Origin of the sequence: Novosphingobium sp. ERN07 (assembly GCF_012641335.1) — a bacterium.
GTDB lineage: Bacteria > Pseudomonadota > Alphaproteobacteria > Sphingomonadales > Sphingomonadaceae > Novosphingobium.
The window spans coordinates 119,111-321,967 of the sequence record NZ_JABAID010000004.1 but is presented as its reverse complement, the minus strand read 5'-3'; the positions used below and the strand labels follow the sequence as shown (position 1 = coordinate 321,967).

The window sequence follows — 202,857 nt, the reverse complement described above, 5'->3', positions numbered from 1 at the left end:
GATGACCGACACGCTCACCAAGCTCGCCAACGGTCATCCCGCCAACAGCGTCGGCGAACTCATGCCTTGGATCGCCGTGGCCTGAGAACATCGGTTACCAAGTGGAAGCGGCGTAAGGCAGTCAAGGACCTGCCGACCGGCCCCAAGGATGCCCATTCGACGGTGCTGAGCATCGAGGAGGAAGCGATCATCGTCGCCTTCCGCAAACACGCGCTGCTGCCGCTGGAAGACTGCCTCTATGCATTGCAGGCCACGATCCCGCATCTGACGCGCTCGTCGCTGCATCGCTGCCTGCAACGACATGGGATCAGCCGGTTGCCAGAAGTGACCGGCGACAAGGAACCCAAGCGGAAGTTCAAGACCTATCCGATCGGCTACTTCCACATCGACATCGCCGAAGTACGCACAGCGGAGGGCAAGCTCTATCTCTACGTGGCGATAGACCGGACCAGCAAGTTCGCTTTCGTCCAACTGGTCACCAAGACTGGCAGGACATCGGCGTCAGCCTTCCTGGTCGCCCTGATTGAAGCGGTGCCTTACAAAATCCACACCGTGCTGACCGACAACGGCATCCAGTTCACCTTCCCGCCGCGCTATGCCGATGGCCCCACGGCTACCTACATGACCCACATGTTCGACATGCGCTGCCGCGAGAACGGGATCGAGCACCGCCTCACCAAGATCAAGCATCCCTGGACCAACGGCCAGGTCGAACGGATGAACCGGACAATCAAGGAAGCGACCGTCAAACGCTACCATTATGATAGCCATGCCCAGCTGACCGCGCACCTGCACGACTTCATCGATGCTTACAATTACGGCCGTCGGTTAAAGACCCTGCGCGGCCTTACACCCTACCAATACATCTGCAAAATGTGGCCAACCGAGCCGGAAAGGTTTACACTTGATCCGCACCATCAAATGCCGGGACTAAACACCTAGACCGTCTGCTGCGCAGCGGGCTTCTTGCTCAGGAACTCTCTTCCCGTGATTAAGGATTTTTCTAAAAAGGACATTCGCTCAATTTGCGTGATGCCGATTTCTTCTCTTGCCCATGTTCGCCTTTCCAGCACGACATAGGTCCCAACAACTAAAGGGAGGGCGCAATGCCCGGGACCAATGCTAAACTTCTCCAAGTACCCGACATGCTGATCGACATGATCGGCTCCCATTTCCTGGAGACAGCCCGCTACCTTCGGGAAATACAGGATGATGCGCCTGAAAACTTCGCCTACGTTGTCGAACAGCTGAAGCTCGGAAAGCGCAAGGCCTATGCACTCGCAAAGATCGACAGGTCATTCCACGACCGTGGCGTAGACCGTGAGCGCCTTCGCGCGATAGGCTGGACCAAGCTCTGGTTGGTCTCGCCGTTTGTCGGCGATGACAATGTCGAGGCCATGCTGCAGTTGGCTGAAGCGACCACCGCAACCGAACTGAAGTTGATCCTGCAGGGGCAGGAGGTCGACCCCGAAGGCAAGGTAATCGTGCTCTATCTGCGCCGCGATGATCTGGCGATCTTCAACAAGGTCATGGCCGTCTACGGTGCGATCAAGCACCCGCGTGGCTGGCTGGACAAGGAAGAGGCGATCATCCGGGCTATGCGCGATCTACCGAAGATAGTGGAATAAAGTGGATGCGGCGGCATGACGTCGAGTGTCGCCGCGCCTCCACCGTTGAAAGCGACCACAACTTTGAGGTCATGCAATTAATTGCAAATCTGCTGTCGAGGTGCTCGCACTGTGTTGTTGCCAACGGGCGACGCCTGCAGGTGGTACAGGCGCGGTACCAGGTTTGAAGTTCCTTGTTTCATTGCGTTGATTGATGGACATTATCCGTGATCACCCGTGCCGAGGACGGCGAAAGACAGGGTGATTACGACAGGGCGGAGTGAGAGCTCGGCTTCCTCCAGAAATCACACTTTCTGACGTTTCCGTGGTGCGGGCCACATCAACGGAGACGACACATGCAAATCAAGATCAAGAAGCCTGCAGCAACTTCGACCCCAGACTCGGCCATCGCCGCCAAGAGCACCGAGGCCGGCCAGAGCCTCGCTGAGGCTCAGACGAACATTCCCACAAAGCTGCCCACAGAACTCCTGACCGTCAATGAAGCCGCAAGCCTGGCAAAGGTCTGTCACCACACGGTGCGCCGCTGGATCAGGACAGGAAAGTTGACCGCCTACAACAGCGGGATGCGTGTTCGTGTGGATCGGGAAGATGTCATCAAGTTCCTGTGCAACATTGGCTGATTTTGACAGTTGTGAATACCCTGAACAACTTCACGCAGGGGATAGTTTACAACCCTCTTCACAAAATCAGGCTCTTGCACAGGATAACTTCACAATGATCACTATTGTTCATCACAAAGAGGATAAGGAGAAGATGGTCAAGCCGGTCATCACCCTCCGCGACCTCTACGATTTCGTTGGCAGGCTCGACCTTCCGGCAGCGCAGAAGAAGCCGATGATGTCGGCCATCAAGCGGGTCAACGAGCTGCTTGGTCAGGGTGGTTTGGACCTACCCGCAGACCCGTCTGCCTTGCTCCATCGCCTCGCGGCATGGTCACCGGCAATGGCGGGGATGTCGGCTGGAGCGTTTGCCAACATGAAGTCGCGGTTGCGCGCGGCCTTCCGCTTGGCCCGTCCGCAGATGGCAAACCCGCGTGCCCGCCCGCAACTGCAAGGCGCATGGCGTAACCTTCAGGCTTCGCTCGACGTCACTATGCAGCGCAACCTGTCGCGCGTCATGCACTTTGCCGCCCGCCACGCTCGGCCCCCAAGCGATGTCGACGACGCGTTCATCGAGCGCTTCGCAGCGCATTTGCGCGATGATGCCATGGTCGTAGATTGGGAGGCTGTCGTGCGCCGTTCGATTCGAGCATGGAACGTGCTGGCAAAGACGAGGGCAAAGTTTCAGGCGCTGACCGCCCCCAAACCCAAACGGACGCCTTACTGGATCGCGATCGACGAGTGGCCCGAAGGCCTACGCAACGACCTGACTGATCTGCTCCGGCATCTTGCAAAGCCCAACCTGTTTACCGGACGCAAGGTCCGCAAGCTCAAGCCGACCACCATCATCCAATACCGGCACATGACCATCACTTTGGTTTCCGCAGCTGTCGGCAGCGGAATTGCTCTGAATTCGCTTGCGCGTCTTCACGACGTGCTGGCCCCCGATGTGGTCGCCGCCGCCTTGAATTTCCTTGTCGCCCGAGCTGACAATCGCATTACCCAGCTCATGTACCAGATGATGGTGCGCGTGCTTGTCATGGCTGAGATTGTCGAGTTGCCAGAAGGGCAGCGGCAGCGGCTGAAAGCTATCTTCGAGGAGCTTGAGGCGAACCGTCCTGCCGACATGCCAAAGCGCAGCATGACGGCCAAGAACCGCGCGCTGCTGGAGCGACTGGAATACGACCAACGCTTTGCTGATCTGGTGCACTGCCTGCCTGATCTGCTCGCATCGCAAGCGCGGGCACGTCACAAGACGACTAACGCGGCAAGCATCATGCGAACGGCGCTTGCGATCGACTTGCTGTTGATCTGCTCCATGCGCCGTGAAAACCTGGTGTCGCTTGAGCTTGGCAAGTCGCTGCGCCGTATGGGCAAGCCCCCACACCACTTCTGGATCATCGAAATCGAGCCTGAAGAGGTCAAGAATGCTGAGCCGCTGCGTTACCGGCTGGAAGGAAAGGCTGCGGCCCTTCTTGAGGAGTATCTTGACGAGTGGCGGGGGCGCTTGTGCCATCACCCCAGCCCTTGGCTGTTTGCGCGGCCCGATGGCAGCAGGGTCGATGCCCGCTCGCTTGCCTCGTCGATCGAACGTCTTACGAAGCGGGTGTTGGGCATGTCTATCAGCCCCCATCAGTTCCGACACATCTCCGCAGAGAGTTTCTTGCTGGAAAATCCTGACAAGGTGAACACCATCAGCGAACATTTCGGGCACACGGACTCCAACACTGCGCGCCGGTACTATTCGCGACCCAAGCAGAAGGAGGCGAGCCGGACATATCAGGCTCATGCCCTCAAAGCTCGTGAGGGCTCGGCCCGACGTCTCGCGAAGGGCAAGATCAAGATCGTCCGCAAGTCGGAGGACAAGCTGTGACCAAAAAACTCAGCCTTCCGATCCAAGCCTGGCCCGATCATGATCGCCAGCTTTGGCTTGATGCTCGCGAGCCAATGCGGTTCGGCCGCCACGGGCGTAGCGCTCGCCGCTGGAGCGAGGAGCGTTGCCGCATCGCATGCCAGAGTTACGGGCAGTGGCTGGCTTGGTTGGAGCAAGAAGGAGAGCTCGATCCTTGCGCTCGCCCGGAAGACCGCGTGACCAGCGGCAGGATGGAGGCGTTTGTGAGCCAGCTTCGCGAGCGGGTCAGCCCGTGGAGTGCGACAATGATGGTACAGGCGATGAAACAGATGCTTACCGTCTTCGCGCCTGACCATGACTGGCAGTGGCTTGCGAGTGTCGTGTCCAACCTCAAACGGATCGCCAAACCTGCCCGGGACAAGCGCCCGCACATGGTCGACGCAAAGACTTTGTATGACCTCGGGTTCGATCTCATGACGACGGCTCGCAGGCGGGCAATGGAGGGTGAGCACCATGCCGCCACGATGGGACGCGATGGCCTGATGATTGCATTGCTGATCTGTGCTCCGGTTCGGATTAGGAACCTGAACCAGATCAAGCTCGGCCAGCACCTCCGCTCATGTGGCGACGTTTACGAAGTCCGGTTCTCCGCCGAGGAGACCAAGACCAGCCAACCTTACGAAGGTGAGTTGCCGCCGGAATTGACGCCGTGGCTCGATTTCTACCTGCGCGTTCACCGCAAGTACCTGATCGAGTTCAGCGGTGCGGTCGATACCCAGGCACTCTGGATCAGTCGATGGGGCACGCCCATGAAGAGTAGCGCCATCCGGCAACAGATTAAAACCCGCACGCGCGATGCGTTTGGACGTCATGTCTGGCCGCATCTGTTCCGGACAATTGCAGCAACCGGCGTTGTTGACCACGTTCCAGAAAAGGCAGCGATCATTCCTGATCTTCTTTGCCATGCCAATCTCGCAACCGGCAAGCGTCACTATATCCTCTCTTCTGCCGCAACGGCTCACAGCGCTGTTATGTCGGCAACCTTGGATCGTCGCGAAGCAGCCCGCGCCAGATTGAACGCAGAACGCAAAGGGGGAACCCCGCGATGAGCCAGCCCGCCCAATCAACTCTTTACGAAGAGTGGTCGTGGGTCATCGGCGAGGATGAGCCCGACTCCGCGATAACCGCCCGTGCCAGAAGCATTTGTGAAAGGCGCATAGCAGGGATCATCTTCAAGCGCAGGTCGCGACTGCTTGTCCAGTGGCGCCTGCAGGCACAGCGCATGCTCAGGGATGCAGCGAGAAAGCGAGCTCAGATCAATCTCGTCCATCTGGTGTGCGGGCCTCGCAAACTCGCTCACGCTGACATTGTCGTCGCCACTGACCTGCCGCCTACCACCCCGCCGCTGCGAGGGGAGATCGCCATCTGGCGCTCGTTCCTCTCGCAAGAAATTCACGCCATCCTGTTTGGAAGCCACTGACAAATGATCCGCGCTGCAATCTACGCCCGTGTTTCCACTGCACGGCAGGCCGACCACGACCTGTCGCTGCCCGACCAGATCGCCCAGTGTCGGGCATGGTGCGAAAAGCAGGGGATGGAGGTGGTCCAGACCTTCACCGAGCCGGGCGCTTCGGCGCTCGACGAGGACCGGCCCGTATTCCAGGAAATGATCTTCACGGCGAAGCGGACCGATCAGCCCTTCAACGTCATCGTTGTCCATTCGCTCAGCCGCTTCAGCCGCGATGCCATGCATTCCGAATTCTACATCCGCGAACTGCGCAAGGCCGGTGTGCAACTCGTTTCGATTACACAGGAGGTGGCACAGGATGGCAGCGGTGAGTTCTTCCGCAAGCTGATCAACGTGTTCGACGAGTACCAGTCACGCGAAAACGCCAAGCACGTTCATCGGGCGATGCTCGAGAACGCGCGCCAAGGTTTCTGGAACGGGGCGCCGCCGCCCTTTGGCTATCGTACCGAGATCGCGGAAAGGCGCGGCTCGAAGGACAAGAAGGTCCTCGTCATCGAAGAAAGCGAGGCCCGCGTGGTCCGTCATATCTTCGATCTTGCAGCAGGTGGCGCCGGTCGACCTATGGGGATCAAGGCGATAGCCTCCCACCTCAACGAACGTGGCATTGCACGGCGGGGGCACAAGTTCTCTACAGGGAGTGTCCACGTCATCCTCACTCTGGCCACCTACGCCGGGCGACACCAGTTCAACAAGCGCGACAGCAGGTCTGGTCGTTCGCGTCCGCCGTCAGAGTGGGTTGAGGTCGAAGTCCCTGCCATCATCGATGAGACAACCTTCAATGCAGCACAGGCGCTTCTGCAGAGCCGGGCGCCTAAGCGGATCGCTCCGCGCGTCGTCACCACGCCGACGCTGCTGGCCGGGATCGTGCGCTGCGGTCACTGTGGGGCGGCCATGATACTCAACACCGGCAAAAGCGGCCAGTACCGCTACTACGCGTGTGTAAACCGGCTGAAGAAGGGGGAAGTCGCCTGCCGGGGGCAGCGGATGCCAATGGCCAAGCTCGACAACATCGTGATCGACGCGGTTGCCGAACGGATTTTGGAACCTCAGCGTCTTGAGGAACTGTTGGCTGAATATCTTAAAACGGCTCAATCACGCGACGACAAGCAGCGGGACCAGTTGAAGTCGCTGCGCAGCGCTCATGGCGATGCCGAGGCGGGCCTAACCCGATTGATGGACCTGGTTGAACGTGGCTTGATGGACGTTAGTGATCCGGCTCTTCGGGAACGCATGATTGCGCTTCGTTTCCGCCGCGACGAACTGGCAGCAGAGATCACAGCGCTGTCACAGCGCCTTGCCAGCGCGGACCCGACCATCACACCTGAAAAGGTCAGAATGCTGGGGATGCTGTTGAGCAAGCAATTGCACCGGGGAGAGCCTGAGCTGCGCCAGGCGTACGCAAGGCTCTTTCTCGACGAAGTCGTCGTAAACGACAGCCGCATTCAGATTTGCGGCTCAAAGTCCGTGCTGGCGAGATCAGCTGGAGCCGCATCCGACGACTCAGCGGAAGGAGTTCTCTCTTTTGTTCGGAAGTGGCGCGCCCGGCAGGACTCGAACCTGCTGCCTCAAGATTAGAAGTCTCGCGCTCTATCCAGATGAGCTACGGGCGCGCGCCGGGTGCCTCATAAGCGCGCTTTTCCAAACGTGCAAACCGGGTTAGCACATGTGCCCATGACCGATCCCCAGCTTTCCCGCATCGATGGCACGTCCAGCGCACGCCGCCATTTCCGCTATTTCGATTATGTGATGGCCTCGTTCGTGGCGATCCTGTTGCTGTCGAACCTGATCGGGGCGGCAAAGCTGGCGCAGGTTGGTGGCTTCACCTTTGGTGCGGGTATCCTGTTTTTTCCCGTTTCCTACGTCATCGGCGATGTGCTGACCGAGGTCTATGGCTATGCCAACGCGCGGCGTTGCGTGTGGATGGGCTTTTTTGCGCTGATCTTCATGGCATTCATGAGCTATGTCGTCGTCGCCATGCCACCATCGCCGGGCTGGGATGGGCAGGCGGCTTATGAAAGCGTGTTCGGATCGACATGGCGCATTGTTTTGGCCTCGGTCACCGCGTTCTGGGCGGGCGAATTCGTCAATTCCTTCGTGCTGGCCAAGATGAAGGTGTGGACAGCGGGCAAGGCCCTTTGGACCCGCACCATCGGTTCCACCGTGTTTGGACAGGCGATAGACAGCCTGCTGTTCTATCCCATCGCATTCCTTGGGATCTGGACGGTGGATCAGGTTCTGACCGTGATGGTCACCAACTGGGCGATGAAAGTGGCTTGGGAAGCGGGCCTGACGCCGGTGACCTATGCCGTGGTCGGTTGGCTTAAGAAGCGCGAGGGGGCCGAAGTGTTCGACACCGACACCGATTTTTCGCCCTTTGCCAAGGCGCCGCAGGTCTGAACCCAAAAGAAAACCCCGCCCTCCTGAGTGGGAGAAGCGGGGCCACAGCGCGAAGCGGGAGGCTTGTCCGCGCTATCAATCAGCAATCAGGCCGATCAGCAGATAGACGATCAACGCCGAGCCAAGGCCAAGCAGGGTGGCCAGTGCAAAGGCCACGCGAACCAGGGTTACGTCCACGCCGAAGTAGTTCGAAATCCCGGCGCAAACGCCCATCAGCTTGCCACGGCCTTTGTCGAGGCGGAAGCCGCGTGCGGTTTCGATTGGGCGAGGGGCCGAATCATCGAAGCGAAGCTGGGTCATCAAATCATCTCCTGCGCGGCAGCCGGGGCTGCATCATCATGGCTGGAATGGGCAGGAACGCTCAGGGTTCCGGCAATCAGGGCGAGGCTAAGGGCGAATGCACCTGCCGCTGCGGCGAACTGGTCGATCAACTGGCGCATCAGATCAGGCCTTGCACTTGAGCGGCGGGGGCAGGGCTGGTCTGCGGGACGTCCACGGTGCCTGCCATTAGCGCGAGGCTGAGAGCGAAAGCACTGGCGGCGGCGGCGATTCGATTGGCGAAAGCGGTCATGGTTGCTGTCCTCATGTAATCTGGTGAAGCCGTTGTAGCTGATGCAGACAGCTCTGCATGGGGTGTGCCAAATTGCAGGAATGGCGGATTTCTGCCGCTTCAGGCGCTGCTGCACGCTTTTGAAAGCTTTCTGAATCCTGAATAGCGGTGAAATTCACCATTAATTGGTAGTCGTGGTTTCTGGTAAGGTTCAGTCATTGCCTGGCCCGCCGATTGCATCTTGCTTTTTCGCCATGACGCGCCTATTTGCGCCTCATCCCGACATTGTGAAAGCAAGGTCAGGCTGGTGCCACCGGGCGCCGGCACGGATCGGCTTTTGCTGTTCGGGGCTGGGCTTTTGCCTTTCGGCTTATTGGAGATTGCATGGCGGATATCGCGCGGATCACGGAAGTTATCGAACCTGAGGCTAAGGCTCTCGGTTTCGATCTCGTGCGCGTGCGGTATTTCAAAGGTGGTGAGATCGGTGATGAGGAGCACACGCTCCAGATCATGGCTGAGCGCCCCGCAACCGGCCAGCTTGTGATCGAAGATTGCGCGGCTCTGTCACACCGCATTTCCGACCGGTTCGATGAACTGGAAGAAGCGGGCGAAATGCTGATCGAAGATGCTTACCGCCTCGAAGTGAGTTCGCCCGGCATTGATCGTCCGCTGACCCGCGCCAAGGATTTTGCTGCATGGGTTGGTCACGAAGCCCGTGTCGAGCTTTCGGAGCTGCTGGGCGAGCGCAAGCGCTTTCGCGGCGATATCAAAAGCTTCGATGCGGAAGCGCAGATCATTTCGATTGAGGATGACGGCACGGTTTTTGAAGTGCCGTTCGCCCTCGTTGCCAACGCCAAGCTGATCCTAACGGACAAGCTCATTGCCGCTTCCCGCCCGCTGGATACCAGCGGTGCGGACGAGATTCTCGAAGAACAGGAAGACTGACCAATGGCCAGTGCGATTTCTGCAAACCGCGCCGAACTGCTTGCGATCGCCAACGCGGTTGCCACGGAAAAGATGATCGACAAGTCTGTCGTCATCGAGGCGATGGAAGAAGCCATCCAGAAGTCGGCGCGCAACCGCTATGGCGCGGAGAACGACATTCGTGCCAAGCTCGATCCGCGCACCGGCGATCTGCGTCTGTGGCGCGTCGTCGAAGTCGTTGAAGTGGTCGAGGATTACTTCAAGCAGGTCGATCTCAAGGCTGCTGAAAAGCTGCAGCCCGGCGCTGCCATTGGCGACTTCATCGTTGATCCGCTGCCCCCGGTTGATCTCGGCCGCATTGATGCGCAGTCGGCCAAGCAGGTTATCTTCCAGAAGGTTCGTGATGCTGAACGTGATCGTCAGTACGACGAGTTCAAGGACCGGGCAGGCGAAGTCATCACCGGGGTGATCAAGTCGGTCGAATTTGGCCACGTGATCGTCAACCTCGGCCGCGCTGAAGGCGTGATCCGCCGCGATCAGCAGATCCCGCGCGAAGTGCCGCGTGTTGGCGAACGTGTTCGTGCATGGATCATGAAGGTTGAGCGTCAGAACCGTGGCCCGCAGATCTTCCTCAGCCGCGCGCACCCCGAATTCATGAAGAAGCTCTTCGCGCAGGAAGTGCCCGAAATCTACGATGGTATCATCGAGATCAAGGCTGCTGCCCGCGATCCGGGGTCGCGCGCCAAGATCGGCGTGATCAGCCGTGACAGCAGCATCGATCCGGTCGGTGCCTGCGTCGGCATGAAGGGCAGCCGCGTTCAGGCCGTCGTGCAGGAACTGCAGGGCGAAAAGATCGACATCATTCCCTGGAGCGAGGATACCGCGACTTTCGTCGTCAACGCGCTTCAGCCCGCCACCGTCAGCCGCGTGGTGATCGACGAGGAAGAGAGCCGCATCGAGGTTGTCGTCCCCGATGATCAGCTTTCGCTCGCCATCGGTCGTCGCGGCCAGAACGTGCGCCTCGCTTCGTCGCTGACCGGTTCGGCCATCGACATCATGACCGAAGCTGAGGCTTCGGAAAAGCGTCAGAAAGAATTCGCGGAACGCTCGAAGATGTTCGAGGAAGAACTCGACGTCGACGAAACCCTTTCGCAGCTCCTCGTGGCCGAAGGCTTCACCGAGCTTGAGGAAGTGGCCTACATCGAAAACGCCGAACTCGCCGCAATCGAAGGCTTTGACGAAGAGCTGGCTGAGGAACTGCAAAGCCGCGCTGCCGAAGCGATCGAACGGCGTGAAGAGGCTCTGCGCGAACAGCGTCGCAGCCTTGGCGTGGAAGACGCGCTGGCAGACCTGCCGCACCTCACCGAAGCGATGCTCGTCACGCTCGGCAAGGCGGGCATCAAGACGCTCGACGATCTGGCCGACCTCGCCACCGACGAACTCATTGCTAAGAAGCGCGCCGAACAGCGCCGCCGCAACGACAAGGGACCGCGCGAAAAGAGCGACCGTCCCGAACGCGTCGAGGACAAGGGCGGCGTTCTGGGCGAATATGGCCTGAGCGAAGAGCAGGGCAACGAAATCATCATGGCCGCGCGCGCCCACTGGTTCGAAGACGAGCCAGTAGCTGAGGAGGCCGCCGATGCGGATTCCTCACAATGAGCCGCTAAGCTCCGACATCGTTGACGCGAAGCCGGCGGGGAAATCCTCGCCGGAGCGCAAGTGCGTGTTGACCGGGCAGCATGATGCGCGGGACGAATTGCTTCGTCTTGCCATCTCGCCCGATGGCGATGTGCTGCCCGATGTGATGGCGCGTGCCCCTGGGCGCGGCGCATGGATCGGCGTTGAGAGGCAAGCCCTTGAAAAAGCGATTGCAAATGGCAAACTAAAGGGAGCTTTGGCGCGTGCTTTCAAAGGCGCGCCGCTCAGCATCCCTGCCGATCTGCCCCACCGCATCGAACAGGCCCTGCGCCGGCTCGTTACCGACAGGCTTGGGATCGAACTGCGCGCTGGCAACGTGCTTCTGGGCACTGAAAAGATCGCCCAAGGGTGCAGGGCGGGTGCTGTCACTTTCCTGGGGCACGCCTGCGATGCAGGTTCCGATGGCCCGAACAAGCTGGCGCAGGCCTGGCGTGTGGGCGAAGGGGCTGAAGGCACTGGCAAGAAAGGCACAATCTTGCCGCTGGACCGGGCGGCGCTGTCTGTGGCATTGGGCCGCGACAACGTCGTTCACCTCGCGCTGACCGATTCCGCTGCCGCCGCCAGGCTGGAAGCGCCGCTGCAGCGCCTGATACATTTTCTCGGAAACGGGACAGAAGCCGCCGAATCCCACACGGATCAGGCTGCGAACGACGATATTGATACGAAGGGCGAATGAGTTCGATGAGCGATAGCGACAAGAAGCCGACACTGGGCCGCAGGCCGCTGGGTCTGAAGACCTCGGTGGAGGCTGGAGAGGTCAAGCAGACCTTCAGCCACGGTCGCACCAACAAGGTGGTGGTCGAAGTGAAGCGGCGCAAGCTGATGGGCCGCCCCGGCGAGGCGGCGCCCACCGCTGCGCCTGCTGCACCGGCACCTGCGGCCACCGCACCGGTCGCCCCGCCGCCGCCGCCGCCGCCCCCGCCTCCGCCGCCTTCGGCCACGCGCGAAACGCGGCAGGAACTGCAGGCCCGCCTGCTGCGCGAGGCTGAGGAATCGCGCCTTGCCGCGCTCGAAGCCGCGAACCGTCGCGAGCAGGAAGAGCGCGTGCGTGCGCAGGAAGAGGAGCGCCGCCGTGTCGAGGAAAAGGCCCGCGCCGAAGCAGAAGCTGCTGCGCCCCAGCCCGCCACGCCGACTCCTGCTGCTGTCGCGCCCGAAGCTGCTCCCGCTCCGGCACCGGAGCCGGAAGTTGCAGCACAGCCCACACCCGCGCCAGCCGCACCCGTTGCAGCGCCCGAGTCTGCCGAACCTGCCAAGGCTGCTGAATCGGCCAAGGCCGAGGAAGCCGCGCCCGTCATTCCCGCACCGCGCCGCTTCACTCCGGTTGCCTCGCCCGCACCGGTAAAGCGCCCCGAACCGGCTGCTGCCAAGAAGCCCGCGAACAACCCGCGTGATCGCAAGACCGAAGACCGCCGTGGCGGAAAGCTCACCGTCACGCGCGCGTTGAACGAGGACGAAGGCGCACGCGCGCGTTCACTCGCTGCACTGAAGCGTGCGCGCGAAAAGGAACGTCGTGCCCACTTCGCAGGCCAGTCGCAGCCGCGTGAAAAGCAGGTGCGCGATGTGGTCGTGCCCGATGCAATCACGGTGCAGGATCTGGCGAACCGCATGGCCGAAAAGGCCGCAGATCTGGTCAAGGCGCTGTTCAAGATGGGCATGATGGTCACCATCAACCAGACCATCGATCAGGACACCGCCGAACTGCTGGTCACCGAATTTGGCCACAATATCCAGCGCGTCAGCGATAGCGATGCCGATATTGATACTGCGGCTGACGTCGATGCCGATGAAACGCTGAAGGCGCGTCCGCCGGTCGTCGCCATCATGGGCCACGTCGACCACGGCAAGACCTCGCTGCTCGATGCGCTGCGCGGGACCGACGTTGTGCGCGGCGAAGCCGGTGGCATCACACAGCACATCGGTGCCTATCAGATCAAGACCAAGGGTGGCGATCACATCACCTTCCTTGATACGCCGGGCCACGAAGCCTTCACCGAAATGCGTATGCGCGGTGCCAATGTCACCGACATCGTCATTCTGGTGGTTGCGGGCGATGACGGGCTGATGCCGCAGACGATTGAGGCGATCAACCACACCAAGGCCGCTGGCGTGCCGATGATCGTGGCGATCACCAAGTCGGACAAGCCCGAATTCAACCCGCAGAAGATCCGCGAACGTCTGCTCGAACACGAAATCATCGTGGAAGACATGTCGGGCGACGTGCAGGATGTGGAAGTCTCGGCCAAGACCGGAGCCGGGCTGGACGAACTGATCGAGAAGATCCTGCTTCAGGCAGAGTTGCTCGAACTGCGCGCCAACCCGGATCGTGCGGCAGAAGCGACCGTGATCGAAGCCAAGCTCGACAAGGGCAAGGGGCCGCTGGCGACCGTCCTCGTCAATCGTGGCACGCTCAAGGTCGGCGACATTCTCGTGGTCGGTACCCAGTCAGGTCGCGTCCGCGCGATGCTTGATGACAAGGGCCGTCAGGTGAAAACTGCTGGGCCTTCGCTTCCGGTCGAAGTGCTGGGTATCGGCGGTGTACCGATGGCGGGTGACACCCTCACCGTGGTCGAAAGCGAAGCGCGCGCCCGCGAAGTTGCGGCTTATCGTCAGGAACGCGCAACCGCCAAGCGCACCGTGCAGGCTCCGGCCAGCCTCGAAAACATGTTCTCCGCGCTTGCCGCCAAGAACACGGTCATCGAATATGCGCTGGTCGTCCGTGCCGACGTGCAGGGTTCGGTCGAAGCCATCGTCAACGCGCTCAACAAGATCTCGACCGACGAGATCAAGGTCCGCATCCTGGCTTCGGGTGTGGGTGCGATCACCGAAGGCGACGTCAACCTGGCGCAGGCCAGCGGCGCGCCGATTGTAGGCTTCAACGTTCGTCCGAATGCCAAGGCGCGCGAACTGATCGAGCGTAACAAGGTGCGGATGAAGTACTTTGACGTGATCTATCAGCTTACCGACGATATCCGTTCGGAAATGGCGGGCGAGCTTGGGCCGGAAGCCATCGAAACGGTCGTCGGTCGTGCCGAGGTCAAGGAAGTCTTCCCTGCGGGCAAGAAGGACAAGGCCGCCGGTCTGCTGGTTGTCGAAGGCGTCATCCGCAAAGGCCTCCACGCCCGTCTCACTCGCAACGACGTTATCGTCAGCCGCACCACCATTTCGTCGCTGCGTCGTTTCAAGGACGACGTTGCCGAAGTGCGCGGCGGTCTGGAATGCGGCGTGCTGCTTACTGATACGAACGATATCAAGGCAGGCGATCAGCTCGAAGTCTTCGAAGTCGAAATGCGCGAACGGACTTTGTAAAAAAAGCGTTCCGCAAAGCCGGAACGCCGTTGCTTCCCCTCCCGCTTGCGGGAGGGGTTAGGGGAGGGCATGTTCCGAAGGAAATGCCATTGCCGCCATAACGGCAGCGGTTCCGCTGTTCATTGAAGATCGATCCGAGAACTAAGAATCCGCAGTATCTGCCTGCATAACGCTTTTCCGAGGTCGCAACCTGCGACAGAGGGGAAGGTGATCTGCATGGATATAGAAATTGTTGTGATTCTGGTTCTCGGCGTGGCGACGTTAATCGTTGGCCTCGTCGGAATAGTGGTCAAGCTCATCGAGCTTGGCCGCAAGTAAGCCAGTAAGGGGATGCCGTAGCAGCGGCATCCCTGATACCAAAAGAACCCGGACGTAGCAGCGTCCGGGTTCCGGGATGGTGAAATGGATATTTCAACCGTTGTGATACAAGCCAAATAGCATATTCGCCGGAAAATTCAAGCCATGACCCGCTACGTCGCCCTGTTCGGTTCCATCAACGTCGGCGGCAATCGCGTGACGATGGCGGATTTGCGTTATGCGTTTGAACGCGAAGGGCTGACCGGGCTTGAAACCGTTGTCGCCAGTGGGAACCTGCTGTTCGATTACGATGATCGCCCGCTTGATGGCCTCGAAGACCTGTTCGCCCACGTCATGCTCGACCGGTTCGATATCAAGAGTTTTGTCGCGGTGCGTGATCGGGCCGCGATTGCCGAGGCTGTGGAAGGCAATCCTTTTACCGGCATCGGCAAGGACAACCTGGTCCACACCCTGTTTCTCGAACGCCAGCCCGAACAGGCCGCTTTCGAGAAGATGGCGGCGGATCAGGCGATGCGGGGCATGGAAAAACTCGCAATCGGCAATCGCAGCATCTATATTGATTTCGCGAATGGCGTTGCCGAAAGCAAGCTGACCGGTGCGTTCATCGAACGTCGCCTCGGCTGCCGGGGCACCGCACGCAACGTGCGATCAATCGCACGTATCCTTGCGAAGATGAGTTAGAATTGTCCAAACCCCAGACCACACCCGAAACCCGCTCCGTTCGCCTGCTCAAGGTGGGCGAACAGGTGCGCCATATCCTGTCCGAACTGCTCGCCCGGCAGGAAGTGCACGATGATGTGCTGACAGCGCACACCGTGTCGGTCACCGAAGTCCGCATGTCGCCCGACCTTCGCCACGCCACGGTGTTCATCAAGGCTCTGCTCGGCGAGGACGAGGAACTGGTGCTGAAAGCGCTGCGCACCAACACGGCTTATTTCCAGCGCGAAGTGGCACGGCGGCTGCGGCTGAAATATGCCGCGAAGATCAAGTTCCTGCCCGATGAAAGCTTCGATGAAGCGGACCGGATCGAACAGCTCCTTTCAGACCCGAAAGTGCGGCGCGATCTTGACGGCGGCACCGCCGAAGATTGAGGCAACAGGCCGATGGCCAAGCTTTATTTCTACTATGCCAGCATGAACGCGGGCAAATCCACCAACCTGCTGCAGGCGGATTTCAACTACCGCGAACGCGGCATGGCAACGATGCTGTGGACTGCTGCGCTGGATGATCGCGGTGGCCATCGCGCGATTGAAAGCCGGATCGGGCTGCACGCCGATGCCCAGCGTTTTGAAGCGGGCACCGATCTGTGGGGCCGGATCAGCGCGGCCCATGCGGTGCATCCTCTCTCTTGTGTGCTGGTGGATGAGGCGCAATTCCTTTTGAAACCGCAGGTTTGGCAACTGGCACGAATTGCCGATGAAGCCGGGATTCCCGTGCTGTGCTATGGGCTTAGGACGGACTTCCAAGGCGAATTGTTCGAAGGTGCTGCAGCCCTTTTGGGCATCGCAGACTCACTGGTAGAACTGAAAGCTGTCTGCCATTGCGGCCGCAAGGCGACGATGAACCTGCGCGTGGATGAAAGCGGCGCAGCGGTGCGGGCAGGCGCGCAGACCGAAATCGGTGGGAACGACCGCTATGTCGCGCTGTGCCGCAAGCATTTTTCCGAGGCGATGCAGCCATGATCGACGATGGCCTCTACGTGCCGCTGGCCGATGGTGAGTTGCGGCTGGTCTTGCTGCGCGAGGAGCATCGCGAAGCTTTGCGCGGGGCCTGTGAACAAGACGCTGAAATCTGGCAGCTTTATCCTTTCAGCTACTGGGGCGAAGCGTTCGATCCGCAGTTCGATAGCCTGCTGGCCAGCGCGCCGCAGCGCCGCCCTTACGCGGTGTTCGACGGCAAGGTGCTGGTCGGGATGACGGCGTGGATCGAACATGGGGCGCCCGGTTGGTCGATTGAGATCGGCAACAGCTACATCGTGCCCGCCATGCGCGGAACGGGTTTCAATACACGCCTCAAGTCCTTGATGTTGAACCATGCTTTTGCTTGCGGGCTGGCGCGCGTGGCGTTCAAGGTCGATGCGCTGAACCTGCGCAGCCAGGCAGCGGTGCGCAAGATTGGTGGGATTGAGGAAGGCGTGATGCGCCATGAGCGGCGGACATGGACCGGCCGCGTGCGTGATACCGTGCTGTTCTCGATCCTACGTGACGGTTGGCGGGGCACAGCATCATGAATCCCGAAGGAATTTTCTGGCAGATCGCAACCATCGCGATCCCGATGATCCTTGCGATTGTGTTCCATGAAGTCGCGCATGGCTGGGTCGCGCGCGCGCTGGGTGATCCCACAGCGGCAGAGCAAAAGCGTTTGAGTCTCAACCCCTTGCGTCACGTCGATCCGTTCGGAACGATCATTCTACCGGGCTTGCTCAAACTTTCCGGTGCGCCAGTCTTCGGTTGGGCAAAGCCGGTGCCGGTGGACTTCAACCGCTTGCGCAATCCGCGCTGGGGAATGGTGGCGGTGGCCGCTGCGGGACCGGTGACGAACTTTATTTTGGCGGCCTTTGCAGCAATTGCGCTGGGGCTGCTCGTGCGGGCGACGGACTTTGCGGCAGAGCCGGGGCTGGGCGTCCTGTTCTTTGCAGACAACCTGCGCAACTTCTTGATCGTGAACCTTTTTCTGGGGGCGTTCAATCTGCTGCCGATCCCGCCTTTTGATGGATCGCGGATCGTGATGGGCATTCTTCCGGCACCACTGGCGCGCGGATATGCGCGGATGGAGCCGTTCGGGTTGATAATCGTGTTCGGATTTCTGGTTATTCTTCCGTATTTTATGCCCGAACTGCGGCTGGTTGAACGCCTGATCGGGCCACCCGTGCAATGGCTGGGTGAGCATCTGGCGGGGCTTGCTGGCCTGATCGCCGGGCCGGAGCCACAGTAAGGTGGTCGACGGCTGGATAATCCTCGATAAACCGCTGGAAATGGGGTCAACGCAAGGGGTTGCGGCGGTGAAGCGCAACCTGAGGCAGGCGGGCTTTGGCAAATGCAAGGTCGGCCACGGCGGCACGCTCGATCCGTTGGCGACTGGCGTGCTGCCAATTGCTGTTGGAGAAGCGACGAAGTTGTGTGGGCGGATGTTGGATTCCGACAAGATCTATGCCTTCACGGTGACCTTCGGAAGCGAGACGGATACCCTTGATCTTGAGGGCAAAATCGTCGCCACAAGTGACGTCCGCCCCGCACTTGAGGCGCTTAAGGACGCTTTAGGTGCATTTAGGTGCACTTCAGAACAAGTGCCTCCGGCCTACTCCGCGCTGATGGTGAACGGCCAGCGCGCCTATGATCTGGCCCGCGCCGGAGAGGTGGTTGACCTGCCATCACGCACGGTGACGATCAACGAGCTGACGCTTGATGCCTTCACCGGCAGCGAAGCGGCGGTTGAATCTGCGACGCTGACCGCCCATGTATCCAAAGGCACCTACATTCGCAGTCTGGCGCGCGATGTTGCGCGCGCGCTCGGCACGGTCGGCCATGTCACGATGCTGCGCCGCCTGAAGGCCGGGCCGTTCGCGATTGCCCAAGCGATTTCGCTGGACAAACTGAACGATGTGGGTAAAGGCGCGCCCCTTGAACACATACTCTTGCCGCTGGAGGCAGGGCTGGTCGACATCCTGGCTCTCTCCCTCGATCCTGAGCAGGCAAGGGCGGTCCGTCAGGGCCGCGTTCTGGCAGGATTGCCCTTCGATGACGGGCTTTACTGGGCGAAGGCTGGCACAGTGCCGGTCGCGCTGGTGGAGTTATCGGGCGGAAGCCTGAAAGTCTCGCGGGGGTTCAACTTACCGGATGTCGCGGAGTAGAAGATATGTCGATTACCGCTGAAAAGAAGCAGGAAGTCATTGCAGCGCACGCTCGTGCCGAAGGTGACACCGGCTCGCCGGAAGTCCAGGTTGCGATCCTGACCAGCCGCATCGTGACCCTGACCGAGCACTTCAAGTCCAACCACAAGGACAACCACTCGCGTCGCGGTCTGCTGATGATGGTCAACAAGCGTCGTTCGCTGCTTGACTACCTGAAGAAGAAGGATGTCGGCCGTTATAACGACCTGATCCAGAAGCTCGGTCTTCGTAAGTAATCATGCGGAGCGGCCCCTTAGCGGGCCGCTTTTGCTTTCAGGCATGTTCGCAATCCGGCGAACCGCCTTTGGGGCACGACAAGCGGCCCCACACCGGACCGGGACGGAATCCCCGGCAGCAAACCCCGCTCGCAATAGGGCGCGCGGGCTGAAGGATGTAAAATGTTCGACGTCAAAACCGTATCGCTGGAGTGGGGCGGAAAGACCCTCACCCTCGAAACCGGCCGCGTTGCCCGTCAGGCTGACGGCGCGGTCATCGCCACCTATGGCGAAACTGTTGTCCTGTGCGCGGTTACCGCCGCCAAGTCGGTCAAGGAAGGGCAGGACTTCTTCCCGCTGACCGTCCACTATCAGGAAAAGTATTCCGCAGCCGGCCGTATCCCCGGTGGCTTCTTCAAGCGTGAGCGCGGCGCGACGGAAAAGGAAACGCTGGTTTCCCGCCTGATCGACCGTCCGGTCCGCCCACTGTTCCCTGAAGGTTTCTACAACGAAATCAACGTTATCGCTCAGGTTCTGAGCTATGACGGCGAAACCGAACCCGATATCGTTGCGATGATCGCCGCATCGGCTGCGCTGACCATTTCGGGCGTTCCGTTCATGGGCCCGATCGGTGCTGCGCGCGTCGGCTTCATCGATGGCGAATATGTGCTGAACCCGAAGCAGGACGTGGCGCTGGCCGATGGTCGCCTCGATTTGGTCGTTGCTGCAACCGACACCGCCGTGATGATGGTGGAATCGGAAGCCAAGGAACTGAGCGAAGACGAAATGCTCGGCGCGGTGCTGTTTGCGCACGACGAAATCCGCAAGGTCATCGGCGGTATCATCGAACTGGCTGAAAAGGCCGCGAAGGATCCGTGGGATATCGACCTGACGGACAACACCGCCGACATCAAGAAGAAGCTCAAGACGCTGGTCGGCAAGGATGTTGCCGCAGCCTATAAGCTGACCGACAAGTCGGCGCGCTCCAACGCGCTGAACGAAGCCCGCGCCAAGGCCAAGGCTGCGTTCGCCGATGAAGGCGCGCAGACCCAGATGGTCGCCATGAAGACGATGAAGAAGGTGGAAGCCGACATCGTTCGTGGCGCGATCCTGAAGGATGGCACCCGTATCGACGGTCGTACGACCACGCAGGTGCGCCCGATCGAAGCGATGGTGGGCTTCCTGCCGCGTACGCACGGTTCTTCGCTGTTTACGCGCGGTGAAACGCAGGCAATCTGCACCACCACGCTGGGCACCAAGGACGCCGAGCAGATGATCGACGGGCTGGAAGGTCTGCGGTATGAAAACTTCATGCTGCACTACAACTTCCCGCCCTATTCGGTTGGCGAAGTTGGCCGTTTCGGCGCGCCGGGCCGCCGCGAAGTGGGCCACGGCAAGCTGGCATGGCGCGCGCTGCACCCCGTGCTGCCGACCAAGGACGAGTTCCCCTATACGATCCGCGTTCTGTCGGACATCACCGAATCGAATGGCTCGTCCTCGATGGCGACCGTCTGCGGCGGCTGCCTCTCGATGATGGATGCTGGCGTTCCGGTGAAGCGTCCGGTTTCGGGCATTGCGATGGGCCTGATCCTTGAGGGCAAGGAATTTGCGGTCCTGTCGGATATCTTGGGCGATGAAGATCATCTTGGCGACATGGACTTCAAGGTTGCCGGCACGTCCGAAGGCATCACCACGATGCAGATGGACATCAAGGTTGCAGGCATCACGCGCGAAATCTTCGAAGTTGCCCTGCGGCAGGCGTCGGAAGGCCGTGCGCACATCCTCGGCGAAATGACCAAGGCGCTGGGCGAAGCACGTACCGAGCTTTCGGCACACGCACCGCGCATCGAAACGCTGCAGATCGACAAGTCGAAGATTCGCGACATCATCGGCACCGGCGGCAAGGTGATCCGCGAAATCGTGGCCACCACCGGCGCGAAGGTGGACATCGACGACGAAGGTCTGATCAAGATCTCGTCTTCCGACCTGACCCAGATCGAAGCCGCTCGCCAGTGGATCCTCGGCATTGTCGAGGAAGCCGAGGTCGGCAAGATCTACAAGGGCAAGGTCGTCAACATCGTTGATTTCGGCGCTTTCGTGAACTTCATGGGCGGCAAGGACGGTCTGGTCCACGTCTCCGAAATGAAGAACGAGCGCGTGGAAAAGCCCACCGACGTGGTGAAGGAAGGCCAGGACGTTTACGTCAAGGTTCTGGAAATCGACCAGCGCGGCAAGGTGCGCCTGTCAATGCGTGTCGTTGATCAGGAAACCGGTGCCGAACTGGAAGACACCCGTCCGCCGCGCGAACCGCGTGGTGACCGCCCTGACCGTGGCGATCGCGGTGACCGCCGTGGTCCGCGCAATGACCGTGGCGGCGGCCGTGGTGATCGTGGCCCCCGCCGTGAAGGTGGTGACCGTGGTCCGCGTCGCGACCGTGACGATGGTCCGGCCCCGGATCACATGCCGGCTTTCCTCAAGTCTGACGACTGAGCAGAACCAAAGCTGTGGAATGAACGAGGCCCCGCCGAAAGGCGGGGCCTTTTTCGTATGAAATTTCGATCATCATCGGGGGATCGTCCAATATGGCGATAATTTTTAATGGGATATCTAAGTAAATATTAGAATAATCACAAAAAAATAAAAATAAGTTTCGAATTGGTGTTTAATTGGATGATTCTGCGATTTTTGGGGTGACGTTATAGTCATAGTATTGGCTTTGCGGGATGACTGTTATTTAAATAATATGACATTTATTCTGCGATCCCAATATATCTCGTGAGGATATCGATATGAACGTCAGTAAGCAGTACGGCGATTTGATGATTACGCTGACATCGCAGTATGACATGCGCTATCCCGATAGTGGCAGCGGTGCCAGAATGGACGGAACGTTCTGGCATCCGCGCGGCGAAGGGGATTATCGCCCTCTCGGCAGCATTTGCGTCGGAAACTACAACGATGTGAACAACAATCGTGCCTCGATGCTGTTTGCCAATGCACCCGGCAGCAATGCGGTGGCGGCACCGGTCGACTACGCATGGGTCTGGGATGATTCCGGGTCTGGCGCGGATTGGGATGGTTCGGTTTGGCGGCCTATCGCGCCGAACGGCTATCTGGCGCTGGGCGATGTCGCCACTTCGAACCATGACAAGCCAAGCCTTGGTGATGTGTGGTGCGTCCGCGCCGATCTGGTGACCAATGGCGTTTTCGCAGGTGATAAGGCCTGGCAGGACGCGGGTTCGGGCGGGGATCACGATGTTGCGGCCTGGCCTGTGGAAGTGGGCGATCCTTCGCGCGATCCGCAGATGGGCGTGTTTGCGCCCGATACATTCATCGGCGTGCCCAGCTATGACGTCGCGCCGAATATGGGCCTTGCGATGGTGGTGCAGGTTCCCATCACGGCGGAAGTGGGTGCGGCGCCTGTCCGGCCTTCGCTTGAAGGGCGCACACCGCCGACCGATCACACCCCTCCGGTTCGTGATCGCAGCGTAGTCTTGCCGTTTACGGCTCTGTTTGATCGCACCGATCGTCCAAGCCTGGACAAGATCGCCAATCCGTTCTGCACCATCGAACGCTGGGTCGGCTGGAGCCTTGTGCTGTTTGATGACAACACCACCAGCGCCCCGCAAACCACATCGAAGGCGACGACCGTGGGCGTGACGACGACGGAATCGGAAGCCTTCGCGCACAGCGTGGGGATCAAGCTGGGATGGGAAACCGGCGCGATCACCAAGTACAAGGTCGAACTCAACTACCAGTTCACCTACACTACCTCTTCAAGCACGGCCAATCTGCAAAGCGCGACCGTGACTCGTTCATTGAGCACGCCCGCTGGTGTTGCGGCGGGCCTGTGGACGGCCACCTACAAGTTCCGTGTGATCCGGGCAGATGGCGCGGTCATCGGCAGGGAACTGACGTTCGACGTCGACAGCGTTGCGCATGACCAATATCCGCCGGTCGCGCCCGGCGTGTCCAAGGCCTTGGCAATGGCGGGCTGACGCATGATGGCCAGAGGCTCCGGGCTTTCCGGGGCCTCTGGCACTTTGCAGCGGTTGCGCGTTTGCCAACTGGTGACGATTTCCTGCGAAGGTGCAGGAATGCCAAGCGCCCAGGATATGCCCTCTGATACGGTCGTGACCTTTGAAGCCAGTGCGCGGCGTGATGTGCGCTGGTGGCTGATGGCGCTGGTGGGGGCGGTGTTCCTGTTCGCTTCGCAGGCGGTGCGGCCACAAGACAATTGCAGCGCGGATGGCGAATGTGCGCCGTGGCTGGTGCCGGTGGCAGGCGTGATGGGCGCAGTGGTGCTGGCCGGTGGGGCAGGGCAATTGCTCGCCAATCCGCGCCGGGGCAGCCGGATAGATCTTGCCGCGGGCACGCTGGAATGGTGGCAAGGCCGCTCGCGCGGTTGGCCGGGTGATCATGGCGCGATTGCGCTTGCGGATATTGCGCGCATCCGCATCCAGCGCCGTGACGAGGACAGCGATGCGGTGAGCCTTTATGATCGCAATGGTGAGCGGCAACCCTTCTTCGATAGCGAAGTGATCCCGTGGCGGTACGAGAACTGGGCACGCAACCTGATCCTGATCGCGCCGTGGATAGAACTAGAGCTTGCCGTATAGGGCCAGAGCGATTTCCCTTTGCCTTTCAGGGTTTATGGGTGCAAGGCTAGCCCATCGGCGGAACGACCATTGTAGGCATCCCCGGCTGAGAGACCAGTGCGCTCCCGCTTACGCAGTGGGAGCCGCTTGTGGACCTCAACGATCTCTATTCCCGCCATCAACGATTGATCATGCGCGCGGCCTTGACGCCCGCCGGAAGCCAGCGCACCCGCAGCCTTGTTATGGCGAGCGACTGCGCCCGCCGGATCACGCGCTTCCAGCAAAAACGCGGCGCTGCCGCTGCTGCTGGGTGGGCGCGGACGGCCCATGCCAGTGCGCACCATCATTTTTTTCCTACGGAGGACCGAGCATGAGCCGCGCGATGAACCTGAGTCTTCCCGAAGCCACCGTCCGCACGCGCTGCGAAGCGGCAGGCGTTTCGATCAGCGCCTTGGAAGCGCTGCCATCGGGCGGGGCGCGGCTGGTCTGTACCCGTGAGGAAGGGGCGGACGAGATGCGCGTGATCCTGCGCGCCAGCATCATTACCGGCAAGGTGGCCCGCTACGCCTTCCAGCGGGCACAGAATTCCCAGTACGGCTGAGCGCCGGGTTGCACGCTGGTTGGTATCAGGCCGCATCCCTTAAGGGTGGCGGCTCTGCTCCGGCCAGCAGTATCTGGTTTCGCCCGGCCTGCTTCGCGGCATAAAGCGCGTCATCGGCAGCTCGCAGGGCATCGCCCTTGTTTGCATAGGCAAAGACATCGGCAATGCCGCCAGAGAAGGTGATCCGCCCGAATGGCATGTCGGTGGCGCGGTTGACGAGGCGGCGTTCGGCCAGTTCTTCGCGCGCGTGATCGAGCCGGTCCCACGCCTTTTGCGGGGAGAGCGTGCGGAACAGGATGGCGAACTCCTCTCCGCCGTGGCGCGCAACGTGGCAGCGCGCATCGGAAATGCGGCTGAGCGTTTCGGCCACAACCTTCAGCACCCGATCCCCCGCCGCGTGGCCGTGGGTGTCGTTGATGCGCTTGAAATGATCGATATCGACGAAAGCAACGCTTAGTGCTTCGCCGGATGCGCCCGCAAGCGCCAGTTCCTTTTCCAGCAGGCTTTCGAACGCGCGACGATTGGGCAGACCGGTAAGGTGGTCCTCGTCCGCAACACGGCGCGCTTCATCCAGGCTGTTCTGGAGCGCCATGGCGCGTTCTTCGGATTCGTTGAGGTTGTGTTCGATCTCGCGCGTGCGGTGCATCATCGCCTTGGCCAAGGCGGCCAGTTCGGTGATAACCACGCCTGCGCGACTGACCTGTTCCAGATCGTCGACATGCTGCTGCAGCGCGGCGCCATATTCGCTGGTGGCGGTGCGGGCGCTGCTGGTGGTGCGGGTAAAGTCGTCGAGGCTTTCCTCAAGCCGCGACATCAGCGCGACGAGCTGTTCGGCGGTGCCATCGCCCTTTTCCTCACGCATGACCTGTTCCAGCCATTGCAGGGTAACGGCTTTGCCCTGTTCGGTGCGTTCGAGGATCATTTGCGCAAGGCGGGGATTCGCTCCGGTGACGCAATCATAAGCGATTTCGAGCGTCCACGGCATGACCTCCAGATCATGATCGATCAGGAAATCCGCCACTTTGCCCAGCAGGCGGCGCTTGGCTGGCAGCCAGATCTCGCGCGCGCTGGGATCGCGGAAATTGGCGATCTCGGCGGTGGGAGCGTCCTCTGCGGCATCATCCTCGCCGGAAATGCCGAGCCATTTGAGCAGGCGGGACCGGGATCCGCGCGCGGAAGGATCGTGTGTCATAGCCCGTAGAACGACCAACGCCGCGTGGCATTAACCACGCGGCGTTGTTAAAAGTCCAGGTTAGGGGTTGTTGCCTATACCTGACGCAGTGGGTGATTCAACGCACGCGCGGTCCACCAAATGGCATCGGCGGAGGAGGGCGGCGATGTCCACGCGGGAGTTGCGCCTGATAAGCCCTGCCGCAATGTTCCACGCAATAAGGGAAACCCGGGTTCACCTTTTCGCCGCAGAAGTGGAAATCCGGTTCGCCCGGATGCCCCATCGGCCAGCGGCAGATGCGATCAGAAAGATCGAGCAGGCTGGTCTTGTCGGCAATATCGGGGCTGGGGCGCGCGGGCACCAAGCGGCGCGGGGGCGCAGGCGGAATCGGCGCCTGTTGATCACCCGGACCCTGACGGAGAAAGCCACCGGGGCCGACCGAAACGATGCGCGGCTGTGCCGGAGCGGCAGGCGCATCGGCGGCAGCCTTGGCTTCGGGGGCAGGTGCCGGTGCGGGCGCTGCGGCGCGCGGCGCGGGCGGCGGTGCAACCGGCGCGGGGCGCGGCGCGGCGATCTTTGGTTCGGCTGCCACGGGCGGCGGCGCAGCGGGTTTGGGGGGCTTTGGCGCAGCCGGAGCAGCTTCGCTCTTTTCGTTGGCCTTTACCGGGGAGGGGCGCGCTTTCAGGCCGAGGCGATGCGCCTTCCCGATCACCGCGTTGCGGCTCACCCCGCCAAGCTCTTCTGCGATCTGGCTGGCTGTGGAGCCACCCTCCCACATCTTGGTCAGCTTTTCGATCCGCTCGTCGGTCCAGCTCATGCTTCAAACCTGTCCTTCACAGCCGCGAGATGCGCGACCTTTTTCAAAAATCATGTGGCCCTGATGGACCCGCGCTTTGGCCGACCTTGCCTTAGCTGCTCTGGCGCGATACCGCCACAAGCATGGTCGATCAACCGTTACCCCGCGATGGGGCAGTTAGCCGCAGCACCGGAACCTTCACCCCGCCGGGACAACCGGTTTTCCGTGGCTTCAACAGGCTGGGGCTATGGACCCTCTATATGAAGGAGGTGCGCCGTTTCTTCAAGGTGCAGACCCAGACGATCTGGGCACCGGCGGTAACGACGCTGCTTTATCTGATGATATTCACGCTGGCGCTGGGCGGCGGGGCCAATGGCGGGCGCGAAGTGCTGGGCGTAAACTTCGCCAGCTTCGTTGCGCCGGGGCTGATTGCGATGGGGATGATCAACAATTCCTTCGCCAATTCCAGCTTCAGCATGTTGGGTGGCAAGATTCAGGGCACCATCGTAGATTACCTGATGCCGCCGATCTCCACGGGTGAACTGATGTTGGCACTGGTCGGTGCGGCGGTGACGCGCGCGGTGCTGGTAGGGCTGGCGGTTGCAGGCGCGATGATGCTGTGGCCCGGCGTGTCGCTGGCTGTGGCGCATCCCTGGGCCGTGGTCTGGTTCGGACTGATGGGCGCAATCCTGCTGGCGCTGATCGGCGTGCTGACATCGGTATGGGCGGAAAAGTTCGATCATAACGCGGCGGTGACAAACTTCGTCATCACGCCGCTTTCGATGCTGTCGGGCACGTTCTATGTGATCGATAATCTGGCCCCGGCGTTTCAGGCCGTCAGCCGCATGAACCCGATCTTCTATGTGATTTCGGGCTTCCGCTTCGGCTTTCTGGGGCAGAGCGACATTGGCAGCACCAACACTGCCGTGCTGCATGGTGCAATTGGCCTTGGCGTGTTGAACGTGATGCTGGCAGGCCTGCTCTACGCGGTGCTGCGGTCGGGCTGGAAGCTCAAGAACTGATCTGGGGCGTGAGGCCTCGCACCGGGCCCTCACGCTATCAGTCTGTCCGATCAGTGTGCCAGATCAATGCGAAAGACTGCGGCGCAGGCGATAGCGCCCGTTGCGATAGCCTTCGAACAGTTCGTCCAGCGATGGATGGTCTACCGGGCCGGATTCGGCATCGGCCTGCAGGTTCTGCTGGCTGACGTAGGCGACATAGCTGCTTTCGTCATTTTCTGCGAGAAGGTGGTAGAACGGCTGGTCGCGCGGCGGGCGAACGTCTTCGGGGATTGATTCGTACCATTCTTCGCTGTTGGCGAAGACCGGATCGATATCGAACACCACGCCGCGAAAGCCGAACATGCGATGGCGCACGACATCGCCAATCGAAAAGCGTGCCGAAGAGACGGGAGGAGCCGAAATATCGCGGCCAGCCTGTGGCGAAAAGAAACTCGCACGATCCATAATGGCCGATATAGGGCCGCGAGGCCGCGCAAACAAGCGCTTCACCGAGATAAGGTGCGAGCCTTGCGGCTGGATGTGGAAAACAACACTGCTTTTCTCTTGGCAAGCCGGATATCATGCGCTAACGGCGCGCTTCCTCGACCGGGAATGCCCTTGCGGCTTCCCAGATTGGCACCAGGAGAGGTGGCAGAGTGGTCGAATGCGCTGCACTCGAAATGCAGTGTACGGGCAACCGTACCGTGGGTTCGAATCCCACCCTCTCCGCCAGCCACCTGTCTACAGGCTTCCGTAAATGCTCAGAAAACGTTGATTTTCTGCGCTTTTTAAGCTATAAAGTTCCCTGTTTGTTCTCATGCTTCCGTATGCCTCCAAAGAAAAGTGGGGGCGTTTTGGGGGCAGCGAAAATCAGAATTGGGGGCATCCATGCTCAACGATATGGCAGTTCGCAACGCGAAGCCCAAAGACCGTGATTACAAGCTTGCGGATTCGGAAGGGCTCTACCTTTTTGTATCGAAATCTGGCCACAAAAGTTGGCGTTTGAAATATCGTTTTGCAGGCAAAGAGCGGCGATTGGTCTTTGGCCCTTATCCGGAGGTCACTTTAGCCCAAGCGCGAGATCGCAAAGCTGACGCTAGAAAGCTTCTGAGAGAAGGGAGAGACCCTGGTCTGGAAGCGAAGAAGGAAATTCTTCGAAATGTAGCAGCAGCGGCGAACACTTTTGAGGCGATGGCGCGAACGTGGTTTGGGTTGCAGGAGAAGCGCTGGACAGCAGTACATGCCAAGGATGTCATCACCAGCCTTGAAAAGGAGGTGTTCCCGTGGCTCGGCAATGTCCCCGTCACGCAGATCGACGAACCGCTTGTACTCGCAGTACTCCGAAAAATTGAGAAGCGTGGCGCAATCGAGACTGCACATCGTGTAAGGCAGCGCATGTCCGCTGTTTTCGTTCACTCGATTGCGGAGGGAGCCTCCAATCGCGACCCGGCCGCGATTGTTGCCAAAGCGTTGAAACCAGTGCCACGATCGCGGAAGCGGCCGGCCTTTTTAACTCTCGCCGAGCTTCATGATATGATCCGGAAGACGGAAGTGGAGCCTGCCTCGCCACTCACGAAGCTAGCATCGCGCTTTCTTGCCCTCACAGCGCAAAGACCTGGCATGATCCGCAGCATGCCTTGGTCCGAACTAGAAGGCATTGACTGGTCCGATGCAGAGACAATTCACCCGGACGCAATTTGGCGCGTCCCGGCAGCACGGATGAAGCTGGTTACCGAATTAAAGGGGGACATGGCATATGATCATATCGTTCCTCTCGGAAAAGCAGCGGTAGAGGTCCTTCAGGCAGCTCATTCTATTTCGGGTGACGGACCACTGGTTTTTCCGACCAACCGGAATGCGCGTAAACCCATGAGTGAAAACACCCTCAGCTACTTCTACAATCGCTGCGGGTACCAAGGCCGCCACGTGCCGCACGGATGGCGCGCGTCCTTCTCGACCATTATGAACGAATGGGCAGAGAGGAACGGTACGCCTGCCGATCGACATATCATCGATCTCATGCTTGCCCATGTGCCGGACGGTGTGTCCGGTTCCGAAAGTGTTTATAACCGAGCCGGGTATCTGAACAGGCGACGAGAGATTGCCGAGGCATGGTCAGAAATGCTCATTAAGGATTTTTGTCATCCTTCGAAGCTGCTCGCATATTCATCTCGGTGACAAATGTGCGACCTAGATGGCGTTTTCTGCGGGTTGTTTAAATTGCCGTTCTGAGAGCGTAAGCCTGCGGTTCAGCAAACTTTTTCCTGCGGACCGATCCAATCGACGCGCAAGCGATCTAGACCGAAGATCTGACCTTCGACGATTACCCTGAGATTTGCGGCGAAGTCCTGTTCGTGCTCATGATCGAGGACCCAGACGGCTTCATCGTCCGTCTTCAACAGCCAACCACGACGACTCTCTAGCAAAATTCCTGATGCTCGAAGCCGTCGTGTCACTGTACTCTCCTGGCGCGCGAGTGGGTGCTTGCGCACTACGTCCATGCCAACCAAACCCCCGTGTCCACGTGTAAATACCGAACGCTCTGTGGGCATCTATCCGGCTTAGGCGTGAAATGTAAGACGCAGGAATCAGATGGAAAGTCGCAAGCTGATCTGACCTAAGTTTCGGTGAGAGAAATTGCGCCAAGACCGCCGAGTCAAAGTGGCGTCACGCTATCGGCCCTCCATAAACTAGCGATTGCTGTTGCGGCAACGTCAACAACATCGTCCGCGCTCTTCCGTCACCAACCCTGCCGAAAGAGTTTGTAGCCGGTTTTGTCCAACGGCAACACCGCTGGAGGCGCAACGCTACCGTATCCAATGTCATCCCATTAAAGCTTTGTCGTTGCATTTGAAACCACAACGTCATAGTTTTCAATTGCGTAGTGAAATTGTGCTGCGTCGAGGCCTGAGAACCTTGCTCTGGTATCTTTGCTGTTTCTGTCGCTGCGTGCGGCCGGATCGCCCTTGTCCATGTCCAAGTCCTTCGGGGCCAAAGGCAAAGGCGCATGTCTCCAGACGTGTTCTCAGGATCCGGCCAACCGCCGGAATGCCTCGCGGGCTGGGGCTTGGCGATTGACGAAAATTCTTGCAGCACAGGCAGGTCATGACAGCCATGGCCAGAACACCGCAGAAGCGCTGCCACCTGACTTGGCGGCTATCGAGGCCGAGTTCCGCCGCTCCCGCCCCTCGCTACTGCGCAAGCTTGCTCACAAGACCGGGATGACCCTGGCGGAGGATCTCGTCCAGCAAGTTTTCGTGCGCCTGATGACGAGCCGCCAGCGTCAGATCGAGAACCTTACCGGCTATGTGCGGGTTGCGGCAGACAACGCGCGCAAGGACCTGATCAGACAGGAGTTGCGCCAGCACCAATGCAGCCACGAGCCGTTCGAGGACATTCATCCGGGATGCGATCTGCAGGCACAACTTGAAGCGCGCGATCGCCTTGCACGGCTTGAGCAGGCACTCGCCCGTCTCAAGCCGCTCACGCGAAACATCTTCCTTGCCCGTCGGCTCGATGGTTATAGCTATGCCGAGATCGCAGAACAGACGGGGTTGAGCGTGCGGGGCGTGGAGAAACAGATGAGCCGGGCGCTCAGGGCCCTGGCGCGGCATCTCGCCGAGGATTGACCACTCGTGACGAGACAGCCCATTCCCGGGAAGATCCGCGATGAAGCGGCAGAGTGGCTGGCGCGCAACGAGAACGCCGGTCATTCGCGTGCGCCGGGCTTCGAGGCGTGGCTTGCGAGCGACCTGCGACATCGTCTCGCGTATGCAGAAGTGGAGCGCGCGTGGCGCGATAGCCTTGCCCTGGATCAGAGGCCCCTTGGCCAGCAGCGCAAGCTGACCCGTGCACCGTTGCACCTGCAACGCAGCACACAGCTTGCCGCAGTCGGCGCATGCCTGTTGCTTGGCATGGGATTGCTGACATTGCGGTTTTCAGGGGACCATCCGCTAATCGGCGTTGGAACAACCGTCGAGGCCAGGACATACACCACGGCCGCAGGTGAAACGCGGACATGGCAGCTTGTCGATGGAAGCTTCCTGACACTCAACGGGACAAGCAAGGCACGAACCGACATCACTTCAACTAGCCGCCAGATTGCGATTGTTGCCGGTCGCGTTCGCATCCGTGTGGCCCGGCGCGGCACGGATTCCATGCAGATCTTGGGAGCAGGCACCAGGATCGACAGTGCACCAGGCACTGTGGATATTGCGCTCGCCGCAAATGGTCTGCGCGTCGAAGTCGTAGATGGCCAAGTGCAGGTGCAGAACGCCGATGGCGCTCGGCACACCCTCGGTCGCGGGGCTCACATGATCGAAGCGGGGCCATCCGGGGCCGAGCATCGCTCCGAGCAAAACTCTTCTGCACAACCGCCAATGACGACCGGTGACCGCATATCCCTGGGAGAGGCGGTCAGCCTGCTCAACGCGCGCAATGCTGTTCAACTTCGCCTCGCAAGTCCTGCGCTGGCCAACAGGACTCTGGCAGGTGCGATCCGCCTCGACGATCCAGAAGGCTTTGCGAGGATTCTCGAGGCATTGGGCGGAATCACGGTGACGCAGCGCCCCGGCATGCTGGTGATCGACACGGCCTGAAGCTTCCTGCCCCCTCGCGGACCGTGTGAATGATCCGCGTGCCGTCCGACCCGCGGCTCCTCTGGATGCAAGAGACCTCATTCGCTTTCCGGACAGAGGAAAGGAGGCGGTGGATCCGTGCGCGCTGACGGCTCGGCATGATCTCCACAATCACGGGGTGAACGGCTGACCGGCTGCGGGCCGTCCGCGACGATGTCCGCCGATAAGAATTCTGGTGGGTGTTTTCGCGCGACGTCGTCCCAACCGGTGCGCGTCCCCTGAGATGGACGCGAGGGAGGCAATCATGACGTTCAAGACATCAACGCATGCCATGGTCATCGCAATGCTGGCTGCACCATTCATGGCGGCAGCACCCGCGGGAGCGCAAGAGGCCGATACCCTTGCGCTGGACCTTCCAGCCCAGGCCATGGCCCGATCGCTACACGATCTTGCAGCCAAGGCCGGTGCGACTATCGTCGCAGACGACAAGTTGGTGGCGGGTCGCACCGCTCCTGCAGTGCAGGGGACCTACACGGTCGCAGGTGCGCTGGGTAAGATCCTCGAAGGCTCGGGGCTTCAGGGCATCGCGACGAGCCAAGGCTACGCGATCCGCTCAGCAGGACCGTCAACGCCATCGCGTGGTGCATCCGCAGACAGCACGGCTGACGATATCGTAGTGACCGGCACGCGCATTCGCGGTTCGGCACCGGCAGGCGCTGCCGTGATCGCGATCGACCGAAAGGCGATCGAGGAAAGCGGCAGGGCCACCGTGCAGGACCTCGTATCGGTCCTTCCGCAGAACTTCGGCGGGGGCCCCAATGAAGGCACACTCGGCTTTACCCAGCGGAACAATGCCAACGCCAATATCGGTTCGGGTGCCAGCATCAACCTGCGCGGCCTTGGCACGACCTCGACCCTGACGCTCGTCGATGGCAATCGCCTGGCGCTGGGAGCCGCGAGCTCGATCGTCGACATTTCACTGATACCGGCCAGTGCCATCGAACGCATCGAGGTCCTCGCAGATGGTGCGTCAGCCATCTACGGCTCCGATGCTGTTGCAGGCGTGGTCAACGTACGCTTGCGGCGCGGATACGAAGGGGCCGAGACATCGTTTCGGGTCGGCATGGCCGACGGCTTTAGCGAGGTCCAGGCAAGTCAGCTCGCGGGTCTGCGCTGGAGCGGCGGTAGCCTGATGGCGGCTTACGAGTTCTACCGGCGCGACCGCCTCGGGGCCCAGGACCGTGATTACGCGACAGAGGACCTTACCCGGTTTGGGGGCCCTGACTATCGCCAGGCCTTCGCCAATCCCGGCACGATCACTGCAGCCAACGGCGCAATCTTCGGAATACCGGCCAGACAGGATGGCAGGGCGCTTGCACCAGGCGATCTGCTTGCCGGAGTGCGCAATCTTGGCGACGGTCGGCGCCTGACCGACATCCTGCCACGCACACGCCGCCACGCAGGGCTTATCGCGCTTGAACAGGACCTGTCGTCGTGGCTGACGATGCGGCTTCAGGGTTTTGCTGCCGACCGTCGCTCTGACCAGCGTTACATCGTCTTCGGATCGCAAGTTACCGTGCCCGTGAGCAACCCGTTCTATGTCGATCCGATCGGAACGGGTCAGCCCATCCGCGTCGGTTATGATTTCCGGGACGACCTCGGGGCCACCGTCAATCGTTCGCATGTCACCAACTGGACGGTCGCGGGCGTACTGGAAGCCCGCTTCGGGGCATGGCGGGCTGAGGCTTACGGCAATCGCGGCATCCAGCATGAAGAGCTGCTACGGGACAATCTCGTCAATCGCGCCCGGCTTGCGCAGGCTCTCGCTGATCCTGATCCGGCCAAGGCTTTCAATGTATTCGGTGATGGCCCTCACACCAGTGCGGCCACGATCGACTATGTGCGCGGATCTTCGCTAACCAGTGCTCGGTCGCGCCAGACGACCGCTGGTCTCAAGTTCGACGGGCCGCTCCTGGCGCTTCCAAGGGGAGCGCTGACACTGGCATTCGGGGGAGAGTATCGCGAGGAAGGCTACGGCTCGCGCAGCCTTGCGGATGAAACGACGCTCGCACCTGTCGCGAGTGGCGACGATGGATACCCGCTGGCGCGTAACGTGATCGCGGGATTTGCCGAACTTCGTGCACCGCTGGTCGGTCCTGGCCAAGGCATTGCAGGCGTGCATCGGCTCGACCTGTCGGTGGCAGGACGCATCGAGCGCTATTCGGATTTCGGGACGACGACCAATCCCAAGGTCGGACTGACGTGGGAACCGGTGCAAGGCCTTGCGCTGCGAGGGTCCTATGGCACCTCGTTTCGTGCACCCGGCTTCTTCGACGTGCGCCAAGGCCCCGGGCTCAGCCAGGTCGTGCCGATACCCGTTGCAGACCCCGGCTCGCCCTCGGGCAGCAGCAATGTCATTGCCCTGTTCGGCAATGATCCCGGGATCGGACCGGAACGCGCGCGGACCTGGACGGCTGGCGTCGACTTCAGGCCACCTGCGATCCCGGGGCTTTCGATGAGCGCGACGTGGTTCGACATTTCCTACAAGGATCGCATCTTCAATCCCGCGGTCGATGCCTTCACTTTCCTGGCCCAGCGGTCGCGTTACGAGCCGCTGATCACGGCCAGTCCGTCACCAGCGCAAGTGGCAAGCTTCTATGCGAGCCCCGATTTCAGCAATCCCTTCGGCATTGCTGCAGGCTCGATCCGATACGTGATCGATGCGCGCAACGCCAACCTGGCGCGCAACCATCTCGACGGGATCGATTTTGATCTCAATTATCGCCACGAGATGGCCAGAGGTGCGCTTTCGCTTGGTGCATCGGGAAGCTGGCTGTTCCACCTGACGCAGCAGCTGACGTCGGCTGCTCCGCGCACGCAGGCCCTGGGGACGATCGGCAACCCGGTGCGCTATCGTCTGCGCGGGCGCGTCGGGTTCGAACAGGATGGCTTCGGTGCAACAGCCTTCGTCAATCACATGGCGGGCTATCGCAACACGGCGGTGGCACCGGTCGAGTCGGTTGCAAGCTGGACGACAGTCGACCTTACGCTTTCCAAGCGCTTCGGAGATGACGCCGGTGCCTTGGCGGGCACGCGGTTCGCCTTGAGCATCACGAACCTGTTCGATCGCGACCCGCCTTATGTAAACAACCGCACCCCTTTCAGCGCAGCCGGCTTCGATCCCGAGCAGGCAAGCGCGGTCGGACGACTTGTCGCGGTGCAGGTGACCAAGTCATGGTGACGCGATGGCATCCAGCCCCGCTGTCGCTTGCCCTGGCCGCCCTGGTCCCGTTTGCAGCGCAGGCTGCGGACGGGGCCGGGATCCGGCCCGCCATAGAAATCACGCGGATCGACAGCCCGTCCATATCGCCGGATGGCACGCTTGCCCTATGGCGCGAGTACCGCGCCTCGGTCGACCGCAATGACTATGATGTCGCATGGCTGGTGGCCCCGTCTGACGGTTCGGCGCCGGCCAGGCGCATCGCCGATGCCGGGGAAATCGAATGGCTCAACGGCTTTCCCCTGGCTTCAAGCGCGCTGTGGACGCGCGATGGCACAACCGTGCTGTTCCGCAAGATCGCAGGCGGGCAAGTCCAGGTCTGGCAGGCGGCGACCGATGGTTCAGGCGCTGCGCAAGTTACCAGCGAGGCGGGCAATGTCAGGGAGATGATCCCGCTTGCAGGCGGCAAGGCTTGGTTGTTCGGGTTTGGCCCGGAGCGCGCCGCAATCGAAGCTGCCGAGCAGGCCGAGTACGATAGCGGAACGCGGATCGATGCGTCGGTGGACCCGCAAAGGCCACTGTATCGTGGCGATCGCATCGATGGCCGCTGGGCCAGCGGACGGCTCCAGGGCGCCTGGTTCGAGCAGGGCGGCATCATCCCCGCGGTCAAGCCCAAACTCAAGGTGCTTGAGCAAGACCTTGCAACCATCCGCGACGCAACAGCCGAAGAGGCTCGCAACTACGCCTCCCGACCGCGCTCGCTCGAACGATTGCGGGACTGGTACGTCGCGCTGCGCCAGCCCTCGGGCGATGTCAGAGGCATTGCGGTTGTCCTGTCCAAAGGCCTGTCGTGGCGCTTGGCCGTGATCAATGCCGAGGGGCAGGAACTGGCGCGCTGCGAAGCCGTGCAATGCAAAGCCGCCCGGGCGCGCTCAGTCGTCTGGGCTGGCACGGACAATGCCCTGATTTTCGAAACCCGCAATCGCGACGGTGGCAGCACACTGGCAAGATGGAACCCGGCCAGTGGGCAGGTCGAGGAGGTGTTCCAGAGTTCGGGCGAACGCAACGGCGGAGACAACGGCAAGGCCTGCGCGGCTTCGACCCGGAGGCTCATCTGCGTCGCGTCCTCGGCCAACGCGCCGCCGCGCGTGGTGGCGATTGATCTGGCAGCACGCCATGAGCAGGTCCTCAGCGCGCCCAATGCGCCACTCGAGAACCCCGTCATCCGCTTCGACCGGCGGGTCTGGCAAGACCGCGCAGGGCGAACGTACTCGGGATATCTGGCTTTACCGCCGGGCCAGACCGAGCCGGTGCCGCTGTTCATTACGTACTATTCCTGCGAGGGGTATCTGCGCGGCGGGACGGGGGACGAGTATCCCTTGCGCGATCTCGCGGCATCGGGAATCGCGGCCTTGTGCATCAATCGTCAACCCGGCGTGGCGGGCGGCGGAGACAACGTCGAAGCCTACAGGGTGGCTGCCAGCGGGATTGCGGCGATCATCGCAGAGCTGTCCGGGCAGGGCAAGATCGATGCCTCGCGCGTCGGCATGGGCGGGGTAAGCTTCGGCGGCGAAGTCACGGCCTGGCTCGCCATGCACAGCAGGTTGTTGAAGGCCGCAGCGGTAGCCAACGTCATGGTGACGCCAACCTACTACTGGTTCAATGCCGTCGCGGGGCGCGACGTGCCCGCCATGCTCAAATCGGCCTGGGACCTGGGTGATCCCGACACGGATCATGCCGGGTGGAGGCGCGTATCCCCTTCCTTCAATGCCGACCGCATCTCGGTGCCCTTGCTGATGCAATTGCCCGAGCAGGAGTATCGCGCCAATGTCGAGCTACTTGCGCGGCTGCAGCGCGCCCGGAAACCTGTCGAACTCTGGGCTTTCCCCGCTGAAATGCACCTCAAGTGGCAACCGCGTCACCAACTCGCGGCCAACGTGCGCAACTTCGACTGGTTCAGGTTCTGGCTGCTGGGTGACGCAGGCGGCAAACCTGCTGATCCGGCATCCTGGCAACGCTGGCGGGATATGAAGCCTTGATTGTTTGGGGAGGCCCGGCGCCTGACCGGCTGTCGGATGCAACGCGACCTTCCTTCGCGCAATTCTCAGCTGTGCGAGGCAGTGAAGGTCGTTCTGGATCTAGGTTGCTACCTGAAGTGGACTGGTTCTTCCTGAAGTGGATTGGCGGGGGGATATATCGCGCCGTCGTCGTACACGTCCTGCCTGTGTGTCTTAAATGTTGAGGGCAGCGCCTGATCATCTCGGAGGTCAAGATCGATGGCTCTAGAAGATGGCGCGGTTAGTCTCCGTGAGATTACGATAGCTCGCTGACAGCAGGCCCCGCAAGATTTGCGCGCACCTTTGCCAGCACCAGCTTCAGTTTTGCGAAGCTGACCGGTTTTTCCAGAATCGGAGCATCTGCGCCGATCACTCGCTTCATGTCTTCGCTGTCAGCATATCCTGTCGCAAAAATTATCGCTGCCTCAGGCCACAGCTCGTGGATCCGTCTCGCAAGCACCGCACCGTTCATCTCAGGCATCGCATAGTCGAGAATGAACAGATCGGGGGGATCGGCCGCCAAATCGGCCAGGAATTCTGGTCCACCCGGAAATACTTTAACCGAATGGCCCTCATCGATCAGCATTTCGCGCAAGGTCTCCGAGCATGCCGGATCGTCATCGACCACGGCAATATGGAGAGGGGAAAGGGCAGCTGGCGAGGCCGTTTTGCCGTCGCTTATCTTATCGGCCGTCTGCAGCGCTTTCCTGAGATAGACTCGGACGACCGTACCTTGCCCCACTGAGCTTTCGAGACGGACAGTTCCACCCGCCTTGCGCGCGCTGGCATAAATCTGTGCGAGGCCGAGCCCGGTACCCTTTCCGACCGGTTTGGTCGTAAAGAAGGGCTCGGTGGCTCGGCGGAGTGTCTCCTCGTCCATGCCATGGCCAGTATCGGCTACCGCCAATTCGACGTACTCACCGTCGTCCAGCTCATGGTCGCCTTCGATAGCCGTAACGCGGGTCGCGATTGTCAGAGTTCCTCTCGATGCCATGGCGTCGCGGGCGTTGATGGCAAGATTGAGCACCATCATTTCCAGTTGGGTGGTGTCGCCGATAACCGGCACCGGGTGAGGGTTGAGTTCGAACCGCAGGTCAATCATTGAACCCAAGGTGCCTTTCAGCAACTCGGTGAGCCCTTCGATAACCTCGCAAATGACGACCGGTTTGAGATTGATGGCCTGCAGTCGTGAAAATGAGAGCAACTGGCCGGTGAGGCGACTCCCGCGTGTCAGGGCTTCAATGCCAGCCTTGGCGTACCGCTTGACGCGCTCGACATCTGCCGGCTTTCGGCCAATCAGTTCAAGCGCACCCATCGCACCGGACAGAACATTGTTGAAGTCATGCGCGAGTCCAGCTGCCAGTTGACCTACGGCTTCCATCTTTTGGCTCTGCAGAAGAGCCTGCTGCGCCTCACGCAATTCGGAGGTGCGTTCTTCTACCCGTGTTTCAAGTTCGGCATTGACGGTAAGAAGCCGCCGAAGGGCCTGGTCACGTTCGATGACCAGACGGGTCCGCTCGGCAAGCTCCTCCATGAAGGCGATGTCATCGCGGTGCCAGTCGCGGGGACTTTGGCTGTTGAGATAGACGATCGAGAGTAGCTTGCCGTCACTGACGAACGGCACGACCAGAATGGCTCGTGTATCGACATCACTTGCGGTTGCATGGGTTGCCGGTTCGCTGCTGAGCTCATTCTCAAACAGGTTTGCGATCGCAACCGTTGTGCCGTTGGAGAGCGCTGCGACGATCTTTTCGCCGAACGCTTTGGCAGGATAGCGGCCCAAGAGGGCTGGAACCGTGCCATCGGTCCAGCAGATTTCGTAGTCAAACTCGTCTGACGTGCGGTCAAGCAGTCCATAGCCGGTGCGGTTTACGCCAAAGTGCTTGCCCATGAGCATCGCAACCTGGTCCAGCGCGCTTTTTTGGCCGGAGCTTCGCAACACGTCGGCAATTTCAAGCCGAAGTGCGACACGAGAGGCGCGCCGGGCCGTCGTCTGGACAAATGCGTCCAATCGCGCCGCTGCGGTACCGATAGCCAGGATCAGACAGGTCAGCAAGCCGATCCCGATCGCAAGAAAACCCTGCCTAACCGAGAAGCCAGCGCCGTCGATGTGACCAACGGCATGAAACGTGGCGGCGTTCATCCCGGCAAAATGCATACCGGAGATAGCCAGTCCCATGAAGCAGGCAGCAACGGCCTGGACGAGCAGTGAATGGTCTCTTGAAGCGAGCAGGAGTGAGGCGATGGCTGCGGTAATCGCGATGAGGATGGAAAGAAGTACCCAAACGACATCGTAAACAACATGGGCAGAAACTTGCATCGCCGCCATTCCGACGTAATGCATGGCAATGATGCCCAGTGCCATGAGAGCGGCTGCCATGATCAGTCGCGGGATAGTGATCGCGTCCTGCGAGAAGATGGCAAAGCCCAGGCCCGTAAAGCCGACCGCGAGAGCAAAGGACAGCGCGGTCAGCGCAACGTCATAGCTCATCGGCATTCCTGGCGTCTGGAAGGCCAGCATGGCTACGAAATGCATTGCCCAGATCCCGCCGCCAAGTGCGAAACTTGCCGCGCCAAGCCAGTATTTGCGCATGACAACTGCTGAATGTCGGCTGCGCCGCGCAAGGTCGAGCGATGTGTAGGACGCGCAAACCGCAACTGTCAGCGCAAGGACCACCAACCAACCGTCATGCTGCCCCATCATGACGTTTTCCGCATAGTCGAGCTATAGAACTCGCCAGGCTTGCGGAGATACTCTTTAGGTTGCAAACGCACATGCAAGCGTCGACCCGATCGCAGGACTTTTTTGCTTCTCACATTCCCGTCCCGCTAACTGCCGTCTGGGCGTCCCCGAAACACTCCGTTCGATAGAACGGTGCGAACATCGTTTTGTTCCGGCAAGAGCAGTGAACCTGCGTCTGCGTCGGCAGGGGTTAAGTCTAGAGGTCTTTTGCAGTGAAGGTGCTCTTCAGATGGCTCTATCCCCGATGCCGATGAGTTGGGACCTTCGATGTTGAAACAGGGTTAGCAGCGACCGCTAGATTTAGACCGCTGTCACGGCAGCGACCTCGCCTGATCGGATGGCGCAGATAGGTTAACGCCTGGTCGGTCATCTATCATCAGGGGACCTTTCTGGTTGCTACACCGGGCTTGCATTCGCATGGACACTCAAGGGCGTCCAAGAACATTTTGGGGATCGCCTCGCTCCCCGGAGGAGGGCGCTAGGAAAATGAACTGACAGTCTACCGCAACAAGAAGCGCGAACCAAACGCAAGCAATGTGCCGCGTGACGGTGCAACAAAAGTCAGGTGTTGATGGTGCCCCAGCCTCCGGTTGGATCAGATCCGGAGGCAAGGGCGAACAGTTCGCCAGATCTGATGGCTCGCCGTGCCTGATGAGCCTAGCACCAATGCGGCATTTCAGAAGACCAAAAGCGCGGTGATCCGCCGGGGCACGCCTCATTCTGTTGTCACTCATCCACGCTGGCACGCGATAATACCAGGCGAGGGTGAGGCACCTCGTTTGCTCAATGCCATGCGGAATGGCAGGCTGGACGCTCTCGCCCGCTCTGCAGCTTACGGCTCACCGAGCCAGGCGCGAAGCCAGCTCTCGGTGTCGATCAGCGGCAGAAGAAGATGTGTCCGGGGATCGGCGCGCCTTGCCCTCTCCCGTAACGCGCTCTTCACTCTGGCCAGATCGAGCAGGCCCTGGCGCGCGAGATGGCCATCGAGCAGAACCGACATAAGCGCTTCCGCCTGCTGCTCTATCGCTGCAAGTGCATAGCCATCGAGTGCCCCTTTGCTGCGTCGATCGCGGATCAGGTCTGGCAGGCGGTTTGCAAATGCAGCTCGGGCCACGGCCCGGTCTTGCCCGCCCTCGACCCAGAGCCAGCTTGGTATACGCAAGGCGGTCTCGACGACGGGCTGGCTGAGCAGCGGAAACCGCGTCGGGGCAATGGCGTGGCGAGGATAACCATCGACGTGGGCGAGGCTGGCGAGAATGGCATGAACGTGGTCCCGCTTTCCGGGCAACATGCTGCTGGTTTCCGCGAGCCAGGGGTGCAGCGGTGCATCGGGCAAGGGCACGGTATCGGCGAGATATCCGCGTGTGCGCGGCCAACTGCCCGGATCGCTCGCGCCTCGTGCCAGCTGCCAGGCCCTGCCAGCGACTGACCAGACACTCGCGTTGTGATAGCGGGCAATTGCCTCGATCGTGCGCCAGGTGGACCTGGCGGCCCAACCCGACCGGATCGCGGCATCCGCTGCGGCCCCGGCAGCGTTGGGCGTTGCAAAAACGCAATCACCACCCGCACCGCTGAAGAATGCCGTGATCGCTTGCGCCTTGCCTTCCTGTGCCAGCACTGCATCGGCAGCGCCGAGGATGACCGGCAGGCCTGGACGGGCTTCGCGACTGCGGGCCGGGCCAACCAGGTTGGATATTCCAACTTCGCGCAATGTGAGCGCGATGAGTGCAGAATCAGCGGCAACCTGTGCATAGACGCGCTCATCGCTCTCTGCCGAGCCCGTTGAAAGGCTGACCGCTTGTGCCTGGGCCTCACACCTTGCCAAGGCCGCTGCGATGATCGAGGAATCGAGCCCGCCCGACAATTCGAGCAGGACCCTGCCATCACCTGCCAGGCACCGGACAGCCTCGTCTATGCTGCCGGCAAGGCCCCTGCTGGCGTCAGCGAAGTCCGCGATCTCGGTATCTGTTCGCACGAACATGCCCGGGGACCAGGCCATTGTTCGCCTCGCCGGTTTCACGGCAAAATCGAGCCATTGCCCGCCCAGAAGTTCTTCAATGCCGACAAGGCCGGTCTGCGCAGTCTTGAGATGCAGGAAAGTAAGATGGTTCGCGACAAAAGACCATTCGATCTGTGGCCTTCGAGCGCGCGCAGCCGCAAGCTCTGGAACATGCGAGGAGATCCACAGTCGGCCGGGCACAGCGGCCGTGTAGACAGGGAGATGGCCAAGCGGCGCTCGCAGCAGCCACGCCGGACGCCCGCTCCCGGACATGTGCAGGGCAAGGTAATTGCCCCAGCAATGCGCCACGAGCAGGTCGGGATGAAGATCGGCGCGCTGCAACACCGCAAGATCGCCGAAGATCTGCCCGATGATTATTGTCCTGCCGATCTGCCGCAATTCGGTCGATGGCGAGACATGGATGGTAAGCCCTTCGAACTTTCGTGCGCGCCATGGACCGGGCAGCCGGTGAACGAGATTCCCGGCCGATCGCGAATCCGGTCGCACATGCGGCTGCCCATCGAGGGCGCATGCGACGAGATAGCCTTCGGTCACAGTGCCAGTACCACTTCGAAGCGGCGCACCTTGTCCAGCGGATCGGTCAGGACGAGACTGCCCGATTGCACCCAGCAATGGGCTTCGAAGGGATGAAGTTTCACCCCGAATACCAGATCGACCGCAAAACCCTCGCGCCGTGCCACGCGCGCATAGGCCAGCGCGTCGGGAAGGCATCTTGGCCGAACCGGCACCCAGCGTCGCGCCCGGTCGAACGCTCGGGCGTGGGTCACAAGGTCACGTGTCGTACGCCCCCGAGACGCAGCAGGCAGGTCGATCAGGACCTGGTGGAGCGGTGCCGAGCGCAAATCCATTCTGGCGCGGATGCAGTTCCAGACGCTCGCTACCAAATGCAGCGGCCGCAACCGACCTGCTTCGGGACCTTCCACTGCGCTGGCGGTCGGCGTCCGGATGTCTGATGCCGTCAACCAGGGTCCTGCGTCCTGTTCTCGCTTCGTCAGCAGGCCGTGTCTTTCGAGTTTGCGGCAGTCGTCCTGAGACAAGAAACACGGCTTGCCACGGCGCAGGTCCAGCAGCGCTGATGCGCAAGACCCGCTCCACATCGTGTAGCGATCACGCCGGACATCGAGCACGACCGCCTTGTCGCCGATCAGCGCAACACCGACCCCGGCTGCGATTTGGCAGGAGGAAAGATCGGCCCCAGGCGCTGTCATATTCGCCTCGCACAAGCACAAGGCAGGTGCGCCAGGCCAGCAAGGCCTTGCGCACCTGCCACTGGATCAGTCGCGATCAAGGCCCGGCAGCTGCGCGAGCACACCGAACTCGATCCGGTCTCCCGGAGGGCCGAGCGTTTCGATGCTGGCGGTACCCAGGTCTTCGACGTCCTCGACGAGATCGAACGTGCGTACCATCGGTCTTCTCCTTTTCACCTCGCCGCGTGATTGCGGCAGGATCAGACTATGGACGGCGCCGTGTGATCTGAAATTTATACGAATTCTATATGCCGATTGTTGGCACAGACGGGTTCGCTGGGCGGTGCAGGGCGTGCAGGATCTCGGCAGAGCTGCGAATGCGCCGGCGGTGGTAGGCGCCCAGCAACCGTCGCAGATGATCCTTGTCGCCACTGTCCAGCGCGCATTCGATGTCGCGCACTTCTGCGATGGAGCCTTCCAGTACGGCTGGTTCAATCATGCGAACGGCATGTAGGCGTGCGTTGAGGAGGGCCATGACCCGACCATGCTCCGAGTTGACCGAAGCGCGTGCCACTCCCTCGAATGCATCGGCGACGCGTTCGGCATAAGCCGTCCGACGCTCGGCAATCCGGTCCCAGTCCACGATCGTCCATGGCCGCCAGAGGCGGAGCGCAAGGCCCAGCACTTCGTTGCTGAAAGCGTACATGTCCTTGAGCCTTGGCTCGTCGAGCGTCGGGAGAAAGAAACCGCCCGCGCGATGGGTCACGACAAGCTGCTCGCCGCACAGCACATGCAGGGCCTCGCGCACGGGCGTGACGCTTGCACAGAGCTGTTCGCCGATGACTGCGGGATCGAGCCTGTCACCCGGCATGAATGCGCGGGACAGGATCATGGCGCGCAAGGCGTCGTAGATGCGTTCCGCTACGGGGCCGGCGCTCATCCGCTCCTCCCATGTGCAAAGGCACGGGCCTGCTGCACCTGGTCTGGACGCAGGGCATCGATCGCTCCGAGGGGCTCGCCCTTGTAGTCTCCGAGCAGGATCGAGGGACATTGCCCTTCGAAGTTCCCGAGGTTCGGTCGGTGCTGCACATATCCTGCAAGTGCCGCGAGCTCTGGGGGAAATGTCCTGGCAATGTCCGGGGGGTAGGCGAGCCACGGGTTCTCGTAGGGCTTGAGCCAGCCCAGCGAATAGCCGATCACGATGCCGCGCCGCTCTTGTGCACTCGCGTTGGCGCCCGCGCCATGAAGCGTCGAGCCGAGGAAAAGCAGGGCTGATCCCGGGACAAGCTCGGGCGCGATAAAATCGTCCTGGGCCATGGCCGACAGGGCGTTGCTGCCATGGCTCTGCGGACAGATCCGCGTACCCCCGTTCTTTTCCGAAAAGGGAGTGAGCGGCCACATGACATTGACGAGGTACTCGCGTTTGCCGAAATCGACCTGCCACATGTCCTGGTCGCGATGGGGCAACTGCGCGGGGGCGCCGGGATGGACTGCAATGGCCTGGGTCGTGTTGAGCTGGATGCGGTCGCACCAGGGCCCGAGAATCCGGCTCACGACATCCTGAATGACCGGATGCAGGACCAGGCACTGGGTGGCAGCCGAACGGCGCAGAAGGCGGCCGAACCGCTTGGTGCGTTCCCCGTAGAACATGCCGGTCCCGAATGGTGTCGCTGCAAAGTCGCCTTCGAGATCCTCATGGAGCTGCTCGATCACGGAAACGGGCAGGGCTTCATGCAGGATCGCGTAGCCATCAGTCTGCAACTGACGGACGGCCATGCCGATCTGGTCTGCCGGTTCCATCAGTGCCATTCCTTGTGCCCGGCGGGCAGGGAGCCGGGTATGGCCTTGGCAAGATTGTCAGCGTGGCCGCAATGGATCCCGGCCGCTTCGAGCAGCTGCGGTGTGTCGGCAGTGATGCCAATTTCAAGGCCGACCAGCTCCTGCCCTCCTGTCCGGATGGGCGCGCCGAGGGCCCGGCAACTCCAGCCGAACCGTTCGATCTGCCTGAACCAGCCAAGGCCTGCGACTGCGCAGTACCGCGAAATCGCGGCGTCGATTGCATAGGTGGCAAGCGCGTGGACAAGGGCATTGCGGACGTCGCGCCGCTCGCGGGCATTCAGCGACCGGTCGAGGCAGAAACGGGTGATTTCGAAGGCATCGGGTGCGCAAGGTACGGGCCCGGCACAGAGCATCGGGAAAAGGCCCGACAGGATTCCTTGCCGTGTAGTCGGCAGGAGCCTGGCAGACGCGAGATGCTCTCCGTTGTCACTGAGGATCAGGTAGCGTGCGTGCTCATCATCGAACTGGTCCATTTCGTATTGCCCGGCAAGGACTGGAAGGTCCCACCCGAGCAGATCGATGAAGACTGCCTTTCGTGCAGCAAACATTGCGCGCAGCAGGGCAGCGCCCGGCTCCGTGCCGGGCGTGGTGACTTTCAACATGACGGATTGCTCCTCAACCGAACTGGTCGGTGAAGGATCAGACAGCGGTGACCTCCTCGCTACCCCCAAAAATGGGGGTATCTCCAGGGCCGGACATCCCCGAACGTGAGCGTTCCGTCATACAGGGTCAGGGTGATCAGCAATTGTCTCTTGTAGATTCCGTAGCGCTGACAGGCCGTGCGAACATGCTCGGTCACCGTCTCGCGCGATATGCCCAGGATTGTCGAGATTTCCGGATCGGTCTTGCCCTGCGCCATGAGCAGCACGCAGTCGCGCTGGCGATCGGTCAGAACCGGTTTGCGCAAACCCAGGCTATGACCTCTCTTCAGCCAGAGACGCCGCGCGGTTTCGAAGGCGAATGTCCCAGCGCAATGGGCGATGAGCGGAATTGGCTCACCATCTCGCGGATTGCGGCAGGCAAAGGAGCAGGATCCGCGCGCTTCGCCCGGCACGTGCGCTGGTACAGTAAAGCCATTACGCAAGCCCTGTTCTTCACCAAGAGCAAGCATTCTATGGTCTTGGGGCGTGAGCGGAATGAGGCGACCGATGTCAGACCAGGAGAAGCCCTTGGCCGTCACGTGGCTGGCCCGATGCACCGGATCAACCATGCCCAGCGCATGGGAGTCGTAACTTTCTGCCCAGCTCTGCGGGTAATTGTGCAGCCTGATCGCTCCATCATCCTTGCTCGCAAGCTGACAATGATGGGTGAGAGCATAGTAGTCGAAGCCAAGCCTGTTGGTTACTTCGCCAAGCAGTTCGTCGAGTTCGATAATCGAACCCACCCGGTCAGACATGTCTTCCAGAAGTTCCCCAAGCGCCCGAGCCGCCATGAGGTGCCATTGCGCCCACCGGCAGTTTTACTTGCCGGACTCCAGCAGGGCGCCCTTTCTCCTGCCTGTGGACCGCGATCCAACTTCTCAGGATCGGAGGCGATCCGGTTGCAACTGTCACACCTCTATCACGGTTCAATCCCGCTTCAATACCGTGAACCGCCAAATTCGATCAATATGTCAGAAGGTTATTTGCCTTGCAGCAAGGTGCGCTGCTTTGATTGCAGACAATACACAGGCTCGGCCAGCAGCGAGACCCGCACATGAGCGCTCGTCCGGCTTGCGCTCGATCTCGCCGGATTCACGGGATTCGTAAGCCAGCTCGGCAAAGTGCCGCAGCTTCACGACGCTACGCCCTGGATGAATTGGGCGATCACACATGCCGCTGGACCAGCATGGCAACAGCGCTCGCGGCATTTGCCGAGTTCGATGGACGCGTTCAATCCGAACGCCACATACTTCCTTTGCACTGGTATGTTGCGTGCCGGCTTGTCGTCGAAGGTGGATTCGATCCGGACGATATCATTCCGCGGCCACCGTTTCGCGTGGAGCGTCGTAGACGCAAGCCTCCACTGCTGCACTTTGATCCGACCCTGGGCGGATGCGGGGAAGGGACTGTTCTCGGAGGGATCAGAGCCAAGCATGTCGACGTTCTGGTTTCGCTTGCCCGGATCGGACCTGTGCTCTCGGTTTCCTGCAAGGGCGTCACCGGGGCCTTTCGCAACCTTGGCAATCGCCTCGAGGAAATCATCGGCGAATGCAGTAACCTCCACATGATGCATCCGGCACTGGTTATCGGGCACCTGGTCCTGTTGCGCGGCAACCGAGTTACGAATGAGAACTCGGCAGCACAAAACCGTCCTGCCCTTGATTGGCGGCGAGGTGGCGGCAATGCCGCATTGGCGCAGGATGGGGTGCCGGTGTCGCCAGTGCGGCGGTTTCACGACGCCCTGCAGGTTTTGGGGCGCCGCCGTGAACTCATGGACCAGGCCGGACAATGCGAGGCTGCGGCGCTTGCCATGGTTGCCATGGAGGAGGAATGCCGGACAAGGTTGGTACCGGGCTTTCCGAGTGAGGAAAGCGGGTTGCACTTCGACTCGTTTTTTGCCGCGCTGTATGCCCGGTATGACGAGAGGTTTGTTACCCGTTGCTCGATGCTGGATCGGATAAGCCGGCGTCATTGCTGGGATCGATCATCTCCGGGGCTCCGTCTGTTCGGCCTGGATTACCAGCCGAGAGTGGCGCTGCTACCGACGAGTGACTTACCTTAGCCTTCCTGCTGCCTTGTTCATTTTGCCCTTGGCACGAGAAGCAAAACCGTCGAATCTGCGTTCCATGAACTCCGGCCTTGATCACCTGCCCGAAGGCAAGCGGCGTGAACTTGCACATGTGGTCGAGACCGTGCGCACGGGCTTTGCCGAGGCAATTTCCACACGTACCCAGCCACGCTTCCGCGCAGGCAAGTTGCTCAAGATCGTCCTGTTCGGGTCCTATGCCCGGGGTGATTGGGTCGAGGATCCGGTGGGACGCTATTTCTCCGACTACGATCTTCTCGTCGTGGTGAACCACGACGATCTCACGGACATTGCCGAATTCTGGGAGGCGACGGAGAACAGGCTGCTGGCGGATCTGTCAGCAGGGCATGCGCTGCGTACGCCGGTTAGCCTGATCTACCACAGCCTGGAAGACGTGAACGACAAACTACGGCTTGGCCGCTACTTCTTCATGGACATCCTAAAGGATGGTATTGTCTTGTTCGAGGAGCCAGACTTTCACTTCGTCGAGCCCATGCCGTTGTCGCCTGAGCAAGCTCTCAAGGAGACACAAGACTACTTCGATGACTGGTTCGAGAGTGCCGCGGGATTTCTCGACACCGCCCTTTACGCTCAAGCGCAGGGTCGGAGCAAAGAGGCAGCTTTTCAGTTTCACCAATCGGTAGAAAGGTTCTACCACTGCCTTTTCCTCGTTCGTACTCTTTGGTCTCCGAAGTCGCACAACCTTAATCGTTTGCGCGACATGGCCGAGGAGCTCGAGTCCACGCTCAAGGACGTCTGGCCGCGTACCGGGCGCTTCGAAAAGCGCTGCTATGCCCTGCTGCGCGATGCCTACGTCAAGGCGCGCTATTCGCCTTCGTACAAGATCTCCACCGACGAACTCACATGGATCGCCGAGCGTGTGAAAGTGCTGCAAATTTTGGTGAAGAGCGCCTGCGAAGCGCGCATCGAGGACCTCGCCAAAGCGGCCTGACGCCAGTTGATCGTTCCGCCGAAAGAGTACCAGCGCTGCGTATCTCAACACCTAGGCGTCCGCTTCTAGTTCCGTTGCCTACCAGATTACGTGCAAGCTAGAATTTCCAACTTTGCAGCACATTGTGAACATATTCCGGCGTCTCGCCATTGCGGGGAATGCCGCCAGCACGTTCAACGGCGCCGGGCCCTGCGTTGTAGGCAGCTACCGCGAGGTGGACCACGCCAAACCTGTCGAGCATCTGCCGCAGGTATCGCGCTGCGCCGAAGATGTTGGCCTTTGGATCGAAGCGATTGAAGACCCCAAGCTCCTTTGCCGTAGCGGGCATCAGCTGCCCAAGGCCCGCGGCACCCGCTGCGCTGACAGCCAGAGGGTTATAACGTGATTCTGTCCATACGAGCGCATCAAGCAGGCCCGCGGGCAATGCATACTTCGCCTCCGCAGCATAGATGTGGGGCAGGTAGTTTGCTCGCCGAAACCCGTATGGGGCCGGCTTGGCATTGGGTTCGTATCTGTATGGCAGGTTAACCCGGCCATCGTCCGCCGCTGACAGGCGCGGCGCGGGGGCGGTCTGCGAGGAACGCCAGAGCCCATGCTCGACAAGTTGGAAGCCGTTTGATGCTTCCGCAATCCGAATGCCTTCGGAGGGGCTGGCCGCAGCGCCGTTCGCGGCTAGCGCTGTTATGTCCTGAGCACTGGCCGGGATAGCAGAAGTGATCGCGATGCCCGCGATCAAGAGAGTTCTGATTGTCATTTCTCGATCCTTGTCTAGTCGAATCAAGTGAGAACATATAAAGAACAACCAATGTAGGAAAATTGGAATGGCGCGAGTGCAGAGCGGAGGCTGCGCGGGGAGGGCACCTCAATCGGAGAAGGTCGATGCCCCCGTTAGACAAAGTTCATCAACTCGAACGCCGCGCCCGCACGATCGTCGAAAGCCTTCAGGGTACATGGAGTCGAGGCAAAGGCATGTGCTGCTGCCCCGCACACGACGACCGCACTCCCTCGCTGAGCGTGACACTGGGGCGCAAAGCGATCCTGTTTCATTGCTTCGCGGGATGCTCGAACGAGGAGGTCATAGCGGCGCTTGACCGCCAGGGTGTTCGCAGCCGTGACCTGTTTGGTGGCTCGGGTGCGGTTGCCGCTGATCGACAGGAAAAAAGGGCATTCAATTCCAACGCGCGGCGTTTGTGGCATTCGGCGACGGCGATCTCCGACAGCCCTGCCGAAGGATACCTCGCGCAGCGCGGGATTCTGCGTGCCTCTGATCAGCTCCGTTATCTCGACCGCACGCCGCTCGGACCACGTGGTGCAGTCCAGTTCCTCCCTGCAATGTTGGCGGCCGTCACGAATGACATCGGCATTATCGCGATCCACAGGACATTTCTCGACGCGCCGAGCGCAAAGCTCGCCGCTTTCGATCGGCCGAAGCGTGCGCTGGGAAGCCTTGGCTATGGCGCTGTCAGACTGGCCCCGCCAGCGGCGGGCCGGTTGGGCCTTGCCGAAGGTATCGAAAGCGCCCTGTCAGCCATGCAGCTGTCAGGGATTCCTTGCTGGGCAACGCTGGGGAACGAGCGGTTCGGCGTCGTCGCGATCCCAGAGAGTGTGCGCGAGCTCCACTTGTTCATCGACAATGATCCGGGAGGCGAGCTCGCAAATCAGCGAGCCCTAAAGGCATATTCTGCGTCATGCCGGGTGATCCAGTCGCGAGCGCCAGCGTCCGCCGGTTTCGACTGGAATGACGAACTCAAGGCAAGGCTCGCTCGGAAAACCTGATCAGCATGCCAGAGGGGAGGGGGCCTTCGGCTGATTGAGGCCTGCGAGACGCAGGACCTCGTCAGGAGGTTTCCCATGTCCAACTCTTCCCTCGCCTTCGCATTCGATCCACCATCTCCGCCGCTTGTCGTGACGGCAGCCAAAGCAATGGCGTTGCAATTGGCAGCAGGCAGCGCGCTTTCGCGCAGCGACATCAACCGCATCATGACGGACCACTTCGGTGGAACCGATGCACTCGGGGCATGGTCAGTCCGTGATGCTCACGCTGCGCTCGAGCTGGCGCAGGTTCAACACCTGCAAGCATCAGATCAAGTCCAGCCCACGAGCCCGATCGACGAGGCGGAACAGTTCTTCTGCGGTCTCGATGCCCGAATTCCGACCCAGACCAATCGCAGCGACGAGCAGATTGAATGGCAGCAGTTTGCAACGCCGCCGCGCCTTGCCTGGCTCGCTGCCCGGGCTTGCGCGCTGAGCGTCCATGAGATCGTGCTCGAACCTTCGGCCGGTACCGGCATGCTCGCAGTCTGGGCGACCAAATCCGGTACGCGCCTTGCCTTGAACGAAATCTCGCCGCTGCGCCGCGACTGTCTGACTGCTGTGTTCCCGGCTGCCCGCGTGACCGGACACGATGCCGAGCTGATCGACGAATTGCTCGATCCGGCCATCAGCCCCAGCGTCGTGCTGATGAACCCTCCCTATTCCCACGGTATTGAGCGGGGGCACGATGGCCGCACCGGAGCGAGGCATCTACGATCGGCCTGGAACCGCCTTGCCCCCGGCGGACGGCTTGTCGCGATCATGCCTGAATGGTTCGACTGTGCGAAGTTCTTGGCGGGGCTGAAGGGACCGATCTCGCTGCGGCTCAATGCCGCCGTCGAACGCGCGTTCGTCAGGCAGGGCACCGGCATAACCACGCGACTGCTGGTTCTCGATAAGGTTGAAGGCGCCAAAGAGCTCGTCGCCATTCGCACGAACGAGTTCCGCCAGCTGGTCGATCTTGTCGATGCCCTGCCTGCTCGCGACAGCAGGCAGGCCGCAACCGAACAATCGAGCCTTCCAACTCGTTCGCCGTTCCGACTGGTAGCCGCGCCACGCCGACCGATCCCGGCCCCTGGAACGATCACTCGAGCTGCGTCAATGACCATCGGCGCGCTGACCTACGAGGCGCTCGCAACCACTGCGCCGCTTGAGGCACAAGTCGGCCACTATCTGCCCTATCGCCCCAGCCGGATCGTGATCGATGGCGCGGCCGAGCATCCAACGCCGCTCGTCGAGTCCGTCGCCATGGGGTCGATCTCGGCACCCAAGCCGGACGCGGTGCCGCAGCTGCCCGACGGGCTTATCGCCAAGGGTTTGCTTTCTGCTGCCCAGGCAGAGACCATGATCTACGCCGCCAGCGCTCACGCCCGCAATCTTCCCGGCCGGTTCGAGCCCGAGGACAAGGGCTGTTCGCTCAAGGCGTCAGCAGAAGGTCAGGTCTACCGGCAAGGCTATTTCCTCGGGGACGGCACCGGAGCCGGTAAAGGCCGCCAAGTCGCGAGTGTCATTCTCGATCGCTGGGTGCGCGGGGAACGCCGCCACATCTGGATATCGAAGAACGAGGCGCTGCTGGAAGACGCTCGCCGCGACTGGGCCGCCCTTGGCGGTCTCCCGATCGACATCCAGCCGCTGGCGTCCTGGAAGCTGGGAACCCCCATTGCGATGCGCGACGGGATTCTCTTCGTCACTTATCCAACCCTGCGTTCAGGCCGGAGCGACGCAACGCGGCTGGATCAGATCCTCGCCTGGGCCGGTGAAGATTTCGACGGCGTCATCGTGTTTGACGAAGCGCACGCCATGGCCAATGCCGCTGGCGGCGAAGGCTCGCGAGGCAAGGTCAAGGGATCGGAGCAGGGCATTGCCGGGGTGCGCCTGCAGAACCTCCTTCCCCGGGCAAGGGTGCTCTACGCTTCGGCCACCGGCGCGTCCGACGTCAACAACCTGGCCTATGCCACGCGCCTTGGGCTCTGGGGGCCGGAGACCGCTTTCGCTAGTCGCGAGGCTTTCGTTGCCGACATTCGCGACGGCGGCATCGCCGCGATGGAACTGGTTGCGCGGGACCTCAAGTCGCTCGGACTCTACACAGCCCGGGCCCTTTCATTCGCCGGTGTCGAATATGAGATCCTCGAGCATTGCCTGACCGAGGATCAGATCGCGGTCTACGATGCCTATGCCGAAGCTTGGGCGATCATCCACGCTAACCTGCGCGAAGCGCTGGAGGCCACGCGGATCGTCGACAGCGAGACTGGGGGCACGCTCAACTCGGGTGCCAAGTCCGCAGCGCTGTCGATCTTCGAGGGGACCAAGCAACGCTTCTTCGCGCAGCTGCTCCTATCGATGAAGCTCCCGAGCCTGCTGCCTGCCATCGACACGGCGATTGCCGACGGGCATGCGGTCGTTGTCCAGCTGGTCTCGACGGCCGAAGCCATGCTCAACCGCCGGCTTGCCGACCTGTCTCACGAGGAGCGGGAAGCTCTCGAGATCGACCTGTCCCCGCGGGAATACGTGATCGACTATCTCGCCAAGAGCTTTCCTGTCCGCCTGATGGCGGCGTTCACCGACGAAAACGGCAATGCTCGCTCCGAGCCGATGAGCGACGACCAAGGCGCTCCAGTCGTGTGCCGATCAGCGCTCGCCGCGCGCGACCGGATGATCGAGCAGCTCTGCGCCCTGCCGCCGATCGCCACCGCGCTTGATGCCATCATCGAACGTTTCGGCGTTGACCAGGTGGCGGAAGTCACCGGCCGCACGCGCCGGTTGATCGTCGGCCGCGATGGTCGTCAGAAACTCCAATCCCGGTCGTCGCGCGCCAACGTCGCCGAGACCCAGGCGTTCATGGACGGCGCCAAGTGCATCCTGGTGTTCTCCGATGCCGGAGGAACCGGGCGCAGCTACCATGCCGATCTGGCCGCGAAGAACCAGGCTCGCCGCGTCCACTTTCTGCTTGAGCCGGGCTGGCGGGCTGACGCCGCAATCCAGGGGCTTGGCCGGACCAATCGCACCAATCAGGCATCGGCCCCGCTGTTTAGGCCCGTGACGACAGATGTGCGCGGCGAGCGCCGCTTCATCTCTACAATCGCTCGGCGCCTCGACAGCCTGGGAGCTCTGACGCGCGGGCAGCGCCAGACCGGCGGGCAAAACCTGTTCGATCCGGCCGACAATCTCGAAAGCATCTACGCCAAGGAGGCGCTCCACCGCTGGTTCGGCCTGTTGTTCACGGCAAAGCTCGAAGCGGTCAGTCTCGGGCGCTTCCAAGAGCTGACAGGCCTGCGGATCGAAGCGCCAGACGGGTCGATGGTCGATGACCTGCCTTCGATCCAGCGGTGGCTCAATCGCATCCTCGCGCTTCCCATTGCCCTGCAGAACGCGATTTTCGATGAGTTCATGGGATTGGTCGAAGCGCGCATCGATGCCGCCCGGCAGGCCGGCACACTCGATCTCGGCCTCGAGACCATCGCAGTCGAGGACTTCGCGGTGCTGTCCGACACGTTGCTGCGCACAGATCCGGCTTCAGGCGCAACCACCCACCTGCTGGAACTGGAAATCGCCAGAGCCTTGAAGCCGCTTACGTTGAACCGGCTCGAGGAGATCCACGGCCTCACCGGGCAGCGGCAGCGACCGGTTCGGAACGCCCGCTCTGGTCGGGTCGCCCTGCTGGTCCCCGCTCGCAGTATTCTTGCCGATGACGGCACGCGCGTGACCCGCTTCGAATCGCTGCGTCCCCTCAAGCGCAGCCACATCACCGAAGATCAGCTGGCGGAGAGCAGCTGGGAGGATGTCTCCCTCGACGATTTTCAAAATTCCTGGGCGACCGAGGTCGAAGAAGCCCGTTCCAGCCACAAACGCGAGCGCCTCTATCTTGCGACGGGCCTCCTGCTGCCGGTCTGGGACAAGCTCCCTTCGGATTTCGTGAGGGTGAGCCGCATCTCGGCTGCCGATGGCCGCTCGCTCCTGGGCCGTGAGGTTCCTGTCCATTGCGTGCCCGAACTGTGCCGGGCGCTGGGTCTGGAACGGGAACAAACGCTCTCTGCTGATGAAATTGTCCAGTCCGTCCTCGCGACGGGCAGAGCCATGGAATTTGCGGGACGCGAGCAGCTCATGGTCAAACGCAGCCTGGTCAATGGCTCACAGCGAATCGAGCTCACCGGTTGGAGCGTAGCCCGCCTCGACTGGTACAAGGCCCAAGGCTGCTTCACCGAGGTCATCCGCTACCAGACCCGGCTCTTCGTGCCGAACGAAGGCGCCGCAAGCGTGATTGCCAGACTGGCATCATCGGTATAGCTCCTTGCCATATGGCATTATCTGGAATATATGATGCCATATGGAGAACTGCCATGCTGGCTCTGCAACCCGTTGATACTGCCGTTACCGCGTTCCGGCCCGATCCGATTACCCAGGGCGAGGCAGCGGCCATGTTCCGGGCAGTCCTCAATCTGTTCGGCAAATGGGAACTGACCGACGAGCAGGCTGCAACCCTGCTCGACATGCCACTGCGCTCCTATCGTCGATGGAAGGCGGAAGGGCCGGGGCGCGTATCGCGTGACGGTCGTGCGCGCCTGTCCAACCTCATGGGGATCCACAAGGCGCTCCGGATCATCTTCTCCGAAGCGACCCGCGGGTATTCTTGGATCAGAGCAGCGAATGAAGCGTTCGGCGGAGCCAGTGCGCTCGACGTGATGCTGGGAGGCGAGCTGACCGACATCATGCGGGTGCGTCGCTACCTTGACGCCGAGCGTGGTGGCTGGTGAGCGGAACAACGGATATCCCCGTTTCTAGAGTCGAGTGGAAGGGCGCTGTCAGGATCATTCGCAGTGCCTTTCCGCCGATCGACCTGTTCGAAGACATCGCTGATCCCGCCGACTGGCCACTGCTGATCTCGGCGGAGCAGAAGACCAATCCTCGCATCATGGCGACGATTGGCAATCTCGACCTCGTTCCGGTTGGCCGCCGCGTCGGCGGCAACGGTGCCTCCTACCTCATGGCGCCATTCACCCATGTCAGCACCGATCGACCGAGCCGCTTTGCCGATGGCAGTTATGGCGTGCTCTATGTCGGCGACCGGTTTGAGACCGCGCTGTTCGAGACGATCCACCACCATGCCCGCTTCATGGCACGAACCAAGGAAGCGCCTGGCTGGACCTCGCAATTCCGGGAAATCGTCATGTCAGTCGATGTAGACTTACATGATCTCCGAACTCTGGCGGGGAAGCCGGATTCGGCGCTCGATCCTGACAGCTACGCTGCATCTCAAGCGCTCGCGCGGCACCTCAGGGGCGCGGGATCGAACGGGATTGCTTACCCGAGCATCCGGCACCCCGGCGGGGAATGCGTCGCGCTATTCTACCCGGACTGCGCATCAAATCCGCTTCAGGGGCGGCACCTCGACTATCACTGGGATGGCGCGCGGGTTGATCTGGTTCGTGATGCGGGATCGGGCGCTGTCTTCCGGATTGTCGATTTGCCGCCCGATCCCGCCTGACCGAACGAGCTGGGTTTCCGGCCGAGTGCGGTAGGTTCTTCGAGCGCAGCTGGCGGCCAGAGCGTTCATTCCTGCGCACCAGCCTTCACGAGTTCATGAAGCGCTCTGTCCGGCGAAACTGGTCCCTTGTACAGCGGGCTACACGGTCTCTCCGCGAGCTTGGCGGAAATCGCCAGAAGGTCGTCGTCATCACCCTTCTCATAGGCATAGGCAGCCAGCCAGAATTCTGCCTGCTTAACGAACTCATTGAGGATGCCAACAACGCTCCGATTCGCAGTCTTTGCGTACCGGACCTGGTCCATCCGCCAGACTTCTTGCGCGATGAATTCAGAAGGGACGCCTTGTTCCTTCAGAACCAGCGCCAAGCGTGAAGGGAATCTTCGAGCGAGCGTGGCTGCTGGGGCCAGCGGCATAAGCACGGGAAGCAGCGTCTGTTCGGAAACCAGCAAAGCTACTTGCGGCTTCCAGAACAGGATGGTGGCGTACCAATTTCCCAGCGAAGTGTCGCTTTATTCGGGCGCAACGATTTCCGGCTTTATCCGATCAAGCAGCTTCTTGGTGCAGTGAAGTTTGAACATCATTGCAAAGGATAGTGTTGGGTGCTGAGCGAGTCCATTGGCGCTACCGACCTCGCCCCAGAGATGGCAAGTGTCGCCGTCATGCGGTCATTGCCGGGTCAAAATTGGCTCGTCAAGCGCCGTCATACGTTCAGCACAGTTCGGCGACGGCAGCGGGCCGGGGTCGGCCTGTCCGGTTTCGGCCGAGCCTTCGGCTAATCCGGAATTGGCACAGGCCGTCAGATGCTCAGTTTGCATAGCGCTTGAGGCGAAGCTCAATTTCTCTGCGCGGCAAGCGACAACGGGGATGGGCTGCAGTCTTCGACAGGCAGCCATGCAATGTTGCAGCATCACATATGCCGGCTGCCTCGATGCGGTCGAATATCCATAGAACGCCGTGGACGGCGACCCCTTCCGCCTCCGCGACAGACCGGAGCACGCTGTCGCCGGTCAGAAGCGTCCATTGCCGCCCCTGCGCCAAGGCGAAAGCGAACGTATCGGCTACGGACAGTCGTTCCTCGGCGCGGCGCAGCTGCGTAGCGCGACGGACTTCATTGCCATCGAGGGATTCGATGATGATGCCAAGTGCGCGAAGCCGCGCGCCGAATTCGGCGTCAAGCTCGCGTTCGAAGAGGAGGTCAGGGACTACCAGGCTGTCATCGAGCTTGAACGCAGCTTCGAGCAGATCGCCGCGATCAAGGTCGATGATGACCGAAGTGTCCGAAACGAGAAACGGCACGCGTTCACGCTGCCTCGGCCAAGCGCTTGTCTAGCGCCTGCAAGGTGATCCCGAGCATCTCGGCGGCGCGGCTCTCGCCGATCACGCCTTCGGCCAGCGCGCGGTAGCAAAGCCGCTCGAAACGCTTAGGCTCCTCATATTCGGGCGGGATGCGTGCGGGTTCCTCGAAAGGTTTCTTGCGCCACCCGCGCTTCGTGAATTCCTTGAAAAGAAACGAGAATGCCTTCCTATCGATAATGCCGAGGTCAAGACAGCGATAAGCGATTGCCTGGACGCTTACGCCAAACCGCTCCTTGATCGCCACAAGCTCACCGATGCTGATGGCCGAGCGCTGTGCGCCGACCTCGGCGCGCACGACATCGGCCGGCATCAGGAAAGCGCCGGCAAAGCGGTTGGCGGCGCTTTCATCATCGACCCCTGCCGTGGGCGTCATCACCATGTGGCCAAGCTCATGCGCGAGAGTGAAGCGCTTGCGTTCGGACCAGATGTCTTTGCGCACTACGATCACGCGCGCCGCGTCACGCTCCTTGCGCATTACCCGCGCTGCGAGACCGTCGATGTCTTCAAGATCGATCGAGAGCACTTTGATACCCCGTTCCTCCAGCAGTTCGGCGAGCTTTGGCACTGGGTCATGGCCGAGCCCCCATTCCTCGCGCACTGAGCGGGCTGCATCTTCGGCATCGCGAACGTCGTGCAGCGGATAGGGCGCGCTACGCGGCTGCTCCCATTCGACGCTCTTGAGACCGAGCATATCCTCTACCGCGAGATAGCGCTCGAGCAGCTGTAGCGTCTGCGCCTCGATCGTCGCCTCTTCCTTGGCGGTGCGCTTTTTGCGAAAATCGACGCCTTCGAGCGTCAGCTCCTCATCGCTGAGCAGATAGGATTCGCTGACGCCCAGCGCCGTCGCAAGCGCCATCAGTGCGCGCGAACCCGGCATATCCTCGTTCCGCTCATATTTTCCGATCGCCTGCGCACTGACGACGTTGCCCATGCGCTCGGCGAGGTCGCGCAGCGACAATCCAGAGGATGCGCGGGCGAGCTTCAGTCTCGTGCCGATCATGGCTTGGCTACCTTTCGTCTCCTTGGTTTACAAAAAATCTATATAGTGCCATTTTTGTAAACCGACACCCCTTGAAACACCATCAATGTGGCCCCAGATGTGGTTTTGTGGTGGCATTATAACGAAATTTTGTAAACCGGAGTTTCACTGATGGCCTCAAGTATCTTTCGCGGCGACGGCAGGCCGAATGATCCATTCGGAGATCCTCTTGATGCGATCCTCGCCGAGATTGCACTCAATCTGCAGTTGCCGCCTGGTCTCCATGCCATGGCGGTTGATAGATACGGGGCAGTCTGCCGGTATATCGATCGTCCCGGGAGCCCGCTCGAAGGACGGGTGTCGAGCTTCTATCCGCAAGGGTCGATGGCCATCGACGCAACGATTTCGACGCGCGGCACCGACGACGAATATGACCTCGACGCGGTCGTAGAAATCATCGGCGGCAGCGAGGGGCCGGAGGAACTGCTCGATCTTCTGGAGGCCGCACTGAAGGGCTATCCGGTCTCGCGGATCGAACGCAAGACCCGCTGCATCACCCTTTATTACGCGGACGGCATGCACCTCGACGTGACGCCAGCGCGGCGGCTCGCCCACAAGGAAAAGGAGGGCGTGATCGCCCATGCCAAGAAGGGCAAGCCGCAAGAGCACCGCTACGTTCCGATGAACGCTTATGGCTTTTGCGCCTGGTACAATGATCGGACGCCGGTCGAAGAGCGTTTCGCGCTGGCGCTCAACCGCGAACTCTACGCCAAGCACGGCTTCACCTTCGATGCCGCCGAAGTAGAGGAGGTGCCGGAGCAGACGCCGCTGCTGATCAAGAGCGTAACCACCGTCGCGCTCCAACTCATCAAGCGCCATCGCAACATTCTCTATGCCGATGAGGCCGGCCGGATGCCGCCTTCGGTCGTGCTGTCGTGCCATGCTGGTCACGCCGCGGTACCGGGCATGGGGCTGGCAGATATGGTGATGCGCCAGGCGCGCTGGACCGCGCGTGCGATTGATCAGGCTGCACGCCAGAACAAGCTGCTCGACGTCGCCAATCCTGAGTTTTTCGAGGAGCGGTTCACCGACCGCTGGCCGGAAAACCAGTCGCAGCAGCAGCATTATGCCCGGGCACTCCATGGTCTGGCCGATGGCCTTCAGATGGCGCGTGAGCGCGGCGTGCAACTCGAGAACCTGCAGGATTGGCTGCGCGATCTGTTTGGCCAGCGTGTCGTCACGCGTTCGATTGACCTTTTCAACAAGCGCCTCGGCCAGCAGGTACAGGCGCGCCAGCATGGGTATACGCGCACAGGCGGCCTGTTTACGCCGGCAGCGCCTGCGATCATCACCGGGGCAAGCGCGCTAGCGCCGGTTGCCGCCAGGGCGCACACGAACATGGGTGAGCGTCGCTGAGCATGATCCATGGCATCGAAGCGCAGATTGAAGCGATGCGGGCGATCTGGCCCGATTTCGCCATGGTCGAACGAGATGGAGATGCCGCGGCTTGGGAGGGGCCAGTTCGCCCGCTTCTGCAGACGTACCGCGTCGGCATCTTTTACCGCGCGCCGCTGCTTATTGAAAATCTGGACCCGCGCCGTTTGCAGCCGCGCGTCTCGGTCCTGAATCCGCAGCTCCGACCGCGACCCGGCGACCGCGAAGGGCGGTTGCCACACGTCTATTACGGACCCAACGGCGGAGTGACGCTTTGCCTCCTCGACCCTGAGGCAGGCGATTGGTCGCCTGCCGACCTACTTGCCGAAACGACGATCCCTTGGACCATCGAATGGCTGGCCGCTTATGAAGGCTGGCGCGCTACCGGCGAATGGACGGCGAGCGGCCGCCATGTGGAGGTGGCCCGTCGCTAAGACGAAAGTTCCGCAAAAGGTTCAGTCAGCTCTCTGGGCACGATCCGCCGGGCGCTGCCAGTACCGGGGATGCAATCACGACCTTGTTGGCGATCTCATCTCTGGCAATGAGAACGCACTGTTCGGCTTCATCGCGCACATCGTCGCGGACAGCGCCGATGGGCCGCGGGGTGATCCAATAAGGTCTCCGCTACTTGCAAAGAGCCTCGACAATCTCATGCTGATGTGCGCGGTCCATCACAAGCTGATCGATGTCGACGGTCTGGTCGATCATCCCGAGGCCCTTCTCGTCGAAATGAAGGCCGAGCATGAGGCTCGCGTCGCGATGCTCGCCGGGATCGACAAGGATCGGGCCTCGCATGTGCTGCGGTTCGGCGCCAGCATCGGCGCGAATGAAGCACTGGTTTCAACCAGGGCCATTTTCGCTGCCATGCCGCCCGATCACCATCCAGCGAGCGCGCAGACGATCGACCTGGAAATGACCGGCCATGCGTTCGCCGACAGTGATCCGGCGTTCTGGGCCATGCAGCAGACCAACCTCCAGCGCAATTTCGCAGCACGGGTTGGCGGTAGGATCGAGCGCCAGGACATCCGCCATCTCAGCGTGTTCGCTTTGGCGCCGCAGCCGCTGCTCATCGAACTCGGCCGTTTGCTCTGCGACATCGTGCCGATGGTCGTCCATCAACGGCACCGTGAGCCTTCGACTTGGACCTGGCAGCGCGACGGCGTGCGCGTGCGCTATCAGACGACCGAACCGGCATCAGGGCGAAACGGCGTAGTTGCCCTCAAGCTGGGCGTGAGCGCGACGATCACCGATGATCGTATTGAGCGTGTCGTCGGCAACGATGCCGCGATCTGGAGCCTGTGTGCCGAAGCTCCCCATAACGACATCGTTCGCAGCCCCGAAGATCAGGCTGCCTATCGCACGGCGCTGCGCCGGCTGCTCGATGCGATCAAAGCCCGACACGGCGACCAAGTCGTCATTCATGTGTTTCCAGCCCTGCCGGCGTCGCTTGCCGTGGAAACCGGCAGGGTATGGATGCCCAAGGCCGATCCCGAACTCCGAATCTATGATCAGCAGCGGGATAGCGGCTTTGTCTACGCGCTGACGGTCGGTCAGCCGGGATCGGTGTGATGCGCTGCTCGGAAGCCCATGGATATACCAAGGAAGGAATGCCTCGGTGCCAAAGAATATCGTGATCTATTCCGATGGTACCGGCCAGGACGGAGGCGTTCGGCCGGAACAGCGGATGAGCAACATCTTCAAGATGTATCGCGCGACGCGGCCCGGTCCCGACAGCGCGATCAATCCCACCGAGCAGGTGGCCTTTTACGATCCCGGCCTCGGTACCGAAGCCGGGGCTTCAGGCCTCACCTCGATCCGGCGCTGGTTCGCCAAGCTGCTGTCTTCAGTGACGGGGCGCGGCATTACCACCAATATCGCCGACTGTTACGAGTTCATCATCAATCACTACCGGCCGGGCGACCGCATCTGGCTGTTTGGGTTCAGCCGCGGGGCCTACACCGCGCGCAGCCTTGCGAACGTGATCAGGCTGTGCGGCGTCCCGACGAAATCGCCCGACGGCGAACTGCCGCGGTTTCGTCTCGGCGCGCGCGAGATCGCTGAGCGCGCCGTGTTTCGGGTTGCCGAGCATGGCGCCGGCCAGGACCGCGCCAAATACGAAGATGAGCGCGAAGAACTTGGTCGTCGATTTCGCGTGGCGCATGGGTCGGACGACGATGGCGAGGCGAACGTCGCGCCCTATTTTATTGGCGTCTTTGATACCGTGGCTTCGCTCGGCGCCAAAGGCCCGCTTCGCTTGGCGCTCATATTCGCCCTCGGCTTGCTTATCGTTAGCGCCGCAGCGATCACCGCCATGGCTCTGCGCTGGGCATTCGAGCTCGATTGGGGCTTGTCGTTCCTTGTCGCGACTGGCCTGTTCGGCATCTATGCGCTTTGGCGCTATCTGCGCACGTCGCTGAAAGTGATGTGGCCTCCGCTTGAAGGCCGCCGTTTCCCGAGCATTCACGTTGCGCAGTGGAGCGGAAAGTATTTTGACCGTTTGCTGGGCCGGGCGGTCAGCTATGCCCGCCACGCAATCGCCATCGATGAGAACCGCGCCGACTTTCCGCGATTGCCCTGGGGTCCAGGCAAGGGCATTGAGACCAGACCCGAAATCGACGGTGAAGCCAAGCGTTTCGTGCAGATGTGGTTCGCAGGCAACCATTCGGACATTGGCGGAAGCTACCCGGAGCCAGAATCGCGCCTGTCGGACATCGCCTTGCAATGGATGATCAATGAGGCTCGATCGGTTCCCGACCCATTGGCCATCGATTACAGTCGTCTGCGAGTCTTTCCTTCGGCCGCCGGTGTTCAGCACGACGAGATTGCAGGTATGGCCGACTTGATAAGGCAGCGGACACCTGCCTTGCTGCGTTGCTTGACCCAGCGACTAACCTGGAAAGCGGAGTTGCGCGATCCCATCGCGGCGGCCACGCTTCACCCGTCCGTCGAGGAAAGGTTTGGGCTTGAAAGCGTAGTTAGGCAAGGCGGAGAGGGCCCATATCGGCCCGAAGCACTTCGAAGTCACGAACGCTTCCGCCACCTCTATAAGTAACAACAGTTGGTCGGTCCGGTGCCGTTCGATCGAGGAGATGACTGAAGGGCGGACGCTCAGATGATCTATGAGTCAGGTCAACGCCAACGTTGGAGATGCTAAGCGCCAGCACCGGCATTGCCGATGGCAGCTTATCGCCATGCGTTTCCTGATTCCGGCAAGCCCGTTTGGCCGAACGGCTCGGCCAATCTCTCAAGCTGGCTTCCGATAGATTTGTCCCGACCGAGCAATAGAGTGGAGTGGGCTTTCCCCTGATTGAGCCATTTGGGCGTCGATGGTCGATGCACCGGGCTCACAATCAGGAGTGTGTCCCATGATCAAGTTGATCCCGCTGAACAAGCTCGTCCAGTCTCCCCGCAATGTCCGCCGTCACGGCGATCCAGCCGCCGATGCCGAGCTCAAGGCCAGCATCGCTGCCCATGGGCTGCTGCAGAATTTCATTGTCCGGCCTGCCGCGAAGGGCAAGTTCGAGGTCGAAGCCGGCGAGCGCCGCCGCCGCGCAATGCTGGCGCTCACGGATGAAAAGTTCCTCGCCCGCGATCATGAAGTGACTTGCCTCGTGCTCGAGGACAGCGCCGAAGCTGCGGTCGAGGCCAGCCTCGCTGAGAACTTCCACCGCCTCGCCATGAACCCGGCCGACGAAGCCCAGGCCTTTGCCGCGCTCGTGGCAGGCGGTGCCACCGTCGAGGACGTTGCTCGCCGCTTCGGTCTGACCGTCCGCTTCGTCGAGGGCCGTCTGCGCCTCGCGACGCTTGCGCCCGTCGTATTCGAGGCACTGGCCTCCGGCCAAATCACTCTCGACATTGCCAAGGCCTTCGGCGCAACCTCGGATCAGGATATCCAGGCCCGTGTCTTCGAGCAGGTCTCCTCGGCCTACTATGCGCCCAATCCCGACAGCATCCGGCGCATGGTCCTCTCCGGGACTGTGCGGGGCAGTGACCCTCGAGCCAGGCTCATTGGCCGGGACGCCTACATGGCCGCCGGCGGTCGCATCGAACGCGAATTGTTCGATGACGATGACAGCGAATCCTGGGTCGACGTCGCGCTGCTCGAGAGCCTCGCCGCCGCGAAGATGGAAGAGCAGGCCAAAGCCCTCGCCGCCGAGCAGGGCCTCGCCTGGGTCAAGCCCACGCTCGATTCCTATGCCAGCCACGACCTGGTCGAAGGGCTGGTCCGGCTTCCCGCCGAACCGGCGCCATTGACCGAAGCGGAAGTGGCGAGGCTCGACGAACTCGATGCCTCCTATGACGAGCATGCGGCAATCCTTGAAGACGAGGACAGTGCCGAGGAGGCTGTGGCTGCGGCCGAAGCGGCCATTGAAGCGATCGAACGCGAATGCCAGGAAATCCGGGCCCGACCGCCGGTTATCGCGCCGGAGCTCAAGGCCGAGGCAGGAATGGTGCTGGTGCTCTCCCGCGATGGCACGCCGGTTCTCCAGCCGGTGTTCTACGGCGAGCGTCAGGCTGAACCCGCCGAAGCCGACGACGGGGTCGAAGTCGTTGCTGGCGGGGAAGGTTCGGACAAGCGCCGGACGACCTTGTCCAAGCGCCTGGTTGACGAGCTCGCCATGCAGCGCCGGGATGTTCTGGCGCTGCACGTTGCATCCGACCCCGGCCTGGCGCTCGACATCATGGTCTTCACGCTCGTCGATGCCGATACCCACGACTGGCGGGCGCGGACTGCGACCACGCTGCGCGCGCCTGTTCCGGCAGGCCCGATCATCGGCTTCGAAGCCAAGGATGCTCCGGCGAGCAGCGGGCTTGCCGAGTTCCGCTCCAGTCTCGACGAAAGCTGGCGTGCTGGTGACGATGCGATCTCCCGCTTCGATCTGTTTCGGGCGCTGCCCGATGACAGCCGCGCGGCCTGGCTCGGCTATGTCGTTGCCCGGTCGCTCGAGGCGAGCCTCAACATGGCCGGTGAGCGTCAGCTGCCATTCCAGGATCATCTCGGAACCCTGATCGGCATCGACATGGCGCAGTGGTGGCGCCCGACAGCGGCCAATTACTTTGACCGGGTGTCGAAGCAGGCGATCCTTGACGCGCTGACTGATGTCGGCGGTCTCGAGCTCTCCTCGCGCTTTGCCTCGGTCAAGAAGGGGGACCTCGCGATGAGCGCGGAGCGCGTCTTCGCCGGCACCTACATCACCGAGGTTGAGGTCCGCGAAAAGGCTCTGGCCTGGGTGCCTGAGGTCATGCGCTTCGCCTCCGCTGCGCCGGAGGCGGGCGAAGCCCACATCGACGCAGATGACGCTGGGCCTGGTGTCGACGACGAAACTCATACCCCCCGCGAGCTGGCCGCCTGACCTCCTCCTGACAGGCTCGGCCACTCGCACCTCGAGAAGCGGTCCTTGGCTTACGCCGGAGGGCCGCTTCCTTTTTGGAAGTAGAGCAGAGGGGGCTCGGGAACCTGTGGCACTGACCGGCGAGCCGATCGCCGACTGTCCAGATGCCTCAATCAGGAGAACCATCATGGCCTATCGCAAGCGGCAGGGCAGCGGCGTGTCGCCCGCCACCCGCATCACCCAGGAAATCATCGCCCGTCTGGAAGCAGGCACGAAGCCGTGGATCAAGCCTTGGCGCGGTGTCCCGGTCTCCCGGCCCTTGCGGGCCTGCGGGATTCCGTACCGGGGCATGAACGTGTTCTGGCTCTGGATGGTCGCCGACATGTGCGGCTACGCCTCGCCGTTCTGGATGACCTACAACCAGGCAAAATCGCTCGGAGCCCAGGTCCGCAAGGGTGAGAAGTCGACCATCGCGATCTTCTACAAGAGCTACACCAAGGAGGTGGAAGCGCCCGATACTGGCGAAAAGACCGACGAAGCGCGCCGGGTGCTCAAGGCCTATCCGGTCTTCAATGCCGATCAGGTCGAAGGTCTGCCCGAGCGCTTCCATCCGGCTGCGACATTGGAACTGGTCGAGCCCGAAGGGCGCGAAGCCGAGCTCGACGCCTTCTTCGCAGCCATCCCCGTCAATCTGCGCCACCAAGGCTGCGAAGCCTATTACGAACCGACTGCGGATCGCGTCACAATGCCGCCAACGAGCCTATTCTCTGGTTTCGATCACTACTACGCCACGCTTGCACACGAACTGTCGCACTGGACCGGCCATACCAGCCGTCTGGGACGTGATCTCAAGAACCGCTTCGGCACGGCGACCTACGCCGCCGAGGAACTGGTCGCCGAACTCTCCAGCGCCATGCTGGGCGCCGAGCTGGGGCTGCCGGTCACACATCTCGATAGCCACGCGAGCTATATCGAGCATTGGCTCAAGCTTCTGAAGGATGACGACCGTGCCATCCTGACCGCTGCGGCTAAGGCCGAAGAATCTGCGAGCCTGCTGCTGAAGCTCGGCGGGAGGGTCACTCCAGAGCAGTTCGACGACGCGTCAGACGACGCTGCGCTTGCGGCCTGAGGGAGGATACCATGGGCCGATCGGTCAGCTATCCCAGCGGCGCAATTGTCGCCTTCACGGTGCTCGAGGTCGAAGGCGACGACGACTGGGAATTCGAGTATGAATGGCTGCGCGACGACCTGCGCGAGCGCGCAGTCCGAGCCTTCCCTTCGCTGATCCCGCATGACGGCTGGCGCGGCAGGGAAGACCGGATCCTCATGCGCAATGCCTATGCGGATTTCGGCGTGTCGGTCTATGGCGGGCTGGTTGCCGTCTGGATCGTCGAACGCGATGACGGGTCCTATTGGGACGCCGATTGGCGCACGGCCCGGTCACCGCGGGCAAGGCGCTGGCTGTCCCAAATCGCATCCCGCTTCGATGCCATGTTCGGCGACTACGATTGCCTCGGGCACATGTCGAATGGCGAGGGGGTCTACACCAAGCGCGCAGCTTAAGCTCCGCGAGTTGGTCAGGCGCAGCGCTTTGGGTTGCCATCCCTGACTGAACTTTGCCGGCCGGTCATGGTCTGTCGCCATGCAAGAGAGGCCCTGGGCCAGCCGCCAGTCTTGCGCAACCCGGCTTGGTCGGGCCCGTGTTGGCCTTGGCCCTTTGGGCTCAAGGCCTGCCCGCGCCAGCCCGCCAAGCCGGGTTCCCCCTGACGGGTGCGCAATCCTGCCTGAATGCTGGCCCTGACGGGCTCTCGCTGGCGCAGCCATGAACGGGTGCGTCGGCCTTACGTCAGTCAGGAGGATACCCTATGCACACGTCATTCGCCGATCAACTCGCCGGGCTCGATCTCGCCGGTTTCTCGATTGGACCGGCTCCCGTATCGACAAGCGATTTCCCAGTCCGGGAGGCGGTCGTCCAAACCCTCGAAGCGGTCTGGTCCGATCTCTTCGCCATGGTGTCGGGGACCGCTCTTGAAGCCGACGCCGAGGATCTCGGCTGGGCCTTCGTCAACATCTTTCACCGCTCCGCCGAGCGAAAATCCACTGCCCTCGACCGGGCGACCGATGAGGTCCGCGCGCTGATTGCTACGGCTGACGGATCCGAGGTCCACACCCATGAACTCGAAACCCAGGTCGAGCGGGCGCAATGCGCCGAAAGCGCCATGCTGGCGCTAGAAGAGATGCGCGAGGTCGCCGCAGCCCTATACCTCAACGAGTTCGGTTCCTCCTGGAAGCCAGTCTCCAGCTCTCGCTTCAATCACAGTGCAATGCTCACCTCGGCACTCGTCGAAGGTCGCGACTTCCTGCGCGCCCGCGCCGAGGCCAAACGTCGTGCGGCCGTGCCCGAAGGAACCCCGGTCGTGTTCGCCGGCGGGCGCACCCGTCATGCTACCGAAGACGATGCGCTGACCTTCGGCAACAACGTCTGGGCTACGCTCGATAAGGTCCGCGACCGCGTGCCCGACATGGTGCTCATTCACGGCGGTGATACCAAGGGCGTTGACCGTCTGGCATCGAGCTGGGCCGAACGGCGCGGCATCCCGCAGGTCACGTTTTCGCTCGATATGCGCCTGGGCGCCCGTGCCGGATTCAAGCGCAACGAGCGTATGCTCTCCCTCGATCCGCGCTACGTCATCGCCTTTCCGGGCAATGGCGTACTCGAACGCCTGGTGATCGAAGCCAAGACTCGGCGGATCACCGTGGTCGATCGCCGCGGTCCCCTTGGCACCAATCCGAAGAGCACTTCGGCAGGGACCGACTGAGGCCCTGTCGGTCTTCGCGCCAGCGCCGGATCGGCGCTGGCGTCGCCCATCAGAGGAAAGGCGCGCGCCTGTCAGTTTGAGCCAGCGGAGGTCGTTGGCTCCTTTCTACAGGAGGCAGTTCATGATCGATATCGAGGCTGTGATGGCCGATTTTGCCGTTCGCCAGGCCGAGCGGCAGACCCAGGTGCTCGAAGAGATTCAGCAGCTCAAGACCGTCATTCTCCTGCGTTTGCAGGAAGCCGGGATCGCCCGCGTCGAGATCCGCTTTGACGGCTGCGGCGACAGCGGTGCTGTTGAGGAATGCGCGTGCCTCGATACCGCTGGTGCCGCGATTGCGTGCCCCGATGTCACCATTCTGGAAGACGAAGCAGGCAACTCGGATGGTGATGGTTCCGCAGAGCTGCACTCACTCGGGCGCGCTCTCGAGCAGCTGACCTATCTGGCGCTCGAACGTCACCATCCTGGCTGGGAGATCAACGACGGTGCCTGCGGCGAATTGGTGATCGATGTGGCTGAAGCGACCTTCGTGCTCGACTGCAGCATGCGCTTCATCGCGACCGATGATCACTCGACCGAGCTCTAGGAGAATTGGCATGGCCCACTGCTACTACCACGCCCTCTCGTCGGTCCGGAAATGGGGCGGCACGGTCGATGACTATCTCCCGCTGCACCAGTGGTTCGACCAGTCCAAGGCAATCCTGGCAGACCCTCGGCACCGCGCGCTGCGGCACCATGCCGAGGGGATATTCATGCTGGAGGCGATCTTCGGCGAGACCCTCGTCAATGCCGATGGCCGGGTCGTTCCGGTGCGTCTGGTCGGCGAACAGCACGTACGCGAAGACTTGGGCTCAATCCCCTCCTTTGCGGACTGGGCGCGCTTGATCACGCCGCAGGCCTGGATGCTGCGAGGCAACCCTCTGGACGGCGGAGAAGGGGTGACGATCGATATGCCTCTCCCCGGCGAAGCAGTTGCGTCCAGGAATGAGCCACCTGTTGGAGGAGCGGTCAGTACGCTGATCTAGGAAGGGGTTCTCCGCGGTGGCAGGTTGGGAGGGATGATCCGGCCAGGACCGGAGGGAAACGAGGCAGGGCAAACCTGTTCAAGGCATCCAGCTCCACCCGGCTTCGATGCAAACCTGTCCCTGAATCACCCCCCGTCGAGACGCGCAACCCGGATCAGGTCCGGCCGAGTTGCCGGGCTGTGCCCGGCTGCCCGCACCACCCGAACCAGCTCCGGGTTCCCCTTCGGTGCGCTTCGCCGCGGGGCGCTTCTGCTCGGGTTTTGCAGCCGGGATGGACCCGGAATGCTCGATCAGGAGAAAACCCATGACCAATCTCGTTATCCTCGTTGGCCGCATCGCTCGCGACCCCGAAACCCGCACCACCCAGGGTGGAACCAGCATCACCTCGATCTCGGTCGTGACTGACCGTCCCGCCCGCAAGGATGGCAAGACCTACAAGGACGAAAACGGCTACACCGCCAAGGACAGCGAATTCCATCGGATCACCTGCTTCAACGGCCTCGGCCAGAATGTCGCCAAGTACTGCACCAAGGGCCAGCTCGTGACGGTCGAAGGGCGCATCCACTACACCCAGTGGGAAGATCAGAGCGGCACCAAGCGCTACGGCTGCGAGATCATCGCTGACAAGGTCGACTTCCTCACCAAGGGCCGCTCCGGCAGCAACGAGGGCGCTCCCGATATCGATGAGGACTGAATGTCCTTGCCTCACGACAAGGCCCCGGTGGCAGACGCCATCGGGGCCTTTTCTTTTATACACCTGCGATGCGGCGGCGCGGGGCATCGAACCCCTTGCCGCCGCCGGGTTGGGCTTACGCGGGAGCTAGCCGCTTCAGCGTTTCCTCGATCCCGAGCGCCATCGATGCGCGAACGATCTGGCGCAACTGTGCCGGTTCGATCGTCTCCGCGTCGCACTCGATCAGCAGCTTTCCGAGTTCGGTCGCTGCTTCTTCGCGGAGACGTGCCTCCTCGTTCTCAAGTTGGGCACGCTGTTCACGCAGCTTCTTCAAGGCATCTCGTGCAGTGGGTTTGGACCTGGCCATAGTGCTTCCTTCTCGCTGGCCGTTGGTCCCCTCCGCTGACGATCTTGGCACTGCGGGGGCATGTAGGTGAACTTCGTGAGGGCAGGGGTGAAGGTCGTGTCAGCGCCGGCATAGGCGGCGCTCGCCGCAAGCGCCGCGATTGCGACCGGGATGGCAATGTTGAGGGTCTTGCCGAGACCCTTGACGCTGGCGCGCCGGGGGAGGGTGAGAGACTGCATGTGAAGCTCCGGTTGGAGGGGTGGTCACAGCGTTCTTGCGTTCGCTGTGTGTTCCACATGCATCTAGGAAATGTTCGTAGGAAAGTGTTGAGCGGCAATACCGTCTGGAGGTGGAAGGATGCGGACGCATCTTTTCCCGCTCAACGCATAAAATCGACGATAAGGACGTAAAGTCAGTCTTTTTGTGTCGGTGAACGCCGTCTCGGCAGCCGGGATTTGGCGACGACTCGGATAGAGGAATTGATTCGCCTCTAAACGAGATGTTCCGTGTATGTTCTTTTCATTTTCCTACATGGGATGCTTCGCGATATGCCTGCGAATCGCATCAGTGCAGATGCAAGGAGACAGCCATGCACCATCCAACCACCGTTGCCAGACCGGCTAATCAAAGTCTGGCTCGCGTGCTCGCCCATGCGATCGATGCCGGCGGCAAACCCCGCCACAGGATTGCCAGTGAATGCGGGATGCACCGCGAGACCCTGCTTCGCGTAGCGCGTGGCGAGCGGCCTATCGGGCTCGACGAAGCGGCACTAGTGCTCGCCGCCTGTGGAGCGCACCCCCTCGCGACCATGATCCTTGCTCTTGCCGGGCAAGAAGAGCTCGCTTGCGAGTGGATGCATGGCGAGATGGGCGAATTTCTCGAAGAGTTCTTCACTAGCCTCCCAGTCCATCTTCAGCGGACCCTGGGGCGGCGGATTGAGGATCTGCGGCCTCGGTGGGCCAACGGCACCTCACAGCTGGTGGCGCGAATGCTTGCCAAGCACATCGATGATTTTGTGGGCCGCGACATCGCGCTGGCGCTGTCGCGGTAGCCTGAGAGTTCGGAGGGGACCGAACCCGAGCAAATGAGATCAACAATGCCGCATGCAATACCAGATGAAATGCACACGCATCAACCGCCCGAGGCAGCGCCGCCGGCGAGGCTTTTGCGCCTGCCGGAAGTGATCGCCCGCGTCGGACTGCGCCGCTCCGCCATCTATCAGCGTATGAGCGAGGGGCGCTTCCCAAGGTCGCGATCGCTGGGGCCCAAATGTGCCGTATGGGTTGAGGCGGAAATTGACGAGTGGATCCGCGCCGTATCGCGAATGCAAACCTGATCTTGTCGTGATCTATGTCGTCGGCACTTCTCGCGTCAGACCGCGATGATCATACACCATCAATCCGGCGCTTGCCCGTCCAGTGCAAATGTCTGCCGATGTGAGATCGCTCTCTGGTCTGTTGCTTTCTGGCTCCTAATGGACGGGAACTCGCCGGTTTTACGAAGAGGATGACTTACAGTTCGAGGAAGGTCAAAACTGCCTCCCGCGATCTCGCGCACTCAACGCGGGTATACTTGAATTACGAAAAATGGCACAAAAACTTGAAGGAGAGCTAGGTATGGTATACCAAGAGTCACGAGGTTTAGATTCGCGCTGGCCGGAAGGGATCATTCGTTGGTGCTCGAAGCTGACATCTTGCCGCATGACGGCTCTGACCGAATTCGGTCGCGAGGTGCTGCCATGAGCAATGCAATGACAAATGGAGGCGATTCGAACCCGGGAAGCTCTGATCTGCCAAAGTCGGTGGATGTCGCTTATCGAGCCTTGCGGGAATGGATTCTACAGGGGGCGCTCGTCGCTGGCCAGAGTTTGCCTGAGGCAGAATTAGCAGTTCGCATTGGTGTGAGCCGAACCCCTTTGCGTGAGGCGATTGGTCGGCTCAGTGCGGAAGGCCTTGTTGTCAAGGAGCGCTACCGAAAGCACGTGGTGGCCCAGTTCAACGAGGCTGACCGGATCGAAATCATGGAGTTGAAGGCGTTGATTGAGGGTCGTGCTGCGGCCCGTGCTGCATCGCGGCTCAATAGTTCCGAAATCGCCTCGCTGCGAGAACTTTCTAACCGGATGGAACGCGCCGTACGCGAGCTTGGTGACGAGGCAAGGCCGATTTTCGACGAGTTGAATCGCGAGTTTCATGCGACCATCTGGCGGGCGGCGGACAGCCCGCGGGGCGAGCGCATCCTGGAGACCGCTCTGAACTCGCCCTTCAATGTCCTGGGTCGGCTCGATGCGACGCTCGCCCAATCCATGGAGCGGGCCTGCTGGTATCATCACGAGATTGTAAGCGCCTTCGAGGCTCGGGATTCCGAGCGGGCCCGCGCACAGATGGTGGCGCATGAACTCTCCCTCATTACCACCCATTTTCCGGAGCAGACATGACCAGTCGAAAGCTTGAAGGTAAAGTCGCGATCCTGACTGGCGGAGCGCGCGGGATCGGTGTGCATTACAGCCGCGCGCTCGCGCAGGAAGGCGCGCGCGTGGCCATTTTCGACCTGGCCGACGGAGAAAACCTAGCGGCCGACATCAACTCTGTCGAAGGACGCGACGCCGCTCGTTTTTTCCGAGTGGATGTCAGCGACGAATCTGCTGTCAGGGCCGGGATTGCGAGCGTTGCAGCATGGGCTGGAGATGTTGGCATCCTTGTCAACAATGCGGCGGTGTTTGCCACCCTTGGCGACGTCAAAGTGACCGAACTCGATGTCGATTTGTGGGATAAGGTGATGGCCGTCAATGTGCGCGGTCCATTTCTGATGGTGAAGCATGTTGCGCCGATGATGATCGGGAAGGGCGCAGGAAAGATCGTCAACATCTCGTCGGGCAGTGCCTATAAGGGCCTGCCCTTCATGTCTCATTATGTCACGTCGAAGGGCGCGATGTTAGGCTTCACTCGTGCTCTTGCCCGCGAGCTTGGTGCTCACAACCTTAACATCAACACGCTCGCGCCCGGTCTGATCATGTCGGATTCAATCAGCGCCAACCAGGAACATCTTGATACGAACCGTGATCGCGTAGTCGCGAGCCGCGCTCTCAAGCGGGATGGCTATCCCGAAGATCTGCTCGGCGGGCTCATCTTCCTCTGCTCGTCGGACAGCGACTTCATGACTGGGCAGACACTCCTCGTTGATGGCGGCTCGGTGAACATCTGATGGCAAATTTGAACGGCAAGGTTGCGCTAGTCACAGGCGGGGCTGCGGGTATCGGACGAGCAATTTCCGACCTGTTTTCTGCGATGGGCGCCAGAGTCGTGACTGCCGATCTGTCGAGCGAGGCCGATATTGCGTGCGACGTTGCCGACGAGAGGCAGGTCGAAGCGATGGTTTCTGGGGTTCTCGGTCGACATGGCCAACTGGATATCGCCGTCAATAACGCCGGCATTCTCGGTCCGCTCGGCAAAATGTTGGCCGATGTCGAAGCAGCAGAATGGGATCGCGCGATGAACGTGAACCTCAAGGGCGTGTTTCTGTGCATGAAGCACGAACTGCGCGCGATGGCTGTCCAAGGATGCGGAACGATCATAAACCTATCTTCGGTCATGGGCTTTCTTGCAGCTCCGCGGAACCCTGCCTATTCGGCCGCAAAGCACGGCGTTCTCGGGCTCACCAAGGCGACAGCAGTGCAGTATGCGAGCCAGGGCATTCGTATCAATGCGATCTGCCCGGGACTGGTCGAAACAAACATGGCTGAAACGATCGTCACTGACGATGCCCTGCCGAATTTTCCGAAGCCGTTCATTCCCATGGGGCGTTCCGCCACCCCTAGGGAGATTGCCGAGGTTGCGCTTTGGCTGGCGTCCGATGCGTCGTCGTACCTGACCGGCGAGGCAATTGGTGCCGATGGCGGATGGCGCATCTTGTGAGGTTCGCGTGACGATGAAACTTGCTCGAAACTACATCGACGGCAGTTGGCATGCCGGTTCTGGAACCATGGAAACGATCAACCCTTCCACAGGGGAAGTAGCCAGCGTGTTTTCGCCAGGCGATACGGACTGCGCCGATGCAGCGGTGTCTGCAGCGCGGAGAGCTTTTGAACGCGGAGGATGGTCCAACAATCCCCGAAAGCGGGCGGCCGTCCTGCTGGCTATGGCCGATGCGATCGAACGCATCCGCGGCCAGCTTGTCGCGGTATCGGTATCGGAATGCGGCAAACGTACTGCAGAGATGGAGGGGGAGGTTGGCGCGGCCGTATCTGAACTTCGCTATTATGCCGGGGTAGCGCGAACGATCTTCGGCCGGGTCCAGGAGGTTGGCGAGGGTCAGCTTTCAATCTTCAGCCGCGAGCCGATCGGGGTGGCCGCGATCATCGTACCATGGAACGCACCGGTGACTCTGTTGGCACGCAGTCTTGGGCCAGCGCTGGCAGCGGGCTGTACTGTCGTGGTGAAGCCAGCGCCGCAAACCTCGCTAACCAATGCCTTGATGATCGAGGCGATGGCAGCGGTTCCCGATTTGCCGCCTGGTGTGCTCAACTCGGTCAACGAAAACGGGCATGAGGTGGGGCAGGCCCTGGTGGTGCATCGAGAGGTCGATGCGATCAGTTTTACGGGCTCACGCCATACTGCGGGACGCATCTTTGAAGCCTCGGCCGCGACGCTCAAGCGCCTCAACCTCGAACTGGGCGGGAAAGCACCCGCTGTCGTTTTCGCCGACGCCGACCTGGACCGCGCTCTGCCTGAGATCGTCCGTGGGGCCACGGCAGCGGCGGGGCAAATGTGCACGGCTGTCACCCGGGTGTTGGTCGAATCTGCGGCGTATGAGCAGGTTGCCGACCGGCTTGCCCAACATTTCCGTGCATTGAATGTCAACGCCGCCGATGATCCCCGATCGGAGATGGGGCCGGTGATCGACATGGCCAATCGCGACCGGCTTGCAGCGATTGTAGCGAGTGCAAGCGATGTGCTGGTGGCTGGCGGACATCCTGATGATGCACCAGCCGGCGGAAGTTATCTCTCGCCCAGCCTGATCGCGGTGGATGATCGCACCAGCACACTCGTTCGCGATGAACTCTTCGGGCCGATCGTCACAATTGAACGTTTTGGCGACGAAGCAGATGCAACAAAAAGTGCCAATGCAACCGACTTTGGACTCGCCGCAAGCGTGTGGACGCGCGACGGGAGCCGGGCGCAGCGGATCGCGCGCTCAATCAAGTCTGGTACTGTGTGGATCAATAGCCACAACCGCCTGTTCGCTGAGGCCGAGACCGGCGGTTACAAGCAGAGCGGAATTGGACGGCTACACGGCCTTATGGGCCTCGATGTGTTTATGGAGACGAAGCACATATTCTCGGAAGCGGGCTTTGTTCCCGCTGTCGGCTACTGATTATGACCAAACGGCCGAATATCTTGTTCATCATGGCGGATCAGCTTCGCGCGGACTATCTGTCCTGTTACGGACACCCGACATTGGAAACACCAAATCTTGATTGGCTTGCGTCACGCGGCGTGCGCTTCAATCGGGCATATGCGCAATCGGCTGTATGCGGTCCAGCGCGCATGAGCGTCTACACTGGACGATACGTGCTCTCGCATGGATCAACCCTTAACGATACGCCATTGCGACAGGACGAATGGACAATCGGTGATTTCTTGCGACCACTCGGGTATCGCACCGTGCTTGTCGGCAAAACCCATATGCGCGCTGACGTCGATGGCATGGAAAAGCGGGGGATCGATCCGGCATCTCCCTCGGGGCTTCTGATCTCTGAGGCCGGCTTCGAAACCTACTCGCGCGAAGAAGGGATTTACCTCGACCATTGGCCGGCAGAGAAGCGGTTCGGGGCTGATTACAACAGATACTTGCGCGAGCGGGGCTATGACGGCGAGAACCCTTGGCACGAGTGGGTCAACTCAGTCGAGATCGATGGAGTACCGGTCTCCGGATGGTTGCTGGAGACGGCTCCCTATCCTGCCCGCGTCCAAGAAGAAGACAGTGAAACGCCCTATCTCACGCGGCGCGCCATTGAGTGCATTGATGCGTTGGGAAGCGACCCCTGGTGCCTGCATCTCAGTTACATCAAACCACACTGGCCCTATGTTGCGCCTGCCCCTTATCATGCGACCTACTCTGAAAACGATGTTCTCCCGGCAATCCGTACTCCGGAGGAGCGCGTAACCTCGCACTCTGTCTTTGCTGGCTTCCAGCGACGACGGGTCAGCCAGAGCTTCTCAGATGATGCTGTGCGCACACCAGTTGTGGCGGCCTACATGGGCCTGGTTAAGCAACTGGATGACCAGTTGGGAGTGCTGTTCGGCGCGCTCAAAGAGCGCGGGTTGATGGAAAACACTCTGATTGTTTTCACTTCAGACCATGGTGATTATCTGGGCGACCACTGGCTGGGTGAGAAGGAGTTCCTGCACGAACCTTCGATCCGTGTGCCGATGATCGTCGTCGATCCGCGCGAACCAGCTGACGCTACGCGCGGACTGGCTTGCGACGCCCTGGTCGAGGCGATCGACTTGCTGCCCACGTTCGTCGAAGCGGGCGGAGGCGACCCAGGGCATCCCCGGCTGGAAGGTCATTCCCTAATACCGCTGCTCGACGGACAAGAGGGAACTCGCGAATACAGCTTCTGCGAATTTGATTATGCGACAATGCGTTTTCGGCGCGAACTGGGGCAGGCGATTGATCAGACCGGTATCGTTGCCGTGGTAGGCGCGCAATGGAAGTTAATTGCCTGCCCTGGCTTTGAGCCGTTGTTGTTCGACCTTGTAAACGATCCCCACGAACTCACCGATCGCGCGGGCGATCCGGGTTGCGCGGAGGTGCGCGCCGAACTGGAAGCTGCCCTGCGCGATTGGGCCTTGCGTCCGCGCCGGGTGACCGAGAGTGCAGCCAGCATTGAGCGACGCACCGATACGCAAGTGACGCGGGGCATCAAGCTCGGCATCCGCAATTCAGAAGAACTTGATGTTGCTTTGCGGGAAGAGGCGCAAGCGTGAGGCAGATCCGATCCTTTATAGCTGGTGCTCCGGTGGACGGATGGCGGTGTTTCGAAAAGCGGTCGCCGGTGGACGGCCAATTGATTGCGAAGGTACACGAAGCCGATGCGGAACTTGTAAACTGCGCCGTGCTCGCGGCGCGGGCGGCCCAACCTGATTGGGAGGCCCTTGATCGAATTGAGCGCGCTGACCTGTTCGAAAGCCTGGCGGGTGCGGTGGCAGCCAGAGCGGATGACCTTGCCGACGCCGAGACCGCTGACACTGGCCGGCCCCGCGCGCAGGTGATGGGCGCACATGTTGGGCGCACGATCGAGGTATTTCGGCTTTATGCCAGCCTTTTGCGCACCTGGTCGGAACAGGCTTGGCATGGCCGGGCTGCATCTCCGAACATGGCGACTGAAGCGGCTCCCAGGACCATCGCCTATACAAGCCGACGTGCGCTTGGGGTGGTGGCAGTCATCGCTCCATGGAACGTCCCGCTCCTGCTTCTAGCACTGAACCTGGTGCCGGCTCTGGCGGCAGGCAATTGCATTGTCGCAAAGCCATCAGAGGAGTCGCCTTGCTCTGCAGCACTACTGGCTGAAATCCTTCATGATGCCGGCCTGCCACCGGGGGTGTTCAACCTGGTACATGGTTTCGGCGCCAATTCGACGGGAGCCGCTCTTGTATCAAATCCGGGTGTTGATGGCATCGCCTTCACCGGCGAAGGGCGCGCCGCGACCCAGATCATGACTGCCGCTGCAGCGGGCCTTCGGCCCGTGCTGTTTGAACTGGGCGGCAAGAATGCCGGGTTGGTTTTTGCCGATTCTGATCTCGACCGGGCGGTCGAAGCTAGCGCTCTCGCAGCCTTTGCCAACAGTGGTCAGGTCTGCCTGTCTATCGAGCGGCTCTTTGTCGAGCGTCCTGTTTTCGATGGGTTCGTTGCAAGACTGGCCGAACTGGCGGGAAGGCAGAAACTGGGACCGCTGATCTCGCAATCCCATCGCGCGAAGGTCCATGCAGCTGTCGAACAAGCAATGGCAGGCGGGGCGCGGCTTCATGCTGGCGGAGTCATTCCGCCTGGTGAAGGCGCTTTCTATCCGGCCACCGTGCTAACGGGCCTTTCCGATAACTCGCCCTTGTTGCGCGAGGAAACCTTTGGCCCTGTCATTCATGTCTCCCCGTTCGATCATGAGGACGAGGCGGTCAGTCGTGCGAACGACACCCCATATGGCCTCGCATCCATGGTCTGGACCCGCGACCTGTCGCGAGGGCACCGTATGTCTGCACGGCTGCGGGCAGGGATCAACTGGGTGAACTGCTGGCAGGTCCGCGATTTTCTGACCCCCCTGCAAGGTCTTGGTCGTTCGGGGATCGGTGCTCAGGGCGGACGCGAGTCTCTCGATTTCTTTTCCCAGGTGACAACAACGGTGGTGAGCTTGTGAGGAACGACTATCATAATCCCGATCCCGAGAAGCTGGTCGCCATGTTCGAACGGATGCTGGTCATCCGTGAGACCGAGGAATATCTCGGGGCCCAGTTTAGAGCGGGCGAACTGCCTGCCGGGGTGCATCTCTATATCGGGCAGGAAGCATCCGGCGTAGGTATCTGTGCGCACCTGGGAGACGAAGACTGGATTACGAGCACCCATCGCGGGCACGGGCATTTCCTGGCAAAAGGCGGCGATCCTTATGCGATGATCGCCGAAATCCATGCCAAATCTGATGGCATCTGCGGGGGGTTCGGCGGAACCATGCACGTCGCCGATGTGGCGCGTGGAATTCTGGGAGCGAATGGCATTGTTGGTGGCGGGCTTGGCATTGCCACAGGCGCTGCCTTTGCGGCCAAGCTGGAAGGAAATGGCAAGGTAGCCGTCTGCTTCTTCGGCGACGGTGCGGCCAACCAGGGCACCTTCATGGAAGCAATGAATTTAGCCTCGCTGTGGAAGCTGCCGCTTCTGCTGGTGTGTGAGCACAATGGCTGGTCCGAATTCACTCGATCCGAAGTGGCGACGAGCGGCCGGATCATTGACCGGGCAAGCCCCTTCAATATTCCGGGGTTCGAAGCCGATGGCAACGACGTAGCGGACGTATGGCGCGTATCAGGCCGTGCGTTGGAGAGCGTTCGCTCAGGCGAAGGCCCCGCTTTGCTGGTGACCTACACCTATCGCACGCGCGGCCATGTCGAGGCGGAAGTCAATTTTCTGTCGCAGCCCTACCGCAGCGAGGAGGAGGTCGCTAGCTGGGTAGCAAAGGATCCAATAGAGCGCGGCGCCGCTCTTCTGGCCCAAGGAGGTATCGCAGAAGAGGAGATTTCCGCAATCCGTGCGCGTGTGAAGGCGTCGATCGCGGAAATGGCCAAGAGGGCCAGATCTGCGGCTGATCCTGATCCTGCGCGGGTTCGTTCAATGATGTTTTCGGCAGCGGAGGCCTGATCATGGCGAAGCGGCGGATGATCCAGGCGATCAACGATGCGATGTTCGAAGAAATGGAGCGCGATCCGCGGATCGTCCTGTTTGGCGAGGACGTCGAGATTTCCATGTTCGGCGATACCAAGGGGCTTCGCGAGCGCTTTGGTCCTGATCGCGTTCGGGACACGCCGATCTGCGAGGCGCTGCTGACGGGAATGGCAGTGGGCATGGCAGCGGCCGGCTGGCGACCCGTGCTGCACATGATGTTCGCCAATTTCATGTACACGGGCTTTGACGCCATCGCCAATCAGATGGCGAAGCTTCGCCTTATGACTGGCGGGCAGATGAAGCTTCCCATCACGATCATGGCTGGGTTCGGTGGGGGTCGATCAACCGCAGCACAGCATTCGGATTGCCCATATCCGCTGTTCATGAATTTGGGCGGAGTCCATGTGGCTGTTCCATCCAATGCCGGCGACGCCAAGGGACTGTTCAAGTCAGCCGTGCGCAGCGACGATCCCGTGATCTTCCTCGAGCCGGGCGGGCGCGGTGGGGAAATGGGCGAAGTGCCCGACGGTGACCATCTGGTTCCGTTCGGCAGAGCATCAGTGCGGCGTTCAGGCAGCGATGTCACGATCGTTGCGATATCAGCGATGGTGAAGCTTGCCGAACAGGCGGCGAAGCAGCTTGCTCAGGACGGGATCGAAGCCGAAATCCTGGACCCCCGCACGTTGGTCCCGCTCGACGAGGACGGCATCCTCGCCTCGCTGTCGAGGACAGGTCGCTTGGTGGTTGTCGACGAGGCGCGTGATCGCTGCAGTGCCGCGAGCCAGATCGCGGCCGTCGCGGCAGATCGCGGGTTTGCCATGTTGAAGGGGCCGGTGCGCCGCGTCACCGTGCCGGATGTCTGCATGCCCTATGCGCCTGTGCTCGAGCGCAGCGTCTATCCGAATGCGGAGCGCATTGCTGATGTGGTGCGCGAACTGTTGAACTGCAGGGACTACCAATGAAGATTAAGCTCAAACTTCCGCGCGTCGGCATGAACATGGAAGAAGCAACGATTGTTGCTTGGCATAAGTTGCCCGGCGAAACTTTCGCCAATGGTGAGGCGCTATACGAATTCGAGACCGAAAAAGTGACCCAGGCGTTCGAGGCTAGCGCCGATGGCAGGTTGGTCGAGATTTGCGTTCCCGAAGGCGAGGAAGCGCAGGTCGGGGATGTGGTATGCGTGGTCGAGGTCGATCAGTGAGCAATACCGGACGCCTCGAACACATCGGCGTTACAGTCGCCGACATGGAGCGGGCGCTCGACTTTCTGACGATTCTCGGCTTCGTAACGCAGTCTCGCTTCACGCCGTTCGATCCGGGTGCTGTGGCTGGAATCACTCGACTGGATGGGGCCAAGGTTCGCGAGATCGCCTATGTTGCGCGTGACGCCTATCATTTCGAATTGCTCGAGTACGAAGCTCCTGAGCGCGCGATCGGCCTGCGTCAACCATGCGATGCAGGCTATTTCCATTTTGCATTGCATGTCGACGATCTCGATGCTGTCCAGGCCCAGCTTGGTTCCTGCGCTCCTCCCCATCGCGTCCAACGAGGGCCGGCCAAGGGTCAAAGGGCGACCTATGTCTACGGACCTGATGGTCTGACCGTCGAACTGATCGAGAAGCCGGGTGGGGATTGATGTCTGCGTATACTCGTACTCGACCGGTTACGGCCGACAAGCAGATTTCCCGCGACTCCCGCAAGCCTGGAGAAGGATCATGATCCGCCGCCTGTTGCCTCTCGCCGTCTTTTTCTGCCAGCCCGCGCTCGCGGAACCGGCATTCCTCGAAGCGCCCAGTGTAAGGACCAATCCCAATCCTGCCGTGCCGCTGGCCGCGGTGCTCAGCTTCAGAACTAGCGGTCCGGTGACCACCACGGTCAGCCTCGACGATGGATCTAGGCAGTGGCAGGTCCAGTTCGGGCCGCGCCATGATCCCGCCAAAGGCCTACCGCTGGTCGACCTCGGCGCGGGCAAGGACATCCGCTTGCGCGTTCGCATCAGCGACAAGACGGGCGCGGTTGATGCGCCCGGATCATTGTCCCTGCGCACACCGGAGCTCCCGGCACCGGGGCTTTCCTGGCCGACCCTGACGACGACCCTCGCCGACAGCGCAGTGCTTGAACCCGGCCTGCGGTTCATCAGTGTGCGGCGGCGCGCGCCAGGTCGGCAGGACTTCCAGACAAGGGCGCAGCAGCAATTCTCGCGGGGCTGGGGCCTGATCCTGGCACTCGATGCCCGGGGGGAGGTGCGCTGGTACTATATCAGCCAGCGGCGCGTTGCGGGGATCAAGCCGTCACCCGATGGGACACTCATCTTCACCACCGAGGACCAGCGTGTCGTCAAGATCGACATGCTCGGCAACATCCTGCGTCAATGGTATCCCGAGATGCGCCGGCTTGGTCCGGTGCAGGGCGGAACGCAGATTACCGGACTGCAGACACTGCACCATGAACCGTCGCTCACGCCGTGGGGCACCTATATCTCGATGTCGGCGAATGGCCGCGAGATCGCGGACTATCCTACGAGTGTCACCGATCCGCAGGCCCCGCGCAAGCCGACCATGGTTATGGGCGACAAGATCGTCGAATTCGATGCGGATGGGAAAATAGTCTGGGAGTGGGATACGTTCGACCATCTCGATCCCAAGATGCTGCACTATCACACGTTCCAGCCCTATTGGGCCGTAAGGGGTTACCCTGGCTATGCGGATTGGACGCATGGTAATGGGATCACGTTCGATGAAAAGAACAATCTCGTCATCGCCTCTTTCAAGCATCTGGATGCTCTGGTCGCCATCGACCGCAAGACGAAGGAGATCCGATGGATTTTCAGTGACCCGCAGGGCTGGCCGGAGAGATTTCAATCACGGATACTCAAACCCGTTGGCCTCACACGTTTTCCATGGTCGCAACACCACCCTCACGTCACACCTTGGGGAACCATCGTCTATTTTGACAACGGCATGTTCCAGGCTCGGCCGTTCGACGGCCGACGGATCGTGCCCTTCCACGAGAGCTACAGCCGGGCAGTCGAGATAAAGGTCGACCCCCGCGCGATGACCGTGTCCGAACTCTGGACTTCGGAAAAGGAGCAGAAGCCAGACAGTTGCATAAACTGGGCGATGGGCGATGCTCACAGGCTGCCCACCACGAACAACATGTTAGTCATTCGCAGCTTCTGCCCGCCGATCACTGACAAGCTCAACGATCAGAACGAGTATGATCTCACGCAGCGCTTCGTAGATGATGTGCCGTATGCCGGCCGGGTCGAGGAATACTCGCGCACTTCGCCTGGGACGCGGCTTTCCCAAACGCGTTTCGACGACCCCAACGAGATTCTCCAGTGGCAGCTCTACGGAGGCTTTCACGCGCCGTCGATCTACTGGGAGGACAAGGCCGGGGCAGCGAACTGAGTGTGGCGTCGGTCATGCCGGACGACCGGGCGGCAATGTCACGAGCTATCATGGCAACATTTCTACCGAGGACCATCTGATGAGCGAGCGACGCAGAGTACTTATTGTGGGCGGTGGCATCGGCGGACTTACGGCCGCTGGGCTGCTTCTCCTTGCTGGACATGACGTCCAGGTCTTCGAGCAGGCGCTCGAACTTGGCGAAGTCGGAGCCGGCATTCAGGTTAGTGCCAATGCCACACATGTTCTGCGCCACTTAGGCGTACTCGAGCGGCTTGCGTCGGTGTCCGTGCGACCGCTCAGAACGGAGTTCCGCCTGCACGACACGGCGGAGATTGTCAGCCAGATCCTGCTGGGCGACAGCCACGAAGAGCGGTTCGGTGCTCCATATCTTCATGTCTACCGGCCCGATATCCTAGGCATCCTGGAAGCCAGAGTCCGTGAACTGGCGCCCTCGGCAATCCATCTTGGCAAGGCGCTTGAACGCTATGAGGAAGGCCCTGACAACGTGACCCTCTACTTTGCTGACGGCACTATGGCGAGCGGCGACTTGCTGATCGGTGCGGATGGCATCAAGTCGGTTGTGCGGGCACAGATGCATGGCCTCGAACCGGCCCGCTATACCGGTAACGTCGCGTGGCGGGTCATGGTACCCGTCGAGAAGCTGCCGCCTGATTTCCAGCCACCTATTTTTGTAAACTGGATGGGGCCAGACAAGCACATGGTTGTTTATTGGGTCCATGGCGGCAAGCTGCTCAATTTCGTCGGTTGTGTCGAAAAGCCTGAATGGACGCAGGAGGGCTGGGCAATCAAGGCGCCCTGGGACGACCTGAAGGCCGATTTTGTCGGGTTCCATCAAGATGTGCAGACAATGATCGACGCAGCGGACAAGGATAATTGCTTCTGCTGGGCGCTTAACAACAGGCCTCGCCTGGAATTCTGGAGCACCGAACGGGTCACCCTGCTTGGAGATAGTGCGCACCCTACGCTACCATACATGGCGCAGGGAGCGGTGATGGCGATCGAGGACGCGGCCGTTTTGATGCGCGCGTTGAACGAATTCGACGACCTGGCCGAGGCCCTGCGAGGCTATGAGAAGGCCCGTATCGAGCGCACCGCGCGGATAGTCAATGAAAGCACCGAACACGCGCGGCTTTTCCATTTTCAGACCCACGACGAATTTCGCGAGGCCTTCGCGCGGAAGGATCCGGCAAGAGACCGTGGCTTGTGGCTCTACAACTACAATCCGCTCACCGTGCCGATCGGTGCCGAAACGGCGTGACTATTCTTGCCGCGCGTTGCCACCACCGACAAACCATTTTGGGGAATTCCATGATCGACTATTCCTTTCCGCCCCAACCATCCAGCTTCGTTCCCATCGCCGGATCGCGGCAGGTTTTTCCCGTCCGCCGTATTTTTTGCGTAGGACGCAATTATGCCGAACATGCGCGAGAGATGGGCTTCGATCCGAACCGCGAGGCCCCCTTTTTCTTCACCAAACCGGCCGATGCAGTCGTCCAAGATGGTGCCACGATTGCCTATCCGCCGTTGACGGAGAATTTCCACTACGAGGCTGAGTTGGTCGTCGCGATTGGCACAGAGGGGCGCAACCTGTCAGTGGAGGCGAGCCCGCTACATATCTGGGGCTATGCCGTGGGCAACGACCTGACGCGTCGCGACCTTCAGATCCAGGCGCGCGAGAAGGGGCGTCCTTGGGATTGGGGTAAGGCATTTGACAATTCGGCCGTCATTGGTCCCATCCATCCGGTTGACGAAGTGGGCCATCCGGACAGCGGGTCGATCCGGCTGACGGTGAATGGCGCGGTCAAGCAGGATGCAAACCTTGCCGAACTCATATGGTCGGTGCCAGAAATCGTCTCGATCCTGTCGCACTCGGTGACGATAAAGCCCGGCGACTTGATCATGACCGGTACGCCTGCGGGGGTTGGCCCGCTTGTCCCGGGAGATGTTTGCACCGTCTCGATTGAGGGCCTTGGAGACCTGATCACCAAGATTGGCCCACGCGAATGACACTTCGCCTGCACAACTTCTTCAGGTCGTCCACCTCGACCCGCTTGCGCGTGGCTCTCAACCTCAAGGGGCTGGAATATGATTATGTGGCCTATGTCCTGCGCAAGAATCAACACCGGAGCCCAGAATATCTGGCACTAAATCCAGCAGGGCTCGTGCCGGCGCTTGAATTGGAAGATGGCACGGTTCTGACCCAGTCGCTGGCCATCATCGAATGGCTCGACGAAACCTACCCCGACCCCCCCCTGCTCCCGACCGACCCGCTCGGGCGGGCGCGGGTCCGGTCATTGGCCTATATGGTGGCTTTCGAGATCCACCCGCTCAACAACCTGCGCGTTCTGAACCGGCTAGGCACGCAGTTCGACGCTGACGACGATGCGGTGGCGCAATGGTTCGTCCATTGGGTAACGGCGACGTTCGATCCGCTGGAAGCCATGCTGGCCGGCAGTCGGGAGACGGGCCAGTTCTGCCATGGCGATGCTCCAACGCTCGCTGACATCTGCCTTTACAGCCAAATCTGGAATAATCAGCGCTTTTCAATTCCAATTGAAACCTGGCCGACAATTGCACGAATTTTTTCGGACTTAGACGGCCTCCCCGCCTTTCGCAATGCGGCGCCACCCAACCAGCCCGATGCCGAATGACCAAAATTGCAGGAGCAAGATCATGAGTGAAGCGCTCGATCACAGCACAGTCGACCATGCTATGCAGCCGGATGACACGCCCGAGCTGCGCGAGCTATATCGCGGGTTCGAAAAGCAGAGCCTGTTACCCCTGTGGACCCAGCTTGGCGACCTCATGCCGGTTCATCCCAAGTCCAGAGCGGTGCCGCACGTCTGGAAATGGTCAAAACTGCTCCCACTGGCTGAACGTTCGGGCGAACTGGTACCCGTTGGGCGGGGAGGCGAACGCCGCGCGATCGGGCTGAGTAATCCGGGCCTTGCTCCCCATGCCTATATCAGCCCTACATTATGGGCAGCGATCCAGTATCTAGGCCCACGTGAAGTCGCACCTGAGCACCGTCACAGCCAGAACGCCTTCCGCTTCGTTGTCGAAGGAGAAGGGGTCTGGACCGTGGTCAATGGCGATCCAGTACGAATGAGCAGAGGCGACTTGCTGTTAACGCCCGGCGGCAACTTTCACGGCCACCAGAACGCCACCGATAAGTCTATGGCCTGGATCGATGGGCTCGACATCCCGTTCAGCCAGCAGATGGACGTTGGCTTTTTCGAATTTGGTTCAGACAAACTTACGCGCCTCGAAACACCAGAATTCAGCCGGGGCGAGCGTCTCTGGTGTCATCCTGGACTGCGCCCGCTTTCGCAGCTCAAGGACAGTGTCAGCTCGCCTATCGGTGCCTACCGGTGGGCGCATACCGACGCAGCCTTGACGCAGCAACTCGCGCTCGAGGCGGAGGGGTATGCGGCCACGGTTGCCCCAGGCCATGCCGCAATTCGTTACATCAATCCAACTACGGGCGGAGACGTTATGCCCACAATCCGCCTTGAATTTCACCGTTTGCTCGAGGGCACCGAGACAAAAATGAGACGTGACGTCGGTTCGACCGTCTTCCAAGTCTTCGAAGGCAACGGCGCGGTTGTGATGGATGGCGAAACGCACAGTGTGGAAAAAGGGGACATGTTTGTCGTCCCGTCGTGGATCCCCTGGTCGTTGCAGGCCGAGACAGGCTTCGATCTGTTCCGCTTTTCGGATGCTCCCATCATGGAGAAGCTGGGCTTTATGCGAAGTTGGGTCGACGCGTGAGCTTGGCATTTTCGCTCGAGCAACGACACGGTATCGAACGGTTGCGCGTTTGATCCACAAGACCATAGATCCGACTTCTCACCCGAGCAGCTGTGCCGTTCTCGGGGCAAAGCGGGCAAGGCTCGATGTCGCCGGAACGTGAGCAGTATTGAGAGGCGGCAGCAATCCTCAAGCGGAATGTTTCGAGCATCATTGCCGTTCTTCAAAGTAGGTCTGAATGACCAGTCTGCGCCTGATCCTGATATGCCAAAGTGCAAGAAGGCATCCTGATCCTACTGGACTCTTTGTGCCATGGTGCTACCATACACCAGTGTTTGGAAAGGTTGGTTGGCGGAAAGGACGCGCTGTTGAGGTGGCGACCCAAACCAGCGCTTCGGTGATCGACAGCAGCGTGGTCATAGTCGGCCTTTTCACAATGTTGTTCCATTCCATGGATTCGCAGTCGAGGACGGTTTTCGTTGTCCCTGCAAGTCCTCCCAACTTATTGGATTGGTGATTTAATATGGCTGAGAAAATCACAGATTTCGACAGCATTGCTGCGGATATCTTTTTGCAAAAGCGGGCTGGAAAACTCAGCCATTTCGCCGAGATGATCTGGAACTTCCACCGGGACCGGATCGATGCCACGTTCGAGGGTGGTTGGGACAATGCCGCATTTCCGTGGGACCGCAACATGCATGGGTGGTGGAAATACCCGCTGGCATTCGCGACATACTCGATCCCCTCGGTGATCATGGTTGAGGAAGCCCGGTACGCGGAAGCTTCAATCTGTCTGAGGAAATCAATACTACTGTTCAAAGATACGCCGATCTGGGACGAATGGGTCAAGTACGGCCATGGGCCAGATCCGATATGCTGCCGGAATATCATGTACAAGGCGCATCTGCACGTCATGTACGGCTTGTATCAGCTCATTACCGGATCGCAGGAGTTTGAGAGGGAGTACATTCAGCTAACAGATATAATGAAAAAGGAGTTGAATGAAAATAGCGAAAATGAGGGATTTGAAGGTATAGTTTGTGAAGATGATCAATATTTTCCTGTATGTAATTCCCAGATAGTCATCGGAATGTCGATACATGACTTAATTTTTGGAACGAATTACTACAATGAATATGGAAAAAGAGTTGCTGATTTCATTGCAGACAGGATCAGTGATCCAGTGACCAAGATGATACTGTACAAGTATCATCCCTCCCATGACCAGGCTGAAGCCTATCTGTCCGGCGCTTGCAACACCTGGGGACTGACCCAATTGCATTATACCAATCCGGCAGACATGCAGACCGGCTATGAGAACTTCAAGCGTCTGCTCGTTGCGCAGCAACCGGATGGCGCGCTCTACCTCAAGGAATGTGTCCATGCCTCCGATCCCGCCATGGGGCTGGAGGAGAGTTTCGGGCTTCTATATGCGCTCGGCTTGGCGAGGGAGTATCAGGACCCTGACCTTTGGGCTGGTTTTATGAAGTACCTGGGTAAGACGTCTGGTATTGCGTATGTCGACGGAAGGGTCCGCCTCGTCGAAGTGACAAATGGGGAAGAGCATCACGCCAACAGCTACATCCTATGGGGCGCCCTTCACGAATCCTGGAACGCGGTCTTTCAGCATGATTGGAGCGCGCTGAGGGCCCGGCATCGGGCGGTGTTGTCATGATCGGTGCAGAGGCTTCGCGCCAAGACATCTGGGCGATGGTTGAAGACGGGCGGTTCACAGATCAAGTTGAGGCGCATTACAGGACGCTTCTGTTCGACCTGGACCTGGCTTGCTACAATAATTGCCACGTCTGTCACGTTCCTGGTTCGGGGGTCGCTTTTTACAAGGCCATGGGCTTCATGGCCCTGACTTTGCCATCTGTAGCCTATATTGACCCGTTCAGAACCAGAGAGGTTGAGTATAATCTTAACCTGACCGCAAAAAATATCTGTAATCCAAATCTTTCCAACCCATTGAATATGTACGATTCTGAAAATGTCCGCGTCGTCCTGAGCGCCCTGTCGTATGAATTCTACCGATTGGTCAGCGGAAGGGGGCAATTCGATGAAAAATCTCGCGCATTCATCGAAGAAATAAAAGGAAAGATCATTAACAATTACCAATCTGCGCAAAATATTTTCGCGCTTGAAACTGTGACCGGTAGGTTCGAAATGTTTCCAAATCTACTGGCGATGCTTGCATTTGAAATTCATGATAAGATTCATGGGACAACTTATTCCGACGATAATGACAAAATTCTGGACGGTATAGGCGTTCTGTTACGCGATGATAAATCAGGACTGTTCTTCGAATCACTGCAAACTGGAAGTTTTGGTTTCGACAAGCAGGAAATGAATAGAGAGTCATTTTGGATCTCTAGAAATATTCGACCAAGATCCAATGCGTTGGCACTTAACCTGATGCATTATTTCAGGCCGCAGGAAGCTGAGGCGCTTTGGGAGCAGTTTAAGTTCGCATTTTCTGACGAATTGATGCGGATCGATTTAGGGGCGTTGAAAGGGAAGTCTGGACAGTCTTTCGTAACACCTCTTGGTTTTCAACTAGAGGATATTTTTTCAGCTCTTTGGTTGGCTAAAGAGATGCAAGATGTCAAATTTTTCAATTTACTGAACAATCGCATTTATGAAGTTTTAGAGCCGAAGCGTATAGAGGCTAAGATATTTTATGATCAGCTGGGGGAGGGTGGACCATTGGTTTCATACTTTAACCTTCTGGCCCAGTGCCATGTCGGCTGGAAGCAGCTTGTTGAAAAAGATTGGGCGCAGAGCTACCACAAAGACTATAATGTGGTCCGCTGATACCAGAATGCGATGAGCCTGACTCATCGCATTCTGCTTAAGCCCGTGCGGCGCTTGAGAATTTCCAGCGTGTGATGCGTCACCATCCCAGCGCGCTGGTATGAGACGATGCTTGATGTGAAGGCTTCGCAGCAGTTGGACACCCTGATTTACTGGTGGCGGTGAGGGTGTGAATGTGATTCCATCGTTTTGAGCGATGGAGGCGTATGTGTCTGTGCAGCGTGGCTTTTTCGATCTGGATGAGCGGTATGCGGCGCTGTCGGCGGCGGGCGATCCGCTGGAGAAACTCGTGGCGCTGATCGACTTTGAGATATTTCGCCCCGCGCTGGATGCGGCCCTGCAACGATCTGACGGCAGCAAGGGCGGGCGGCCGCCGCTGGACGCGGTGATGATGTTCAAGACGCTGATCCTGCAGACGCTCTACGGCCTGTCTGATGCGCAAGCCGAGTTCCAGATCCTCGACCGGCGCAGCTTCGGGCGCTTCCTCGGCCTCAACGATGGCGACAACACGCCCGACGAGACGACGATCTGGCGGTTCCGCGAGGGCTTGGTGCGCGCTAATGCCATCGACGCCTTGTTTGCCCGCTTCGACGCCCACCTCAGAGGTCTGGGCTATCTGGCCATGGGCGGGCAGATCGTCGATGCCAGCATCATCGCCGCTCCGCGTCAGCGCATGACCGACGAGGAGCGCGCCCTGGTCAAGGGCGGCGGCATTCCGGAAGACTGGGCCGCCAAGCCGGCAAAGCTCGCGCAGAAGGATCGCGACGCGCGCTGGACGCTCAAGCGCGGGCGCCGCAAGAAAGGCCCAGATGGCAAACTCATGGCCGAGATAGCCACGCCCATGTTCGGCTACAAATCCCACATCGGCATCGACCAGCGGCACGGCTTCATCCGCACGTGGGGCGCCAGTGATGCCGCCCGCTACGATGGCCGCGAACTGCCGAACCTGATCGATCCGGCCAACACCGGCAGCGCGATCTGGGCGGATACCGCCTATCGCAGCCAAAAGAACGAGCGGGCTATCCTGCGCGCGGGGCTGGTATCGAAAATCCACTTCCGCCGCGCACCAGGAAAGCCGCTTCCCACGCAGCGCCAACGCGCCAATGCCGCCCGATCCAAAGTGCGCTCTGCTGTCGAGCACGTCTTTGCCACACAGAAGCACCGCATGGGCCTGTTCATCCGCACGATCGGCATTGAGCGGGCCAAGGTGAAGATCGGCCTCGCCAACATCGCGTTCAACTTCAAACGCTTCCTCTACTGGGAAAACCGGGCGAGCACCGCATGATCACGCGGCCAAGGTCCCGAAACGGCCCGTAACGCCTACGCGGTGACCGGAAAATGCCCGGATATGGAAACCCGAAACGGTCGGCCTCGCACCTTCAGGTTATGCCCAGCACCGTGAGCGGGTAAATCAGGGTGTCCAGATGCAGACCAGACGCCAAATTCGTAGGTCCTGATCTGTAATTGCAGAGCTAGGCGGTGTTGATCCCCTGAGGGTTTCATGGATCTGTCCGCACTGGCCGGACCGGAGCCTGGTCGTGCTGTATCGGGTCTCACAGAGGCGAACGTTGCATTGACTCGAAGCGGGCTTTGCAGCCCATCTGACTACCTTCGCAGATCGTTCGTCCCTGCGTTCCCTCGCGGGACACCGCCCTCGGATCAGCTTCGACGCTTCACCGCTGGCAAACAGGTTCTACTCTACCTTACGCTTGGAACAAAGTGCCGTCGCGCAGCATGGCATGCATTATGACAGCGAGGCGGCGGGCAAGGGCAACGCGAGCCTTCTTTAGGCCGTGACGCTTGGCGATCTTCATGGCCCATGACTTGAGCGCGAAGGTTTCCCGGCTTCGGGTGAGGATCGAGTTGGCAGCTTCGTACAGCAGCTTGCGCACGGTCCCATCTCCCTGTTTGGTGATCCTGCCTGTCCGATCTAGCTCGCCCGACTGATGACGTCGGGGCACAAGGCCGAAGTAGGCGCCGGCATTGCGCGATTGTCGGAAACGCCCCGCTTCATCCACTGCAGCGGCGAAGGCAGCAGATGTCTGCACGCCCACGCCCGGTATGGTCATCAGGATTTCGCAAGCCTGTGACTGGCTGGCGATGATACGCAGGCGGCGGTCCATTTCCTTGATTTGCCCGACCAGTTCTGCGCGCACAGACAGCAAGGATGCGATGGCGTCGCCAAGGCCCGGGATGTGGGCGGCCTGCATGATCCGTTCGAGGAAGGCCTTCCCTTGACCTGCGCCGGGCCGATAGCCGAACGTCGCGCAGAGACCACGGATCGTGTTGTCGAGCCGGACACGCGCTTCAACCAGATGGCTGCGTGCGGTGATGACGCTGCGAACGCCATGCGCTGCCGGAGATTTGACATGCACCTCCTTGTAGAAGCCGGTGCGTGCCAACTGTGCGAGGCCGGCGGCATCGTGAGGGTCGGTCTTGTTCGCCTTCATTGCCTTGAGGCTCTGGTGGGCCTGGCGGGCATCAATGCACACTACCGGGACACCCAGTTCACGCAGGCCAAGGCAGATCGCCGGCGACATGCGGCCCGTTTCGATCACCGCCCGCTCGATTGGACCGTATCGCTCCAGCATCATGGCGATCGCCTCCGGAGAGCTTTCCACTTTCTCCGACACGACCTTCCGACCATTGTCATCAACGATGCAGACCTGCGTGGATTCCATCGACAAGTCCAATCCGGCATAGTGCTTCATGGCTGCTTCCTTCCTTCAGGATTCGACAACCAGAAGTGTGCGCCCCAACCGAGCTCCGAGGGAAGCAGCCGCAATTACACGATGACTCCAGCATCCTAAGATCGGACAATGCAGGGATTGAGTATCGGACGCCTTGCCGCGTTCTGCCAATCCCTTCGAAGGCGATCACCTGGTGCATTGCACAAGGGGTTGAAAAGTTGCGCTACGATTCCAGCGCTTCGAGGCTTACCGTGAATTCCAGACCAGAATTTCTGGCACGCAGGCGCTGATTGCGGCCAGGTAGCGGTAATTCCAGGCCGTCGCCTACGAGGCGGCATTCGGTAATCGTACGCAACTGGTCAATGCGGGCATGAAGCGTGGGACCTGCATCGAAGATGTCGACATAGCCGTCGTAAACAAATCCTTCGGCTTCAAGCATTGCCTTGGCCGGAACTGCGTCTACGTGGGGGCGCCCGATCGCAGACTGCGCATCGAGTGGCAAGAGCGCAGTATATATGGGAAATTTAGGCATGAGATCGGCAATGAACTGATTGCCTTGGGTCGCATTGTATAGGTCGGCAGCATGAAATTCGCTGTCAAAGAATTTTCGGCCAACGGCCTCCCAGAATGGTGAGATGGCGCCATCTAGCCAGCCGCGCATTTCAGCAACTATAGTGCTTCCAAACCTCTCCCTGTGTTGAGAAATAAAGAGGTAGCGGCTGCGCGAGAGAAGTTGTCCCAGCCCCGCGGATCGGGCTTGTGGCGCCAAAAAGAGCCCGCCCACTTCCGAAGCGCCATCGAAATCATTGACCAGTGTTAGAATATGAGTCGAGAAATGTCGGCCAGTGCCATTGGAAACATGGGATATTCGGCTCAGCTTGTAGCTGTAGAATGGCCATCGGACCCCGATCTTCGAGTAAATGCTCGAGGTTCCAACAATTCGGCCCGTCTCAGTGTCTTCAAGGACGAACAGATAGAATTCATCCTGCGGTGAATCGATAATGACGCCGCAGGATTGCTCGCTCCACGCTACTCGTTCCGCCAGTACACCCCGGTCATGAGGAAAGTTGGTGAGGCCGCCCGCGGTCAATGCCGCCAGTTCCAGCAATGCATCCACGTCATTCTTGCATGCCATGCGCACTTGGTGCGTCATATCAGAGTTCCCCAATTCCAAAGCCGAGCATTTTCATCAGTGCTCCGCGTGCAGCACGGCATTCTGCCCAGAGTTCGGCGTCCGCCAGGTCGGACTCGGCAATTCTCTCCGGCCAATGTTCTTCTATGGTTCTCTCGAGCCTGTCACAGATCCTTTCGTCAACGAGGAACCTCTTGTCGACGGCTGCCAGCGCGCCCTCGCTCATGGCAACCCGTAGGCGCAAACAAGCAGGGCCTCCTCCATTACGCATGGATTCGCGAACCTCGACGATTTCCAATCGTGTGATGACGCCTTGGCCCACCACGCTATCGTTCAACCATTTCCACACAGCAGAGTTCTCTCGGCATTCGCCCGGTACGACCAGGGCCATTCCGCCGCAAGGCAGTGTGACCAGTTGCGAGTTGAACAGATAGGAACCCACCGCATCTGCAAGTGATACTCGATCCGAAGGCGCCTCGATAATCTGGACCGAAGGTACTCGCATGCGGATGGTTTCGAGGACTTGGTCGCGATCCTCGAAGGCCTGTTGGTGTGTCAACAAGACATTCTCGTTCGCGACCGCCACCACGTCATTGTGGAAGGCACCGGCTTCTATCGCCGCAGCACTTTGTTGGACGTGGAGTTGCCCCTCGGCGCTCAGGCCATGGCGCCGAGCCACGGCTTCCCCCGCGATCCGATTCTGCCGGGCGGGGTACCTGCCGCTTGAAACACCGTAAACGAAGATCTCGAGGCCGTGTTCGCCATGACTGGCTGTTAGCCGCATTGCATTGGCGGCTCCTTCGTCTGTTAGTCTTGCGGGGAGCGGGTCATGCACGGCGAACAGACGCTTATCGGGAAATGCCAGCCGAAGTTGTCGCACAGTCTGTTGTGCCTCGATGCTGCGATGGAGCATCGACGAAAGGTTTGCGACTGTCAGGTGGCAACGCCCGTCGCGCGTGTCGGGGGCGGGCGAGACGGTCGCTGCATTAGCGGTCCACATCGGGGATGCGGAGAACACACTCGTCAGCAATGCCGGATCGCTTGCCCAGGCGGCGGAGTAGACGTCATCGTCGCTGCCTGCGAAACCAAGATCTCGTAGCCACGGAGCGAAAGGGCGGTCATGCGGCAGCAGCAGGCCTTGTGTTAGGCCAAGCCCGAGCATTCGCCGCATCTTGCCAATCCCCTGGATGGCCGCTTTTCGAGGGCTTGAGACCACGCCGGCATTCCGCGCAGAGGCGACATTTCCGAACGAGAGGCCCGCATAATTGTGGCTCGGGCCGACCAGACCGTCAAAATTGACTTCACGCACCATTGGAATGATCCCTTCGGGCTGATCGCAGGCCGCGAATGTCGCTGGTTTGGTCGATCACTGCTTCTGCTTCGAAGCTGGCGACCGGATAGGCGCAATAATCAGCCGCGTAAAAGGCGCTTGGCCGGTGATTGCCCGAGGCACCCAGCCCGCCGAACGGCATCGTCGCGGCGGCGCCGGTCGTGGGCCTGTTCCAGTTGCACACACCGACGCGTGCGCGAAGCGCATAGCAATCCCACAAGGATTGATCTGAAGAGATCAGCCCCCCCGCCAGTCCGAAGGCGGTATTGTTGGCGACGCGGATAGCGGTGTCGAAGTCAGGCACTCGCATGACCTGGAGAAGTGGGCCGAAGATTTCCCGGTCAGGGACTTCCATGTCCGTTACGTCGACGATTGCGGGAGTCAGAAATGCACCCGAACGATCCGGCGGGGATAGCAAGGGCAAAACCACGCGCGCCCCGGATGCCACCAGCGCATCATAGGCGGCGCGCACGCGATCGGCAGCGTGAGCGGATACCAGCGGTCCCATTGCTGGCTCCGGAGCTTCGTCCCAGCTGCCGATCGACAAACGCTGCGCGTAGTCGACGACAGCTGCAAGCGTTGCGTCACCGACGCTACCCTTCGGGATAATGAGGCGACGCGCACACGAGCAGCGTTGCCCGGCCGAGATGAAAGCGGAGCTCACGACGATTGAGGCTGCCGCGTCCGGCATCCCGTCCCAAGCGATCAGGGGATTGTTGCCGCCGAGCTCGAGCGCAAGAATGACTTCTGGACGATCAACGAACTGGCGCCGAAGGTGTGCGCCGGTAGCGGCCGAACCAGTAAAGAGTAGGCCATCGATCCGGGATTCGGCGAGGGCGATGCCGGTGTCGCGCCCGCCCTGCACAATGTTGAAAACACCATCCGGCAGGCCAGCCTCTTGCAACAGACCATCAATGATTTCGCCAACGAGGGGCGCTTCCTCCGACGGCTTGAAGACGATTGTGTTTCCCGCAAGGAGCGCCGGAACGAAGTGCCCGTTGGGAAGATGGCCAGGAAAGTTGTATGGGCCGTAGACGGCCATTACACCATACGGCCTGTGGCGCAGCACCGACCGGCCGAATGCGGCCTCCCGCTCGGACTCGCCAGCGCGCTCGCTTTGGGACTGGATCGAAATCGCGACCTTGTTGGCCATGGATGCGACTTCTTGGCGGCCTTCCCACAAAGGCTTTCCGGTCTCACGGCCGATTGCCGCAGCGAGCCGTTCTGCGTGATCCGATATCATCTGCCGGTATCGCTCGACGAGCCGAATTCGCTCGAAAAGTGGCGTAGCGGACCAGCCATCGAAGGATCGCCTCGCACGTTCGACGGCCAGAGCGACTTCCTTCGGGCCCGCCGACCTTCCTTCCCAAACTGTTTCTCCCGTCGCCGGGCACACTGATCGGAAATTAGTCATACTGCGACCTGCAATGCGTCAACAGCAAGTAGTTCGCTTGCCTTCTCACAGGTCTGCTCGAACCGAATGAGGACCTCGCGCACTTCCTGTGCTGAAATGGTGAGAGCCGGCAAGAGGCGCACGACATTGTCTCCGCCACCCGTGATCAAGAGTCTCTGTTGGCGCGCAAGATTGATGAACTCCCGATTGACGACTGCTAGCTGCACACCAATCAGGAGGCCGAGCCCACGGATCTCGCGCACTATGTGCGGATAGCGAGCGGTTATGGATTCAAGGCCGGCACGGAATTCTTTAGCGCGCTGGTTCACGGTATCGAGAGTTTCTGCGTTGCTTATCTCATCGAAGGCCGCGATCGCGACGGCCATCGCAAGCGGATTACCGCCAAATGTCGAACCATGTGATCCAATAGTCATACCGATCGCGGCCTGCGCAGTTGCGAGGCAGGCAGAGACTGGAAAGCCTGCGCCAAGGGCCTTGGCAATAGCCATGATGTCTGGCTCGCAGTCCTTGATCCACTGATGAGCAAAAAGACGACCGGTGCGCCCCATTCCACACTGCACTTCGTCAAAGATAAGCAGTACGCCATTGCGCGAGCAGACTCGGCGAAGGTGTCGCAACTTCTTGGGATCGAGCGCTCGCGCGCCTCCTTCGCCCTGCACGGGTTCGACGATCACGGCCGCTGTGCTGGGCGATGCTACCAGTTTCTCCCAGGCAGCGACTTCGTCGAAGGCGGCATGACAAAAGCCCTGCATTGGCGGGCCGAAGCCGTCGAGATAGGCCGCATTGCCGGCAGCGTTCAACGCGGCGAAAGTGCGGCCGTGAAACGAACCTTGGAAGCCGACGATGTCGACGCGTTCATGATTGCCCTTGACCGAAAAATGGCGGCGCGCAGTCTTGATCGCGCATTCGATCGCCTCGGTACCAGTGTTGGCGAAAAAGGCCGTATCTGCAAATGTGGCGGCGATCAGGCGCTCTGCCAGCTGGGATTGTCCGGGAATTTGCAAGCCGTTGCCAACATGCCAAAGGCGTTCCGACTGGCGTTGCAATGCATCCACAAGTGCAGGATGGCAATGACCCAAGGCGTTGACGGCGACCCCCCCGATGCAGTCGAGCCATTCTAAACCATTCTCATCGAACAACCAGCTTCCGAAACCCCTTACGGGTGCAATAGGCGCGGGTGCATAGACCGGCATCACCGAAGAGATCATATTCGCAGCCCCTTACCGAGTTGAGGTAATGAGAATATGCCAACATTCGCCGGATAATAGCGAAAAAGAGGCTAGCATTAATTACCAGAAGGAATGTTTGGGCCGTCTTTCGGAGCTGGTACACCTGCTGACGTTGTGATACTGCCGCGGCTCGGTGAGCAAGCAGGTCATCAGCGGCATTATCCTGCCTTGGCGCACGACGAGAAGGTGCAGTCCTTCAGTCAGTCGGCTGACAATCTGTCATTTTCCTGCTCGGCGATCAGTTGCGCCCGCAATGCGAGCGCATCGATCTCGGCGCTTGCGAGCTTGCAGAGTATCAGGGCTGAAAGCCGGGCCTGCTCTGCGAAACTTTCAGGCCAGGCGAACTCCTGTTCACTATGAATGTCGCCACCCCGAACGCCTAGTGTGTCGATTCCCGGGAGCCCCTGCGCAAGCAGATTGTTGCCTTCGCAGACGCCACCGGATGGCTTCCAGCCGATTGACAGGTCAAGTAGTGCGCCCAACTCGCGAACCTGGCCAAACAGGACCTGTTGGGCGTTGAAGAATGGCTTCGCCGGACGATGTACCCCGCCATGGACCTGGACGGATATGCCGCCTCCTTCCATTGTGGCGGTCGCAATGCGCACCTGCTCGTCGATCCAGATCGCACCCGCTTGGTCAGGGACTCGCACGTCGAGTCGCAGCACGGCACGGTCAGGAACCGAATTCAGCGCACCACCCCCATCGATGCGACCTACATTGATGGTGACGCCGTCCCGGACTCCGTTGAGATCTGCGAGCTTCGTAGCGATACGCGCAGCTGCGACCAGCGCGTTTCGACCGCTGGCGAAATCACGACCGGCGTGCGCGGCCCGCCCAAAAATTGCGATGTGGTAATTCCCCGACCCCTTTCGTGCTGATACGAGCGAACCATCGACAAGTGTAGGCTCGTAGGTAAGCCCTATGTGGCAGTTCCGACCAAGTTCGGCTAGCAAGGCGGCTGAGCCCATCGAGCCCGTCTCTTCGTCAGGGGACAGAAGCACCTGGAAGCCCAGCTGCGAAGCTAGCGGGTGGCGCTCGAATGCGGCGAGCGCACCCAGCATGACACTGATGCCGCCTTTCATGTCGGCGATTCCGGGGCCGTTGATGCTGCCATCGGCAAGCGGTCGAACTGCCTGAAACGGACTGTCAGCGGGAAAGACCGTGTCGTAATGTCCGGTCAACGCGACCTGAACGGGTGCTTCGGGGCGCAATCGGAGTAGGAGGGATTGCCCTGCCGGTGTAGCGCAAGCCTCGCCTCGCGTGTTTATCTGCAGTGCTTCGTCAAGCGAAATGGCTTCAAGATCACCATCAAAGGCACTTAGGACTTCGAATAGGCAATCAGCCATTGTGGCCAGCCCCAGCAGGTTGGAACTCCCGCTGTTTATCTCCGACCACTCGATCGCACGAGCAACCAAGTTCGGCCCTGTCTTCGCGACGGCATCCAGGACTGCTTGATCGGCATCGCTGATCTGGAACCGTCGAGTGCAGGATGGCCATTGCTCCACAATCAATCTCCAACTTGCCTTTGCCTTTATGGGGCGGCTTTGTTGCAACATGGCGCCCGCAATGCTTTTCCTCCCTTATGCGGCCCCCACATGATTAGTCAGGTAACGCCGCTCAGTGAGTCGCACTTCAGGCCCAAGCATGGATGTCAAATCAAGGGCTATGGATCCGCGATTGAACCTTTGATTGAGATCGGCAATCAGGAGCCAGAACACAAGCGACTTCGTTTCGCTGATATATGAGGTTTGTGAATGGAATCGACTCGCAAGCATCTTCCACCTCTATCCATGCTACTGGGGTTCGTTGTTGCCGCGAGGCACGGCACGATTTCTCAAGCGGCAAGGGAAACTGGCCTCACACAGGGCGCGGTAAGCCGGCAGATTGCCTCGCTCGAGGGCTGGGTCGGTTGTGAGTTGTTCGACAGGGTTGGACGCAATGTTGTGCTGAATGCTGCGGGAACGACCTATCTGGGCGAAATCGAACCTGCCCTCCGGCGTATCGCACGGGCAACGGGCAAGTTGATGAGCACGCCTGGGGGGCGGATCGTCGAAATTGCAACCTTGCCCAGTTTTGGCATGCGTTGGCTCGCGCCGCGCTGGAGCCGGCTATCTGCTCTCCACCCTGACCTCACGGTAAACATCTCCGCGCGATCTGAAGAATTCGACTTTGCTGTCGAGCCTTTCGATCTGGCTGTCCATGTCGGGCAAGCAGACTGGCCGAATGCCCAACATGACCTCCTTTTCAGCGAACGTGTCGTACCTGTGGTGGCTCCAGCGCTCGTCCGTGATCGCGCAATCCGCTCGCCGAGTGACCTCCGAAACATCCCTCTGCTCGTCCAGTCGCGACGTAAGGATGCTTGGAAGCGCTGGTTCGAAATTGTTTCCGTCCCTTACGAGGAGCCTCCCAGCACCACCAGTGTGGCCCACTTTTTGATGTTAGCCCAGGCTGTTGCTGCGGGAGCCGGCGCGGCCTTGTTGCCAACTTTCTTGATCGAGGCCGAGCTTCAATCTGGCAGTCTGGTTGTTCCTTTCGACGTCCCGTTGGGCGAGGACCGCAGCTACTACTTGGTCTACCCCAAGGAAAATCTGGAGAAGCAGGCCGTCAGACAGGTCCGGGATTTCATTTGCGGAGAGGCCAGCGGTCATCAGGCCTAGTGTCGGTCCGCCGCTCCTGAAGCCTATACCCATTATGTGTGGTTTCCCATCGCATGCTACGCCTGCTGGGTACGCGAGCGAACTCGCCGACCGATCATAGCGGTTGTCGCCAAGCCCATCGCGCATGCCAATGCGACGATTCCAAAGAGCATCCGGTAGCCGCTCTCGCCTGGGAAACTGTCCAGGAGAAAACCTGCAACTGGGGGCACGAAGATGTCGGGCGTAAAGCCGACCAACGAAATCAGACCGGTTGCTGAGCCAGTGCTCGATTCGGGAATCCGGCACTCCTCGATCAGCGCGAAATAGACCCCTCGGATCGCGAAGACAGCCAGCGATGCGCATGCAAGGTTTGCGATCATGATGGGGGCATTTTTTGCGGTTCCCGGAGATATCGCAAAGGTCATCATGCTTGCAACGAGGATGGCGAAGGCGAACACCACCGTCTGCCAAACTCCCCAACGGTCGGCTGCAAAGCCGGCCGCCATGGCTGCAACTGGCTTGAGCCAAATCTTCCCAACCGCAATGGCACTTGCCGCCGCAACCGACAGTTCCAGCATGCTCGAACTATAGGGCGTGAAATAATAGAGCGCCGTGTAGGCAGTGTAGCTGCTCAAGACGATCAGCGAGATCAGCCATAGGTCTGGATTTGGGAGCAATTCCCGCCATCCGCTGTAAGATGCTGCCTGCAATTTCGCGCCGCTCGGTGCTGCGCGGTCGAGCGTGAAAAACGCGATGATCCCAAGTGCGATGTTCAAAACGGCAAAGCCGATGATGACCGTGCCGAGCGCGCCGCTTGTGCTTCCCGCCCAAGCAAACACCGCGACTCCGGCCGCTCCAATAGCGCCTTCTGTAACGCCGCGGACACTTTCGAGCAGGCCAAAGGCGCGGCCCTGGCTCCCGGCGACCGCCCATTCGCGTGTTGCGCGGATCATTGTGCTCCAGCACACAACGGTCATGGCGCCCCAAAGCACGTAGAGGAGAAGGGTGAATGGATAGGACGGAAACGAAGCGAAAAACGCTCCACCTATGCCGGTTCCGATCAACCCGATCGGAAGCAGAGTGCGAGGCTTGAACCTGTCAGCAAGCCAGCCTCCCGGGACGTAGCCGATTAGTGATGCCAGGCCATATGCCGACGAAAGACTGCCGATCTGCACATTCGTTTGGCCGAGAGCGAGACGCAGGGGATCGTAATAGATTTCATGCAGAAACGGGAACAGAAACAGCGTGGTACCTGCGCTGCCCAATACCAGCATTGTGATTGACCTGCGCAAGCCTGCCCCCCGTATCTTGCATGTCAGTAAGCAGAGTGTTCAGAACGGGAGCGTTTCGCGATGTCCTCGTGTCCGAGTGCACTTGGTGAAATCACTTTGGTAAGCCGACAGCAAGTTCTTCTGATTCTCAAAATACGCATTGCCGCAATGCCTTCCGCCATTCCGTCAGGGACCCTGCGCCCAGTTCCTTCGGACATGTTCTGCAATTCCGTCTCACTCTCGGATTTGCCGACACAGTCGGCCCGAAGCCTGTTGCAGATTGATGGATCGGCTTAGCCAAAAAGCCTGGGCTTATCTGTCGCCTCCAGCTGCAATGGAATTGGAGGCAATTGACCTGCTGAAGAGAAGTAGGGGGAGCAGAGCCAATACAGCACAGCCAAGCGCCAAGGCTCCGATTTGCTGATACGTTCCTCCGTTCAGCAGGATCAGCCCTGAAATCGCGGGTGCTGATGCGCTTCCGATTCCCTGACCTCCACGCGCAACCGCGGCGAGCGGCGCTCCACCCGAGGCGGCAGCAAGGCCGAGAAGATATGGCAGAGTGAAGACATAGGCAGTGCCGGACACGCACATGGCAATTGTAAGCATCGTCTGGTCGCCCGAATGGGTAACCGCATAGGCGCCTAAGCCGGTTATCAGGTACCCAAGGACCAACGGTGGTGTCCTTCCGAACCGGGTGCCAAGCCGATGCGCCAAGGCAGGTCCGGCTAGAGAGCAAGTAGCAGAGATAGCCATTGCATAGCCGGCTTGAGCTTCGGTCACACCGATAGATTGGGCGATACCTTCAATGAAGTAGTAATATCCGTTTGCCAAAATCGCGAGGAGTGCAGCGACAAGGCCCAGCGTAACCGCGCGGGCGTCGATAGTGGCAAGATGTTGCTTCGCCGTCGTGTCGACCACCTGGGCTCGTGGAGGGATGTTTCGGAGCAATGGGACGAGGGCCAACACAACAATGCCCAAGGCTACGAAGATTCCGCGCGGACCAGCCCAGTCAGGCAAGAGTGGCAAAGTCACAAAGAGCATTACTGCCAATCCCACGACGGCGGCCCATATGAGAGCAAACGTTCTATCCGCATTGGGGGTTTCCGCAGCGGTTGCGGCAATTGCAGCATAGAGCAGCCCCTCACCGATCCCGCCTATCAAGCGTGACACAACGAGGAACTCCGCGCCATGGCTCAATGCTGAGCCAGCATAGCCAGCCAAAACCAGCAACGCACCTGCGAAAGCTAGCTTTCTTCGGTCAAGACGCAACAGGTAGGGCGCCAGTCCAATCGATACCAGCGATGCACAGGCGATCTGCCCCGCAATGATGAAGCCGATCCAACCTTCAGGAATCGCGTAGGCCTTGACTATGCCGCCAACCACAAAAGGCATCGTATAACCGCCAATCTCGGCAATCAGCGATCCCGCAAGCATTCCCGAAATCGAGGCGAAGCGTCCAAGCAAATTTTGACCTTCCGAACTCCAAACACTAGTGTATGGTAGAGAGGTTGTTTCAAGAGTCCAGAGGGCAGGCGAGTCACGTGACCGATTTTTTCGATGCAATTGTGGTAGGCGGTGGTCACAACGGTCTGACTGCGGCCGCATATCTTGCCCGTTCGGGTGCAAGAGTTCTGGTCCTCGAGCGTCGCCAAATTGTGGGCGGGGCTGCCGTGACCGAGGAAGTGATGCCGGGGTGCCGTGTGTCATTTTGCTCGTATATCGCCAGCATGCTTACCCCCGCCGTGGTCAAGGAACTGGGGCTCGCTGATCATGGGCTGAAAATGGTCGCATGCGACCCGGCGCTTAATGTGCCGACATCCGATGAGGGCCTCGTGACGCTTTGGTCCGATCCGTTGCGGACTGCGGCAAGCCTTCGGACCTACAGTCGGAAGGATGCCGACAACTTCGTAGCGGTCGAGCATCAACTCAAGGCGCTCGCTCGCTACCTGCAGCCGTTCTTTCTCAAGCCTCCGCCGGCTCTGAGCGGGAGCTTGGTCGACCGGCTCGGGGAATTGGCATCAATGGCCCGCCAATTCTGGGGAATCTCGCGAGATGAAATTGCATCGATGACGCGGTTTCTGACCGGCTCCCTCGCCGAATTTCTCGAGCGACACTTCGAAAGCGAGGAGACGCACCGGCTCTTTCTGGCCAACAACGTTTACGGCAAGCATGGGGGGCCATATGATCCGGGCTCGACCCTAGGCTTGTTGTTCCACCTGTTGGGCGGTGGTGATAATAGCATCCAGGGCTTCAGCGGCCATGTTATCGGGGGGATGGGATCAGTCAGCGATGCGCTGGCCAACGCTGCCCGGGGCTTTGGCGCCGAAATCATCACGAATGCAGAGGTTGCGCGGATCTACGTAAAGGGCGGGCGGGCATCCGGCGTCGAGCTGGTCGATGGCCGAGTGTTTCACGCCAAGGCGGTCGTGTCGAATGCGGACCCAAAGCGAACGTTCCTTGGGTTGGTCGACGCGGAACATCTCGACCCGACATTTCGATCGGACATCGCCGCCATCAAAATGGCCGGTCCTTCGGCCAAGGTGAACATGGTCCTGAGCGAGCCACCTTCGATCAGGGGCATGTCGCTCGACGCCACTCCGGCGGAACGCGCGGTCTTTTCGGTCATGGGCAGCATGGAGGCTATGCAGCGCTGCTATGATGCCTCAAAGTTCGGCGAAGTGGCAGACGAGCTGTGGGTCGATTGCGTGGTTCCAAGTTTGGTCGATCCCACGCTCTGCCCGTCGGACCGCACCATGCTCACTTGCTTTGTCCAGTATGTTCCTTTTCGGCTGCGAGAGGGGGACTGGGACTCGCGACGTGAAGCGCTCGGCGATCAGGTGGTGCAACAGATTGGCCGGGTCGCGCCCAACGTCCCTGGCAGCATCGTCGCACGTAAAGTCATCACACCGCTGGATTTGGAGCGCACCTACGGACTGACCGAAGGCAACATCTTCCACGGGGATCTCAATCTCGCCCAGTTGTTCTTCATGCGCCCGCACCCCGATTGGTCGGGCTACCGCACGCCTGTGGCCGGTTTGTATCTGTGCGGCGCGGGCACGCACCCCGGTGGGGGCGTGACGGGAGCTCCTGGCCGGAATTCAGCACAAGTCATTCTGAAGGATTTGCGCCGATGAGCCGATATTCGGCGTTCGCGCTTCTCAGGAACTGGCTTGGTGGCAATACGGATTGGGATCCGGTTTGGCGCTCCCCCGAACCGGCGAGCAGCTACGATGTGATTATCATCGGAGCTGGCGGCCACGGCCTTGCGACCGCCTACCATCTGGCCAAGCACTACAGGCCTGGACGCATTGCTGTGATTGATAAGGGGTGGCTCGGCGGCGGTAACACCGGCCGCAACACGACCATCGTGCGCTCGGACTATTTCTACAAGGAAAGTGCCGACTTCTACGACCATTCGCTCCGTCTCTATGCCAGCCTTTCGCAGGAGCTCAATTTCAACATCATGTATTCCGCCCGCGGAATCCTTAATCTCGCGCACAGCCGGCACGAGGTCGATTTTCAGCGCCGAATTGTGAACGCGATGCAGTTGAACGGGATCGATGCCGAACTGCTCGGACGGGAGGAAGTGCTCAAATTCTGTCCTGTCCTGAATGGCGATCCTAATGCAAGGTTTCCCATTTACGGGGCCATGCGCCAGAAACGAGGAGGGACTGTCCGGCATGACGCGGTAGCCTGGGGCTATGCACGGGCAGCCGATGCCCTGGGTGTCGACATCCTTCAGAATACCGAAGTCACCGGGTTCCGCCGGGACATCAGCGGCGGTGTGCAGGGCGTCGAAACAAGTAAAGGCTTCATTGGTGCGACCAAGGTGGGGATCGCCACGGCCGGTCATTCGTCAGTGGTCGCGCAGATGGCCGGTTTCCGATTGCCTGTCGCCAGCTATGGGCTCCAAGCCTTTGTCTCCGAACCGGTCAAGCCCGTCTTGCACACCGTGATCGGTTCAGCCGTGATCGGAAGCTATTGCAGCCAGTCGGACAAGGGCGGCATTGTGTGCGGTGGCGGCATCGATCCCTATCCGTCCTTTGCCCAGCGCGGAAGCGCAGCGACAATGGAAAAAGTGCTTGCCGGCATCGTCCAGCTTGTTCCGACCTTCAGTAGTCTGCGCCTCCTGCGCCAATGGGCTGGAATCGTCGACTACACGGCCGATAGCTCGCCGATCATTGACCGCAGTCCGGTACCGGGGATTTATCTGAACGTCGGCTGGGGCGGAGGCGGGTTCAAGGCGATCCCGGCCGGCGGTGAGGCTTTTGCGCACTTGATCGCGAAGGATGAGCCCCATCCGCTAACCACCGCCTTCGGACTCCAGCGTTTCAGGGATGGCGCGCTCATCGACGAAGCTGCGGCAGCCGGGATTGAACACTGACATGATGCGGATTGCCTGCCCGAACTGTGGCCTGCGCGACGAGCGCGAATTTGCCTATGGCGGCGAAGCCCATATCGACCGACCAGAGCTGGACTGCGACGACCAGGCTTGGGAGGAGTATCTCTTCCTGCGCGCCAACCCCAAGGGCGAGCATGCCGAGCGATGGGTCCATGTGCACGGTTGCGGGGTCTGGTTCAATCTGATCCGGCATACTGAAACACACGAGGTCGTAGCGGTTTACGTAATGGGAGTTGCGCGGCCGTGACCGGTTACCGACTTTCCCATGGCGGCGGCAGGATCGATCGCGGCCAGTCCATCGACTTTTCGTTCAATGGCAAGCGCTATGCAGGCCTTGCGGGCGATACACTGGCGTCGGCCTTGCTCGCCAACGGCGTGCAGCTTGTCGGACGGAGCTTCAAGCTCCATCGACCACGCGGTATTATGGGAGTCGGCTGCGAGGAAACCAACGCACTGGTTCAACTTGAGCACGGCCTATCCTCCATTCCCAACGTGCAGGCCACCATGATCGCTCTGGAGGAAGGGCTGGTTGCCCAGAGCATCAATGCCTGGCCTTCACTGACCTGGGACATTGCTGGCGTGAATGATCGTCTCCGCGGACTGTTCTCTGCCGGATTCTACTACAAGACATTCATGTGGCCGGACTGGCACTGGTTCGAATGGCTGATTCGGCGCGCCGCCGGACTTGGCAAGGTGCCGGTCGTGCCCGATCCGCAGCGCTACGAAGCGCGTCATGTGGAATGTGATCTGCTAGTGATAGGTGGAGGCAGAAGGGGGTTGGCCGCTGCGGCACAGGCAGCGCGAGACGGCAAATCGGTATTGCTTGTCGATCTGGATCAGGGTCTTCCAAGCCTTGAAGGTGTTCGGACCTTTGAAAAGACTGCAGCTCTTGGAGTCTGGGATCATGGTTTTGTGCTGGCCGCATCGGAAGGTCGGGTACTCCACCGCATCCGGGCCGAGCAGATCATTCTCGCGACGGGCAAGCAAGAGCGCGGCATCGCATTTGCGAACAACGACTTGCCCGGCATCATGCTCGCCGGTGCGATCGGCAGATATGTCGCGGATTATGCGGTGGCGCCGGGTCGATCCGGCATTTTCTTCGTCAACAACGATCTGGGCTGGCGGTCCGCTATTGAAGCTGCGCAGTGTGGTGTAGGGGTGCGCGCCATTGTCGATGCAAGGCCGCAGGTGCTGCCCGAACTTGCCGATCGCGCCCGTGCGCACGGAATCGATCTATTCTTTTCGTCATTAGTCCGGTCGGCCCATGGGCGCGGACGCGTCACCGGCGTCACCATAGAGAAGCCGGATGGCCTGAGTCGTCTCGCGTGCGACTTTGTCGGGGTCTCGGGAGGCTGGAACCCTGCTTCCCAACTGTGGACCATGGCTGGCGGTCAGACGAAGTTCAACGAGCGCAGCCAGAGTTTCCAGCCGGATGGGTTGGTCGCCAATGTCGAATGGGCAGGCCCCGAACCGATTGAGGCGGAGCCCATCTGGACTGTCCACGGCGGGGATGAAAAGACCATGTTCGTCGATTTTCAGACCGATGTGACCGTGGCAGACATCAAGCTGGCGGCCCGCGAAAACTATCGAAGCGTTGAGCATCTCAAGCGCTACACTGTGTTGGGAATGGGCGTCGACCAGGGAAAGCTGAGCTCGGTCCCCGGCGCCATGATCCTCGCGGAGACCATCGGCGCGGAACCCGGAACGCTGTCCGCAAGCAAGGTTCGTCCGCCCTTCGTTCCTACAGCCTTTGGTCTGATCGGTGCTGATCTACGCGGTGAACGCTTCCGACCTCGTCGGTATCTGCCCGCACACGAATGGCATGTACGCGAAGGTGCTGTGTTCGAGGATATTGGATGGGAAAGGCCGGCGGCATATCCGGTTGGCGGGGAAGACATCCAGGCGGCAGCTGAGCGTGAAGCCGCAGCGGTCCGAAGTGGCGTTGGTCTTCTCGACGGTTCGCCGCTTGGCAAAATTCTCGTGGCCGGCCCCGAAGCTGCAGCGTTCCTCGACCGGGTCTATGTTGGCACCCCCTCGACGCTCAAGCCCGGGCGGATCCGGTACGGGCTTGTCCTCAACGAGAACGGTACGATCCTGGATGACGGGGTCTATGCTCGTCTCCAAGACGGGAGTTTCCTGCTCAGCCCGTCCAGTGCCTTCGCTGACCGGATGGTCCGCCTGCTGGAGGATCTGCTTCAATGCGAATGGCCGATGGATGTTGTCGTTCAAGACGTGACTGAGCAATATGCTGTCTGGACTGTTGCGGGCCCGAACGCACGAAATGTGCTCGAGGCATTGCAGCCCAGTTTTGATCTCTCAAGTGAGCGTTTTCCACACTTGTCCGTCCGAGAGGGACAACTCGACGGATCGGAAGTACGTATTCAGCGCGTGAGCTTTTCTGGTGAGTTGAGCTACGAGATCCAGGTGCCAGCGGGGCAGGCGGTGCAGATGGGCGATGCGCTGATGGCGGCTGGCAAGCCCTATGGATTGGTGCCCTATGGGATAGAGGCACTCGAAATCTTGCGTATCGAAAAGGGCTACATTCATGTTGGAACTGATACCGACAGCGAGACCCAGCCCGGTGATATCGGTTTTGGCGGAGCCATCGCCAAAAAGCAGAGCGATTTCCTTGGGCGGCGAGCGCTGACGCGTCGCTCATCCTTATCGCCATATCGTAAGCAACTGGTGGGCCTGACCTCGCTTTGCGGCGGGATATTGCCGGTAGGTGGTCATGTGCGGGCTCCCAGTGGGCAGAGCGGAGGATTCGTTACGAGCAGCCAGTTCAGCCCCGTGCTGGGACGGGGCGTTGCCTTGGGATTGGTCGAGCAGGGGCAGCGGCGCCTTGGTGAAATCGTCGAGATCGTCTCGCTGGGGAGGAGTTGGCAGGCCAGGATTTCAGAGACGGTCGCCTATGACCGCGAGGGAGGTCGCCTTGACATTTGATCTCTCAATTATTCGTTTGTCGGTTGATCTGGCTCGCCATCCAGAGTTGAAAAGCCCGTTAGAGTGCTGCTTCAACATCCGGTTGCCTGATTTCGGCGAGTTGCATGGCGACACGTCCACCTGTCTAGGGCTGCGCGCCAGTCGGTGCGACTGGTTACTGCTGGGCTCTGCATCTGAAATGGCCGGTCGTGTTTCTGGGATGAGGGCGCAGCTTGCCGGGGCACCCGCAATCATCACCGATGTATCCGACAGCTTTGTTGCTGTTCACAATGTCGATAGCGTGCAGCTGGCGACGCATTCTGCTGTGTTGCTGCGGGGGGATGAAGCGCGGCCAATGCAGATCGGTCAAGTCGATGTCATGGCGTTTTGTCAGAGGGGCTTGGTGACCATTTTAATACCCCGGTCATATCGCGGCGCACCATGTTGGCAGGATCTAACTCATAAGCGGCAATAAGGCTGCGCTTTTGGGTAGTGCACAAGCCTCTTCGATGCCAAGGTATACCAAAGAGGGATTTCGCAGTTGACAAGGGACGTCAAAGCGAATATTTTCTCTTGATCGGTATACCATGGGGGCGGATCGTGACAGACACACTGGGGAGAATCAATTCCTTCGGCCGGCTAATGGCTGCAACTATGCTCGCGCTACCGCTCGCGTCGCCTGCGCTCGCACAGTCCACTGAAACAAGTGACGAACAGCCGGCAATCGGAGAGATCGTCGTTACGGCGACCAAGCGGCCTGAGCGCCTGCAGGACGTGCCAATCTCGGTACAGGCTGTCACAGGTGACCTTCTTCGAAGCGGCGCAGTGCAGAATTTCGAGGATGTGCAAGTTCCAGGGCTTCGCGTGTCGCGAGGCGGTATGGCTGATACCATCACCGTTCGCGGAATCGGTTCGGGGCAGAATTTGGGCTTCGAACAATCTGCGCCCATGTACATCGATGGCATCTATTATGGTCGGGCCCGCACCCAACGCCTTGGCTTCCTTGACATTGATCGAATCGAATTTTTGAAGGGTCCACAACCAACGTTTCTGGGCAAGAATGCAATTGCGGGCGCCATTAACGTAGCCACCCGCCGGCCTGGTGATAAATTTGGTGGTGAGATTGAGTTCAGCTATGAACCGGTCACCAATGAAAAGGCGGCATTTGGTGCAGTCGACATCCCTCTTGGGCTGGACTGGTCCACCCGTGTCGCCTTGCGATACCGAAAGTCTGAAGGTTATCTCACAAACACGATAACCGGTCGCAAGGAACCCGAGATTGAAGATCTTCTGGGTCGTATAACGATCACAGGAAAATTGGCAGACAGGCTCACGATGACGGCCATCGGCTACTTTGGGAATAATGACGACCGAGGACGCAATAACCAGTCGGTCATATGTCAGCCCAATTTCCGGCGTGACATTTCCGACGCAGTTCGTGAGCCTTGTCTGTTCGATCGCTTCAAAGCCTCGAGTGGACTGATCCCGTCTGCTGCAGAAATAGCGCGGCCAGACCTCTATACTGACGATAATGGTGGTTCATTCTATAATCGCTTGCGCTCGGGCGGCGGCACACTTTTGCTGGACTATGAATTTGGTGATGGAGTGACGCTGAGCTCCGTGACGGGCTACTACAAGTACAAAAACTACCAGTTTATCGATACCGATCAAGGTGTTGCCAATTATTCCACAGCGACATTCACCGAACGCTATGATCAATTCAGTCAGGAACTCCGCCTGGTTTCGCCCAAGGATGGTGCGTTCAAATGGTTCCTCGGAGCTTATGTCGACAAGAACAACAACGATGTTATCAGCACCTCGGACAACGATGCGCGTAATCTACTGCCGCTCGTGGTCCCGCCTCCGGCAGGGTCGACCAACCGGACTCCGGCATTTGTAAACGCTCGTATTATCGGTAGCGTTCAGGACAGCGTCGAAGATGCCTCATCATGGGCGCTGTTCGGGGAGGCGAGCTATGCCTTCGGTCCGGTGACGATCCGTGGCGGACTGCGTTACGAAGAAGTCAAGAAGGATCTCGCATTTTCCGGGTGTGAATCTACTCCCTATGCGGGCTGCACTCCCCTACCAATCCTCACCGCGAGCCGAAAGGATGAGAAGCTCCAGCCGGCCATCACGCTCGAGTATCGTCCGGCGCAAGATGTGATGATCTATTCCAGCTTCAAGAAGGGTTTCAAGTCGGGGGGGTTTTCGGGCACGGATGGTGGACCATTTAACCCCGAGAATGCAAACGCCTATGAGATCGGTTTGAAAAGCCGTTTCTTCGACCGACGAGTTTTGCTCAATCTCACTGCATTCCGAAGTGATTACAAGGACCTACAGGTTTCTTCCTTCGATCCCGCTACCTCTAACTTCCAGACAACAAATGCGGCATCCGCGCGCACACAGGGTGTAGAAGCGGAACTCCAGTTTGCGGTGGCAAGGAACTTCAGACTTTCGGCCAATATCACTTATCTCGACGCAACATACGAGAACTTTGCCACCGCGCAGTGCTTCGCAGGCCAAACAGCTGCTCTTGGCTGCAATCCTGCAAACAACACGCAAAATCTGTCGGGTATTACAACCCCATATGCACCAAAGTGGTCGGGAAGCATTGCTGCGGACTGGTCACAGGAGATCGGGAGCGGGTTGACGCTTCGGGCAGGTAGCGACCTCTATTTCACGAGCCGGTTCGCGACCTTGACCGACATCAATCCGAACTCCTTCCAGGAGAAATTTGCCAAACTTAACGCGAGGGTCGGCCTTTCAAGCGAGAGTGGCTGGGATTTGTCGCTGGCGGTTCGCAATCTGACAGACAATCGTACGGCAGCGTTCAAGAACACGATCCCGGGCGGATTCAACTCCATTGCCGCATTCACCGAACCGCCGCGCACCTTTACAATTCAAGCGCGCTACCGGTTCTGATCCGGCGAACATGCAGAGCCGGGCTGGTATTGATTGGCCGGCTCTGCCAGTTCAAGGGCTGTCGGGGCTGGAATGAGCAACGCAAGAAAGAGAGATCCGAAGCACATCGTCGCCGCTATCTGCATGGCGTTGTCTGGCATGGCAGCGCTGGTTTACCAGATCGTCTGGACCCACAAGATGGCGATGGCGATTGGAACGGCACAAAGCGCCGTCGCGATCATGCTGGCCAGCTTTCTTGGCGGTCTTGCGCTGGGCGGTTGGATGGCCGCGCGCTGGCTCAATTCTGGCGTCGATGCAGGCAGACGCTACGCGTTTCTAGAGCTGTTCATTGCGGTCTGGGCCATCGCCGTTCCTCTGCTATTTCCTCTGTTGCAGACGCTGCTGATCGGACTGTTGTCGAGCGGAGCGCATTTGCCGCCTGATGCAGGTTGGGCCCAGTTCTGGGTCTATCTTACGATCGTTGCAGCGGCCTTTGCACCACCGACCATCGCCATGGGAGCCACGCTGCCAATTCTGGTGCGCGCGGTGCGCTGCGGTGTGGACGATGTCGCTGGCCTCTATGCGCTGAATACGTTCGGCGCAGCGGCAGGAGCGATGCTGGCAGGCTTCCTACTGCTACCGTCTTTGGGACTGACTGTGGCCAGCCAGTTGGCCGCAGCGGCCAATATTGTGGCCGCTGTCTTGGCTTGGCGCCACCTGCGCTCCAACGGCCCCGAAAAGAAGCACGATGCGGGAACTGCTGCTTCGCCTGTTCAACGGGTGCTGGTTGCGGCGTTTCTGTCCGGGGTCGCTACTTTCGCACTTGAGGTATTCTGGACAAGGCTGCTGGCAATTCCCTTTGGGGGGACGACTCAAGGCTTTGCGTTCATGCTGGGCCTATGGCTGACGGGACTTGCGCTCGGTGGACTCTATGCTGCGCGGAAGCCGGGAAGTGCAGCCATGGCGCTCACGTTCGGCGCAATCTTGTCCTCGCTGGGCTATCTCGCAATCCTTATTACGGGAGCTGCTGAGAAATCCGCGGTTCTGGCTCTGTTTCCGGGAGCCATTGCCTTCGGCATGGCCTATCCGCGCTTCGTCGAGGCGGCAGGCGGAGACCCTGCGAAAAGCGCGGCTGTGGTCTATGCCTCAAATACTGCGGGGGCGGTAGCAGGCGCTATGTTGGCTGGCCATTATCTGCTGGAATCGTACGGCTTCGGCGGAACGCTGCTTGTTGCAGTAACGCTACTTTTCTTAGCTGCTGCGGCCGTTTCTCACATATCAAAACAAACTTATGCATTCGCAGCAGGCGCGCTTGCGAGTATCGGCGGGCTCGTAATTGGAGTGCCGGAACCCTACTCGCTGCTCAAGGCCGGTGTCGTAGACAGAGACACATCCGGTGATCTGGTTTCGCTCAATGTGGGGCGCGTTGCAACAGTCGAAGTGCGCGACCGTGATGACGGTGTACTTATTCGAAGCGATGGGCTGCCGGAAGCACTGGTGCCGCGGGCGGGTACGCCACCAGCCCTGAATGATCAACACTGGCTGACTATTCTTCCATCGCTCGCACGACCGCAGGCCAGATCAATGATGGTGATCGGTCTTGGCGGAGGCGTCAGCCTGGAAACGGTCCCTTCGTGGATCAGCGCCATAGATGTTGTCGAAATCGAAGAACGTATCATCGATGCCAATCGCAGGATTGCGTCGCAGCGTGCGGTGGATCCGCTATCTGACGCCCGGGTCAAGATCGTCCACAATGATGCACGTAACGCAATGCTGCGCACTGGCAAACGCTACGACATCATTGTGTCACAGCCGTCGCATCCTTGGACGGCGGGTTCCTCGAATCTATACACGCGACAGTTTGTTGCGCTCGCCAAGGCGCGCCTCGCCGATCATGGAGTGTTTGTCCAATGGATGAACGCGTCCTTTGTTGATCCACGGTTACTCCGATCTTTCCTCGCAACGCTTGCATTTGAGTTCCCCAATGTCCGGGTATACGAACCGGTTCCGTTCAACTTGATCGTCATGGCTTCGGATGCTCCCATATTGCCAGAGAGCGGGCTTGCTGTAGTAGGGCCGGCCGATGTCCGGCTGCTCGATCGAGCGGGCATCCTGGATGCGGACGATTTCGCCTGGTCGCTCCTCCTTGATGAGGGAGCAGTGCGACGGGCTATTGCAGGGGCCTTTCCGATCAGCGACGACAGGAATTCAATGGCTTTTGAAACAGGGCCGGGGCGGGGAATCCTGACCCGGACGGGACTCGATGCCTTTACCCAAAGGCCTGCGGGCGTGCGGGCCGGTAGCGACTATTCCCGCCTGCGGCTGGCGCAGGCAGGCCTGCTGCCATTCACGCCGGTGACGGAGAGTGGGCTGGTGGCGCTGGCCAGAGCGAAAGGCGCAGCTGGTGATTATGCGGCGCTGGCGGGGATGGATCGGCAACTTGCGTCCGTGACACCTGTTGAACCGGGGTATGCAGCCGCAAATCAGCTACGCTCGGCCTGGCGCCTTGAACGGATTGCTTCCGTCGATCCCCGGCAGCGTGCAGCCATGGCCCAAGAAACGCTGACTATCGTTGATGCCGCGCTGCGCGTCGAGGCAACCACCGATCTGCTGATCCAGCGCGCGACTCTTGCGCAAGTGATCGGCGATCATGCGATGCTGGTGGAAACTGCGCTCGCCTTTGCCGTTGTAGCGAGCCAGTCGAGGGGTGGAACTCTCGAAGCGCGCCGTTCGGAGGCGTTAAAGGCCGCCCTTGGGAGGCTGGAGTCGTCACCGATCCGCCAGCGCGCCATTGCCGCACTTGACGGCGTTGCGCAAAGATAAGGAAACTGTGACGCGGGGCTTGACAAACGTGGCATTGGACAGCCCGCAACAGGTCGTCAACCTGCTGGGCTCATTCCGTTCAATCAAACACAATCGTTCGGGATCCGTTCAGTATGACACGCTGCTCGACATGCCAGCGGACGGCACGCGAGAGGACTGATGCCTCGACTTCCTGACCAATAAGCGTGAGTTCCTCGGCGGTACGAGAATGACTTACGCGCCGCGTGTCCTGCTCGATGATCGGGCCTTCATCGAGATCGGTTGTAACGTAGTGAGCCGTCGCACCGATGAGCTTCACACCCCGGGCATGGGCCTGGTGATAGGGCTTGGCACCTTTGAAGCTTGGAAGAAAACTGTGATGAATGTTGATGCACCGCCCAGCGAGCAATGCGCAAAGATCTGGTGACAAGATCTGCATGTACCGAGCCAGAACAACCAGATCGATGTGATTCTCTTTTACCAGTTTGAGAAGAGCCCGTTCCTGCTCTGGCTTGGTCTGCGGAGTGACGGGCAGGTGATGATACGGGATGCCGTTCCACTCGGTGAATGAGCGCATGTCCTCGTGGTTCGAAACAACAGCTCGGATCTCCACTGGCAGTTGGCCAGCGCGCCAGCGGTAGAGCAGATCATGCAGGCAATGCCCGAAGCGCGAAACCATCAGCAGGATTCTTGGCTTCCTTGAGGCATCGGTGAAGGTCGCTGTCATATCGAACCGTGATGCAATGGGTGCGAAAGAGGATTCAACCTCAGGCAGCGAGGGTATCGCTGCTGACACCGGCTTGAATACGATCCGCATGAAGAAGTCGTCGGCATCCTGATGCTGGTGCGACTCCACGATTGTGAAGTTGGATTCGGCAAGAAAGCCTGTGACAGCCGCGACGAGTCCTGGCCGATCAGTGCAGCGAATGGTAAGGAACATTTTGTTTGTCATATGGATTACGAAGCCATTTCCACAGCAGCCTCAGGTCATTCAATGACCATACAGCAGTGTATGGAAATCGCAAGCGTTGAACTCTGCTCCTGCGGAGCCTATTGCCAACGCGCGGGCCAACTGGCGACTCGTAGATCCTGGCGTTGCGCAAATTTGGTGGGATTGAGGTGGTCAAGGTCCCCATTCTTGCCGTTCTGTTATGAGGTGGGGACATCAGGATGCCTCGCTTTATGCGAATTTGGCATGCTGTTGTTTGATCGTTCGTAATTTTGAGCGGGGTACGGACTGGTGGGAGGTGCGGTGAGCAGCGAAGGAAGCGCCGGTACATTGCGTCGGCGGACAAAGCCCCCAACGTCCAGTTCAAACCGGACCTCGTCGCGCTTAAGTCGCGAAGACTGGATCAATGCAGCGAAAACTATGCTGGTCGAAAGCGGTATTGACGGCGTAAAAGTCGATTTGCTTGCAAAGCGCATGAACGTAACTCGCGGCAGCTTTTACTGGCATTTTGAAGATCGCGACGCGCTGCTCGATGCACTGCTGCATTTGTGGGAAGCAAGTAACACCGAACCAATGCTGGCGGCGATCAAGGCGGCCGGCGCACGCGGCGATCGCGAGGATTTTGATGCGACTGTCGGCCGCTTGTGGATCGACGAAACCGAATTCGACCCGGCATTTGATTCGGCAATCCGTGACTGGGCACGAACCGATCCCGACGTTGCGGAAGCTGTGCACCGCATCGACGACATTAGAGTTGCTGCCTTTGCGGAGATGTTCAAATCTTATGGCTTCACGGGCGACGAAGCGGAGGTCCGCGGTCGCATCATCTATTATCATCAGGTAGGCTACTACACCCTCGGCATCCGCGAAAGCAGCGCCGAGCGCAAGCGCCTTGGAGCGCTCTACGACAAGGTACTGCTCTACTGACTTATGGCTCCAGCCCCCAACCTGTCAGCAAGGTATTTGCGGATGTCGAGGCTGTCGTCTTCCATTGGTGCATACCAGCCATGTTCGAGCGCTCCCATGCTCATACCCTGCTGGACGCGTTCGCAGACTGCCCAATCCTGGCGGTTCGTGATGTCCCAGAAGTCGATCGCGTCGGAACCGTTGAAATTGGGTTGGGAAATCTCCTCCGGATCGAAGAGAAAGCGGCATTCGACAATCGTCTTTTCGGCTGAGATAGGCCAGAGGATGAAGGCGGCACCGTGTTCTGCGCTCATTGAGAGCATCATGTTCGGATAGACGAGTTCGCCCTTGTGCCGAACCAACTCGAATTCGTCGAGCCCTGCGAACGGCTTGCGGGACGTCGTGCCGGTGAACGTGTAGGTCCAGGCTCCTTCGCGATGGGGTACACCATTTTCCCAGTCGAGTTCGAGACCACCCTTCTTGCGGAATACCGGCACGATTTCGCAAAGTTCCGGATGGACACCGCTGCAGTGATAACATTCATTGTAGTTTTCGGCGATGACCTTCCAGTTCGCGGCGACCTCATATTTGATGGTATGCGCGGTCTGTAGTCGGTCCAGCGGGTAATTTGCGAGCCGTTTCGGAGCGAGACCAATATCAGCAACCCCAAGTGCCCTGGGTATCTCTTCCCCAAGCTCTGGGCGCAGTTTCAAGAAGATGAACCCGCCCCAGGTTGCGATACCAACCGGGATCAGGCTGAAATCTTTCACATTGAAATCGTCCGATTTAGTCAGGTGAGGTGCATTGATCAGCGCGCCGTCGAAACCGTAGGTCCATTGGTGATAGGGGCAGCGAATGAAGCCCCGGTCAATTCCCCCGTTGAGGGTAACCCCCCATTTCGAATCATCACCACAAAGTTTTGATCCGCGGTGACGGCAGATATTCTGGTGGGCGCGCAGGCTGCCGTCTTCGAGACGCCCGACAATCACGCTCTCTCCAAGGACCGGCACTACGATAGCGTTGCCGGGTTCTGGTACGTCTTCGCAACGCGCTACACATACCCATTCCCGGCTAAAGAGTGCGCTGCGCTCCCGCTCGAAGAACGCTGGTTCTGTGTAACACCGGAATGGCAAAGACGCCTTCATGGCTGAAGATACAAACTGACTCATCATGACCTCTCGCGAATCCGAATGGGCTCCTTTCCATATTGCCAATGGGTCTTCAATACAATACAGTTCTGTATGGTTTTGATTCGATGCCGTTAAAATGCTGAGGTCAAAAAGGGAGGGATTGATGAGATTCAAGCGGTCAATTTTGCTGCAGACTGCAAGTCTCGCAGTGATGATGCATCCGCAATCTGCGAGCGCTCAGGAGGTTGATCGCAGCGGCTCATCACAGGCCGACGAGATTGTGGTCACTGCTACCCGCCGGGAAGAGACCGTCCTCGATGTTCCTTACAACATCAGCGCGGTTTCAGGAGATACGCTGGAGAAGGCTAACATCACCGATCTTGCTGGGTTGCGGAATAGCACGCCCGGTCTGATTGCGGTTGACTACGGTCCGCGTGCCAACGGCTCGAACAACAACTTCATCATTCGCGGCGTATCGACTGACGCGATTGGTGGGGGTGGAACATCGTTTCCCCGGCTCGGAAGTTCTGCGACATCGACCTATATCGACGACATCCCTGTTTTTGCGAACCTCAAGCTCAGCGATATTTCCCGCGTCGAAGTTTTGCGCGGGCCGCAGGGCACGTTGTTCGGTGCGGGGTCAGTTGGCGGAACAATTCGGTTGATCCGCAATCGCCCCGACATTGGCAAGTTCGATTATGAAGCGAACCTCGCCGCATCGACGACGCGACATGCAGGCAAAGCTGGCTATGACACTGATGTCATGCTGAACGTCCCCATCGGTTCCACGTTAGCCCTGCGTCTAAATGGGGGCTACGAGTATCAGGCCGGGATCATCAACGCGACTAATGCCTATGTTTATGACAAGGATATCAGGTTCAATCCGGAAGCGCAGGTTGTGCTGGCTAATCCGGCAAGCCCCCTTACCAGCCCAGCCGTGACCCGGGCGATCAAGGACATTGACTGGGCGAAAATCTGGTTCGCCCGCGCCGCGTTGCGCTGGCAGCCCACCGATGCCGTGGACATCGAGGCGAGCTATCTTCACCAGAACACCAAGGCAAACGCATTCCCGTTCCGCACTGGCAATTCCGGCTATGAAAATCGTCAGTTTATCCCGGTAAGCCCAATTGATACGGATATCGATCTTGCATCGCTTACCGGGACAGTCGACTTCGGATTTGCGACGCTGACATCCGCGACCTCCTATTCCCGCAGCCGGTCGGATGACCTGTTCGATAATTCCCAGATCGCCAATGCGTTCATCCAATATTATGGAAATTATCCACGTGCTTCGACCACGAATTATAACACAGTTAAGGATCGTTCATTTGTGCAGGAGCTGCGGCTGGTTTCGAATGATAGTGACACGTTCGAATATGTGATTGGGGGATATTACCAGAACCGTGAACAGGGCACATTCTCTCTCTCGACAGTGCCAGGACTTGCAGCCTATTCGACATTGCCAGGAAGCGGCGTTTTTCTTGACACCTATGCCAATGACGTGGTTCTCTACTTCGGAGGGGTTCGGCCCGGCACGCTCAATCCGCCCGACACCTCCTTCACCTTCGATCGTCAAGTGCGTTTTGAGGAGCTGGCGGGTTTCGGGGAATTTACCTGGCATGCGACCCCCGCCTTGTCGTTCACTGGAGGTGCGCGAGTATTTAATCAGAAGTTCCGCCAGAGTACAGTTCAGACATTTCCGACGCTGGGGCTTTTTGGCGGTGATGGTGCGTCAAGGGATCCCGCCTATCTCGCGAACGGGACGTCGCAAGGTTCCGGCTCGCGTTCGGAAACTAAGGCCATTTTCAAAGGGAACGCATCGTACGAATTCGGCGACCAGCTGGCCTATTTCACCTTTAGCCAAGGCTTCCGCTCGGGCGGCGCCAACGCCTACCCGATCGGACCACGATCCTGTCCGGCCTGCGATCCGGGCACCTTCCTGAACTATGGTCCGGACAGCGCCAACAATTACGAGTTCGGCATCAAGGGCCGGTTGCTGGACCGCGCGATCAGCTACTCACTTGCTGCGTTTCGCATCGACTGGCAAGACATCCAGATTGAAATTGCCTCCAGGGCCGGTACACCAACAATTGTCAATGGCGGCCGGGCCAGATCGCAAGGGATCGAGTTTGAGGCTCAGGTGCGTCCGACCTCAATGGTCACAGCATCAATTTCCTACGCCTATACCGATGCCAAGACGACCGAAGTTATTGGTCCGATTGCCTTCGGCGGGCGCAACTTTATCGCACCTTCTGGTACCCGGCTGCCCGGTTCGGCGCGGCACCAGGTGGGTGCCGCCATTGATATTTCGGTTCCGCTGGGTAGCAACAAGGATCGGACCATCGACTTCCATGCCGATGTGAACTGGCGGAGCGATGTACTGTCTAGCCTCGATCCAAATTCTCCGGGATTTGCTAGGCTCGATGGGTTCGCCATGACGAACATGTCGGTCGCCTATGACTGGAGTTCGGCGCTGCGCATGCAGATCTTTGTGACGAACGTGTTTGACGTCGATGGCATTTCAGCGAAAACTGCCGGAAATAACCTTGCGCCGCCGAACATCAGGGCCTTGTACCGTGGGGACTATATTGCGCGGCCGCGGACAGTGGGAATTCGCCTGACGTTGAGACAGTGAGCAAAACGAGGGCAGCACTTGAGCAGGCGCGCGGCGCTCTTGCCGGGAACAGGCCCGACCTCGCGAGAGCTTGCCTGACGAGATCTTTCGACGAGCTTGTCGCTGATGTTCAGGCTGCGGCGATGGCTGGCGATCTCGCGTCCGCTGCGGGCGACTACCGCCTAGCCAACCGCTTTTTCGACAGCGTGCTTACACGCGAGCCGAACCTGGTCGGCGTGCGTTTCAATCGCGCGGCGACGGCTCGCTTTCTTGGTGAGCTGGAATCTGCCGAAAAGGACTATGATGCCGTCATAGCTGTGGACCCTGCAGATAGCGAAGCGTGGTTAAATCGTAGTCATCTCAGGCGCCAAACAAGCGTTCGCAATCACATTGCACAGATCGAGACAGCACTGGGCGGTGATCACCCGGCTTGGCAGCATCGAATGCGGCTACTTTATGCGCTTGCAAAAGAGCGGGAGGACCTTGGTCATGTTGCCCAGGCCTTTGCTGCCCTGGACGCAGCCACCAAGTTGCGGCGATGCCATCTGGATTATGACATTGGCGATGATCTCGCGGCGCTAGCGGCAATTCGCAGCACCTTTACTAGTTCTACCTTGGCGTCGATGGGCGAGGGATTTTCCGGTGCTGCGCCGATCTTTGTCCTTGGCCTGCCGCGCTCGGGGACGACCCTGGTGGAGCGCATTCTTGAAGCTCATCCCGACGTCGTATCTGGTGGAGAGATGTCGGCCTTCGCGCGCGCGCTGGAGCATTGCGCAAAAGCGAGTGGATTCCGGGGGGGCGGCAAACATGCCTTGATCCCGTTCAGCAAGACGCTGGATCCAGTCATGTTGGGTGAGTTCTATCACGCGCTCGCATCGGCAGGCCGGGACCCGTCACTGCATATTATCGACAAACTGCCGCTCAATTATCTCTATATTGGGCTCATCGCCAAAGCTTTGCCACGTGCGCGCATCGTACATGTCCACAAGCCGCCACTTGCGGTGGGCTGGGGCATGTTCAAGACGCTGTTCGTACAAGGCTATCCTTTTTCCTATGATCAGGTTGAGCTTGGACGCTACATCGCGGCATTCCATAGGCTGATGGACCACTGGAGCCGCGAACTGCCCGGCAGGATTCACCATGTTTTTTATGACGATTTGGTGCGCGATCCGACAACCGGCATCCGCGAACTCGTGGCTGCCTGCGGCCTCGACTGGAATGAAGATTGCCTGTCACCACACAAGGGGTCAACTGCGAACACCTCGCACAGCGCGGCCCAGATCAGGGAGCCCATTCATACGAGGGGGTTGAGCGGATGGCGCGATTTTGCGCCCTATCTGGAGCCGATGCGCAAGGCGATGCTGGCAGAAGGCCTCGTAACAGAATGACGTCCCGTTTAACGGGCGGTGGCGGACGTTGGCTCGCTGTCTTTTGTCAGCTCATGCGGCTTTGATCGAGCGGGAATCGGCTTGATTACAACGTTGGAGAAATGGGCGATCGAACCTGGTCCGACCCACAGACCAACTCGCCCCGAACGCTCGCCAAGTTTGAGATTGCTGACGATCAGGTTAGGTTGCTTGGCACCGTTAACGAACAGGCTGGCGCGCGCACCCTCGACCACGATTTTCATGCGAGTCCATCGCCCCGGTTCGAGATCCACATAGGACTCGAACTGCCCCGGATCCTCAGTCCTCAATCTGTGCCAAGGATAGTCTGGATGGGAGATGTACTGGATGGCGCGATTCCGGCGCACCTGATCTTCGGCGCGGCCGTTGGTCGGCCTCAAGTAGATGGCTTCGAAACTGCTCCGATCTTCGGCGATGTGGAAGGCAATACCAACAAAACCTCTCGCGGTGGTTTCCGCGGATACGGGCATGCCTGCTACATCCGCCTCAATTACAAAATCTCTGATCGGCGGATAGGGAAGCACCGCGAAGGTCGCGTCGATATCAGCTGCTTCCGCTTCAGGAGAAACGATGAGTCTCAAGGCCCTGCGGTCCCGATATTCAGTATTCTCAGCACCGACGTTTTGCAACGTTAGGCGCCTGGCGTCTGAAACTGCCGTGGTTCCGGCCGACGCAGCGCCAGCAACTGAGACAGCAACCGCCCCGGCGATCAGGCAGGAGACCCGTCGAAAACTTCTGTGCACTCAACAAACTCCTTCGGATGCGGTGAGTACTTGCGGGGCGTGGCTTGGTCGTTGCACCGAGTCTTTGAGATTTGACGCCAGTGGGAGGCTGTGGATCGGCGCCCCGGAGATATTGACGAAACCCGATTTCATCGCGCTTGGCATTACAATACAGAACTGTATGGTAGTGTCAAGGCTGGATGATTCGGCCACTCACCGAGTGGAGGACGGAGAATGGCGGGAGAAATTGCTGTCTGGGCAAGTGACGGCGATCAGAAGATACAGAAGCGCGAGATCGAACCGGGCTGCCTGGTTTCGCGCAGTTCTCGTACAATGAGTCGTCTAAGTCTGGGTTTCGCGGCAGCGTTTGCGATCCTTACCACGTCCTACGCCAGTGCCAAAGATGCCCCGCAAGCTAGCTTCTTGCGACAAAAGATTGTGATGAAGGATGGAGTGCAACTGGAAATCTGCCTTGCCAAACCTTCCAAGGCGCCTCCGAAAGAGAGATTCCCAGTTCTTCTCACGGTCGATGGATATGCTAGTCCTTGTGGAAGCTACGGACGCCCGTGGTATGCCGACTACGTCAAGGCAGGCTATGTCGTAGCCTATCTCAATCTTCGTGGAACGGGAGCCAGTGAAGGGAAGCTGGCAGACCGGGAATACTCCCAAACCGAGCTTGATGATACGGCTGAGGCCGTGGACTGGCTGTCAAGTCAGCCTTGGTCAACCGGCCGCATAGGCATGTTTGGGACCTCGTGGAGTGGCTTCACCGCCATGCTGGTGGGTGCCAGGAAACCGGCTGCGCTCAAAGCCATCGTCACATTCATGGCGACCGAAGACATTTACTCCGAGGATGTTCGCTATCCTTCGGGTATCCTCCATATGGACGACTATACAGTCGCCGCCGACAGCATGCTGTTTGTGACACCGCCGGATCAGGATCCGTTCGATGAGGAGATCCTGCGAAACCGGTTCGACCAGCAGCCGATGAGTCTTACATTTCTGCGGCAGCAGCGGGACGGTGAGTTCTGGCACCGCGGCTTGCGCCGTGATCTTAATCCCTCTGCAGGTGATGTGCCGACTATGATGGTCGGAGCGTGGCATGATCCCTATCGAAACGCGGCCATTCGCGCTTTGGAAAACTCGCGTGGGCCTGTGCGGGCGGTGATCGGCCCCTGGAATCACAGCTCGGATTATCCCGGGCCGACCGCCGATCTTGGGCGAGTAACACTCGATTGGTGGGATTACTTCCTGAAAGGCAAGCAGAACGGCGTGCTTGAAAAGCCGCAAGTGAGTGTCTTCATGCGGCGCCCCTACCGCCCGATCATTTCGCGCTCGCAAATCCCTGGCGAGTGGCGCTCGATTGCGCGCTGGAACAATGCGCCCATCCGGCCGCAGATCTTCTCTTTGACCGAGAGCCACGCCCTAGCGCCCATTGCGGGGCCGGCTTCGGATCACCGATTGCGCATGATTGCCAGTACGGGGGTCGGCGCAGGACTGGGCTGGATCGATGTGTCTCCGGATCAGCGCGAGGGCGACGCGACAGCGCTCATCTATGAAAGCTCGCCGCTGACGAGTGAATTGCAGATTCTTGGCTCTCCGGTCGCGTCGCTGCTGTCCTCAGTCGATGTCGATCATGCGAACTGGTTCGTGAAGCTATCCGACGTAGCTCCTGACGGGACCACAACGCTGGTCACGGGCGGGGCGTTGAACGGCGCACAACGCCAATCATCTGTCGAGCCGGAGCCACTCGTGCCAGGAACCCGGTATCCCTTGGAAGTGAAACTTCACGCCACCTCATGGATCTTCCAACCTGGTCACCGCATGCGCATTTCGGTCTCCAATGCCCTGTTCCCGTCCTATTGGCCGTCGGCGAAGCCGCTGGTCATGACGCTCGGCGTGGGGGAGGGCGGCTCGACGCTCGCGCTGCCGGTCATTCCGCCGCAAGCGCCCGAAGCTGCCGAAAAGGCGGCGGCCGACATGGGTAGCCGCAATCTGACAGTGACTGAAGCGGAAGCAGCAGGCAGCGGCCATGCTGAAACGACCTGGAACGGCCCGGTCAGAAGTCAAATCCTGCGCGACGATCTGAAGCGGACGACGACCGTCAAACGCGGTTATCAGTGGGCCAGCCCTGACGGGGAGGACGTATCAGTCGAATTTTCCGTTGCCGATGATGATCCCGCGAAAGCCAGCTTTGTTGGCCGATCGTTCATGAAAAGCAAATGGCGAGAGCATGATGTCGAATGGCGCGGCACGACGGAGCTCAAGAGCGATGCCGGGGCCTTCCATTATAGGCATGTCCGGCAGCTATTGAGGGACGGCAAGGTCGTTCGTGAACGCGAATGGAATGAGTGCATCCCGCGCGACCTTCAATAGGGCGACCGATTGAGTCCTCGGGCGGAGCGCGAGGCCGGTGTCTGTGACGAGGAGAAGAGCATGCAAGGGTCGAGGCGGGAGTTCATTGCTGGCGCGGGCGCGCTTTCGGCGATTGGCGGTTGGTATCGGCCGGCTTGGGCCAAGACGGACGTTTGGTTACCGCCAGCAAACCGGAAGCTGAAAGTTGTTGAGCACAGCTTGATTGAAATGCCTGACGGCGTGAAGCTGGCAGCGCGAATTTTCCTGCCCGAAGATGCTGATGCCCGCCCGGTAGGAGCGATCCTCGAGTATATTGGTTACGGCAAACGTAGAAATTATCGGCGTGTCGACGACCGAACCGCATCGTGGTTGGTCCCACGTGGTTTCGCCCTAGTGAGGGTCGATGTGCGCGGCACTGGTGAGTCAGGCGGCATAATTGTCAACGAGTATGACTTGCCCGAACAAGCTGACGTTTCACCCTTGATAAAGTGGATAGCACGCCAGCCCTGGTGCAATGGCAATGTCGGGATGAGGGGCATTTCATACGGTGCGATCACGGCCTACCAGGCGGCAGGCAAAGATATTCCCGAGCTCAAGGCCATCATCGCCGCAATGGGCACGGAAAACGGCTATACAGACGATGTCCATACACTGGGCGGATGCGTCATCAACGAAAAAGTGGTTTGGGGCACAATCTGGAAACAGGTCATGACGGTGCCGCCCGATCCGGAGCTCGTGGGCGAAGTCTGGCAGTCAATGTGGCTTGAGCGATTGCAGGCACAGCTTCCTCTGGTTTCTGAATGGATGCGCCACCAGCTGGTTGATCAGTACTGGAGAAATAGAATTCTTTCGAATTACTCAAAGGTCAAATGCGCTGTCTATGCAATCGGCGGACTTGAGGATTCCTACATTGATACCGTGCCTCGAATATTGGAGAGGCTTGACTGCCCACGGAAGGGCATAATCGGCCCATGGGGTCATGACTGGCCGCAGGAGGGCGATCCGGGACCGCGGCTCGATTGGGCGGTTGAGGAAGCGCGCTGGTGGGACCATTGGCTGAATGGTCATGACACAGGCTTGATGAAAGAGCCGATGTTGCGGTCGTTCGTGGCCGAAGCAACGGTGGCACAATGCTATCCCCAAGACGTTCCGGGCCGTTGGGTAGCGGATGAGGCCTGGCCGTCTGCCCAGATCAGCAAGACCTCTTACCGATTGGGACAGGGCGGAATACTAAGCCGCAAGCGCTCGCCCAAAGGCAAAGTCGAGATTCCCGCTAATGTCCTTGTAGGTACGGCTATACCAGTCCTGTCTCCGATCGACATGACATCCCAGGCACCTGTCGAGCAATCATTTGACGACGACTTTTCGATTCTATTCGAAACAGCGCCGCTCACACAAGGCATTGATATTGTTGGGCAGCCAAGACTGAAACTCCATTTCGTCGCTGACAAGCCCATTGCCAAGATCGCAGTACGACTTAATGAAGTTACGCCAGACGGACGATCTTGGCTGTTGACGTACGGCGTCCGCAATCTCGCGCACAACTCTGATCATACGGCCTATGTCCCTATTGCACCAGGAACCGAACAGACCCACGAGGTGCTTTTGAAGCATACTTCCCGGCGTATAAGAAAAGGCTCCCGGCTTCGCCTGTCGATATCCCAAAACCAGTGGCCAATTGTTTGGCCCGCGCCCGAAGATGTTGCGCTGCACTTGGTTACTGGCGTGACCCATCTGGAGTTGCCCCTACGCATTGGCAGGACAACCGAACCAGATATGCCGATCAAGACATTGCCCAATCCTGCACGATCTCCTGCACAGGAAATGAAGCCGACGAGCAGGCTGGCAAGAATTGAGGGAGCAGCCGGGAAGCGCAAAGGGGTTATGGAAGTTGCCTTGCCAATGGAGCTCCAAAATCTGGAGCCGATAAAAATGCAATTGGGTTCAGGGCTTTCGTTAGATGCCACGATCACGGAGGGAGATGTCAATTCCTACCGCATTGCATTTACCTCCGAGAATGCTTCGTCGCGCGATGGATGGAAAACGGAAGCACGCGTCAAAACCACGATGACCAGCACCCCCAGCGAATTTATCGTCGAGGAAAGCATCGAGGCCAAGCTGAACGATAAGGCTCTGTTTGCGAGGCAATGGTCCAATCGTATCCCGCGTAACGGAAACTGACTGGATTCAATATTTTCATCGAAATCGGTGGGTTGTGAAGGGCACCTTTTTGGTGAAACCGTCATGACAATTTGACAAATATTAGGGAGCTTAGATCGATGCCCAAGGGAAATTTTCTGCGCTGGAACTCTTGGTTTTTCGGAGGTGCGACGCTCGCACTAACCGGAATCGCCCAGGTTGGTAGGGCGGAGACCATGACTATTCCCCAGCGTGCTGTGGCACCCGCTCCCTGCCCGATCGAGGTTGCACCGGCGCTTGGCGGGCGCGTCCAGTGTGGCAAGATCGAGGTTCCCGAGGACCGGGAAAGGGCCAATGGCCGAACGGTGACTGTCCACTTCGCCATCGTCCAGCCTGAACAGCTGGCTGCGGGCCGCGCTCCGATCCTGTTCGTCATGGGGGGCAATGGCGCGGGCCTCAAGAACCTGCAAAGGCAACCGGGCTTGGCTCAAATCCTGTCACGCAAGGATGCGGTGATCTATGTCGATCATCGCGGATCGACACCGTGGGGGAAGCCTGACATGTCGTGCCCGGAATTCCCGGAAGGCCTGGAGGCAGCCGATCCCAAGGTTGATCCGGCTAAGGTCGAGACTTGCCGCAAAAGCCTTACCGAGCGGATGGACCTCAATGCCTATGGTGCTTACGAGGCCGCGCAGGATCTGCGGGACGTGCGGCTTGCACTCGGCATTGATCGCTGGAACGTCTATGGCGTCTCTTATGGCACCACGATTGCGCAGCGCCTCAATGTAATTGATGGCAAGGCGATCGGAGCCGTCGTGCTCGACGGCATGTCGGGCATGGAGTCCAATGCCTTCGGCAAGGCCTTCGTGGTCCAGCCGCTTGTCGAGCTGATCGACGAATGCTCGGCCGCGCCGGAGTGCGCCGCAGCATTCCCCCGGTTCGAAGCCAATCTGGGCAAGGCAGCCTCCAGTCTTGAACGCCGCCCCCGCGTGATCGAGGGCCGCAAGGTCTCCAACGTGGAATTCCTCGATCAGGTCAGGCTGGCGCTGGCCCATCCGGACCTGCGGGGCAAGATTCCGCTGGCGGTAGAGCGCGCTGCCAAGGGCGACCTGCTCGCTTGGCAGGGCCTCGCCAACCCGGAAGCCAATAGCGGTGGGAAGGATCCGGCCTTCACCTGGCCGAGTTCGGTCTGCCGCGACGAGTTTCCCCGCATGGATCGCCCTGGCACTGGCGCCTTCCCGACCCGTAAACTGGCGCCAGCAGTGGTTTCGGGCGCGAGGATGACGGCGTTCGAAAGCTATGATTGGGCCAGGTTCTGCCCCAGAATGGGCTTCAGTATGAGCGATCCTGCTACGATTGCCGTGGCCCGGTCCGATACGCCAGCTCTGTTTCTTGCTGGTCAACTGGACCTCGTTACCCCACGGTTCCAGAGCGAGGAGACCGCAGGCAACTTCACCACTGCCCGGATCGTCGAGTTTCCGCTGACCTTTCACTTCGTTCTGCTGAACCATTCCGAATGCGCAGGTCGTATGATCGTCAAGTTCTTCGAGAATCCGGTTGATCCGCTGGATCGGGCATGTGTCGATGAGCTGCCCGAAACCAGATGGGTTCTAAAGTAGGTCTATGCAGAGACGGTGCAGGCGGCTCATGGTATACTACGACCTATGGGAGCAGGCACTATGAGCCAAAAATCCTACGATTATCGGCAGAAAATCAATGCGCGGATTGCGCAGGCCTGCATATTGGTATACCAGAATTGAGGTCTTGCAGCTTTTGCGATCGACGATGGCAAGCCGGGAGAGATTGAATGGCTTCCAATAAGGACGAACGTCCAATGATAGCCGTCTCCGACGTGCTAGACAATGCGCCGTTCTCCGCCTTCCATTTCGGACTCATCCTGCTGTGCACGTTAGTGGCCATTGTTGACGGGTTCGATACGACAGCACTTGGCGTGATCGCACCGACGGTCGCACGGGACTGGGGCCTGAGCCTGCCGACGTTCGCGCCCGCTCTGGCGGCTTCGCTCGTCGGCATGGCCCTTGGAGGGGCGATAGGGGGTATGCTCGGTGATCGGTTTGGTCGCCGACCAGTCATGATCATAATGTTCGTAATCGTCACCCTGGCAACGCTCGCTTCGGCCTTCGCCAAGAATATTCAGCAGTTGGAGGCACTGCGGCTGCTGACTGGCCTCGGTATCGGCGGCACCATCCCGCTGGGCGCTGCTCTGGTTGCCGAATACATGCCAAAAAGGCATCGCAGCTTCCTGTTGGTCGTGATGTTCAGCGGACACGCTCTGGGCGGCACATTGGCGGGTCTCCTGGCGCCATTCCTGATTAACAACTTCGGATGGCGAAGTGTCTTTTTCGCAGGAGGCATCGCGCCGGCAATCCTGGTTTTCGCTCTCCTCGCGCTCCTTCCAGAGTCCGCCCGCTACCTCACAGCGCAGGGCACGACTGCCGCCAGAGCACGTGCGATCGGACTACTCACGAAGGCTAATGCGACAGCGCGCGTGACCGCAGGCGCGCAGCTTACGACAGGTGAACAGGCAGTGGCTCGGGGGAGCGTCGCCGATCTGTTCAAGGCCAATCGGGGATCGCAGACTGTCTTTCTCTGGATCACGTTCTTTGCGACGCAGTTCGTCCTGTTCGCCCTTGCAAGTTGGCTCACCAGTCTGCTTACACAGGCCGGACATAGCCAGGATACAGGGGCCTATGCCCAGATGCTGCACAACCTCGGTGGTGTCTTCGGCAGCCTTGCGTTCGGCCTGCTGAGTGATCGCCTGAGTGCCCGCCCGGTTCTGATTGCAGTGAATTTCGGATCAATCGTCTTCATTGCTGGTCTTGGCATGTTTGCAGCATCGGACTTCGCTCTACTGATGGCTCTCGTTTCTGGTGTTTTCGTACTTGCTGCACAACTGTGTTTGAACGCCTACACGACAGGACTTTATCCCACTCCATTGCGTGCAACCGGAGTGGGCTGGGCTCTCAGTTTCGGTCGGCTCGGATCTATTTTAAGTCCGTTGGTGACAGGTGCTCTGATGGCTCGAGACTGGACGCCAAGCAGCCTCTTCTTCGCAATTGCTGCTGTGCCCTTGATAAGCATTGCCGCACTCACCTTCGTCAGAGGGGAACGCCACGAAACAAGCGACGTTATTGCAGGGCATTAGCGGTAAGTGACAGGAATACATAACAGCGAGCGCGATGGTGATCATCGCCGCCGCCAATCTGGTTTCGACTTCTCAAGTTTCAGGAGTACAACATGAAGACCCGTGCCGCCGTTGCCTTTGCGCCGAAACAGCCGCTCGAGATTGTCGAGCTCGACCTGGAGGGTCCGAAGGCGGGCGAAGTGCTGGTCGAGATCATGTTGACGGGGGTGTGCCACACCGATGCCTACACCCTCGACGGGTTCGACAGCGAAGGGATATTCCCCTCGATCCTGGGCCACTAAGGCGCCGGCGTGGTGCGTGAGGTTGGTGCCGGGGTGACTTCGGTCAAGCCAGGCGATCACGTGATCCCGCTTTACACCTCCGAATGCCGCCAGTGTAAGTCGTGCCTCTCGGGCAAGACCAACCTGTGCACCGCGATCCGCGCAACCCAGGGCCAGGGACTATGCCCGATGGAACCAGCCGGTTCAGCTACAAGGGCCAGACCATCTTCCACTACATGGGTTTCAGCACCTTCTCGAACTTCACCGTCCTGCCCGAAATCGCCGTCGCGAAGATCCGCGAGGACGCGCCCTTCCAGACCTCGTGCTACATTGGCTGCGGAGTGACCACCGGCGTTGGCGCCGTGATCAACACGGCCAAGGTCCAGGTCGGTGACAATGTCGTGGTCTTCGGCCTCGGCGGCATTGGCCTCAACGTGATCCAAGGCGCGCGGCTGGCCGGGGCGAACAAGATCATCGGCGTTGATATCAACGAGACCCGCGAGGAGTGGGGCCGCAAGTTCGGGATGACCGACTTCCTCAACTCCAAGGGCATGAGCCGCGAGGACGTGGTCGCCAAGATCGTTCTGATGACCGATGGCGGCGCGGACTATACCTTCGATGCCACCGGCAATACCGAAGTGATGCGCACCGCGCTGGAAGCCTACCATCGTGGCTGGGGCACCTCGATCATCATCGGCGTCGCCGAAGCCGGCAAGGAAATCGCCACCCGGCCGTTCCAGCTCGTCACGGGCCGCAACTGGCGCGGCACGGCCTTTGGCGGGGCCAAGGGCCGCACCGATGTGCCCAAGATCGTCATCCAGATCGATCCGATGATCACCCATGTGATGGGGCCGGAAGAGATCAATACCGCCTTCGACCTGATGCACGCGGGCAAGTCGATCCGCTCGGTCGTGGTGTTCTGATGGAGCAGGTCTCGGCCTGGCGGAGCCATGGCGGCACGCAGGGCGTCTATACCCATCAGTCGACCGAGACCGGCACGCCGATGACCTTTTCGGTCTTCGTGCCGGATCACGCACCGGGGCAGAAGCTGCCGGTGCTGTTGTATCTGTCGGGCCTGACCTGCACCCATGCCAATGTGACCGAAAAGGGCGAATTCCGCGCCGCATGCGCGGAGCATGGGGTTATCTTCGTAGCCCCGGATACCAGCCCGCGCGGCGATCTGGTGCCGGATGACGAAGGCTATGACTTCGGCAAGGGCGCCGGGTTCTATGTCGATGCGGCACAGGCGCCGTGGTCGGCCAATTACCGGATGCGCAGCTATATCGAGCAGGAATTGCCTGCGCTGATCGGTGGGAATTTCCCGGTCGATATGGCGCGTCAGGGGATTACAGGCCATTCGATGGGTGGCCATGGTGCATTGACCATCGGTTTGCGCAATCCCGATCGCTTCCGCTCGGTCAGCGCCTTTTCCCCAATCGTTAGCCCGCTGAACTGCCCCTGGGGCGAGAAGGCGCTGGGCGGCTATCTGGGGCCCGACAAGTCGACCTGGCGCGAGTACGATGCCTGTGCCCTGATCGAGGATGGTGCTCGTCTGCCCGATCTGCTGGTCGACCAGGGCGATGCTGACAACTTTCTGCACGAGCAGCTCAAGACCGGGCTGCTGGTCATGGCTTGTCGCAAGGCCGGTATCCCGGCGACGATCCGGATGCAGCCGGGTTACGATCATTCGTACTACTTCATCTCCACCTTCGTGGCCGATCACATCGGCTGGCATGCGGTACGCCTCGGTGGCTGACTTCGCTGCCGATCGGTTCCTTTGTCAGCCGCCGCATGTGGCGTTCTCCGCATGTTTCTTTGATGGTGAGGGCGACGGGATCATGCCGTTTGACTGGGGGCTGCGTATCGCCAGGCGCAATTCGCCTGGTCGTAGCCTGCTGTTCCCATTGACCGGTCGCTGGGCGCTTGCCGAACAGCCGGACTGTGCAGGCAAAATCACGCCGACTTTTCCCGACGGCAAGACAATCGGAGATGCCGCGCAATACGTCGGCGCCTGCTGAGGACTGAATGGGTCGAAGAACCGGTAGCGGCGCGGTGAGCAGTGGGGCCTGATGGAGGGGGTATGCAGGTTGGAACGCTTGATGCTTTGTGGCGCTATCCGGTCAAGTCACTCGGCGGCGAACGCCTGATCCGTTCGCGACTCGACACGGCCGGCTTGCCCGGCGACCGGATTCTGTGTCTGCGCGACGAGGGAAATGGGGAAATATTGAGCGCCAAGCGCCTTCCCGTGATGTTGGGCCTGCAGGCCCGGTATGACGAGAAAAGCGGCGGTGTCATGATCGTCACCACGGCGGGCGACCTGATCGATTCGGCCGATCCATTTGCCTCCGCGCTGCTGGGCGCGCAGCTCGGCCGGGTAGTAAGCCTGCTGCCCCTGATGGAAGATGACGCACACTACCGGCGACGGGTGCCGCTCAATCCCGACGGGGTCAAGCGCCTGCTCGGACTGTCGCTCCAGGATGAACTTCCCAAGGCCGATGTTCCTGACGAAGTCGGGTTGGTCCTGCGCCAGTATGTCACCTGGCCAGGCAGCCATTTCGATGTTGCGCCCCTGCATGTCGTGACCCGGCAATCGCTGGAGAAGCTGGCCGGCGGTTCGGACGATATCGCACGTCTGGAACGCTATCGGGCAAACCTGGTGCTGGACTGCGACACGCTGGCCGATTGGCCGGAACGGGCCTGGATCGGGCACCGCCTGTGCATCGGCGATGCCGTGATCGCGATAACCCAGGCGACCGTTCGCTGCGCCATGCCGCGCTATGCACAGCCCGACCTGCCCGACAATCCCGCGGTTTCGTCGAGGCTGCGCGACAAGACCGGCCATGTGCTTGGGGTCTATGCCCGCGTGATCCGGGGCGGAATGCTGGAATGCGGGGCCGAAGTCGGCGTTGAACCGAACCTGGGAGAACGAAGGTATTATGATATCCCCGCCTTCGCACAACCGGGTCGTGAAGCGTCCGCTCCCAGCCCCCCCGCGGCGACCGGTTGTGGCGCGTCACAGAAGTGATCCGGGAATCGGCGGAAATTACCTCGTTCTGGTTGAAGCCCGAAGATGGCGCGCTGTTGCCGTTCCTGCCGGGCCAGCATGTGATTGTCCGAATGCCGGGCGGCGGGGATTCGCGGGTCTATTCGCTATCGAGCGGGGTCGCAGACACGGCCTGCCGGATCAGCGTCCGCCGCGATCCATCGCGCGATGCGGGCTTCACTGCTATGCTCGTCGATCGGATCAAGGTTGGTGATGCTCTCAGGATAAACGGGCCAATGGGCAGTTTCGCGGTCCATCCCGCCGATTCCAGCCCGCTTGTTCTCGCCAGTGTGGGAGTCGGGATAACCCCGTTCCTCAGTATCCTGCGCAGCGCGATCGCGCTGCGGCCGACGCGTCCGATCCATCTGTTTCACTGCACGGATACTCCGGCAGGCTTCGCCTTCGAAGGTGAGTTGCAATCGGCGTTGCGCCTCTTGCCCAACCTTCAGATCGATGTTCTGGCGAAGGCGCCGCGCTGCAGCGAGGAGCGCCTTGCCTTTAGCCAGGCCAGGCTGGATGCAGTCAGGCTCGTTTCAAGTCCCCTTTTCGGCGCGGGCGCCAGAATCATGCTGTGCGGCTCTCCCGGTTTTGTCGAACGTCTTGGCGGCCAGCTGCGCGCGCACGGGGTCGCTGACGCCAGATGGACCAGCGAGCTATTCATTCCCGCCGGCAAGGCTCACTTCCAGGCCGGAAGCGCTTCGGCCGGCTCCTTTGGGGTAAAGGTCAATGCGACACTTGAAGGGGCCTGGGGCGATGCCAGCAATCTGCTGGAATGGATCGAAGCGGCAGGCTATGCGGCCCCCAACGGTTGCCGCTACAGGGCATGTGGGGCCTGCGCGGCCAGGCTTGTCGCAGGCAAGGTCGAATATCTGCCCGGCGTGACTGCGCCCACTGATCCCGGAACTGTCTTGCTGTGCACGGCCCGACCGGCGTCGGACATCGAGCTGGAAACCGACATCCACCCCATCGCCGGTTGATGCCGCAGGGCTGCGCTCTGCTCGGAACCGGAAAGTCAGCCGGCCGGCCGGGGCAGGCGTGCGAATACCCTGTCGAGGCGGGCAAGGGCTTCGCGGATGTCATCCTCTGCCATTGTCCCGGAAATGTAGATCCGGCTGCCGGCGCCGATCGACAGGCCTTCCTCCATGCAGATCACGCGGAAGGCGGCGCGTCGGGCTGCATCGGCGGCTTCCAGTTCGGTCGGGGAATAGGCAACATCCGCCTTTAGGAAATCGACGTAGATCTGGCCGCGCGGTCCTTGCAGGAACAGGTCGTCGTGGCCGTGCGCGGCAGCCATTTCGCGCAGCCCCTCCCTGAAGCGGGCCTGGATGCGGTCGACATTGCGGTACCATGCTCCGTCGTCTTCGGCCAGCAGGTCGAAGGTTGCGATTGCGGCGGCCATGCCCAGCGGGAAGCAGTTGAACGTGCCAGCTCCCACGACCCGGCGATCGCTGAGCAATTCCATGACATCGGCGCGGCCGGCCACGGCGGCGAAGGGCAGGCCGGCCGCAATCGCCTTGCCGTAGGTGGCCAGATCGGGAGTGACCCCGAACACTTTCTGCGCTCCGCCCAGATCGACCCTGAAACCGGTAATCACTTCGTCGAAGCACAGCAGAACACCGAAGCGGTCGCACAGCTTGCGAACCGCTTCGAGATAGCCCGGGCGGGGCGGGCAACCACCGAAGTTGCACATGATCGGTTCCATATGTACCAGAGCGATCTGGTCGCCGTATCGCTCCAGTACCGCTTCCAGAGCATCAGCATCGTTCCATTTGATCTTGTATTGGTCGAGGAGTGCCACCGGTGATCGACCTTCGGTAGACGTATTGAAGCCGCCCGCAGTTCCCGGAAGATCGATTGGGTGTGGCGGTGCGTCTGGGTCGGGGTTGATTGATCCACCGAGAACACTGTCCATCCAGCCGTGATAGTGACCGTCGAAACGGAGCACATAGGGACGGCTGGTGAAGGCCCGGGCCAGACGAAACACGAGTTGGACAACTTCGGAACCGGACAGGCCATACTTTACCAGTTCTGCGCAGGGGATCGCGCTGGTCATCCGCTCGCCGAGTTCAACTTCGAGCGGGGAGTAGAACTGGCCGGGCAGGGGCGAGGGCAGCGTTCGCAGCTGCGCCTCGACGGCTGAGATCCACTGGGGGTGTCCGTGACCGAATATCAGCGGCCCCATGGTCAGGGCGAGGTCGATATAATCTCGACCCTCCACATCGAAGATGCGGTGGCCAGCCGCGCGCTGTGCGAAAATGGGAGCGATCGGCAATGCGGGCGCGAGGTTGCTCTGTGGCCCAGTCAATATTCTTGCTGCCCGATGCGTCCAGTCTGCGTTGGTGTTTGCCATGGCTGCCCTTGGTCCTAGTATACCAAAATAGTTGCTAGTTGCGAATTATCGCGATGTAAATCACCAAACACACCATCCCGTGCCCATGTTGGTATACTATTGGCTGCAATCAGGGCAAAGCTGAGCAGTCTGACCGCTCACCGTGTTTCCCATGGAAAACTGTCGAGCCGTTCTGTGCCGTTGGGTGTCACGAGAACCTGGGTTTCCAGTTTGACGCATTCACGTCCTCCCTGCTCGCCGATCAGGCTCTCAACGCAAAAGACCATGCCGTCTTCAAACCGGCCAGGCAACAGGTCGGCTGGGTCGGTAGCATAGGGTACGCCGGGATATTCATCAGCCATGCCGACACCGTGCAATGCGCAGGAGTAGCGGTTGGCCATGAAGCGTTCGGGAATTCGCCAAGTCTTTTCCATATACTCCCGGAACTCCATGCCTGGATGGATCAAGTTGGTGTTGTGGAGCAATTGTTCGAGTGCGGTGCTGTACAACGTGCTCTGTTCATCGGTCATCCGTGTGTGGCCGATGGTCCAGGATCGCGAAAGATCCGCGCAATAACCATAGGGTCCTATCATATCGGTGTCGAAAGCAAGCATATCCCCCAACTTGCCGACATGGTCGGAACATTCCTGAAACCAAGGATTGGTGCGCTCTCCGATAGTCAGGAGTCGCGTTTCCAGCCATTCGCCACCTGATCGGATATTCTCGTAATGAAGTTCCGCCCAGATTTCCTGCTCGGTCTTGCCGGGGAGCGAGTGCTCATACATCCGCGCCATTCCTGCTTCGCACACTCGAATCGTCCAGCGCATCAGTTCGATTTCATCTAGGCTCTTGATCAGCCTGGCCTGCTCGGTCATCTGCTGGCCTTCGACCAACGTCAGCCCTTGCCGCCGCAGCGCATCGGCGCCCGGAAGTTCGAGCTTGTCGGTGCCAAGCCTGAGGTTGCCACCACCACGCTCGCGCACTGCCGAGGCGATTTCCGCAGCCCATTGCCCCGCCCGTTCCTCAAGATAGGGACCGGAATACATATAGAAGAACGGATTGGCGCTGCGGATCTCATCGACTGTCTCGAGTCCGTTCACGAGATGCTCGGCACCGGGATACTCGAAATCAATCGCGTGGCCATCAGCGAAGACCAATGCATAGTGGAACGGGTTGTGCGTCGCCCACAACTGCATGTTCGACACATCCAGCGCATATCGAATGTTGACCGGATCGAAGAGCAGGATGGCCGCACAATCATGCTTGATAACCTGGTCTACCAAGCGCCGCTTGCGATAGGCGCGGGCAGCCCTGAGCGTGTCGAGAGGCACGGGGCTGCGAAGCGGCTTATCGGCTCCCTCAGGATTGAAATAGGCTGCCTTGCGGGCGTCTTTGAAAACTCGGCTCACGACCTTTTCCTTTGAGTCAATGTTCCGCATTTGTTTTTGGCGCGGTAAAGAGCGATTTCCCTCTGGATCGGGCGTTGATGGCGTTGACGAACATTCCGTTCTTTGTTGCCGTTGGTTGCTTGCCATTTGGTCATCGAACGAAGCCCTCGTCGGCGGCCAATGTTCCGCGACGGAAGGCCAGCCATGCAAGTGGCACCAGCAAGAGTTCGATGGCCAAGGCGACAGCGATGAAGGCGGTGCCAATATCGCTCGACGGATGACCCGCCTGCAGCAGGGACAGCGCCCGTCCTATCCCGCCAAGCACCACGAAGGCGAAGCAAAGCTGGAGAATGAGACCGTAGCGGCGCAAGTCACCAAGGCAGACCAGCTGGATCACGCCGAGCCCAAGCCAGACCGCGCCAAGGAAGCGGACCTGGCTGTCGAGCACTGGATCGAACGGAGCCACTGCCGCTGTGCCGACACCGATGTTGGCTTGCCCGGCCACTCCCACGATCACGTCCATCGCTCCGGTCAGCAAGGCAATCAACGAGAGCAGGACGGTGGTTATCTTTACGAAGTTCATGCCGTTTCCCCCTTCGCTGCATCCAGCGCATCGCCAATTGCCCGGTTGAAAACGTGTGAACCGGTCAGGTTCTGCCCGCCATCAACGGCAATGCGCGCGCCTGAAATGTAATACGCGAGGGGCGTGGCCAGGAACGCCGCGACATTGGCAACATCTTCCATTGTCCCCATCCGGCCAAGCGGCGTCATCGCCTTCCAGATGGCTTCGGCGTTGTCCCCACCCAACCGGTTCATGCCCTCGGTGCCTTCGATCGGTCCGGGCACGATGCTGTTCGCCCTGATCCCGTAACGCCCCCATTCAAGCGCGAGGTTTGCCATGAGGTTGTCGATCCCGGCCTTGGCCGCGCCGACATGGGCCTGATAGGCGAAGGGCACATAGGACTGCCCGCCCGAGACAAACAGCAGGCTCCCTCGTGTCTGCCGCAGCTGCTCGAAACAGGCGTGTGCGGCGTGGAATGCGCCGAGCAGGTCGATCTCGACCACGGTGCGGAAGCCCTTGGGCGAAATGGCTTCGGCCGGCGCGACAAAGTTGCCGGCGGCCCCGCACACCGCGAAGCTGATCGGCCCCAGCGCCTCGCCACAAGCCGCAACGGCAGCTTGCACGGCCAGGTCATCGCGGACGTCGGCAACCGCCGCGAAGACCTTGGCACCGGCCGCTTCAAGTTCCTTCCGCCCCGCGTCGAGCCGCTCGGCCGTTCGCCCACAAATGCCGACGTTGGCTCCCAACCGGGCGAGCGCCTTGCCAATCGCCAGATTGATGCCGCTGCCGCCTCCCGTAATGAAAGCCACCTGGCTGCGCAGAACCTCGGGATTGAATGTGTCGGTGATCATGCGTCGAGGGCTTCCCATCAGAACTGTGACCCCGACTAGGGTAGGATCGGATGGAGCCACACCATACTTTTGGTTGGCCAGAACTCGACGCGCTTCGATCAATCGCTACCACAGGCATCCGGCGCTGGCGTGAAGCCTGAAAGCTACATCGGGAGCGGAACATTGGCGGATCGGGTTGAACTGGTTGTTCTTGATGGGGTCGCCGAAGTTCGGCTCAACCGCCCCGAGAAACTCAACGCACTTGACTTCGAGACTTTCGACCTGATCGTCAAAGCCGGTCACACGCTCGCGGCAAAAGAGGGTTTGAGGGCAGTGGTCCTGAGCGGGAACGGACGCAGCTTTTCAGTTGGAATTGACCTTGATGCGCTGGCCCAAGGCGGAACAAAAATCCTGTCAAACCTGGCGGCGCGCACCCATGGCGATGCAAACCTTTTTCAGCATGTCGCTATGCAATGGCGCGAATTACCCGTGCCGGTCATCGCGGCGATCCAGGGGCACGCGCTTGGCGGCGGAATGCAACTGGCCTTGGGCGCGGATATCCGCATCGTCGCGCCGGATGCCAGGTTGTCGATCCGGGAAATCGCATGGGGACTGATCCCCGACATGGCGGGCACAGTGTTGCTACGTCAGCTCGTCCGCACGGATGTGATGCGCGACTTGCTGTTCTCAGGGAAAATAGTTTCGGGCGAGGAAGCGTTGGAGCTTGGCTTGGCGACCCGATTGGCGGCAGACCCGTTGACGGCCGCCCGCGAACTTGCGCAAGAAATTGCATCGTCCAGCCCGGACGCGGTCAAAGCCGCAAAGCGTCTGGCAAATGCAGCAACCGCGGGAGCATCCGACCCCGACTTGCTCCTGGCCGAAGCTGCCGAGCAGCAAGGACTTCTCGCTTCGCATAATCACCGAGAGGCATTGCTGGCTTATGCAGAGAAGCGCCTGCCCGTCTATCGCGATTAAGCGGATGCGCAATTTCAAACTACCTTGGCCACCCCCGAAGGTATTGGACTTAGCAAGATGGTTCATCATCAAGTCCTGATTGATCAGTTCAACCCGATTGCGCCGGCGACTTCGCCAGGAAGGGCCATGCCATGACGAGCGGACGCCTTGCTGGACTGAGGGTCGTTGAATTTGCGAGCATCGGACCAGGTCCGCACTGTGCAATGTTGTTGGCAGATTTGGGAGCCGATGTCCTGCGTATTGATCGGCCTAACGGTAACGATCAGCCCAATCCCGTTGCAGATCGCGGGCGGGCAATCCTGACCCTAGATATCCGGTCGGAAGCTGGACGGGCTAAGAGTCTCGAGTTGATCGCTCAGGCGGACGTGTCCATTGAGGGGAGCCGACCCGGTGTGATGGAACGGCTTGGTCTTGGTCCCAACGACGCCTGTTCGCTGAACAAGCGGTTGATTTATGCGCGGATGACCGGCTGGGGTCAGGATGGGCCGTTGGCGCGTATGGCAGGCCATGACATCAACTATCTCGCGCTGACGGGCGCGCTGGCTGCGGTTGGGAAGCCGGGCGAACCGGCGACAGTGCCCCTCAATCTGATCGGCGATTTTGGCGGTGGATCCGTGTTCCTTGCTTTCGGCATCATGGCTGCCTTGTGGGAGCGCGAGCGGTCTGGTCTTGGACAGGTGGTGGATGCCGCGATAGTCGATGGTGTCGCATCGATCATGAGTATGTTTGCAGGGCTGGTGCCTTCCGGACGAATCTCGCTTGATCGCGAGGCCAACATGCTGGGTGGCGCGGCCCCATTTTATCGTTGCTATCTTTGCAAGGATGGTAAGGAAATCGCGGTCGGAGCCATCGAGCCGCAATTCTATTCGCATTTGCTTGCAGCAGTTGGCGCACCTGCCGAATGGGTCAAGGACCAACACGACACCACAAATTGGCCGGACCGTTGTGCATGGTTCGCGGCTAAGTTTCTCACCAAGTCCAGGGATGAATGGGCAAACCAGATCGAAGGTATCGACGCGTGCTTCGCCCCCGTCCTTGATTTCCGCGAGGCTGGACAGCATCCCCATATGAAGTCCCGTGGCACCTACGTCGATCGCGACGGGTTTGCTCATCCTGCGCCCGCGCCGCGGTCTTCACGAACCCGGGCGACAATCCCCGAGGACCGGGCAGCGGAGGCAATGATAGCTGATTGGGCATCGGACAAGCAGGCAGCAGCGCCTCGCGCACTGTAGTAGTGCATTTACGGCCGGCGGACAGGAAGGAGGCAACCCATGCAATTCACACAAGGTCTCGAAAGAGCCGTCCAGCACCATCCGGACGTGACGGCGACGATCTGCCGTGCCCGCAGTCAGACTTTCGCGGAGCTCTATGAGAGGGTCACCGGGCTGGCCGGTTGCCTGGCATCCCGGAGCCTTGCCAAAGGTGCGCGCATCGCGGTGCTGGCACTCAACAGCGATCATTACCTTGAGGTCTATCTGGCGACGGCTTGGGCAGGCGGCGTGATCGTGCCCGTCAACTTCCGCTGGAGCCCCGCCGAGATAGCCTATTCTCTCAATGATGCTGGCTGTGTGGCGCTGATGGTCGACCAGCATCATGCCGCGCTGGTTCCCACATTGCGGGAGCAATGCCCCGGTCTGCAGCATATCTTCCTGATGGGCGGGACCGAGGAATCGGATGACCTTCCTGGCCTTGACGCGCTGATTGCAGCGGCGGAGCCTTTGCAGAACGCAGGGGCTGGCGGCGATGACCTGCTGGGCATCTTCTACACCGGCGGCACCACCGGACGGCCCAAGGGCGTGATGCTGAGCCATGCCAATCTGTGCTCATCCGGCCTGTCGATGCTGGCCGAGGGCGTGTTCAACGAGGGCGCAGTCGGGCTGCACGTGGCACCGATGTTCCACCTTGCCGACATGCTGCTCACCACCTGTCTGGTCCTGCGCGGCTGCACCCATGTCATGCTCCCCGCCTTCAGTCCCGATGCTGTGCTCGACCATGTCGCGCGGTTTGGGGTCACCGACACGCTGGTGGTTCCGGCCATGCTTCAGGCGATCGTCGATCACCCTGCGATCGGGAATTTCGACACGTCGAGCCTGTGTAACATCCTCTACGGCGCGTCACCCGCCTCCGAAACACTGCTGCGGCGCACCATGGCGGCCTTCCCGGACGTGCGCCTGACTCAGGGTTATGGCATGACCGAGAGCGCGGCCTTCATCTGCGCGCTGCCCTGGCACCAGCATGTCGTGGACAATGATGGCCCGAACCGGCTGCGCGCGGCCGGGCGATCGACTTTCGATGTCCATCTCCAGATTGTCGATCCCGACGACCGCGAGCTTCCGCGCGGCGAGATTGGCGAAATCATCGTCAAGGGGCCGAATGTAATGCAGGGCTATTACAACATGCCCGAAGCAACCGCCGAAACCTTGCGCGGCGGCTGGCTGCATACCGGCGACATGGCCTGGATGGACGAGGAGGGCTATGTCTTCATCGTCGACCGGGCGAAGGACATGATCATATCGGGCGGCGAGAACATTTATTCCGCCGAGGTCGAGAATGCCGTCGCCAGCCACCCCGCCGTTGCCGCCAATGCGGTGATCGGGATTCCCCACGAGCAGATGGGTGAAGCCGTGCATGTCGCCCTGGTCTTGCGGCCAGGTAGTGAGCTGTCACTTGAGGCACTCCAGGCCCATTGCCGGGCCTTGATCGCCGGATACAAGGTGCCGCGCAGCATGGAAGTCAGGCCCAGCCTGCCGCTGTCCGGAGCCGGAAAGATCCTGAAGACCGAACTGCGCGAACCCTTCTGGAAGGGTCGGGACAGGGCAGTGGGCTAGGACCAGGCCGCGCGGAAAAATCGACAAGCCAAACTTTCGTCGAGGCGCTGCCCATCGTGGGCAGGCATTGATGCGGAAACACTTGGTCCAGGAGAGTCTGATGTCCACGTTACCGCAGAATGCAGCTGCCCAGTTCAATGCGTTGCGGTCCTGCCCCAAGGTAGCATGGCCGACCGTGGCACTGTTCGTCGTTTGCACCAGCATTATCGGCGGGGTTTGGTACGCCGCCATCGCCCATGGGTTTCCGCTCTGGCTGGGTGCAATCGTGAACGGGGTTACCGCGTACTACCTGTTCAGCGTTGTCCATGATTCCTCGCACAATGCGGTGAGCAAGAACAAGTTCGTCAATGAGCTGCTCGGCAGGATCGGCCTGGTCTATTTCGCCCCGCTCGCGCCGATGGACGTGGCTCGCTACATCCACATGGCGCATCATAAATATGCCAATGATCCCGAGCGCGATCCGGATGGCTACGCGCACAAGCTGGATTTGTGGTTCCCGCTGCGCTGGCTCAACTTCGACTACTATTATACCAAGTGGTTCTTCCAGAAGGGCGGCGATTTTGCACGCCGGAAGTACCCGGCCTTGTTTGCCTATGTTGCTTTCATCCTCGCGACCTGCGCGCTGATCATTTGGCTGGGCTATGGGCTGGAACTGCTGATGCTGTGGTTCATTCCGACCCGGATCAGTTCCTTCCTGTTCGTGCTGGTGTTCAGCTTCCTGACCCACCAGCCGTTCGAGACCTATGCCAAGGAAAACGAATACAAGGCGACCGCGCTGCGGATGGGCGGGGAGTGGATTCTCTCGCCGCTGATGGCCAACCACAATTACCACCTGATCCACCACCTCTATCCCACCGCGCCGTTCTACAACTACATCAAGATCATGAAGCTGCGCGGCGACGAGATCATGGCCAAAGACCCGCTGATGCCGCCAACCTTCGGGCTGTCGCCGCGGACGAAGGAACTGGCGAGGCACTAGATCCTCTGGAGCGCATTGCCCACCACCCATACAAAAGTATGGGTGGTGGGTGCATCTGCGACTATAATCCGCCATCAGGGTCGGGATGTGGAGCGCAGGGTAGCCAGCTTGAATTACCCCAGAGGTAAAACCGCGCCGCCGGTGTCGGGCGGTGACCTGATTCGCAGGGATGCCCTGATCGATCAGCTCCTTCTTGACGTTCAGTCCAAGGATCTTGTGCTAGCTGTCGCCCCGGCTGGCTATGGCAAGACTGTCTTGCTGACCTCGCTTCATGAGGCGCTTGGAGCGGCGAAGGGCGGCGCATACTGGTACAACTGCGACCGCACCGACGTGGTACCCCGCAAGCTTGCCGCATTCCTGATGGACGTGAGTTCTGCTGAAGGCGGTCTGGCCGCCGACGACAGCCTCGGCCTTGAAGCCAGCGGGGCCTTATCAGCCAGCCTGATCGCTGCTGGCCTCGATCGGCGCAAGGCCGATCTCACCGTCATCATCGAGAACTATCATCTGGCGCAGTCGCAGGAAACCGACGCGCTGATCGAAGCCCTGCTGGCGACTGAATCGCCATACCTGCACCTGGTGATCTCCTCGCGCGTCAAGCCGGGCTTTGCCACGCGCAAGCTGATGCTGGCCGGCCGGGTCGCAGAACTTCGCGTCCGGGACCTGGCCTTTACCAAGAGCGAGCTTGGCACGCTGGCCCGCACGGTCATGCCGGATGGCGGCGGCGCCGATCTGGCTGGCGTGCTGGAGCGGACCGAAGGGTGGCCCGTCGCCATCCGCTTGTTCCTGCTCGCCCTGAAGGAAGGGGCCGACACCAAGCGCCTGCTTGAGGAGATTTCCTCACGCGATGCCGACGTCGCCGAATATCTCTCGGAAGAAGTCCTGCGCGGCCAGCCGCGCGAGGTTCAGGATTTCCTGGTGGCGACCTGCTTTCTGGAACAGTTCAACCTTGCGCTGTGTGAAGCGGTTGCTCCCCGCGCCGACGCCGCCCAGATGATCGAACAGGTGCAGCGCAACAACCTGTTCATCGTCAGACTGGAAAGCGACAGCGGCTGGTTCCGCTATCATCCGATCTTCCGCCAGTACCTGCTGACGCAGTTCGATCGCTTGCCCCGTCAGGAACAGGCCGAGATGCGCAGCGCGGCCGGACGCTGGTACGAGGCGAATGATCAGCTGGCCGAAGCGATCGATATGGCGCTGCTTTCGGGCGATGCCGGCCGGGCGCGGTCGCTTCTTGCCAGGCTGGCGCCGGAACTTGTGTCCGTGCGCGGCGATCTTGCGACCTTCCTGCAGCTGTTGTCGCGCTTTCCCAAGGGCATGATCGAAGACGATTCGACGCTGCTCTACTGGCAAGCCTGGGCCATGTTCTTCGCCCGCCGCTATCGCCAGGCCGCCAGCCTGGTCGCAAGCCTTCACCGCAATGCGCAGATCGGTAGCGGGGGCGAAATTGATGCGGGCCTGCAGAACCAGATCGGGCTGCTCGATACCTTGTCGGCGACTTTCATGGACGACATGCTTTCGGCACGGCGCGCGGCCAGCGACTGGCTGAGCAGCAATCCAAGTGCCGATCCGTTCGACCGCGCGACCGTTGCCTGCAGCCTAGTGCTTTCGTCGCTCGCCTTCCTTGATGTTCCCGCCGCCAGGCGCGCTTTCGATCTGGCGCAACGGGCGATTGCCGACAGCGACAGCGCCTATGGCAATGCCTGGGTCTGCGGGATCGGGATGACGATGGATCTGGTCGTGGGCGAACCGCGCCAGGTGCTCGCCCGGCTCGAAGCGCTGGGGGCGGGCTGGTCTGAAACTCCCAAGGCACCAAGCAACATCTCATCGACCCTGGCTCTGCTTGCCGCAGCTGCCCATTATCATCTGGGCGAAATCGACAGTGCCGAAGCGCTGGTGAATGAAAACCTCCACATGCTGGCCGAACATGGGGTCAGCGAAACCGCCGCTTTTGGCCTCGCGGCCTGCCTGCGGGTGACCGCGCTCAGGGCTGGCGCTTCGGATGCACTGACGCTGGCCCGCAAGATGGAGGCCGGCCTGGCCAAGGCCTATGCCCCGCGCCTTGCCTTTACCTTGCGGTACGAGCGGGTCCTGCTGCTGTTCCGGGCCGGTCGCAGCGAAGAGGCGATCGAGGAGGCAAGCGGCATCACAGAAGTCCAGCCACTGGGCGAACGGCGCCCCGACGAGGGTGATCCCGACCTGCCCAGCGTCAAGGAACTGCGCCAGATCGTTTCGGCCCGGGTGGCTATAGCGGACCAGGCCTGGAACGAGGCGCTGCGCATCCTGACCGGCCTGATCAGCGCCGCGCGGCACGGGGGGCGCAACTTGCGGTTGGTTCAGGCGTTGATCCTCAAGGCTGCGGTCCACTACAACCAGGGTGACAGCGTGAAGGCGGTCCGTGCCTTCCTCGACGCGGTGTCGGTTGCGCGTGACCGGGGGCTCAACCAGATCTTCCTCGACGATGCCCAGCTTTGCCGTCCGCTGGTAGCGGCGACATTGGCCAGATTAGAACAAAGTCTCGGCGGACAGATGAACGAACTTGGGTTCTTGCAGAATTTGCAAGCGCGCCTCGGTCTTGAAAGTCAGATCGCCAAGCCCAACGACGAGATGTACGCTCCGCTCGAGCCGCTGACCGCCCGGGAAAAGCTGATGGTGGAACTTCTGCTAGCGGGCTTGCGCAATCGCGAAATTGCCGGGCGGCTCGCCATGTCGGAAGCCACGGTTAAGTGGCACCTTTACAATCTATACAGCAAGCTTGGCGTGAACAACCGGACCGCAGCAATCCATCGCGCTCGCTCGCTCGGTCTTGCCTCGGTGTAGATCGGTTAGTGAGCCGAGTGTGAATACGCTAAGCTCGACCCCAATCATCGTGATATCGAAGCCTTAATGACAGGAGCTTCGCGAAAGACCACTGCTAATCATGATGCGCTGAGTGATGAGGCTTATCCAGGCTGTATCTGGATGAACGCTATCCCGGCCGAAGTGCCCCCTGCATCGATCGAAGGATCGCTTCTCCCCTGAAAAGGGAGGAGAGAAGGTGAGAGGCGAAGCTGATGAATTCGACATGGCGGGGTGGCAAATGCTACCACGAGAGGCGCCTTGCTTAATGGCATCACTGGAGGACGCGATCATAAGGGTGACTGATAGTGGCATTGGCATCAATCAGAGCGCCTCAACGATGGTTACATTGGCGACACCTCCCGCCTCGCACATTGTCTGCAACCCCCAGCGCTTGCCTCTCGCATGAAGCGCGTTGATCAGGGTCGCCATCAGCTTTGTTCCCGACGCTCCCAGCGGGTGGCCGAGAGCTATGGCGCCGCCATTGACGTTGAGTTTTTCGGGATCGCCGCCGATCTCCTTCAGCCACGTCAGTGGCACTTGTGCAAAGGCTTCATTGACTTCATAGAGGTCGATGTCGCCGATTGACATGCCAGTACGCAGCAAGGCCTTGCGGGTCGCATTAACCGGCTCTTCCAACATGATGACTGGATCGCCCGCGGTCACTGTCAGGTTATGGATACGCGCAATTGGGGTCAGGTTGAACTCCTTGAGTGCACGCTGACTTACTACCAGCGCGGCGCTCGCCCCGTCGCAAACCTGGCTGGCATTGGCAGCTGAAACAACACCACCTTCGCGCATAGGTTTGACTGACGAGATTGCCTCAAGCGTCGCATCCATCCGTACGCCTTCGTCGACTCTGTGCAATTCACCACCTACATCGATGGGCACGATTTCGTCGTCGAATGCGCCAGACTCGATGGCGGCCGCAGCCTTGTGGTGGCTTTCCAGCGCAAAGCGGTCAAGCGCCTCTCGGTTGAATCCATGCTTGTGCGCGAGCAGTTCGGCCCCTTCGAATTGGCTGAACTGCGTTGTACGGTTGTAGCGTTCCTTGCCGCGCGGGCTCAGCGGGCCGGTGCCTATCCCTTCCTTCTCGTGCAGGGAGAAGTTCGAGAACATCGGCACCCGGGTCATGCTCTCGACACCTGCCGCGATCACCACATCCTGGGTTCCAGACATTACGGCCTGCGCCGCAAACTGCAGCGATTGCTGCGATGATCCGCACTGGCGGTCGACCGCCACCCCAGGTGTCGTCGAAGGCAATCGCGAGGCAAGGATCGCATTGCGCGGAAAAGCAAAGCACTGTTCGCCGGCTTGCATGACGCAGCCAAGAATGACATCGTCGATCGCCTTCGGATCAAGCGAAGCATTGCGGTCGATCAGAGCGTTGAACATTTCGGCAGCGAGGTCAGCGGGATGCCAATTGGCGAGCTTCCCGTTTCGCTTGCCACCAGCCGTGCGGACAGCGTCAACGATATAGGCTTCGGTCATTCTAGTCCCTCACATGCGCTGGCCGTCGCCGGTCTCGGCACCAGGTGGCCCGGCGGAGCAGCATTCGACGGAGTGAATAGGTCCATGCTTGCGCGTTCGGCCAAAACAAAAGTATGGGGCCGAACGCCGGTCGAACTGGAAAAGTAGGCGTGACGACAATTCCAGGAGAGTGGTGATGCAAGGCACGGCAGCAATCTTGCGCGAACCGAACCAGCCTTTTTCAATCGAAACAGTGCAATTCGATCCGCCGCGCGCTGGCGAAGTGCTCATCCGGATCCGCGCGGTAGGCATCTGCCATACGGACATGGTTTTCGCCTCTGGCGCGATGGGATCACCCTTTCCCCTGATCCTCGGGCACGAAGGCGCGGGTGTGGTCGAAGCGGTTGGCGAAGGGGTGACCAAGGTCCGGCCCGGCCAGAAGGTTCTGCTGACTTTCAATTCATGCGGGCGGTGCAGCCAGTGCCACAGCGGCGATCCAGCTTATTGCCAGGAATTCGTCGCGCTTAACTTTGCCTGCGTCCGGGCTGACGGGAGCTCGTGCGCCCACGATGATACAGGGCAGGTTTCGGCCCGGTTCTTCGGGCAGTCGTCGTTCGCCTCGCACGCCATTGCCGACGAACGCAATGTGGTGGCCTTGCCAGACGAGGCCGATCTTGCCAGCCTTGCGCCGCTTGGCTGCGGGATCCAGACCGGTGTAGGTGCGGTGCTGCGCTCACTAAAGGCGCAGGCCGGATCGAACCTGGTCGTCCTCGGGGCCGGCGCCGTGGGCCTCAGCGCCGTGCTGGGCGGCAAGATCGCGGGCTGTTCGAAGATCATCATGATCGAACCGCAGGAGGCCAGGAGGCAACTGGCGCTCGAACTCGGCGCGGACCATGCCATCGATCCGGCTACGGGCGACACTGCCGAACAGGTCAGGGCCATCCTCCCGCAAGGCGCGAACAACGTGGTCGACACCAGCGGCAATGTCGGGGCGATTTCCGCCGCGCTAGGCATGCTGGCGCCGCACGGCGCGTTGGGCCTGGTCGGAGTGCCCGGCAGCCTCGATGCGGCGCTGCCACTGCCGATCGTGCCGGCCATTACCTATGGCTACACGATCAAGGGGATCATCGAAGGCGACAGCGATCCCGATACCTTCCTGCCCGAACTGATCGCGCTGCACGCTGCCGGAAAGCTACCGATCGAGCGGTTCTCGACCATCTACCCGTTCGACCAGATCAACCAGGCGATTGCCGACAGCCATTCCGGCAAATGCGTCAAGGTAATCCTTGAACTCCCGGCTTGAAGGAACCTGACTGTGACCCAAGACATCCTGACCATGACGATCGGCGGCAAGGCTGCATCGTCCGCTAACAGCCTCGATGTGTGCAACCCGGCGACCGGACAGGTCTTCGCCGCTGTGCCAGATGCCGGAGCGGCAGAGCTTGAATCGGCCATCACCGCGGCCCGCAGCGCCTTCCCCGCCTGGCGTGACACGGCCTGGGCCGACCGCGCGGCAATCGTCAACCGGATCGGCGAGACTATCGCTGCCAACGCCGCGGAACTGGCTGCGATGCTCACCCGCGAGCAGGGCAAGCCGGCGGAGCAGGCCCAGTTCGAGGTCATGGCGGCCGCGCAGTGGTGTCAGGCAACCGCCAGCCTGACCCTGCCCGACCGCGAGATCGAGGCCGGGCCGGGCCGCCGCCAGGTCACCCGCTATGTCCCGATCGGGGTGGTGGCCGGGATTTCGCCGTGGAATTTTCCGGTCGTGCTGTCGATCTGGAAGATCGCGCCTGCCTTGCTGGCCGGCAATACCCTGGTCCTGAAGCCTTCGCCGTTCACGCCGATGACCGTGCTGCGGATTGGCGAACTGGTGCGAGACTTCGTGCCTGCCGGGGTGCTCAACATTATCACCGGCGGCGATGCACTGGGGCCGCTGATGACGTCGCATCCGGGCTTCGACAAGGTCAGCTTCACCGGCTCGACCGCCACCGGACGCAGGGTGATGGCAAACGCGGCATCGACGCTGAAGCGGTTGACACTGGAACTGGGCGGCAACGATGCGGCGATCGTCATGCCGGACGTCAACGTCCCGGAAACGGCGGAAAAGCTGTTCTGGTCGGCTTTCACCAACAGCGGGCAGGTCTGCGTCGCGACCAAGCGGGCCTATGTCCACAATGACATCTACGATGCGTTCCGCGATGAACTGGCAAAGCTGGCGCTGGCTGTGCCGATGGGTGATGGCAGCCAGCAGGGCACCGCGCTCGGGCCGATCCAGAACAAGCCGCAGTACGACCGCGTCAAGGGCTTGCTCGCCGATTGCGAAGCGAACGGTTACCAGTTGCTCCAGGGGGAAGCCCCAGAGGGAGATGGCCTCTTTGTTCCCGTCACGCTGGTCGACAATCCGCCCGAAGACAGCCGTATCGTCCAGGAGGAACAGTTCGGGCCGATCTTGCCGCTCGTGCGCTTTACGGATGTCGAAGATGCGATTGCCAAAGCCAACAACACCGACATGGGGCTGGCCGGAACCGTCTGGTCCGCCGACATGGACGCCGCCATGCGGATCGCTGAGCGAATGGATACTGGGAATGTCTGGATCAACGAGGGGCTCGCCCTGTCACCCTTCGCAGCCTTCGGCGGGCGCAAGCAATCGGGCATGGGGGTGGAGAATGGGATCGAGGGATTGATGGCCTATACCGATCCAAAGACCTTCCTTGTTACAAAATAGATCAGCAACATCTGGTAGGAATTACGTCACTTTGAACCAGCGATGATGGCGGTATGCAAATCTGCTATGCAGCTGCAACGGTCGTCGCGCAGCACTTCTCCAACTTCGCTCTTAGCCTGTTGCCGTTAGACCGGCTATCAAGAACTTAGCTCGCGTGCGTGCCCATGCGTGCGAAGCCGTCGGCAAACCCCGCCACAAGATTGCCAATGAAATGCGGCATGCATCGCGAGACCTCGCTTCGCGCTGCGCGCCGAGCGACCTAAAGACGGCGACAGGATTGTCAGACCCCCCCTTCTGGGGAGTCCAAGACCCCGCCGTCAGGCCATGGACGGGGAAGCGGGCCTTTGGCGCCCGCGGCAGGAAGAATGTCTCGCCAGCAACGCGCAAGATCGCGCAGCAGTGACTAGAGAAACTTTGATGCCATCGACCGATTGGCCGCATTTACAAGTCCTGGAAGAGCGCGAGTAAGCTCGACGAGTGATTCATTGCCTTCACAGATTTCGTCGTCGACCGTGGCCAAGGCAAAGTGCCAAGCCCGAGCATCGATCATTAGGTTTCGTGGACAAAGGTTGACAGCAGACCCGCTGTTTGATTCAAAGCTGTCTTTTGGAGGCGGCATTGGGCGAGCGGGTTGGATTGAAGGACGACGAGTGGTCGATAATCTCGGAATTGCTGCCGCCTGAGACAGGGCGCGGTTGCCGTCCAGCGCAGGACAATCGGCGGTACTTCGAAGGTATGATGTGGATCGCCCGGACAGGCTCGCAGTGGCGTCACCTGCCTGACGAATATGGCAAATGGAACAGCGTGTTCCGGCGCTACCGGCGCTGGGTTTCGACCGGCGTGTTTGACGCGATGCTGGAGACACTCGCAGAGATGGTGGGGCGAGACGTCACCGCCGACATGATCGATAGCACTGTGGTCCGGGCACATCATTGTGCAGTCGGCATAAAAAAGGGACTCAGGAAGCCGAGGCTCTTGGCCGATCGCGAGGGGGCTTCAGCACCAAACTCCACGCGCGATGCGATGCCCAAGGTCGCCCACTCGGGTTCGTGCTGACGCCTGGCCAAAGCCACGATATTCAAGGCTTCGGGCCTTTGCTCCGTATGATCGCCGACAGGATCGAGGCCCTCCTCGCAGACAAGGGCTATGACGCCGATGCCATCCGGGAGGATCTGGCTGCAGCTGACATCGAAGCCGTCATTCCCGCCAAGAGCAACCGACGCAACCCGGTGCCACACGACCGCGAGAAGTACCGTTGGCGCAATCTCGTGGAGCGTCTGCTCAACAAGCTCAAGAACTGGCGCCGAATTGCCACCCGCTACGACAAAACCCAAGAATCATACCTCGGCTTCGTCAATCTTGTCGCGGCCCTACAGTGGATACCCTTTGTCCACGAAACCTAGTTTGACCTTGATGATGAAGAGTCTCAAGCAACAGGGGTAGGCCGAGGTTGTCATGACCGACGGCCTACGTTCTGCCCCTGCGCGAGGACTGGGAAATGAGGAGTTGCGCGAAGCCGGTCAGCATTAACTACGGCGCGGAAAACTTACACCCGCCGTTCCGACGACGACAGCGGGCTATGCTGCCCTTTCGACAGACGATGTCGCTGCAGAAAGTCGCTTAGGTACAGGCTTTCGGCCACAATCACTTTTCCGAAGAACGTCACCTCGTCGACCGACAAACCTTCGAGCTCCGCCGCTCGCTCGTAAGCGCTCTCCTCACGCCGCGCCCGTCTATGTCATGAGTTCACCAACGGCGTTTGCTGTATGGCCGCTGGCCAGCCTGGCGAGCGTTTCAGTCAACCAAGTGTGTGAGTTTACGCCCAAGATCTTGCAGTTCTCAATGAGCTTGGCGATCACAGTCCAGTTGTTGCCGCCTTTGTGGGAGCCTACGAAGAGTGCATTCTTACGATTGAGGGCCAGCGGCCGGATCGGCCGCTCGACGGAATAGAGTCAAGTTCGACACGGACTTCATTCAGGAACAGCGACAGTCCGGTCCGGCGGGGCGGCGCGTAGCGGATGGTGTCGGCGAACTTGCTCTTGGCGCTGATCTGACGGAGCCTCGCCTCGGAGGAGATGCGCCGTTCATCGACGATGATGCCGGCCTTCTCTCTGCGAATAGCGCGTCGCTACTGGCGGAGGTGCCGCGAACTTCGTCATCAAGCTCGTATAGTATAGCGATGCGGCGCTGCACCTCGGTCGCGACCGGCAAACTGTCAGCCACTTCGTAAAACTTGCGTATCACGTGCGACCAGCAGAATGCGAGGCTGAGTTGCTGGCTTAGTCTGGCGAGCGCGGCGTAGCCGCTGTGCCCGTCCGACCTGCAAGATGCCGGAATAGCTTCCCAGATATGCTTCTGCGCGCGCTCAGCACGCGCATCGGCAGCAGGCCCGATCATCGCGTAGCCTGAGCGCTTCGATTGCCGCATCAATCACTCCGGCATCGGCGCCGCGGCTAATCTTCACCGCCAAGCCGGCGATCTCCAGTTCCACTGCTCTCACCTTCGGGCGTGGGTCTCTCTTCGCCCACTGGGCGCAGGCGCGGACTTGGCGGCCGAACCAGTATCGACCACGGCAGAAACGAGTGCCGGAAAAATGCGCCCCGGCTCTCCATCTGCTTGCGGAGTTGCCGACGCCCGGTGAACAGCTGCGATGGGCTCATGCCATGGCGCCGCACGACCGAGCAGATGGTCTCCTGCCCGGAGAGGCTCTCTGCCACGATCGACGCATTTACCTCCGGCAGCCGATCGCACCGCCGCCCCAAGCCGGTGAACACGTCGAGGCGCGCTACCCGGCTAGCGCCAGCATCATCACATGCCATCGTCATAGCACCAGCGACCTCAACCTAATCAGGGCGCTGAGGCTCGGCGCTCGGCTTGACGCCCAATAGGGTGGGACCAAAGGTGAGCTTGTTCCATTGGGATAGTCTAAGGCTGGGACCGCAGCTAGCTAGGACCGGGATAAACCGCGCTGATAGCGGCTGACAGCCAAGTCGTCGGTTTGGATTGCGGTGCGCTTGCCGTTAATCAGGTCGGCTATGATCTGCCCTGATCCACAGGCCATCGTCCAGCCAAGCGTGCCGTGGCCGGTATTGAGGAACAAATTTGGAATTTTGGTCGGACCGATGATCGGCGTGCCGTCCGGAGTCATTGGCCGGAGGCCGCTCCAGAAGCTGGCACGTCTGAGGTCGCCTGCACTGGGAAACAGCGTGCCGACGCAAAGGTCTAGCGTGTTGCGCCGCGCTTGGGGCAGATTCGAAGAATAGCCTGACAACTCAGCCATGCCGCCGACGCGGATACGGTCGCCCAACCGCGTTATAGCGACCTTGTAACTCTCGTCCATCACAGTCGAAACTGGCGCGCGGCTTTCGTCGACAATTGGGATGGTAGTGGAATAGCCTTTCACCGGATATACCGGCAGACGTAGCCCGAGCGGCAAGAGTAGCAACGGCGAATAGCTGCCAAGTGCGACAAGATAGATGTCGGCACGGATATTGTCCTTATCGGTTTCGACATGGGTAATTCGACCCATGTCGGTGGCGAGGCGACGGATCGTGCAACCAGTGAGAAAGGTGACGCCCTTTGCCTTCGCGAGATCGGCAAGTGCATTGGTAAATTTGAAGCAGTCTCCCGTCTCGTCATTGGGTAAGCGCAGACCGCCCGCGATGCTCTCGCTGCTGTAGGCAAGGCCTGGTTCGGCGGTGATGCAGCCCTGTCGGTCTAGCACTTCGAAGGCAACGCCATCCGAATTGAGCACGGCGATGTCCTTCGCGATCCCGTCGAACTGGTCGTGTTCGCGAAAGAGTTGCAGCGTTCCCCGGCTGCGCTCGTCATATGCAATGCCGGTTTCGTGGCGTAGTTCGATCAGCTTCTCGCGGCTGTATTCTGCGAGTCGAACCATTCGTTTTTTGTTGGTCGCGTAGGCACTATGGGTGCAGTTTCCTAGCATTTCAGCAATCCACCGCAGCATCGCCATATTGGGTTGCGGACGCAAGATCAGCGGCGCATGCTTCATGAATAACCAACGCAGCGCCTTGATCGGTATGCCGGGCGCGGCCCAAGGGGCGGCATAGCCTGGCGAGACCTCACCGGCATTGCCAAAACTCGTTTCAAGAGCGGGGCCGCTCTGACGGTCGATGACGATGACTTCATGGCCGGCTTGAACCAGGTACCACGCAGATGTCACACCGATAACGCCGCTGCCGAGAATGGCGATTTTCATGCCGTCCTACTTTGTTGGGCCAGTGGTGGGCCTCTAAGGACGCTCGGATACCGGAGTCCGACACAGGCTTGGAGCAAGTAGGAAATTTTGCCGGCATTCGCAGCGACATTATCTACGCTCTGGGTTGGGCCGATCGATTCGACCGTGGGCTCGCATTTTAAAAGGGATCCGGGTATTTCACTCAAATCGAGCGAGAGCCTGACGCTTGCTATCGACAAGCGGCAGATCGTTGGACCGCCGTGACCGCTATTACCATCCGCGACATGGATAAAGACGTGGTGAGGCCCGTCATTGGAATAGCCCATGAGCTTGGTGACGACGTGAAAAGGGTCGCCAGTGCTTTGCGTAGAGCCGTAGCTGACACCGATGCCGGTGCGAATCTCACTAGTGCGGCCTGAAAGAGTCTGCATAGAGCGCCCTGCGTTAGAAAAGCCTGTGGGCTTGGCGCTACAGAGAGTAACACAAGCGCGGGATTTGGAAGAGATTGGTGGCGATAACATCTTGTGTGTTGCTGGCTGGAAATTCCTCCGGAATCCCCCAATATGTGGATAATTATTGGTGAGATTAAGGGAAATAAATCTACAGTATGGACATTATAAACTGCCCGGATTGCGCAATCGCGAAATGAATAATATCAGGAATAATAGCATTTATTCAAGCCTTATTAGGGATAAGAATATCGAATTTTATTTCGAACTGTATGAAATCTACTGTGGTTTTTAAAAGTATTATCTTTGTAGCCAGTCCCGTATGATGGCCTCACGGTCGGCATCAGTGAGGGGCGGGTCGTCGCCGTTGCGCGCGGGTGTTACAGAGAAGCGAGGTGCCGGAGCCGCTTGCGCGTCAGAGGTAAAAGTGCCGCGTGCCTGATTGTGGGGATGCAATGGAGCTTCGCTCAAAGACAGAACGGGTGCAAAGCAAGCGTCGCTCCCTTCGAGTAAATCACACCATTGGTCTCGGGTTCGCGTCGCAAAGATATTTTCAAGAGCCTGAGACATCTCCGGCCACGATGCGGTGTCATCTCGACGGTCAAAGAGCGGGTCGATAAGCCCAACCCGCTCCCGAAGCTGCGCCCAGAATTGAGGTTCGATTGCGGCAATGGATACCCAACCCCCATCGGCACAACGGTAGCAGCGATAGTAAGGCGCTGCTCCGTCGAGAAAGTTTGCAGATCGCGCATCGTTCCACTCGCCGCGGGCTTTGAGCCCGTAGAACAAACCCATCAGTGAACTCGCTCCGTCGCTCATTGCGGCATCGACTACCTGGCCTTGTCCAGTCGCCCTCGCGTGGCTTAGCGCCGCGAGCAGGCCCATGACGAGATAGAGTGATCCACCACCGAAATCGCCCACGAGGTTCAAAGGTGGAAGCGGCGGACCCTCGGCCAATCCTATCGCATGAAGCGCTCCCGAGATCGCAATATAATTGAGGTCATGGCCTGCGGCCTGCGCCAATGGTCCATATTGTCCCCAGCCTGTCATACGTCCGTAGACCAGCTTGGAATTGGTCGCGAGCATGGGCTCCGGACCAAGCCCAAGGCGTTCCATCACGCCAGGTCGAAATCCTTCAATCAGAATCTCTGCCTCTCCGATCAGCTCAATGGCCATTTCGCGGTCCGCTGCCTGTTTCATGTCTAGCGCGATTGAGCGTTTGCCGCGTGCCAAGACATATTCAATTGGCGCGTTTGGCCGATCGATTCTGATGACATCAGCCCCCATGTCGGCCAGCAGCATTGCTGCGAATGGTGCAGGACCGATTCCGGAAAATTCGATTACGCGAAGGCCTTTGAGCGGTCCATCACATGTCATGAATGCACACTTCCTTCATGATGACGCATGTTTCGGCTGGGTCACAGAACTACAATCAGACAAGTGAGCTCGGGTCGGCAGGTCGAAGCCGTATCGGTTGTCTGCTGACCTGGCGGCAGAGAGCCTCCAGATCGCCCGGCGGCCCAAAAGTCCCGAAGAGGCGTTACCGATTGAATGCTGGGGAGCACCTCTGTGGGCAAGTCGTGCAAGCCTATTGAACTTGCGCTTGGCTGTCGCCGACAACTGCGATGAAAGCCCAGTCCGCAAGTATCAGATCGACCTTCCGGTTCCCGCCCAGTGTGGTTCCTTCAGCAACCGACGCAGGATCTTGCCAGAGTCTTCCCGTGGCAGGGTGGAGTGGAACTCCACGTGCCGAGGAGCCTTGAAAGCTGCGAGCTTGCTGCGGACAAAGGCTCTAACTTCCCAGGCATCGGGTCCGCCAATGTCGGCGTGCTGAATCGCCGCGCAAACAGCTTCTCCAAACTCCGCGTCGGGTACGCCGAAGACGGCCGCGTCGGCGATTCCCGGATGTGAAAGCAGCACGGCTTCGATCTCCGCTGGGTAGATGTTGACCCCCCCCGAAATGATCATGTCGTTTGCCCGATCGCAGAGGAATAGATAACCATCTTCATCGAGAAACCCGATATCACCTAGCGTGATGAAGCCTTCCTGCTCGACTGCATGGCGGTCAGCATCGCGACCGTGGTAGGTAAAGTCCGGGAAACTGGTTGAACGAATATAGACATGACCTGGAGTCCCGGCCGGAATCTCATTGCCCTCGTCGTCGAGAATGCGGATCGCGCAGCCATCCATTGCACGACCGACAGTTCCGGGTTTGCGCAAGGCTTCTTCGGAATTGTGATAAACGGCGCCACCAGTCTCGCTACCGCCGTAGTATTCGTGAATGATCGGCCCCCACCATGCGATCATGGCTTGTTTGATCTCAGGCGGGCAGGGCGCTGCACCGTGCGCCACAAACCGAAGCGATGACAGATCGTATTTCCAACGCACCTCCTCGGGAAGCTTCAGAAGGCGCACGAACATAGTCGGAACCAAGTGGACATGAGTAAGCCGGTGATGCTCGATGAGCGCTAGAAGCTCTTCCGCGTCGAAACGCGGTTGCATTACTACCAACTCACCCACCCGGCCCGCTACCAATGCGTAAGTATTCGGTGCGGCGTGATAAATTGGTCCAGTTATGACTGTACGGATTGTCTGGCCAGGGACAAGACCGAGCGCCGTCGCCATGAGCGCGGCCATGCGCCTGGCCATCTCAGCATCTGCTGGCTCTCGTTTCACACCCTTTGGTTTGCCTGTGGTTCCCGACGTGTAAATCATTCCGAAGCGGGTGATCTGTGGTTCGCCTCGCCATTCCGCATGCTTGTCACGCCAGTTCGCCCATTCATCGACTGTCGAGACCGGACTGCCGTAGGCTTTGGCGACCTCTTGCGGGACAGGACAGACCAGGATCGGCAATGAAAGCGACGAACGGTCGCCGAGAATAGGAAGGAGATCCTCGTGAGCTACAATCACTTTTGCACCACTGTCGCCAACCACGAACAAGGCTTCCTCGCTGCGGAAGTGCCAGTTTACTGGTACGACATTTGCCCCAATAAGGTTTGCTCCAAACGAAATTTCGAAGAAAACCGGATCGTTGCGGAGCAGGATTGCAACAGTGTCACCAGCTCCAATACCCATCTCGGCCAATCCAGTCGCCACCTTGGCAGCGCGCTGGTCGATGGTACTACCGGTGACCATGGTTGATCCACTGATGACGGTTGCAGTCATAGAAGCACGACCTCCGCTTCGCCGGCCAGAGTTTGCACGTCGCCGCCGATCGTGGCCAGGATCTTCAGGCGAGCCCGTCGCTCATTATCCACTTCGAACAGCTCGACGACCTCACCGCTGCAGGAAACGACCGCTCCCACAGGGGTAATGGATACAAACCGGGCCTTCCAGGAACGCAACTGGGCTTGGGGTAGCCAACTGGTAAGCAATTGCGCAAGATAGGCCATCGACAGCATGCCGTGTGCAAAGACGTCTTGCATACCGGCGGACCTGGCGAAATCTATATCAACATGAATTGGGTTGTGATCGCCTGAGGCTCCCGCGAATAATGCAAGGGTAGTGCGGGAAATCGGCGGCAGTACGCGCTCTGGCACCCGGGTGCCGACTGCGATCGCTTCGGTTCCATTAGCCATGTCGCACCACCAGGGTTGTCTTGAGCAACGCACATTCGCTTCCCTTCGCATCGGTGATGGTCATGTCGCGCACAATGAATTCCAGCAGTCCGCCCTTTCTTTCATAGGCATCGCTGATCTTCGTATCGATCGTCAGCTCTTCGCCAGCATAGACCATTCGCCGATACTCAAAGCTTTGTTCTGCATGTAGCACTTTAGCCAGGGGAACCTTCAGGTCATCGAGCCAGAAGGTTTCAGATGGCGCAAGCAAATCGAGCGTGAACAAATAGGTTGGGGGCAAGGGGAGTCCGGGGTGTCCCGCAGCCTTGGCAGCGGACACGTCGCTGTAGACCGGATTGGTCTCGCCCGTGGCCTTCGCGAAGAACCGCAGGGCACCTTCCTCGGCGACAATCGTTCGTTTCGGCCATGTTCTTCCGATTACCGACAGGTCAACCATCTCAAGCAGCCTTGTAAAGGGTAACGACGCAGGCGCCTCCTAAACCGAGGTTATGTTGCAGCCCGACCTTCGCTCCCGCAACCTGACGTTTGTCGGCATCGCCCCGCAATTGCCAGACGAGCTCGCTACACTGCGCGAGGCCCGTGGCACCAAGCGGGTGTCCCTTGGAAAGCAGCCCGCCAGAAGGATTGGTTACAGTCCGACCGCCATACGTGTTGTCTCCGTCGCGGATGAACTTTTCCGCTTCTCCCGGTGCCGCCAGCCCGAGAGCCTCGTAAGTGAGCACCTCGTTGGTCGTGAAGCAATCGTGCAACTCGACCACCGGTACATCCTGGGGGCCGATACCTGCTTTGTCGTATACCTGCAGGGCAGCGTCGCGCGCCATGTTGAACCCGACCGCATCGATCAGGCTGCCATCGCTGAAGGATTGCGCTGGGTCTGTAGTCATAGCTTGCGCGGCGATCTCAACATAGCGACCCGGATTGGCTCGCTTGAACTTCTCGGAAACGATGATCGCAGCCGCCGCTCCGCACGTGGGTGGGCAGCACTGCAGACGGGTGAGGGGGCCAAAGATCGTAGGTGAGGCCATGATCTCATCGGCGGTAAGCGGATCGCGGAAGATCGCGAGAGGATTGTTGATGGCGTGGCGGCGAGCTTTCTCCGCTACGAGAGCAAAGCTTCGGCTCTCAAAGCCTGTGCGCCGTTGATACTCGGCACCGGCTCCGCCAAACAACCGAGCAGCAGGCGGCCTGGTGTTGTCGTCGCCTGGTGCCTGCTCTGCAATCCTGACGTAGTTTTCGAGGATCGAAGGCCGGTCCGTAAACATTACATCCAGCGCACCGGGCATCATTTGTTCAAACCCAACGGCCAAGGCCACATCGACCGCGCCGCTTTCCACGGCCTGGCGCGCAAGGAACAGCGCGGTTGAGCCGGTTGCGCACGCATTGTTGACATTGATAATGGGAATGCCAGTCAAACCGACCGAATAAAGCGCTTTCTGGCCCGAGGTAGAATCGCCATAGACAAAGCCGGCATAGGCCTGTTCGACCTTCGAATAGGCAATTCCCGCGTCGGCAAGAGCCGCGCGTACCGCTTCAGCACCCATCAGATTGTATGTTTCGCTTCGCCCAGGCTTGGTGAAGGGGACCATGGCGACACCGGCAACGTAAACCTTCGACACGAGAACTCTCCTCTGTTCTTTCGGCACATTTATTGACCGACCGGTCGTCAAATGCAAGCACCTTTTGTGGCCGCACGGCAGGCCCAGCGATGCTGAGCTCATTCTTAAGATGGTGCGGGGAACAGGCCCTGACGAAAGGGGGCTCAATCCAATTAGACTAACTGTACAGGCGATCGCGGGCTGTACTCAGCTAAAGCCATCAGGCTACATCGCGGCCAAATTTGAAACGAAGGCGGATTACTTGACAGCCGCGACAACGATGATCTCGACCTTACAACCCGGCCGTGCAAGCCGAGACTGACCTGTAGCGCGCGCAGGGGGAGCGTCGCGATCGATCCAGTTGTCCCAGACGGCGTTCATTTCCTCGAAGTCCGCCATGTCGGCGAGCCAGATGGTCGCGGAAAGCACGTGCGACCTGTCGCTGCCACTCTGCTCGAGCAGGGCATCGATCTTCGTCAGAATGTCTTGGGTCTGGTTGGCCGCAGATTCGCCAGGCACCCCAATCTGACCGGCAAGGTATATCGTACCGTTGTGGATTACGGCCTGGCTCATCCGGGGGCCGCTGTTCAGACGTATAATGCTTGCCATGATGGTTCCTTCTGCTTTTGATTCAATTCCAGTTCCGCGAGGTCAATTGGGCGCGGCAATCGACTGGTGGCTCTGTTGCCTTGGACAGGCCGCCAAGCGGATGGCGAATTGCCGCCTATCGGTAGTATCACTCGAGCAACAGGTCAGCGCGCCACGCTGGCAGCGCCAGCGCTTCGACGATCGCCGCGTCTGCGACTGCGGTATCGGTTAGCTCGCCTTTATCGATCATGTTTTGGGCTGCGCGGCGAAGTTCGCCGCGATCAGGCCCGATTTTGCGAAACCTCGCCAACGCAATGTCGCGTTCAGGGTGGCGGGCAAGCGCGCGGCTGGCAAAGAAGTATCGACGCAATACACGCGACTGCCGCGAGGCTCTCAGAGTCTCAAACAAGGTGGCTTCAAGGGCCAGTCCAGCCTCAAGTCCGTGTTCCACACCTGCGCGTGCAGCCTCAAGGGTTGCCTGCGGAGCCTGCCATTCGGGATCCAGTGCAGTTTCATAACGACTGATTGCGGCAAGTGCCGCTTTGGCTGGTTCGCCTGCGATGTTGCGAACCGGGCGTTTTGAGAATCTAGGAGCCATCGTCACTGCCATCTGCAGATCGCCTACCGCGTCGACGAAGCCGATTTCCTCCGCTTCCTTCAGGTCAATTGGCTCGGCTCCGATCAGGAGTTTGAGGGCGGCTGGCATGCCGACCAGTCGCGGCAAGAATTGCGTACCTCCAAAGGTTGCCAACAGCCCAAGCTTGACTTCCGGCATGCCAAAAAGTGTGCCCGGCGCCGCAATCCGAAAGTCGGCGCAATAGGCAACAACCATGCCGCCACCCAGCACCATACCGTGCATCACGGCGATCACTGGTTGCGGTGCGAGCCGGCAGGCTTCCTCGAGCTCGAGCAGTCCGGGCGCTCGTACCGGATGTTCTAGTTCGGCAATGTCTGCTCCAGCGATGAAGTTACGTCCCTTGCCAACTATCGCAATTGCCTGCGCCTCACTGCGTCCAGCTTCGGCAACTGCGGCAATGAGCTGACTGCGCGCTGCGTGCGACAAGGCATTGACCGGTGGATTGTCGATCTCGATGTAGGCCACGGGGCCACGCTGAACAAGCGATACAGGGGCAGTCATTGAGCCTCGCAGAATCAAAATGCTATCATCGTTGGATTATCCGAATTCCACCGCCATTATGGTCATGCTTTGAATTTAGGATAGCGTTCGTGATTTCGCTGCTGGGCGATTGAAGCAGCTTGCCTGGTATCAAAAGCTGCCCGGTCGCGCCGCGTCATGGCTATGCATAGTTATCGAGCCTTGGAATGAGCCTGCAGTTCCAGAAAATGCATCATGACCATGTCTCGACACGCAGCCCTGGGCCCGACTGATCCTAATTCAAGGCTGTGAGCAGAAGTGAACGAGGTGATCGGCGCAGCAGAGTTGAAGAGGCGGGCGGCCTCGGTAGGTCTGAAAACCGCACCGCCTCTATCCGATCCCTTCAGGACTTCCGTCCAGAATCGCTAACCTAGGATTCGGGATTACTAGAACTTCAGGCTTGCTCGAACATTCCACATCCGCGGCAGGGACAACTGAACGTTTTGATTTGCCCCTACACCCGGAAAGCCGAAACCGCCCGGACCGATAGAGACCGGAACCTGGTTGTTGAACAGGTTGCTGACATTGAACGCCAGCCGGAAGTTTTTGTCGATCTCGGCTTCGATCGACATGTCGACGGTGTCGCGAGACGGGATCCGCAACGCGGCGCTGTTATCGCGATCCTGGAAGAAGCCATCGACATAGCTGTATTGCGCGCGCCCGCCCAAGGTGAGCCTGTCATTCACAGGCACTCGCAATGTGGCGGTTAGGCTGGTCGTCAGTTTGGGAGAATTCGGAATACGGTTGCCGTCGAAGATCAACGGTGCGCCGCCGGCCGTAGTATCGCGGTAGTCCTTGAATCGCGCGTCAGCGTAGCCGAGGGTTCCGACAACCGTGAACGGCTTGAAGGGACGAACCTTAACTTCCCCTTCGAACCCACGGATTCTCGCGCTCGCAGCATTCGAGACAACCGCGATCAGCGCCCCGCCGCCGCCCAGCACTGGCACAAGTTTCGCGGTCTGGATGTCGCCATAATTTTGCTGGAAGCCTGAGAATGCAAAGCCCAGATCACCGTTAAGCACGTCACCCTTCAAACCAACTTCGTAGTTGGTCAGCTGCTCGCGATTGAACCGCAATTGTTTGAACGAGGTGATCAAGAAGCTTGTGACATTGTCGAGGTTCCAGCCCCCGCTCTTGTATCCGCGCGACACCGTACCGTAGATCGATACGCTTGGCGCAAGCTTGTAGCGCAAGGTAACCAAGGGCGAGAAATCGGTGTCGGAACCAGCATCGGTTTCACGTGGCAGGGTGGGTGCAACGAACGGGAAGCCTTGCTGACGGAAGTCTAGGGTCTGCTTCTCATAGGTCAGTCGTGCCCCGAGCGTCAGCGTCAGGCGCGGTAGCGCCTCCCAATCAGCATTGACGAAGCCGGCGAAGGATTCCGATCCCACCATCCCGCTCGTAGAACCGGTCAGCCCTCTCAAGAATCCCGGGACGTTGGCAATATTGCCAAAAGTGCTCGAGGCGTAACCGTCAACGTCCTGCTTGAAATAGTAAAGACCGCTGACAAAGGAAAATCGAGACCCCATCTTGCCAGCAAGGCGCAACTCTTGGGAGAATTGCCATTGATCCTGCTTCTTCTGGCTGTCCACGACTGCCAATGGGCCGAAGTCGGGGTCATTATTGCGCAACGAGGAGGCAGTCCGGTAGGCGGTAATCGAAGTCAGGGTCAGATCAGTTGAGGTTGACCAGTCTATCTGACCCGAAACACCGAATAGCTCGCGCTTCGCAATCGGGGGGAGGTTAGTGTTGGTCTTGTAGGTGCCAGTGACAGCGCCATATCCGCTGATCGGCTGCGGTACAGGAGCAAGCTGGTCCTCGTTCGTATAATCTGCTGACAGCAAGACCGATACATCGTTGTTTGGCCGCCACAGGGCCTTGATCCGCCCGCCGACGGAATCGATGTCGCCGATATCCTGTCCGTCGAAGACGTTGGTGATATAGCCGCGCCGAGTGGTCCGGAAGCCACCGATGCTGATTGCAAGATTGTCTTCGGCAACGGGGCCGGTCAGGAAGGCAGAAAACCGGCGTTCGTCATAACTGCCAAGCTGCACTGTTGCGTCGCTGCCGAATTCGAATTCGGGCTTGCGAGTGGTGATGCTGATCGCACCAGCAATGGAATTGCGTCCGAACAAAGTCCCTTGTGGGCCTCTGAGGAACTCGACCCGCTCGGTGTCGAACAGTTCCTGGTTGAAGCTGTAAAGCTTACCTTGAACCACGCCGTCGACGTAAACACCAACACCGGAATCAAATCCTGCGTTCACCCGTGACTGGCTGGCGACCCCGCGCACGACGATCAGCGATAGAGAGTCATTCCCGTTACTGATGTTGACCAGATTCGGGACCGAATTGGCCAGGTCGAGCAGTCGCAGGGACGCCTTCGCATCGATATCGCCGGCTCCCAGAGCGCTGATTGACAGCGGCACATCGACAATTCGCTCATCCCGCTTGCGGGCTGTCACGACGATCGCGTTGTCTTTAACCTCCGGCTCGGCTGAAGGCGAATCGGCCTCCTGCGCGAAGGCAGGCATGCTGATCAGCATAGCACTAAGAAAAAACGGGAACTTACGCATCGGCCCCTCTCCCCTTGATTACCTCATTGTCGGCGCGGTGTATCATTAATCGACCGGTCGGGCAATTTATATAATCCGACCGGTCGATAAACACCTTCAGGGGTATGGATCGGATGAATGTGACGCATGAGCACAACTGGAGTCTCGTGAGGTCGCTTTGCCCTGGTGAACTGGGCCGAACCTTTGCCGTGGATGGGATCGGTCCGCTTAGATGGTTGGGCATTTCGACCACAAGACCCAAGGGTCCTGCGGCATACTTGGCCGGGCAAACGCGATCAGGTGAGCTGGCGGAGTCGACTGCCAGGGATCCGCAATTCCGGTTGCATTATCCGTCCGGACGGTTAAAGCATGAACCCACGCTCTGATCACTCGATTTTCTAGGGGCCAAATGACAAGCCAAAAGACGAAATGCAGATTTCGCGACCTTGGGTTAACGATCGGCACGCTGCCGACGGGGCCCTTGAATGCGATTACCGATGTGGCCGGGGTCCGCGTTGGGCACGTAACGCGGATTGCCGACGCACCGCACGTCTTGCGGACCGGAGTCACTGCCATCCAGCCGCTGAACGTGCCCTATTGGCAGGAATCCGTCTTTGCCGGCTTCCATTCCTTCAACGGATTCGGTGAAGTTACCGGTAGTCATTGGATTGCTGAAACTGGTGTGCTCACCTCGCCAATCTGTATGAGCTCGGCTTTTTCGATCGGGGTGCTGCGTGATACGCTGCTGGCCCATCCCAAGCAGAATGGGATTGATGACCGCTGGCATCAGCCAATGGCCGGAGAAACCTTCGATGGCGTACTCAATGACGGCTGGGAAGGGCCGATTACCCGGGCAGACGTCACCGCTGCGCTCGATGGGGCCAGTGGCGGCCGGGTTGCCGAAGGATCGATTGGTGGCGGAACCGGCATGATGACGTTCGAATTCAAGAGCGGAATCGGGACTTCTTCGAGAGTAGCGGCCACCCCATGCGGTAGCTTTACCGTCGGCGCTCTGGTCCAGTCCAATTTTGGCAACCGGTCCGAGCTTACCGTCGATGGTGTTCCGGTCGGTCGGCATATCGGTTATGAAGTCGTGGATAGCCCCCAACGACGCGACCAGGGCTCGATCGTGATTGTGCTCGCAACAGATGCGCCGCTGTTGCCGCCGCAATGCGCAAGACTGGCGCGGCGCGGCGGCATCGGCCTGGGCCGCGTCGGTGGTTTCGGTTCAAATAGATCGGGCGATTTCATAGTCGCCTTTTCGACCGGTAATCGCGTACCCTTTAATGATGTCGCTATTGCAGAGGGTCTTCGCATGCTGCCCAATGAGGCCATGAATCCGCTCTTTCGCGCAGCCTCTGAAGCGGTCGAAGAGGCGATCGTCAATTCCATGACCATGTCGGATTCAATGACTGGAGTGGATGGGACAACTGTGCACGCTCTGCCGACTGACAAGCTCGTCGAAGTTATGCAACGCTATGGCCGCGGGCCCGAGAGCACGTCATGAATTGCGCCGATGTACTAGTAATCGGAGGCGGGATCGCCGGCATGTCAGCTGCCGCGGGGCTGTCAAGAAACGCCCGCGTGGTGGTGCTTGAAGCTGAACTAGCGCTGGGTTATCATTCTTCCGGGCGTAGCGCGACATATTACCATTTCGGCATTGGCAACCGTGCAGTGCGCGCCATGACCGCCTATAGCCGGGAGTTTTTCGAGCAACCGCCAGGCGACTTCTCGGACCAACCATTTTGCAGGCCGACTCCAGCGTTGTTCGTAGCTCGCCCGACAATGGTGGAGGCGCTGGCTGGGCTCGAAACCGAGATGCGGCTGTTCACCAACACGATCGAGCGGATCGACGAAAAAGGTATGCTGGCAATGGTGCCAGTACTGAAGACTGGCGGAGAGGGCATAGTCGAAGGAGTGGTCGATTACGGCGGTCGCCGGCTCGATGCCGACCGATTGCTGCAAGCTTATGCCCGAAGGGTCAAGCATGGCAAGGGTGAAACCGTTACCGGAGCCCGCGTCGTGTGCATCGAGTACAAGGCAGGCTTGTGGCAGGTGACAACCGAACGCGGACAGCAATATGCTGCGCCCGTGCTGATCAATGCGGCCGGAGCTTGGGCTGATCATGTGGGACGACTGGCAGGCGTGCGGCAACTTGGCCTTGAGCCCAAGCGGCGAACGGTCATCATGTTTGACCCTCCCCATGGAATCGGGGCCAGCGAATGGCCGTTCGTCAAGGCCGCGGTGGACGATTTCTACATGATCCCGGAATCCGGACGGATTCTGGCGTCGCCAGTGGACGAAGTCGATAGTCCTCCCACCGACGCCCAGCCTGAGGAATATGATCTCGCTTTGGCCGCGTGGAAAGTCGAGGAATATACGACGATGACGGTGCCGAGGATTCAACATCGTTGGGCAGGGCTGCGATCCTTCGTATCCGACCGCGTGCCAACGGCCGGTTTCGCGCCCGACGCCGATGGGTTCTTCTGGCTGGCTGGGCAAGGTGGATACGGATTGCAGACAGCGCCTGCAATGGCAGCAATTGTCTCTGCGCTCGTAACGGGCGGGCCGTGGCCGGAAGGCTTAGCCTCCCTAGGTTTGACACCGGATCAGGTCTTGCCGGATCGTCTGGTGGGTGGGGAGGTCTCGCTATGACCAATGTAATGCGCCGGCTGCTCGGCCGTGATTATCCTGTCGCCGTTGGGGGCGATGGCCCCTATGTCATCGATGGTTCGGGCCGGCGATATCTCGATGCCGCGTCGGGGGCTGGGGTCTCGTGCCTCGGGCACAGCGCCACCCGGGTTGCGGATGCTGTATCCGCCCAGGCGCATATCATGCCCTATCTCTACAACGCCTACTTCACGACGGATGCAGTCGAACGTTTCGCAGAAGCGCTGGTTGCCGCGACGCCGGCCGGGCTCGACTGGGTCTATCCCGGTTCAGGCGGGTCGGAATCGATGGATGGCGCACTCAAGCTCGCGCTTCAGTTTCATAATGAAAACGGTGAACCCGGTCGGACCCGCTTTATCTCCCGGCGCCAAAGCTATCATGGATGTACTATCGGAGCACTCGGCGTTAGCGGGAACCTGATCCGCAGATCGCTCTTCGAGGGTTTTCTACCCCCGCATCATTTTGTCTCGCCTTGCTATGCCTACCGCGAGCAGAGCAGTAGCGAAACTGAAGCTGAATATGTCCGCCGGCTCGCAGACGAGCTGGAACACGCCATCATTCAACTTGGTCCGGAGAACGTCGCCGGATTCGTTGCGGAAACTGTCGTTGGCGCCACTGCGGGATGTATTCCGCCAGTTCCTGGTTATTTCCAGGCGATCCAGGCGGTCTGTCAAAAGTATGGTGTCCTTCTTATCCTCGACGAAATCCTGGCAGGCGCCGGACGCTGCGGAACCTACCTTGCATGCGAACAGGATGGGGTGGTTCCTGACATCGCCGTGGTGGCGAAAGGCCTTGGCGCCGGTTATCAGCCGCTTAGCGCAATCCTCGTCAGCGATCGGATCGTGGCAACCTTGGCTGGGGGGCGAGGATTCTTTTTCCATGGCCATACCTATAACTGTCACGCGACCGCCGCTGCGGCGGGCTGCGCTGTACTGCAGGAAATCGAAGAACAGGACCTCCTTGCCAATGTGCGCCGCCAAGGGAAACTCTTGCGGCAATCCTTGACTGATAAGTTCAACCAGCATCCCCATATTGGCGATGTGCGCGGGCGTGGGCTGCTGCTCGGAATTGAACTTGTCGCCGATCGGGAGAGCAAGGAACCATTCGCTCCTGAGCGAATGGTTTGGAACGCTATCCAGAGCGCGGCGATGGACAGCGGTCTGCTGTGCTATCCGGGGTTCGGGACAGTGGATGGCACGCGAGGTGACCACATCTTGCTTGCTCCCCCGTTCATCATCACCGAAGCGCAGGTGGGCGAAATCGTTGACAAGCTCGCGTTGGCGATCGACCAAGCAATTGCGGGTACGGCCTGATGCGCAGACCACTGATCGGTGTTACGGCTGATGTCGAATTACGAAGTGATGCCCGGCAACTTCATTATTTCGCCAACAAGGCCATGATGAGAGCCTTGTCCAGTGCGGGCGCGTTGCCTGTGATGCTCCCGCACGAGGCCGAGTTCATCGATGACTATCTCGGCGTGCTGGACGGTGTGCTCATTTCCGGCGGCGGGTATCAATTTCCTCACCCCCTTCTTATCGATCCCGCAACTGTTGATCAGGAACCAGTGGAGAAAGTCGCGCGGACACGGTTTGAATTGGCTTTAGTGCAGCGCGCGACGGAGCGGGATCTCCCTCTTCTCGGTATCTGTGGTGGCTTCCAAGTCATGAATGTCGCAGCGGGCGGCACAATCGTTCCTTCACTCAAGTCACTGCGTCCCGAATGGCACATGCATCGTGACGCTGCACCCTATGAGGAAGCTGCACACGAGGTCGTCACCATGCCGGGGAGCCTTCTTAGTGAAATTGTTGGTTGCGACAGCTTCCCGGTCAACAGTCTGCATTCGCAGGGTGTCATCGAGCCTGGAGTCGACGCGAGCACAGCAGCAGTTGCGCCGGATGGTATTGTTGAAGCGATTGAGCGACGGGACCGCCGCTTCTGGATCGCGACGCAGTGGCACCCGGAGTTCCATATTTCGGAAGCTGACGGTTGCCTGTTTGACGCATTCGTCGCCGCAGCGGCTGCTCGGTAGATTTCGGCACCAACCTTATGAGCCTTGGAGCAGGGCGACTGCAGAAGTCAGAGCAGCTTGGGTTACTGGGTCCCGCATTCGTTCAGCCTGAGCCCGGGCCTCTGCCAGTAATCCCGCCTCAGCCTCCTCGGATGCCAGCAGAGCTCTGATAGCGCCATGTGTTCCGCGCGGAACGCCAGCCAGCTTGATCGACAGCTTCTGCACGGCATCGTGAAGTCCATCCGCGGGCACGACAGTTTCAGCAAGGCCCAAGCTAAGGCATTCCTCAGCAGACAGTGAGCCCCCAGTCATTAGCAGGGCGCGCGCGCGCGCCATGCCCACTGCCGCGATCAGGCTGCGGTTGATACCTGTGTCAGGAACTAGACCTAGCCGAGCAAACGGGAAGAGCAGCCGTGCGTTTGAAGACATGACCAGGATATCCGCGAGCAATGCGATGCCCGCGCCCGAACCTGCGGCTGCACCGTCAACAGCAGCGACGATGGCGACCGGAGATCCCGAAATCGCTGCCGCTAGCCGTCCAGTCTGGTCCGCGACGATCGCGGCCATGTCATCGGCAGAGCTGTCAGCAAGAGCATCAAGCGCAGCTCCAGCCGAAAAGATTCCATCCTTCCCCGTCAGGACAATGACCCCTACATCGTTGGTTGCGGCCAGATCGTTGATCAGGTCGGCGATGCGACCTAGGTCAACCGGCCCCAGCGAATTGCCCCGCTCCGGCGATGCAAGGCGTGCGATCGCGATCGGTCCGTCGCGTTCGACCTCGAGCGCGATCGCATACCCTTTGCTCATGCGCCTTCCATAATCTTCTGGAAGGGTGCCATCCCTGCTGCAAAGTCACTTGGTGCCTCTGCGCCAGCAAAATTGACAATCGTCGACCATGCGTCGCGAACCTGTTCCGGCGAGAAATCTTCACCGCCTCCGATCCGTTCGCCTCGGGTACGTTGCCAGCGCAGCTTGCTGACCCACCCGCCGCCTACTTCGAACAAGCTGCCAGTCTCGCTGCAGGTTTCGTGCGCCAGCCAACCGACAAGCGGGCTGACAAGTTCTGCGCGCATCGGTGCGAGCTGTTCAGGAGTCATGACTGTTCGGGTCAGGCGCGAATCCGCCGCCGGTGCAATAGAGTTGACATGAATGTTGCGTGCGCGTCCTTCAACCGCGAGGGCCTGGGTGAAACCGTGGAGCGCAAGCTTGAAAGTACCATAGTTTACCTGGCCGAAGTTGCCATATATCCCAGCGGCCGAAGAAGTATTGATGATCCTGCCGTAGCTCTGGTCGCGCAGTCGCGGCCAGGCGGCATGGACGATCCGGAATGCTCCCAGCAAATGGACGTCATAGAGATCGCTCCAGTCCTGCTCGGTCATCCTGTGAAACCCAACATCACGCAGGAACCCGGCATTGTTGATGATGATGTCAATCTGCCCGAATTGATCGAGCGCCGCTTCAACGAGCCTTGCACCATCGATGACCGAGTCCGTATTGACGACCGCTTCGCCTCCGGCCGCGCGAATCTCCTCGACAACCTTTGCCGCTGGGCCAGCGTCAGTCCCCGCGCCGGCCGCCGACGATCCAAGGTCGTTGACAAGCACACGTGCGCCCCTGCTAGCGAGCATTAGAGCATGTGCCCGGCCTAGGCCTCCGCCAGCACCAGTGACAATGGCAACCCGTCCATCGTAGCGAAGTGTATCAGTCATCAGTCTTCCCTTCGGATCAAAAATTTCTAAGCACCGTAGCGATATTCAAAGTCCGATCATTTGCCCCGTTTGGTTCCCTGCAACGAACGGTGCGACCGCCTGCCGGCCCGCGTAAATGATTAGCAATCTTGCAACACCGGGCTTCTGCCGCGTAAGGTCGGGAGCCATATGCGGCGGGCAACGCCATCGAAGCGAGGCCAGCCCGCATCAGGCTTGAAGCACCGGGCTGCTGCAGGAGATGGCTGCGACCGGCAACAAAGAGAGCCTTGGGATGGAAACCATGCAAGGGTCCTGATTGGCTGGCTCCCGATGTGCCACAGCAATCGGTCAGGTGAGCAAGGGTCTCTCCTCTGAGCGTAATCACGCCGCGTCCTCATTGAACGGGCGGGTGGTATCGTCACGCTTAGCAGCCGGCAGACCCAGCACGCGCTCTGCAATCACGTTACGAAGGATCTCGTCTGTACCGCCAGCAATGCGCATCGCGGCGCCGAAACTCCACGATCTCTCAACGGCTTCCCAGCCATCGCCCAGCGCACTCCCGACCAGCGCTCCTTCCTGTCCGCGCAGGTCAAGCAGCAAATTGGCAATCAACTGCGCCTGGCTGGCTATCACGAGCTTGGTGATCGACTGCTCAGGTCCGGGTAGCTGGCCTCGGCCTAGGTTCGTCAAAGTCCGGTAGGTCAGCAGCTTGAGCCCGCGATCATTCAAGTACGCCTGGGCAATGATATCGCGAACGTGGGGATCATCGCTTGCACGCCCGGTTGATGTCTCGAGGCGTCTACTGATATCGATCAACGTCGATGAATCAATCAGACCGATGTTTGCACCGACATTGAGCCGCTCGAACATGAGCGTCGTCATCGCTCCTGCCCAACCGCCGCCCGGCACGGTCAAGCGAAACTCGTCAGGGATCATAACTCCGGATAGGAAAACTTCGTTGAATTCGACACCACCATCGAGCTGCCGGATCGGTCGCACCTCGACTCCGGGCGCACGCATGTCGATAATGAAGAGCGTCAGCCCGGCGTGCTTGGTTGCACTGGAATCAGTCCTCGCCAGCAAGAGCCCATAGTCTGAGAACTGCGCTCCGGTGGTCCAGACCTTTTGGCCGTCTACAAGCCAGTTTTCTCCGGTTTTCACCGCCTTCGTGCGCAAGGCTGCTAGGTCAGAGCCTGCAGCGGGTTCTGAGAATAGCTGACACCAGATCTCAGCACCGCTGATCGCGCGGGCGACGAACCGCTCTTTGACCTTATCGCTGCCAAGTGCGAGCAAGGTGGGCACGCACATTCCCAGTCCAATTTCGTAGACGCCAAATGGAACGTCGTATCGTTCTTCTTCCTGGCGGAAGATTATCTGCTGGGTGGTTGTCCCGCCGCCTCCACCATACTCGCGCGGAAGCGCGATAGCTGCGTAACCTGCGGCGGCCTTCTTGCTTTGCCATTCGCGGGCTGCCGCCACGAGTGTCGCGTCATCAGGCCAGGCAACTCGTCCTCGACCGCGCGTTACCGGTGCATGCGCGGCAAGCCACTCCCGCGCTTGAGCGCGGAACTGGGCATCGATGGGAGAATCGGCGAAGTCCATCTGCTGGCCTTTCAATGCTTCGTGGTCTCGCCGGCGATCAGCCTGGCGGCCAAACGCGAACGCCACTCGACGGCTGGTCCGTAGCAGGCCGCCAGCGCTCGGGCTCGACGGTAGAATAGGTGCGAGTCTGACTCGAAAGTGAAGCCGTAGCCGCCATGAACCTGCAGCGTTTCCTGTGCGGCAAATAGATAGGCTTCGGTGGCAGAGGCACGAGCCGCGGCAGCGGCAAGCGGTAAATCGACTGCTCCGGTGCCGAGCGACCACGCAGCATACATCGCATGCGCACGTGCGATTTCAATCTTGGTCCAGATGTCGGCCAACTTGTGCTTGATGGCCTGATACGAACCAATGGTTTGCCCAAATGCGCGGCGTTCGCGCGAATAATCAATTGCGCCATTGAGAGCCCTAGAAGCTCCGCCAATCTGTTCGAAGGCAACACAGACAACTGCATGATTGAGCGCGAGATCCGCATCGTCGCCAGTCATTCGGGTGGCTGGAGTATTGCGGAATGTAATACGGCAGAGCTGACGACCCGGGTCCCGGCTTTCTAGCGCCTCCTGTTCGACAGCATTTTCAGCCATGTCGACAAGCCACAGCTGATTGTTGGCTCGGACAATGGCTACTGATGCACCAGTTCCGCCCGAAACAGGTGAAATAACGCCCGTAATGTGATCGTCCTCGACAGCAAGGGCACTATCTGTCGCAACACAGGCTGTCGCTGAACCGCTGGCCAATGCTGGCAGCCAGCGATCCTGTTGCTCAGGCGACCCGCACGATTGGATCAACGGGGTGGCATGATACAATGATGCGGTAGGTATTGCGGCCACCGACCATCCAATTGCTTCTGCAGCCAGGCAAAGCGGGAGAGGCCCGAGGCCATTACCACCGAAATCAGTAGATATGCCGCTGGCCAGGATCCCCATCTCACCGAGCAGTTCCCAGGCCGTCACATTGATCTGACCAGTATCGACAGTCTTCCGTGCTGCCTCCAGCGGTGCAGCTTCTTCGAGAGCGCGCCGCAACTGGTCAGCAAGGAGCCGGTAATCTTCGGAAAAATCGAACTCCACCTAGTTGTCCTCACTGCACTAAAGCGCTGAAGCGATATCCTTCGCCCTGAGTCGGACTATCCCATTAATCGAACGGTCGGTCAATGGATGATCTGTCATCCGCCTTGCTCGCAGGCGAGGCGTTCAGGGGTGGGCATGGATTGGCAGAGACCAACCATGACGTTCCAACGGGAGAGATGCCCGGCTTGCCAAAACTGATCGGCTGAGTTCACCGCGCACGATCGAAGAGCACTAAGGGCGGGACTTACTTGAGGCTCTTCTGTTGCCCTTTTAGAACGCAACCTGGGCGCAGACCTGTAGCCGCCCCGTCGTGATAGACGGGCAATCCGCTGACATAGACGCTCTCAACCCCTCTGCTTGGTTGGACCGGGTTTTCGAAGTCGGCTGCGTCGGCAACTGTAGCTGGATCAAGCACAACCAGATCAGCCACCGCGCCAGCTGCAATCACGCCGCGACCAGCCAAACGGAACCGCCGCGCTGGCAAACTTGTCATCCGGCGGATCGCTTCCTCGAAGGGGAACAGACCTTGATCACGCACGTAACGTCCCAGAACGCGAGTGAACGTGCCCCACAGACGCGGGTGAGGACGAATGCTGGTAGTCGTCCCGTCCGAGCCAATCATCGCGTCAGGAGAAGCAAGGATGTGGCGTAGATCATTTTCGTCCATGCAGTAGTAGACCGCGCCGCCGGGTGCTAGCGCAGTAAGTGCCGCCTCGCCGCTCAAACCTAACTCGGCAGCGACCTCATCAAGTTCTCGGCCCGCAGTGTCAGGCTTGACTGCGCTCCAGGTGATCACAACGCGCTTCGACAGGCGATAGAGGTCCAGGTTGAATGAGCTGGCAGCAGCAACGTAAGGGTATACATCGAACCCGACCTCCTGCCGAGTGGAAGCCTCGACAATCCTGCGCAGCGTTTCAGGCGCGCGGCCGAAATTGGCCTCGCCCATGAGCTTGTGATGCGAAATGATCAACGGCATGCCCGCCCGTTCGGCGATCAGCAGTGCCTCATCGATTGCAGCATCGATGGCATCAGCCTCATCGCGCAAGTGGGTCGCGAAGATCCCGCCGTACTCGGCGACGACCTCGGCAATTGCCATTACCTCGTCCATGGGCGCAGCTCTTGCGGGAGGATAGAAGAGCCCTGAGGACATACCAATCGCTCCGGCGGCCATAGCCTCAGCGGCCAACGAGCGCATCGCCATGCGCTCACTTGCGGTTGCTGGACGATCAAGCCTGTCCATCGCCGCGGCGCGAAGGGTAGTATGACCGACAAGCGCAGCGACGTTGACCGCGGGCGGTGCAGCTTCCAGCGTGTCGATGTAGTCGCGAAAACGGGCAAAGCGGAAGTCGGCCTTGGCGGCGACTTCTGCGAAAGGGGCAGGGAGGTCTCCGGAGGCGACGAAGGGGGCGAGGCTCACGCCGCAATTTCCAACGACAACCGTGGTTACCCCCTGACTGACCCGGGGCAGCGCCGAAGGGTCGGCGAACACGAAGTGATCGTCATGGGTATGTACGTCGATGAAGCCAGGACAAAGCGCTTGGCCTGTTATGTCGATCGTCTCGCGTGAACGCCATCGAGAAAGATCTCCGGTTGCGACAATAGTCCCGTCTTCGACAGCCACATCCTGGATCACGCCAGGCGTTCCGGTGCCGTCGATTACAAGCCCGCCGCGGAACAGCAAGTTGCACTGTGGTGAACGCATCATCACATTCCAGCGACAGCAGAAGGCTCGGCCCGGGCCTGGGCCTCGCGCAGAACGCGCAGTACGTTTCCTCCCCAGAACTTTCGGAGGTCTTCTGCCGTGAAGCCGGCCGCCAGCAAGCGCTGGCTGATCTTTGGATAGTCGCTTGCTTCATCGAAGCCATCGATGCCGCCGCCGCCATCGAAATCACCCGATAATCCGACATGATCGATACCGACTAGCGCGACAGCGTGCCGAATCTGAGCGACCAGGTGGTCCAGATCGGCGCGCGTTGCCGGATTTTCACGTTCGATCTTGAGCACAGTGGCGCGCTGCGCGCGAAGCTCGGCGATGGTTGCGGCCGGTTGCCCGAGCAAAGTGCGGGCCGGTGCGCGTCCCGGACTGTTGGGCACGCCGAGATGGCTCGACACGGCATTGATTTGAATGACACCGCGCTTCGCAGCAAGCGCACGAAGCCTCGTGTCGTCGATGTTTCGAGGATTGTCAGCAAGGCTCTTGAGACTGCTGTGGGACAAGATGATCGGTGCGTTAGACAGGGCAAGAATATCGTCCAATGCTTCCGGCGATGCATGCGAAGCGTCAATCAGGATGCCGAGTCGATTGGCCTCTGTTACCCACTGGCGCCCAAGCGGAGAAAGGCCATGCCATTCTGGCCCATTGTCGGGATTTGAGCTGTCCGCCAGATCATTGTTGCCGACGTGGACCGGGCCCATCATCGTTACACCGAGCGCACGGAAGGTGCGCATCAACGACAAATCCTGGCCGATTGGATAACTGTTCTCCATACTCATGAAGACGGCCCGCTTGCCCGATTTGACGATCTTCTCGGCGTCGTCTGCCCGTGTTGCAAGTTGAAAGGCCTCATGGTGTCGCGCGACCATGTCCCGAATTTCAATGGTGCGCATCAATGCTTCATCGCGCGCCACGGTGTAACCTGTCGGGGTTCTCGGGCCTTGCTCGGTGAAGACGACGAAGAAGCCACCATCAAGCCCGCCATCTCGCATGCGCGGGAGGTCAACCTGTGTTCCGTCTACCGAAAGCGAGTGGCGATCCATAATCGACCAGCCGACAACGTGCAGCAATGCAGGTGTGTCGATATGAGTATCGAGCACGATTGCGTCGCGGTGTGCCGACGGCATCGGGGCTCCATTGCGAGCAAATACGACAGAGGATGCCACCAGCGCAGCTGCGCCTAGGATGATTGCACGCTTTCGCATCAGGAAATCCCTCTCTTTGATTGACCGACCGGGCGGAATATGAAACATCGCTTTGCCATCAAATGCGCTGGAAATCCAGCGGTTCGATTGGCTGAATGAGCGAGGCAAGATCTTATGACTGCAACAAAGCTTTTCCTGGCGCTGACAGCCGCAATCCCAATGGCGACTTCCCATGTCGATCCGAAGGAGCTCGATGCGGTATTTGCTGATATCCGGCCGGATCAACCGGGCTGCGCCTATGCTGTGGATCTGCGCGGCAAGGTTCTCTATCAGGGCGGCTTTGGACTTGCTGATCTAGCCACCCGCGAGCCGATCACACCCGCAACACGCTTCGAACTGGCGTCAACATCGAAGCAGTTCACGGCCGCTCTTATCCTGATCTTGGCACAGGAACGCCAACTTAAATTGGCGGCATCTATCCGCACCTATCTGCCTGACCTCCCTAAGGTCTACGATCCGGTCACGGTCGCGGACTTGTTGCACCACACCAGTGGCATTCGCGAGTATTTCGATGCATTCAGGGCACGCGGAGACGATGAGAGCAAACCCCATTCCCGCGAGGAAGTGCTGGCCTTCGTCAAGGCGCAACGCGGACTCGACGGCCCACCTGGCCGTCGTTTTTCCTACGTTAACACCAATTACTTCCTGCTCGCAGAAATCGTGGAACGCCTAACCGGAAAGTCATTTCCGGATGCTGCGCGGGAACGGCTCTTCAAGCCGGCGGGCATGACGGAAACTCGCGCAACGCTTGATACGACCAGTCTCATTGCAGGTGACGCGCGCGGCTATCAAATCGACAAGAACGGTAGCTTTGTCTCCGCAGCCTGGGCCTGGCAAGGCTATGGCGACCGCGGCGTGCGGACTACTGTTGGCGATCTTGCTCTTTGGCATGGTGCATCGCTCGCGGCGACAACCGGCGGTCAGGCGCTCGAAGTGGCGCGCCTCGCGAACGGGAAACTGCATTCTGGCAGACCTGTCGATTATGCCGGTGGGTTGTTCGTGGATGATCGGCAAAGCGAGCGTGTTGTGTCGCATTCGGGCTTGGTTGTGGGCAATCGCGCCATGGACGTACTTTATCCGGAGAGCGGGATTGGTATCAGCGTGATGTGTAATCGCGACGATATCTCGCCAGCTGAGCGTGCGCGCAAAATTGCTTTGCTCGTGAAGCCCGGGGCGCCCGATCCAGCTTTTGACCGCGCAATTGATCCTGCCGAAATGAAACGCCTGGGAAAAGTTGGCGACCTGCGCTCCGCGCCTGATGGCTATTATCGCGATCCCTTGTATGGACAGTATCTCATCGTCGCTCACCGTGACGGTGAGCCGATTGTCAGCTACAATATGCGAGCTGAGAAAGTGACGCGCCGCCAGGACGGCATCTACCGCGCGCGCCGAGGTGTTCTGCTGAGCTATGCAGTCATACAGAGTGGAATCAAGCGCGTCGTTCAGTGGACTGAGAGTGGACCAATACCGTACCAATATGTTGGAACTGGCGCACCTGAAACCAAATTGTTTTGGCCCGGACAATATCGCAGCGATGAGCTTGGTATTACCGTAACCCTGTCACGGGATCAGAAGGGATGGTTGCTCGATACTCCGGCAGGTGCGGTGCCGTTAGCTGCTGCGATGGCAGATGACCTTGTGGGCCCGAACGCCGCATTTTCATTACATGCTGTTGGTCCTCAAATCTTTACATTTCACACCGTCAATCTGAACGGGATAGTGTTCAGGCGGCTTCGATAATTCGACGGGAGCGCCTGCCTATCGCGACGAAGATCGTTGCTGCTAGCAGAGGAAATACTGCGCAAAGCAGGAAGAAGTTACCATATCCGAGCGCAGGTTCGGCGCGGCCCATCAATCCAGCAAGAAAATTGCCAGCCGCACGCGCACTGTACCAGAACGCGATGGTGATTGCACCTCGTCCTGCGGGCGCCAGGCGCGCAAACAGACTGAGTCCAACCGGAAGCACCCACAACTCGCCAAAGGTTACCATCAAGAAGAATGCTGCAAGAACAGGCCAGGAAATCTCACCAGGTTGCCCTAGCTTGATGATCAGTGCGAGCCCAACAAAGGCCGCGGCCATGATGCAGCTACCAATGGCCATTCTGAAGTAGTCGTTCTGCGCGCCACCTCTCGCGGCGGCCTTACGCCAGCCCCAGACGAGCAGAGGGGTGAACAGAATGACTCCCAGGGGATTGAGCGACTGAAACCAGGTATAGGGGATGGTGATATCTGCCCCCAACGAACGATCGACCTGGCTGGCGGCGAAAAGCGCGACAGTGTTGCCGAGCTGCTCGTAAGCGACCCGCAAGACGATGACTGCTGCGAGGACACCTGCCAGAAGCGGGATGACGGACAGGCTCGTAGCCGCGACCGGCGCTTCGTCGACCGGATGGGACGCTGCTGCAGGTCGGTCTGGCGGCAGCAGATGGCGTCCGGCGAGAAAGATAACAATGGCAGCCGCAAGCCCGCTAGCGGAAGCGAGGAAGCTGTAGCGCCAGCCGAAATTCTCTCCAAGCGTGCCGCAGATCAGCGGTGCCAGCAGCGCACCAGCGCTCACTGCGAGATAGTAGAAGCTGAAACTGCGCTGGCGATCGGGGGCGTTCGGCGAAAAAAGTGCACCCAGAGTAGCGGGCAGAGTGGGAAGAAACAGGCCATTGCCAATGACAATTGCGGCGAGGCAACCCGTGACGTTCGCGCCAATCACAAGGCCGATGTAACCGGCCATCTTCAGCAATGCGCCACCGACAATTGCCGCAGATCGGCCAATAAACCTATCGGCGATCCACCCTCCCAGGATTGGCGTTACATAGGCTACGCCGAGGAACGTCCCATAGATAAGTGAGGCGTCCTCGGTCGAATAGCCCAGGTCTTGCGTAAGGTAGTAGACCAGTACGGTTCTGAGCCCGACATAGGAGAAGGCCTCCCACATTTCCGTCGCAGCCAGCAGCAATACCGCTGGGTGATCCCGAAACGTTTTCGGAAGCCACCGGGACATGACGCTCACGCGTTCGAGCCGGACTTGTCACCCACTCCGCCCGGAAGCTTTGGCGGCACGTTGCCCCAGGCCAAACGCGCATTGTCAGGAGATGCGGCACCAAGGCTCCTCCCACAAATCAGGACGAGTCCAATGGCCACGGCAAATTCGATGAGATCCCATGGGCGCCACCCGATGCCTGCGACCGTTGGGGCCCATTCGGCAGTGACGTTTACTCCCAGCTCGTTATGGATGGCGTGAGTGAGCACGCCCCCCCACATTGATCCACCGAGCTTGTTGCATACGAAGACAGCGATGATGGTGCTCGCAATGAACCCAGGAGCGATGACGAGTTGTTTGACAATAACGCTCCAGGCCGCGCCAGGGGCGCCGGAGAACAGTGTTGGCAGGTCGCGTGGCAAATGCCAGGCCCACCACATGATGCCGAGGATCACCGCTGCGGTAAGGGGGTCAAACTTCTTGAGGAGCTGCGGCAGCGCAAAGCCGCGCCAGCCCAGTTCTTCGAGCAGCGGGCCAGGGCTGAGTAGCAGCGATGCTGCCAGCATCACATAAATGGCGACCGGATCTGACCCATAGCGCAGGAAGGTACGATCAAGCGTACCAGGCGGAGCGTAGAGGTATGTCTGAACCCACATGATTCCTGTGAGCGCGAAGAATGCAAGGAAACACACGGCTATGACAGTAACGCCCTGACGCCAGGAAACAGGCGACCGCCACGGGGCGCAGCGGCTGAGCAGTTCACGAAATCCTGCTTGCCCATAGCCGATCCCGGTTGCGATCAGGGCCGCGAACATTGGGGCGGCCGGAAACAGTAAGAGCGTATAGGCTCCCGGATACTCGAACGTAGACCTGACAGCGGTAATAATGTTGAGGTGAGCGTGCGTCTCCTGCAGCATCTTGAACATCGGGTCGAGCGGCGTCGGGCTCATCGCGCGTAGCGCATGGGCCGCGAGAGCGATCAGTATCGCCAACACATAGAAGCACAGCAAAGGCCGCTGTCGGACAAACTCCCGCATGGTTCAATTCTCCCGTTCTGTCAGCAGAACATTTCAGATAGGCCCAGGATGGTCAACAAGAATTGACTGTCCGTTCGGTTGATTTATGGGGTGAAGATGCAGCAGCTGGTGCAAACAACAGCAAACCGAAGACTCGTGTTATGCTTGATCGTCGAACATTGATGGGAGGCATTTTGTCGATGGCTGGATCGAAGGCGACAGGTGCAGCGCTGCCGGGGCGACGGTTGCGCGTGTTTGTGGCGACCTTGGGTACTGAGACGAATTCATTCTCACCTCTGCCAACCGGACTGGATGCGTTCCGGGCGACGATGCTCTGGCGCCCCGGAGAGCACCCGGATTTCGCAACCGAGGCGACCGGACCGCTGTGGGCCGCTCGAGAGCGTGCCCGCGAGGGACGCTACGAGGTCATCGAGGGAACCTGTGCCTTCGCCATGCCGGGTGGTCCAGTCAGCGCGCAAGCCTACCAACTACTGCGCGACGAGATCCTCGATCAACTGCGACGGGCAATGCCGGTGGATATCGTGGCTTTCGGTTTACACGGCGCAATGCTTGCCTTTGGCGAGGACGAGTGCGAGGCGGACCTTCTGGAGCGTGCCCGGGCGATTGTCGGGCCGGATGTTGCGCTAGGGGCCGAACTTGATCTTCACGCTCACTTGTCGCAGCGATTGGTCAGAGCTGCTGACGTACTCGTGGCATTCAAGTACTATCCGCATATCGACTACGTCGAGCGTGCGCGTGACCTTCTCGATCTACTCGAGAGAATCCGTGCGGGTGAGATCATGCCGACGTCGAGCCTGTTCAATTGCCAGATGGTTGCCGGACTGGCGACGCAGTCGTCACCGATGAAGGAATTGGTCGCAGACCTGTTTGAGCTCGAGCGGCGAGGGGAAGTCCTCTCCGGCTCACTGATCCAAGGCTTTCGTGCGGGCGATGTAGCGCGGATGGGGTCGAAAGTGCTGATCTATACCAACAACGATCAGCCAGCTGCTGCCTCTATCGCACAAGACTTCGGTCGGCGCTACCAAGCCATGGCTTCGATCATGAAAGGCAACGGCCCCGAGCGAAGCTTTGCGGCCGACATCGAGCTAGCCAAGGCGGCCACCGCATACCCGGTAATCCTGGTCGATAGTTCGGACAACCCCGGCGGTGGGGCTTCGGGTGACAATATGGCATTGGCCCGAGCGATGCTGGACAATGACCTCGTCCCGTCGTGCATTGGGCCGATATGGGATCCCCTGGCAGTACAATTGGGCTTTGAAGCCGGCCTTGGTGCCGATTTTTCCCTGCGCGTTGGCGGCAAGGTCGGCGAGGCATCCGGGCTACCTCTCGACGTTCGCGGCAAAATCACAGGGCTTGCCGAGAATGTCACCCAAAACCTTCAGGGCTCTCGGCCGCCTCTGGGGCGCGTCGTCTGCATCAGTACAGGTGGTCTCGACATCATCGTCAGCGAAATTCGCGACCAGTGCTACGGCCCCGATATGTTCCGGGCGCTCGGTGTTGAACCTGCGAACAAGCGCTATGTTGCCGTAAAGTCGTCCGAGCAATGGAGAATCGGTTTCGGGGACATGGGGCGCAGTGTGATCTACGTCGCTTCAAGCCAGCAGTCGTCCATCCGTCACTATCACAAGCGCTCCCGACCGATGTGGCCATTCGAGCCTGTCGACTTTTCAGCCTAGCGGATAAACCAGACCCTATCGATGTAATCGCCAGCGACACGATAGGCGACTATGGTCTCGAAGCGACCATCCGGGCCGCGCGTCGGGTCACCTTCGCCAAGTTCATGATCAACGACGTAGTTGTCGCGGATCATCCGCCCGATGAGCTCCATCCGAAGGCTGGGGACCCTGGCAAACAACTGCTTATAGACCTGTACGATCTCCGCGCGGCCCACGGCCACCGGCGGGCCCGTCAATTGTTCGAAACGCGCATCGATTGTGAAACAGGCCGCAAAGCCGTCCGCATCATGGGCGTTGAATCGTTCCAATTGGCGAATTACCGGATCCAGAAGTCGGATCGTATTTTGTTCTGACATGAGCAGATCCATTAAGAGCCGGGCTTGGCGGTTGAGACCGGAAGACGGACCAACAGCATCGCAAACAGTGCCGCTGCAGCCGCGCCCGCAATTGCCATTGCCACGAGTAACGCTTCGGCCTGAGCCATTCCCGTTTCCTTGAAAACGGGAACCAAGATTGGACCAATGCTGAGCCCGAGCATGATATTGAATACGCCGCCCAACGATGAGCCAATTCCGCGCACCTCGTCGATGAGACGCTCTTGGAATAGGGGCAGCGAAACTGTTTGTGCAAAGGCGCTCGAGAAACCCCAGACCGAGATCGCGCCAATGACTCCGTAAGCGCTTGGAACTAGCAGCAATCCGGTACCGGCCAGTCCCACGATCGTTGCGGCGATAATCGCGGCAGGTCGGCGGTCTCCCTTGCCTGTGGCTCTCAGTCGACCGGCGACAGCCCCCCCGGCTAGCGCGCTTAGCGATCCGGCAAGGATGGCAAGGAGACCAAAGGTGAACCCGGTCGAAGAGGTCGAGACACCATAGCTGCGGATCATCAGCGAAGGCGCCCAGCTGACCAGCGCGAAATCGCCGAGCGAGAGAGCTGCACATCCGAGATAGATGGGGCCGAGTTGTCTTCGGTGCCGCCAAAGCCACGCCAGCGGCTCTGCCAGCGAGTTGGGCGGTCGGCTGACAGCGCGCACTGGTTCGCGGATGGAGGAGGCCATCGCTGCGGCAAGGAAGATTCCGGGCGTGCCAGCAATCACCATGACGACGCGCCACCCAGAAAGGTCGCCCAGCACAGGCAGCCCGATGAAGGCCTGGTGACTGACCAGCTCAACCAGTGCTCCGCCTAAGAGGAAGGCAAAACCATTGCCGGCGATCATGCCCAACATCAGCAGCGCCAACGGCATGCTCCGCCGCTCGGGCGGAAACATATTGGCGAGCATCGATACCGCTGCAGGCATGAGCATTGCCTCGCCTGTGCCAACGGCAACGCGCAAGATGGCCATCGTGCCGAAATCTCGAGCGAAGCCAGTTGCAATCGTTGCGGCGCTCCAGATGAGTATTCCGATGATGATCATGCGTTTGCGATTATGGCGGTCTGCCAGCCAACCTGCGGCAACACCCATGGCAGTGTAGAAGATCGCAAATGCTGCTCCCACGATAATGCTGAACTGAGCGTCGCTCATGCCGAGTTCGCGCTCGATCGGATCAACGAGCAGCGATAATATGAAGCGGTCAGTGTAGGAAACCATGGCTGCGACGGTGAACAGCACAGCGGCCCACCAGCCAGCTCGGGCGGAGACAGTCGCTCCGGCTTCGGTCGAGGTCGTCACGAATGCGACTCCACGGCTTCTGGCCGCCATAGCCGCAGCACTTTCTTGTCGATCTTGCCGATCGGGGTCATCGGCAAGGCGTCGATGAATTCAATGCGCTTGGGAACGGCGGCTACACCGCGGCGCTCTCTGACAACGCGCGTGATCTGGGCTCGATCAGGTGGATTGGCCGGGTCAGTGGAGACAACGAATGCCGTCACGGCCTCACCCCAATACGGATCGTCGATGCCTACCACGCCGCAGGCGAGAACCCCGGGAACATCTGCGATCACCTGCTCAATTTCATTTGGGTAGACATTGAAGCCGCCCGTGATGATCATGTCCTTTGTGCGATCGACGATGCTCAGGTAGCCGTCGTCATCAAAGCGTCCCACGTCGCCGGTGCGAAGCCAGCCATCACGTATAGCTTCTGCGGTGTCTGATTCACGACGCCAATAGCCCTGCATCACAAAGGCCCCACGAACACAGATTTCCCCGCATTCCCCGGTGGCGACAGGCGCGCCATTGGCATCAATGAGTTGGATATCCACGCTGGCCAGTGGCACTCCACACGATCCCAGTCGATCTGGCCGATCCAGCACATGCTGGCCTCGTGCCAGGTAAGCGATGCAGGTTGGCGCCTCAGTCTGACCGTAGAGCTGCATGAACAACGGCCCAAAAAGCTCTATGGCTTCGACAAGACGCGGAATGGCAATTGGTGCGCCGCCGTATATGATCGTTTCGAGCGGTCCAAGATCGAGCGCAGTTTCCTTTGCTAGGTCGATTAGCCGGTAGATCATCGTGGGGACGAGGAACGTAGCGGTAACGTTGTGCTTGCGCGCATAGTCCGCCAAGCCCGCTGGATCGAATGATGGTAGCAGGTGAAAGGTTCCGCCTTTCAGCCACGCGGGGTAACATAGTATTCCCGCTGCATGCGACACCGGTGTGACAGCGACGACGTTCGTGGGGCTCGGCCATTCCCATTCACTCGCAGCCATCAAAACCGTTGCCAACGCCGAATTGTGAGTATGGACGACGCCTTTGGGCCGGCCAGTGGTCCCTCCAGTGTAACCAATCACCGCGATATCACCACATTGAGCAACTGGCTCCAACGGCGACGGGGCGAATGAATCAGCCCGCGCCACAAGATCGATACCTCGTTCGGCTGCACCGAGAGTCGCGACCTGGATACTGCGGCCCAGGTTGGTCACCAGCAATTCCACTCGTTCGGCTTGCTCTTGCGCCACCAGTACGACATCAATTTCGGCATCGCTTAGAATATAAGCCAGATCCTCGTCGGACATGAACAGCGAAACCGGCGTTACACGGATGGCAGCAACCATTGCTGCAGCATTGGCAATAGCGGTCTCGGGGAGGTTTGGCGCCATGATTGCCAGAGCCCCGCCACGGGCAAGCCCGAGTGAGCCAAAGGCCGCGACGAACTGAGAAATGCGATCCCCCAGCTCCGCGTAAGTGAGTGCACCTTCTGGCCACTCGAGTGCAATACGAGGATGCCAGCGTTGACAGGCTCTCGCGATCAGGGATCCCAGAGACCCGCCTAAATCAATCCCCATTCCTGATTCTCCACCGCAAGGGACACGACCCCTCTCTTATATCCGTCTAAAGTCAGGTTACAATCATATATTGACCGGCTGGCCGGTTAATGCCAATTTCACCGGACTAACTTCGGGGAGGAACGAAATGATTCGTCGATCGATTGTTTGTGCGACATTGGTCACTTTGATGGCCTCAAGTGCGCCTGCTGCGTTCGCGCAGAATGCACCAACAGCAGTGGATGAAGCGCAAGCCGACAAGGCGCCTGGTGAGATCGTGGTCACGGCCCGGAAGATCACTGAGCGCCTCCAGGACGTTCCGATCTCGATCTCAGCAGTCTCGGCCGACAAGATTGCGGAACGCGACAATGTTCGGGTCTCCGAATTGGCTGCTGCTGTTCCGAATGTGACATTTAGTGGTGGTCCGCTGGCCACTGTTACGGTGCGGGGCGTCTCTAGCCAGTCACGATACAATCCGGGCTTCGACAGCGGGATTGGGATCTACATCGACGGAGTGGTGCAGGGGAAAAGCTATACTTTTGACTCCCCACTCTTTGACGTCGAGCGGGTCGAATTCCTTCGCGGACCGCAAGGTACGCTCTTCGGCAAGAACGCTATCGGCGGCGCGATCAGTATCGTCACGCGCAACCCGAGCTTTACGCCGACCGGTCAATTCGAACTTGGAATCGGCAGCTTCAACCGTTTTGAAGCACAGGGTTTTGTTTCGGCGCCGCTTTCCAATACGCTTGCGGTAAGTGTCGGTGGATTTCGGGTCAAGCGGGATGGCTACGTTCATAACCTGCTCGACAATCGCCGCTTTGGAAACGACGATAGCTACGGCGGTCGTGCAAAGGTTCTCTGGAAACCCTCGGACGTGGTCAAGCTGGTGTTCTCGGCCGACTACCTGAACGAGAACAATTACGGCTACGTCGAAGAGATTTTGGCCGGTTACGGTGGGCCGACGGGACGCTACGAAAGCAATGTAAACACTCCGACGCTCGCTCTGCGCAAATCCAAGGGGATTTCGCTAACAGCTGACATCGAGACAGGCTTTGGCGCGACCCTGACGTCGATAACAGCTTATCGATGGGCCGAAAACCAGAGAACAAACGACTCCGACGTCGGGCCACTCTCGATCGTCGTAAGCGAGTCTGCGTCCAAACAGACGCAGTTTTCGCAAGAGTTGCGCTTGTCCGGCAAGCTGGGAGATAGAATCAACTATTTGATCGGCGCGTACCTATTCCGCCAGGATACCGATAACTTCGCACAAAGCACATTTGGTCCCGACAGTAGATTTGCGCCGCTCAGGGGGAAGGTCGGCGATACCTTTGGCGAGGCAGACACCGAAGCAGTGGCTGCTTTCGCAAGTATCGATTGGGAGCTTGTCGATAAGCTGACCGCGACTGTCGGCATTCGCTACACCGACGAAGCCAAGCGTCTCAATTACCAGCAGAATGGCTTCCCGATAATTGGCGCCCCGAACCTCCCACAGGAGTTCGACAGGATCAGCGCGACGGATGTCTCGCCCACGTTTACCCTGCGCTACCAGCCCTCACGTGCCATCATGGTATACGGCACGGCGTCGAAAGGCTTCAAGTCGGGCGGCTGGAACGTCGACAATATTACCTCGCCGCGCATTACGACTTTTAAAGCCTTGCGGTTTGGTGACGAGAGCCTCTGGAATTATGAACTGGGTATAAAGGCGCAGTTCCTCGATAACCGCATCACGTTTAACGCTGACGTCTTCCGTCAGGATTATTCTGACATTCAGACACCGCAGCTTACGCAGGTCCTCGGCGGTGGCGGGGCAGTCGTAGCTATCGTAACCAACGCCGCATCGGCCCGGTTGCAGGGGGTGGAAGCCGAACTGACCGTGCGGCCGACTAGCATTCTGACGGTGAACGGGGTCCTTGGCTACACCGACGCTAGATATAGCAGGTACACCGACGGGGCCCTCAACTTTTCCGGAAACCGGCTGCCCGGAGCGCCAAAGTGGACTGGCAACCTCTCGGCGACCTTGCGGGTTCCGGTTAGTGATGACTGGTCGCTGGGGACGAGAGGAGAATATCTCTATCGCTCGAGAACATTCGGCGATCGCGAGAACTCGGCGGCTCGTACAACGCCGTCATATGCTTCGATCAACCTCTCGGCTGGCATCTACGGAAAGCATTTCGACCTGGTTGGCTTTGTCAACAACCTCGCGGACAAACAGGACGTCATCCTGATCTCCGATGGGGGCTTTCCGGCTCCGCTGGGTGTCGGGCTGAACACGCTAGTTGCCAGGCAACTGGGGCGTACATGGGGTCTGCGGCTTGCTGGTCGTTTCTGATTGCCACGGGCGCGGATATCATCCCCGGTACCGGGGATAAGGCTGGGATCCCCGCTTGATATCCGATCTACCCGGCTTAAGGTCGATGCGATGCAGCGGCGGAGATGACAGGCTATGGTCGGAGTGCGCGCTAAGGATCATGAAGATAAGAAGCGCTTGATCCTTGATACTGCTTCGGGCCTCTTCGCAAGGCAGGGCTTTGCGAAAACCTCGATCTCTGAGCTTTCTTCAGCCTGTGGCGCCTCCAAGGCTTGGATCTATCATTATTTCCCGACCAAAGAAGACATTCTCTTCACACTGCTGCGGGACTTTCTGGTGGAGGTTCGAGCTCGCCTTGGAGCGATCGATATCGAGGGGCTCGCTCCTGAGGTCTCGCTGTACAAATTTATTCTCGAATGCTTGCGTATCTATGATGACTATCGCATAAACTACCCGATTTTGTTCAATGAAATGACAGTTTTGACCGGCGATCAGCAAAAAGAGTTGCGCGCGATTGAAGACGTGCCGGTTAAACTTCTGACGGCAATCGTCGTCAAGATCAGACCGGACATTGCCGAGGCTGCAGATTTTCGGACACCTATAACATTGCTCATCTACGGTACAATCAACTGGACCTACACTTGGTACAATCCAGACGGGAAGCTTAAGTTAGAGCAACTTGCCGATCTTGTACGTGATTTCGTGCTTGGCGGCATCCAAACCGTTGATGTCGATTGATGGACACTCGATGGGGCGGTTATCGGAACTCGGTGAACTGGCCTGATAACCTGAACTAAACTTGGGCATCGCTGAGCTAGGGATTGAGAGCCACCCCATTCGCGCAGCAGTAAAACTAGTCAGAAGATCTGTCGGTGTTACTGTGAGGGTAACTTCGCGAATGCGCGCCGAGCCAGCAGGTCTCGATTTCACGCTGCAGCGGAGGTCGCAACATTCCATTCCGCCATGGAAGCGCATTGGAAGGTCCGGATGGCCTGTCTGGAGCTCAGGTAACACAGCATGTTGAATTTGTAGTTGTTTGCTGAGTGGATGGAAATGAAACGCTGGGCTTGTCCCTGGGACTTGAAGCGCTGAATTTCCCGCTTGCCTCGTCGCACAGGAAGATTCGAGTTCTCGACCAGGTTGTTGTCGCGTAGTTGGGAGCGCGCGCACTTCAAGCATTTTGTGCTCAGGTGGTTCTTTCTGGTTCGTAAGGGCCGATGTGAGTGCGGATCGCGGACTGGCCGCCGGCCCTGGTGACAACTGGCAGCTGCATCGGAATCGACGGCCGCAAGGCCTTCGCCTTCGAGGAGATATCGCGAACTCCCGGCGGAACTCGCACTCTTCTTGCGCTGGACATGTAGGTTCGGGAGATGCCCGATTAGCTGTAATTCCTGGTCGGCTGTGTGCCGCTTTTGGCCAACGTCCTGCCTTAATCGTTCTGGGCGGTCGCCCAAGTTGCGCATGACGAGTCTGATGCAACGTCGCGGTGGATTGCGCGTCGGGGAGACTTGCTCGTGCTGGAAGTGGCTGACGCGTCAGAACACCTTGATCAATCCGCCGTGCGGCAAACGCATGCCGATCTGGTCGGCGTGCCGCCGCTGCTATGCCTGACCGCGCTGCGAATAGATATGGCGGCGGAAATACGCGAGCGCGAGGATTACACGGTCAAGATCATTGCTGTGCCGGTCGGCTATGGTTCCGAAGCAGCCTTCAACCGGGCCTTCGTGCGCTACTGCGGAGAAAGCCCGGGGCGCTGGCGGGCGCGCCGCGCCCCGGACGCGGCCGGACCTAGCGTTCAACTACCAGCAGCGTGACGATGCCCTTGGCAAAGCCCGCAAGGTCGGCGCCTGCAGCCTGGTTTTCGGCCGAGCTCATGGCCCCGCCAAAGGCCGCCTTGTCGGCAAAGTCCATTTCAGCGATCTGGTAGAGTTCGGTATCGCCCATCAGTTTGCGGCGCACCTTGTTGACGCGCAGGGCCTCAAGCCCGGGGATTTTCTCCACCAACGGCGTGTGCACTTCGGTGTAGTGACGGTCGAAGGCTTCGGGATCGGCGGGCTGGGCGTAAAGCGCCATCAGGGTCATTGTCATGCTGGGTTCTCCTCAAACGGCGTTCATGGTCAGAAGGTCGTAGGTTGCGACCAGTTCGTCATCGCCGTTGGTGACTGCCACCGCCCAGCGCATTTCGCCCATGGTTGGCGTGCGCAGCGACTTGGCCTTGGCGGTAAGGGCCACCTTGATGCTGGTGCCCGGTTTCACCGGCTTGATGAAGCGCAGGTGCTCCAGTCCGAAATTGGCGAGCACCGGACCTGGCGCGGGATCGACGAACAGCCCGGCCGCGAACGACAGGATCAGGTAGCCATGGGCTACGCGCCCGCCGAAGATCGGGCTGGCGGCGGCGGCCACCTCGTCCATGTGGGCGTAGAAGTTGTCGCCGGTATAGGCGGCGAAATGCTCGATATCCTCCAGCGTGATCGTGCGCGAGGCGGTGTGCAGGGTGTAGCCCAGTTCCAGTTCGCCCAGTCGCTTGCGGAAGGGGTGATCAGCGCCGACCGGCTGCGGTGCGCCGGGCAGCCATTGCCGGATCAGTGCGGAAAGCACGCGCGGATGGCCCTGCACGGCGCTGCGCTGCATATAGTGCTTCACGTTACGCACCCCGCCCAGTTCCTCGCCGCCGCCAGCCCGGCCGGGGCCGCCGTGGATCAGCATCGGCAGGGGCGAGCCGTGACCGGTCGATTCCCGCGCGCTGTCGCGGTCCACGAACACCATACGGCCGTGGAAGGCACCAGCACCAAGCACGAAGCGGCGCACCATTTCGGCATCGTGGGTGAATACCGATAGCGCCAGCGAGCCAAGCCCGCGATTAGCGAGCGCGATCGCGTCTTGCTCGGTATCATAGGGCATCAGCGTACAGACCGGGCCGAAGGCCTCGACATCGTGGACGGCCTGCGCCTCCCACGGCCGGTCATGCCGGAACAGCAAGGGAGACTGGAACGCGCCATTTTGTGCGTCGCCGAGCGCCTCGACGTCGTCGATTGCGCCGAACACCAGATCGCATTCCTGCGCCAGGGCGCGGGCCTTTGCGCGCACGTCCTCGCGCTGGGCCAGGCTGACGAGTGCACCCATGTGCACGCCTTCGCGCGCCGGATCACCCACGATCACGCCGGAAAGGCGTTCGGTCAGTGCAGCCTGCGCGGCATCCAGCAGCGCGCGCGGCACGAAGGCGCGCCGAATCGCGGTGCATTTCTGCCCGGCCTTGACGGTCATTTCCTTGACCACTTCCTTGACGAAGAGGTCGAATTCCGGGCTACCCACGGCAGCGTCCGGAGCAAGGATCGAGGCGTTGAGCGAATCCCGCTCCGCCACAAACCGCACCGCATTGCGCGCCATAACGGGGTGACTCTGCAGCTTGATCGCCGTCTCCGCAGAACCGGTGAACGAGACCACGTCTTGACATGTCAAGTGATCGAAAATGTCACCGATAGCGCCGACAACCAGCTGCAATGCGCCCGCAGGCAGCACACCTGCCTCGATCATGATCCGCACCGCGTGCTCTGCCAGCGGCGCGGTGGCCGTGGCGGGCTTCACGATCACCGCCATGCCTGCCATCAGAGCCGGTCCCAGCTTTTCGAGCATTCCCCAAACGGGGAAGTTGAAAGCATTGATGTGTAGCGCCGCACCCTGCAGCGAGGTGTAGATGTGCTGCCCGGCAAAGCTTCCGGTCTTGCCGATCGCTTCCAAATCGCCATCGACGATGATGACATCATCCGGCAGCTCGCGCCGCCCCTTGGAGGCCGTGGTGAAGAGGGTGCCCGCGCCGCCTTCGATGTCGATCCAACTATCGGCGCGGGTGGCACCAGTCTGCGCGGACAGAGCGTAAAGTTCTTCCTTGCGCTCGATGATTGCCTGCCCCAACGCCTTAATGATCCCGGCGCGCTGGTGAAAGTTCATGGCGCGCAGCGCCGGGCTACCGATACTGCGGGCGTGATCGAGCATGGCTGCAAAATCGATCCCCTCGCTGCCCGCAAGGGCTACTGCTTGCCCGTCGAGCGCTGAGCGCACGGGCTGACCGGCGCCGGTGCCATCGACCCACCGGTCAGCGAAGTAGTTCTGCAGTCGTGTGGTCATGGTAGCTCCGAAAGCTGGAATTTGTGACGGTCAGCGGCCGGCGAAAACCGGGCGGCGCTTTTCGGTGAAGGCGGCGACGCCTTCCTGATAGTCGACGCTTTGGCCAAGCTCGCGCATCAGGTCGCGCTCGAGATCGAGCGCCTCGCCGAGCGAACGCCCAAACGAACTGCGCAGCGCCTGCTTTGTGGCAGCGAGGCCGCGGGTCGCCCCTTGGGCAAAGCGCGCGGCCAGCGTGCCCGCCTCGTCCATCAGCGCTTCATCATCGACGCATTTCCAGATCATGCCCCAAGCCTCTGCGCGCTCGGCGGGGAGGGGATCGCCGGTGAGGGCCAAGCCTAGGGCCCGCGCCTGTCCGGCAAGGCGGGGCAGCACCCAAGTGCCGCCTGAATCCGGGATCAGACCGATATTGGCGAACGACTGGATGAACTTCGCACTGCGCGCAGCAATCACGATGTCGCAGGCGAAGGCGATATTCGCGCCGGCACCGGCTGCCACGCCGTTGACCGCGCAGATCACCGGCAATTCCATCGTCGCAAGACGGCGCACCAGTGGGGAGTAATGGCGTTCTACCGCGATACCGAGATCGACCGCCTCGCCGCCCGGCGCCACTGCCGGATCTGACAAGTCCTGGCCTGCGCAAAACCCGCGCCCGGCTCCGTTGAGCAGCAGGCAGCGCACTGATTTGTCGCCATCGATCCAGTCGAGCGCTGCGCTCAGTTCCTCATGCATCTGGACCGTAAAGCTGTTGAGCCGGTCCGGACGGTTCAGCGTGATGCGTGCCACGCCTCCTTCGATCGCCAGCGCGATGGTCTCGAATTCCATCCGTCTCTCCCACTCTCGAATCGCTTGAGTTAAATTAACTGCCCAGACGGTTAATTATTGGCAAGCGGCTTTTTTGCCGATAGCTGTGGCGATGAATCGAGATTGGAACTGGGAGTAAGAGATGGAGGCGGACGCCCAAGCGAGTGATGGGGGCAATGCCGCGCTCGCACTGAATGTAGCGCAGGCCCTGTTCTCGCGTGAAGGCACCGGACCGGCGTGGGGTTTGCGGGTCGTGGCGCCGCCCGGTCCGGCTATTCCCAGATCGGCGACAACGCCCTTGCCTATGCCTGCAACAGCCGTAACGCGGCCAGCATCGCGCAATCGGCGTGGATCATTTTCCTCGTTCCGGCAAGCGCCGTCGAGGTTCTGCTGGCCTAGGCGCAGGAAGACGCGACTAGCGGGCGCAGCGGGATCTACCGCGTGACGGTGCGCGCGAAAGACCACCAGCACGTTATCGCGCAGTCTAAGGCCCTTCGCGCACGGGCGGCAGGGAGGTAATTGCGGGGCTGGAATATGTTCATTGACCAGTCGGTCAATGAAAGTTAGCCAACGTGATCAGAGGGAATCAGCAGATGTACACGACTGAACTTGGCAAGGTTTCGCCGCTTCAGGACGGCGCGCAGGAAGATCCTGAGCGCCTCGCTGCGTTCGAGGCGCGCGTTGCCGCCGATGAATTCGTTGAGCCGAAAGACTGGATGCCCCAGGCCTATCGCCGCACCCTGGTGCGCCAGATCTCGCAGCACGCACATAGCGAGATTGTGGGAATGCTCCCCGAAGGCAACTGGCTGACCCGTGCGCCGAGCCTGCAGCGCAAGGCGATCCTGCTGGCAAAGATTCAGGACGAAGGCGGCCACGGCTTGTACCTCTACTGCGCGGCCGAAACGCTTGGCACCAGCCGCGAGGAAATGATCGACGCACTGCATTCGGGGCGCGCCAAGTATTCAACCATCTTCAACTATCCGACACTTAACTGGGCGGATATTGGCGCGATCGGCTGGCTGGTCGATGGCGCGGCGATCATGAATCAGGTGCCGCTGCAGCGCACCTCCTATGGCCCTTATGCCCGCGCGATGGTGCGGATATGCAAGGAGGAAAGCTTCCACCAGCGTCAGGGCTATGACCTGTTGCTGGCACTGGCGAAAGGCACGGCGGCGCAAAAGGCGATGTCGCAGGATGCGCTCAATCGCTGGTGGTGGCCAGCCTTGATGATGTTTGGTCCGCCGGATGAAAACTCGCCCAACAGCGCCCAGTCGATCCGCTGGCGAATCAAGCGTGAGACCAACGACCAACTGCGCCAGAAGTTTGTCGATGCGACGGTCCCGCAGGCCGAATTGCTCGGCCTCACTATCCCTGATCCTGATCTCAACTGGAACGAGCAGCGCGGCCACTACGACTTTGGCGCGATCGAATGGGACGAGTTCTACGCCGTCGTGCGCGGCGAAGGGCCGACCGCCAAGGAACGCATCACTGCGCGCCGCGACGCTTGGGCCAATGGCGCCTGGGTGCGTGAGGCTGCTGCCGCATTCGAGGCAAAGCGGGCCGCGCGTGTCGCCGCCTGATTATCGGGAGGATAGAATGTACGATTGGCCGCTCTGGGAAGTTTTCATTCGTGCCCGCGGTGGGCTTGACCATCGCCACGCGGGATCAGTACACGCGCCTGATGCGCACATGGCGCTGCGCCATGCACGCGACACCTATACCCGCAGGCTCGAAGGGGTGAGCATCTGGGTCGTGCGTTCCAGCGATATCGTCGCCTCCGATCCGGCGCAGGACGGTGCGATGTTCGAACCCGCCGCCAGCAAGATCTACCGCCACCCGACATTCTACGTGCTTCCTGAAGCCGTGGACCATATGTGAGGCGCGGCGATGGACCATTCCCTGTTCCGCGCATTGACGCAGCTTGGCGATGACAGCCTGATCCTGGGCCAGCGCCTGTGCGAGTGGTGCGGCCACGCCCCCACGATCGAGGTGGACCTTGGCCTGTCGAACCTTGCGCTTGACCTGATCGGGCAGGCGACGTTGTTGCTGGACTATGCCGGTGAAGTAGAAGGCGGCGGCCGCGATGCCGATGCCCTGGCCTTCCACCGCAACGCCGAGCAGTTTGCCAACTGCCTGCTGGCCGAACAGCCCAATGGCGATTTCGCCCGCACGGTGGTGCGCCACCTGTTTTTCGCCACCTATGCCAGCGCGCTGTACGAGGCGCTGGCGGCATCGCCCGATGCGCGTCTGGCTGAAATCGCAGCAAAGGCGGTAAAGGAACTGCGCTATCACGCTGATTTCGCCGCCGACTGGGCGGAGCGATTGGGCGATGGCACCGAGGAAAGCCGCGCGCGCATGGCAGAAGCGCTCGATTGGCACTGGCGCTTCGTCAATGACCTGTTCCACGATGATCGGGATTGGGCGGCCTGTGCTGCGCGCGGCCTGGTGCCGCTGCGTCAATCCTTGCGCTATGGCTTCGAACGCGATGTCTCGGCTATTCTTGAACGGGCTGGACTGGCGCTGCCGCGCAAGGTCTGGCCTATCGTTGGCGGACGCAGCGGGCAGCATAGCGAGCACCTTTCGGTGCTCTTGGCGACGATGCAGGTCCTGCCCCGCGCTCATCCCGAAGCGGTCTGGTAGATCGCGTGCCCCTGCCAAGCGACCTTGCCGGGCGGATTGCCGCGATACTCGCCGATGTGCCTGATCCCGAGATACCGGCTGTGTCGATTATCGACCTGGGCATCGTACGCGAGGTCGGTGGTGATGATGGCGCGGCATGGGTCGCGCTGACTCCGACCTATAGCGGCTGCCCGGCAACCAGTGCGATCGGACGTGCGGCTCGGGATGCGCTCGATGCGGCGGGGCTGGAAGGGGTCTCGATCCGCATCGTGCTTTCACCCGCCTGGTCAACTGCGATGATCACGCCCCAGGGTCACGATAAGCTGCGCCGCTATGGCATCGCCCCGCCAAGTGCGACGGGTGAGAGCGGCCCCTGCGCCTGCCCGCGTTGCGGCTCGCTGAGTACCCACGAAATCTCACGCTTCGGCTCAACCCCGTGCAAGGCGCTGTGGCAGTGCGATGCCTGCCTTGAGCCTTTCGATCGTTTCAAGTGTCACTAGGATAGCCGATGTCGACCACGTTCCACTGCCTTTCGATCAGCGAAGTTCGCCAGGAAACCGCCGATGCGATCACTGTACGGTTTGCCGTGCCGGACGCGCTGGCGGGCAGCTTCCGGTTTATACCCGGCCAGCACCTGACGCTGCGCGCGGAGGTGGCAGGCGAGGATCTTCGCCGTAGCTATTCGCTCTGCTCCACCCCTGGCGACAAGGAGCTGCAAATTGCGATCAAGCGCGTTGCGGGCGGCCGGTTTTCGAACTGGGCGGCCGATGCCCTTAAGGCCGGTGCAATGCTGGAAGTCATGCCCCCGGCTGGTGCCTTCGGCTGGACTTTCAATAGCCAGCGGCGAGTGCAATATGCCATGTTCGCCAGCGGATCGGGGATCACCCCGATCCTTTCGCTGCTGAAAGCCGGTCTTGCCGCCGAACCCGCGAGCCATTTCGCGCTGTTCTACGGCAACCGCGATACGGCGGGGATTCTTTTCCTCGAAGAGCTGGCACAGCTCAAGAACCGCTACCTTGACCGGTTCGAGATCCATCACTTCCTCTCGCGCGAGGACGACGAGCTGGAGCTGCTGAACGGGCGCATCGACCGGGCGAAAATGGCCGAAATCCTCGCCCACGTGTTGCCGGCCTCGGCCATTGACGCCGCCTTCATCTGCGGTCCCGGAGCGATGATGGACGCGGTCGAGGGGGCACTGGTTGAGTCTGGCTTGGATGCTGGCCAGATCAGGAGCGAACGCTTCAGTGCGGACGAATTGAGCGCAGCGCGGCGCGAGCAAGTGGAACGACTTGAACGGCAAGCCGCGGGCAAGTCGATCAAGGTCACGATCAACGGCAAGCGCCGCGCGCTGACTTATGATCCGACGCTCGAATCCATTCTGGAAAACACCCGGGCGGCTGGCCTTGCTGCGCCGTTCTCGTGCAAGGCTGGAGTCTGCGCCACATGCCGCGCGCGGGTGGTGGAGGGCCAGGTTGAGATGATCCGCAACTTCGGCCTTACTGCCGACGAGTTGGAGCGTGGCTATGTCCTCACTTGCCAGGCCATCCCGTTGTCCGACGATGTCGAGATCGACTTCGACGCCTGAATGAAAGTCAGTTGGCCGGCGGAATGACCATGTCAAAGGCCATATCCGCAATCTGGGCATAGGTCAGCGCCCCGTCGGCGCGGAACCAGTTGCTTGTCCAGTTGATTGTGCCGAACAGCAGCATGGTCTGCGCTCGCGCCTCGACCGGATCGTCGAACCTGCCGGGCAGGGCGGCGGTAAGCAACGATTGCACCGCGTCGACGATTTTTCGCTGCGTCTCCACGATGTCACGGCGGCGCTCGGCGGGCAGGTTGTCGAGTTCGTTTAGCAACACCTTCTGTCGGTCGGCCGCGCCGACGTAATGCATCAAGAAGCGGTGTAACAATGCGCGCAGGCTTTCACGCGGCGGCAAGCCAGTGGCGGTTACCGCCGCGACGTCTTCCAGTAGCAGGTCGACGTGCGAGGACATTACCGCGAATAGCACGTCTTCCTTCGACGGGTAATAATGATAGAGCAGAGACTTCGATGCGCCGCAGGCGCGGGCGATGTCCATCACCGACGTGCCCAGGAATCCCTTTTGCGCGAACAGGGCGGAAGCGTGATCGAGGATCGCTTCCTTGCGGTCTTCGAAATCAGCGGCCTGGGTTCTGGCCATTGGCGGGCTCTTCCTGCTTATCAAGTGTGCTCCTATCCCGACTAAGCGTTCAGGCGGCAAGGTCAAGTCGCAGCACGGTAATGTCAATGCATACGCACCGCGTTGACGGCTAGGGTTTGAAAGGTAGGGCGAGGCGATAGTTCGCTTTGGTACTGTGAGGGTAGCTTCACGAAAGCACGCCGAGCCCTCAGGTCGCGATTTGATGCTGCAGCGGAGGTCGCAACATTCCATTCCGCCATGGCAGCGGGTCAGAAGGTTCGCATGGCTTGTCTGGAGACCCGGTGACGCTGCAGGTTGAATGTTTAGTTGATTGCTGAGTGGGCGGTGACGTGATGTCGTGGACGACCTCCGCACCAGCGTAGCTGTGGCTTGATGTTACCCGTTGAGTTCGAACGACAGCAAATTTTTAAAGCGAAAAGCGTCTAGAAAACTAGGGGCTGTTCAGGCAGACGGTTCTTAAGAACTGAAAACGTTACCAAACATCCCGCGCCCAAGATCCTGTCGCGTGTGGTGGCAATCATGCTGTTGCGCAGAGGTGTTGAAGCCCTACTGGCTGGAGGGAGCGTCAGCGAGGCAACTGCAAGTGCTCTCGAAGAATGGCATCCGCAGTCCAAATTGCTTGCCAAGTTTCTACCCTGCCGAGGTCAGCTGCCTCGATGCGTTCGGGCCACCGGTCCTCAATCAGGCGATGCAAGCTTTCCCATCTACCATCATCAAGCAGGAATCGAGAGTCGATCGCCGCCAATCCCACTGCCTCCGTTTGCACGCGCAGCCGCAAACAAGCAGGCCCTCCGCCGTTTCGCATCGACTCGCGTACATCGATCACTTCCAGTTTTTCGACCGGTCCTCCGCCAGACACAAAGCGACGGAGCCATCGTCGCACCGAATCGCATTCCTGGGTTTCGGTCGGGACAATGAGCGCCATTCCCCCTGCGGGCAAAGTGACCAATTGCGAGTTAAACAGATAGGAACCGACAGCGTCCCCCAGCGACACCTGATCAGCTGGCACCTCTATGATTACGCAGCCAGGAATGTTCTCCTGGATGAACGCGTAGACGCTCTCCTTGTCCTCGAAGGCCTGTTCATGTGCGAGAAGCACATGTTCATTTGCTACAGCCACTACGTCATTGTGGAAGGCCCCAGCCTCGATTGCCAATGCACTCTGGCGGGCCAGCAAAGTCCGCCGGCTATCGAGCCCGTGAAGGCGCGCGATTGCCTGAGATGCACGGCGGTCCTGCCTTGCCGGAAAGCCATGAGCCTTGCGTTCACCAAAGACGAGGATCTCAATCCCTGGGGCCCCGTGCTGCGGCGCCATCCGCATGTGATTGGCTGCCCCTTCGTCGCCGAAGCAGGCTGGGATGGGCTCGTGAACTGCGAAATGGCGCTGATCGACAAAGATGTGGCGCAGCGTGTCCAAGGTTTCTCGCCACTCCATCGAACGGTGCGGCATCGTCGCGAGATTCGCCACGGTCAGGTGGCAACGGCCATCGGAGGTGTCCGGTGCGGGCGAGACAGTCGCGGCATTGGCCGTCCACATGGCGGAAGCGGACATGGCATTGGCCAGCAAGGCTGGATCCTCTGCCCACGCCGCTGCGCAAACTTTTTCGTCAGTTCCCTTGAAGCCTAGCCGACGGAGGAACCAGGTGTCGGGACGCCTCTGAGGAGGCAGAAACCCCTGATGCAAGCCAAGATCCATGAGCCTGCGCATCTTGTTTAGGCCTTGCAAGGCGGCCTGACGAGGAAAGGAAACCAACCCTGAGTTTTGGTGGCTGGCAAGATTGCCGAAGCTGAGGCCGCCGTAGTTGTGGGATGGACCAATCAGCCCATCGAAGTTGATCTCGAAAAACCCCCTCATGGGCGATTGAGTCCCTTCATTTCGATCGGAACAAGGTCCGACGTCTCGAGGCTGGCGACCGGCCAGGCGACATAGTCCGCTGCATAGAAGGCACTGGGACGGTGATTCCCCGAGGCGCCGATTCCGCCGAACGGTGCGCTGGAGGCAGCTCCGTTGGTCGGGCGGTTCCAGTTTACCACGCCTGCCCTGCTATTCTGCCAGAATCGCCGATAGAGCGCTTCATCGCCGCCGACGAGGCTCGCAGCGAGGCCGAACCTAGTATCATTGGCTACCGCCATCGCAGCGTCGAAATCCGTCACACGCAGGATCTGCAACAGGGGGCCGAAATACTCCTCGTCCACGACTTTTGTTCCGGTCACATCAACAATCGCAGGTGTGAGGAAAGGCTTATCCTCGACCAGCCGTTGAAGAGGCACGATGGTTTTTGACGATCGCGCGGAAAGGCCGCGCGCAGCCGCCAGCAGGCGGTCAGCAGCAGCGTTGTCAATCACCGGCCCCATGAAAGGCTCCGGATCATCGAACGGCGCCCCAATCCTCATTTGCCGAGTGAGTTCGACCAGGCGGTCTACCAAAGCATCTGCCTGCGCCTGTCTTACGATCAGCCGCCGAGCGCAGGTGCATCGTTGTCCCGCTGACAAGAACGCCGACTGAATGACAATGCTGGCCGCTGCAGACAGATCGTCCGCGTCCCAGACTATCAGAGGGTTATTACCGCCCATTTCCAAGGCCAGAATTTTGTGCGGTGTTTCGGCAAACTGCCTGGCGAGCGCCGCACCGGTGGTCGCCGAACCAGTGAACAGGAGTCCGTCAATGTCTGGGTGAGAGGCGAGGTCCCGACCCGTTTCCGAATTTCCCTGGACGACCTGCAGCACTTTATCGGGCAGGCCTGCCTCGCACCAGAAGTCGGCCAGCAATTCACCCGTCGCCGGGGTAAACTCGGAGGGCTTGAAGACGATGGTGTTTCCAGCCAACAGGGCGGGGACGATGTGGCCGTTAGGCAAGTGGGCAGGAAAGTTATACGGCCCGAGTACGGCGAGGACCCCATGTGGTTTGTGGCGCACCGCCTGCTGGACACCTTGAACCTGCCCCTCACGATCTCCCGTTCGCGTGATGTATGCTTCGACCGAAATCTCGACCTTGGCTGCGACGCTTGCGACCTCCGATTCTGCTTCCCAGTATGGTTTTCCGGTCTCCCGCGAGATGACTGTCGCTAGTTTGGCCCCATTTCGCAGCACGACCTCACGGAAAGCCTCAGCTACGCGTACACGCTCAGCGAAAGTGGTCTGAGCCCAGCCGCGCAACGCATCTCGCGCCATTCTTACGGTCGCATCTGTCCGTCCGATCGGACCTTGCCAGACAAGCTCGCCGGTACAAGGATCGAACGATAGAAGTTCAGAATTCGACATGGGCTACCTCTTCCCCAACCTCGGCAAACCGCTCCCCCTGGCGTGTAAGACCAGCAGGATCGCTGCTCGTGTGATCAACCCAGCAACGAAAGTCCCTTCCGCTACCCTTTGACATTAGGGCTGGCCGTCCTTTCGGCTGATTGCCGAGAGACGCGACGACCCCGCATTCCCGATCCGCTATCGCCTTCAAGTCCGACGCGCGGCATTCCACAACCGGACCTGCATCGAAGATGTCGACGTGTTCTGTCAGCCTGAAGCCTTCGTTCATCAGCAGCTTAAGGGCGGGTGCGCTCGATTCATGGACCTTGCCGATGAGCGGGCGCACGGGTTGCGGAAGCATCGAGACGTAGATGGGGTACTTCGGCATGAGGTCAGCAATGAATTGGTTGCCGTTAATGCCGCCATATCGGTCAGCCTCGGCGAGGGGCATGTGGAAGAAGTTGCGCCCCACGCTATCCCAGAAGGGAGTTGAGCCGTTCGGTGCGACCCAGCCGCGCAGCTCAGCCATGATGCGACAGCTGAACCGGTTAGGGAACTGGCCTATCAGCATGTAGCGGCTGCGGGCAAGCAGACGGCCGGTGCCATTTGCCCTGCAGGCGGAGTGCAGGAACAGGCCGCCCACTTCGGTGGCTCCCCCGAAGTCATTGCTCAAATGCAGCATGTCCTCGCAATAGCGCTGCCCGAGCTCCCTGCTGTGGTGGACGATCTGCGTGAGGCGATAGGTGTAGAAGGGCCAAGTCTGGCCCACCTTGCTGAATAGGCAGGCGGTGCCTGCAATGCTGCCTGTGCCATCATCCAATACCAGCAGATACAGTTCATTTTCTGGTTGTGCGATGTCGCGATCGAATGCGTCGATGGAACGCTCTATGCGTTCGCCAAGAGCTTTTCGGTTCGATAGCCGCCTTGCGGGCCTGGTTGGGCTTTCGCCCTCTGCCTGCTTGGCACGGCATAAGCGACTGGAAAAGCTTGGCGTAATTACAGGATACCGGACCGAGATCGCACTAGCCCTGATCAGGCCAAGCATCCGGGTAATGATCGAGATGCGTCTGGCACGTCACTCGACCGATGATTTTAGGCACCTCGAGATGCTGTTGAGAGAAGATAATCGTGTGCTCGAAGCAGCTGAAATCAGCGGAAAAATGGATTACTATGCCTCGCTTTGCTTGCGAGACATGAATGAGTTGCGTGATTTCATAGACAATCTCACCGGAAAGGCACCGGTTATCGAGGCTGTCAACTCATTCGTAGTCCTACACATGGCGAAAAGTCCAATCGTCCCCCCGCTTGAATAGGACGGTGTAGCTCGGCAGTGGAGATAGTATACGGACTCTGGGGCCACCGATAATTACGCTCAACAATGTGCGAAAGTACTGACGACGGGCTGGGAACGTCGATTCCAGCTTTTTCCCTGAATGGGGTAAAGCTGGCGACAAAGATCACGCTCTAGGCTCAGGACCCATCGATCGGCAGGCAACGATATGATTCAGGCTCCGCGAGGAGACTGAGCACGAGTGACCTATATTGGCTGACGGACGAGAAAATGGCGCGTCTGTTGCCGTGTTTTCTCAAGAGCCACGGCAAGTCACGGTCCGACGACCAACGGGTGCTGGGCGGGATCATCATAGTCAACCGGACCGGACTGCGCTGGCGGGATGCACCCAGAGAATACGGGCCGCACAAGACATTGTATAACCGCTGGAAGCGGTGGGGCGAAATGGGCGTGTTCACTCGGATGATGGAAGGCCTGTCCGCCCAGAGGGCCGAGCCGCAGACCGTCATGATCGACGCGACCTATCTCAAGGCCCACCGCACGGCGTCCAGCCTTGGGGTAGAAAGGGGATCTCAGGCGTCTGATCGGACGGACCAAGGGCGGCCTGAACACCAAGTTGCATCCCGTGACTGATGCCAAGGGCCGCCCTTTCAGCTTCTTCATCACGGCCGGCCAGCACAGCGATTACGCCGGTGCAGCGGCCTCGCTCGACGATTTGCCCAAGGCCAAGTGGATGCTCGCCGGCCGTGGCTATGACGCGGACTGGTTCGGAGATGCGCTGGGGCTGCCATCAAACCTTGCATTCCGGGGCGAAAATCCCGATTTCTGCCCCTCGAATACGACAAGAGGCTGAACAAACGGCGTAACCGCATCGAGATCATGTTCGGCCGCCTGAAGGACTGGCGCCGCGTGGCAACGCGCTACGACCGCTGCCCAAACGTCTACTTCTCCGCTCTCGCACTGGCGGCCACCGTACTCTCCTGGCTACGATCAGCAAGTCATCGTGTAATTGCGGCTGCTTCCCTCGGACCTCGGTTGAGGCGCACACTTCTGGTTGTCGAATCCTGAAGGAAGGAAGCAGCCATGAAGCATTATGCCGGACTGGACCTGTCGATGGAAAGCACGCAGGTCTGTATCGTTGGCGAAAATGGTCGGAAGCTCGTGTCGGAGAAGGTCGAGAGCACTCCGGAGGCTTTGGCCGCGATGCTCGAACGATACTGTCCAATCGAGCGGGCGGTGCTTGAGACGGGGCGAATGTCGCCGGCAATCTGCTTGGGCCTGCGCGAACTGGGCGTTGCAGTGGTGTGCATTGATGCTCGCCAGGCGCACCAGAGCCTCAAGGCAATGAAGGCGAACAAGACCGATCCGCACGATGCCGCCGGGCTCGCACAGTTGGCACGCACCGGCTTCTACAAGGAGGTGCACGTCAAATCTCCGGCAGCGCATGGGGTGCGCAGCGTGATCACCGCGCGAAGCCATCTGGTGGAAGCGCGTGTCCGGCTCGACAACATGATCCGCGGTCTTTGCGCCACGTTCGGCTATCGCCCCGGGGCTGGGCAAGGGAAGGCATTCCTCGAGAGGATCATGCAGGCGGCACACATCCCGGGCCTTGGCGATGCAATCACATCCTTGCTGGCGGTGCGCGCGGAGTTGGTCGAGCAGATCAAGGAAATGGACCGGCGACTGCGCATCATCACCAGCCAGTCACAGGCCTGCGAAATCCTGATGACCATACCGGGCGTCGGCGTTCAGACCTCAGCCGCCTTCGCCGCTGCAGTGGATGAAGCAGGACGCTTCCGACAATCACGCGATGCCGGCGCCTATTTTGGTCTCGTGCCTCGACGCCATCAGTCGGGCGAGCTCGATTGGACAGGCCGGATCTCCAAGCAAGGGGATGGGACCGTGCGCAAGCTGCTCTACGAAGCT

General features: G+C 59.9%; 179 protein-coding genes, 2 tRNA genes and 5 pseudogenes. 113 read left to right on the top strand and 73 right to left on the bottom strand.

The window, feature by feature from the left end; translation table 11 throughout:
* Positions 1–66 precede the first annotated feature (66 nt).
* From HGI47_RS08780 to HGI47_RS23090, 6 genes and pseudogenes are all read left to right on the top strand, one after another.
* On the top strand, positions 67–942 hold the full coding sequence (locus tag HGI47_RS08780) for an IS481 family transposase (protein WP_370521666.1): 876 nt from the start codon (positions 67–69) through the stop codon (positions 940–942).
* 164 nt (positions 943–1,106) lie between these two features.
* The gene (locus HGI47_RS08775; protein ID WP_168852353.1) at positions 1,107–1,628 is read left to right on the top strand and encodes a hypothetical protein; all 522 of its coding nucleotides are present in this window, start codon (positions 1,107–1,109) and stop codon (positions 1,626–1,628) included.
* Between the two features lie 335 nt (positions 1,629–1,963).
* Positions 1,964–2,248: a helix-turn-helix domain-containing protein gene (locus HGI47_RS08770; protein WP_168852352.1), complete on the top strand. Its 285-nt coding sequence runs from the start codon at positions 1,964–1,966 to the stop codon at positions 2,246–2,248.
* Positions 2,241–4,100, top strand: a complete 1,860-nt coding sequence (locus HGI47_RS08765; protein ID WP_168852351.1) for a site-specific integrase — start codon at positions 2,241–2,243, stop codon at positions 4,098–4,100. The genes HGI47_RS08770 and HGI47_RS08765 overlap by 8 nt, the downstream gene beginning before the upstream one ends.
* Entirely contained in the window at positions 4,097–5,188 is a 1,092-nt protein-coding gene (locus tag HGI47_RS08760) for a site-specific integrase (protein ID WP_168852350.1), read from the top strand. Before HGI47_RS08765 ends, HGI47_RS08760 begins: the two co-directional genes overlap by 4 nt.
* A gap of 374 nt (positions 5,189–5,562) precedes the next feature.
* Positions 5,563–5,955 (top strand): annotated as a pseudogene (locus HGI47_RS23090) (recombinase family protein); the annotation flags it as partial.
* Between the two features lie 3 nt (positions 5,956–5,958).
* Here HGI47_RS23090 and HGI47_RS22645 read toward each other — a convergent pair.
* Positions 5,959–6,132 carry a hypothetical protein gene (locus tag HGI47_RS22645; RefSeq protein WP_240950085.1) on the bottom strand — a complete coding sequence of 58 codons (174 nt, stop codon included), beginning with the start codon at positions 6,130–6,132 and terminating at the stop codon, positions 5,959–5,961.
* Between the two features lie 36 nt (positions 6,133–6,168).
* On the opposite strand from HGI47_RS22645, the gene HGI47_RS23085 reads away from it, so the two are divergent.
* Positions 6,169–7,182: a recombinase zinc beta ribbon domain-containing protein gene (locus HGI47_RS23085; protein ID WP_370521665.1), complete on the top strand. Its 1,014-nt coding sequence runs from the start codon at positions 6,169–6,171 to the stop codon at positions 7,180–7,182.
* On the opposite strand, the gene HGI47_RS08740 is transcribed toward HGI47_RS23085, so the two are convergent.
* A tRNA-Arg gene (locus tag HGI47_RS08740) sits at positions 7,141–7,217 on the bottom strand. The two genes, HGI47_RS23085 and HGI47_RS08740, sit on opposite strands and share 42 nt — an antisense overlap.
* A 61-nt stretch (positions 7,218–7,278) precedes the next feature.
* Between HGI47_RS08740 and HGI47_RS08735 the strand changes: the two genes are divergently transcribed.
* Positions 7,279–8,004 carry a queuosine precursor transporter gene (locus HGI47_RS08735; protein WP_168852348.1) on the top strand — a complete coding sequence of 242 codons (726 nt, stop codon included), beginning with the start codon at positions 7,279–7,281 and terminating at the stop codon, positions 8,002–8,004.
* A gap of 75 nt (positions 8,005–8,079) precedes the next feature.
* Here the strand turns inward: HGI47_RS08735 and HGI47_RS08730 are convergent, their stop codons facing one another.
* Genes HGI47_RS08730 through HGI47_RS22910 form a run of 3 tightly spaced genes read right to left on the bottom strand, consistent with a single transcriptional unit; the run spans position 8,080 to position 8,575 of the window.
* Entirely contained in the window at positions 8,080–8,304 is a 225-nt protein-coding gene (locus HGI47_RS08730) for a PspC domain-containing protein (RefSeq protein ID WP_168852347.1), read from the bottom strand.
* Positions 8,304–8,444, bottom strand: a complete 141-nt coding sequence (locus HGI47_RS08725; protein WP_168852346.1) for a hypothetical protein — start codon at positions 8,442–8,444, stop codon at positions 8,304–8,306. Before HGI47_RS08725 ends, HGI47_RS08730 begins: the two co-directional genes overlap by 1 nt.
* Positions 8,444–8,575 (bottom strand): hypothetical protein, encoded by a 132-nt coding sequence (locus HGI47_RS22910; protein WP_255460718.1) that lies wholly within the window; start codon positions 8,573–8,575, stop codon positions 8,444–8,446. Before HGI47_RS22910 ends, HGI47_RS08725 begins: the two co-directional genes overlap by 1 nt.
* A gap of 363 nt (positions 8,576–8,938) precedes the next feature.
* Here HGI47_RS22910 and rimP point away from each other — a divergent pair, with 363 nt between their 5' ends.
* The 14 genes from rimP (at position 8,939) to HGI47_RS08655 (ending at position 23,523) form a co-directional block, all read left to right on the top strand.
* Complete coding sequence (gene rimP / locus HGI47_RS08720; protein ID WP_168852345.1) at positions 8,939–9,499, top strand: ribosome maturation protein RimP; 561 nt, start codon at positions 8,939–8,941, stop codon at positions 9,497–9,499.
* A 3-nt stretch (positions 9,500–9,502) separates the two neighbouring features.
* Positions 9,503–11,137, top strand: a complete 1,635-nt coding sequence (gene nusA, locus HGI47_RS08715; RefSeq protein ID WP_168852344.1) for a transcription termination factor NusA — start codon at positions 9,503–9,505, stop codon at positions 11,135–11,137.
* Positions 11,118–11,852 carry a DUF448 domain-containing protein gene (locus HGI47_RS08710; RefSeq protein WP_168852343.1) on the top strand — a complete coding sequence of 245 codons (735 nt, stop codon included), beginning with the start codon at positions 11,118–11,120 and terminating at the stop codon, positions 11,850–11,852. Before nusA ends, HGI47_RS08710 begins: the two co-directional genes overlap by 20 nt.
* A gap of 5 nt (positions 11,853–11,857) precedes the next feature.
* The gene (gene infB, locus HGI47_RS08705; protein ID WP_206066072.1) at positions 11,858–14,482 is read left to right on the top strand and encodes a translation initiation factor IF-2; all 2,625 of its coding nucleotides are present in this window, start codon (positions 11,858–11,860) and stop codon (positions 14,480–14,482) included.
* A 462-nt stretch (positions 14,483–14,944) separates the two neighbouring features.
* Positions 14,945–15,481, top strand: coding sequence for a DUF1697 domain-containing protein (locus HGI47_RS08700; protein ID WP_168852341.1), 537 nt, complete (start codon positions 14,945–14,947; stop codon positions 15,479–15,481).
* Between the two features lie 2 nt (positions 15,482–15,483).
* Positions 15,484–15,891 (top strand): 30S ribosome-binding factor RbfA, encoded by a 408-nt coding sequence (gene rbfA, locus HGI47_RS08695; RefSeq protein ID WP_168852340.1) that lies wholly within the window; start codon positions 15,484–15,486, stop codon positions 15,889–15,891.
* A gap of 12 nt (positions 15,892–15,903) precedes the next feature.
* Entirely contained in the window at positions 15,904–16,482 is a 579-nt protein-coding gene (locus HGI47_RS08690; protein ID WP_168852339.1) for a thymidine kinase, read from the top strand.
* Positions 16,479–17,030 carry a GNAT family N-acetyltransferase gene (locus tag HGI47_RS08685; RefSeq protein ID WP_168852338.1) on the top strand — a complete coding sequence of 184 codons (552 nt, stop codon included), beginning with the start codon at positions 16,479–16,481 and terminating at the stop codon, positions 17,028–17,030. Before HGI47_RS08690 ends, HGI47_RS08685 begins: the two co-directional genes overlap by 4 nt.
* Complete coding sequence (locus HGI47_RS08680; protein ID WP_168852337.1) at positions 17,027–17,734, top strand: site-2 protease family protein; 708 nt, start codon at positions 17,027–17,029, stop codon at positions 17,732–17,734. The genes HGI47_RS08685 and HGI47_RS08680 overlap by 4 nt, the downstream gene beginning before the upstream one ends.
* 1 nt (position 17,735) lies before the next feature.
* Positions 17,736–18,650: a tRNA pseudouridine(55) synthase TruB gene (truB, locus tag HGI47_RS08675; protein ID WP_168852336.1), complete on the top strand. Its 915-nt coding sequence runs from the start codon at positions 17,736–17,738 to the stop codon at positions 18,648–18,650.
* Positions 18,651–18,655: 5 nt separating this feature from the next.
* Positions 18,656–18,925: a 30S ribosomal protein S15 gene (gene rpsO / locus HGI47_RS08670; RefSeq protein ID WP_168852335.1), complete on the top strand. Its 270-nt coding sequence runs from the start codon at positions 18,656–18,658 to the stop codon at positions 18,923–18,925.
* Positions 18,926–19,087: 162 nt separating this feature from the next.
* On the top strand, positions 19,088–21,394 hold the full coding sequence (pnp, locus tag HGI47_RS08665; RefSeq protein WP_168852334.1) for a polyribonucleotide nucleotidyltransferase: 2,307 nt from the start codon (positions 19,088–19,090) through the stop codon (positions 21,392–21,394).
* Between the two features lie 299 nt (positions 21,395–21,693).
* Complete coding sequence (locus HGI47_RS08660) at positions 21,694–22,902, top strand: Vps62-related protein (RefSeq protein WP_168852333.1); 1,209 nt, start codon at positions 21,694–21,696, stop codon at positions 22,900–22,902.
* Between the two features lie 117 nt (positions 22,903–23,019).
* On the top strand, positions 23,020–23,523 hold the full coding sequence (locus HGI47_RS08655; RefSeq protein ID WP_206066071.1) for a hypothetical protein: 504 nt from the start codon (positions 23,020–23,022) through the stop codon (positions 23,521–23,523).
* Positions 23,524–23,555: 32 nt separating this feature from the next.
* Here the strand turns inward: HGI47_RS08655 and HGI47_RS08650 are convergent, their stop codons facing one another.
* On the bottom strand, positions 23,556–23,849 hold the full coding sequence (locus tag HGI47_RS08650) for a hypothetical protein (protein WP_168852331.1): 294 nt from the start codon (positions 23,847–23,849) through the stop codon (positions 23,556–23,558).
* A gap of 23 nt (positions 23,850–23,872) precedes the next feature.
* On the opposite strand from HGI47_RS08650, the gene HGI47_RS08645 reads away from it, so the two are divergent.
* Positions 23,873–24,103 carry a hypothetical protein gene (locus HGI47_RS08645; RefSeq protein ID WP_168852330.1) on the top strand — a complete coding sequence of 77 codons (231 nt, stop codon included), beginning with the start codon at positions 23,873–23,875 and terminating at the stop codon, positions 24,101–24,103.
* 25 nt (positions 24,104–24,128) lie between these two features.
* Here the strand turns inward: HGI47_RS08645 and HGI47_RS08640 are convergent, their stop codons facing one another.
* Complete coding sequence (locus HGI47_RS08640) at positions 24,129–25,295, bottom strand: diguanylate cyclase (RefSeq protein ID WP_240950083.1); 1,167 nt, start codon at positions 25,293–25,295, stop codon at positions 24,129–24,131.
* Between the two features lie 97 nt (positions 25,296–25,392).
* Positions 25,393–26,091, bottom strand: a complete 699-nt coding sequence (locus HGI47_RS08635; protein ID WP_168852329.1) for a GcrA family cell cycle regulator — start codon at positions 26,089–26,091, stop codon at positions 25,393–25,395.
* A 122-nt stretch (positions 26,092–26,213) separates the two neighbouring features.
* Here HGI47_RS08635 and HGI47_RS08630 point away from each other — a divergent pair, with 122 nt between their 5' ends.
* A complete protein-coding gene (locus HGI47_RS08630) occupies positions 26,214–27,092 on the top strand; it encodes an ABC transporter permease (RefSeq protein ID WP_168852328.1) in 879 nt (292 codons plus the stop codon).
* 63 nt (positions 27,093–27,155) lie between these two features.
* Here the strand turns inward: HGI47_RS08630 and hspQ are convergent, their stop codons facing one another.
* On the bottom strand, positions 27,156–27,536 hold the full coding sequence (gene hspQ / locus HGI47_RS08625; protein WP_168852327.1) for a heat shock protein HspQ: 381 nt from the start codon (positions 27,534–27,536) through the stop codon (positions 27,156–27,158).
* A 177-nt stretch (positions 27,537–27,713) separates the two neighbouring features.
* On the opposite strand from hspQ, the gene HGI47_RS08620 reads away from it, so the two are divergent.
* Positions 27,714–27,803: transfer RNA gene (locus tag HGI47_RS08620), tRNA-Ser, on the top strand.
* 156 nt (positions 27,804–27,959) lie between these two features.
* Positions 27,960–29,249, top strand: coding sequence for an integrase arm-type DNA-binding domain-containing protein (locus HGI47_RS08615; protein ID WP_168852326.1), 1,290 nt, complete (start codon positions 27,960–27,962; stop codon positions 29,247–29,249).
* 71 nt (positions 29,250–29,320) lie between these two features.
* On the opposite strand, the gene HGI47_RS08610 is transcribed toward HGI47_RS08615, so the two are convergent.
* Positions 29,321–29,527 carry a DUF5818 domain-containing protein gene (locus HGI47_RS08610; protein WP_156135897.1) on the bottom strand — a complete coding sequence of 69 codons (207 nt, stop codon included), beginning with the start codon at positions 29,525–29,527 and terminating at the stop codon, positions 29,321–29,323.
* 474 nt (positions 29,528–30,001) lie between these two features.
* On the opposite strand from HGI47_RS08610, the gene HGI47_RS08605 reads away from it, so the two are divergent.
* From HGI47_RS08605 to HGI47_RS08590, 4 genes are all read left to right on the top strand, one after another.
* Entirely contained in the window at positions 30,002–30,700 is a 699-nt protein-coding gene (locus tag HGI47_RS08605; RefSeq protein WP_168852325.1) for an RNA polymerase sigma factor, read from the top strand.
* 6 nt (positions 30,701–30,706) lie between these two features.
* A complete protein-coding gene (locus tag HGI47_RS08600) occupies positions 30,707–31,669 on the top strand; it encodes a FecR domain-containing protein (protein ID WP_168852324.1) in 963 nt (320 codons plus the stop codon).
* 283 nt (positions 31,670–31,952) lie between these two features.
* Positions 31,953–34,889, top strand: coding sequence for a TonB-dependent receptor (locus HGI47_RS08595; RefSeq protein ID WP_168852323.1), 2,937 nt, complete (start codon positions 31,953–31,955; stop codon positions 34,887–34,889).
* A complete protein-coding gene (locus HGI47_RS08590) occupies positions 34,883–36,907 on the top strand; it encodes an Atxe2 family lasso peptide isopeptidase (protein ID WP_168852322.1) in 2,025 nt (674 codons plus the stop codon). Before HGI47_RS08595 ends, HGI47_RS08590 begins: the two co-directional genes overlap by 7 nt.
* Positions 36,908–37,181: 274 nt before the next feature.
* Here the strand turns inward: HGI47_RS08590 and HGI47_RS08585 are convergent, their stop codons facing one another.
* The 9 genes from HGI47_RS08585 to HGI47_RS08545 form a co-directional block, all read right to left on the bottom strand.
* Positions 37,182–39,629, bottom strand: a complete 2,448-nt coding sequence (locus HGI47_RS08585; protein ID WP_168852321.1) for an MHYT domain-containing protein — start codon at positions 39,627–39,629, stop codon at positions 37,182–37,184.
* Between the two features lie 871 nt (positions 39,630–40,500).
* The gene (locus HGI47_RS08580; RefSeq protein ID WP_168852320.1) at positions 40,501–42,222 is read right to left on the bottom strand and encodes an asparagine synthase C-terminal domain-containing protein; all 1,722 of its coding nucleotides are present in this window, start codon (positions 42,220–42,222) and stop codon (positions 40,501–40,503) included.
* Positions 42,219–42,896, bottom strand: a complete 678-nt coding sequence (locus HGI47_RS08575; RefSeq protein ID WP_168852319.1) for a lasso peptide biosynthesis B2 protein — start codon at positions 42,894–42,896, stop codon at positions 42,219–42,221. The genes HGI47_RS08580 and HGI47_RS08575 overlap by 4 nt, the downstream gene beginning before the upstream one ends.
* A gap of 66 nt (positions 42,897–42,962) precedes the next feature.
* Complete coding sequence (locus HGI47_RS08570; protein WP_168852318.1) at positions 42,963–43,094, bottom strand: benenodin family lasso peptide; 132 nt, start codon at positions 43,092–43,094, stop codon at positions 42,963–42,965.
* An 85-nt stretch (positions 43,095–43,179) separates the two neighbouring features.
* Positions 43,180–43,815, bottom strand: a complete 636-nt coding sequence (locus HGI47_RS08565) for a GntR family transcriptional regulator (protein ID WP_168852317.1) — start codon at positions 43,813–43,815, stop codon at positions 43,180–43,182.
* On the bottom strand, positions 43,812–44,675 hold the full coding sequence (locus tag HGI47_RS08560; protein WP_168852316.1) for a phytanoyl-CoA dioxygenase family protein: 864 nt from the start codon (positions 44,673–44,675) through the stop codon (positions 43,812–43,814). Before HGI47_RS08560 ends, HGI47_RS08565 begins: the two co-directional genes overlap by 4 nt.
* Complete coding sequence (locus tag HGI47_RS08555; protein ID WP_168852315.1) at positions 44,675–45,316, bottom strand: acyl-homoserine-lactone synthase; 642 nt, start codon at positions 45,314–45,316, stop codon at positions 44,675–44,677. Before HGI47_RS08555 ends, HGI47_RS08560 begins: the two co-directional genes overlap by 1 nt.
* 59 nt (positions 45,317–45,375) lie before the next feature.
* On the bottom strand, positions 45,376–46,110 hold the full coding sequence (locus HGI47_RS08550) for a LuxR family transcriptional regulator (RefSeq protein ID WP_168852314.1): 735 nt from the start codon (positions 46,108–46,110) through the stop codon (positions 45,376–45,378).
* 216 nt (positions 46,111–46,326) lie between these two features.
* Entirely contained in the window at positions 46,327–46,491 is a 165-nt protein-coding gene (locus tag HGI47_RS08545) for a hypothetical protein (RefSeq protein ID WP_168852313.1), read from the bottom strand.
* A gap of 50 nt (positions 46,492–46,541) precedes the next feature.
* On the opposite strand from HGI47_RS08545, the gene HGI47_RS08540 reads away from it, so the two are divergent.
* Entirely contained in the window at positions 46,542–47,417 is an 876-nt protein-coding gene (locus tag HGI47_RS08540) for a hypothetical protein (protein ID WP_168852312.1), read from the top strand.
* Positions 47,418–47,481: 64 nt separating this feature from the next.
* A complete protein-coding gene (locus HGI47_RS08535; protein WP_168852311.1) occupies positions 47,482–48,393 on the top strand; it encodes a HEPN domain-containing protein in 912 nt (303 codons plus the stop codon).
* A gap of 97 nt (positions 48,394–48,490) precedes the next feature.
* On the opposite strand, the gene HGI47_RS08530 is transcribed toward HGI47_RS08535, so the two are convergent.
* A complete protein-coding gene (locus HGI47_RS08530) occupies positions 48,491–49,147 on the bottom strand; it encodes a lytic transglycosylase domain-containing protein (RefSeq protein ID WP_168852310.1) in 657 nt (218 codons plus the stop codon).
* 125 nt (positions 49,148–49,272) lie between these two features.
* Between HGI47_RS08530 and HGI47_RS08525 the strand changes: the two genes are divergently transcribed.
* From HGI47_RS08525 to HGI47_RS08510, 4 genes are all read left to right on the top strand, one after another.
* Complete coding sequence (locus HGI47_RS08525) at positions 49,273–50,169, top strand: toprim domain-containing protein (protein WP_168852371.1); 897 nt, start codon at positions 49,273–49,275, stop codon at positions 50,167–50,169.
* Positions 50,170–50,244: 75 nt separating this feature from the next.
* Positions 50,245–54,489 carry a strawberry notch-like NTP hydrolase domain-containing protein gene (locus HGI47_RS08520; RefSeq protein WP_168852309.1) on the top strand — a complete coding sequence of 1,415 codons (4,245 nt, stop codon included), beginning with the start codon at positions 50,245–50,247 and terminating at the stop codon, positions 54,487–54,489.
* Between the two features lie 53 nt (positions 54,490–54,542).
* Positions 54,543–54,956: an MbcA/ParS/Xre antitoxin family protein gene (locus tag HGI47_RS08515; protein ID WP_168852308.1), complete on the top strand. Its 414-nt coding sequence runs from the start codon at positions 54,543–54,545 to the stop codon at positions 54,954–54,956.
* Positions 54,953–55,687 carry an RES family NAD+ phosphorylase gene (locus HGI47_RS08510; protein WP_168852307.1) on the top strand — a complete coding sequence of 245 codons (735 nt, stop codon included), beginning with the start codon at positions 54,953–54,955 and terminating at the stop codon, positions 55,685–55,687. The genes HGI47_RS08515 and HGI47_RS08510 overlap by 4 nt, the downstream gene beginning before the upstream one ends.
* Positions 55,688–55,752: 65 nt before the next feature.
* Here HGI47_RS08510 and HGI47_RS22635 read toward each other — a convergent pair whose 3' ends face one another.
* The 4 genes from HGI47_RS22635 to HGI47_RS08490 form a co-directional block, all read right to left on the bottom strand.
* Entirely contained in the window at positions 55,753–56,052 is a 300-nt protein-coding gene (locus HGI47_RS22635; RefSeq protein ID WP_240950081.1) for a hypothetical protein, read from the bottom strand.
* Between the two features lie 300 nt (positions 56,053–56,352).
* Positions 56,353–56,502, bottom strand: coding sequence for a hypothetical protein (locus HGI47_RS08500; RefSeq protein ID WP_168852306.1), 150 nt, complete (start codon positions 56,500–56,502; stop codon positions 56,353–56,355).
* Positions 56,492–56,983 carry a hypothetical protein gene (locus tag HGI47_RS08495; protein WP_039337794.1) on the bottom strand — a complete coding sequence of 164 codons (492 nt, stop codon included), beginning with the start codon at positions 56,981–56,983 and terminating at the stop codon, positions 56,492–56,494. Before HGI47_RS08495 ends, HGI47_RS08500 begins: the two co-directional genes overlap by 11 nt.
* Positions 56,984–56,987: 4 nt before the next feature.
* Entirely contained in the window at positions 56,988–58,043 is a 1,056-nt protein-coding gene (locus tag HGI47_RS08490; protein WP_039337795.1) for an ImmA/IrrE family metallo-endopeptidase, read from the bottom strand.
* 267 nt (positions 58,044–58,310) lie between these two features.
* Here HGI47_RS08490 and HGI47_RS08485 point away from each other — a divergent pair, with 267 nt between their 5' ends.
* The 11 genes from HGI47_RS08485 (at position 58,311) to HGI47_RS08435 (ending at position 69,324) form a co-directional block, all read left to right on the top strand.
* Positions 58,311–59,438 (top strand): nucleotidyltransferase, encoded by a 1,128-nt coding sequence (locus tag HGI47_RS08485; RefSeq protein WP_240950079.1) that lies wholly within the window; start codon positions 58,311–58,313, stop codon positions 59,436–59,438.
* Positions 59,439–59,440: 2 nt separating this feature from the next.
* On the top strand, positions 59,441–59,890 hold the full coding sequence (locus HGI47_RS08480) for a hypothetical protein (protein WP_168852304.1): 450 nt from the start codon (positions 59,441–59,443) through the stop codon (positions 59,888–59,890).
* A gap of 217 nt (positions 59,891–60,107) precedes the next feature.
* The gene (locus tag HGI47_RS08475; RefSeq protein WP_206066070.1) at positions 60,108–61,025 is read left to right on the top strand and encodes an SAVED domain-containing protein; all 918 of its coding nucleotides are present in this window, start codon (positions 60,108–60,110) and stop codon (positions 61,023–61,025) included.
* 46 nt (positions 61,026–61,071) lie between these two features.
* The gene (locus HGI47_RS08470; protein ID WP_168852303.1) at positions 61,072–62,508 is read left to right on the top strand and encodes a DUF2235 domain-containing protein; all 1,437 of its coding nucleotides are present in this window, start codon (positions 61,072–61,074) and stop codon (positions 62,506–62,508) included.
* A gap of 313 nt (positions 62,509–62,821) precedes the next feature.
* Positions 62,822–64,810 (top strand): ParB/RepB/Spo0J family partition protein, encoded by a 1,989-nt coding sequence (locus tag HGI47_RS08465; protein WP_168852302.1) that lies wholly within the window; start codon positions 62,822–62,824, stop codon positions 64,808–64,810.
* A gap of 166 nt (positions 64,811–64,976) precedes the next feature.
* The gene (locus tag HGI47_RS08460; RefSeq protein WP_168852301.1) at positions 64,977–65,918 is read left to right on the top strand and encodes an ArdC family protein; all 942 of its coding nucleotides are present in this window, start codon (positions 64,977–64,979) and stop codon (positions 65,916–65,918) included.
* A gap of 11 nt (positions 65,919–65,929) precedes the next feature.
* The gene (locus HGI47_RS08455) at positions 65,930–66,352 is read left to right on the top strand and encodes a hypothetical protein (RefSeq protein ID WP_168852300.1); all 423 of its coding nucleotides are present in this window, start codon (positions 65,930–65,932) and stop codon (positions 66,350–66,352) included.
* A 302-nt stretch (positions 66,353–66,654) separates the two neighbouring features.
* Positions 66,655–67,608, top strand: a complete 954-nt coding sequence (locus HGI47_RS08450) for a DUF2493 domain-containing protein (RefSeq protein WP_168852299.1) — start codon at positions 66,655–66,657, stop codon at positions 67,606–67,608.
* Between the two features lie 121 nt (positions 67,609–67,729).
* Entirely contained in the window at positions 67,730–68,191 is a 462-nt protein-coding gene (locus tag HGI47_RS08445; RefSeq protein ID WP_168852298.1) for a DUF6878 family protein, read from the top strand.
* A gap of 10 nt (positions 68,192–68,201) precedes the next feature.
* Complete coding sequence (locus HGI47_RS08440; RefSeq protein ID WP_168852297.1) at positions 68,202–68,630, top strand: hypothetical protein; 429 nt, start codon at positions 68,202–68,204, stop codon at positions 68,628–68,630.
* 304 nt (positions 68,631–68,934) lie between these two features.
* Positions 68,935–69,324: a single-stranded DNA-binding protein gene (locus tag HGI47_RS08435; protein ID WP_007688363.1), complete on the top strand. Its 390-nt coding sequence runs from the start codon at positions 68,935–68,937 to the stop codon at positions 69,322–69,324.
* 115 nt (positions 69,325–69,439) lie between these two features.
* Here HGI47_RS08435 and HGI47_RS08430 read toward each other — a convergent pair whose 3' ends face one another.
* On the bottom strand, positions 69,440–69,637 hold the full coding sequence (locus HGI47_RS08430) for a DUF6437 family protein (RefSeq protein WP_240950078.1): 198 nt from the start codon (positions 69,635–69,637) through the stop codon (positions 69,440–69,442).
* Positions 69,634–69,888, bottom strand: a complete 255-nt coding sequence (locus HGI47_RS08425; RefSeq protein ID WP_168852180.1) for a hypothetical protein — start codon at positions 69,886–69,888, stop codon at positions 69,634–69,636. The genes HGI47_RS08430 and HGI47_RS08425 overlap by 4 nt, the downstream gene beginning before the upstream one ends.
* A 350-nt stretch (positions 69,889–70,238) precedes the next feature.
* Between HGI47_RS08425 and HGI47_RS08420 the strand changes: the two genes are divergently transcribed.
* From HGI47_RS08420 to HGI47_RS08325, 20 genes are all read left to right on the top strand, one after another.
* On the top strand, positions 70,239–70,700 hold the full coding sequence (locus HGI47_RS08420; RefSeq protein ID WP_118074354.1) for a transcriptional regulator: 462 nt from the start codon (positions 70,239–70,241) through the stop codon (positions 70,698–70,700).
* Positions 70,701–70,745: 45 nt separating this feature from the next.
* On the top strand, positions 70,746–70,985 hold the full coding sequence (locus HGI47_RS08415) for an AlpA family transcriptional regulator (RefSeq protein WP_370073149.1): 240 nt from the start codon (positions 70,746–70,748) through the stop codon (positions 70,983–70,985).
* A 402-nt stretch (positions 70,986–71,387) separates the two neighbouring features.
* Complete coding sequence (locus HGI47_RS08410) at positions 71,388–72,083, top strand: GntR family transcriptional regulator (RefSeq protein ID WP_168852295.1); 696 nt, start codon at positions 71,388–71,390, stop codon at positions 72,081–72,083.
* Positions 72,080–72,850, top strand: a complete 771-nt coding sequence (locus HGI47_RS08405; protein ID WP_118074351.1) for an SDR family NAD(P)-dependent oxidoreductase — start codon at positions 72,080–72,082, stop codon at positions 72,848–72,850. Before HGI47_RS08410 ends, HGI47_RS08405 begins: the two co-directional genes overlap by 4 nt.
* Positions 72,850–73,560, top strand: coding sequence for an SDR family NAD(P)-dependent oxidoreductase (locus HGI47_RS08400; protein ID WP_118074350.1), 711 nt, complete (start codon positions 72,850–72,852; stop codon positions 73,558–73,560). Before HGI47_RS08405 ends, HGI47_RS08400 begins: the two co-directional genes overlap by 1 nt.
* A 13-nt stretch (positions 73,561–73,573) precedes the next feature.
* Positions 73,574–75,019 (top strand): aldehyde dehydrogenase family protein, encoded by a 1,446-nt coding sequence (locus HGI47_RS08395; RefSeq protein ID WP_168852368.1) that lies wholly within the window; start codon positions 73,574–73,576, stop codon positions 75,017–75,019.
* Between the two features lie 2 nt (positions 75,020–75,021).
* Positions 75,022–76,638, top strand: a complete 1,617-nt coding sequence (locus tag HGI47_RS08390; RefSeq protein WP_118074349.1) for a sulfatase-like hydrolase/transferase — start codon at positions 75,022–75,024, stop codon at positions 76,636–76,638.
* Complete coding sequence (locus HGI47_RS08385) at positions 76,635–78,062, top strand: aldehyde dehydrogenase family protein (RefSeq protein ID WP_168454872.1); 1,428 nt, start codon at positions 76,635–76,637, stop codon at positions 78,060–78,062. The genes HGI47_RS08390 and HGI47_RS08385 overlap by 4 nt, the downstream gene beginning before the upstream one ends.
* Complete coding sequence (locus HGI47_RS08380; protein ID WP_118074347.1) at positions 78,059–79,051, top strand: thiamine pyrophosphate-dependent dehydrogenase E1 component subunit alpha; 993 nt, start codon at positions 78,059–78,061, stop codon at positions 79,049–79,051. The genes HGI47_RS08385 and HGI47_RS08380 overlap by 4 nt, the downstream gene beginning before the upstream one ends.
* Before the next feature lie 2 nt (positions 79,052–79,053).
* A complete protein-coding gene (locus tag HGI47_RS08375) occupies positions 79,054–80,037 on the top strand; it encodes an alpha-ketoacid dehydrogenase subunit beta (RefSeq protein ID WP_118074346.1) in 984 nt (327 codons plus the stop codon).
* The gene (locus tag HGI47_RS08370) at positions 80,034–80,276 is read left to right on the top strand and encodes a lipoyl domain-containing protein (RefSeq protein WP_118074345.1); all 243 of its coding nucleotides are present in this window, start codon (positions 80,034–80,036) and stop codon (positions 80,274–80,276) included. Before HGI47_RS08375 ends, HGI47_RS08370 begins: the two co-directional genes overlap by 4 nt.
* Positions 80,273–80,710, top strand: coding sequence for a VOC family protein (locus HGI47_RS08365; RefSeq protein WP_168852294.1), 438 nt, complete (start codon positions 80,273–80,275; stop codon positions 80,708–80,710). Before HGI47_RS08370 ends, HGI47_RS08365 begins: the two co-directional genes overlap by 4 nt.
* Before the next feature lie 79 nt (positions 80,711–80,789).
* Complete coding sequence (locus HGI47_RS08360) at positions 80,790–82,484, top strand: aryl-sulfate sulfotransferase (protein WP_168852293.1); 1,695 nt, start codon at positions 80,790–80,792, stop codon at positions 82,482–82,484.
* Positions 82,485–82,563: 79 nt separating this feature from the next.
* On the top strand, positions 82,564–83,763 hold the full coding sequence (locus HGI47_RS08355) for an FAD-dependent monooxygenase (protein ID WP_158453967.1): 1,200 nt from the start codon (positions 82,564–82,566) through the stop codon (positions 83,761–83,763).
* Between the two features lie 50 nt (positions 83,764–83,813).
* Positions 83,814–84,512, top strand: a complete 699-nt coding sequence (locus HGI47_RS08350) for a fumarylacetoacetate hydrolase family protein (protein ID WP_199558135.1) — start codon at positions 83,814–83,816, stop codon at positions 84,510–84,512.
* Complete coding sequence (gene maiA, locus HGI47_RS08345) at positions 84,509–85,156, top strand: maleylacetoacetate isomerase (RefSeq protein ID WP_125955312.1); 648 nt, start codon at positions 84,509–84,511, stop codon at positions 85,154–85,156. Before HGI47_RS08350 ends, maiA begins: the two co-directional genes overlap by 4 nt.
* A gap of 22 nt (positions 85,157–85,178) precedes the next feature.
* Positions 85,179–86,276, top strand: coding sequence for a cupin domain-containing protein (locus tag HGI47_RS08340; RefSeq protein ID WP_118074830.1), 1,098 nt, complete (start codon positions 85,179–85,181; stop codon positions 86,274–86,276).
* A 502-nt stretch (positions 86,277–86,778) separates the two neighbouring features.
* Entirely contained in the window at positions 86,779–87,930 is a 1,152-nt protein-coding gene (locus HGI47_RS08335) for a hypothetical protein (RefSeq protein WP_118074341.1), read from the top strand.
* Complete coding sequence (locus tag HGI47_RS08330) at positions 87,927–89,069, top strand: hypothetical protein (RefSeq protein WP_168905365.1); 1,143 nt, start codon at positions 87,927–87,929, stop codon at positions 89,067–89,069. The genes HGI47_RS08335 and HGI47_RS08330 overlap by 4 nt, the downstream gene beginning before the upstream one ends.
* 208 nt (positions 89,070–89,277) lie before the next feature.
* Positions 89,278–90,354, top strand: a complete 1,077-nt coding sequence (locus tag HGI47_RS08325) for an IS5 family transposase (RefSeq protein ID WP_118074829.1) — start codon at positions 89,278–89,280, stop codon at positions 90,352–90,354.
* A 418-nt stretch (positions 90,355–90,772) separates the two neighbouring features.
* Here the strand turns inward: HGI47_RS08325 and HGI47_RS08320 are convergent, their stop codons facing one another.
* From HGI47_RS08320 to HGI47_RS08295, 6 genes are all read right to left on the bottom strand, one after another.
* Complete coding sequence (locus HGI47_RS08320) at positions 90,773–91,780, bottom strand: IS110 family transposase (RefSeq protein WP_118074339.1); 1,008 nt, start codon at positions 91,778–91,780, stop codon at positions 90,773–90,775.
* Between the two features lie 202 nt (positions 91,781–91,982).
* Positions 91,983–92,912 carry an arginine N-succinyltransferase gene (locus HGI47_RS08315; RefSeq protein ID WP_118074338.1) on the bottom strand — a complete coding sequence of 310 codons (930 nt, stop codon included), beginning with the start codon at positions 92,910–92,912 and terminating at the stop codon, positions 91,983–91,985.
* Between the two features lies 1 nt (position 92,913).
* Positions 92,914–94,203, bottom strand: coding sequence for an N-succinylarginine dihydrolase (locus HGI47_RS08310; protein WP_125955317.1), 1,290 nt, complete (start codon positions 94,201–94,203; stop codon positions 92,914–92,916).
* Entirely contained in the window at positions 94,193–95,635 is a 1,443-nt protein-coding gene (astD, locus tag HGI47_RS08305; protein WP_168852291.1) for a succinylglutamate-semialdehyde dehydrogenase, read from the bottom strand. Before astD (HGI47_RS08305) ends, HGI47_RS08310 begins: the two co-directional genes overlap by 11 nt.
* Positions 95,632–96,843 carry an aspartate aminotransferase family protein gene (locus HGI47_RS08300; RefSeq protein WP_206065821.1) on the bottom strand — a complete coding sequence of 404 codons (1,212 nt, stop codon included), beginning with the start codon at positions 96,841–96,843 and terminating at the stop codon, positions 95,632–95,634. Before HGI47_RS08300 ends, astD (HGI47_RS08305) begins: the two co-directional genes overlap by 4 nt.
* Before the next feature lie 221 nt (positions 96,844–97,064).
* Positions 97,065–98,420 (bottom strand): hydrolase, encoded by a 1,356-nt coding sequence (locus HGI47_RS08295; RefSeq protein ID WP_118074337.1) that lies wholly within the window; start codon positions 98,418–98,420, stop codon positions 97,065–97,067.
* A 198-nt stretch (positions 98,421–98,618) separates the two neighbouring features.
* Between HGI47_RS08295 and HGI47_RS08290 the strand changes: the two genes are divergently transcribed.
* Positions 98,619–99,521, top strand: coding sequence for a LysR substrate-binding domain-containing protein (locus tag HGI47_RS08290; RefSeq protein WP_118074336.1), 903 nt, complete (start codon positions 98,619–98,621; stop codon positions 99,519–99,521).
* A gap of 56 nt (positions 99,522–99,577) precedes the next feature.
* Here HGI47_RS08290 and HGI47_RS08285 read toward each other — a convergent pair whose 3' ends face one another.
* Together HGI47_RS08285 and HGI47_RS08280 are read right to left on the bottom strand one after the other, a co-directional pair.
* The gene (locus HGI47_RS08285; protein ID WP_162896112.1) at positions 99,578–100,774 is read right to left on the bottom strand and encodes a nitrate/nitrite transporter; all 1,197 of its coding nucleotides are present in this window, start codon (positions 100,772–100,774) and stop codon (positions 99,578–99,580) included.
* Positions 100,775–101,083: 309 nt separating this feature from the next.
* Positions 101,084–102,235 carry an MFS transporter gene (locus HGI47_RS08280; RefSeq protein WP_168852290.1) on the bottom strand — a complete coding sequence of 384 codons (1,152 nt, stop codon included), beginning with the start codon at positions 102,233–102,235 and terminating at the stop codon, positions 101,084–101,086.
* A 77-nt stretch (positions 102,236–102,312) separates the two neighbouring features.
* Here HGI47_RS08280 and HGI47_RS08275 point away from each other — a divergent pair, with 77 nt between their 5' ends.
* From HGI47_RS08275 to HGI47_RS08245, 7 genes are all read left to right on the top strand, one after another.
* Positions 102,313–103,905, top strand: coding sequence for an NAD(P)/FAD-dependent oxidoreductase (locus HGI47_RS08275; RefSeq protein WP_168852289.1), 1,593 nt, complete (start codon positions 102,313–102,315; stop codon positions 103,903–103,905).
* Positions 103,902–105,155 (top strand): sarcosine oxidase subunit beta family protein, encoded by a 1,254-nt coding sequence (locus tag HGI47_RS08270; protein WP_118074332.1) that lies wholly within the window; start codon positions 103,902–103,904, stop codon positions 105,153–105,155. Before HGI47_RS08275 ends, HGI47_RS08270 begins: the two co-directional genes overlap by 4 nt.
* Positions 105,145–105,420: a sarcosine oxidase subunit delta gene (locus HGI47_RS08265; RefSeq protein ID WP_240950077.1), complete on the top strand. Its 276-nt coding sequence runs from the start codon at positions 105,145–105,147 to the stop codon at positions 105,418–105,420. The genes HGI47_RS08270 and HGI47_RS08265 overlap by 11 nt, the downstream gene beginning before the upstream one ends.
* Positions 105,417–108,116 (top strand): 2Fe-2S iron-sulfur cluster-binding protein, encoded by a 2,700-nt coding sequence (locus HGI47_RS08260; protein WP_168852288.1) that lies wholly within the window; start codon positions 105,417–105,419, stop codon positions 108,114–108,116. The genes HGI47_RS08265 and HGI47_RS08260 overlap by 4 nt, the downstream gene beginning before the upstream one ends.
* Entirely contained in the window at positions 108,106–108,570 is a 465-nt protein-coding gene (locus HGI47_RS08255; RefSeq protein ID WP_168852287.1) for a hypothetical protein, read from the top strand. Before HGI47_RS08260 ends, HGI47_RS08255 begins: the two co-directional genes overlap by 11 nt.
* Positions 108,571–108,695: 125 nt before the next feature.
* Positions 108,696–111,017 carry a TonB-dependent receptor gene (locus HGI47_RS08250; protein WP_168852286.1) on the top strand — a complete coding sequence of 774 codons (2,322 nt, stop codon included), beginning with the start codon at positions 108,696–108,698 and terminating at the stop codon, positions 111,015–111,017.
* A gap of 72 nt (positions 111,018–111,089) precedes the next feature.
* Positions 111,090–113,819 (top strand): fused MFS/spermidine synthase, encoded by a 2,730-nt coding sequence (locus HGI47_RS08245; RefSeq protein WP_118074328.1) that lies wholly within the window; start codon positions 111,090–111,092, stop codon positions 113,817–113,819.
* 79 nt (positions 113,820–113,898) lie between these two features.
* On the opposite strand, the gene purU is transcribed toward HGI47_RS08245, so the two are convergent.
* Positions 113,899–114,750 carry a formyltetrahydrofolate deformylase gene (gene purU / locus HGI47_RS08240; protein ID WP_118074327.1) on the bottom strand — a complete coding sequence of 284 codons (852 nt, stop codon included), beginning with the start codon at positions 114,748–114,750 and terminating at the stop codon, positions 113,899–113,901.
* Between the two features lie 288 nt (positions 114,751–115,038).
* On the opposite strand from purU, the gene HGI47_RS08235 reads away from it, so the two are divergent.
* Complete coding sequence (locus HGI47_RS08235) at positions 115,039–115,674, top strand: TetR/AcrR family transcriptional regulator (protein ID WP_346766774.1); 636 nt, start codon at positions 115,039–115,041, stop codon at positions 115,672–115,674.
* Here the strand turns inward: HGI47_RS08235 and HGI47_RS08230 are convergent.
* Positions 115,668–116,957 (bottom strand): aromatic ring-hydroxylating dioxygenase subunit alpha, encoded by a 1,290-nt coding sequence (locus HGI47_RS08230; RefSeq protein ID WP_205525209.1) that lies wholly within the window; start codon positions 116,955–116,957, stop codon positions 115,668–115,670. The two genes, HGI47_RS08235 and HGI47_RS08230, sit on opposite strands and share 7 nt — an antisense overlap.
* Here HGI47_RS08230 and HGI47_RS08225 point away from each other — a divergent pair.
* Entirely contained in the window at positions 116,947–119,418 is a 2,472-nt protein-coding gene (locus tag HGI47_RS08225; protein WP_162896107.1) for a TonB-dependent receptor, read from the top strand. The two genes, HGI47_RS08230 and HGI47_RS08225, sit on opposite strands and share 11 nt — an antisense overlap.
* A 122-nt stretch (positions 119,419–119,540) precedes the next feature.
* On the top strand, positions 119,541–120,785 hold the full coding sequence (locus HGI47_RS08220; RefSeq protein WP_168852284.1) for a sulfotransferase: 1,245 nt from the start codon (positions 119,541–119,543) through the stop codon (positions 120,783–120,785).
* Between the two features lie 8 nt (positions 120,786–120,793).
* Here the strand turns inward: HGI47_RS08220 and HGI47_RS08215 are convergent, their stop codons facing one another.
* Positions 120,794–121,432, bottom strand: coding sequence for a hypothetical protein (locus tag HGI47_RS08215; RefSeq protein WP_206066068.1), 639 nt, complete (start codon positions 121,430–121,432; stop codon positions 120,794–120,796).
* Between the two features lie 327 nt (positions 121,433–121,759).
* Here HGI47_RS08215 and HGI47_RS08210 point away from each other — a divergent pair, with 327 nt between their 5' ends.
* The 9 genes and pseudogenes from HGI47_RS08210 to HGI47_RS08170 all read left to right on the top strand — a co-directional run bounded on the left by HGI47_RS08210 (position 121,760) and on the right by HGI47_RS08170 (position 133,465).
* Positions 121,760–123,901: a CocE/NonD family hydrolase gene (locus HGI47_RS08210; RefSeq protein ID WP_118074322.1), complete on the top strand. Its 2,142-nt coding sequence runs from the start codon at positions 121,760–121,762 to the stop codon at positions 123,899–123,901.
* Between the two features lie 60 nt (positions 123,902–123,961).
* Positions 123,962–126,061, top strand: coding sequence for a CocE/NonD family hydrolase (locus tag HGI47_RS08205; protein ID WP_162896105.1), 2,100 nt, complete (start codon positions 123,962–123,964; stop codon positions 126,059–126,061).
* A gap of 194 nt (positions 126,062–126,255) precedes the next feature.
* The gene (locus HGI47_RS08200; protein WP_162896104.1) at positions 126,256–127,638 is read left to right on the top strand and encodes an alpha/beta fold hydrolase; all 1,383 of its coding nucleotides are present in this window, start codon (positions 126,256–126,258) and stop codon (positions 127,636–127,638) included.
* Between the two features lie 188 nt (positions 127,639–127,826).
* On the top strand, positions 127,827–129,185 hold the full coding sequence (locus HGI47_RS08195; protein ID WP_082364758.1) for an MFS transporter: 1,359 nt from the start codon (positions 127,827–127,829) through the stop codon (positions 129,183–129,185).
* Positions 129,186–129,277: 92 nt separating this feature from the next.
* Positions 129,278–130,368, top strand: a pseudogene (locus tag HGI47_RS08190) (S-(hydroxymethyl)glutathione dehydrogenase/class III alcohol dehydrogenase).
* Entirely contained in the window at positions 130,368–131,201 is an 834-nt protein-coding gene (gene fghA, locus HGI47_RS08185) for an S-formylglutathione hydrolase (RefSeq protein ID WP_118074319.1), read from the top strand. Before HGI47_RS08190 ends, fghA begins: the two are co-directional and overlap by 1 nt.
* On the top strand, positions 131,194–131,463 hold the full coding sequence (locus HGI47_RS08180; protein WP_125955336.1) for a hypothetical protein: 270 nt from the start codon (positions 131,194–131,196) through the stop codon (positions 131,461–131,463). Before fghA ends, HGI47_RS08180 begins: the two co-directional genes overlap by 8 nt.
* Positions 131,464–131,525: 62 nt before the next feature.
* Positions 131,526–132,470, top strand: a complete 945-nt coding sequence (locus HGI47_RS08175; protein WP_255460709.1) for an MOSC domain-containing protein — start codon at positions 131,526–131,528, stop codon at positions 132,468–132,470.
* Positions 132,467–133,465, top strand: a complete 999-nt coding sequence (locus tag HGI47_RS08170) for an FAD-binding oxidoreductase (RefSeq protein ID WP_168852282.1) — start codon at positions 132,467–132,469, stop codon at positions 133,463–133,465. The genes HGI47_RS08175 and HGI47_RS08170 overlap by 4 nt, the downstream gene beginning before the upstream one ends.
* Positions 133,466–133,500: 35 nt before the next feature.
* On the opposite strand, the gene HGI47_RS08165 is transcribed toward HGI47_RS08170, so the two are convergent.
* From HGI47_RS08165 to HGI47_RS08150, 4 genes are all read right to left on the bottom strand, one after another.
* Positions 133,501–134,838 carry an aspartate aminotransferase family protein gene (locus tag HGI47_RS08165; RefSeq protein ID WP_118074315.1) on the bottom strand — a complete coding sequence of 446 codons (1,338 nt, stop codon included), beginning with the start codon at positions 134,836–134,838 and terminating at the stop codon, positions 133,501–133,503.
* Positions 134,839–134,975: 137 nt separating this feature from the next.
* Positions 134,976–136,226 (bottom strand): Xaa-Pro peptidase family protein, encoded by a 1,251-nt coding sequence (locus tag HGI47_RS23080; protein WP_205525207.1) that lies wholly within the window; start codon positions 136,224–136,226, stop codon positions 134,976–134,978.
* 130 nt (positions 136,227–136,356) lie between these two features.
* Positions 136,357–136,788 (bottom strand): DUF4345 domain-containing protein, encoded by a 432-nt coding sequence (locus HGI47_RS08155; RefSeq protein ID WP_054123150.1) that lies wholly within the window; start codon positions 136,786–136,788, stop codon positions 136,357–136,359.
* A complete protein-coding gene (locus tag HGI47_RS08150) occupies positions 136,785–137,618 on the bottom strand; it encodes an SDR family oxidoreductase (protein WP_118074313.1) in 834 nt (277 codons plus the stop codon). The genes HGI47_RS08155 and HGI47_RS08150 overlap by 4 nt, the downstream gene beginning before the upstream one ends.
* A 69-nt stretch (positions 137,619–137,687) precedes the next feature.
* Here HGI47_RS08150 and HGI47_RS08145 point away from each other — a divergent pair, with 69 nt between their 5' ends.
* The 5 genes from HGI47_RS08145 (at position 137,688) to HGI47_RS08125 (ending at position 145,196) form a co-directional block, all read left to right on the top strand.
* Positions 137,688–138,572 carry a crotonase/enoyl-CoA hydratase family protein gene (locus HGI47_RS08145; RefSeq protein ID WP_240950076.1) on the top strand — a complete coding sequence of 295 codons (885 nt, stop codon included), beginning with the start codon at positions 137,688–137,690 and terminating at the stop codon, positions 138,570–138,572.
* 131 nt (positions 138,573–138,703) lie between these two features.
* Positions 138,704–139,804, top strand: a complete 1,101-nt coding sequence (locus tag HGI47_RS08140) for a CaiB/BaiF CoA-transferase family protein (RefSeq protein ID WP_118074312.1) — start codon at positions 138,704–138,706, stop codon at positions 139,802–139,804.
* Positions 139,805–139,843: 39 nt separating this feature from the next.
* Positions 139,844–141,400: a class I adenylate-forming enzyme family protein gene (locus tag HGI47_RS08135; RefSeq protein WP_118074311.1), complete on the top strand. Its 1,557-nt coding sequence runs from the start codon at positions 139,844–139,846 to the stop codon at positions 141,398–141,400.
* Positions 141,401–141,500: 100 nt separating this feature from the next.
* Positions 141,501–142,379 carry a fatty acid desaturase gene (locus tag HGI47_RS08130; RefSeq protein ID WP_118074310.1) on the top strand — a complete coding sequence of 293 codons (879 nt, stop codon included), beginning with the start codon at positions 141,501–141,503 and terminating at the stop codon, positions 142,377–142,379.
* 108 nt (positions 142,380–142,487) lie between these two features.
* Complete coding sequence (locus HGI47_RS08125; RefSeq protein ID WP_162896103.1) at positions 142,488–145,196, top strand: LuxR C-terminal-related transcriptional regulator; 2,709 nt, start codon at positions 142,488–142,490, stop codon at positions 145,194–145,196.
* 342 nt (positions 145,197–145,538) lie between these two features.
* On the opposite strand, the gene HGI47_RS08120 is transcribed toward HGI47_RS08125, so the two are convergent.
* Positions 145,539–146,705 carry an acetyl-CoA C-acetyltransferase gene (locus HGI47_RS08120; protein WP_118074308.1) on the bottom strand — a complete coding sequence of 389 codons (1,167 nt, stop codon included), beginning with the start codon at positions 146,703–146,705 and terminating at the stop codon, positions 145,539–145,541.
* A gap of 232 nt (positions 146,706–146,937) precedes the next feature.
* Here HGI47_RS08120 and HGI47_RS08115 point away from each other — a divergent pair, with 232 nt between their 5' ends.
* The 3 genes and pseudogenes from HGI47_RS08115 (at position 146,938) to HGI47_RS23075 (ending at position 150,812) form a co-directional block, all read left to right on the top strand.
* On the top strand, positions 146,938–147,987 hold the full coding sequence (locus tag HGI47_RS08115; protein WP_346766773.1) for an NAD(P)-dependent alcohol dehydrogenase: 1,050 nt from the start codon (positions 146,938–146,940) through the stop codon (positions 147,985–147,987).
* A 12-nt stretch (positions 147,988–147,999) separates the two neighbouring features.
* Positions 148,000–149,409: an aldehyde dehydrogenase family protein gene (locus HGI47_RS08110; RefSeq protein ID WP_233497660.1), complete on the top strand. Its 1,410-nt coding sequence runs from the start codon at positions 148,000–148,002 to the stop codon at positions 149,407–149,409.
* A 588-nt stretch (positions 149,410–149,997) separates the two neighbouring features.
* Positions 149,998–150,812, top strand: a pseudogene (locus tag HGI47_RS23075) (IS5 family transposase).
* A gap of 330 nt (positions 150,813–151,142) precedes the next feature.
* Here HGI47_RS23075 and HGI47_RS23070 read toward each other — a convergent pair.
* The 13 genes and pseudogenes from HGI47_RS23070 to HGI47_RS08045 all read right to left on the bottom strand — a co-directional run bounded on the left by HGI47_RS23070 (position 151,143) and on the right by HGI47_RS08045 (position 163,546).
* Positions 151,143–151,268: a transposase domain-containing protein gene (locus HGI47_RS23070; protein WP_158453971.1), complete on the bottom strand. Its 126-nt coding sequence runs from the start codon at positions 151,266–151,268 to the stop codon at positions 151,143–151,145.
* 29 nt (positions 151,269–151,297) lie between these two features.
* Positions 151,298–151,806, bottom strand: a pseudogene (locus HGI47_RS08095) (transposase).
* Positions 151,775–151,900 (bottom strand): hypothetical protein, encoded by a 126-nt coding sequence (locus HGI47_RS22895; RefSeq protein WP_255460727.1) that lies wholly within the window; start codon positions 151,898–151,900, stop codon positions 151,775–151,777. The pseudogene HGI47_RS08095 and the gene HGI47_RS22895 overlap by 32 nt, the downstream one beginning before the upstream one ends.
* Positions 151,863–152,228: a transposase gene (locus tag HGI47_RS23065; protein WP_168852281.1), complete on the bottom strand. Its 366-nt coding sequence runs from the start codon at positions 152,226–152,228 to the stop codon at positions 151,863–151,865. The genes HGI47_RS22895 and HGI47_RS23065 overlap by 38 nt, the downstream gene beginning before the upstream one ends.
* 128 nt (positions 152,229–152,356) lie before the next feature.
* On the bottom strand, positions 152,357–153,628 hold the full coding sequence (locus HGI47_RS08085; RefSeq protein ID WP_118074304.1) for a D-amino acid dehydrogenase: 1,272 nt from the start codon (positions 153,626–153,628) through the stop codon (positions 152,357–152,359).
* A 728-nt stretch (positions 153,629–154,356) separates the two neighbouring features.
* Complete coding sequence (locus HGI47_RS08080) at positions 154,357–155,433, bottom strand: CaiB/BaiF CoA-transferase family protein (RefSeq protein ID WP_118074303.1); 1,077 nt, start codon at positions 155,431–155,433, stop codon at positions 154,357–154,359.
* Between the two features lie 270 nt (positions 155,434–155,703).
* Positions 155,704–157,221: an AMP-binding protein gene (locus HGI47_RS08075; protein WP_168852280.1), complete on the bottom strand. Its 1,518-nt coding sequence runs from the start codon at positions 157,219–157,221 to the stop codon at positions 155,704–155,706.
* Positions 157,218–157,634 carry a MaoC/PaaZ C-terminal domain-containing protein gene (locus HGI47_RS08070; RefSeq protein WP_118074302.1) on the bottom strand — a complete coding sequence of 139 codons (417 nt, stop codon included), beginning with the start codon at positions 157,632–157,634 and terminating at the stop codon, positions 157,218–157,220. Before HGI47_RS08070 ends, HGI47_RS08075 begins: the two co-directional genes overlap by 4 nt.
* Positions 157,627–158,070: a MaoC family dehydratase N-terminal domain-containing protein gene (locus HGI47_RS08065; protein ID WP_118074301.1), complete on the bottom strand. Its 444-nt coding sequence runs from the start codon at positions 158,068–158,070 to the stop codon at positions 157,627–157,629. Before HGI47_RS08065 ends, HGI47_RS08070 begins: the two co-directional genes overlap by 8 nt.
* Before the next feature lies 1 nt (position 158,071).
* Positions 158,072–159,250: a lipid-transfer protein gene (locus HGI47_RS08060; RefSeq protein WP_233497667.1), complete on the bottom strand. Its 1,179-nt coding sequence runs from the start codon at positions 159,248–159,250 to the stop codon at positions 158,072–158,074.
* A gap of 237 nt (positions 159,251–159,487) precedes the next feature.
* Entirely contained in the window at positions 159,488–159,838 is a 351-nt protein-coding gene (locus tag HGI47_RS08055; RefSeq protein WP_118074299.1) for a RidA family protein, read from the bottom strand.
* Between the two features lie 127 nt (positions 159,839–159,965).
* Complete coding sequence (locus HGI47_RS08050; RefSeq protein ID WP_162896101.1) at positions 159,966–160,919, bottom strand: enoyl-CoA hydratase/isomerase family protein; 954 nt, start codon at positions 160,917–160,919, stop codon at positions 159,966–159,968.
* Between the two features lie 440 nt (positions 160,920–161,359).
* Positions 161,360–163,546, bottom strand: a complete 2,187-nt coding sequence (locus HGI47_RS08045) for a TonB-dependent receptor (protein ID WP_168852279.1) — start codon at positions 163,544–163,546, stop codon at positions 161,360–161,362.
* Positions 163,547–163,934: 388 nt separating this feature from the next.
* On the opposite strand from HGI47_RS08045, the gene HGI47_RS08040 reads away from it, so the two are divergent.
* From HGI47_RS08040 to HGI47_RS08025, 4 genes are read left to right on the top strand one after another with little or no spacing between them, the layout of a single operon-like run.
* On the top strand, positions 163,935–165,032 hold the full coding sequence (locus tag HGI47_RS08040) for a P1 family peptidase (RefSeq protein WP_125955350.1): 1,098 nt from the start codon (positions 163,935–163,937) through the stop codon (positions 165,030–165,032).
* Complete coding sequence (locus HGI47_RS08035; RefSeq protein ID WP_118074296.1) at positions 165,029–166,180, top strand: FAD-binding oxidoreductase; 1,152 nt, start codon at positions 165,029–165,031, stop codon at positions 166,178–166,180. Before HGI47_RS08040 ends, HGI47_RS08035 begins: the two co-directional genes overlap by 4 nt.
* Positions 166,177–167,508, top strand: coding sequence for an aspartate aminotransferase family protein (locus HGI47_RS08030; protein WP_125955351.1), 1,332 nt, complete (start codon positions 166,177–166,179; stop codon positions 167,506–167,508). The genes HGI47_RS08035 and HGI47_RS08030 overlap by 4 nt, the downstream gene beginning before the upstream one ends.
* Positions 167,508–168,224, top strand: a complete 717-nt coding sequence (locus HGI47_RS08025) for a gamma-glutamyl-gamma-aminobutyrate hydrolase family protein (RefSeq protein ID WP_118074295.1) — start codon at positions 167,508–167,510, stop codon at positions 168,222–168,224. The genes HGI47_RS08030 and HGI47_RS08025 overlap by 1 nt, the downstream gene beginning before the upstream one ends.
* Before the next feature lie 15 nt (positions 168,225–168,239).
* Here the strand turns inward: HGI47_RS08025 and HGI47_RS08020 are convergent, their stop codons facing one another.
* The 6 genes from HGI47_RS08020 to HGI47_RS07995 all read right to left on the bottom strand — a co-directional run bounded on the left by HGI47_RS08020 (position 168,240) and on the right by HGI47_RS07995 (position 175,704).
* Positions 168,240–169,010: an enoyl-CoA hydratase/isomerase family protein gene (locus tag HGI47_RS08020; protein WP_118074294.1), complete on the bottom strand. Its 771-nt coding sequence runs from the start codon at positions 169,008–169,010 to the stop codon at positions 168,240–168,242.
* The gene (locus HGI47_RS08015) at positions 169,007–169,912 is read right to left on the bottom strand and encodes an SDR family oxidoreductase (protein ID WP_118074293.1); all 906 of its coding nucleotides are present in this window, start codon (positions 169,910–169,912) and stop codon (positions 169,007–169,009) included. The genes HGI47_RS08020 and HGI47_RS08015 overlap by 4 nt, the downstream gene beginning before the upstream one ends.
* 360 nt (positions 169,913–170,272) lie before the next feature.
* Positions 170,273–171,559 (bottom strand): acyl-CoA dehydrogenase family protein, encoded by a 1,287-nt coding sequence (locus tag HGI47_RS08010; RefSeq protein ID WP_233497669.1) that lies wholly within the window; start codon positions 171,557–171,559, stop codon positions 170,273–170,275.
* On the bottom strand, positions 171,505–172,560 hold the full coding sequence (locus tag HGI47_RS23060; protein WP_168852278.1) for an acyl-CoA dehydrogenase family protein: 1,056 nt from the start codon (positions 172,558–172,560) through the stop codon (positions 171,505–171,507). The genes HGI47_RS08010 and HGI47_RS23060 overlap by 55 nt, the downstream gene beginning before the upstream one ends.
* Positions 172,561–172,804: 244 nt before the next feature.
* Positions 172,805–174,265 (bottom strand): amidohydrolase family protein, encoded by a 1,461-nt coding sequence (locus HGI47_RS08000; RefSeq protein ID WP_199558139.1) that lies wholly within the window; start codon positions 174,263–174,265, stop codon positions 172,805–172,807.
* Positions 174,265–175,704 (bottom strand): dipeptidase, encoded by a 1,440-nt coding sequence (locus tag HGI47_RS07995; RefSeq protein ID WP_240344717.1) that lies wholly within the window; start codon positions 175,702–175,704, stop codon positions 174,265–174,267. The genes HGI47_RS08000 and HGI47_RS07995 overlap by 1 nt, the downstream gene beginning before the upstream one ends.
* Between HGI47_RS07995 and HGI47_RS07990 the strand changes: the two genes are divergently transcribed.
* A complete protein-coding gene (locus HGI47_RS07990; RefSeq protein ID WP_162896100.1) occupies positions 175,639–177,219 on the top strand; it encodes a serine hydrolase in 1,581 nt (526 codons plus the stop codon). The genes HGI47_RS07995 and HGI47_RS07990 overlap by 66 nt on opposite strands.
* On the opposite strand, the gene HGI47_RS07985 is transcribed toward HGI47_RS07990, so the two are convergent.
* Positions 177,203–178,474, bottom strand: a complete 1,272-nt coding sequence (locus tag HGI47_RS07985) for a peptide MFS transporter (RefSeq protein WP_147457753.1) — start codon at positions 178,472–178,474, stop codon at positions 177,203–177,205. The two genes, HGI47_RS07990 and HGI47_RS07985, sit on opposite strands and share 17 nt — an antisense overlap.
* 5 nt (positions 178,475–178,479) lie before the next feature.
* The gene (locus HGI47_RS07980) at positions 178,480–179,445 is read right to left on the bottom strand and encodes a CPBP family intramembrane glutamic endopeptidase (RefSeq protein ID WP_168852277.1); all 966 of its coding nucleotides are present in this window, start codon (positions 179,443–179,445) and stop codon (positions 178,480–178,482) included.
* Between the two features lie 185 nt (positions 179,446–179,630).
* Between HGI47_RS07980 and mlrC the strand changes: the two genes are divergently transcribed.
* Positions 179,631–181,166 (top strand): microcystinase MlrC, encoded by a 1,536-nt coding sequence (mlrC, locus tag HGI47_RS07975; protein WP_118074286.1) that lies wholly within the window; start codon positions 179,631–179,633, stop codon positions 181,164–181,166.
* Here mlrC and HGI47_RS07970 read toward each other — a convergent pair.
* From HGI47_RS07970 to HGI47_RS07960, 3 genes are read right to left on the bottom strand one after another with little or no spacing between them, the layout of a single operon-like run.
* Positions 181,163–181,522 carry a nuclear transport factor 2 family protein gene (locus HGI47_RS07970; RefSeq protein WP_158453977.1) on the bottom strand — a complete coding sequence of 120 codons (360 nt, stop codon included), beginning with the start codon at positions 181,520–181,522 and terminating at the stop codon, positions 181,163–181,165. The genes mlrC and HGI47_RS07970 overlap by 4 nt on opposite strands.
* 11 nt (positions 181,523–181,533) lie before the next feature.
* Positions 181,534–182,775 carry an MFS transporter gene (locus HGI47_RS07965; RefSeq protein WP_168852275.1) on the bottom strand — a complete coding sequence of 414 codons (1,242 nt, stop codon included), beginning with the start codon at positions 182,773–182,775 and terminating at the stop codon, positions 181,534–181,536.
* A 56-nt stretch (positions 182,776–182,831) separates the two neighbouring features.
* Positions 182,832–184,388 carry an AMP-binding protein gene (locus HGI47_RS07960; protein ID WP_118074282.1) on the bottom strand — a complete coding sequence of 519 codons (1,557 nt, stop codon included), beginning with the start codon at positions 184,386–184,388 and terminating at the stop codon, positions 182,832–182,834.
* A gap of 127 nt (positions 184,389–184,515) precedes the next feature.
* Here HGI47_RS07960 and HGI47_RS07955 point away from each other — a divergent pair, with 127 nt between their 5' ends.
* The 3 genes from HGI47_RS07955 to HGI47_RS07945 all read left to right on the top strand — a co-directional run bounded on the left by HGI47_RS07955 (position 184,516) and on the right by HGI47_RS07945 (position 188,489).
* On the top strand, positions 184,516–186,696 hold the full coding sequence (locus HGI47_RS07955) for a TonB-dependent receptor (RefSeq protein ID WP_118074281.1): 2,181 nt from the start codon (positions 184,516–184,518) through the stop codon (positions 186,694–186,696).
* Between the two features lie 114 nt (positions 186,697–186,810).
* Positions 186,811–187,413, top strand: coding sequence for a TetR/AcrR family transcriptional regulator (locus HGI47_RS07950; protein WP_118074280.1), 603 nt, complete (start codon positions 186,811–186,813; stop codon positions 187,411–187,413).
* A gap of 776 nt (positions 187,414–188,189) precedes the next feature.
* Positions 188,190–188,489 (top strand): helix-turn-helix domain-containing protein, encoded by a 300-nt coding sequence (locus HGI47_RS07945; RefSeq protein ID WP_158453979.1) that lies wholly within the window; start codon positions 188,190–188,192, stop codon positions 188,487–188,489.
* Here HGI47_RS07945 and HGI47_RS07940 read toward each other — a convergent pair.
* The 3 genes from HGI47_RS07940 to paaG are packed head-to-tail and all read right to left on the bottom strand — an operon-like array spanning position 188,464 to position 191,622.
* Positions 188,464–188,763: an EthD family reductase gene (locus HGI47_RS07940; RefSeq protein ID WP_199558140.1), complete on the bottom strand. Its 300-nt coding sequence runs from the start codon at positions 188,761–188,763 to the stop codon at positions 188,464–188,466. The genes HGI47_RS07945 and HGI47_RS07940 overlap by 26 nt on opposite strands.
* A 12-nt stretch (positions 188,764–188,775) precedes the next feature.
* On the bottom strand, positions 188,776–190,800 hold the full coding sequence (paaZ, locus tag HGI47_RS07935; protein ID WP_118074278.1) for a phenylacetic acid degradation bifunctional protein PaaZ: 2,025 nt from the start codon (positions 190,798–190,800) through the stop codon (positions 188,776–188,778).
* 30 nt (positions 190,801–190,830) lie between these two features.
* Entirely contained in the window at positions 190,831–191,622 is a 792-nt protein-coding gene (paaG, locus tag HGI47_RS07930; protein ID WP_118074277.1) for a 2-(1,2-epoxy-1,2-dihydrophenyl)acetyl-CoA isomerase PaaG, read from the bottom strand.
* Between the two features lie 216 nt (positions 191,623–191,838).
* On the opposite strand from paaG, the gene HGI47_RS07925 reads away from it, so the two are divergent.
* The 6 genes from HGI47_RS07925 (at position 191,839) to HGI47_RS07900 (ending at position 195,805) form a co-directional block, all read left to right on the top strand.
* Positions 191,839–192,000, top strand: a complete 162-nt coding sequence (locus HGI47_RS07925; RefSeq protein WP_158453980.1) for a hypothetical protein — start codon at positions 191,839–191,841, stop codon at positions 191,998–192,000.
* A 194-nt stretch (positions 192,001–192,194) separates the two neighbouring features.
* Complete coding sequence (gene paaA / locus HGI47_RS07920; RefSeq protein WP_118074276.1) at positions 192,195–193,181, top strand: 1,2-phenylacetyl-CoA epoxidase subunit PaaA; 987 nt, start codon at positions 192,195–192,197, stop codon at positions 193,179–193,181.
* A gap of 16 nt (positions 193,182–193,197) precedes the next feature.
* Entirely contained in the window at positions 193,198–193,479 is a 282-nt protein-coding gene (gene paaB / locus HGI47_RS07915; RefSeq protein WP_118074275.1) for a 1,2-phenylacetyl-CoA epoxidase subunit PaaB, read from the top strand.
* Between the two features lie 9 nt (positions 193,480–193,488).
* Complete coding sequence (gene paaC / locus HGI47_RS07910) at positions 193,489–194,241, top strand: 1,2-phenylacetyl-CoA epoxidase subunit PaaC (RefSeq protein ID WP_168852274.1); 753 nt, start codon at positions 193,489–193,491, stop codon at positions 194,239–194,241.
* 5 nt (positions 194,242–194,246) lie between these two features.
* Positions 194,247–194,720 (top strand): 1,2-phenylacetyl-CoA epoxidase subunit PaaD, encoded by a 474-nt coding sequence (gene paaD, locus HGI47_RS07905; RefSeq protein ID WP_233497675.1) that lies wholly within the window; start codon positions 194,247–194,249, stop codon positions 194,718–194,720.
* 8 nt (positions 194,721–194,728) lie between these two features.
* The gene (locus HGI47_RS07900) at positions 194,729–195,805 is read left to right on the top strand and encodes a 2Fe-2S iron-sulfur cluster-binding protein (protein ID WP_125955362.1); all 1,077 of its coding nucleotides are present in this window, start codon (positions 194,729–194,731) and stop codon (positions 195,803–195,805) included.
* A 7-nt stretch (positions 195,806–195,812) separates the two neighbouring features.
* Here HGI47_RS07900 and HGI47_RS07895 read toward each other — a convergent pair whose 3' ends face one another.
* The 4 genes from HGI47_RS07895 to HGI47_RS07880 all read right to left on the bottom strand — a co-directional run bounded on the left by HGI47_RS07895 (position 195,813) and on the right by HGI47_RS07880 (position 200,685).
* Positions 195,813–196,466, bottom strand: coding sequence for a TetR/AcrR family transcriptional regulator (locus HGI47_RS07895; RefSeq protein ID WP_240344713.1), 654 nt, complete (start codon positions 196,464–196,466; stop codon positions 195,813–195,815).
* 499 nt (positions 196,467–196,965) lie between these two features.
* A complete protein-coding gene (locus HGI47_RS07890; RefSeq protein WP_125955363.1) occupies positions 196,966–198,255 on the bottom strand; it encodes an N-succinylarginine dihydrolase in 1,290 nt (429 codons plus the stop codon).
* Positions 198,252–199,661, bottom strand: coding sequence for a succinylglutamate-semialdehyde dehydrogenase (gene astD, locus HGI47_RS07885; RefSeq protein WP_125955364.1), 1,410 nt, complete (start codon positions 199,659–199,661; stop codon positions 198,252–198,254). The genes HGI47_RS07890 and astD (HGI47_RS07885) overlap by 4 nt, the downstream gene beginning before the upstream one ends.
* Complete coding sequence (locus HGI47_RS07880) at positions 199,648–200,685, bottom strand: arginine N-succinyltransferase (RefSeq protein ID WP_118074273.1); 1,038 nt, start codon at positions 200,683–200,685, stop codon at positions 199,648–199,650. Before HGI47_RS07880 ends, astD (HGI47_RS07885) begins: the two co-directional genes overlap by 14 nt.
* On the opposite strand from HGI47_RS07880, the gene HGI47_RS07875 reads away from it, so the two are divergent.
* The 3 genes and pseudogenes from HGI47_RS07875 to HGI47_RS07865 form a co-directional block, all read left to right on the top strand.
* Positions 200,600–200,953 carry an Lrp/AsnC family transcriptional regulator gene (locus HGI47_RS07875; RefSeq protein WP_168852273.1) on the top strand — a complete coding sequence of 118 codons (354 nt, stop codon included), beginning with the start codon at positions 200,600–200,602 and terminating at the stop codon, positions 200,951–200,953. The two genes, HGI47_RS07880 and HGI47_RS07875, sit on opposite strands and share 86 nt — an antisense overlap.
* Positions 200,954–201,162: 209 nt before the next feature.
* Positions 201,163–201,918: pseudogene (locus HGI47_RS07870) on the top strand (IS5 family transposase); the annotation flags it as partial.
* Positions 201,919–202,014: 96 nt separating this feature from the next.
* Positions 202,015–202,857: IS110 family transposase (locus HGI47_RS07865; protein ID WP_168852366.1), on the top strand; the 843-nt coding region annotated here is incomplete at its 3' end.

Bases quoted from the DNA above. Each gene is read 5' to 3' on its own strand.
- HGI47_RS08130 (WP_118074310.1), top strand. From the start codon at position 141,501: ATGTCCACGTTACCGCAGAATGCAGCTGCCCAGTTCAATGCGTTGCGG.
- HGI47_RS08550 (WP_168852314.1), bottom strand. From the start codon at position 46,110: ATGTCTGACCGGGTGGGTTCGATTATCGAACTCGACGAACTGCTTGGC.
- HGI47_RS08680 (WP_168852337.1), top strand. From the start codon at position 17,027: ATGAATCCCGAAGGAATTTTCTGGCAGATCGCAACCATCGCGATCCCG.
- HGI47_RS08635 (WP_168852329.1), bottom strand. From the start codon at position 26,091: ATGAGCTGGACCGACGAGCGGATCGAAAAGCTGACCAAGATGTGGGAG.
- HGI47_RS08500 (WP_168852306.1), bottom strand. From the start codon at position 56,502: ATGCAAACTGAGCATCTGACGGCCTGTGCCAATTCCGGATTAGCCGAA.
- HGI47_RS07950 (WP_118074280.1), top strand. From the start codon at position 186,811: ATGGTCGGAGTGCGCGCTAAGGATCATGAAGATAAGAAGCGCTTGATC.
- hspQ (WP_168852327.1), bottom strand. From the start codon at position 27,536: ATGGATCGTGCGAGTTTCTTTTCGCCACAGGCTGGCCGCGATATTTCG.
- HGI47_RS08075 (WP_168852280.1), bottom strand. From the start codon at position 157,221: ATGACTGCAACCGTCATCAGTGGATCAACCATGGTCACCGGTAGTACC.
- HGI47_RS08035 (WP_118074296.1), top strand. From the start codon at position 165,029: ATGAATTGCGCCGATGTACTAGTAATCGGAGGCGGGATCGCCGGCATG.
- HGI47_RS08370 (WP_118074345.1), top strand. From the start codon at position 80,034: ATGAAGATTAAGCTCAAACTTCCGCGCGTCGGCATGAACATGGAAGAA.
- HGI47_RS08195 (WP_082364758.1), top strand. From the start codon at position 127,827: ATGGCTTCCAATAAGGACGAACGTCCAATGATAGCCGTCTCCGACGTG.
- HGI47_RS08445 (WP_168852298.1), top strand. From the start codon at position 67,730: ATGATCGATATCGAGGCTGTGATGGCCGATTTTGCCGTTCGCCAGGCC.
- HGI47_RS08590 (WP_168852322.1), top strand. From the start codon at position 34,883: ATGGTGACGCGATGGCATCCAGCCCCGCTGTCGCTTGCCCTGGCCGCC.
- HGI47_RS08220 (WP_168852284.1), top strand. From the start codon at position 119,541: ATGGCTGGCGATCTCGCGTCCGCTGCGGGCGACTACCGCCTAGCCAAC.
- HGI47_RS08420 (WP_118074354.1), top strand. From the start codon at position 70,239: ATGCACCATCCAACCACCGTTGCCAGACCGGCTAATCAAAGTCTGGCT.
- HGI47_RS07900 (WP_125955362.1), top strand. From the start codon at position 194,729: ATGTCGACCACGTTCCACTGCCTTTCGATCAGCGAAGTTCGCCAGGAA.
- HGI47_RS08450 (WP_168852299.1), top strand. From the start codon at position 66,655: ATGCACACGTCATTCGCCGATCAACTCGCCGGGCTCGATCTCGCCGGT.
- HGI47_RS08020 (WP_118074294.1), bottom strand. From the start codon at position 169,010: ATGAGCAAAGGGTATGCGATCGCGCTCGAGGTCGAACGCGACGGACCG.
- HGI47_RS08040 (WP_125955350.1), top strand. From the start codon at position 163,935: ATGACAAGCCAAAAGACGAAATGCAGATTTCGCGACCTTGGGTTAACG.
- HGI47_RS08200 (WP_162896104.1), top strand. From the start codon at position 126,256: ATGACTATTCCCCAGCGTGCTGTGGCACCCGCTCCCTGCCCGATCGAG.
- HGI47_RS07940 (WP_199558140.1), bottom strand. From the start codon at position 188,763: ATGACAATGACCCTGATGGCGCTTTACGCCCAGCCCGCCGATCCCGAA.
- HGI47_RS07970 (WP_158453977.1), bottom strand. From the start codon at position 181,522: ATGTCAGAACAAAATACGATCCGACTTCTGGATCCGGTAATTCGCCAA.
- HGI47_RS08270 (WP_118074332.1), top strand. From the start codon at position 103,902: ATGAGCCGATATTCGGCGTTCGCGCTTCTCAGGAACTGGCTTGGTGGC.
- rpsO (WP_168852335.1), top strand. From the start codon at position 18,656: ATGTCGATTACCGCTGAAAAGAAGCAGGAAGTCATTGCAGCGCACGCT.
- HGI47_RS08660 (WP_168852333.1), top strand. From the start codon at position 21,694: ATGAACGTCAGTAAGCAGTACGGCGATTTGATGATTACGCTGACATCG.
- mlrC (WP_118074286.1), top strand. From the start codon at position 179,631: ATGCTTGATCGTCGAACATTGATGGGAGGCATTTTGTCGATGGCTGGA.
- HGI47_RS08085 (WP_118074304.1), bottom strand. From the start codon at position 153,628: ATGAAAATCGCCATTCTCGGCAGCGGCGTTATCGGTGTGACATCTGCG.
- HGI47_RS08540 (WP_168852312.1), top strand. From the start codon at position 46,542: ATGGCAACAGCGCTCGCGGCATTTGCCGAGTTCGATGGACGCGTTCAA.
- HGI47_RS08440 (WP_168852297.1), top strand. From the start codon at position 68,202: ATGGCCCACTGCTACTACCACGCCCTCTCGTCGGTCCGGAAATGGGGC.
- HGI47_RS08395 (WP_168852368.1), top strand. From the start codon at position 73,574: ATGAAACTTGCTCGAAACTACATCGACGGCAGTTGGCATGCCGGTTCT.
- infB (WP_206066072.1), top strand. From the start codon at position 11,858: ATGAGCGATAGCGACAAGAAGCCGACACTGGGCCGCAGGCCGCTGGGT.
- HGI47_RS08730 (WP_168852347.1), bottom strand. From the start codon at position 8,304: ATGACCCAGCTTCGCTTCGATGATTCGGCCCCTCGCCCAATCGAAACC.
- HGI47_RS08210 (WP_118074322.1), top strand. From the start codon at position 121,760: ATGGCGGGAGAAATTGCTGTCTGGGCAAGTGACGGCGATCAGAAGATA.
- HGI47_RS08645 (WP_168852330.1), top strand. From the start codon at position 23,873: ATGAGCCGCGCGATGAACCTGAGTCTTCCCGAAGCCACCGTCCGCACG.
- HGI47_RS08565 (WP_168852317.1), bottom strand. From the start codon at position 43,815: ATGAGCGCCGGCCCCGTAGCGGAACGCATCTACGACGCCTTGCGCGCC.
- HGI47_RS08560 (WP_168852316.1), bottom strand. From the start codon at position 44,675: ATGGAACCGGCAGACCAGATCGGCATGGCCGTCCGTCAGTTGCAGACT.
- HGI47_RS07955 (WP_118074281.1), top strand. From the start codon at position 184,516: ATGATTCGTCGATCGATTGTTTGTGCGACATTGGTCACTTTGATGGCC.
- HGI47_RS22910 (WP_255460718.1), bottom strand. From the start codon at position 8,575: ATGACCGCTTTCGCCAATCGAATCGCCGCCGCCGCCAGTGCTTTCGCT.
- HGI47_RS22645 (WP_240950085.1), bottom strand. From the start codon at position 6,132: ATGACGGACCACGCGGGCCTCGCTTTCTTCGATGACGAGGACCTTCTT.
- HGI47_RS08520 (WP_168852309.1), top strand. From the start codon at position 50,245: ATGTCCAACTCTTCCCTCGCCTTCGCATTCGATCCACCATCTCCGCCG.
- HGI47_RS08310 (WP_125955317.1), bottom strand. From the start codon at position 94,203: ATGGTGCGTGAAGTCAATTTTGACGGTCTGGTCGGCCCGAGCCACAAT.
- HGI47_RS08080 (WP_118074303.1), bottom strand. From the start codon at position 155,433: ATGACATGTGATGGACCGCTCAAAGGCCTTCGCGTAATCGAATTTTCC.
- HGI47_RS08225 (WP_162896107.1), top strand. From the start codon at position 116,947: ATGAGATTCAAGCGGTCAATTTTGCTGCAGACTGCAAGTCTCGCAGTG.
- HGI47_RS08690 (WP_168852339.1), top strand. From the start codon at position 15,904: ATGGCCAAGCTTTATTTCTACTATGCCAGCATGAACGCGGGCAAATCC.
- HGI47_RS08615 (WP_168852326.1), top strand. From the start codon at position 27,960: ATGCTCAACGATATGGCAGTTCGCAACGCGAAGCCCAAAGACCGTGAT.
- HGI47_RS08485 (WP_240950079.1), top strand. From the start codon at position 58,311: ATGGCGGTTGATAGATACGGGGCAGTCTGCCGGTATATCGATCGTCCC.
- HGI47_RS08410 (WP_168852295.1), top strand. From the start codon at position 71,388: ATGAGCAATGCAATGACAAATGGAGGCGATTCGAACCCGGGAAGCTCT.
- HGI47_RS08375 (WP_118074346.1), top strand. From the start codon at position 79,054: ATGGCGAAGCGGCGGATGATCCAGGCGATCAACGATGCGATGTTCGAA.
- pnp (WP_168852334.1), top strand. From the start codon at position 19,088: ATGTTCGACGTCAAAACCGTATCGCTGGAGTGGGGCGGAAAGACCCTC.
- HGI47_RS08460 (WP_168852301.1), top strand. From the start codon at position 64,977: ATGGCCTATCGCAAGCGGCAGGGCAGCGGCGTGTCGCCCGCCACCCGC.
- HGI47_RS08525 (WP_168852371.1), top strand. From the start codon at position 49,273: ATGCCCCCGTTAGACAAAGTTCATCAACTCGAACGCCGCGCCCGCACG.
- fghA (WP_118074319.1), top strand. From the start codon at position 130,368: ATGGAGCAGGTCTCGGCCTGGCGGAGCCATGGCGGCACGCAGGGCGTC.
- HGI47_RS07990 (WP_162896100.1), top strand. From the start codon at position 175,639: ATGGCGACTTCCCATGTCGATCCGAAGGAGCTCGATGCGGTATTTGCT.
- HGI47_RS07880 (WP_118074273.1), bottom strand. From the start codon at position 200,685: ATGCTTGGCCTGATCAGGGCTAGTGCGATCTCGGTCCGGTATCCTGTA.
- HGI47_RS08735 (WP_168852348.1), top strand. From the start codon at position 7,279: ATGACCGATCCCCAGCTTTCCCGCATCGATGGCACGTCCAGCGCACGC.
- HGI47_RS08685 (WP_168852338.1), top strand. From the start codon at position 16,479: ATGATCGACGATGGCCTCTACGTGCCGCTGGCCGATGGTGAGTTGCGG.
- purU (WP_118074327.1), bottom strand. From the start codon at position 114,750: ATGACAAACAAAATGTTCCTTACCATTCGCTGCACTGATCGGCCAGGA.
- HGI47_RS08300 (WP_206065821.1), bottom strand. From the start codon at position 96,843: ATGATCTCTTCGGTGATGCCGGTCTATGCACCCGCGCCTATTGCACCC.
- HGI47_RS08515 (WP_168852308.1), top strand. From the start codon at position 54,543: ATGCTGGCTCTGCAACCCGTTGATACTGCCGTTACCGCGTTCCGGCCC.
- HGI47_RS08710 (WP_168852343.1), top strand. From the start codon at position 11,118: ATGCGGATTCCTCACAATGAGCCGCTAAGCTCCGACATCGTTGACGCG.
- HGI47_RS08140 (WP_118074312.1), top strand. From the start codon at position 138,704: ATGACGAGCGGACGCCTTGCTGGACTGAGGGTCGTTGAATTTGCGAGC.
- HGI47_RS08490 (WP_039337795.1), bottom strand. From the start codon at position 58,043: ATGATCGGCACGAGACTGAAGCTCGCCCGCGCATCCTCTGGATTGTCG.
- HGI47_RS08415 (WP_370073149.1), top strand. From the start codon at position 70,746: ATGCCGCATGCAATACCAGATGAAATGCACACGCATCAACCGCCCGAG.
- HGI47_RS08535 (WP_168852311.1), top strand. From the start codon at position 47,482: ATGAACTCCGGCCTTGATCACCTGCCCGAAGGCAAGCGGCGTGAACTT.
- HGI47_RS08025 (WP_118074295.1), top strand. From the start codon at position 167,508: ATGCGCAGACCACTGATCGGTGTTACGGCTGATGTCGAATTACGAAGT.
- HGI47_RS08350 (WP_199558135.1), top strand. From the start codon at position 83,814: ATGATCGACTATTCCTTTCCGCCCCAACCATCCAGCTTCGTTCCCATC.
- HGI47_RS08595 (WP_168852323.1), top strand. From the start codon at position 31,953: ATGACGTTCAAGACATCAACGCATGCCATGGTCATCGCAATGCTGGCT.
- paaG (WP_118074277.1), bottom strand. From the start codon at position 191,622: ATGGAATTCGAGACCATCGCGCTGGCGATCGAAGGAGGCGTGGCACGC.
- HGI47_RS08000 (WP_199558139.1), bottom strand. From the start codon at position 174,265: ATGATGCGTTCACCACAGTGCAACTTGCTGTTCCGCGGCGGGCTTGTA.
- HGI47_RS08315 (WP_118074338.1), bottom strand. From the start codon at position 92,912: ATGACGCACCAAGTGCGCATGGCATGCAAGAATGACGTGGATGCATTG.
- HGI47_RS08630 (WP_168852328.1), top strand. From the start codon at position 26,214: ATGGTCGATCAACCGTTACCCCGCGATGGGGCAGTTAGCCGCAGCACC.
- HGI47_RS08770 (WP_168852352.1), top strand. From the start codon at position 1,964: ATGCAAATCAAGATCAAGAAGCCTGCAGCAACTTCGACCCCAGACTCG.
- HGI47_RS08475 (WP_206066070.1), top strand. From the start codon at position 60,108: ATGCTGATGTGCGCGGTCCATCACAAGCTGATCGATGTCGACGGTCTG.
- HGI47_RS08585 (WP_168852321.1), bottom strand. From the start codon at position 39,629: ATGATGGGGCAGCATGACGGTTGGTTGGTGGTCCTTGCGCTGACAGTT.
- HGI47_RS08320 (WP_118074339.1), bottom strand. From the start codon at position 91,780: ATGAAGCACTATGCCGGATTGGACTTGTCGATGGAATCCACGCAGGTC.
- HGI47_RS08295 (WP_118074337.1), bottom strand. From the start codon at position 98,420: ATGTTGCAACAAAGCCGCCCCATAAAGGCAAAGGCAAGTTGGAGATTG.
- HGI47_RS08335 (WP_118074341.1), top strand. From the start codon at position 86,779: ATGGCTGAGAAAATCACAGATTTCGACAGCATTGCTGCGGATATCTTT.
- nusA (WP_168852344.1), top strand. From the start codon at position 9,503: ATGGCCAGTGCGATTTCTGCAAACCGCGCCGAACTGCTTGCGATCGCC.
- HGI47_RS08530 (WP_168852310.1), bottom strand. From the start codon at position 49,147: ATGACAATCAGAACTCTCTTGATCGCGGGCATCGCGATCACTTCTGCT.
- HGI47_RS07890 (WP_125955363.1), bottom strand. From the start codon at position 198,255: ATGAGGGGGTTTTTCGAGATCAACTTCGATGGGCTGATTGGTCCATCC.
- HGI47_RS08405 (WP_118074351.1), top strand. From the start codon at position 72,080: ATGACCAGTCGAAAGCTTGAAGGTAAAGTCGCGATCCTGACTGGCGGA.
- paaZ (WP_118074278.1), bottom strand. From the start codon at position 190,800: ATGACCACACGACTGCAGAACTACTTCGCTGACCGGTGGGTCGATGGC.
- HGI47_RS08390 (WP_118074349.1), top strand. From the start codon at position 75,022: ATGACCAAACGGCCGAATATCTTGTTCATCATGGCGGATCAGCTTCGC.
- HGI47_RS08435 (WP_007688363.1), top strand. From the start codon at position 68,935: ATGACCAATCTCGTTATCCTCGTTGGCCGCATCGCTCGCGACCCCGAA.
- maiA (WP_125955312.1), top strand. From the start codon at position 84,509: ATGACACTTCGCCTGCACAACTTCTTCAGGTCGTCCACCTCGACCCGC.
- HGI47_RS08480 (WP_168852304.1), top strand. From the start codon at position 59,441: ATGATCCATGGCATCGAAGCGCAGATTGAAGCGATGCGGGCGATCTGG.
- HGI47_RS08340 (WP_118074830.1), top strand. From the start codon at position 85,179: ATGAGTGAAGCGCTCGATCACAGCACAGTCGACCATGCTATGCAGCCG.
- HGI47_RS08555 (WP_168852315.1), bottom strand. From the start codon at position 45,316: ATGTTGAAAGTCACCACGCCCGGCACGGAGCCGGGCGCTGCCCTGCTG.
- HGI47_RS08425 (WP_168852180.1), bottom strand. From the start codon at position 69,888: ATGCAGTCTCTCACCCTCCCCCGGCGCGCCAGCGTCAAGGGTCTCGGC.
- HGI47_RS08575 (WP_168852319.1), bottom strand. From the start codon at position 42,896: ATGACAGCGCCTGGGGCCGATCTTTCCTCCTGCCAAATCGCAGCCGGG.
- HGI47_RS08650 (WP_168852331.1), bottom strand. From the start codon at position 23,849: ATGATGGTGCGCACTGGCATGGGCCGTCCGCGCCCACCCAGCAGCAGC.
- HGI47_RS23085 (WP_370521665.1), top strand. From the start codon at position 6,169: ATGGGGATCAAGGCGATAGCCTCCCACCTCAACGAACGTGGCATTGCA.
- HGI47_RS08205 (WP_162896105.1), top strand. From the start codon at position 123,962: ATGCAAGGGTCGAGGCGGGAGTTCATTGCTGGCGCGGGCGCGCTTTCG.
- HGI47_RS08165 (WP_118074315.1), bottom strand. From the start codon at position 134,838: ATGGCAAACACCAACGCAGACTGGACGCATCGGGCAGCAAGAATATTG.
- HGI47_RS08015 (WP_118074293.1), bottom strand. From the start codon at position 169,912: ATGACTGATACACTTCGCTACGATGGACGGGTTGCCATTGTCACTGGT.
- paaC (WP_168852274.1), top strand. From the start codon at position 193,489: ATGGACCATTCCCTGTTCCGCGCATTGACGCAGCTTGGCGATGACAGC.
- HGI47_RS08400 (WP_118074350.1), top strand. From the start codon at position 72,850: ATGGCAAATTTGAACGGCAAGGTTGCGCTAGTCACAGGCGGGGCTGCG.
- HGI47_RS08455 (WP_168852300.1), top strand. From the start codon at position 65,930: ATGGGCCGATCGGTCAGCTATCCCAGCGGCGCAATTGTCGCCTTCACG.
- HGI47_RS08065 (WP_118074301.1), bottom strand. From the start codon at position 158,070: ATGGTTGACCTGTCGGTAATCGGAAGAACATGGCCGAAACGAACGATT.
- HGI47_RS07960 (WP_118074282.1), bottom strand. From the start codon at position 184,388: ATGGGGATTGATTTAGGCGGGTCTCTGGGATCCCTGATCGCGAGAGCC.
- HGI47_RS08045 (WP_168852279.1), bottom strand. From the start codon at position 163,546: ATGCGTAAGTTCCCGTTTTTTCTTAGTGCTATGCTGATCAGCATGCCT.
- HGI47_RS08245 (WP_118074328.1), top strand. From the start codon at position 111,090: ATGAGCAACGCAAGAAAGAGAGATCCGAAGCACATCGTCGCCGCTATC.
- HGI47_RS08355 (WP_158453967.1), top strand. From the start codon at position 82,564: ATGAGCGAGCGACGCAGAGTACTTATTGTGGGCGGTGGCATCGGCGGA.
- HGI47_RS08120 (WP_118074308.1), bottom strand. From the start codon at position 146,705: ATGACCGAAGCCTATATCGTTGACGCTGTCCGCACGGCTGGTGGCAAG.
- HGI47_RS08775 (WP_168852353.1), top strand. From the start codon at position 1,107: ATGCCCGGGACCAATGCTAAACTTCTCCAAGTACCCGACATGCTGATC.
- HGI47_RS08570 (WP_168852318.1), bottom strand. From the start codon at position 43,094: ATGGTACGCACGTTCGATCTCGTCGAGGACGTCGAAGACCTGGGTACC.
- HGI47_RS08725 (WP_168852346.1), bottom strand. From the start codon at position 8,444: ATGCGCCAGTTGATCGACCAGTTCGCCGCAGCGGCAGGTGCATTCGCC.
- HGI47_RS08175 (WP_255460709.1), top strand. From the start codon at position 131,526: ATGCAGGTTGGAACGCTTGATGCTTTGTGGCGCTATCCGGTCAAGTCA.
- HGI47_RS08070 (WP_118074302.1), bottom strand. From the start codon at position 157,634: ATGGCTAATGGAACCGAAGCGATCGCAGTCGGCACCCGGGTGCCAGAG.
- paaB (WP_118074275.1), top strand. From the start codon at position 193,198: ATGTACGATTGGCCGCTCTGGGAAGTTTTCATTCGTGCCCGCGGTGGG.
- HGI47_RS08055 (WP_118074299.1), bottom strand. From the start codon at position 159,838: ATGGCAAGCATTATACGTCTGAACAGCGGCCCCCGGATGAGCCAGGCC.
- rimP (WP_168852345.1), top strand. From the start codon at position 8,939: ATGGCGGATATCGCGCGGATCACGGAAGTTATCGAACCTGAGGCTAAG.
- HGI47_RS08030 (WP_125955351.1), top strand. From the start codon at position 166,177: ATGACCAATGTAATGCGCCGGCTGCTCGGCCGTGATTATCCTGTCGCC.
- HGI47_RS08155 (WP_054123150.1), bottom strand. From the start codon at position 136,788: ATGAACTTCGTAAAGATAACCACCGTCCTGCTCTCGTTGATTGCCTTG.
- HGI47_RS08135 (WP_118074311.1), top strand. From the start codon at position 139,844: ATGCAATTCACACAAGGTCTCGAAAGAGCCGTCCAGCACCATCCGGAC.
- HGI47_RS23065 (WP_168852281.1), bottom strand. From the start codon at position 152,228: ATGGCATGTGATGATGCTGGCGCTAGCCGGGTAGCGCGCCTCGACGTG.
- HGI47_RS08360 (WP_168852293.1), top strand. From the start codon at position 80,790: ATGATCCGCCGCCTGTTGCCTCTCGCCGTCTTTTTCTGCCAGCCCGCG.
- HGI47_RS08285 (WP_162896112.1), bottom strand. From the start codon at position 100,774: ATGCTGGTATTGGGCAGCGCAGGTACCACGCTGTTTCTGTTCCCGTTT.
- HGI47_RS08640 (WP_240950083.1), bottom strand. From the start codon at position 25,295: ATGACACACGATCCTTCCGCGCGCGGATCCCGGTCCCGCCTGCTCAAA.
- paaA (WP_118074276.1), top strand. From the start codon at position 192,195: ATGTACACGACTGAACTTGGCAAGGTTTCGCCGCTTCAGGACGGCGCG.
- astD (WP_168852291.1), bottom strand. From the start codon at position 95,635: ATGACTAATTTCCGATCAGTGTGCCCGGCGACGGGAGAAACAGTTTGG.
- HGI47_RS08150 (WP_118074313.1), bottom strand. From the start codon at position 137,618: ATGATCACCGACACATTCAATCCCGAGGTTCTGCGCAGCCAGGTGGCT.
- HGI47_RS08700 (WP_168852341.1), top strand. From the start codon at position 14,945: ATGACCCGCTACGTCGCCCTGTTCGGTTCCATCAACGTCGGCGGCAAT.
- HGI47_RS08655 (WP_206066071.1), top strand. From the start codon at position 23,020: ATGCCCTCTGATACGGTCGTGACCTTTGAAGCCAGTGCGCGGCGTGAT.
- HGI47_RS08290 (WP_118074336.1), top strand. From the start codon at position 98,619: ATGGAATCGACTCGCAAGCATCTTCCACCTCTATCCATGCTACTGGGG.
- HGI47_RS08330 (WP_168905365.1), top strand. From the start codon at position 87,927: ATGATCGGTGCAGAGGCTTCGCGCCAAGACATCTGGGCGATGGTTGAA.
- HGI47_RS08465 (WP_168852302.1), top strand. From the start codon at position 62,822: ATGATCAAGTTGATCCCGCTGAACAAGCTCGTCCAGTCTCCCCGCAAT.
- astD (WP_125955364.1), bottom strand. From the start codon at position 199,661: ATGTCGAATTCTGAACTTCTATCGTTCGATCCTTGTACCGGCGAGCTT.
- HGI47_RS07985 (WP_147457753.1), bottom strand. From the start codon at position 178,474: ATGTCCCGGTGGCTTCCGAAAACGTTTCGGGATCACCCAGCGGTATTG.